Source organism: Pseudobutyrivibrio sp. AR14 (assembly GCF_900101325.1).
GTDB lineage: Bacteria > Bacillota > Clostridia > Lachnospirales > Lachnospiraceae > Pseudobutyrivibrio.
Genome location: NZ_FMUY01000002.1, coordinates 115,344 through 334,658 on the forward strand (window position 1 = coordinate 115,344; position 219,315 = coordinate 334,658).

Sequence of the window (219,315 nt, forward strand, 5' to 3'; positions counted from 1 at the left end):
TGGATCACGGTACTGGCACTGTGATAGGTGAAACAACAGTTATAGGTGATGATTGCTATTTACTTCAAAATGTAATATTAGGCGCACATGTAATAACTGGTCATGTTATGCATGACAGACATCCTAAATTGGGAAATAACGTAGAAATTGGAGCATTTACAAAGGTTCTAGGGAATATTCGAATTGGCAATAATGTAAAGATTTCTCCAAATTGTGTTATTACAAGGGATATTGATGATGATACTAGTATAATTGTTGCTTCATACTATCAAATTGAGAAGAGAAAAAGTGGTTTGAGATATACCGGATACAGAATACTAGATAAAGATATAGTTGTTTATATTGATGGTTTGCAGGCGGAAGGTGTAGATACGGTTAAATATGAAAGCGAGCAGGGCGAAAGCGAAGCAACACAAATAGAAAAAGATAGTATTATACTGCCTTATGCTATAGATAAAAGAAATATAAAACTGAAGATGTACAAAAACAAAGAATGGTTTAATGAACTTATTGTAAATGTATAAATAAGGAGATTTTAAAATGAGAAAGAATGAGACTAAGTATTTTATTTTGATTTTTGTGGCGATATGTTTTTTGGCTACAGGTGGAATTTTTGTTAAGCTAAGTGAACTTCCACCAATCAACACAGGATTTTACAGAGTGCTTTTTTCGATTCCTATGTTGATGCCATTTTTGAAGAAAGAGGATTTAAAGCTTACTAAAAAGCAGGTGATTACAATTGTGTTAGCGGGAGCTTTCTTGGCAGGAGATTTGGCTCTTTGGAATATTTCATTTTCTTATACAAGCGTTGCTAATGCTAATTTGCTTGCAAATTTAACTCCCTTCACGGTAATTCCATGTAGTTATTTTCTTTTTAAAGAGAAGATGACAAAGCGATTTTTACTAGGTGGATTTATAACACTTTTAGGCGTATTTGTGCTTATGTCAAACAAAGTGACTCTTTCAAGAGAAAGAATGATTGGTGATTTATTGTGCTTGGCTACATCAGTCTTTTATGCTATGTTTATGCTAACAGTATATAAACTTAGAGATTATGTAAAAAGCAATGTAATTATGTTTATCAGTGCTTTTGGAAGCCTTATAGTATTGGCTTTTGCTATTTTCTTTACAGAGGGATTTTATGTACCAACTTCTTTTAGAGCAGTTTGGCCACTTTTTGCACTTGCTCTTGTTTCACAGATTTTAGGTCAGGGATTATTAGCCCATTGTTTAGGTAAGGTTAATGCTAGTTTATCTTCTTTACTTACATTATCTCAGCCAGTTGTGGCAGCTGTTTACGCTTGGATTATCTTTGGTGAGGAATTATCTACTCAGGCCGTTATTGCAATTGGCATTACTCTTGTAGGTGTTTATCTTGCTAAGACACAGTCTAAAACTAGCGATGAGGAAAAAACGGTGGCTACAGTTGTTGAAGTTTGTAGTGAAGAATAAAAGGAGAATGGAAAATGATTTCAAGAGATGCAGCATTTGAATTATTAAAAAAATACAATAAAGAACCATTCCATATTCAACATGCACTTACAGTTGAAGAAGTTATGAAATGGTTTGCAAATAAGCTTAATTACAGTGATGACGCTGAACATTGGGGTATAGTTGGCCTTCTTCACGATATTGATTTTGAAGAGTATCCAGATGAGCATTGTATCAAAGCTCCAGAATTGTTAAAAGCGGGTGGGGTGGATGATGATATTATTCATTCAGTATGTTCACATGGATATGGAATTACAGTAGGTTGTGGAGCGACTATTGACGTAGAGCCTACTCATGAGATGGAAAAAGTCCTTTTTGCAGTTGATGAATTAACAGGTTTAATAGGGGCTGCAGCTTTGATGCGTCCCTCTAAAAGTACAAAGGACATGGAACTAAAATCTCTGAAAAAGAAGTATAAGAGTAAAGGGTTTGCGGCTGGGTGCTCTCGTGAAGTAATTGAGCGTGGCGCAGATCAGTTGGGCTGGGAATTGAATCAGCTTTTAGATATGACATTACAAGCTATGGCTGAATGTGAAGATACAATTAATGCTAAACTAGAAATAGCATAATAAAGAATAAGGAGCTGTCATTTTGATGTGACAGCTCCTTTGTTTATACTTCACCGAATTTTTCTGCTAAGACTTTATAGACTCCTTTTTCCTTCCAAGAAGGGCAGATGTGCTTGGCATGTTCCTTAACTACATCTGGTGCAGTTTCAACAGCGTAGCTTTCTGTTGCTACATCAAGCATACCGATGTCATTATTGTTATCACCAAAAACCATGGTCTCATCTGGACTAATATGGAAGAAATCTTGAATAGTCTTTAGGGCATTTCCCTTATCTACTGACTTATCCATAAAATCTACCCAGTCCTCACCAGCCATAACAGCCTTTAGGCGGTCGCTCCACTCAGGAATGAGCTTTTCCTCACCTAGCTTTCTAATAGAAGGGCGGTTGAAGATGGAGATTTTAACAAGGTCAACATTTTCTGCTAAAACATCATCTACAAATGCCACGTCATTTCTATATTGATCTCTAATTACATGAATGAAATCTTCGTTTTTAGTCTCAAGGTAGGTGACTCCAGCACCCTCGTATGCTTTTTCACAATCAGGAATCTGACGAAGTTCCTTTGTAAGCTCCTCCACATAAGGGCGGTCAATTTTCGAAATGTGCATATCAACACCGCGACATTTGATGTGGGCACCGTTGTTGGCAATGAAAATTAAATCGTTGGCCACTTCTTTAAACATCTTTGAGATGCTGCCATATTGGCGTCCGCTTGCTATACAGACAATTATATCCTGCGCACGGAGCTTCTTAATCATTTCTATCATTTCTGAGTACACTTCAGGAGAAGAGTCCTTTACAAGTGTACCGTCTACATCAGTTGCAACTAATTTAATCATAAATAATCTCAATTCTTTCTTAATTAATAAAATATACTTGCTAATTATACTCTGAGAAGAGAATTGTGTGAAGTGATTTATATAGAAAAAGAGAAGAGTAATATTATATATTTGATAGGCAAAAAGGTTGAAATGGTGCGGTAGTGGTGGTTTTTCGAAAAAAGTTACTTAAACGTTTACGAAAATTACGAAAAACTATTGACACCGGTATAATTACATGCTAAATTCTTTAATCGTAGTGTGTAACTTGTAACCAATCAAGGCACGAACTATACATAATAACTTTTTGTATTTATGTGGGTTCGTGTCTTTTTTTATGCCCAAAACCCATCTAGTGGCAAAAAAGACATAATGCCTATGTAAGTGCGACAAAATTTTTCATGTATAGGAGATTAAAAAATGAAAGACAAAATTTTTGGTGTTTTGCAGCGTGTAGGTAGATCCTTCATGCTCCCAATCGCTCTTCTTCCAGTAGCAGGTTTGCTTCTCGGAATCGGTGGTTCGTTCACAAACGCAACAATGCTTGAGACTTATCACCTCACTTCAGTTTTAGGCCCTGGCACAGTAGGTAATGCTATTCTTACTGTTATGTCAGACGCAGGTAACATTGTATTTGCTAACTTACCAATTATCTTCGCTATCGGTGTTGCAATTGGTATGGCAAAGAAAGAGAAAGAAGTAGCAGCTCTTGCTGGTGCAATCGCTTTCTTAATCATGCATGCTTCAATCGGCGCTATGATCACAATTCACGGTGGTCCAGAGGCATTACTTGAAGGTGCAACAACTTCAGTTTGCGGTATCACTTCATTACAGATGGGTGTATTCGGTGGTATGATCGTAGGTCTTGGTGTTGCAGCACTTCACAACCGTTTCTATAAGATTCAGCTTCCACAGGTATTATCATTCTTCGGTGGTACAAGATTCGTTCCTATCATCTCAGGTTTGACATATACAGTTGTTGGTATTGCTATGTTCTTCGTATGGCCATTCGTTCAGCAGGGTATCGCTGCAGTAGGTGGTATCGTTATGGAGTCAGGTTACGCAGGAACATGGATCTATGGTATCATGGAAAGACTTCTTATCCCATTTGGTCTTCACCACGTATTCTATCTTCCATTCTGGCAGACATCACTTGGTGGAACACTTGAGGTTAATGGTCAGCTCATCGAGGGTGCACAGAACATCTTCTTCGCACAGCTTGGTGCACAGGATACAATTAGCCACTTCGCAGTATCAGCTACACGTTTCATGTCTGGTAAGTTCCCATTCATGATCCTTGGTCTTCCAGGTGCTGCTCTTGCTATGTACAGAACAGCTCTTCCAGAGAAGAGAAAAGAAGTTGGTGGTCTTCTTCTTTCTGCAGCTCTTACATCAATGCTTACAGGTATCACAGAGCCAATCGAGTTCACATTCTTATTCGTAGCTCCAGCTCTTTATGGTATCCACTGTATCTTCGCAGGTGCATCTTACATGTTAATGCACATCCTTGGCGTTGGTGTTGGTATGACATTCTCAGGCGGTATCATCGACTTAATTCTTTTCGGTGTTCTTCCTGGAAACAAGCTTACAAGCTGGGTATGGATACCAGTAGTAGGTGTTGGTTACTTCGTAGTTTACTACTTCTTGTTCACATTCCTTATCAAGAAGTTTGATCTTAAGACACCAGGTCGTGACGCTGACGAGGAAGTTAAGCTTTACAGACGTGCTGATTACAATGCAAAGAAGGAGTCTATGGGTGACCAGACTTCTGAGAAGATCTGTAATGGTCTTGGTGGTAAGGCTAACATCTCTGATGTTGACTGCTGCGCAACAAGACTTCGTGTAACAGTACACAAGTCAGAGCTCGTTAACGATGCTATGCTTAAGTCTACAGGTGCTTCAGGTGTAGTTCACAAGGGTAACGGTGTTCAGGTAATTTACGGACCACACGTTACAGTTATCAAGTCTAATCTTGAAGATTATCTTGAGACAGCTCCAAATGTAGAATATAATGGAGCAGGTGAGACAGTTGCAGATGAGGCAGCTGCTCAGACTTCAGCTGAGCCAACAGGCGAGGTTGTAAAGACTGTTGTTCTTGGTAGCCCTATCTCAGGTGTTGCAGCTGATTTAGCTGAGACTCCAGATGAGGTTTTCGCTCAGAAGATGATGGGTGACGGTGCAGTTGTTACTCCTAACGATGGTAAGGTAGTAGCTCCAGCAGACGGAACAGTAGTTTTCGTATTTGATACAAAGCACGCTATCGGATTCAAGACAGATGATGATGTAGCTATGCTTCTTCACTTTGGTATTGACACAGTTAAGCTTAAGGGTGAAGGCTTCAACGTTCATGTAACAAATGGACAGAAGGTTAAGAAGGGAGACTTACTTATGGAGGCAGACTTAGATTACATTTCTAAGAACGCACCTTCAATTGCAACTCCTGTACTTTGCACTGAGCTTAAGGGCAACCAGAAGCTTCGTCGTCTCGCTGATGGCGAAATCAAGGCTGGTGAAGATTTACTTGCAGTAGATTTTTACGAGTAAACTTATTTTAGGAGTTTAAGATGTACAGAGTTGAGAAAGTGTTAAATCACAACGCTCTTATCGGTATTCCGGAGAATACTACCCAGGAATTTCTGATTATGGGCAAGGGAGTGGGTTTTGGAAAACACGTCAGTGAAACAATTGATGTAGCTGATGACTGTATGATTTATTCCCTATTAGAGTCCACAGAGCGCGGAGATAAAAAGGATTTAGCGACAAGTATTGATCCCGTATATCTTGAAATTGCAAATGAACTTTTAGATGGGGCCGAGGCAGAATTCCATACCATTGATAGGGATGTGATGCTGCCTCTGGCAGACCATATTGAATATGCTGTAAAAAGAAGTAGAAATCATGAGCAGCTTAGAAACCCCTTGACCGATGATATAAGAGTATTATTTCATACTGAGTTTAAGGTAGCAGAAAGAGCTAAGGATATCATTTTAGATCGTCTAGGTGTTCAGTTGACCGATGACGAGATTGGATATATAGCCCTACATATACATTCATCTATTATGGACCAGGCTGTTTCACAAGCTATGCAGATGGCAGAAGCTGTTAGACAGTGTGTGACATTGGTAGAGGCAGAGACCAGTAAGAAAATTGACATCAAATCATTGTCATATAATAGGCTGTTGAATCATATTCGATACATGATTGCCCGTACGTTAAAGGGAGAGATCATAAAGCTTGATATGAACGACTATATCAATGCAACTGCAGCAAACTCATTCAAGATGGCAACAAACATTTGCAAAGAATTAAGTAAGAGTCTAGGCAAAGATATCGACAGTGCCGAAATAGGATATCTCGCAATGCATATCGAAAGAATTGCACTTGATGAGATGGATTAATTGAAAAATTAAATCAATAAGGATAGCCCGCTTTTTATAAGTGGGCTATTATTTTTTGCATTTATATGGTAAAATATCTTGTTGGTGAATTCAAAATTATTCTTTGAGAAAAGAGGTATTACTAATGACAAAGATTGATATAATTTCAGGTTTTTTAGGCGCAGGTAAGACTACTTACATTAAGAAGATGCTTGAGGAAGCATACAAGGGTGAAAAGGTAGTTCTTATTGAGAATGAGTTCGGTGAAGTTGGTATCGACGGTGGTTTCCTTAAGGATGCAGGTATCACTATTTCAGAGATGAATTCTGGATGTATTTGCTGCTCACTTGTAGGAGATTTTGATAAGAACCTTCACGAGGTTCTCGAGAAGTTTAGCCCAGACAGAATTCTTATTGAGCCATCTGGAGTAGGTAAACTCTCAGATGTTATGACTTCAGTTATTAAGTTAGAAGAGACAGCAGATGTTAAGCTTTGCGGTCTTGTTACAGTAGTTAATGCTCTTAAGGCATCTAAGCAGATGAAGGCATTTGGCGAGTTCTTCAACAATCAGATTGAGTTCGCTACTACAGTTGTTCTTTCACGTTCACAGACAGCTACAGAGGATCAGCTTGAGTTCTGTGTTAAGCAGATTCAGAAGCTTAATCCAAAGGCTGCTATCATTACTACACCATGGGATGAGATTACAGGAGAGAAGCTTCTTTCAGTCATGGAAGGTCAGGATAATTTAGCTTCTGAGATGAAGCATCTTGCAGAAGAGGCTCATGAGCATGAGGAAGAGGAGCACGAGCACCATCATCATGATCACGACCACGATGAGCATGAACATCATCATCATGACCACGACCATGATGAGCACGAGCACCATCACCATGATCACGACCATGAGGAACATGAACATCATCACCACGACCACGACGAGCATGAGCATCACCATCATGAACATGGCGAGAACTGCACATGCGGTTGCCATGATCACGATCATCATCACCATCATGCAGATGAAGTATTTGATACATGGGGTATTGAGACTCCTCACAAGTTCGAAAAGTCTGTAATAGAGAAGGCTATGAAGGCATTTGCTAATACAAACGACTACGGTACAGTTCTTCGCTCTAAGGGTATGGTAGAGTCTGTAGAGGGCGGATGGATTTACTTTGATTTTGTTGATGGCGAATATGAGCTTCGTTCTGGTGAGCCAGATTACACAGGACGTCTTGTTGTAATTGGTGCAGATATTGATGAGCACAAGTTAGAGGAGCTTTTTGGATTATAATTCGAAATAGTTTCAAGCTAAGATATAGTTTATTTAGATAGTTAGAGGTTTTTATGGCTAGAGATATACCAGTTTATGTCTTCACTGGATTTATGGATAGTGGTAAGACTACCCTTATTCAGGAGACATTATTTGAAAATGATTTTGCTTCTGGCGGTGAGGATAAGATTCTTATTCTATCTTGTGAGGATGGCGAAGTAGAATACGATATTGAGAAGCTCAAAACAGTTAATGCTAAGGTAGCTACAATTGATTCTGAAGAGGATTTCAATCTTGAGAATCTTACTCGTATTTCTAACGAATATAATCCAGATGTTATCTTCCTTGAGTACAATGGTACTTGGGGTGTTGATAAGATTTATGATGAGCCACTTCCAGAGGGATGGGTTCCAGCTCAGTCACTTGCTACAGTGGATGCTACTACATTTGAGATGTACCTTAACAATATGCGCACAATGATTATGGAGCAGATTTTTAAGGCTGAGGTAGTTATTATTAATCGTTGTACTGATGACACTCCAAAGACTAAATTTAGAGGTCAGATTAAGTCAATGAATAGACCAGCTCAGATTGTTTATGAGAGAGCAGATGGTTCTATCGATGATTCACCAGAGGAACTTCCATTTGATATTAATGCTGATGTTATTGAGATAACAGATGCTGATTATGCACTTTGGTTTATGGATTGCATGGAGACACCAAAGAAATACGATGGCAAGACAATTCATTTCCGTGGTCTTGTTTACAATCCTAATGATGGCAAGTTGAGACGTGACGTATTTATTCCAGGTAGATTTGCTATGACATGTTGTGTAGAAGATATTCAGTTCCTAGGCATGAAATGCAAATGGGACAAGGCATCTACACTTGGTCATCGTAGCTGGATTGATATTACAGCACAGATTAAAGTAGAATTTGCTAAGGAATATAAGGGTAAGGGACCGGTTCTTTATCCAGTCAGTGTTGAACCTGCTGAGAAGCCAGAGGATGAGTTAGTTTATTTTAGTTAATGTTGAAAGTTACTATTCATTTTCGGATAGTAACTTTTTTACTACATTATTATATGATTCTTTTACTTTAGCACTTTACAACGCGACAGTGTAAAGCTATAATACAATACTAAAAGGAAGAAAAAGGGAAGGGAGTCTAGTTTTATGTATCCAATTCTTAAAAAGGAAAAGCTTTCAGATAAGATTTTCCTTATGGTGGTTAAGGCACCACGTGTTGCTGACGGATGTTTACCAGGTCAGTTTATCATTGTAAAGATTGATGAGGAGGGCGAGAGAATCCCTCTTACAATTTGCGATTATGATAGAGCTGAGGGCACTATTACTATAGTATTCCAGACAGTAGGCGCTTCTACTGAGAGAATGGCAGAGCTTAATGCAGGTGATGCCTTCGCTGATTTTGTTGGACCTCTTGGACAGCCATCTGAGCTTTGTATCGAGGCTGATTTAGAGGAGACTAAAAAGAAGAATATCGTATTTATCGCTGGTGGTGTTGGTACTGCACCAGTTTACCCACAGGTTAAGTGGCTTAAGGAGCATGGGGTTAAGACTACAGTTATCATTGGCGCTCGTTCAAAGGATATCCTTTTCTATGAGGATGAGATGCGTGCAGTAGCAGATGAGCTTTATCTCGCTACAGATGATGGTAGCTACGGTTTCCATGGTAACGGTTGCCAACAGCTTCAGGCACTTGTTGATGAGGGTAAGAAGTTCGACCACTGCGTAGCAATCGGTCCTATGATTATGATGAAATTTGTTTGCCTCCTTACAAAGGAACTTGGCATTCCAACAGTTGTTTCTATGAACCCTATCATGGTTGATGGAACAGGTATGTGCGGTGCTTGTCGTCTTGTTGTTGGCGATGAGGTTAAGTTTGCATGTGTAGATGGTCCAGAGTTTGATGGTCACCTTGTTGATTTTGATCAGGCTATGGCTAGAGCAAAGCAGTACAAGACTGAAGAGGGTAGAGCACTTCTTAAGCAGCAGGAAGGCGATACACATCACGGTGGCTGCGGAAATTGTGGAGGTGACAAATAATGGCAGATATGATGGTTAGAGTACCTATTTCAGAGCAGGACCCAAAGGTTCGTGCTACAAACTTTGAAGAGGTATGTCTTGGTTATACAGAGGAAGAGGCAGTTGCAGAGGCATCTCGTTGCCTTAACTGCAAGAAGCCTATGTGTGTAGGTGGTTGCCCTGTTTCTATTAATATTCCAGCTTTCATTCAGGAAGTTAAGGAGAGAAATTTCGAGAAGGCTTATGAGATTATTTCTGAGTCATCAGCACTTCCTGCAGTGTGCGGTCGTGTTTGCCCACAGGAGTCACAGTGTGAGGGCAAGTGTATCCGCGGTATCAAGGGAGAGGCTGTTGCAATTGGTAAGCTTGAGAGATTTGTAGCTGACTGGGCTAGAGAGAACGGCATCAAGCCTAAGAACACATCTACTCCAAATGGCCACAAGGTAGCTGTTATTGGTTCAGGCCCTTCAGGTCTTACAGCAGCTGGTGACCTTGCTAAGGCTGGTTATGATGTTACTGTATTTGAGGCACTTCACGAGATGGGTGGTGTACTTGTTTACGGTATCCCAGAGTTCAGACTTCCAAAAGAGAAGGTAGTTAAGGCTGAGGTTGAAAATGTTAAGGCTCTCGGCGTTAAGTTCGAAAAGAACGTAATCATCGGTCGTTCTATTACAATTGATGAGCTTATGGAAAAGGAAGGCTTTGAGGCTGTATTTATCGGTTCAGGAGCTGGTCTTCCAATGTTTATGCATATTCCTGGTGAGCAGGCTAACGGCGTATTCTCTGCAAATGAATACCTTACAAGAAACAATCTTATGAAGGCATTCAAAGAGGGTTATGATACACCTATCGCTCGCGGTAAGAAAGTAGTTGTAGTTGGTGGTGGTAACGTTGCTATGGATGCTGCTCGTACAGCACTTCGTCTTGGAGCTGAGGTACATGTAGTTTACCGTCGTAGTGAGGCAGAGCTTCCAGCACGTGCTGAGGAAGTTCACCACGCTAAGGAAGAGGGCGTTATCTTTGATCTTCTTCAGAATCCAGTTGAGATTCTTGTTAATGAAGAGGGAAGCGTTCGCGGATGCAAGATTATCAAGATGGAACTTGGTGAGCCAGATGCTTCAGGTCGTCGTCGCCCAGTAGAGATTCCAGGTAGCGAGTATGAAATCGAATGTGATACAGTAATCATGTCACTTGGTACATCTCCAAATCCACTTATCTCTAGCACAACTGTTGGTCTTGAGACTAACAAGAAGGGTTGCCTCATTGCTACAGAGCAGGGCGCTACTACAAAGGACGCTGTATACGCAGGTGGTGATGCTGTAACAGGTGCAGCAACAGTTATCCTTGCTATGGGCGCTGGTAAGACAGCCGCTGCAGCTATTGACGAGTACTTCAAGAACAAGAACTAATTTATCGTGATATTTTGATTTGCTATTAACTGCACCCAGTTGGGTGCAGTTTTTTATATATTGCATGAATTGTTTTATAGGTTTTTATTGTATTAATTTTGGTTTATCACAAATATAATTAATTATTGAATCGATGATTGTTTTTGTGATAAAAGATATTGCTTTATTTAAATTTTTATCGCAAAAAATATAGGGAGCCTTGGACTGAGAATTGATTGTGATAAATTATTTGATACACTTGGCTTTTTTATCAAAATATTGGTAGTTAATGCCATTATTATTTTGATTTGCGATAATCATTCATGTGAAGTTTTAATTCTTCTAGCCAAATATGAGTTTTTATGTTGATAGATATGGAAGAGTATATTGTTGACATGGAGTACTCTATATGATATTTTGAACAGGTCTTTTTTCTATTAATATTCTTTAAATAATCATTTGAAGAAATTCCCGTTAGTTAATACATTCAATTTTTTATCGTTTCACATTAGGAGGTTGAAACAATAAAACAATACTATGAAAAGCAGATTGATGCTATAAATAATGAAATCAATAAAATTGAAGAGAAGTTGTCTTCTTTGCCTGCAGGGGATATTAAAGTATATCCTAATAATGGTTCTTCTCGATGGTATTATTTCAATGGTTCAAAGAGAGAATACTTATCTAAGAAGGATATTATATTTGCAAAGAAGCTTGTAGAAAAGAAATTTCTTTGCTTAAGGAGAAATGCATTACTTGAGCAGAAAGAGAATCTAAAGAATCGCGAGGGAGAATACTATATAGAGGCAACTAAACTACAAGAATTCTTGGAGGATGTCAGATATAGAAAATTATTTTATCCATCAGAAAATAATTATGATGAGAATGAAATAATTCAGACTTGGAAAGTGCAGAAATACAATAGAAATCCTAAATATCCTGAGCAATTAGTATTTAAATGTCCATCAGGAAATACTGTTAGATCGAAGTCAGAAGTGTTTATTGATATTGTACTATCAGAGAGGGGCTTGCCATACAGATATGAAGGTGAATTAGAGCTGGGAAATATTAAGTTTTATCCTGATTTTACGATTCTAAATCCAAATACAAATGAAATTATATACTGGGAACATTTGGGTAGGATGGATGATCCGGTTTATGCTAGGGCTGCACTTGAAAAGATTCGTATATACTATAAAAATGGATTGATTCCTGGAAAAAATTTATATATCACATTTGAAACTAAAGATAGACCTTTTTCATATGAGGATGCTGTAACTGCGCTTAAAATGATGGGGCTATAAATATATAAAACTATTATTTTCAAGCTGTTATCGCACGCAAAATTTCATTTACCGTTTAGATCAACTTTTGTGATAAAAATGAAATCTAAATTATTGATTTTATCGCAAAAAGTCATACTACATGTATTCGCTAGACTTTTAGTGATAATTTCATAATTAAATCCTATGGAGTTTATCACAAAAGAGACCATAGTGGTATATATGAGATTATTTTACGATAGCCAGGGTAAAAAGCTAAGCCGGCCAGACCACAATAGCTATGCCAGGCCCCAATAGCCAAGATAATCAAGCTAAATATTTAAGAAATACTATCTAGATAGGATGGGCAGATAGGCTAGATAACTGTAAATGTAAAAGAAAAGACCACAGGTTGTCCTGCGGTCTTATAAATTTCATAGTAATCTAATAAATTTTAGTACTGTCCAAAAGCGTACTTGAAAAATGATACTGGCTCCTTGCCTTCCTTTTTCTGCTTGTGGCAATACTTCTCATAATCTGAATAAATTGTGTACATCTGGAATGATACTTCTTCGAACATTCTTATTTCCTCCTTAATCTCTTTTCTTTTTACCGAAGGATATGATAAAGCCTAAACTGTGATTTGTCAACAAAAACATTGCGAAGAAATTGTGAAAAATGTATAAACGTATTTGCGTTGAGTTAGTTTCCCTAATTTGTTAAAATTTAAGTATGGAAACTGAATTCCGCTAAACTAGTTTTGGGAGAAAGAGAGATGAACGAGAGAATTTTAGAAGGCGCTCTTAATGTATTTAAAGCAAAAGGGCCAAAGTTTACAATGGATGACTTGGCAACAGAAATGAAGATGAGCAAGAAGACTATCTATACTGTTTTTAGAGATAAGAACGAGTTGATGTGTGAGATGCTTGATTATGCATTTGATCTTATCAAAGAAGCAGAGGATAAAATATATTATGATGATAGTCTTTCTACTATAGAAAAAATCAGAGGGATACTGGCGGTTCTTCCAGAGTCTCACTATGGTTTTGATTATACTGCTATGCATCAATTGGCTGAAAAGTATCCTATGGCTTATGAGAAGCTTAATTATAGATTGGACAGCGGCTGGGATAAGACTTTTGAGTTAATTAAAAAAGGCATGGATAATGGCGAGATTCGTCAAATTGATGAGAATATCATAAAGCTCATGTATGAAGCTTGCATCGATAAGCTTTTGATGGGAGATTTTCTTCAGGAGAATGGTAAGGGATATCCGCAGGCTTTAGCCGAAGTTGTAGATGTTATGGTAGATGGTATTGCAAAATAAAGGGACGAATAATGGGACAGAGAATATACTTAGACCGAAAATGGAAATTCAATGAGGTTTTTACAGAAGATATGATAAGAATGCCTATGAAGGATAGCCAGACTGTTAGCCTTCCTCATACGGTAAAGGAGACACCACTTTCATATTTTGATGAGTCTACATACCAGATGGTGTCTTGCTATCAGAAGATTATTGTGGCCCCTCCTCAGTGGGAAAAGCAGGCAATTAAACTTACTTTTGAAGGAGTGGGACATCTGGCTGATGTATATATTAATGGTCAGCATGTATGCCACCATGAGTGTGGCTACACAGCATTTTCTTGTGATGTTTCTAAAGTTCTTAAATATGGGGATGAAAATCTTATCACTGTAAAGGTGGATTCTAATGAGACTCTTGATCAACCACCTTTTGGATATGTGATTGACTATATGACCTACGGGGGAATCTATCGCGACGTTTATTTTGAGGTAATGGAGAAGGTTCATTTCAAAGACGTATTTCTACAACCGGCTCTTCTTGAAAGAATATCAACTAATAAACGTTCTCCTAAGCAGATTAAAATGATGAAAGTGCAGGGTATTCTTAAATCAGAATGTCTTTTAACAAAGAATATTTTTAAGCTTTCAGAAAAAGAGCAGATATTTGTAAGGCAGTATTTGGACGATACACTTTTGCTTTCTCAGCCTATTGGAAATATCGAAGAGGTAGAGGAAGGCTATTTAATAAATATTACTTCGGCGCCTACGACTGTTAAATTGTGGGACGTAGAAAGCCCTCATTTATATCAGGTGAAGACTCAGATTGTATATGAGGATAGGGTGCTTGATGAACATGTGGGAACAGTTGGCTTTAGAAATTCAGAGTTTAAAAAGACTGGGTACTTTTTGAATGGTCGAAGGGTAAAGCTAAGGGGCTTGAATAGGCATCAGTCATTTCCATATGTTGGCTATGCCATGCCGGAATCAATGCAGCGTCTTGATGCTAGGATTTTAAAGGAAGAGCTTGCTGTAAATTCGGTACGCACTTCTCATTATCCACAGTCTCAGTATTTCATCGATGAATGTGACAGGCTTGGTATTTTAGTTTTTACCGAGATACCTGGATGGCAGCATATTGGTGGAGATAAATGGAAGGACATAGCAGTAGATACAGTAAAGGAAATGATTCTTCAATATAGAAATCATCCATCCATTATTTTGTGGGGAGTTCGTATAAACGAATCGATTGACGATGATGATTTTTATAAGAGAACTAACGAGATGGCGCATATTTGTGATCCAACAAGACCGACAGGAGGGGTTAGAGCCCATGCTAAGAGTTCTCTATTAGAAGATGTATATACCTACAATGATTTTGTTCATTCAGGAGATAATAAGGGATGTTCAAAAAAGGCAGATATAACTTCTGATGAAGATAAGCCATATCTTGTGAGTGAGTACAATGGTCACATGTATCCTACGAAATCATTTGACGACGAGGAACATAGGCAAGAACATGCAATTAGACATGCCAATGTTTTAGATGCCATAGCAGGTGAGATAGATATTGCTGGTTCATTTGGCTGGTGTATGTTTGACTATAATACCCACAAGGATTTTGGGGCAGGTGACAGGATTTGCTATCACGGTGTCATGGACATGTTTAGAAATCCAAAGCTGGCAGCCGCTGTTTACTCAGCCTTTTCTGAGACAGAAAATGTACTGGAGGTTACAAGTAGCTTTGATATAGGCGAGCATCCAGCTTGTAATAGAGGGCGTTCATACATTATTACAAATGCTGATTCTGTGAAGATGTACAAGAACGACCAGCTGATTAAGGAATATTTCCCAGAGGACAGTGAATACAAGAATTTGAAACATGGTCCAATTTTGATTAATGACTATGTTGGAGATGCGGTAGAAAAAGATGGAAGCTTTACCAAAAGGCAGGCTAAGCTTATTAAAAAAGCCCTTAATGAGGTGGCTGTAAAGGGGTATAAGATAACACCTTCACTTGCATGGCTAGCATTTAGACTTGTGGTCATTCATAGGATTAGCCCTTCTAAGGCGGTTCCAATTTATAACAAATTCATTGGCGATTGGGGTGGAGAATCTAGAGAATATCGTTTTGAAGCAATTAAAAATGATCAGGTAGTAAAGACCATTACAAAGGAGGCTGCTACATCTCCAAGGATTGAAGCTAAGGCCAGTCACACACTTTTGACAGAGCTTCACACCTATGATGTATCACATGTGAGAATAAAGTTAGTAGACCAAAATGATAATCAGCTCTATTACTTTAATCAACCAATTAGCTTTGAGGTTGAGGGGCCTCTAGAGATAATTGGACCTAAGGTGGTTTCTGCAGCCGGTGGTTGTACTGGAGTATATATCAAGTCAAAAGGTAAGGATGGAGACGGGCAGTTGATTATTTCTTCTGAGGGACTTGAGCCAGTTAAGATTAGCATGTCGGTGGAATGTCTTAATTAAAGATATTAAGGAGTATAAATATGGATAAGAGTAAGGTGATTTTTGGCAACGAAATCTCTGCCAAGGATTATAGGAAAGCATGCAAAACAAAAGAGAAGAGTATCAAAAAATTCGGAGACGATTCTGATGTAGATTACAACATAGTAATCGAAAAGAATGATAGAATTGGAGATTCTCTGGGTGTCTATGATGTACTTTTGAAGGATGGAAAATCCTTGGAGCAGTTTGACCGGGAAAAAGGCATCATCGTGGGAAATATTCGTATGGGATTTGGCCATTATAGAATTTCTATGGCCATGGCTTCTGCTGCTAAATCTATGGGATACATTCCCTATTGGATGGATCTAAATGGATATCCACAGACTACATGCACCAAGGTAATTAGCCAGCAAAATCAGCTTTATTCCCTTGGCTCACGACTTTCTAAAAACAAGCTATTTAACAAGCTTGTTTGGGAGCCTCTTAATTACGAGGGATTTAGAAAGCTAAGTTATAATGCTTCGGATCAGAAAAATGCTGAGTTGATGGCAAATGTTTATAAGAATGTGCCGAAAGATATTCCTGTGGTTGGCACACATGTGTGGCCGGCCCAGGCTGCTGTTCATGCAGGAATGAAATACGTTGTAAATGCTATTCCTGATAATTGGCCAATGGCCCTTCATTTTGCAGAAGGTGCCCTACATACCATTCAGTGCAAAAACGCCTATATGGGATATAGGATTTTAAATGGAATGAATGGAAAAAAGGTATGTAATCCTATGCCGAATGAGGATTTGGCATATGTTGGCCATTATATTGACCATGAATTGGTTAGTAATATTGAGGCAGATTGTGCGGCAAGAATGGCTCGTAAGGAAAAGGGCAAGCCTATGAGATTTCTTCTGACCATAGGTGGTGCTGGAGCTCAAAAAGAAATTTTTGCAGCGATTATCAATTATTTGCTTCCGGCAATAAATGAGAATAGAGCAGCTTTATATGTAAATGTTGGCGATTACAAAAATGTGTGGGATGAGCTGATTCAAGAGATTCCATCTATGGCACAGATTTCTACAGAACATTTTAATGAGTTTGATAAAACATCAGAATTTGCAATGAATGCCATTGATGGAGAAGTTACTGGAATTCATGGATTTTATCATGAAAATATATTTGAGGCCGTATACTGCACTAATCTTTTAATGAGGAGTGCAGATGTGCTTGTAACTAAGCCTTCAGAGCTTGCATTTTATCCTGTTCCAAAACTATTTATCAAGCGTGTTGGAAAGCATGAAATGTGGGGAGCAATCCATTCTGCAGAAATGGGAGATGGAACTCTTGAATGTAGAGACATACCACATACATTGCAGATGATTGATTTATTTATGCAAGATGGCAAGCTTTTAAATGATATGTGTGAAAGCATAAAAGTAAATAAATCCATTGGACTCTACGATGGAGCATATAAGGTCATTGAATTGGCTATGGAGATGAAAAATAAATAAGGGGATGGTTAGAAATGGGAGAGAGAAGAAATTTATCAGGTAAAGAAAAATTTGCTTATGGAATAGGTGCAGTTGGCAAGGATATGGTATATATGCTTTCTGCATCATATGTGCTTTATTTTTTTCAGGATATTATGGGAGTCAGCGCTATCGCAATGGGTATTATACTTCTCGTGGCGAGGGTGTTTGATGCGTTTAATGATCCTATTATGGGTGTTATTGTTGCAAAGACAAAAACAAGATGGGGAAAGTTTCGACCATGGCTTATGATTGGAACAATAACTAATGCGGTGCTTTTGATAATGATGTTTGCAGCACCACCTTCAGCTACACCTGGCGGTATGATTGCCTATGCAGCTGTAACATATATTATGTGGGGCGTGACCTACACAATGATGGATATTCCATATTGGTCTATGGTTCCTGCATTTACAGAAAGTGGCAAGGAGCGTGAGGGACTTTCTGCTCTTGCTCGTTCTTGTGCAGGTGTTGGCTCTGCTATTATCACAATAGTGACAGTTATGGCGGTGGCGGCTCTTGGTACACTGGCAGCATCTAAAAGTGATGACAATATAGTAAAAGTATATTCAGGTAAAACCCATTCCCTTAACTATTATGTTGCTTGCAGGGATGAGGATGGTAATCCTACAGATAACTACATGCAAATGGATGGAAGCAAGGTTACTTTAAACGTTACAGGAAGCAAGCGTTTCTTTGAAGGTGTGGATGAGCCGGAAACAGGACTTGATGGTGCTATTTATTTAAAAAATGATAATTCAGATTATTCATTTCAAACAGATGATGTAACTTTTGAAAAATCAGATGGAGATTCAGCTATTGAAGTGGCAATAGATTCAGCTGACTCTAATTATGTGACTGTCGTTCTTTATGTGCCAGTTGAAGAGTACTGGACTATGACAGAAAACTTAGATAGTGAAGTAGTTATAGATGTTAAATCCAACATGGAAGTAGAGCGTCTAGGTTTTAAATATTTCACTATTGTAATTGGAATTCTATTTATTTTATTTATCACAATAACATGTGTCTGCGTCAAGGAAAAATCAACTGTTGATATGCAGACAGCATCAATAGGTGAGATGTTTAGGGCATTGATTCAAAATGACCAGGCAATGACAATAGTTGCCACAATTGTTCTTGTAAACACAGCCCTTTTTATCACATCAAATCTTTTGATTTATTTCTTTAAATATGATTTGGCAGGTAGCAACTGGAGGGGTAACTACACCTTATTCAACACCTTCGCAGGAGGCATGCAGATTTTAGCTATGATGGTTTTGTTTCCTCTTTTGCGCAAGGCATTTACCACTCTGAAGATATTTTATATTTGTGTATTTGCGGAGATTATAGGATATATTGTGCTTTTAGTGATGGTCTTATCAGGAGTGACAAATGTATTTGCATTCTTTGTTCCGGGATTCTTTATTATGTCGGGATTTGGATTGTTAAATGTTGTAGTCACTGTTTTTCTTGCAAATACTGTTGACTATGGTGAGCTTAAAAACAATCGAAGAGATGAGTCAGTAATATTCTCCATGCAGACCTTTGTAGTTAAGTTGGCATCAGGAATAGCTGCACTTGTAGCTTCAATTTGCCTTGCAGTATTTAATATTCAGGCAGATAGCACATCGGCTCTTGATTCTCAGGGGCTAGTGCAGAAGATGTATACCTTAGGGGAGACTCAGTTAATTGATAACAGTTCTGTAATGGGGCTTAGAGCGGTTATGACTGTGGGACCTATTGCTGTACTTGTGATTGCATATTTTATATTTAGCAAAAAATATATACTGACTGATGAAAAGCTGCAGGAGATTGGAGAAGAGCTTAAATCACGTTAGAAATCTTTATCTTATAGGAGAAGAAAAATGATAAAGGCTGATGGAAAATACTTTTTCTTAAATACTAAAAATACCACTTATGCTTTTAAGGTGATGGAGACGGGACAGCTGGAGCATTTATATTATGGCAGCCTCATTGATGCTGAGGATGGAGAAAATTTATCAGAAAAGCGTGCCTTTGCTCCAGGAAATACTGTTTTATATGATAATGCTCACCCAGAAATGACTCTTGAGGATGTGAGGCTTGAGACATCAGCCGTTGGCAAGGGGGATTTCAGAGAGCCTATGATAGAGGCAATTTGCACTGATGGAAGCACATCTCTTGATTTTATATATGATAGTTATGAGACATTTTCTGGAAAGAAAGAGTTTAATACTATGCCTGGCTCGTATGGCTCAAAGAGGGACGTAGAGACTCTTAATGTAAAAATGGTAGATGCCAATAATGGATTTACTCTGATTCTTTCATACTACGTATATGCGGATTGCGATGTGATTAGCCGCTCTGCAAAATTTATTAATACATCTTCTGAAAAAGTTAAGTTGACTCGTATGCTATCCATGCTTATGGATTTTGATCATGCAGGAATGAAGATTACATCCTTCCATGGCAAATGGACAAGTGAGATGAATAAATCAGATACTATTCTTTCTGCTGGCAAGTTTGTCAATTCTTCATTTACAGGTACTAGCTCTAACCGAAGCAATCCATTTTTTATGGTATCAGATACAGATGCTACAGAAATATCTGGCAGTGTATATGGGTACAATTTGATTTATTCAGGCAACCATTATGGGGCGGTAGAGGTATCTCCGTGGGAGAAGACTAGGGTTGCTTACGGCATTAATCCAAGAAACTTTTCATGGATATTAGAACCTTCGGAGGAATTTGAGGCACCTGAAGCTGTGATGACTTATTCAGCAGCTGGTTACAGGCAAATGAGCCTGAATATGCATGAATTTGTTCGAGAGCATATTACAAGAGGAAATTGGAAAAAGAAGGAGCGTCCTATTCTTATTAATAGTTGGGAGGCTGCATACTTTGATTTTACAGAGTCATCATTGGTAAAACTTGCCAAGGCTGCTAAAAAAGTCGGTATTGAATTATTTGTAATGGACGACGGCTGGTTTGGTGAGAGGAATGATGATAAAAGAGGGCTTGGAGACTGGGATATTGTAAATAAAAAGAAGCTTCCAAGTGGCCTAGAAGGAATGGCTAAAAAGATTAATGACCTAGGGCTTATGTTTGGCCTTTGGGTTGAGCCTGAGATGATAAATGTGGATTCTGAGCTTTACAAGAAACATCCGGAGTGGGCAATAGATATACCAGGTAAAAATCATGCTGAAGGTCGAAATCAGAGGATTTTGGATTTATGTAATCCTGAAGTTGTGGATTATCTCATTGATGTTATGAGTAGCGTTTTTTCTACACCAGGTCTTTCCTATGTTAAGTGGGATATGAATAGAAATTTCTCTGATTACTATTCAAAATATTTGCCTGCAGAAAAGCAGCAAGAGGTTTCTCACAGATATGTTCTGGGACTATATAGACTGTTAAAAACATTAACAGAGCGTTTTCCAGAGCTATTGATAGAGGGCTGTGCCTCTGGTGGCAATAGATTTGATTTAGGAGTCCTTTGTTATTACCCTCAGATTTGGGCCAGCGATAATACTGATGCAGTTAGTCGACTTGATATTCAAAATGGTTATTCCTATGGATATCCACAGAGCACATATACAGCTCATGTATCCTCATGTCCTAATCATCAGACTCTTAGAATCACACCGATGGAATCAAGATTTGCTGTTGCAAGTTTTGGAGTGCTAGGATATGAGCTTAATTTAAATGATGCAAAATCGGAAGATGTAGCTTCTGTTGAGGCACAGATAGAGCTCTATAAACAATATAGAAAAACTCTTCAATTTGGTGATTTCTATAGGCTTAAAAGTGGTAACATTTGTGAGTGGAGCATTGTCTCTAGGGATAAATCACAGGCTGTTACTATGGTGATGCAAAGAGAGGTCCAGCCTAACAATCCGTATTTACGAATTGAGCAGGCAGGCCTTGATGAGAATGCAAAATATCATTTTTATGGTCGCAAGCTTGAATACAATCTAAAGGGATTTGGAGATTTGGTAAATACAGTGGCCCCTATCCATATCAAGCAGGATGGTATTCTCCACAATGTGGTAGCGAAATTTGTAAAGATGCCGGGAGAGACAGAGGATATTAAGGCCAGCGGAGCTACACTTAATAATGCAGGAGTTAAGCTGGCACAGAGCTTTATTGGCACAGGCTATGACGATAGGGTGAGATATTTCCCAGATTTTGGTGCCAGACTGTATTTCACCGAGAAAATAGATATTACAGAGTAATTTCCGATTAAATAAAAAGCTGCAGGGCTTCCTGCAGCATATCGGGGTGTGGCTCAGATGGTAGAGCGCTACATTCGGGATGTAGAGGCCGCGCGTTCGAATCGCGTCACTCCGATTTATTTATTCCATAAATTCTTTTATTTTATCAGAATCTAAGTCTTCGCCGATTACTATAAAGACTTCCTGGCCTACAGGCATGGTAGTCAGCTCAAATTGAGATTTGGTGGCGTTAAATTGGTACCATGTTTCATCTTCCCTAAAGAATCCCTTGGCGCGAAGTATTTTTCCAAAGGAATCATCACTCATTAGAGTGGTTATTTTGTCTTTTATTGTTTCCCTATTCATTTTAAGTTCTAGGAAGTAGACGGTTTTATAGCCGCTGTCATCAGTGCCTAGCTTTTTAATGTATGAATGGGTGGAGTACCCACAATTAGAAATCATCTGAAAGTCAGAGTCTGTAAGCTCATCCCAGTTTTTATCAAATATAATGCCATCTATGTCCTTAGAAAGCTTCGCTTTTTCGGCAGCCGCTTTTAGATGGGAGATAGTACCACTGATTGTTTCTGGTGTAGCAAGCTGAGTCTTGCTGAGGACAATGATTCCTGCATTGGCAATCTGGGATGCCAAAAAGAAATCGGAATCATCAGATAAATTGTCATCTAGATTACCATCTACGATAGTGATTACGTTGCCAATTTCATACCATCTATCAATAGGATCTTCTCTTAAAGCATCGAAAAATTCATCTACATCAAATATACCAGATGGCTCAATTATAACTCGGTTGTAGCCGCTCATTCCCATGGATATAAGCTTTGTTTTAAATCTGCGTCTGTGGCAATCCGCATCACATCCACCAGCAACCATTTCTAGCTCGCAGTTGTCGCCTCTCAATTCGTTGAGTAGGAGCATATCTACGTTTACAGCACCATAGTCATTTTCCAGTATGCCTACCTTTTGTCCCTGGTCCATAAAGTGCCTAGCGTATTTTTTTAAGAAAGTAGTTTTGCCACTTCCTAAGAAACCTGTTATCAAATCAACTTTAATCATTTTTTAATCCTTACCTTAGTTTATTAACCTTAAGTATCAATAATTGTACACAAATATTTGCTATTATGCTATTCATAAATCTTTTTTAATGCTATGATATTAGCGAAAAATTTTCATTAAAGGAGTATTTATATTTTATGGGAATCGTAGTTTTAGGTGCGGTATTTATAGATATAAAGGGCCATTCTACTTCTAGCTATATACCTGCTGGTAGAAATGTTGGTACAGTAGAAGAGGTTCATGGTGGTGTTAGTAGAAATGTAGTTGAGGATATTGCTAATGTAGAGCTTCGCCCAAAGTTTGTTAGTCTTGTTGACGAAAGCGGAATAGGCACAGGTGTCCTTGAAAAGCTTAACAATCACAAGGTAGATACTCGATTTGTTCGTAGAACTCCTGATGGCATGGGCAAGTGGCTTGCTGTTTTTGATAACCATGGTGATGTGGTTGCATCTATTTCCAAGAGGCCAGATCTTTCTGCTATCAATGATATCCTTGATGAGCAGGGTGATGAGATTTTTGGTGATGCTGATAGTATTGCCCTTGAGATAGATATGGAAAAGGACACTATCAAGCGTGTATTTAAATACGCTGAAAAATACAATCTCAAGGTTTATGCTGCAGTTTCTAATATGAGTATTGCAGTAGAGCGTAGAGATTTTCTTAAGAATGTTGAGTGTTTTGTATGCAATCAGCAGGAGGCTGGCATTCTTTTCATGGATGATTATTCACAGAAGACACCTGAAGAGATGCAGGAGATTTTAGCTAAGAAAATTCAGGGCGCTCAGATTCAAAAGATGATAGTAACTCTTGGCGGTAAGGGTGCCGTATATGCGGATATCAATGGCAAGACTGGATTTGTTCCAGCTAGAAAGGTAGATGTAAAGGATACAACAGGCGCAGGAGATTCTTTCTTTGCAGGTGTTACAATTGGTCTTACTTATGGAAAGACATTGGAAGAGGCATGTGAAATCGGCTCTACACTTGCTGCATCAGTTATTGTTACATCTGACAATGTATGCCCTAGATTTTTACCTAGTGAATTTGGCATAGAACTTCCTTAGATATTAATATCTACATTGAAAATTTCTTCTATTATGATAAAATTGTTCTTGGCTGAGTTTTTGGCCTACTACTATATAGATTGGGCAATGGACAATGTTTGAGGACAAAAACATTTCATATAGACAATTGTTTTTTGATATGGATGGTTCGATTCACCAAGAGACCTATGTTTTTCACAGGGAACTCACTGAAGAGGAGAAAGAACAGTACAATAACTTGGTGGCTGATGCCAATCAGATGACTATATTTGATTATATTAAGGAATGAGTGACTCCACGGCATTGATTATTCAATGCTCTGGAGTCTTGTTTTATTTATAGGAGAATAATTATGGATTTTAAGAAAATGACATGTACTGAGTTTACAGAAGCACTGGCATCAAAGACTTCCGTGCCTGGAGGCGGTGGTGCATCGGCTCTTGTAGGGGCTGTTGCTATAGCCCTTGGGGATATGGTTGGAGAGTTTACTGTAGGCAAGAAAAAGTATGCTGATGTTGAAGATGAAATCAAGGGTCTGATGGCACGGGCACAGGATCTTAGAGTGGAGCTTCTTAAGTGTATAGAGGAGGATGCTATCGCATTTGAACCTCTTTCAAAGGCTTATGCCATTCCATCTGATGACCCATCAAGGAATGAGATAATGGAAAAATGTCTTAAGGACGCAGCGGCAGTTCCATTTAAGATTCTTGAGCTTTCATGTCAGGCGGTTGACTTACAGAGGGAATTTGCTGACAAGGGTTCAGTGATTATGATTAGTGATGCTGCTACGGGTGTTGCAATGCTTGAAGGTGCTATTAAGGGAGCGGCTATCAATGTAAGAATTAACACCAAATCCATGAAGGATAGGGAATATGCAGAGGATTTAAATCAAAAGGTAGATTCCCTTGTGGCTGAGTACACTAAAAAGGCTGCTGACATTTATTCTGATGTATTTAATAGACTATAGTTTACTGGAGGTTTTATGGCTACATTACTAAAGGGAAAAGAAGTTGTTGAAGCTCTTAACGAGAAAATGATTGAAGACGTAACTGCTCTTAAAGCAAAGGGCGTTACCCCAACACTTGCTATTTTAAGAGTGGGCGAGAGAGCAGATGATATCTCTTATGAGAAGGGCGCAATTAAAAGATGTGAGCTTGTTGGCGTGGAAGCTAGAGTGTTTGCACTGCCTGCAGATGTATCTGAAGAGGACTTCTTTGTAAAGCTACAAGAATTAAATGAAGATATAACTATACATGGAATTCTCATGTTTAGACCACTTCCTAAGCATATTAATGAGGAGAAGGCTAGAAAGCTACTTTCTCCTGGTAAGGACATAGATGGATGTACTGATATTTCTCTTGCAGGTGTTTTCACTGGGAATAACGAAGGATTTGCCCCATGTACAGCAGAGGCAGCAGTTGAAATATTAAAGTATTACAATATTCCACTTTCTGGAAAGAAGATTACTGTTATCGGACGTTCCCTTGTAATCGGTCGTCCTGTAGCTATGATGCTTATGCATGAGAATGCTACTGTTACTATATGTCATACTAGAACAGTAGATGTGCCAGCTGAGGCTAAAGATGCGGATATTCTAGTGGTTGCATCTGGTCAGATGGAGAGCGTAGGCGCAGAGTACTTAAGACCAGGACAGGTGGTTATTGATGTAGGAATTGGTTGGAATGACAAAAAAGGCAAGCTCTGTGGAGATGTAAAATTTGACGAGGCTGAGCCTATTGTTGATGCTATTACACCAGTACCAGGCGGAGTAGGTGGAGTTACCACTAGTATTTTGGTGAAGCATGTGGTTGAAGCTGCTAAAAAATTATAAAAAATAACCGAAAATAAATGAAAGCGGTGGGCTTTTAAGTATAATTAGAGCATAGATAATAAAAGGGGTTATGAAATATGACAATCGATCAGTTGACTGCGGACCAAGAGGTTACTCTTGAAGTACTAATCGGTGGATCTTCTTTTGAGATTAAAACAGAAGTTGTTGGTACCAACGATAATACAGGAGTTTTGTTAAAACCGTACGTATATAATGGCATGGTAGTAGATTTTACTGCTGGCTCGCCTAAGAGTATGCGTTTTAATTTACATTGCATTGATCCATTATCTGGTGGAAGGGTTGTATGGAAAAATGTTTTGGTAAAGCTTGTAAATTACAGAGATGTTGATTATTACGTTGTGGATTCCAAAAATTTTGGTACTATTGCAGCCTCTAGCGAGCGAAGAGTAGATGAGAGGGTAAATGTTCATAGACCGGGCTCTGCCACTAAAGATGATTTGAAGCGCATGTCGGTTTCAGTTATTGATATTAGTGATGCAGGCATCTCATTTATAGGCAATCAAAATTTATTTACAATCGGAGATTTGGTAGAGGTAAACTTTGCTGATACAGCAAATGATTCTGACTTTAGCCTTAGGGTCACTGCGAAGATTAACAGGGCAGAGGTTATAAAGGAAGGCATTTTCTTTGCTGGTATGATTCAGGATAAGGACAACAAACTACTTGCTTATTTGTGCTTTAAAGGAATAGATGAGCGCACAAATAATTTTTTGAATAACGAGGAAAACTGATGGCAGATGATAAGTTAAGGCAGGAGCTTTATTACATAGCAAAGCTTACAACTAAATATGACTTTAAGGATATGTCTGTGGTGGAGGAGATTCTCCGTCAGGAAAATGAGAGAAAGCTTCTAACTTCTGTCTTTGGCACCAGATTTAAGACTAGGATATTTGATATAGCTTCCGATGTTAAGCATGAGGATACTTGTGTTATATGCGGTAAGCCGGCTGAGAATGGAGTGGCTTGCGCTGCCTGTCTGAAATCCATATTAGAAAGCAAATATGCTAAAAATAAAAACGAGATTGAACAAACTGGGCGATTTAATTTAAAAAAGCTTTTTGATAATAAATTATTCCGTAGAGTAAAAAGTTTCTTTAGCTCTTTGTCATCTAAGTCAAAAAATTCTCATGAGATTCCAGAAAAAGTGGATACTGTAGAATCATCAGAGACAACAAAATGGTATAAAAGTATTAGGGCAAAGCATGTATTTCAATACAGCTGCATAGTTTGTTTAACCCTGATTTTATTTATACAAATATATATTTTAGGTGTATGGCTTAGCCTTCCAACCTACAATAAAAAAGAGTCAGTTAGAAAAAGCCAGTATGAGGCAACTGCATTAGCTGATGAGAATCAGGCTCTTAAGGAGCTTCAAAAAGAATTTCCTGAGGAAGATGGATATACCATAACCTACAGTAGACAGGATAGAGAATATGTTGGCAGATTCCTTATAGACATAGGAGATTGCTGCGAGGAAGTAGAAGAGGATCTTTCTCCAGAAGAGAGATATGAATATTTCTTCCAAGAGGATGTATATGTATTCTATATAACAAATATATCCGATTACTCAGCGGTTGTAGGCAAGGCTGAGGTTAATGCAAATGGGTCAATTATTCTTACCGGTTCTTTCAATGATGGAAGAAAGACTGACTGTTTATATAGATTTAGATAATTTTTAACCATTGATTCACAACATAGTCATAATTCTTTGATACTATTTGGCCTAGCTTCAAGGGAAATGATGTGTTATAAGAGGTATTTATGAAGCTAAAGCCAGAAGAAATCAAGAGATTGGAAACAATCTTAGAGCCTTTCAGAAATGACGAGAGGACTCAGAAAATGAAACAGTTTATTCAGCATGGTAAGATTACTACATACGAGCATGCTGAGAGTGTAACAAAGCTTTCATATTGGATTAATAAGAGATTGCACCTTAATGCCGATGAGCATGTTCTGACAGTTGGTGCATTCCTGCATGATTATTATCTATATGATTGGCATGAGACAGATGAGGGCAATGGCCTTCACGGATTTTCTCATTCTCGCACAGCAAGAAGAAATGCAGTTGCTCATTTTGGAATCTGCAAAAGAACCCAGTCTGTAATAGAGACGCATATGTGGCCACTTACTTTTACTAAGGTGCCAAGGAGCCGTGAGGCCTGGATAGTATGTCTTGCTGATAAATGGGTTTCCACTAGAGAGACTTTGCTTTGTAGATAAGATTTATATTGGATTTAATATTTTAAAACAGGGGTAATGTTTGTGTTGCATTACCCCTTTATTAATGTTATAACTGTATTAGTAGAGATAGAACAGTTGCGGATGCGATTTTAAAATAGAAAGGAAGAATGTTATGAAGAAAAAAATAATTGTGCTTATTGTAGCAGCACTATTAGTTGGTGGAGGCTGTTTCGTAGCGTACAAAAAAGGACTGTTTAGGGGAGGCTCAAAGTCTGTAGACAATTCTGCAGAGGTCTATGTTATGACACTTGATGAAATAATGGGGGCTAACAGTAGCTATTCATCAGATGTTTTCATGGGCGTTGTGGAGGGCCAGGAGACTAGCAGTGTAACTAAGAGTACAGAAAGAGAATTGGATACTATTTTTGTATCAGAGGGAGACACAGTTGAAAAAGGTACACCTCTATTCTCATATAAGACAGATAATCTAGAGGCAGAAAATGTACAGTACGGATTTGATATTGAAGGCTATAATCTTTCAATCCAAGAGTACAATGATGATATCGCTAAAAAGCAAAAAGAGCTTGATAAGATAACAGGGGATACAGACGAGGATAAGGACAAAAAAGAGGCCCTTGCCAACGAGATTGCAGGCCTTAATACGGATATCCAAATTGCCCAGAACAATATAGATCAGACTAATGCCAAAATTGAGGAGAATAATAGAAAAATCAACAATTCTGTTGTAAAATCTTCCGTTTCTGGAGTAGTTACCAAAATTGCAGATGACACTAATCCATACACCACAGATGGTTCCTTTATAACTATCCTTGGTGCTAGTGAGATGCGCATAAAGGGCCAGATTAATGAGCAGAATGTGTGGGCTATTAATGTGGATGAGCCTGTTACACTTAGATCTCGTGTAGATGCATCCCAGACATGGACTGGTACTATTACTAAGATAGATACAGAGTCTAAGCAGGAAAATACTGATTCAATGTATTCATACGGTGGAAGCAGTGAGAATTCATCTACAAAATATCCATTCTATGTCACTCTTGACGATTCAGAAGGATTGATGATGGGACAGCATGTTTACATCGAATTAGGAAAGACTGATGCACCTGAAATGGATTTCTCTGATGGAACATACATCTATGATTACTACATTTCCTATGAAGAAGATGGTACACCTTTCCTTTGGGTAGAAGACGGCAATAGACTTGCAAAACAGACTATAGAGCTTGGCGATTACTATGAGGAGCAGATGGTATATGCAGTAAGTGGTATTGATAAAGATACTAAAATTGCATATCCAATGGATGATTACAAAGAAGGAATGAAAACCGTCAGTGGACAAGAGGTGCAGCCATGATAGTAAAGTTGGAGAATATTTTTAAGGTGTATGGTGAATCTGGAACAGAGACATCGGTGCCAGCTTTAAATGACGTAACTCTCACTGTTGATAAGGGAGAATACGTTGCAATTATGGGACCCTCTGGTTCAGGCAAGAGTACACTTATGAACGTTATCGGATGTTTGGATAAGCCTACATCTGGAAAATATATATTTGAGGATAAGGATGTGCTGAAGCTTAAGGATAGACAGATGTCTGACCTTAGACTTAATTCTATCGGATTTGTTTTCCAAAGCTTTTATCTTATGAATGAGGAAAACGCCATCGAGAATGTGGCACTTCCCCTTAGCTATGCTGGAGTTCCTAAAAAGGAAAGAGAAAAAAGAGCTATAGATGCCCTGACAAGAGTTGGGCTTGCTGATAGAGTGAAATTCAGACCGGATCAGCTTTCTGGTGGACAAAAACAGCGTGTTGCCATAGCAAGAGCTATTGTAAATAATCCAAAGGTACTGCTTGCGGATGAGCCAACAGGTGCCCTGGATCAAAAGAGTGGTGCAGCTATTATGGACCTTTTTCAGAAGTTAAATGACGAGGGTACTACAATTATCATGATTACTCATGATGCAAATATAGCTAGCCACGCTAAAAAGACATATAGAATAGTAGATGGTCGACTTTATGATGGACTAGAACAGGAGGTGGATGATGAAAAAGATAATTAAGCCACTGATTGTTATAGTTGTCATTGCTGGCCTTGTGGTTGGCGGTTTATATGGCTACTTTAGATATAATCGAGGTAAGAAAATAGCACAGGTTGTTTCCCTTACCACCTATGGAATGGATGGCTATTGGGGTGATTCCATTGAAAGCTATGGAACTGTTACTGCTGAGAAATCACAGACTACATATTTAGCATCTGGTACAGAGGTCCTCAGTGTTAATTTTGCTGAGGGAGACCATGTTGAGGAGGGAGATGTTCTCCTTACAGTAAAGAAGGAATCGCAGAATATCAGAGGTAAGGAGCTTGAGGTTGAAAAGGCTCAGCAGATATATACTGCTAACGTCAATCGTTTGGAAAGATTGGAGAATACAACGCCTATTCCTGAGCATATAGCATCTCAGGCGGATACTAGAGATATTACATATATTCCCGAAAAGATATATGTAGTAAAAGAGGGTGCTTCTTTTATGGATGATTATACAGAGGGAGATCGAGTATTCTCTATTGAATATGAGCCAAATGGTGATGAATTTGGTAGATTATATTATTCTAGTGTTAGTTTATATCCATATGATGAAGTTAAGGATATAGATAAAATCAATGCTATTAAAGAAGAGTTAGGAAAAATTGAAGATTTATCTACAGTTTTCGAAATATACGAGGAAGAGGTTACTACGGAAATTACAGTAGGTAACTGGTACTACGACACCTCAAACGGCAATATTATCGGTCACGAGGGTATAGGACCTCATGGCGAGATTCGCGAAGAGTACATTGAGCCAAAGGGCTATACACCAACTCAGCTGGAAGAGGCAATTGAGCAGACTAAAAAGGACTTAGCAAGAGCTGAGCTTGATCTTAGAATCAAGGCTAATCAGCTTGAGGAGATGAAAAATACCAATGAAAATGGCGAGATGATTGCCAAGGTATCTGGAACAGTTTCTAAGGTACAGAGTGCTGACAATTATAATAGCACCCAGCCATTTATGATTGTATCTGCAACAGATGAGTATTTTATCTCTGGAACTATTGGCGAGTTCTATCTTGGCAACGTCCATGTAGGTGATAAGGTATCTGTAATGTCTTGGGATAATGGAATGACAGCTGATGCAGTGATTACAGATATCAGTGACAGTCCTGACACATCAGAAGAGAACAACTACTACATGGGTGGCGGCAATACTAATGTGAGTAACTACGTATTTAAAGCCAGCTTTGATAGAAGTAGTGGTATTGAAATTGGCGCAGCCGTAGATATTACAATTACACCAGATAATGTGGAAGCCGGCGGTATGTATATACCAAATTTCTTTATTAGAAAAGATTCTGGTGGAAATTATGTTATGAGAATGAATGATAAAAACAGACTTGAAAAGGTATATGTAAAAATCGGCAAGTCACTTTGGGGCGAGATGCTTGAAGTAAAGTCTGGAATTACAATGGATGATTGTCTTGCATTTCCTTATGGCAATGGTGCTATAGAGGGAATCAAATGCAAGAAAGTTGAATCGCTTGATTATTAAGGGAGGACCTATGTTTGAGAATTTAAGATTAGCATTCCGAGGAATCTGGACTCACAAGCTTAGATCATTCCTTACAATGCTAGGTATTATTATTGGTATTGCTGCTATTATCGCTATTGTATCTACTATCGAGGGTACTAATCAGCAAATCAAGCAGAATCTTATTGGCTCAGGCTCTAATACAGTAGATATTCAGCTGTATGAGAATGATTGGCCAATTGATTTAAGCTATAGTGAGGCACCTTTCGGTGTTCCACAGATTTCAGATGAGATTCTAAAGGAGATTAAGGATCTTGATGAAGTAAAATCTGCAAGCAAGTATACTAGCAGACAGATATATGATGGTGTTTACTATCTTAATAATTCCATGAGTGGCGGTTATGTAAAGGGTGTAGAGACTGACTATTTTGAGACTGCAAATATGACCGTTAAATCAGGAAGATTGTTTACAGATGCAGAGGTAAAAGATTATAAAAAGGTTTGCATTGTTGATGATGGCATTATTTCAGGTGTTCTTCAAAATGAGGACCCTATTGGAAAGATTTTGGAAATTGGCGGCGACTCTTATGTAATTGTGGGAGTTGTGGCATCTCGTTCTACATTTGAGCCGGTAATCAATTCGATTACTGATTATCAGACATACGCTCAGGACGAATCAGGAACAGTTTACATTCCAATTACTGACTGGCCAATCAGTTACAAGTATGATGAGCCAGAAAATGTTTTGGTTAGAGCTAAATCCACTGATGATATGACAGCAGCAGGGAAGAAGACTGCAGATATTTTAAATGGTAATATTCATCCAGACAGTGATGCTATTAAGTATCAGTCAAAGGATTTATTAGAGCAGGCTCAGCAGCTTCAGCAGCTGGCATCATCTACCAATTCAATGCTTATTTGGATTGCTGCAATATCACTGTTGGTAGGTGGTATTGGCGTTATGAATATTATGCTTGTTTCAGTTACAGAGCGTACTGCAGAAATCGGTCTTAAGAAAGCAATCGGTGCCAGAAAAGGCAAGATTATGGCGCAGTTTTTAACTGAGGCCGCAGTGCTTACATCTATGGGCGGTGTGCTAGGCGTAGCTTCAGGTATTGGCCTTGCCCAGATTATATCAATGATGAGTGGAACTCCAGTTGCAATCTCTTGGCCTGCAGCCTTTATAGCAGTTGCTTTTTCCATGGTTATTGGTATAGTATTTGGTATATTACCAAGTCATCAGGCGGCTAATCTTAATCCTATTGATGCCTTGAGGACTAACTAGGAGGCTATATGAGCAAATTCGTTTCATGGAATGTGAATGGACTTAGAGCTGTTGTTGGAAAGGGTTTTTGGGATTTCTTTGACAGCATAGATGCAGATATTATTGGTCTGCAGGAGATTAAACTGTCAGAGGGGCAGTTTGATGAGACAAGAGAAGGCTACCATGTCTACTGGAATTATGCTGAGAAGAAAGGATATTCCGGCACTGCAATATTTACAAAAAAGGAGCCAATATCAGTAAGTTACGGTATTGGAATAGAAGAGCATGACCATGAGGGAAGAGTAATTACCCTTGAATTTGAGGATTTCTATTTTATTACTTGCTATACTCCAAACTCTCAAAATGAGCTAAAGCGTCTTGATTATCGCATGACTTGGGAGGATGATTTCAGAGCATATCTTAAGAAGCTTAACGAGAAAAAAGGTGTTATTTTATGTGGCGATTTAAATGTTGCCCACGAAGAAATTGATATTAAAAATCCTAAGACTAATCGTAGAAATGCAGGCTTTACTGATGAAGAGCGCCAGAAGATGACTCAGCTTTTGTCAGAGGGATTCATAGATAGCTTTAGATATTTCTATCCAGACCAGGCAGATATCTATTCTTGGTGGTCATATCGCTTTAAGGCTAGAGAGAAAAATGCTGGATGGCGTATTGATTATTTCATAGTATCAGAAGACCTTAAGGATAGAATGAAGGATGCCAAGATTCACACTGATGTATTTGGCTCAGATCATTGTCCAATTGAGTTAGATTTTGAATAATAATTATTATTTGACCGAAAAATATGATATTTTTCTAGATGTATGATATTATTTAAAAAGTAAAGATAGTTGGAGGTGGGAGAAATGGCAGATAATGGCAAAGAAGCAACATTTGTTGTACGTGTAAATAAATGTGAAAATGGAAGTTGGCAGGGACAGGTTACATGGGCAGACAGAGATGAAAAGCTTAACTTCCGCAGCGCTATAGAGCTTGTATCTATAATGGATGGAGCACTTAATAGCGAGGACAAATAAATAGCAATATGGGCTCTCCTCATTTGAGGAGAGCTTTTTTATTTTTAGATTGCATTTTTCTGTAAAAAAATATAAGGATATACACATTTTGTAGTTTTTTTATATGGTCTAGTGCATAATAGTTGCAAATTTATGGAATATGGGGGCATAATTTATGATTTTAACAGTTACTTTAAATGCAGCTATTGATAAGCGCTATGTGGTAGAAAACTTTGAGGAAGGCGAAGTAAATAGGGTATTAGAATGCGAATATGTACCTGGAGGAAAGGGCCTTAATGTTTCAAAACCACTTGCTATTGCAGGGGCTGATGTAGTTGCTACCGGTTTTGTAGGAGGATATGCAGGAGACTATATATGTTCTAGACTTTCTGATTATGGAGTAAAGGATGGCTTCTATAAAGTTAAGGCGGAGAGCCGTTCTTGCATAAATATATGGGATACAAAAAAGAAAAAGCAGACTGAGTTTTTGGAACCAGGATTTGTGATTGATGAGAATGATTGGAATGGATTTGAGGAAAAGTTTAAGACACTTGCCAAGGATTCAGATATCATTACCATATCAGGTAGTGTTCCAAAGGGCCTGGATTCTAATAGTTATAGAAGGCTTATAGCAATAGGGAAAAGCCTTGGTAAAAAGGTGATTTTGGATACTAGTGGAAAGCTTCTCATAGAAGCAGTTGAAGAGATTCCATTTATGATAAAGCCTAACATTGATGAGATTGCTATGCTCACAGGAAGAAAAATTTCAGTAGATGAGGAAGGCTTTTTTGAAGAGGTAATAGCTGCAGCAAAACAAATACGAGATAAGGGCGTTGAGATTGTAGTTGTTTCTCTTGGGGCAGATGGGTCTTTGATGGTATGTGATGATGGAGTCTATAGGGGAATAGTACCTAAGATAGATGCCGTAAATACGGTGGGCTGTGGGGATTCTATGATTGCAGGATTTGCGCTTTCATTTTCTCAGGGCCTTACTTTTACCGAAGCGTTAAAAAAAGCCAGCGCAATCTCCGCTGCATCGGCGATGACAGAGGAGACCGGCCGGTTTAACTTGTCTGATATGGAAAAACTTATTAATCAAATAACAATTGAAAAGATAGGATAAATTGTTATTCTTCAAGCTCTTCTGAGGATGTAGAATACTCAGGAGAGAGATATGTAAACATTACTACGTTGTAATCTGATGTTACTATAGCTGCCAACTCAATGTTGCCACTATCTAGACGCCAAATGTCTGCTAGGTTGGTAACAGTGTTGGTGGCTTCTTTTGTCTTACCGAGACTATTTTGAAGCTGCTTGTGTAAGTCGTTGTAGATATCTGTGATTTCCTCGCCATCCTCACTAAAGTATGCCCAAGTCATGTTGGTCATATGTCCGTCTTCGTCGAAGGCATATTGAACATTTCCCTGTAAGTCTAAATAATCAGATGAATAATTGTATGCGTTGCCGTAATAAGATTCTTTCTCGGAATCTGGCTCGCCTAATTCCTTAATCATATCATCATATGTAGTGTCAAAGTTAAAAGTAGTGAATGGAGGATCGGAACTTAAATCTTTTCCGCAGGCAACAAAGCCCATAACAGTAATAGTAAGAATTGAAATTGATGTGATAATTTTTTTAGCATTCATTTTAGTGCCCCCCATTAAGCATTTCGATAGTTACGCCATCATTTTCTATTTATTATAACAGTTAATAGCTAAAGGTGTATTGTAAATTTAAAAATAATAGAATTTTTTTGTAAATAGAATTTGATAAATGAATTGTGATTGACATAGATAAAATCTATTGTGAGCTGACTGATTTTTATATTTTACCTATATATTCAGTAGGTCTATACTTTTTGTAAATTAAAAAAGAAAGGGTAAAGAAATGAAAACAGCAGTAGTAGGGTTTCCAAGAATTGGAAAGGATAGAGAGTTAAAGTTTGCAACAGAAAAATATTTTAGAAGTGAGATTGGGGAATCTGACTTATATAATGTGGCAAACACATGGAAGCACTTTAATATAACTAGTCAGAAAGAGGCAGGGATAGATTTTATTTCCTCAAATGATTTCTCTTTTTATGATAATGTGCTTGATACAGCAGTTTTATTTAATGTTATTCCAAAGAGATATAAGGCATTAGGATTATCAAATCTTGATACATATTTTTCAATGGCAAGAGGATATCAGGGGGATAAAGGCAATGTAAAAGCTCTTGCTATGAAAAAATGGTTTAATACGAATTATCATTATATTGTTCCAGAAATTGAGGATGATACAAAAATTGAGTTGGTAGGAACAAAGCTTTTTGATGAATATGATGCTGCCAAGGCCTCAGGAATCGAGACAAAACCTGTGGTTGTTGGACCATTTACATTTTTAAAATTGGCTAGATATACAGGTGAGAAGAAAGCAGAGGATTTCGTTGATGATCTTATTGAAGAATATGTAAAGCTTATCAAGAAATTAGATGATAGATTAACTCACTGGTTACAGATTGATGAGCCATATTTGGTAATGGATTTGACATTTGAGGATAAGGCATTATTTAAACGTATATACGATAAGATAACTGCTGCAAGTGGCGGTGTGAGACTTCTTCTTCAGACATATTTTGGTGATGTAAGAGATATATATGATCAGCTGATTCAGTATGATTTCGATGGAATCGGATTAGATTTTGTGGAAGGGAAAAAGACACTTGATTTAGTGGAGACTTTTGGATTTCCAAAGAATAAATATTTATTTGCAGGTGTAGTTAACGGCAAAAATATTTGGAGAAATAACTATGAGAATTCTCTTGAAATAATTGAAAAGCTTAAAAGCAATACAAATGCTAAAATAGTTGTTTCTACTTCATGTTCTTTGCTTCATGTGCCATATACACTTGAAAGCGAAACAGATTTACCAGAAGAATATAAAAAGCATTTCTCTTTCGCACTTGAAAAGCTTTCAGAAATTAAGGAACTTTCGGTTTTGGCCGATGGTGATGGAAATAGTGACATCCTTGAGCGAAATAAATCATTATTTACAGGCAGAATTAATAGTGTTGATGAGGCGGTTAAAGAGAGAGTGGCAAATATTAAGGAGTCTGATTATAGAAGAGTTCCTGATTTTGACAAAAGGGCAGCTGCTCAGAGTGAATGCTTGAATCTACCACTTTTCCCAACAACTACAATTGGCTCTTTCCCTCAGACAGAAGATGTGAGACGTACAAGACAGCTATTTAGAAAGGGCAAAGTAGCAAAGGAAGAGTATGTAGAGTTTAATAAAAACAAGATTGCGGATTGCATTAAACTCCAAGAAGAAATAGGCCTTGATGTTTTGGTTCATGGTGAATATGAGCGAAACGATATGGTGGAATATTTTGGCGAGCACTTAGAGGGCTATCTTTTTACAAAAAAAGCATGGGTACAGTCCTATGGAACCAGATGCGTTAAGCCACCAGTAATATGGGGCGATGTATCAAGAAAAAGTCCTATTACAGTAGAATGGGCTAAGTTCGCATCAAGCTGTACTGATAAGCCAGTGAAGGGAATGCTTACAGGACCTGTAACTATATTTAACTGGTCATTCCCAAGAGAAGATATTTCTGTCAAGGAAAGCATGCTTCAGATTGCTCTTGCAATTCGTGATGAGGTACTTGATTTAGAGGCCAATGGAATAGGAATTATTCAGATTGATGAGGCAGCTTTAAGAGAAAAGTTACCTCTCAGAAAATCTGACTGGTATAAGGAATATTTGGATTTTGCTATTCCAGCATTTAGACTTGTGGCAAGCGGTGTAAAGGAGACAACTCAGATACACACACATATGTGTTATAGTGAGTTTACAGATATTATTCCTGCTATAGATGCTATGGATGCAGATGTAATTACTTTTGAAGCATCACGTTCTGATTTGCAGATTCTTGATTCTCTCAAGGAAAATCATTTTAGAACAGCTGTTGGCCCTAGTGTTTACGATATTCATAGTCCAAGAATTCCTTCAGTAGATGAGATAGTAGCTGGAGTCGATAAGATGCTTAAAAGAGTAGATGATAAAAAGTTATGGATAAATCCTGATTGCGGACTTAAGACAAGAGGAGAGACAGAGACTAAAGCAAGTCTTATAAATCTTGTAAAAGCAGCAAATGAGCTTAGAGATAAATACTGCAGCTAAATTATTAAAGGTCACCTCAAAATGAGGTGACCGTTTTTGCTATGCTAGTATCTAATTGTTTATGAGACTTCGTAATTGATTATATTTCCTGTTTCGATTTCGATATCGTAACTATATTGATATCTTCCCACTATGAAGAGAACTTCATATATGCCTCTGCCATCAATATAATCTTTTGTAACTTTTGAATATCTCAAATCGTCTTTTGTGTAGCTGGCATCAGCTAGGGCAATTTCAAGAGCATCATCCTCTGTTATATTTTCCACGCTGGATGATGGATTTGTATCATCAAGTGATTCTCTAGGGTTTTCTTCTGCGTGAATTGATTCTAATTCCACTTCAGAAGAAATAATATCACCTGTCACATCTATTTCATAGCTGTATTCAGTTGTTCCGTAGAAGAAGACAATCTCGTATTGTTTTACCCCTAAGACGTATTCACTTTTTGCTTTTGCAATTGTTACATCATTTTCTTCCAATCCGGCATCTTTTAGAGCTATTTCTCTGGCATCTGCCAAAGTGATTTTACTAGCGGCATAGACGGTATTGAAAGGAATGAAAGAAAAGATTGCAAGGAACAGTATAAGCGATAATGCTGCTGCCGATATTCTTTTTTTCATATCTCAACCCTCCTTTAAACTTATTGCAAGTAATTAAGTATGCCTCGCTCTATATTTAAAGTAGCACATAAGTGTTAAGGAAGTGTAAAAGAAATGTGAATTGAAACATCCCTATAACCCTCAAGCTGAAAAGGAGCGTTTCATAAACTGCTTTGGCGTAATGTTTTTGTATTTATTAAATGTCTTTATGAAGTAGCTTTCATCGTTAAAGCCGCATGAAATAGCAACTTCTCTGATTGAAATATCCTTTGTAGAAAGCATTTCACAAGCACATTCCACTCTATAGTAATTTAAATAGTCAATAGGAGTTCTGTCGGTCATAGATTTAAAATAGCGGCAAAAATATTTTGGATTCATGCCAGCTATATGGGCTAAATGGTCCAAAGTTATATTGTTGGAATAGTTTTCTGAAATGTAAGATAGGACCTCTTTAACGGAGTTTAACCTCTCAAGAGTAACATTATCTAGAGGATTCTTGGTGTAGATTTCGTTTCTGATAATTTCTCCGAATAAAATGTACAAATATCCCTGAACATTGAATTCATAGCCAGTCTGTTTTCTGGCAAGGGTGTTACATAGGTCTTGCACGATTGCAGAGATAATGTGATTGTTTTTGGAAAGATAAGTGTTGATTCTGATTCGATGATTGATGATGTCCTGGACAGTCTTGCTGCAGGCATTATTATTCTTAAGCAATATCTTCAAATCGAAAACAATACAGTCGTACCAACAGTCAGTCGGTGTGCCCCCATGTAGCATTCCATCAGAAATGAACACCACGTCGCCTTCGTGGTAGGTTTCAGTTTTGTCGTCTAGTGTGAGATTAAAGGAACCCTTTCTGATATAGACAATTTCGTAGTTAGTGTGCCAATGATAGGTCATAAGGTATCTTGGCGTGTGTGGATTCTCATGATAATGAGCAATTGGAAAGTTAAAAGTGCCGTGCTGGCGATGTTCTTGATAATCGATATACTTCATAATTATTCCCCCAAATACAAAAAGTGAATATCGTTATATTTTTATTCAGTATATCACTTTTTATGGAAAAATCCATTCCCTATAATCAATTTATAACGTAACGGTTCGCTTTAAGGCATGAGAATCGCAAGGAGGGTAATGGAGTATGAGTAAAAACAGATATATTGGGGAATATCCTGTAATAGGTATTAGGCCATGTATTGATGGACGTCGTGGACCTCTAAAAGTAAGGGAATCACTTGAAGAACAGACCATGAACATGGCTAAGTCGGCAAAAAAGCTTTTTGAGGAGAATATAAAGTATTCCAATGGCGAACCGGTTAAAGTCGTAATCGCAGATACAACAATAGGTCGAGTTGCAGAGTCAGCTGCCTGTGAGGCAAAGTTCAGAAAAGAAGGGGTAGCAATTACGCTTTCTGTTACACCTTGTTGGTGCTACGGCTCAGAGACAATGGATATGAATCCACTGACAATCAAGGGTGTTTGGGGACTTAACGCAACAGAAAGACCTGGAGCTGTTTATCTTGCATCAGTTCTTGCAACACATGCACAGAAGGGACTTCCAGCATTTGGAATATATGGCAAGGATGTTCAGGAGGCTGATGACACAGTAATTCCTGAGGATGTAAAGGAAAAGTTACTTAGATTTGGCAGAGCTGCTGTTGCCGCAGCATCAATGAGAGATAAGTCGTATCTACAGATTGGCTCAGTGACAATGGGAATTGGCGGTTCAATCATGGACCAGAATTTCTTGGAAGAATACCTTGGCATGAGAGTTGAGTCCATTGATGAGGTTGAGATTCTTAGAAGAATAGATGAGAAGATTTACAACGAAGATGATTATAAAAAGGCTCTCAACTGGATAAAGAAAGAATGTAAAAAAGGCTTTGATAAGAATCCAGATTTTGTAAAGAAGAGCGATGAGCAAAAAGAAAAGGACTGGGAATTCGTAGCAAAGATGGCAGTCATTATCGAGGACCTATATCAGGGCAATCCAAATCTTCCAGAGGGAAGAGAGGAAGAAGCTGTTGGTCACAATGCTATCTGCGGTGGATTCCAGGGGCAGAGACAGTGGACTGACCACTGGCCAAATTGTGATTTGCCAGAGGCAGTACTTAATACATCATTCGACTGGAACGGAGCTAGAGAGCCATTTATCTTGGCAACAGAAAATGATGCTTTAAATGGATTGGGAATGCTTTTTATGAAGCTTCTTACAAATAGAGCTCAGATGTTTGCAGATGTGAGAACTTGCTGGAATACAGAGTCGGTGAAACGAGTTACTGACTATACATTAGAGGGGCACGCTAAGGAGGCAGACGGAATCATTCACCTAATTAATTCAGGAGCATGCTGCCTTGATGCATCAGGTGTCTGCAATGATAAAGATGGAAATCCTTGCATTAAGCCATGGTATGAAATAACAGATGAAGATCAAAAGAAGATTATGAATGCTGTAGAGTGGTGCGAGGCTGACAATGGTTACTTTAGAGGTGGCGGTTGGTCATCAAGATTTGAAACAAAGGTAGAAATGCCAGCCACAATGATTCGACTTAATCTTGTTAAGAATCTAGGCCCTGTTCTTCAGATAGCAGAAGGCTGGACGGTGGCACTTCCAGAAAAGGTTTCAGATACTCTCTGGAAGAGAACAGATTACACATGGCCATGTACATGGTTTACACCTAGATGTGATGGGAAAAAGGGAAGCCCATTTGAAAATGCTTACAGCCTGATGAATAACTGGGGCGCAAATCACGGTGCTATTTCATACGGACATATAGGCGCAGATATTATCACAATGGCATCAATGCTCAGAATTCCAGTATGTCTTCACAATGTGGCAGATGAGGATATCTACAGACCAGCAGCATGGAATGCATTTGGCGCAGACAAGGAAGGTCAGGACTTTAGAGCTTGTGTAGCTTATGGTCCACTTTATAAAACAGTTCGTTAACTAAAGGGAGATTTTTTAAATGAGTTTGCCGGAAGCTAAGACGCTTCCGGCGGCTTTAGACCAAAAGGCGAAACGTTTCGCCTATGCGTAAGGGGAGGAAGAAAAATTGCCATCAACAATTAGGGATATAAAAGAGCGTACCGGATTATCACTTGCCACTATTTCTAAATATCTAAATGGTGGAAATGTTTTACCGGAAAACAAAGAAAAAATAGAGATTGCCATTAAGGAACTAAATTATCAGGTTAATGAAATGGCAAGAGGTCTGGTTACCAATAAGACCCGTTCCATTGGGGTGCTGGTTCACAATGTGGCTAGTATATTCTGTGGGTTGTTGCTTAGATACATAGGCGATGTGCTTAAGGAAAATGGATACAGCATGATCATATGTGATGCCAGAGATGATGAGGCTAATCAAGCGGAAAGTATAAAGTTTCTCCTATCAAAAAAAGTGGATGGAATCATAGTGATTCCCGTATCAGATAAGGGGGATTTCCTAAAGCCGGCAGTAGCAGCAAAGGTTCCTGTGGTTTTGATGGATAGATCTCTTCGTAATTGCGATTTTGACTGCGTGCGAATCAACAACAGAGAAGCGGCCTACAAGGCTACCAATGAGCTTCTAAAAAATGGTCATAAGAAAAATGCAGTTATTTATTCGGCCCACAATTACACAGGACTTCAAAGATATAAAGGTTTTGTGGAGGCTATTGAAGACGCAGGGCTTACAGTTGAAAAAGATTTTGATAAACCTGGTTTTCATTCTATAGAGCATGGATATGAGAGTATGAAGCAGCTTTTAGCTCTTAAGAACAAGCCTACTGGGGTCTTTACAACAAACTATGAAGTAACACTTGGTGCTGTTATGGCGGTAAACGAATCCAAGTATTCATGTCCTGAGGATATTTCAATAATGGGGTTTGACAATTTGATATTAACCCACATTGTTCAACCTAAGATGACAATGGTTATCCAGCCTATGAAAGAAATGGGCAAAAGAGCTGCAAACCTAGTGTTAAAGAGGATTGGTGACAAGGAACACGAACCTCCAATTGAATATATTTTAGGAACAAAAATTGAAAAGGGAAACTCGATAAAAAAGCTTAATTAATAAAGGAAGAATGTTATGGGAGCAAAATTACTGGGAATAGACATAGGTACATCTGCCTGTAAAATAGCTGTTTTCGATGAGGACGGAACTGTTATTTCGCAGGCGAACGAATCCTACGGTGTCTATTATCCACATCCGGGATATGTGGAACAGGACCCAAATGAATGGTGGAAGGCCATAGTAAAGGGAATTAAGGGCGTATTTGCAGATAAAAAAGTATCTCCGGAAGATATCAAGGGTATCGGTGTTGATGGTCAAAGCTGGTCAGCAATTCCTGTGGATAGAGCAGGAAATGTACTTTACAACACACCTATTTGGATGGATACCAGGGCTAGGGATATTTGCGAAAAGGTAACGGAAAACCTTGGAGAAGATAGGATTTTCAATGTGGCTGGCAACAAGTTTTTACCTAGTTACACTACACCAAAGATGCTTTGGTTCAAGGAAAATAAGCCTGAGATATTTGAAAAGACATTTAAATTTTTACAGAGTAACAGCTTTATAGTTTACAAGCTGACAGGAAAAATGAGCCAAGATTTATCTCAGGGTTATGGACTACATTTTTTTGATAGTAAAGAACTGTTTTATGACAGTGATTTAGCTGAGGAATTAGGACTGTCAGTGGATTTGGTGCCTCATCTTTACGAGTGTGATGAAGTGGTAGGACAGGTAACAAATGAAGCGGCGGAACTTACTGGACTAAAGGCCGGGACTCCAGTTGTGGCAGGAGGACTTGATGCAGCCTGTGGAGCTCTAGGAGCTGGTGTTTATAAGACGGGGCAGACTCAGGAACAGGGTGGCCAGGCAGGAGGAATGAGCATCTGCTTGAATAAGGCAATGGCTCATAAGGACCTAATACTGAGCCCTCATGTGGTGCCAGGAATGTGGCTTTTACAAGGCGGTACAGTAGGAGGTGGCGGAGCCTTAAGGTGGTTTAGACAGGAATTTGGCAAGGATGAAAGCTTTGATCAGCTTACAAAAGAAGCGGAACTTGTGCCTGTAGGCTCTGATGGAGTTACATTTTTACCTTATATGTCAGGTGAACGTTCCCCAATTTGGAACCCAGATGCAAAGGGAGTTTTCTATGGACTTTCCTTTGACAAGACTAGAGCAGATATGACAAGAGCGGTTCTTGAAGGGGTGGCATTTTCACTTGAACATAATCTTAGGGTTGCCAAGGAAACAGGCGCAAAAGTAGAGGTGCTTAATTCTATGGGAGGTTCAGCTAATTCAAAGCTTTGGACCCAGATAAAAGCAGATGTTACAGGCTGCAGAATTGTAGTGCCAGCTTCAGATACTGCAACAACACTTGGCGCGGTAATTTTAGCTGGAATAGGAACAGGTATCTATAGCTCTTATGAGCAGGCGGTGAAAAAAACTATCAACATTACAAGGGTTCATGAGCCGAATCCAGAAAATCACAAAGCCTACGAAAAGAGCATGGAATTATATTTAGAACTCTACGGAGATCTAAGGGAAACATTTAGCAGATATTAGGAGAAGATGAGATGAAAGCAGGAGTTGTACACGCAAGAAATGATATCAGATATGAGGATATCAAAAAGCCAGAGATAGAGCCTGGCAAGGTAATTGTAAAGGTTAAATACACAGGTATTTGTGGCTCAGATGTACCTCGAGTAAACGGCGATGCATGCCACTATTATCCAAATGTTTTGGGACATGAGTTTTCAGGCGTTGTGGATGAAGTGGGAGAAGGTGTAACCACATTAAAAAAAGGAGATAGAGTGGCAGGAGTTCCACTTGTTCCTTGTATGAAATGTGCAGACTGCCAAAAGGGAAATTATTCTCTTTGCAAGCACTACAGTTTTATTGGTTCCCGTGAATTTGGAAGCTTCGCAGAATATGTTCAGGTACCAGAAAAGAATGCAGTTAAATTTGCAGATGAGGTGTCTTTTGAACAGGGAGCACTTTTTGAGCCAGCCACAGTTGCACTTCATGGACTTAGAAGAGTGGATTACAAGGGCGGCAAAACAGTAGCCATTTTAGGCGGTGGAACAATCGGAATGATGACTGCTCAGTGGGCAAAAATATTTGGTGCCAAGTCAGTAACAGTATTTGACATTGTAGATGAAAGACTTGAGCTTGCAAAAAGACTTGGAGCTGATTATGGAGTCAATTCAGGGGCTGCTGATTTTATGGATCAGGTAAATGAAATTACTGGTGGCAGAGGCTTTGACTATGTATATGAGACAGCAGGCAACACAATCACAATGAAGATGGCCTTTAAGCTTGCAGCCAATAAAGCGGGGGTTTGTTTCATTGGAACTCCTACAAAGGAGCTGTCATTTACAGTGGATGAGTGGGAAGCCATAAATAGAAAGGAATTTATTTTGACTGGTTCATGGATGAGCTATTCTGCGCCATTTCCAGGAGATGAGTGGGATTTGACGGCTCATTATTTTAGCACTGGTGAACTTAAATATGATGATTCATTCATCTTTAAGAAAATGCCACTTTCACAGATTGCGGATGCTTTTGAAATGTTTAAAACACCGGGCCTTGTGAAGGGCAAGATACTAATTGATAGTGAAAAATAAAATGTAGAAAGGGAAGAATAAATGGACGCAACAAAAGTACCACAGATTACTTTAAACACAGGCGATAAAGTGCCATGTGTTGGACTTGGAACCTTTGGTTCAGACAGATTTGATGCTGATGAAGTATCAAAGGCTGTGGCAGGGGCTATCAGAGCTGGCTATAGAATGATTGACTGTGCTGCCTGCTATGGAAATGAAAAGGAAATAGGAAAAGTTATAGCTGATGCCTTAAAGGAAGGGGTATGTGAGAGAAAAGATATGTATATCATGACAAAAGTTTGGAATGATATGCACAGACATTGTGAGGAAAGTGCAAGACAAAGTATTGCAGATCTTAGATGCGAATATATTGATTTGTTCTTTATTCACTGGCCTTTCCCTAATTATCATGCTCCACATTGTGATGTTACTTCTAGAAATCCTGATTCAAAGCCATTTTCAGTGGAAGAATTTATGGATACCTACAGACAGTGCGAGGCTCTTGTAAAGAAAGGAATTATAAGACATATCGGAATTTCTAATATGACTGTTCCAAAGCTTGAGCAGGTTATTGATAAGTTTGAAATCAAGCCAGTTGCATGTGAGATTGAGCTTCATCCATGTATGCAGCAACAGGAGTTGTTTGATTATTTAGTTGCTCACGATATTCAGCCAGTTGGATACATGCCAATGGGCTCACCTATGAGACCTGAGCGAGATATGGAGCCAGATGATATTGCTGACTTACAGCTTCCTGAGATGAAGAAAATTGCTGAGGCTCATGGGGTTCATCCAGCAATTATAGCTCTCAAGTGGGCAATTCAAAGGGGACAGATACCTATTCCATTTTCAATTCACAACTATGTGGCTAATCTTGAGTGCACTGTAACAGAGCCTCTTACAGATGAGGAGATGGAGATAATAGCAGGTCTTGAGAAGAATAATAGACTTGTAAAAGGTCAGGTTTTCCTGTGGCCAGGAGCAAAAGATTGGCACGATTTATGGGATGAAGATGGAACAATCGCAGATTGTCCAGATGCAATTTAGTTAAAAGTGAATATAGTCATATTTTTTTACAAGATATTGCCTGTAAATGGATATGGCATGTGGGATAATACATACGTGAGGACGAAACGTTTCGCTTATGAACGGAAGTCTTCATAACCTGGGAGGAGGTTATAAAAAAATGGCACTTGTTACTTCTACAGAAATGATGAGTAAAGCAGATAAAAATGGATATGCCATTGGGGCATTTAACGTAGAGAACATGGAAATGGTGATGGCGGTAATAAAGGCGTGTGAGGAATTGAATTCTCCAGCGATTTTACAGACTACACCATCCACAGTTAAGTATGCAGGACTGGATTTGTATGTTGCAAATGTAGCAGCTGCAGCAAATAAAGCTTCAGTTCCAATTGCACTTCATTTGGATCACGGAAACAGTTTTGAACTTGCAATGCAGGCATTAAAGGCTGGATATACATCAATAATGATTGATGGTTCAAAGGAACCATTTGAGGACAATATTGCAGTTTCAAGAAAAGTGGCAGAGGCTTGCAAGCCAAATGGTATTCCAGTTGAGGCAGAGCTTGGCAAGGTTGGCGGAAAAGAAGATGACCTTGAGTGCAATGACCCTGGATACACAGACCCAGATGATGCAGTTAAGTTTGTTGAAGAGACTGGAATCACATCCCTTGCTGTTGCCATTGGAACAGCACATGGTATTTACAAGGGTGAGCCAAAGCTTGATTTAGACAGACTTACAGAGATTAGAAAAGTTGTTAATATTCCACTTGTTTTACACGGTGCATCGGGAGTGCCTGATGAAACAGTTAAGGAATGTATAAAAAGGGGTATAAGCAAGGTTAATTTCGCTACAGAACTTAGAATTGCTTATAGCGACGGAATAAAAGAATATCTTAAGGACAATCCGCAGGCTTTTGATCCAAAGAAGTATGATGCAGCCGGTATGGAGAAGGTTACTGAGCTGGTAAAGAAAAAGATTAGAGTGTGTGGCAGCGAAAATAAGGCTTAGATAATTCTGATTGGGGGGAATAAAAATTGGATAAGATTAAACAAAATCCTATTGTTAAGAAACTGGGATTTAACAGAATTGTACTGGTGTTTGTCATCCTTTTAATGTACACGCTGTTTTGTGTGGCTACAGGAGGAAACTTTGCAGGATTACCAAGAATTCTTAGTGCACTGAACTATGCGTATTTCTTAGGATTCCTGTCACTTGGGGTAACATTTGTAATTGCTACAGGAGGTATTGATTTCTCCATTGGACCTGTAATGTTTTGTGCGGCGCTTATCTCTGGATATAGCCTTACGAGCTTAGGAGTACCAATGGGACTGGCACTTCTCATTAGCGTATTTGTTGGTTTTTGCTTTGGTTTATTTAATGGATATTTGGTTGCATACTGGTCAGTTCCACCATTTATCGTATCAATGGCCAGCATGAATATAGCAAAGGGTGTTGCATCCGTATTTACGAAGACACAGTCGGTGTCATGGCCACAGCTTGCGGCAGGTGGATGGTTTAGACAGTTAGTTAAGATTGGCAACTTCCCAGTGGGACTTGTGATATTTATTTTGGTTGCAGTTGTATGTGCATTGCTTTTAAACAAGACAAAGCCAGGTCGTTACATCCTATGTCTTGGAAGCAATCGCGAAGCGGTTAGACTATCGGGCGTTAACACTAAAAAATGGGAAATGCTTGCCTATGTTATATGTGGTGTGTTAGTTGGTATCGCTGCAATTTTCTTTGTAGGTGCATACACAACTGTTCAGCCAGGTTACGGTGATCAATACAACAACGAAGCTATTGCAGGATGCGTTATGGGAGGTACATCAATGGCCGGAGGCCTTGCTTCCATAAGCGGTACGGTAATCGGCGTTTTCATAATCGCACTTTTGCAGGAAGGTATTCTTGCTCTTGGATTTACCAAGGATTACCAGCTGATTATTACAGGTATTATTGTTATCGTTGCCGTATATGCGGATGTTGTTGCTAGACGTAGAAAGAATTAGCCAGGAGGGGGATAAAATGGGAGAAGTAATACTTACAATGAATGACATTGACAAATCTTTCCCTGGTGTACACGCACTAGACCATGTGCATTTCGACGTAAAGAGGGGCGAAGTACATGCCCTCATGGGAGAGAATGGTGCTGGCAAGTCAACACTTATGAAGGTACTTACCGGTATCTATACAAAGGATTCTGGAACAATAGAATTCGAGGGCAAGGAAGTTGAATTCCATAATGCCAGAGAAGCTCAGGATGCTGGTGTAGTTATAGTTCACCAGGAGCTAAACATGGTAGGACATCTTACTGTTGCTCAAAACATTTTCATTGGAAGAGAGTTCAAAAAGGGATTAAAAATCGATGACAAGAAAATGAATGAGGAGGCTAGAAAGCTTTTTCAGAGATTAAATATCGATATTGACCCTACAGACACCATGTCAGATTTGACAGTAGGTAAGCAGCAGATGTGCGAGATAGCAAAGGCTATTTCACATGAGGCAAAGGTAATTGTCTTTGATGAGCCATCAGCTGCTCTTACAGAATCAGAGATAGCTGAGCTTTTCAAGATTATTAGAGATTTAAAAGAGCAGCAGCTTGGTATTGTTTATATCTCACACAGAATGGATGAGATTAAGGTGATAACTGACAGAGTCACAGTCATGAGAGATGGCGGCTATGTTGGTACGTTAATCACTAAGGATTGTACAAAAGATGACATTATCAACATGATGGTTGGTCGTGTTATCTATGAGGAGCCAAAGACAAAGAGTCTTGTTCCAGAGGATGCACCAGTAGTACTTAAGGTTGAGCATCTTAATGCTGGCAAGATGGTTCAGGATGTTAGCTTTGAGCTAAGAAAAGGAGAGATTTTAGGATTTTCTGGTCTTATGGGTGCTGGACGTACTGAGACAGCCAGAGCCATATTTGGAGCAGACCCAAAGGAAAGCGGAGATATTTATATCAACGGTAAAAAGGTGGAAATCAATTCTCCAGAAGATGCAGTTAAAAATGGTATTGGATATCTTTCAGAGGATAGAAAGAGATTCGGTATTGTAGTTCAAAAGACTATTGCTGAAAACTCTACTCTAGCAACTCTAGAAAAGTACATGAAAGGTATCTTCATCAACAAGAAGAAGGAGAATGAAATTACTAAGAAATATGTTGATTCTCTAGCAACTAAAACACCTAGCATCGACCAGCTGGTAGTTAATCTTTCAGGTGGTAATCAGCAGAAGGTAGTTATTGCAAAATGGCTTGTACGTGATTCAGAGATACTTATATTTGATGAACCCACAAGAGGTATCGACGTTGGTGCTAAAAATGAAATCTACAAGCTAATGAATCGATTAGCTGCGGAGGGCAAATCCATTATTATGATTTCCTCTGAAATGACAGAAATACTTAGAATGAGTGACCGTATCATAGTTATGTGTGAAGGCAAGGTAACAGGTGAACTTGGAATCGAAGAGGTTTCACAGGAAAAGATTATGAATATGGCTACCAGAGAGATTAGTTAGTAGGAGGGAGAATAATGGCAGGCGATTTAAAGAAAAAATCCATCTTTGCCAAGCTGGGTGGTCAGAAGTTTATTGTTCTTCTGGTGGTAATAGTTTTATTTACATTTTTTTCAATAGCAAGTCAGGATTTTAGGAAATATACTACTGTACTTAATATTTTTGATTTTTCATATTACATCGTGCTTATGGCGATAGGTGTAACATTCCCGCTTATTACAGGTGGCGTAGATCTTTCTATTGGTACAGGACTTATTTGCTATTCACTGGCAGGTGGTTATCTTGTAGTTCACCTTGGATGGCCAACGGGACTTGGATTACTAGTTAGTGTGTTGTTTGGTATCCTTATTGGATTTGCAAATGGTGTACTTATAGCGGTAATGGGGCTGCCACCATTTCTTGCAACCTTATGTACCTGCATGATAACTAGAGGCTTAGGTTCAATATGTTCAAAGGGCTTTGGTATTTCATGGCCTACAGCTGGTGCTCCAGGAAGCTGGTTTAGAAGTATTTTTAAGATGCAGATTGGGGGTACGAAAATTCCAATCGGTTTCATTTGGATTCTTATTATTGTAGCTATTATGGCATTTGTACTTAACCACACAAAGATAGGTCGATACACAATTGCTATTGGCAGTAACAAGGAAGCAGCAGTTCTTTCAGGAATCAATGTTAAGTTCTATCACATTATGGCTTATGTTATTTCTGGATTTTTTGCAGGTCTTGCATCTATTGCCTATGCAGCAGTATTCCCTACAGTTCAGCCGGGAACTGGTGCAGGATTTGAGCTTGAGGCAATCGGTGGAGCAATCATTGGTGGTGTATCAGCTACAGGTGGTGCAGGAAGCATAGAAGGTACATTGATAGGTGTATTTGTAATTTGCTTACTTAAAACAGGATTACCATTTGTTGGTTTGCAGGCTAACTGGCAGCAGATTATTACAGGTCTTGTATTAATTGCAGCCGTACTTGTGGACATTATTAAGAAACGCCGAGAGGCAAAATAACATTTTGTATATGTAACCTAAAGAGGAGAAGGGTTCATATAAATAAATCTCATAAAAGACACGGGAGGGTTAAAACATGAGAAAAAGAGTTCTAGCTACATTAATGACAGCTGCAATGGCAGCAACACTTTTCGCTGGCTGTGGTGACTCAACAGGAACTGATACTACAGCAGCAGGTGGCGACACAGCTACAGCTACAGAGGGCGGCTCTACAGAGGCAGCAGGCGGTGACTACAAATTTGAGATTATCGTAAAATCTTATCAGTCATCATATTGGCAGGCAGCTGTAAAGGGTATCGAGCAGGAAGCAGAGGCAAAGGGTGTTACAGTTAACTGTACAGGTCCTAACGCTGAATCTGATATTGCTGATCAGGTTAACATGCTTAACAATGCTATCAACAATGCTCCTAATGGTATCGGTCTTGCAGCTTGTGATCAGGATGCATGTCTTGATGCTCTTCAGGCAGCACTTGATGCAGGTATCCCTGTAGTATGTTTCGACTCAGGTATTCCTAATGCTCCAGCTGGTTCTGTAGTTTCTACAGTTGCTACAGACAACTACTCAGCAGGTGCTACAGCAGCAGAGAATCTCTATCCTGCACTTAAGGACAAGATTGGTGACGGACAGGTTAGAGTAGGTGAGGTAAACCAGGAAGCTACATCTGAATCAATCATCAACAGAGGTCTTGGTTTCATCGACAAGTTTGCTGAGCTTGCTAAGGCTGACGGCTACACAGTAGCAGTAGTTGGTAATGAGAAGTATGTTAATGATTCAAAGGCTGAGACAGTTTCTGAGTCAGAGGCAGATATCGTAATCGAAGTTGCAGTTCCTGCACAGACAACAGTTGAGCTCTGCGCTACAGAGGCATCAGCAATCATGAATAAGTCAGATACAATCGGTATGTTTGGTTCAAACCAGATTGCAGCAGAAGGCATCCTTACAGCTAATGAGAACCTTGGTGTATTAGGTGACAAGATTCTTGCAGCAGGATTTGATGCTGGTTCAGTAATCAAGTCTGCAGTAGCAAACGGAACAATGTATGGTGCTGTTACACAGTCTCCACTTGTAATGGGTATCACAACAGTAGATGTTCTTTGCGATGCAGCAGCTGGTAAGTCAGTTTCAGATGTTCCTACAGATGGTTATTGGTACAATGCTGACAACATGGAAGATCCTGAAATTGCACCAAACCTTTACGACTAATAATAAGGAGACTTGAATATGTTAAAGGGTATACCAACCATCTTATCCCCAGAACTTCTTAAAGTTTTGGATGAGATGGGACATACAGATGAGATTGTCATAGCAGATGGCAACTTCCCCGGTCATAGCTTTGGCAAGCCCGTCATTAGACTTGATGGACATGGAGTACCTGAAATACTAGATGCGATTTTACAGGTATTTCCACTTGATACTTACCCAAATAAAAAAGGCGAAATTGATCCACCATGCACACTAATGGCTCTAGAGCCTGGCGATGTAGGAAAGGTTGCAACCCCAATTTGGGATGAGTACAAGAATATTGTTAAAAAATATGATGACAGAGGCGCAGGCGCCTTTAAGGAGATTAACAAATGGGATTTCTACGATCAAACCCGTGATAAATCTACCTGTGTCATTATGTCGACGGAAACAGCTATTTATGCGAATATCATTCTGCGAAAGGGTGTCGTAATTAATAAGTAGCATCCCCTAAACTTACCTTTTGTTTATAAAAGAAGAGGCTCGTCATTTGTTTGGCGGGCCTCTTCAAATATGTTAATATTAAAGTGATTTAAATGGATTACTATTATGTATAAAATCTACTAATTTTATGAAAATAAAGGGGAAAACTATGAAGACTGCACTTATTACAGGAGCAACATCTGGAATCGGTCGTGAGTTTGCTATTCAGCTTGCAGAGAAAGGCTATCGACTTATTGTTGTAGGCCGCCGCGTGGAGCGCTTAGAGGAGATGAAATCGGAATTATTGGTTCCGGTTGAGATTATTCCATGTGACTTATCTAAGAAAAAAGAATGTTTTGAACTTCTTAAAAAGCTTGAAGATGAAAATATAGATGTCTTCATTAATAATGCTGGCTTTGGCCTTGCAGGCTCATTTATTGAGACTGACATCAAAAAGGAAGTTAACATGATTAAGGTTAACGATATTGCCATGCATATTTTATTCAAGGGCATCCTTCAGAACATGAGTGAGGTGGGAGAGGGAAACATATTAAATGTATGTTCATCAGCGGGACTTCTTCCAGCAGGACCTTATATGGCAACTTACTATGCTTCAAAAGCCTACATGGTTAGTCTTACAAGAGCTGTTGCAAGAGAACTGAAAGAAGCAAGGAGCAACATTAAAGTCAGCGCACTCTGCCCTGGACCTGTGGATACAGAGTTTAATGACACAGCGGATGTGGTATTTGCTCTAAAGGGTATCAGTGCAAAGCAATGTGTAAAAGAAGCAATACAAGGGATGAAAAAGGGCAAACTAATTATAGTTCCTTCTATTAAAATGAAGCTTGCTACCACATTTTCTCATTTACTTCCATATTCTGCCCGAGTGATGATTACTGGAAGACAGCAAAAGAAAAAGCTTGGTAATCAGCAATAAGGACACTACTTTATTTCAATACAAGGAGATGTTATGAGAATACTTATTACTAACGATGACGGAATAGAGGCATCTGGAATTATTCGTCTTGCTCATGCCGCAAGGGAATTTGGAGAGGTTTGGGTGGTTGCACCTGAGAGTCAGCGGAGCGCAGCAAGCCACAGCATTACTCTTCATAATGAGATAGATATTTATCCTTATCCGGATTTTCCGGTGGAGGGTGTTCATGCATATTCATGCAGTGGTACACCTGGGGATTGTGTGCGAGTAGGAAGCTTGAGTGTGATGCCAGCAAAGCCTGATATTGTTCTTTCTGGGATTAATTTTGGCTACAATGTTGCATCAGATATTCAGTATTCAGCTACAGCGGGAGCTGCCTTTGAAGCCAGCTTCCAAGAGTATCATGCCATTGCCTTATCTGAGGGCTGCAATGGTCATGAGGTGACTGATAAATACATAAAAGACATATTAAAAAAGCTTATAGATACGCCCCTTGACCCAGGGTTTATTCACAATGTGAATTTCCCAGACTGTCCATTGGGAGAATGTCAGGGTATTTTATATGATAGAAAAGTATCTAGAGGAATGTTCTATAAGGACCATTACAATGTAGTAGAAGAGCTTGATGATGGCGGTATTCGCTATGTGGTTGAGGGAGTGTATAGCCCTGAGGCAGAACAAGACACAGACTTTCACGCCATACTTAACAACTATGTCTCGGTCGGTGTTGTAAATAATGTTGGTTACTGATATAATTACGATAGTTTTTCTATATTTAGGAGGCATATATGGCAGAGAATAAGAATTTTGTTATAAATGTTAAGGGCTCTGAGGGCGTTAATATTTCTGAAGAAGTAGTTGGTATTATCGCAGGTCTTGGCGCTGCTGAGGTAGATGGCGTTGATTCACTTGCTGGTAATCTTACACTTGATACAATTTCCAAGGCTGGCATGGGTAGACTTTCAAAGGCTATCAAGGTCGTAGATGCTGACCCTGGTAAGATCATTGTTAGAATGGCTATTAATATGAAGTATGGCTACGAGATTCCAAAGGTATCTAAGCTTGTTCAGGAAAAGGTTAAGCAGGCCGTTGAGACAATGACAGGACTTGAAGTTACAGCAGTAGACATCCGCATTGCAACTGTTAGCGTTTCTTCTACTAACTAATGTAGGATTGTTTATTTTTTATTCATGATATTGTATAATTATGGGGTGCTATTCATTGGATAGCACCCTATTATTAGCTATAAATAGATATTTTTTAGGAGTAATTATAAATGAATAGACACGAGATTAGAAAAGAAGTATTCAAGGCCGTTTTCATGAATGAGTTTCATGATACTGAGGAGATGGATGGCATTATTGCTACCTTTTTAAAGGGCCGCGATATTGCCGAGACAGAGGATCTTGCTAAGAACAATAAGACTCCAGAGGACGAAGAATACATCAAGACTAAATCAGAGGACATCATCTCTAAGATTTCTGAGATTGATGAGCTTATCAACAAGTCAGTTGACGGATGGAAGACTACACGTATGGCTAAGGTAGACCTTACACTTATCAGACTTGCATTATATGAAATCAAGTTTGAGAACATCCCAGTAGGTGTTGCTATCAATGAGGCAGTTACACTTGCAGATGAGTTCGGTACAGATAATTCCGCTGGTTTTGTTAATGGAGCTTTAGCTAAACTTGTATAATGAATAAAAATGTATACAGTGTTTCAGAAGTAAATACATACATCGAGAGAATGTTCAAAGATGATTTTATGCTTGGAAATCTTTCCCTTAGTGGAGAGGTTTCCAATTGTAAATATAATCATACTGGACATATTTATTTTACCCTTAAGGACGATGGGGCAGCTATTTCATGTGTTATGTTTGCTGGCAAGAGAGCCAAGGGCCTTAAGTTTCAGATGAAGGATGGGGACCAGATAGTGGTCACCGGTTATGTGGGAGTATACAAGCCCTACGGAACCTATCAGGTCTATGCCAATGAAATAGAGCTTGCCGGAGTTGGCGATTTATTTGCAAAGTTTGAGGCGTTAAAAGCAGAGCTTGAAGAGACTGGCATGTTTGATGCCATGTATAAAAAGCCACTTCCTACTCACGCCATGAAGATAGGGGTTGTCACTGCGCCTACAGGAGCTGCTGTCCACGATATTATTCGCGTATCCAAGTCTAGGAATCCTTACGTGCAGATAGTGCTTTATCCAGCGCAGGTACAGGGTGAGGCTGCAGCGCCATCTATTGTTGCTGGTATTCAATGCCTTGATGAGATGGGTCTTGATGTGATTATCGTGGGACGAGGCGGTGGTTCCATCGAGGACTTGTGGGCCTTTAACGAGGAGATTGTTGCCAAGGCAATTTTTCATGCCACTACACCGATTATTTCTGCTGTTGGTCATGAGACAGATTTTACCATTGCAGATTTTGTAGCTGATAGAAGAGCGGCTACACCATCACAGGCAGCCGAATATGCCAACTTCGTATATACGGATTTTGCTAATGAGATTAATAGATGCTCGGATAGATTAAATAGAGCCTTAGACTATAGACTTGAGTCTTACTCAGAGAGACTTAATAATCTTAAGCTTAGACTTCAGTTGCTTCGTCCGGAGAACAAGATAAAGGCTAATCAGGAGAAGCTAGAACAGTTATCAATTCGTCTTAACAATTTGATGAATGCTAAGATAGACCGACTTGAAAACAAATTGGTTGCTGTTTCCGGCAGGTTAGATGGCCTGTCACCAGCTAAAAAGCTTGCTGCAGGTTTTGGATATGTGACTGATAAAGCAGGCAATAGAGTCGATTCCGTTAAGGCACTATCAGTTGGAGATAATATTTCAATCAGGGTTAAGGACGGTTCAATAGAAAGCCAGATTACTGGTCTTTTAGAGGTTTAGATCTACTATAGATAGGAGAAGAAATGGCAGATACTAATGAAAATACAATAGAGCAGAGCTTTGAGAAGCTAGAAGAGATCATCACTAAGATGGAATCATCTGATGTTTCTTTAGATGAGTCTTTTGCTCTCTACAAATCAGGCATGGAAGAGTTACAGCATGCCAACTCAAAAATCGAACAGACTAAGAAGGCTGTACTTGCAATTAGCAAGGAGGGTGGCCTAGAAGTATTTGAAGGGGATGAATAACATGGATATCAAAAACGAGCTTCTGGTTAGAGCTGAGTCTGCTGAGGATGTAGTTTGCAGATTCCTGCCTGATGTGGAGGGGCATCAGGGGATGATTTTCGATGCCATGGAGTACAGTGTTACAGCTGGTGGCAAAAGACTTCGTCCTATTCTTATGAATGAGACATATATCATGTTCGGTGGCAAGTCAGATGTGATTGAGCCATTTATGGCAGCTATCGAGATGATTCATACATATTCACTAGTGCATGATGATTTGCCTGCCATGGACAATGACATGCTTCGCCGTGGCAAGCCTACTACACATGCTACCTATGGAGAGGCCATGGGTATTCTTACTGGAGATGCACTTTTAAATTATGCTTTTGAGACAGCACTAAATGCCTATGATGCAGAGGATGCTGATGTCAGTGCCATCACATCTGCCATGAGGATTCTTGCCAGAAAGGCAGGGGTATTTGGAATGATTGGCGGTCAGGTTGTTGATGTTATGTCTGAGAAGCATCAGCTTGATATTGACGAGGAAAAGCTTCATTTTATTTATGAGCTTAAGACTGGCGCCTTGATAGAGGCTTCAATGATGATTGGCGCTGCACTTGCCGGAGCCAGCGAGGAGGAGATTACTACAGTTGAGTCTGTAGCATCTATGATTGGTATGGCTTTCCAGATTCAGGATGATATTCTTGATATAGAGGGTGACGAGGCTAAGCTTGGCAAGCCAATTGGCTCAGATGAGCGCAATGAAAAGAGTACTTATGTTACTTTCGCTGGTATAGAAAAATCAAAACAAGAGGTAAGACGTCTTACAGACGAGGCCATTGATAAATTAAATAGCCTTCCAAAGAAAAATGAATTTTTGGTAGAGCTGCTTAATTATCTCGTTTACAGAGACAACTAGGAAAAGTTATGGTTCTTGAAAAAATAAAGCAACCTAATGATATTAAAAATTTAACAGAGGATGAGCTTAAGCTTCTTCCTGATGAGATTAGGAATTTCCTTATAGAAAATCTATCAAAGACTGGCGGTCATTTGGCTTCCAATCTTGGCGTTATTGAGCTTACTATGGCTCTTCATTTGCTTCTTGATTTTCCTAAGGACAAACTTATATGGGATGTTGGACACCAGGCATATACACACAAGATTCTTACTGGTAGAGCAGATGAGTTTGAGCATCTGAGACAGTATGGAGGTATGAGTGGTTTCCCTAAGCGTCAGGAGAGCGATTGTGACAGTTTCGATACAGGCCACAGTTCTACATCACTTTCTGCAGCACTTGGGTATTGCATGGCTAGGGACCTTCAGGGTGAAGACTACAAGGTGGTTGCTGTTATTGGTGACGGCGCCCTTACAGGTGGTCTTGCTTATGAGGCTCTTAACAATGCTTCCCAGCTTAAGAAATCAAATTTCCTCATTGTACTTAACGACAATGAGATGTCTATATCTAAAAATGTTGGTGGTATGTCTACCAATCTAGAAAGACTTAGGACAAGCTCTAAGTATTTAGGACTTAAAAACAACGTCCTTTCATCTTTGGAGTCATGGCCTCACGGAGAGCGTATCATTAGAAAGATTCGCAGTGCTAAAAATGGTATCAAGTCTCTTATGGTGCCTAATATGGTATTTGAGGATCTGGGCATTATGTATTTGGGCCCTGTAGATGGCCACAATGTTAAGGCTATGCTTGATACTTTCAAGATGGCCAGCAATATAGAAGGACCGGTTTTAGTTCATGTTATTACTAAAAAGGGTAACGGCTATGAGCCTGCTGAGAGACATCCATCTCGTTTCCATGGTACAGATATTTTCGAGATAGAGACAGGACTTCCACAGAGGAGCAGCAATCCTGGATATACAGATGTTTTCTCAACAGTTATGAGAAAGATGGGAGATAGAAATCCTGAGGTAGTTGCCATTACTGCAGCTATGGCTGATGGTGCTGGCCTTAAGCGATTCAGGAATATGTTCCCTGATAGATTTTTTGATGTAGGTATAGCAGAGGAGCATGCAGTTACATTTGCTGCTGGACTTGCACTAGGTGGCAGAGTTCCAGTATTTGCAGTGTATTCTTCATTCTTGCAGCGTGCTTACGACCAGATTTTAGAGGATGTTTGTCTTCAGAATTTGCATGTTATATTTGCAATAGATAGAGCAGGACTTGTTGGTGCTGATGGTAGCACTCATCAGGGTATTTTTGATGTGAGCTTTTTATCTTCTATGCCAAATATGACAGTGATGGCTCCAAAGAATAAATGGGAGCTTTCTGATATGATGAAGTTTGCAGTGGCATACGACGGACCGATTGCTATTAGATATCCTAGAGGAGAGGCTTACTGTGGCCTTAAGGAGCATCGAGCTGAGATAGTACTTGGCAAGGCTGAACAGATTAAGGCTGGTAAGAAAGTTATGCTTCTTGCTCTTGGTTCAATGGTTAAAAGGGCAGAGGAAGTGGAGGCACTTCTTTTAGACCATGGCATTGATGCAGGTATCTGCAATGCTAGATTTGCAAAGCCACTTGATGAGCAGTACATCAGAGGACTTGCCAATGACTATGATTTGATAGTCACTATGGAGGAAAATGTTTTAACTGGTGGATTTGGCCAGCAGGTACAGACATTCCTTGTGGATAATGGATATAAGGGACAGGTACTTAAGATTGCTGTGCCAGATGAATTTGTTCAGCACGGCAGTGTGACCCTTTTATTTAAGGAGCTTAAGATGGACGCCCAGTCTATTGCTGAGCGAGTATTAGATGCTCTTGAAAATAGACCAAATTAGATTTTATAGGATGTTAAAATGAAAGAAAGACTTGATGTTGTATTAGTAGACCGTGGTTTTGCACCTTCTAGAGAGAAGGCTAAGACCATGATAATGGAGGGCAATGTTTTCGTTAAGGGTAATCGCGAGGACAAGGCCGGCACTAAAATAGACGTAGATGCTGATATTGAGATTCACGGACAGCAGCTTAAATATGTTAGCCGTGGTGGACTTAAGCTTGAGAAGGCTATGACTCATTTTGACATCACATTAGATGGCAAGGTGTGCATGGATATTGGAGCATCTACTGGCGGGTTTACTGATTGCATGCTTCAAAATGGTGCATCAAAGGTATTTTCTGTTGATGTAGGATATGGACAGTTTGCTTGGAAATTAAGACAGGACCCTAGAGTTGTCTGCATGGAGAAAACTAACATCCGTTATGTCACTTTAGATGACATAGGAGAGCAGCTTGATTTTGCATCTGTGGATGTTTCATTTATCAGTTTGACCAAGGTACTTGGACCTGCAAAGGCTCTTCTTAAAGAGGATGCTGAGATGGTTTGTCTTATCAAGCCACAGTTTGAGGCAGGCAGAGAAAAGGTCGGCAAAAAGGGCGTTGTCAGAGACCCAGCAGTCCATGAGGAAGTTATTAATACCATTATTGATTTCGTTACTGAAATCGGTTTTCATGTTCTTCACTTGGAGTATTCTCCAATTAAGGGACCGGAAGGGAATATAGAGTACTTGATTCACATTTCGACTTTGGAAAAACAGGGGGAAGCGATTGATGTGTCTGCAGTAGTGGCTGCGGCTCACGGTAGCTTAGACAAATAATGAAGAATTTTTTAATTGTTGCACGTTCATTTAGCGATTTACATGAAGAATATATTGGGATAATCACTGATTATATTAAGAGCAAGGGCGGTATGTGTATCCTTGATTTGGCTACTTGTCCAGATAGCTCTGAGGCTGAGGTGACAGTTGATGACAATATAGAGTGTATTATCACTGTAGGCGGTGATGGTACAGTTGTCAGAGTGGCACAAAATGTTACCAATCGCAAGATTCCTATCGTAGGTCTTAATTGTGGACATCTGGGTTATCTTTGCGATATGACAGTTGACAATGTTATTCACTGTCTTGATCAGTTGCTTAGCGACAATTACAAGATTGATGAGAGAATGATGTTAGAAGGGGAGTGTTCTAGCGACAGCAATAATAAGTTCAGAGCACTTAATGATATAGTGGTTGCATCGGAGGCAGCAGGACTCTATGTTCTCAACCTTACTGTCAAGGTCAATGGAATTCAGCTGTATTGCCACAATTGCGATGGACTTATTGTTTCAACACCAACAGGTTCTACAGCATATAATCTTTCCGCAAATGGACCTATAGTTAGTCCACATGCTGATTGTATTATTCTTACACCTATCAATCCACATACCCTTAATTCAAGAAGTATTATTCTTTCTTCTAATGATGAGGTGGAGGTATCTATTTCAGCCCGTCATGAGGAGGATAATGCTAAGGCTAATGTTATTTATGACGGTACACTTAGACAGGTCCTTCTTAATGAAGATACTCTTAAGATATACCGTTCAAAGACTACATCCCATATGGTGATGCTTGAAAATGTTAACTTCTTAGAGAGAATAAGAGCACGAATGCAGGAGATTTAAATGAAGATTGAGAGACAAACCAAGATTCTAGAATTGATTGTAAAAAACGAAATAGGAACACAGGAGGAACTTACAGCAAAGCTTGAGGAAGCTGGCTTTAATGCTACTCAGGCTACAGTCTCACGTGATATCCGCGAGATGAAGCTGACAAAGGTAGCTGATGCTTCTGGCAAGCTTCGCTATGTTGCATTTAAGACCACTCAGGATGATATGAACGAGAAATATATTCGTATTTTCCTAGATGGATTTGTTTCTATGGACAATGCTACAAATATACTTGTTGTAAAGACTGTTTCGGGTATGGCAATGGCTGTGGCGGCAGCACTTGACCATATGGATTTTCCTGAGATAGTTGGCTCAATTGCTGGTGATGATACTATTATGTGTGCCGTAAGAACACTTGATGATACAGTTAATCTTATGGGCAAACTTAAGAAAATTATTGACCGCAGCAAATAGATTTTGACTATAGATTAAAGCTATGGGGCTTTGATTTTAGATTTGAATATAGGCGTAGAAAAGGAGAATAATATGCTTGCTAGCTTGCATGTGAAAAATTTAGCGCTTATCGATGAAGAAGAGATTATATTTTCAAAGGGACTTAATATCCTTTCAGGTGAGACAGGTGCTGGTAAATCTATTATTTTAGGTGCACTTCATCTCAGCCTTGGTGACAAGGCTTCAAAGGATTTTCTTAGAGATGCAGAATCTGAGGCTTTTGTTGAGGCGGTTTATCTTATTAATGATGAGAAGACAAAAGAAGCTCTTAGAGCTCTAGATGTTGAGCCTTACGATGACGAGGTCATCATGAGCCGCAAGATTACAGAGTCAAGGAGCGTTGGCAAAATCAACGGAGAGCAGGTTCCTGCTTCTAAGCTCAAAGAGGTGGGGGATATCCTTCTTGATATTTACGGTCAAAAGGAGCACCAGTCACTTCTCAACACCCACAAGCATATGGAGCTTTTGGATGAATTTGCAAAAAATGATATAGGTGATTTAAAGAAGAAAATCGCAGAGAGCTATGGACAGTATAGAGCTCTTATAAAGGAGCTTGATGAGGCTAAGGCTAGCGATGTATCTAAGGAGAGAGAGATAGTTCTTTTAGATCATGAGATAAATGAAATTGAGTCTGCTCAGCTTAAAATAGGTGAGGATGAGGAGTTGGAGGACGAGTACAGACGCTTGTCTAATTTCAGCAAGACTATGGAATCATTTGGCCGAGCTCATGAAGCAATGGCTGGTGATGGAGGAGCATCAGATGCTCTTAGTAGCGCTATTTCAGAGATTCGTCATATTGAGGGAATTGATGAGAGAGCACCAGAATTCTTAGCTATGCTTAATGATGCAGATAGCATTATTTCAGATTTTAACCGTGAGCTGTCAAGCTACATGTCAGATGCAGCTTTTGATGCCAATAGATTTAATGAGGTAGAGATTCGTCTCAATGAAATCAATAGATTAAAGGACAAATATGGTCCTACTATTGAGATTATCTTAGAGGAGCTTAAGAAGCGTCAGGATCAGAAGGCTAAGTTCGAATCTTTTGATGAGTATTTAGCTGACCTTAAGAAAAAGGTGGATGATGCAACTGCCGAGCTTTCTGCACTTTCTGATAAGCTTTCAGATATCAGACATGCTTCAGCTAAGGTTCTCTCTAAGAAAATGCAGGAAGCTATGAGCGACTTGAATTTCTTGAATACTGGGTTTGATGTAGAGTTAAAGCGACTTGACCATTTTACAGACAACGGTGTAGATGACGGTCAGTTTGTAATCTGCACTAATCCAGGTGAGCCACTTCGTCCACTTAAGGATATTGCTTCAGGTGGTGAGATGAGCCGAATTATGCTTGCCATCAAGACAGTACTTGCTTCAGGCGGCGGCATTGATACACTTATTTTCGATGAGATTGATGCTGGTATTTCGGGAAGAACAGCACAGGCTGTTTCTGAGAAGTTGTCTACTGTGGCATCAGCACATCAGGTTATCTGTATTACTCATTTGCCACAGATTGCAGCCATGGCTGATACTCATTTCTTAATTGAGAAGAATGTGGAGAATGGTCATACAATCTCTGGAATCAAGAAGCTTCATTCTGATGAGGCTGTACCGGAGCTTGCCCGTATGCTTGGTGGTGCTCAGATAACAGAGGCAGTTATGGAAAATGCCCGCGAGATGAGAAAGCTGGCTCTTGAATATAAAAAGAATTCCTAAGCCATTTTCTTTTGCCAGGCAACAGCACCGCATCTGCCGCATCCGTATTTACGATAGTTTTTAGTAAACTGACTATCACGTTTTCTGTAGATGGTTGCACCGCAGTTGCCACAAGTAAATATATATTTGATAGCCATAGAGGAGTTGGACTTGTAGTCTTCAACTCCTTTTTCTATGCCTGTTGTTACACGCTTGATATTGTATCCATATACCTGATTCATAACCTCAGCATAGTATTTCCACTGGCCAGTATGCTTCATGCAATTCCTGCAGGTATGTAAAATCTCATGAATAATAGTTTCTTTGCAGGATTTCTCTGTAATCCTATCGTCAGTAAGAAGAGTCTCAGCTATTTGGATTTCAAAAGTCTTGTCAGGATTTTGCTTGCAAAGTCCCCATCTACTTTTTGCTCTTTTATTAATAGTCCATGAGGTGATATTGCCAGGCTTAATGCCTACATGGGTTACCTCCTTCATTGATTCAGTTATCAGTCGATTAAAATCTTTCATAGTATATACGGTTTACATTTTACCTTATTAGATTATTGCTTTTGTATCCAGGTTATTATATCTATTTTGGCACAAAAGAAAAATATTTAATTTAGTCATCAATGAATTCAATTTAGTCAAAATAGGTGGAAATGACTAAATTAAAAGGTTATTAATAGATTGACACCTTGTGTTAAGACACATATACTAAAATGCAACAGTGTTGCAAATTAGAAAGAGGGTGGACATTATTAACACAGGTGTTTATATTTTTGCTGGATTTTTAGAGAGCGGTAAGACTACAGCATTACAGGGTGTTTTGACGAGAAATGCTGATGTGATTAACAAGGAAAATAAATCAGTTATTATCTGTACTGAGGATGGAGAGGAAGAGTACGATAGCAATCAGCTTGAAGAGATTAATACCTCAGTAGTTATGATGGAGGATGAGGAGTCTTTTGATCTAGATTATCTAGAGAAGATTCAAGAAGATTATTCTCCAGCAACAGTTTATATAGAGTTTAATGGAATGTGGGACTTGAAGAAATTCATAGAAAAGCCCATGCCAGAGGGGTGGATTATTATGAATGTATTTACCCTTGTGGATGCTACCACATTTGAGATTTATTTGACAAATATGCGTCAGGTCATTATGAATCCAATCAGCGTTTCAGATGTCATTTTATTTAACAGATGTACAGAAAATACTAAAAAGGGAGAGATTAGAAGACCTATCAAGATTTTAAATCCAAATGGTCAGCTGTTTTTCTCAAGAATGGATGGTTCCATAGATGATGGAATGGAAGATTTTCTCATGCCACAGGAGGATGGCATTGTTCATGTGGAGGAGGATATTTTCTGCTCTTGGTTTGTAGATTGTATTGAAAATCCTGACAAATATTACGGCAAGCGTGTGGCATTTAAGGCTATGGTTACCTCGGGAAAGGGACTTTCTGATAATCAGTTTTATGTGGGGAGGCTTGCAGCTATTTGTTGTCAGGCTGACGCCCAGTTTATTGGATTCATAGCTGAGGCAAAAGAAAATAGGCCTAATGACAAGGATTGGATTGAGATGGAAGCTACAGTAGAAAGAGGTCAGCTTAGTGAGGGCAAGCAGATTATTCTTTTAAATGCAAATTCTATCAAGCAGGTAGATAAGCCTGAGGATATTTATATCTATGCATAGATTCTAGCCATATAGCAACAGTGGCATTATGTGATATACTTTAGGTACGTTATGCTAGTTGTTAAAGGGGATTGAGTTTATGTACATAAATACGAAGAAACATTATCTTTCAAAATCAATATATATTTCTGCAGGAATAGGACTTTTGGCTCAAATCGTAAATGCGGTTTCCAGAATATTTTTTGATGCAAAAGTTGCTGAGCCGGATATGCTAAATCAGGTTATTTTTATTGTTAGCATGGTTCTGCAGGTGGTAGTTATTCTTGTGATTATCTTTGTTTTTAGTTATTACATCCGTCAGATGCGGCATATAGTGCGTTTAATGAAGGACGATGATTCTGATGAGATGGCTATTTTACAGAGAAAATATATACCAGATGATATATCTACTTTAAAGGCAGAAGCTATTTATCAGCTGTTAGAAATTTGGGCGTCGATATTTGTGTTTGTACAGATAATGTCCCTGGTTTCCAACTATGAATACAGAAGTCTAATTCGAAGACTTTCTCAGCTTATACCTCTTGATACTTATGAGAATGCGGTAAAATTTTACGATATATATAACTCAACACATGGTTTTAAGTATATCGGTATGTTCGCCGCCCTTATCATTGGAATATTTGTAACTGCCGTCTTCTTAAAAGATAGATTTCTAAAGATTGTCACTGTCAGTGTGACAGGAGTCTTTATGCTGGCATTTACAATTTTTCAGATGATTACTTTTGAAACTAATTTTAAAATCATAAGTATCGTATGGACTTCCATTATTTATCATGGCCTAGAAACCATAGGACTTATATTATTTGCAATTTACTTATCTAAGAACTACAAGGGGCTTTAGATTATAGATTCTTCTCGCCCCATTTTTTAAGCTCTAATAAAATTGGTATGATGCTTTTTGCCTTGTCAGTGAGAGAGTATTCTACTCTGACAGGCATTTCATCATATTGCTTTCTGATGACCATTCCAGTTTCTTCAAGCTCTTTTAGAGAGTTGGCTAGCATAGTATTTGTAATGCCAAATACAGCACGTCTTAAGTCACCATATCTGACTACTTCATCCTTATCGATGACGCAAAGTATCATTATTTTCCATTTTCCACCAACGATGTTAAGGACCTTCTTAAGGCCACAGTCCTCACCGGCAATATTGTCACATAAAGGTTCTTTTTTACTCATATCTGACATCCTTTCTATTTGTTTCTGGTCAGTTTTTTCTGACTAGGTTAATAAATTCTGCGTACTTGATATATTTTTCGTACCACATATAATAAACTCATCAATTGATAAACGCAACAATAAAAATAGAAAGGTGTCTGATATTTAAGAATGGTTAGAAAAAAAGCTAATCCAGACAGGTGCATATGTGTAGCTTGTGGAGTCTGTGTAGGACAGTGTCCAAAGGGCGCAATATCAATATATAAAGGCTGCTATGCTTTTGTTGATACTGAAAAATGTGTTGGATGTGGTTTATGCGAAAAGGCATGTCCAGCAAATGCGATTTGTTTGGTAGAAAGTGATTCGGAGGTGGCATATGGCAAATAGTAAGAAGAAACACTGGTACAGTTACCTTTGGATTTGGTCAATAGTATATTTTGCATTAGGATTTTTCAATATCTTATTTGCATGGCTTGGAATGATTGATTTTATTTTGCCTTTGATTTTTGCAATAGTAGGTGGCAACAAATGGTTCTGCAACAATATGTGCGGACGTGGACAGCTGTTTTGGGTGTTAGGTAGAAATCTAGGATGTTCAAGAAAAAAGCCGGCTCCTAAGTGGGTGGCTTCAAAATGGTTTAGATATGGCTTCTTAGCATTTTTCCTAACTATGTTTGGAACCATGGTGTTTAACACATACCTAGTATTTACAGGGGCTGGTACTTTAAAGAAGGCAATTAAGCTTTTCTGGACTTTTAAAGTTCCATGGCAATGGGCATATTCAGGAAGCATTTTCCCTGACTGGGTGGCTCAGTTTGGATTTGGATTCTATAGTTTAATGCTTACATCCACACTTATTGGCTTGATTTTTATGGTTCTATATAAAGAACGTACCTGGTGTTCATTCTGCCCAATGGGCACTATGACTCAGGGGATATGTCAGATAAAAGCAAGAGAAAAATAGGAGGTAGGTTTTGGGAAAGACAGTTATTATCGGTGGTGTAGCTGCAGGTGCAAGCGCAGCAGCTCGCCTTAGAAGATTAAAAGAAAATGAAGAAATAATACTTTTTGAAAGAGGAGAGTATATTTCATACGCTAATTGTGGTTTACCTTACCATGTGGGAAATGTAATTGAAAATCGTAGTGATCTTTTGGTTACAAAAAAAGAAATGATGGAGAGCAGATACGCTATTGATGTAAGAATTAATAGCGAAGTAACATCTATTAATCGTGATTCAAAAAGTGTTCACGTGGTTACAAAGGATGGTCAGGAATATGATGAATCCTATGATAATTTAGTAATTGCCACAGGATCTTCACCAGTTCGACCTGCAATTTCTGGAATTGATTCACCTAAAGTGAAGACTCTTTGGACTGTGCCAGACACAGATGAGATTAAGAAATATATTAAGGAAAATAGTGTTAAATCAGCTACGGTTATTGGTGGAGGATTTATTGGACTTGAAATGGCAGAAAATCTCTATGGGCTTGGTATTGATGTGACAATAGTAGAGGCTTCAAATCAGGTAATGGCACCAGTTGACTACGAGATGGCTCTGCTTTTGAATGAGAACATTCGTGACAATGGAGTAAAATTAATTGTCAATGATGGGGTTGATAGCTTTGTGGACACTTCAGAGGGAATCAAAGTAAAGCTTTCAAGCGGAAAGACTGTTTTGTCAGAGCTTGTGATTCTTTCTATTGGTGTAAAACCAAACAGCAAGTTAGCTGCTGATGCTGGACTAGCTCTTAATGAAAAAGGCGGAATAATCGTTGACAGTCACATGAGAACAGAAGATGAGTCAATCTATGCAGCTGGAGACGTAGTTGAAGTAGAAGATTTTATTTTTAAAGATAAAACAATGGTTCCACTTGCAGGACCTGCAAATAAGCAGGGAAGAATTGTAGCTGATAATATTGCAGGACTAGACTCAACTTATACAGGAACACAAGGCTCATCAGTTGTAAAAGTCTTTGATTTAAATGTGGCAACAACAGGAGCAAATGAGAAGGCTCTTGTAAGAAGAGGGCTTGTAAGAGATAAGGATTATACATCAGTGATTCTAACTCAAAATTCTCATGCAGGATATTATCCAGGGGCAAAGCCTATGATAATAAAGCTTCTTTTCTCTATAGATGGAAAGAAAATCTATGGTGGACAAATCGTAGGAAAAGATGGAGTGGATAAGCGTATAGATACACTTGGTACAGCGATTAGATTTGGTGCTACAGTAAAGGATTTGACAAATTTAGAACTTGCTTACGCACCACCATTTTCTTCTGGAAAAGACCCTATAAATATGGCAGGTTTTGTAGCTGAAAATGTAGTAAATGGGCTTGTAAAACAGGCTGTATGGAATGAGGCAGATACTGATAAGGAATCAGTTGTTTTAGATGTTAGAGAACAGGCTGAGCTTGATGTTTTTGCTATTGACGGTGCTGTTAATATTCCTCTTGGTCAGTTAAGAAAACGTATAAACGAATTGGACAAGAATAAGAAGTATATCGTCCTTTGTGCAATAGGTGTGCGTGCTTATAATGCCTATAGAATTCTTGCACAAAATGGTTTTGAGAATATTAAGCTTTATCCAGCTGGAGTTAGATTCTATTCTTCGACCCATAGAAACTTTGAGGAAGTTAATGAAGAATTTGTTTGTAAATACTAGAATTGTTTGTATTAATTATTATCCTTAAATAATCATTTATAGAAGAAGGACTTCGATTATTGAAGTCCTTTTTTACTTTTTATAAATAATGTTGCATAGATTTATGATTATGTGTATTATACTATGTAGTACAGATAGTACAGTCGGCTGATTATATAGATTTTATTTATAAAGAGGGAATAATGGATAGAAGTTATAGGTATTACGATTACAACGATGATTACTACAGACGCCGCCGGATTGCAGCTAAAAGAAAGCGCAGACGTCGTAGAAGAATGATACTGTTAGTAATTGAGTTTTTAATATTAGTAGGATTTGGATATTTAGGATTACAGTTTTTTAAGCCGGAAGAAAAAATAGATAGACTTGAGGTGGCAAAGGAGTCTGAGATACCTGACTGGATTACTGTAGATATTATTGATGAGGGTAATCCGTCTAGGACAGGGCTACCACTAGATGGTGTTAATAATATAGTGGTTCACTATGTGGGCAATCCAGGTACTACCGCTGAGCAAAATAGAAATTTTTATAATCAAGAGGATTCTGATGTATGCTCACATTTTGTTGTGGGGATAGATGGAACTATTATTATGTGCGTTCCTCTTGATGAGCGTTCATCTGCAAGTAACGATAGAAATCACGACACTATTTCTATAGAGGTTTGTCATCCTAGAGTAGACGGTGAATTTACTGATGAATCCTATGATGCATTGATTAAGCTAGTGGACTGGCTTTTGGATGAGTTTCATATGACACCTGATGATGTAATCAGACATTATGACGTTACTGGAAAAGAGTGTCCTCTTTATTTTGTACAACATCCAGATGCTTGGGAGAAATTTAAGGAAGATTTGTAGTATAATTTTCATTGATAGTAAATTGTTTACAAGGATAGATATCAATGAACAAATCTCAGGCGAGAAAGATTCTCGGGTTAGATGGCTCAGAGAATGAGCGAGAAGTAAAAAAGAAATATCGCAAACTTATGCATGATCATCATCCAGATAGCAGCGGCTCATCAGATGGTGAGATTGCAGCGAAAATAAATACTGCCTACGAGCTTATAATGAAAAGCTTTGATGGTGGAATAGTAACGACTTCTAGCAAGAGCAAGAAGTCTAAAAAGAAAAATTGGAATGCAAAAGAAAACAAGAATGCCTACTGTGTTAGACCTATTTTTCATGAGGTTGAGGATTTTGATGGCAACAGTATTGGGACCATTGAAATAGCCCGTGGCAAATATGTCTGGACAAAGGACGAGGAGTTTTCTTTATTTTTAAAAAGTCTATATGAGACCAGCAAGGAACTGCTTGAAAATGCAAGACCTACATTATTTTTTCAGGTTCCAGATGTGATAAAGCAAAAGTATCTAGCAGACCTTACATATCTGCTAACAGGTCAGTTTATTGATAGTGCTTTGACATTGAAGGAATTGGGAGTGCTTGATATTGATGCTTACAAGATATCTGCAATGGTTGAGCTGGGAGCTGATGTTGTAGTTCCCAAGGTTGGCACTACGCTTTATCCTGCTGGTATTTCTAATCATCGCCTTTATCTTAGAAACAAGGTGTCAGAGATTGTGGGATATCTTAGTTTCAAGGATGATAGGCTCTATTATGTTATAATCCCTTTATTAGAACAAAAGCGAGCTCAAGTGAAAATGGTAGTTGCTGATAAGACCCTTAAGTCTAGAACGAGGAAGAGATACGTGGATTTAGATTTATGGATTAGGCTGATTGATGCGGAGACATCAGCAGTTGAGAGCACTAATTTAAAAATCGATGAGTTGTTGAAAAAATACGGCAAAGAAGGATTCTGATTTGAGGCTTGTGTTGAAGTAACTATTGGTAGAGGAGAATATGGATTTTAAAACTCTTGAAGAGAAAATTGACGAATTAAATCATATTAATCCAAATGCAAGCAATGCAAGTAGGGAAAGGTATATGCGCTTATATCATTTGATTTATGAGGCACTTCTTGAAATGGAAAGCAAAGGGGTAATTGCTATTTCTCCCAAAGATAAAAGCCTTAGTTATTTAGAAGAATTGCTTATAAATGATGGGCCAGAGTTTTCCTATACATTTGTATTTTGGAAAAGATTTAGATTTTGGAAGAAGTACAAAATCGGTGTATGTGTTAGAGGATTACCTATATGCAGGCCATTGACTGATGATTAATTATAATTCTTAGGAGAATAAAATGAAAATAATATTTATTGGAAATAGCCATACCTATATGAATGACATGCCACAGCTTCTTAGTGAGATGGTAGAGAATGTAACTAGCGAATCCTGTGAAGTTTTCATGCTGGCATATTCTGGAAGATCTTTGAAATGGCATATTGATGAGGAATATTTCTCTGAGAGATTTAACATATTACATGGTAATTATGACTATTGTGTTATTCAGGAACAGGCTCACCCAATGCCAGAGGAGAGTGATACATTTATCTATGCTTCAAAGATAATTGAGCTTTGTAAAATGGCTAAGACAGTTCCTATAATATTTGAAACATGGGCCGAGAAAGCAAAGCCTGAAAATCAGCTAGAAATGAATAATAGATACAGAAAGCTAGCTAAGGAGCAGGATGTATTACTTGCACCAGTAGGTGAGGTTTGGAGTGCAGCAAGAGAAGAATTAGAGGCCAAATATGATGCAGATTTATATTATGTGGACGGTGCTCATGCATCAGCAATAGGTGATTATCTTGTTGCTACTGTTCTTACAAAGGTAATAACAGGCAAATTACCATCTTCTGATTTTGTTAAGACATTTGATTTTAGTTTGCCAAACGATGACTGGAATTCTGTTAAAGAAAATGTGGATGAGGAAATAATGTCAGTGCCACTTGATGTGGCAGCTACAATCAGGAAATATGTTTCTGAATAAATAAAAAGGGAGAGTTTAAATGTCATACGAAAATCCTAGAAAATCCCCCCTCAGCAGGGAACTTTATAGCACACTTGTGGAGGATGGTTATTCAATTGAGTTTGCTACATTGATAACTGATAATCTAAATACTGATTTTACTGCCGGTAGGATGCTTGGATATTTGGCACATTATGACCATCTGCCAGAGGTGGAAATAGCAGATGAGATGTTAGCAATACTTTCAGATAGGAAGCAGTTTATGGATAAAAAGGCCGCTGAAAGTTACAATGCTGCATGGAACAACTATATGCAGGCAGGAATATTTGATGATATTGATGAATAGATTGATTGGACCAGCTGAGGCTGGTCTTTTTTGTTGGAGAAATATTAATGAGAAAAATGTGATATATAATTAGGATAAATGGTTAGATATATCTAACCGAATGTAGTAATATATAATTAGTTTTTTACAAATAGAATTATGTGAGGAGAAATACATGAAAAAATTATCATCTAAACAAAAGATATTAATGGGTTGTGTATCAATGATTCTTGCCATTATCGGTGATTATTTGCTTGGATTTGGTACATTTAATGTATCTACAGCACCAAATGCGTATAGGGGAATTCAGTGGAATGTAATTGCAGATTGGAGACTGGCAATTTCTTCTATTCTTGGATTTGTTTGTGCGCCAGTGTTTTATGTTGCAGTGGTTGAAGTACTTAAAGTAATGACTGAAAAGGATAATCTTGGGGAGTCATTTTTATTTAAGCTTTTTAAATATGCTAACTGGGCAGGAGTTTTTTATTTTGCTTTTATTCATATATGCATATGTATGTTGGTAGTAGTTTTTAATGCGGGAATGGGAGTAACAGGTGATGTAGTTAGTTCTGTTGATATGATGATTAGAGTCTTGAAGAGTATAGCAATTCCACTTTTAGCTGGATATATAATATGTGATTTGGGAGTCACTGTAGCTTGGATTGGAATGGTGCTAAAGGGGATGATTCCTGTAAAAAAGATACTTCTAATCTGTAATCCACTTATAATTGCTATCCTTGGAAATGTTGCCAATTATTTAGCAGATGGACTTGATTCCGGATTTGAATCACTTGGTTGGCTGCTTATGTATTTGGTATGTGCAGTATCATTAACCAAAGATACTAGAGAAAATTAACTGTACAGAGAGGAAAAAAATAAATGAAGACATCAAAGGAATACAAGGATTTAACAATAAAAGAATTTACCAAAGCAGCAGACATTTATGAGTCAGGTGATGCGGGGATTTATGAGATATGTAAGGAAGACTATCCTTATATTGCATCTGAACTTGAAAAAGAAGAATATGAAGATTTGCTGGATTGTGGTTGTGGCACCGGTCCAATGATATCTCTTTTATATGAGAAGGATTCCAGTAAAAAATATACAGGACTTGATATTACACCGAGAATGATTGAGGTGGCAAAGAATAAAAATCTAGAGGGTGTCAACTGGGTTGTGGGAGATTGTGAGAATCTTCCCTTTGAAGAAAATAGTTTTGATGCAATCATTTGCTCAAATAGTTTTCATCATTATCCTAATCCAGAAAAATTTTTTGAGAGCGCTAAAAGGGTATTAAGACCTGGTGGAAGGCTCATTTTACAAGATTACACTGCTCCAAAATTCATACTCTGGATTATGAACCATACGGAGATGCCTTTGGCTAATTTAATGGGCCATGGAGATGTAGGGGCCTATTCATTAGATCAGGTTCAGCAGTTTTGCGATTTGGTTGATTTGAAGGTTGAGAAGCTTAAAAGGGAAAAGAAAATGCGTTTACATCTTGTTGCCAGAAAGAAGGTATAAAATATGATGAAATATACAGGCACGTACATAACACTATTTCCAATACTTCTACGTAAGCATCTTGCAAGGCAGTTTGGAAAAGGGGTTACAAAAAAAGCTATTAAAGGTGCAAAGCCAATTTATAAGCAGATGCTACAGAAGTGTGATGATATTGGCTTTGATAATCCTATGGCCAGCAATATCTACATGTGCTTTGTTTTTTTGGCAATATGGGAAGCATCAGAGGGGGCTATAGACTTAGAGGGATATAGAGCAGTTATTAAAAATTTCATGACTAGTTTTCCTGTCAGCAAGTTTTTAGCAAATGGAGATATTAATGATCCTAATACTTTGGCCCTTGCCAAGGAAAAGTTTCACAAAATGCAAGAATGGGCAGATGCACATCCGGAATATAGGGACAAAACCTGGGATTTTAATTTTGATGAAACAAAGCATAAAGATGGTAGCTATTATCATTTTACAAGATGTCCCATAGAGGCTTTTGCAAGAAAGAATGGATATTTAGAAATACTGCCAGTGTGTTGTGAGATGGACTATTACCTTACAGAGGCTAAGCATGGTGTCCTTCATAGAGACTACACCCTAGCAACAGGGGGCAAAATATGTGATTACTGGATTGTTCCTGATAAAATAACGAATCCTAGATGAAAATTATTGATGTAGTATGTTATTATATGTATGCGTTTATCAATGATAAATTAACCTCATGCAGTTTTAGATTGCATGAGGTTTTTAAAAGGAGTTTTTTATGGAAAGAAAAGAATTAGCGGTTGAATTAAAGCATAATGGATGCAACTGTTGTCAGGCTGTACTATTAGCATTTAAGGATGAGCTTGGATATTCGGAAGAAGAATTAAAAAAGATGGGCGCATCATTTGGTGTAGGCATGGGTTGCATGGAGGCAACATGTGGGGCTCTTATTGGAGCCCAGATGATTCTTGGAATGAAGAAATATGAGGGCAAGCCAATACTTAGGGATGCTGCTACATTGGCTAAGGATTTCGCTGAGACATGCGGAGCTACAATTTGCAAGGATTTAAAAGGCGTTGAGACTGGCGTTGTGAAATGCGAATGCGACGACTGCGTAAGAAATGCGGTAGAGGTTTTATTAAGAAATTCTTAAATTAAATAATGATTGTCTAAAGCTCGCATTTTGCGAGCTTTATTTATATACTATAATTTAGTACAGATATAAGAACGTAAGGAGTAGCGTATATATTTAAGTGGGGTAAATGGATGGTTTTGTTTATAAACGCATGTGTGCGAGCTGAGTCTAGGACGCTACAGCTTGCAAAGGCACAACTTGCGCGGATTTCAGATGATTATATTGAGATTAAGTTGGTGGATGTGACATTTCCAAAGATTGATGAGTCATTTCTATCAAAAAGAGATAGTCTTATTGCGAATAAGAAATTTGATGATGACTTATTTGCTATGGCCCGACAGTTTGCAGATGCGGATACCATTGTTATAGCTGCGCCATATTGGGACTTGTCATTTCCAGCTATGGTGAAGCAGTACTTAGAGTTTATTAATGTAGTAGGGATTACGTTTGAGTACACAGATGATGGATTACCAAGGGGATTATGTAAGGCTAATAAGCTATATTATGTCATGACAGCGGGCGGAAATTTTGTTCCTGAAGATTTTGGATATGGATATGTTAAGACACTTTGCCAAAGTTTCTACGGTATTAAAGGTGTAGAGCTTATCAGCGCAACAGGACTTGATGTATATGGGGCTGATGTATCCCTTATTCTTAATGAAGCGGTTAATATAATTAAATAATTATATAGTGTATTGAGGAGGTAAGTTATGAACACTTTTGTAGATGCTCTTTTGAGCGAAAAGCCAGGAATAATCCCCGAGGAGTATGACTGGTTTAAGAAGCTGATTGGTGATTGGGACTGTGATTATTATGACGAGCTTGATGGGAAGAAACGTCATGTTAAGGGAGAGTGGATTTTTAGAAGAGTGCTAGAAGGAATAGGTATTCAGGATATTTTCATTTTTCCGTCTCGAGAGACTAGAGACAATAATCCCCAGCCTGATGGAGAATACGGAACATCTCTCAGAATTTTCAACAAAAATGATGATTGCTATGATGTTGTGTATACCTGTGAGGGGATAATGAAGAGGCTCACTTTTAGAAAAGAAGATGATAGGCTTGTGGGAAAAGTCCTTGATGAGGAAAGCACCTATTGGATTTTTTCTGACATCACAGATACTGGTTTTCACTGGGAATATGTGATAATAGATAAGGATGGAACTCGCAATTTAGTATGTGAGATTTTTGGTAAAAAATAGATTATAGATAACGGAAGGACAGATATTTCGAATATGCAGATTCTGAAAAAAGTCAGTAGCTTGTAAGTTTGCCTGTTATACAAAAATTTAAGCCACGGCATATGCCGTGGCTTTTCTCGAGTTTAGAACAATCTATTTAGTTTTCTGATTTTCCTGAAGCTTCATTGCACGAACCTTGAGTGGAAGTCCCCAAAGTGTGATAAATCCCTCTGCATCGTGGTGATCGTAAAGGTCGCCTGTAGTAAATGATGCAAGGCTCTCTGAGTAGAGAGAGTATGGTGAAGTAGTACCAGCCTTGATGATGTTGCCCTTGTAGAGCTTGAACTTAACTTCGCCAGTTACATATTCCTGAGTAGACTTTACAAATGCCTGAATAGCATCGCAAAGTGGTGTGAACCACTTGCCTTCGTAGCAAACCTGTGCAAGTTTTGCGCCCATTTCCTTTTTCATTTCCATTGTAGCGCGGTCAAGGCAAAGCTCCTCAAGCTGAGCATGAGCCTCCATAAGGATTGTACCGCCTGGTGTCTCGTAAACGCCACGAGATTTCATACCTACAACACGGTTCTCTACGATATCAATAATACCGATTCCGTTTCTTCCACCAATCTCGTTTAACTCTTTGATGATATCAGAAACTTTCATCTTTTTACCATTAACAGATGTAGGAACACCCTTTTCAAATGTCATTGTCACATACTCTGGCTTCTCTGGTGCCTTTTCTGGTGGAGTAGTGAGCATAAGAAGGTGCTCATAATTAGGCTCCTGTGATGGATCCTCAAGCTCAAGTCCCTCATGGCTGATGTGCCAAAGGTTACGGTCACGGCTGTATGACTGATCTGTTGAGAATGGAAGATCAATGCCGTGTGCCTTACAGTAATCAATCTCATCCTGACGAGACTGAAGCTTCCACTTGTCATTACGCCATGGAGCGATAACCTTGATGTCTGGAGCAAGAGCCTTGATACCAAGCTCGAAACGAATCTGATCATTACCCTTACCAGTAGCACCGTGGCAGATTGCAACAGCGCCTTCTTTTCTAGCAATCTCTACAAGCTTAGCTGCAATACCTGGACGAGCCATTGCAGTACCAAGTAAATATTTATTCTCATATACAGCACCTGCCTGAACGCAAGGTACGATGTAATTGTCGCAGAAGTCATCAACGATATCTTCTATATATAATTTAGCAGCACCAGAAGCTTTTGCTCTCTCTGAAAGACCGTCTAATTCTTCTCCCTGACCGCAATCGATACAACAACAAATTACTTCATATCCATAATTCTCCTTGAGCCATGGAATGATAGCAGTGGTATCAAGACCACCTGAATAAGCAAGTACAACTTTTTCCTGTGCCATAATATTTCTCCTTTATGTTTATATTTATTCGCTTGTTTTTGAATTATTAACACTGTACCACGTTAAAGTGGAAAATACAAGTGCAAATTTATGCATATTACAAGAATAAATATGAGGATTGTGAAAAATGTACTTGATTTATATGAATAATGAGTGTATATTTATGCAAAAATAATTCATAAAATTTTGCTGTAATACTTTACTTTGCGAAAGTGAAGTAATAGAATATAGCTGTTCGATTAAATGAAAAGGAGACTTGCTATGATTAAGGTTGGAATTATTGGAGCTACTGGTTATGCAGGAGCTGAAATTGTTAGATTGCTTTACAGCCATCCACAGGCACAGATTGTGTGGTACGGATCTAGATCTTATGTGGATGAGAGATTTGCTTCTATATATAAGAACATGTTCACATTGGTTGAGGACAAGTGTCTTGATGACAATATTTTAGAACTTTCAAAGCAGGTTGATGTTATATTTACAGCTACTCCTCAGGGCTATTTAGCTGGCGTGCTTACAGAGGAGATTCTTTCTAATTGTAAGGTGATTGATTTATCTGCTGACTATCGTATTAAGGATGTAGAGACTTATGAGAAATGGTACGGCATCACTCACAAGAGTCCGCAATTTATAGAAGAAGCTGTTTACGGACTCTGCGAGATTAACAGAGATAAGGAAGTAGGAGCAAGACTTATTGCTAATCCAGGTTGCTATACTACATGCTCTATACTTACAGCTTATCCACTTGTTAAGGCGGGACTTATTGATCCATCTACTCTTATTATTGATGCTAAGTCTGGTACTTCAGGTGCAGGCCGTGGAGCTAAGCTTCCTAACCTTTACTGCGAGGTTAATGAGAGTATCAAGGCATACGGTGTCACAACACATCGTCACACACCTGAGATTGAAGAGCAGCTTGGGTATGCATGTGGACAGAAGTTATTGCTCAACTTCACACCTCACCTTGTTCCTATGAATAGAGGAATATTAGTTACTGAATATGCAAGCCTTGTTAAAAAAGATGGCAAGCTTCCTTCAAAGGAAGAGGTTATGAAGGCATATCATGATGCATATGATGATGAGTTCTTTGTTCGTGTACTTGGTTACGGCGAGTGCCCAGAGACTAAATGGGTTGAGGGAAGCAATTTCGTTGATGTGAGCTGCATGATTGATGAGCGTACAGGTAGAGTTGTTATGATGGGTGCCCTTGATAATCTGGTTAAGGGTGCAGCTGGTCAGGCAGTTCAGAATATGAATATTATTTTTGGCTTAGATGAGAAAATGGGACTTGATTTTGCACCAATGTTCCCATAAGTAGGAGTTATTATGATTACAGAAAGCGTTAGTTTTAAGGTAAATTTAGGAGCTGATATGAATTATCAAATTAGGACAATGGAAGAAGAAGATTATGATGGCGTCTACAAGCTCTGGACTACAATCCATGGTTTTGCTATGCGTTCATTAGATGATTCTAAAGATGGTGTCACTAGAGTTCTTAGAAGAAATCCAGGGCTTTCTGTTGTAGCTGTTTCAGATGGCAAAATAGTTGGTTCCATTTTAGTAGGACATGATGGAAGACGTGCATGCTTTTATCATGTGTGTGTCCATGAGGATTATCGTAAGCAGGGCATTGGTAAGGCGATGGCAGCAGAGGCGATGGTTAGACTTAAGGACGAGGGAATCAATAAGATTCAGCTTGTTGCCTTTAGAGAAAATCAGCTTGGTAATAGCTTCTGGCAGGCTGAACAGTGGGAAAAAAGAGATGATTTAAATGTATATGATTTCGTTTTAAATGACGAGAATATCACAGCATTTAATAAGTAGGAGAAATATATGAAGGAAATCAAAGGCGGAATTACCGCAGCAAAAGGATTCAAAGCTGCCAGCACAGCAGCTGGTATTAAATATCAGGGACGTACTGATATGGCTATGGTTTATTCTGAAAAAACATGTGTCAGCGCAGGTACTTTTACAAGTAATGTGGTTAAGGCTGCATGTGTTCAGTGGGATATGGATATCGTAAATGCGAATAAACCTATTCAGGCAGTTGTTATCAATTCAGGAATTGCTAATGCATGTACTGGCAAGGAAGGATTTGATGCCTGTGAGGCCACTGCAAAGGGAGTTGAGAAGGCACTTTCTATTCCTTATGATTCTGTTGCAGTAGCATCAACTGGTGTAATTGGAATGCAGCTTCCAGTTGATAAGCTTGTAGCAGGAGTTGAGGCTATGGCGCCAAAGCTTGATGATAGCATAGAGGCTGGCACTGATGCATCAAAGGCTATTATGACAACAGACACTGTTAACAAGGAAATTGCAGTTGAGTTTGAAATTGGTGGTAAGACAGTGACGCTTGGGGGAATGAGCAAGGGCTCAGGTATGATTCATCCTAATATGTGTACAATGCTTGCTTTCCTTGGAACAGATATAGATATTGAAAAAAGCCTTTTACAGGAGGCTGTCAGCGAGGTTGTAGCAGACTCATTCAATATGATTACTGTAGACGGTGATACATCTACAAATGATACTTTGATTTGCATGGCAAATGGTTTGGCTGGCAATCCAAAGATTTCATCAAAGGGAGCTGATTTTGATACATTTAAAGAGGCATTAAAATTCGTATGTACGGATTTGGCAAAGAGAATGGCAGCTGATGGAGAGGGTGCTAGCAAGCTTTTTGAAGCAAAGGTTGTTAATGCCAAGTCTGTAGCAGACGCCAAGACATTATCTAGAGCTATCGTAGGTTCTAACCTTTCTAAGGCAGCAATATTTGGCTGCGACGCCAATTTCGGAAGATTCCTTTGTGCAATGGGATATTCTGGAGCTGATTTCGACCAGAATGATGTAGAACTTTTCTTTGAAAGTGTTAATGGCAGACTTCAGGTATTTGATAAGGGCACACCTATTGTGTTTGACGAGGATGAGGCACTTAAGATTATGAAGGCTGATGCAGTTACAGTATTTGTAGATATGCATGAGGGAGATGCAGAGGCTACAGCATGGGGTTGCGATTTGACCTACGATTACGTAAAGATTAATGCAGATTATCGTAGCTAAGTTAATTTATTAAGAGAGCAGTAACTAACAAGCTCATATATTAGTGAAGCTTACATTTAGTAAGCGGAACTAATCATATGGATTGTTAGTGTAACTGCGGACTAGGAGGATAAAATGGATAGTAGTATGCAGCCAATATTGGATAAGGCTCAGGTTTTAATCGAGGCTTTGCCATATATTCAGAGATTTAATCGTAAGATTATGATTGTTAAGTACGGCGGAAGCGCTATGGTTGACGAGGACTTAAAAAAGCAGGTTATTCAGGATGTTACTTTACTTAAGCTTGTTGGATTTAAGCCTATCATCGTTCACGGTGGTGGTAAGGAAATCAGCAAGTGGGTTGAGAAAAATGGTATCAAGCCAGAGTTTATCAATGGTCTTCGCAAGACTGACGAAGCTACAATGGAAATTGCGGAGATGGTTCTCAACAAGGTAAATAAATCACTTGTTCAAAATGTGCAGGCACTTGGAGTTAATGCTGTTGGTGTTTCTGGCAAGGATGGTGGACTTTTAAAGGTAGAAAAGAAGCTTTCTGATGGTCAGGACATCGGTTTCGTTGGAGAGATTACAGAGGTTAATCCAAAGATATTAGAGGATTTACTCGAGAAGGATTTCTTACCAATCGTTTGCCCAATTGGAATGGATGACAATTTTGAGACATACAATATCAATGCAGATGATGCAGCATGTGCTATTGCTAAGGCACTTCATGCTGAGAAACTTGCATTCCTTACAGATATTGAGGGTGTATACAAGGATAAGGATGACCCAGACACTCTTATTTCTGAAATTACAGTTGATGAAGCTAAGAGCCTTATTGGAGATGGCTATATAGGCGGTGGTATGCTTCCTAAGCTTACTAATTGTATTGATGCTATTGAGGAGGGCGTTAATAGAGTTCATATCTTAGATGGACGTATCGCTCATTGTTTATTACTTGAGTTCTTTACAAACAAAGGAATTGGTACAGCAATCATTGGCAACAAGGATACGAGGTATTATGATGAATAAGAAAGAATATATCGAGAAGGCTGATAAAAATTTACTACATGTATATAATCGATTTCCTGTAATTTTTGATTACGGTAAGGGTGTTTATCTCTACGATGAGTTGGATGAAAAGTATTTGGATTTCGCCTCAGGTATTGGCGTTATGGCATTTGGCTATGGTAATGAGGATTTTGAAAATGCTTTAACAACACAGCTTAAGAGAATCACTCACACTTCAAATCTCTACTATCATATTCCTATGATAGAGGCAGCAGAGAAGATAACAAAAGCTTCTGGCATGGATAAAGTATTCTTTACAAATTCAGGTGCCGAGGCAATAGAAGGCGCTCTTAAAACTGCTAAAAAATACGCATACACAAAAAAGGGCCCAGGTGATTATGAGATTATCGCTATGGAAAATAGTTTCCATGGCCGTACTGTAGGTTCACTTTCTGTTACAGGTACAGAGCATTATCGTGAGCCATTTTATCCTTTGATGTCTGGCGTTGAGTTTGCAACTTTCAACGATTTTGGTAGTGTGCTAGCTAAGCTTACTGACAAGACATGCGCTATCATTATGGAGACTGTTCAGGGAGAGGGCGGTCTCTATCCAGCAGATAAGGAATTTATTCAAAAGGTAAGACAGCTTTGCGATGAAAAGGATATTTTACTTATTTTAGATGAGGTTCAGTGTGGAATGGGCCGTACAGGTAGCATGTATGCATTCCAGCAGTATGATATTAAGCCAGACGTACTTACTACTGCAAAGGCTCTTGGTAACGGTGTTCCAGTTGGAGCATTTTGTGTTACTGACAAGGTGGCAGCTAGCTCATTAGTTCCAGGAGATCACGGAACAACATATGGTGGTAACCCACTTTGCACAGCTGCTGTTGCTCAGGTATTTGACATGTTTGAGGATTACAAGATGCTTGACCATGTTAATGCTATTACTCCATATTTCGAGCAGACTCTTGATAGACTAGTGGAGAAATATGATTTCATTACTGCAAGACGTGGAATGGGATTGATGCAGGGACTTGTTCTTACAATTCCAGTAAAAGAAGTTGTTACAAAAGCCCTCTTAGAAGAGCATTTAGTTGTTTTGTCAGCAGGTGCCGATGTACTTCGATTACTTCCTCCACTTGTTATAACTGAGCAGAATATTGATGAATTTAAGGAAAAAATCGAGAGAGTCTTTGAAAAATTTGTGTAAAAATGAGTACGCCATAAAGACGTAAAACTCTTGTAATATTTTTGATTTTTCGCTACAATGAACAGGACGATATTATATACTCCTATCTATGCATTTTAGGAGATTATGAAAAAATTTTTTAGTCTTGTTTGTTGTAGCATCTTTATTTTTACAGGGTGCGGCAAGGTATCTTATTTTCAATCCACAGATTCTAACGAAGTTATAAACGAGCAGACCGACGGGGGAGAGGTGGTGGTTGAAGAGAGTTCTTCGACTATCTATGTTCAGGTTGCAGGAGCGGTAACGACACCAGGAGTTTATGAGCTTCAGTCAGATTCTAGAGTATATTCGGCTATTGAGGCTGCCGGTGGTCTTTTAGATTCAGCAGATGACAGTGATATTAATCAGGCTGCCATTCTAGAAGATGGTCAAAAGATATACATTTACACTGTGGATGAAAGAGAAGCACTTGAAATTGAAGCACCTACACAGACGGCTAATGATGGACTTATCAATATAAATACTGCCACCGTAGGCGAGCTTACTAATTTGCCAGGTATAGGAGAGGCTAAGGCATCTCAGATAGTAGCGTACAGAGATGCTAATGGGGCGTTTTCTTCTATCGATGACATTAAAAAAGTCTCAGGAATCGGTGATGGTATTTTCAATCAAATTAATTCACTAATAAAAATATAGAAAAATAGAGGGTTATTATGGCTAAAAAAGTATTGGTTGTAGACGATGAAAAGCTTATCGTAAAGGGAATTAGATTTTCTTTAGAGCAGGACGGTATGGAAGTTGATTGTGCCTATGATGGTCAGGAGGCTCTTGATCTTGCCACTGCTAATCATTATGACATGATTTTACTGGATGTTATGCTTCCAAAGCTTGACGGATTTGAAGTTTGCCAGAATATTAGAGAATTTTCTAACGTTCCAATCGTTATGCTTACTGCAAAGGGCGACGATATGGACAAGATTCTTGGACTTGAATACGGTGCTGACGACTATATTACAAAGCCATTTAACATTCTCGAGGTAAAGGCTAGAATCAAGGCGATTATGCGTCGTGCTGCCGCTGGACAGCCAGCTGAAGAAGAGAAAAAGGTTGATGAAAACACAATCGAAGATGGTGATATCATCTTAGATAAGAGAAATAGAAATGTTACTATTTTAGGTACTGAGTACAACTTGACTGCAAAAGAATTTGAGATGATGGTTTTACTCGTTACTAATCCTAAGGTAGTATTCTCCCGAGAGGATCTTCTTAACAAGATTTGGGGCCCAGATTATCCTGGAGATGAGCGTACAGTTGATGTTCATATTCGTCGTCTTCGTGAGAAAATTGAGCCTAATCCTAAGGAGCCAAAATACGTTCGCACAAAATGGGGAGTTGGCTATTATTATCAATAAGATTTGTCTAGGGAACGAGTTTTTTAATGAAGAAGCATTTTAGTTTTTCTGCACATTTTCATAGCTTAAGATTTAAAATTGCAATAATAGTATTATTAGTAGGCATCATACCATTTATGGTGTGTGTGCCTATTTCTTTGAAAGCTTACAAGTCTGTAGCCATTCATACGGATGCCACCAATCTTATGGCGGAGGCTGTTCAATACAATAATCAGATAGTCACTAGCGGCTATGTTGCTGGCGAGGAGAACAGAGTCCTTGATACAAAACTCAAGGCAGTTGCTGACAGCAATAACGGTCGTATCTTAGTTATTAATTCCAACCTTAAAATTGTTAGAGATTCATTTTCCGTTGATATGGGTAAGACTGTCATTTGGAAAAATATTATTGACACTCTTCAGGGAAATCAGCTTTATTATTACGACGAGAACACTAAAACTATCATTGTTTCTGTGCCACTTACTAATTCTCAGGGAGAGATAGTAGGTGCTCTTGTAATGAACAAATCTACTGATTACGTTGAACAGAATATAGATATTTTTGTTTCCTACATGCTTATTGGAGGCGTAATTGTCACATTGTTTTCTATACTTGTGGCAGTATTTTGCGCTATTAGATTTTCTAGGCCAATTAAGAATATGTCTACTTCGTTGGATGGAATTATTCGAGAGTATACCAACGAACTTCCGGAGCAGAAATCATTTACAGAGCTTGAACAGGTCTCAGGAAAGTTTAATGAGGTAATAGGAAAGCTTCAATCTATCGATGAGTCTAGACAGGAATTTGTTTCAAATGTCTCCCACGAGTTAAAGACTCCACTTACATCTATGAAAGTTCTTGCTGATTCTCTTAATGGTTCAGATAATGTGCCTATTGAGATGTATCGTGAGTTCATGGTGGATATTGGAGAGGAGATTGATCGCGAGACAAAGATAATTAATGACCTGTTGAGTCTTGTTCGAATGGATAAAAGTGGAGCCAAGCTTAATGTTTCAGCGGTTAATATTAATGAGCTGATTGAGCATATTTTAAAGAGACTTAAGCCTATTGCTGATAAGGCAGATATTGAGGTTGTTTTTGAGTCATTTAGACCTGTTGTTGCAGAGGTTGATGAAGTAAAGTTCACTCTTGTAATTACAAATCTTGTGGAAAATGCAATCAAATACAATAACCAAGGTGGATGGGTTCATATTTCTCTTAATTCTGACCATCAATTCTTCTATATTAAGGTGGAGGATAATGGTCTAGGTATTCCTGAGGAATCAGCACCACATATTTTCGAGAGATTTTACCGTGCAGACAAGTCACATTCTAGAGAAATCGGTGGAACTGGACTGGGTCTTGCTATTACAAAGAGTGCTATAGCAATGCATAATGGAGAAGTCAAAGTACGTTCAAAGCTGGGAGAGGGTTCTACCTTTGATGTACGTATACCTCTAAATTATATTGAGAAGGAGAATCAATAATGAAGAGGATAGTTTCGACAATACTTATAATTTGCATATTGTTTACCTTTGACGCATGTGGTCACAAGGATAAGGTTAGTCAGTACAAAATTTACTACGTAAATACGGATAAAAATGGACTTACACCAGTAAATTATAAATATAAGTCTAATGAAGGTGCACAGCGTATTTCTGAGGCTCTTAATCAGCTTGCTGAAAAGACAGATTCTGTTGATTACATGGCGACTATTCCAGCAGGGGTGGATGTAGATAGATGGGAGCTTGACGATGGAAGTCTCAGCCTTTATCTGACAGGAGATTACGAGAGTTTAGACATCTACACAGAGATACTTGTACGAGCTGCTATTGTTAAGACACTTACACTTATTGAAGGTGTGGATTCCGTTTCGCTTTTTGTAAATGATAAGCCATACACAGATGCTTCCGGGGAGATTCTTGGAGCTATGACATCTGATACATTTATAGATGATTTTGGTCAGGAGACAGATTCCCTTTTGTCTACAGACCTTACACTTTATTTTGCAAGTGCGGACGGCGTATCTTTGGTACCTGAGACTCGACAGGTATATTACAGCCGTAATTTACCTCCAGAGAAACTTATAGTTGAACAACTTTTAAATGGCCCAGATTCTTCTGATTTACTAGCTACGTTGCCTGCAGGTACAAAGATTAATTCTATTTCTGTTTCCGAAAATGGAGTATGTATTGTTAATTTGGATGCTACTTTTGAGACGGCGCTTACAGATATTACAGAGAATGTTACTGTTTATTCTATAGTTAATTCCCTTACAGAAATAGATTCGATTAAGCAAGTTCAAATACTTGTTAATGCGGAGACGCCACATCTTTCTAACTTGGATGTTGATTTATCTGCACCTATTTCAAGAAATGAAGAAATAATCAATTCAGGAAATGGTAATGGTCTTTCTTCAGAAGAGGATGATACAGATTACACTTACGACTATATGGATTATAGTGAATATGTGGAAGACAATGGCACTTCTGAAGAGGAGAATGCCACTGAGAATCCAGAAGATACTAGTTCAGAAAAATAGTTATTAGTACAGATTTAAAAGGAGGAAATATGTTGCAAGGACGGAGTCTTTGTAAAATTTTCTTGCTTATAGTGATAATGATTGCCTTAAGCGCTTATGGACCCTATGATTTTTTAGGGCTATACGGCGCTTCTGGGGCAGTTGATATGTTCTTGACTGATGGAGATAGCGTTTGTTCCACCGGTCAAATATATCGCAAGGAAATAAAAAATAATCAAACGCAATATTTCATTAAAGATGCCCAGGTTATCACAGACCGAGGGACGTTATCGGATATATCTTATACATTCAATTTCGATTCTGATTCTTTTCCTATCAAAAGCAAAATTAAATTAAGTGGTACAGTTTCTAAGTTCATGGAATCGAGAAATCAAGGGGAATTTAACATCAAGGACTATTACAATTCAAATGGTGTTTATTTTCAAATCAATGAAGTGGAAGTAATAGATGTTAATGAGCCGGATCATTTCGATTATGATTGTTTCTACAGACTAAATAAGTCGGTTGTCAGTTTGTACAGTAGAGTACTTGCACCTAGTGAGGCTGGTATTCTATCAAGTATTGTGGCGGGCAATAAATCGGAACTTGATGAGAATACACGGAGTCTTTTTCAAGGAGTGGGACTTGCCCATATACTTGCAGTATCTGGCTTGCACGTATCAATTGTGTGCATGCTTTTGTATAAGCTCCTTAGAAGGTTCGGCGTCAGCTTTTTGCTTAGTTCTATTTTTGCAGGGGCAGTTGCTTTTTCTTACGGCATATTTACTGGAGGGAGTTTGTCTTCTGTTAGGGCAATAGGTATGTTTCTATTCTATCTACTGGCTCAAGTCCTTGGTGAATCCTATGATATGCTAACAGCGGCTGGGGCTATGGCAATAATACTATTAGTGACTAACCCTCTATATATTAAAAATGGTAGTTTTCTTCTTTCATTTGGTGCAATTCTTGGCATTTGGTACATAGCGATTCCCCTAAATAAAAGTTTTATGATGTTTAGAAAAGAGCAAAAAAATAGATGGAACCTAAGATGGCATTGTCATGGGAGAATGGGAGATATTTTTTTAAAATCGATTAACAAGTTGATTGATTACATTGCAGGCACCCTTATTTTTTCGTTTGGAATAAATGTGGGAATGCTTCCCCTTTTGGTAATGCTTTATCATGAGGTGCCAACATATTCGCTTATATTGAATATTCTAATTCTTCCTGTTATGCCATTATTACTTTTGCTTGGAATTGTCGGTGGAATTATGGGGATACTTGTTGGAATTGGTATTGCTGAGATTATATTGAAACCTTGTCATTTTCTTATTATGTACATGGAAGCAATATCGGAATTGTTTTTGGGATTACCACACTCGAAGCTGATTGTTGGTGCTCATGGATTTATGTTTATTGTTGTGTACTATCTTTTGGTGATACTTCTTGTTAGATATAAGAACAGAATTATTAGATATATTGGCTTAATTGGCATATATCTTATGTGGCTTATACCTTTTAATGGGGGATTTGAAATTGACTTTTTGGATGTAGGGCAAGGAGACGGAATATATGTGAACTCAGGTGACGGAATCCATTATTTTATTGATGGCGGCAGTACTTCAAAAAGTAAAGTGGGTGAGTATACCATATTACCTTTCTTGAAATACAAGGGTGTATCATCGATAGATTATTGGTTTTTATCCCACATGGATGAAGACCATGTGTCAGGAGTATTTGAGCTGCTAGAGCAGGATTATAAGATTGAAAACATAGTTTTATCGGCAGAGATTCCAAAGGATGACACTCTTGTGGAGCTGATTGGGCTTGCGGAGGAAAAGGGCACAGAAATTTTATATATGAATAGTGGAGATGTTCTTGGTTCAAAGCATCTTAGATTTACATGTGTATATCCTAATGATAGTGCTGCAGTCCATGTTTCTAGTGAAGGGGAAATAGATCTCAATGCTTTATCGTTATGCTTGCTGATGGAATATGACAGGGACGGAGATGGAGTATGTGATTACGCTGGATTTTTCGGAGGAGATATTTCCTCAGAACAGGAAACTATAATTGCTGATTTGGGATTGGTAAAAGATATTGATTTACTTAAGGCAAGCCATCATGGTAGTCGCTTCAGTTCGGATTCTACTTTCCTAGAATCTTTATCTCCCGAAACTGCAGTAATTAGCTGCTCTAAAAGAAACAGATACGGGCACCCTTCAATTGAGGCTATTGAGAGAATCGAAGATGCGGGTGCAGAAATATTTTATACCATGAATTCAGGACAAATATCTATTTCAGATGAAGGAATATGGTCATTTATCCCATGAGAGCTATCGGCCTACTGCCTGTAAGAGAAAATGCAATATAAGTAGTAGGGGGATGTAGAGGTAGTACTGCTTAGATTAGGAAATTTATTTTAGGCAGTAGGAAATTTTGTATAGGTTACTGCCTATGGAGAAAAATGGCATATAGGCAGTAGGGAAATGGGGGATGGCTACTGCCTATAAGGGAAAATAGATTTTAAGCAGTAGCCCTTTTTGGAAAAGTTACAGCCTAAATTGAAAAAGGAAATATAAGCAGTAATGAATTCGAAAATGGCTACTGCCTGTATAGAAAAATAGAATTTAGACAGTAGCGTGGTTGGAGAATGGTACTGCTTAAACAGAAAAAAGCATAATAAGCAGTAACTAATTTAAAAAGTGATACTGCCTGTATTAATAAATTCAATCTAGGCAGTAGTTTGTAAATAAAATATAGAAGGAGTTATGAAATGAGTATTATTGAAAAGACATTAAATGAAAAGTTAGAGGATATTAATAAGCATCTAGAGATGGTTGACGTTATGCTAGGAGAATGTAGAGAGATTCCTGATTACAAAGTAAGAGTTACATCTGGAAATGGTTGTAGCCAATATTATTATAGAAATGATGCGAATGAATATATCTATATTCCATCGGCAAAGAGGGATTTTGCTAAAAGGCTTATTCAGAAGGATTATTATAATAGAGTGAAAGAGGAACTTACACAACAGAAAAGATTATTAGAAAGATTTATTTCAGGCTACAAGGTTGATGCTCTAGAAAATGTTTACAGAAAATCTTGCAAAGGCAGGAAAAATCTCTTGAAACCTATTGAATTAACAGATGAAGAGTATATTGAAAAGTGGATGGAAAAACATCAGGGGATGCAAAATCCGTACAATGCAAATATGTCTATTAAGACAAAAAGAGGTGAATATGTCAGATCGAAATCTGAAAAGATATTGGCAGATTTATTTTATGAAAATGGTATTCCTTATCAGTATGAGCCGGCCTTTAGATTGATTAATGGTAAGCTTGTTTATCCTGATTTTGTTTTGCTTAATGTGAGAGAGCGAAAGACATATTATTGGGAGCATTATGGATTAGCATCAGATGAATCATATTCAAATAAAAACATAGATAAATTGTGCCTTTATGAAAATTCTGGTCTTAGAATTGGTGACAATTTGATTATTTCTCTTGAAGCAGAAGGGATTCCACTTGATATTTCTTTGATTCAGGAGAAGATTACGAATATTCTATTGTAGATAGCGTTATCTGCATGTTTAAGAATTGCAAATATGTCTAGGTTTTTAGGCCTTTATTAAATAGAAATGTGTATTATTACCGGATTTGAGCTATAATACATGCTAGTTGTAAAATAAGGAAATAATGGAGAATTAAAATGGCAGAAGAAAAGACAAATGTTATGCGCACTCTTGCACAGAAGAAAATAGATTATGTTGGACTTACTTATGAGCCTGATGCCTCTTTGACTGGTGAGCAGATAGCTGAGAAAATGGGTGAGGATCCAAAATGTGTTTTCAAGACTCTTGTGACACAAGGGAAATCAAAAACATATTACGTTTTCGTTGTTCCTGTGGAAAAGGAATTGGACTTAAAGAAGGCGGCAAAGGCAGTTGGAGAAAAGTCTATCGATATGTTGCCTCTGAAAGAGCTGCTTCCACTTACGGGATATGTTCATGGGGGATGTTCTCCAATAGGAATGAAAAAATTCTTTAGGACTACTTTTGACGAGAGTCTAAATCAGCTTGAAAAGGTTTACTTTTCTGGCGGAAAAGTAGGCTTTCAGGTTCAGATTGCGGTAAAAGATATAGAAAAAGTAATTAGATACCAGATAGCAGATGTATGCTGTTAACAACTTTTTTTGGAGGGAATAATGAGTAGAAAAAGAAGACAAAAAAGAACCTTTAGTATAATTCTCATTATTGTGGCACTTCTTTTGGTTATTGGTGTTGCTGCATATATTATACTTAGCAAAAAGGATAGTGACACAAGTTTAGTTTCATCAGATGCTAATAATACTCAACAGAGTGATTCAAGTACTCAGCAAAGTGACTTAGATACTAATGCTGGCGCGGGAGATAATCAGTCTACAGAAGAGCAGGATGAAAGTGCAGGAATTACATTTGAAGAGCTTTCAAAACATAACTATTCACTTTCTTCGGGAGCTGGTGCTTGGTCAGATGATTTTAATATAGAAAAAGATGGATTTTTCCATGGACATTATCACGATATGGATATGGGTGATACTGGAGATGATTATCCTAATGGAACAATGTACATATGTGATTATGAGGGACATCTTTCAAATATACAAAAGATAGATGAATATACTTGTAAGATGGAAGTTTCGGATCTTAAAGTAACAAGTTCTGAGACTGAATATATAGAAGGTGGTGTTAGGTATATTCCTTCGGAACCTTATGCATTTTGCGATACTGAGGAGATTGAAATATATCTACCAGGGAAACCTACATCAGAGATTTCTGAGGAGTTACAGGTTTGGCTTGGCTTTGTCTACTTAGATGAAGTTCCAGAAAAGATTGAGGACATAGCATTAGTAAATGCTAGCCAAGAGCTTGGAATGCCTTCCTTTGATAGGAAAGATGCTAAGGAAGAGGCTAAGGACTTTTACAATAATGCAAAAAGCAGCTATGACTATTTTAATGAAAGCCTTCAGTCTGCATTAACTACAGCAGAAATGGTTGATATATCTTCAGCTCAAGCTAATGCAGTTGATGATATACTTAACGAGATGTGGATTCTTGTTAAATATAATACAGACGAGGAAACATTTAATAAAGCCCTTGATGAGCAGAGACAGTGGCTTGCTGATAGAGACAAGCAGTTAGATGAGTTGCCTAACGAAGGTTCCCTTGCGCCGGTGGATCGCAATGGTCTTTATGCTGAGTTGACCCTTGAAAGATGCGAAGAGCTTTTAAAGTATTTTGATTAGTAACAGTAGAGTCTTGTTAAACTTCAAAAATTATGGTAGGATAACAGACGAAAAGCGATGACAGAAACAGTAGTATATGAGGAAACTAAGAGAGAGGGCGCCTAGGCTGGAAGCGTCTAGTGGATACATATATGAACACCATTCTCGAGCTGAACGTAGAAGCATATTTTGTGCGAAGCGTCTCCGGGTAGTTCCGTTAAAGACAAAATGAGTGAAACACTAAGGTGGAACCGTGCTATTAGAATTTATGCACCCTTAGGAAAGGCCTATGTAATGGCGCTTTCTAGGGTGCTTTTTTATTATTAGTAGCACCCTTAGTACAAGTAATAACTTTATTCATTCATTATAAAAAGGAGAAAATCATGGTTAATTTCAAAGAAGATGAGGCACTTAACACTCTCAATCATTCATGTGCGCATATGATGGCACAGGCTGTTAAGCATCTTTATCCAAATGCTAAATTCTGGGTTGGTCCAGTAGTAGAAGAGGGATTCTATTATGACATGGATCTTGGCGATGTTATGCTTACTGATGAGGATATCGCTAAAATCGAAAAAGAGATGAAGAAGGTAGCTAAATCAGGCTGCAAGATTTATCGTAGAGAGATTTCAAAGGCTGAGGCTCTTGAGATGTTCAAGGATGACCCATATAAAATTGACTTAATTAATAATATGGATGAGAATACTCAGACTATCTCATGCTATGACCAGGGCGATTTCACAGATCTTTGCCGTGGACCACACGTAGACAATGTTAAGCTTTGCCGTTACTTCAAGCTTATTAAGCACTCTGGTGCATACTGGAAAGGTGATGCTGAGAATCAGGTTCTTAACCGTGTATACGGTGTTTGTTTCCCAACACAGGAGCAGCTTGATGAGCATCTTGCACTTCTTGAGGAGGCTAAGGAGCGCGACCATCGTAAGATTGGTAAAGATATGCAGCTTTTCATGGCTGATGACTTAATTGGTCGTGGACTTCCAATGTACCTTCCTAATGGTTATACAATTTGGACAGAGCTTGAGAACTACATCCGTAATAAGGAGCGCAAGCTTGGATACTTACACGTAATGACACCTTGTGTTGGTACAGTTCAGCTTTATCAGACATCTGGTCACTGGGATCACTACAAGGAGAATATGTTCCCAGCTATGGAAGTAGAGGGAGAGAATTTCGTTCTTCGTCCTATGAACTGCCCACACCACATGAGAATATTTGCAAATAGACCACATTCTTATAAGGAGCTTCCTATTCGTATAGCTGAAATCGCTCACGATTTCCGTTTCGAGTCGTCAGGAACACTTAAGGGTATTGAAAGAGGTCGTCATTTCTGCCAGAACGATTCACATATCTTCTGTACACAGGATCAGATTAAGTCTGAAGTTAAGAGCGTATGTGACCTTATCTTCAGCACATATGAGGATTTCGGTATCACAGATTATAGATGTGTTCTTTCACTTAGAGATCCAGCTGATACTAAGAAGTATCATCAGGATGATGCTATGTGGAACACAGCTGAGCAGGCTCTTCGTGAGACTCTTACTGAGATTGGTATTGAGTTTACAGAGGAGATTGGTGAGGCTGCATTCTACGGACCAAAGCTTGATGTTAATGTTAAGCCAGCTATTGGTAACGAGATTACACTTTCTACATGTCAGCTTGATTTCTGCTTACCTGCAAAGTTTGATCTTACATACACAGATGCAGATAGCAACAAGCAGACACCTGTTGTTATCCATAGAGCTATTCTTGGTTCGCTTGATAGATTTATGGCATACATTCTTGAGGAGACAAAGGGAAATCTTCCTCTTTGGCTTGCACCAACACAGGTTAAGGTACTTCCTGTAAAGAATGATGATGACGAACTTAATGCATACTCACAGAAGCTTGTTGATGCTTTAAACGATGCAGATGTAAGGGTTGAGTTTGATACACGTTCAGAGAAGCTTGGTTACAAGATGCGTGAGGCTCAGATTCAAAAGGTTCCTTATCTTGCAGTTCTTGGTAAGAATGAGGAGGCTGATGGCACTGTTTCATACAGACTTCACGGTGAGCAAGGAACTACAACAGTTAAGTTTGATGAGTTCGTTGAGCTTATTGTTAATGAAATCAAGACTAAGGGTCGTAAATAATAGGAGCACATATGGCAGAAGCAGTTGTTGTACTTAAAAAGGGTGAAGGTAGAACAATTAAAGCTGGTGGGGCTTGGATTTTTGACAACGAGATTGATACCATAACCGGTTCTTTTGAAAATGGTGATATTGTTATAGTCCATGATTTTGATGGTTATATGATGGGACGTGGCTTTATTAACACCAATTCAAAGATTAGAGTTCGCATGCTTACCCGAGACAAGGAGCAACAAATCGATGATGAGTTTATTCGTATGCGAGTGAAAAACGCATGGGAATATCGAAAAAGCGTATTGCTTCCAGTTGATTTAAATTGTTGTCGTGTTATCTTTGGTGAGGCCGATTTTTTACCAGGTCTTGTCATAGATAAATATGATGATGTGCTTGTGATTGAGTCACTGGCGCTTGGTATTGACAAGTTTAAGATTCAAATTGTTGAATATTTAAAAGAGCTTCTTTTGGCTGATGGATTTACTGTTCGCGGTGTATATGAGCGAAGCGATGCAGCTGTCAGAAAGAAAGAGGGGCTAGCACCTTACAAGGGATTCATTGGTGAAGAGTTTGATACTAATGTTGAGATAGTAGAGAACGGTGTTCACTATATGGTGGATGTTGTAAATGGTCAAAAGACAGGATTTTTCCTGGATCAGAAGTACAATCGTCTAGCTATACAGCGACTATGTAAGGATAAGAGAGTTTTAGATTGTTTTACCCATATGGGTACATTTGCATTAAATGCAGGTATTGCTGGAGCAGCAGAGGTTACAGGTCTTGATATCTCTGATTTTGCTGTAAAGCAGGCTACTGACAATGCCAAACTTAATGGTCTGGATGAAAGAGTTAAATTTAGACAGGCCAATGTTTTGGATGAACTTCCAAAACTAAACGAAGCGGGAGAGAGATATGATGTGGTAATTCTTGACCCTCCTGCATTTACGAAGTCTAGAGAGGCTACAAAAAATGCCATGAAGGGGTATCGTGAGATTAACATGAAGGGAATGAAGCTGGTAAAAGATGGCGGATACCTTGCTACATGCTCATGTTCTCACTTTATGACACAGGAGCTTTTCGTTAAAGTTATAGGTCAAGCTGCAAAGGCAGCCCATAAGAGACTGCGTCAGGTTGAGTTTAGAACTCAGGCGCCAGATCATCCAATTCTTTGGGCAGCTGATGAAAGCTATTATTTAAAATTCCTTGTTTTCCAAGTGGTTGACGAGAAATAGAACTGTTAATTTTATAAGATTCATATTATTAACCGCCTGCATTTATAGAAATTCAGGCGGTTTTATTGTTATAATACACACATGAGTAAAAATATTTCTAAAGGATTATTATTATCAAATATTAAAAAGGATTACACTTTATCTATTGTTGCTAAACTTAAAGGTAAAAAGGTAGATTTACCACTTGAGTATGCAGAACTAACAGATGAAGAGTATGAAGAATTGACTGAGAAATATGGTCAGGAGATTTTGCCTCTTGAGCCTATAGTAAGTCAGTGGGAAAAGAAGCTTCTTGAGATTTCTTTTAAAGGTCATGAGTCTGTTCTTGAGCTTTTTGTGGTTACCAATGAAGAAGTTTTTCAGTGGGTTGCTGTGAAGGTTTTCAGAATAAATCTATCTACTGGTAGATATATTAATATGATCACATCTAGTCTGTTATATGGAAAGAAGTATAATCGCAGACGTGGTGTAAGAATCAATGTTGATAAGGTAATGAATCTAGAGCAGGAAGGGGAGACCTTCCATGTTATAGTTAAGGATTTATCTTACTGTGGCGTTGGATTCTTTGAATTAGGTGAAGGAATGGTAAAAAAAGGTGTGCCATTTATATTACATCTAACAGAGCCAGGTGAAGACGGCGAAGAAAAGCTTGTTTGTAAGTTAGTAGGAAAAATATTAAATCAGAGAAATGATTCAGGTGGCATATTTAGTGGATGTATTTTATCTACTAAGCATGCAGCTTTTCTCCAGAAATATATAGCCATGAAACAGTTGGAGCAGATTAGTGGAAGAAAGCAAGACTTCAGAATCACACATAATGTCATCGGTGAAAACTGGAAGAGGGATAGAGCAGAAAGACTCAAAGCTTCTAAATAAAAAATATTAAGAATTTGGTATTTTATATCAATTCAATATATTTAGGAGTAAGGCTTACTTAGTCGATTAATTGAACAATACGCTAATATTACTTTTATATTCTGGAATTGAATTTGCTTTGCGGATTTTCTTTATGGTCTTAGTATCATTTGGAAAATTTCTTTCCCAATATGCTATAAATTCCTTCATGCGATGAAGGACAGGCTTTTCTCCGGAAAGAAGGTCAGTATATTGGATGAGTAAATCATCATGAAATGATTTAAAGATCTTAAGGTCTAGAGGAGTTTCTTCTAGGCCTTTTTTGTATGCCAAAACAAGACCTGGATTAGCTAGAAGTCCGCGGCCTATCATGATTGCATCAATAGATGGGTATTTGGCAAATGTATTATTAATATCTGATACAGTAACTATGTCTCCATTGAAAACAAGTGGAGCATTAGAGTGAGTAATTGCGTAATCAAAAAACTCTGGCTTCAAATGCTCTCTGTAGAAATCCTTTTGAATACGAGGGTGTATAGTTAACTCTGATATAGGATATTTGTTATATATGTCTAGAATCTCGTAGAATTCATCGGGCTCTAGCTTGCCTAAACGGGTCTTAATGGAAATATTAGGAGCAGTACAACCTTTTTTACTACAAGCTGATTCTAGGCCCTCAAATACCTTATAAAGCATGTTATCAAGCATCTCAGTGTAGAAGAGCAGACCTGAGCCCTTTTTTTTAGCCACAACTGTACCTGATGGGCATCCAAGATTGAAATTGATTTCTCTATATCCTAGAGCTGCTATTTCTGAGGCAGCCCACAAAAAATGCTCAGCATCATTTGTTAAAAGCTGAGGGACAGTGGTTTCTATATTATTTTTTTCAGGATCAATCTGATTGAACTCTCTTGTAGTGAACTTGTAAGTGGAGTTAGGAGATAGGAAAGGAGTGAAGTATTTGTCCACGCCTCCGTAGTATTTTTCAAAGGTGTTTCTGAAAATGCTATCTGTAACGCCCTCAAGAGGAGCAAAGTATATTTTCTGTTTCATAAAATATCTCCGATAAGTGGTGGTATAAGCAAAGCTTACAATAAAAAACTCCAAGGTTGACGGGACCTTGGAGTAAGTATTTAAATATTATTAAGCAAGTGTGTTAACAAGCTTTGTAAGACGAGATACCTTACGGCTTACAGTGTTGTCATGATAAACACCCTTTGAACCAGCCATCTCGATAACCTTGATAGCAGCCTTAAGCTCAGACTCAGCAAGTGCCTTATCCTTAGCTTCTACAGCAGCCTCAACACGCTTAACGTATGTCTTAACCTCAGATCTGATAGCTTTGTTTCTCTCTGTCTTAACAGCTGTAACTAATACACGCTTCTTTGCAGACTTGATATTTGCCATGTGTTGCTACACCTCCAATTTTTATGAATTAAATAATTTACAATAAATTGCGCTGTAGCCGGACACGGACAGTTCAACGCATACTCGAATATAATAGATAATTAAGTGGGGTTTGTCAATAGATAAACCATATTTTATTGAAGAAATCCCTAAAATATAATAATGCAACCACTGGTTGACAAATTGAAAAGTAAGGTTTCTAGTGGACAGCAAAGACATTTTATATGATAATCTTCGCAAAGACAAATACTTTGCAAAAATCTTTATACATAGAAAGGGAAAATATGATTTTAGCAGAAAAGATTATCGACGAAAGAAAAAAGCAGGGCTGGTCTCAGGAAGAGCTTGCAGAAAAACTAGATGTATCAAGACAATCTGTTTCTAAATGGGAAGGCGGCCTTAGTACTCCAGAAGTTGAAAAGATTGTAAAGATGGCAGAGTTATTTGGTGTTTCTACAGATTACTTATTAAATAGTAATGTTGAAAAAGAAACCGTAAATAATGTGTACGAGCAAAAGCCATTATATGTTGTTTCATTAAAAGAAGCTACAGAGTTCTTAAGCGTTAGGGCTAATGTATTGAAAAAAATTGCACTTGCTTGTTCAATATGTGTAACAAGCCCAATAATTCCTCTTATTGTTGTAGGCGGTTCATATTTTAATGCTTTGGACCTACCATTAGTAGGTGCAGTTGCTATCGCAATTTTATTTTTAGCTATTCATGTATCATTGGCGGTTATGATTATTATTCGACAGGGATTGAAATTAGAAAATTATCATTACCTATTTAAGGAGAAGTTTGTAATTGAAGAAGGCGTAGAAAAAATGGTAAGAGAAAAGCTTTCTCAGCTAAGAAATAGTGGAATTGCTGCTTTGTGTGGAGGAATTATGCTTTGCATTCTCTCGGCTGTACCAGTGGTAATGGGAGCGCTTCTTCAAGTGAGTAACTTTGTTTTATTATGCCTTATTTCAGTGCTTTTATTTGTGCTCTCAATTTCTATTTATCTTTTTGCTGGAGTATGCGGCGGATGTGTTTCTTACAGAGCATTTCTTCATAATAAGAGTAAGTAGAGGAGAATAAATAATGATTTTAATGATTATGACAAAAATAATGCTTTTACCATTAAAAATCCTTGTTGGCGCAAGAGTTATAGTAACGATTATTAAAATATTTCTATCGATTTTATAAATTACTTGTCCAACAAGAATTGAGAGAGTACCTGATTGCTGACGTCTATTCCAATATCTGTGAGGAATAGGCGTCCTTCTTTTGCATCCATAAAGCCCTGATTCTTAAGAGCAGTGATGATTGGTCCATAAATTGCCTCAATATCGATTCCAAACATCTGGTAGAAATCTGACCTTGTAACACCTTCAATTTTACGAAGACCAAGGAACATAAACTCCTCCATGGCATCTTTCTTAGAAAGGACTTCTTCTGAGGCATAGTAAGGAGAGGTGTGTTCAGATGGGACATTTTTGCCGGCGGCTATGGCTTCTGATATTTCACAGTACTTATAAATGTCACGAATGTTGTCGGTTCTGACATTATTAAATAAAGAGGCAGAACCTAGGCCAAGGCCTAAGTATGGAACACGGTCCCAATAACCTACGTTATGGCGGCAGATCTTACCATTTCTGGCATAATTGGAAATCTCATAGCGCTTGTAGCCCTTATTCTCCAAATATTCCATTGTAAATTTATAAAGGCGATAAGATTCTTCGTCAGTAGGAAGCTCCTCAGTAGGCATGCCAGCCTGCTGTTTAACTGCGTCGAATTTGTACTTATCGTAGAAAGGGGTGCCCTTTTCAATGATAAGAGAGTATGCAGAAATATGCTCAGGACGAAGCAGAGTTACTGAACTAAGAGTCTTTTCTAGCTTTTCTATGGTCTGATGTGGAAGGCCTGTCATAATGTCCACATTTACATTGTCAAAGCCAGCCTTTCTAACCAAGTCAAAGGTGTGTAAAAAGCGATTGTAATCGTGAATACGGCCTAGTTCCTTAAGCTCATCATCGTTGGCAGACTGAAGGCCAATGCTAAGTCGATTAATGCCGATAGAACGATATACATTAAGCTTTTCAGATGAGAGTGTACCTGGGTTGCATTCAACGGAAATTTCAGCAAGAGGATCGATTTTAAAAGACTGCTTAACGGTAGTGATGATTGCATCCATCAAATCCTCGGAAAGCCATGATGGTGTACCGCCACCGATATAAATGGTAGAAACAATACAGCCAGGATGTTTAGCAGAAACATATTTTATTTCATTACAAAGAGCAGCGACATAACGTCGCTGCATTTTTTCATCAAAGACTCCAGAAAGGAAGTCGCAATATAAACATTTTTTCACACAAAAAGGTATATGAATATACAGTTCGATAGGAGTCATATTAGTCCTCATCTAATTTAAGAACGCTCATGAAGGCTGCCTGTGGAATCTCTACATTGCCAACCTGACGCATTCGTTTTTTACCTTCTTTTTGCTTTTCAAGAAGCTTTTTCTTTCGAGAAATATCACCACCGTAGCACTTGGCAAGAACGTCCTTACGCATAGCCTTAACTGTTTCACGGGCGATAACCTTTGAACCAACAGCTGCCTGAATAGGAATCTCAAACAAGTGACGTGGAATTTCATCCTTGAGCTTCTCACACATTTTACGACCACGCTCATAAGCTGTGCCAGAGAATACGATGAATGAAAGGGCATCCACTTCTTCTTTATTGATAAGAATATCAAGCTTAACAAGCTCTGACTTCATGTACCCCTTCATCTCATAATCAAATGATGCGTAACCGCGGGAACGGCTCTTAAGAGCATCAAAGAAATCGTAAATGATTTCGTTAAGTGGAAGAGTGTATTTAATAAGAGCTCGTGTCTCTTCAATATATTCCATGCTGATGTACTGACCACGACGCTCCTGGCATAAATCCATGATTGCGCCGATGAAATCAGAAGTAACCATGATTTCGGCCTCAACAATAGGCTCTTCCATGTAGTCGATTTCAGATGGATCTGGCAGATTGCTAGGATTTGTAAGCTCGATCATTGTGCCATCAGTTTTATGAACACGATAGACTACCGATGGAGCTGTAGTAACAAGGTCAAGATTGTACTCACGTTCAAGTCTCTCCTGAATAATCTCTAAATGTAAGAGTCCAAGGAATCCACATCTAAAACCAAAACCAAGAGCAACAGAGGTCTCTGGCTCAAACTGAAGAGCAGCATCATTGAGCTGAAGCTTCTCTAAAGCATCTCTTAAATCAGGGTATTTAGCACCATCTGCTGGATACAAACCACAGTAAACCATAGGATTAACTTTTTTGTAACCAGGAAGTGGCTCTGGAGCTGGCTTATTAACGTGAGTGATAGTATCACCTACACGTGTATCTCTAACATTTTTGATGGAAGCAGTCATGTAACCAACCATTCCTGCTGGAAGTTCGTCGCAAGGAATAAACTGGCCTGCACCAAAATAACCGACCTCTACTACATCAAACTCAGCGCCTGTTGCCATCATGCGGACCTTGTCGCCTACCTTGAGGGTGCCTTCCTTTACTCGACAGAAAACAATAACGCCCTTGTATGGGTCATATAAAGAGTCGAAGATAAGTGCTTGAAGAGGTGCATTTACATCGCCCTTTGGAGCAGGAAGCTGATTGACAATTGCCTCTAAAACATCGTGAATATTAAGACCAGTTTTAGCGGAAATCTGAGGAGCATCCTGTGCCTCAAGTCCGATAACATCCTCGATTTCTTCAATGACGCGCTGTGGGTCAGCGGAAGGTAAATCGATTTTGTTGATTACAGGAATAACATCAAGGTCGTGATCAAGAGCCAAATAAACATTGGCAAGAGTCTGTGCCTCGATTCCCTGTGCTGCATCAACAACAAGAATAGCCCCATCGCATGCTGCAAGGGAGCGAGAAACTTCATAATTAAAATCTACATGTCCTGGAGTGTCGATAAGATTGAAGATGTACTCCTGACCGTCATCAGCCTTGTATATAATACGAACAGCCTGGGACTTGATTGTGATACCACGCTCACGTTCAAGATCCATATTATCAAGAACCTGCGCCTGCATCTCACGATCTGTCAAAGTTCCTGTCATCTGTATAATACGATCAGCAAGAGTAGATTTACCGTGATCGATATGTGCTACAATACAAAAATTTCTTATTTTACTCTGATCCATAAATTACCTCTATAAAAAATACTGAATTTATCTTACCAAAGGATTAGAAAAATAACAATTTTAAAATGATATTCTCAAGTAAGATAGGCATAACAAGAATTGAAAAGCGGATAGCAAGAATTCAATAGCGAATATATTCCGGAATTGTTACATTCAACTCTGGACGTGCAATAAGTACGAAATAAATTGTTGGAGGTTATGGAATAATGAAAAAGAGATTATCGCACATTATGTGTGCAGGGCTGGCAATATGTATGATTTTTACATTAGCTGCGCCAATTACAGTACGTGCTGAGAAAAATTACGATGCTTACAGTACTACAGAAGCTGAGGATGCACATTATCTATATGATTGTCAGGTGAAAACAGAGGATGATACAACTTATCTTGCCATGAAGCCGAATGACACATTTTCTGATTACTATTGCCTTGATAGAGGGTATAAGAGCTTTGAACTCACCTATAGAGCAAAAACTCCTACATCTTTAACAGCTCGCATCTATCGTGAAGGAGGCCCTAGCTTCATGTATATCCTCCTTGAGCCTACTGATGGCGAATTTGTAACAAAGACATATGAAATTCAATATCCAAGAGATAGATATTACTATGACCTTATTTTTTCATGTGGTAGAGCTGATTTAGAAATTGATTCCTATAGATTTATTGCTACAGATGAAGAGAATGTGGACGAGAATGTAGAGGAAACAGAAGATACTCCAGTAAGTCAGGCTGCCTCAGAAGAAAAGGGCAACACTATCAAATGCGATGTGAATAAGTGGAGCAATGGCGGTTCTGCAAATGTTGTTATTACTAATGAATCTAATAATACATCAGAAGGCTGGAAAGTTAAGGTTAAAAAAGGTGACTTTAAAATAGACTGTTTCTGGAGTGCAAACATGGTAGAGGAAGATGACTATTATATCTTTACGCCATGTGATTGGAATAAATCTATTTGCCCAGGAGATTCAGTCCAGTTTGGATTTAATATCAATGGAAACTTTGGCGATTCAATAGATTACACATTAGAATAGTAATAAGCCAAAATAAAGCGCGTAGGATGTTTCCTACGCGTTTATTTTTTTGACTGAAATTCAACGTTTCCTATCTGGAAATTTATCATAGAATTCCTTTTTATCTTTATACATGCGCTCATCTGCATAATGCATAGCCTTTCTAAGACTGCCTCCTTTTGCATCATAATATGTACCGATAGCAAAATATAACCAATCTGGATTACAGGCTTTCTCTCGTAGTAAATTGATTTTTGCTTCAAATTCTTCCTGGGTACTATGAAGAGAGATGATAGTAAACTCGTCACCTCCAGCGCGATATATTTGATCGCCTACAAACACTTCCTTCAATAAAATAGCAGCCTCTTTTAGTAATTTATCACCTGAACCGTGACCCTGTTCATCATTAATATTCTTAAGGCCATTAAGGTCACAGAATGCCACGCTAAATGGCTGTGGGTTGAGCTTTAGTTTTAGAGAAAGTTCATCCACATTTATGTTCATGCAGTTTCTGTTTAAGACTCCAGTTAAAATATCTACGTTGCTAAGATATTCAAGCTTTTCCATAAATATATGATTAGCAATTTCTGCAGTAAGGAAGAAAGAAACCAGTTCTATAGCTTCTTTGATTTTTACTACATTATCACTGTTGAAATCAGTTAAATACAGGTAGCCAATAATTTCTCCCTGATGTATGAAAGGTACAAGAGCAAGGGTGTGAACATCGTTTTCACGCATATGTTTTACCCAATCAGGCGCCTTTTTTTCAAGGACAGCCATATCATGTTCATCCTTAACGATAATAATGTTAGTTTCAGATAGAGCAGCTTCCCAAGTGAGAAACATTTTAAAAGGAGTAGAAGAGAAAAGCTCTTTAATGGTGTTATCCATTTTTTCTCGCATAGATTCACTGATGATTTCCCGGGATTTCTGTTCCTTATCTATAGTTAAAATACATGCGGCAAAAGAATCGGTATATTCTCTTAAGTCATTAGTGACTTTATTCATACTTGAATAGAATTCGGTCTCATCTCTAAGCTCTAAGCAAGTTTTTAATACAAAGCTTGAAACGTCAGGTGATACTGCAGCATATTTTCCAGCGTCTAAATCTTTGTTTAGTGTATAAAGAAACAGACAGTAAGAAATATTATCTGGATGAGAACATTCTACAGGGAGCAAGATATCCTCGGTCCAATAACCGTACAGTTTTCTGGTATCTACATATGTGTGAATATGCTCGCCTTTCCATGCTGCTCGAAAGCAGATTTCTTCAAAATTAGGTTCTTTTGGAAGGTTGGTAGTATATGGTTGTCCTTCGATTAGAGTGTGGATTTCATCATAGGTTATAGTTTTATTATTACAATCATTTGCTGCTATAAACATGTCGTAATAGCCCCTTTTGAAGGCTTCATTGATTGCAAAAAAGCGCACATCACCACAAGAGCCATCTGTGTTTTTTTCCACTGAGAAGACGGCTCCCGGAAGAGTGAAGCTATTAACCATTGTTTTTAACTGAGTGTAAACACCTGATTCCATAAAACAATCCTTTTGCGCTGGTTAATGGTCATCGGCAAATCACTACAATAAATATTAATAAAAAAATGTGCCATTATTGTGAAATGGGGTAATGAAAAATCCTTTTATATTAAAGAAATAAAGGATTTATAAAAAAAGTCTAAAGTCGGTTGACAAACCTTTTATGTAGGTGTAAATTAACATCAGAAAATGATTAGCACTCCATTGAGATGAGTGCTAACAAGAAAAGTATTTAAATTATTGATTACTAATTTCTTCTTGAAGTGAGGTGAATGTATGGCTGATACAGAGCTTGATGAGAGAAAAGTTAAGATTTTAAATGCAATTATCAAAAACTATCTGGAGACGGGTGAGCCGGTTGGTTCCCGTACCATTTCAAAATATACTGATTTGAATCTCAGTTCCGCTACTATTAGAAATGAGATGTCGGATTTAGAGGATTTAGGTTATATAGTTCAGCCTCATACTTCCGCAGGTCGTATTCCTTCTGATAAGGGCTACAGATTCTATGTTAACAATCTGATTGCTTCAAAAGATAAGGAAGTTTCAGATATGAAGGAATGGATGATAGAGCGAGAGGAGAAAATGGAGACACTCCTTAAGAATGTGGCAAAGGTACTAGCTACAAACACTCAGTATGCTACATTGGTTTCTGCTCCATCAGTTATTTCAAATAGATTAAAGTTTATCCAGCTTTCAGCTGTTGATGAGAATCAATTGCTTTCAGTAGTTGTCATGGATGGCAACATAGTTAAGAACAAAATCATTAATGTGGACAAGCCACTTGATAATGAGACATTACTTAAGCTTAATATGCTTTTAAATACTAATCTAAATGGACTTTCAATTGACCAAATTAATTTGGCAGTTATTTCTAAGCTTAAGGAACAGGCTGGTATTCACGATGAGATTATCTCTCAGGTTCTTGATACAGTAGCTGAGACAATTACTCAGGATGAGGATTTGCAGGTATATACTTCTGGTGCTACCAATATTTTTAAGTACCCAGAGTTATCTGATTCTAAGAAGGCATCAGAACTTCTTGATACATTTGAAGAAAAACAGTCTTTGATTGAGCTCCTTACTGATAAGTCATCTGATGAGGAGACAGGCATCCAAGTATACATCGGTGATGAGAGCCCAATTTCCACTATGAAGGACTGTTCGATTGTTACAGCAACATATGAGCTTGGTGATGGTGTTAAGGGTACTATTGGTATCGTAGGTCCTAAGCGAATGGATTATGAGAATGTTGTTGATAATATAAAGAGCCTTAAGGGGCAGCTTGATAAGCTCCTGAAAAAAGAAGGCAAAGATACATGATAGATATAAGGAGAAATAATAGTGGCAGAGAATAAAGAAAAAATGGAAGAGTTCTCTACAGAAGAAGCAGTTAAAGAAGCTGTGGAAAATGCTGAAGAGATGACCGAAGAAGCCGCTCCTGAAGCAGAGGCACAAGAAGCCGAAGCTAAGGATGATAAGGATTCAAAAAAAAGCTTAAAGAAAAAAGAAAAGAAAAAAGATAAGAGAGACGAGCAGATTGAGCAGCTTAATGACAAGGTAATGCGTCAGATGGCTGAGTTTGAAAATTTCAGACGTAGAACTGAAATTGAGAAGTCTCAGATGTTTGCAACAGGTGCAAAGAGCATCGTAGAAAAGATTCTCCCTGTAGTAGACAATTTCGAAAGAGGTCTTGCTACAGTTGAGGAAGGGGCAGATCCATTTGCAGATGGAATGCTTATGATATACAAGCAATTACTTACAACACTTGAAGAGGTTGGTGTAAAGCCAATCGAGGCTGTAGGTCAGGAATTCAATCCAGACTTCCACAATGCAGTAATGCACGTTGAGGATGAGGAAGTTGGCGAGAACATCGTAGTGGAGGAATTCCAGAAGGGTTACATGTATAACGACACTGTAGTCCGTCATTCAATGGTTAAGGTTGCGAACTAAAATGATTTTATAAGTCGAGCAAATCGACAATCAAATTAAGAAAGACTTAATTAGTAAGATTTATTAAGTAGGAGGATATAAATCATGGGAAAGATTATTGGTATCGATTTAGGAACAACTAACAGCTGCGTTGCTGTTATGGAAGGTGGTAAGCCAACTGTTATCGCAAATACAGAGGGCGCTAGAACAACACCATCTATCGTTGCATTTACAAAGACAGGTGAGAGACTTGTTGGTGAGCCTGCAAAGCGTCAGGCAGTTACAAACGCTGAGAAGACAATTTCTTCTATCAAGAGAGATATGGGTACAGACAATGGCCGTATCATCGATGATAAGAAGTATAGCCCACAGCAGATTTCAGCTATGATTCTTCAGAAGCTTAAGAGCGATGCTGAGAGCTACTTAAATGAAAAGGTTACAGAGGCTGTTATTACAGTTCCTGCTTACTTTAACGATGCTCAGCGTCAGGCTACAAAGGACGCTGGTAAGATTGCAGGTCTTGATGTAAAGCGTATCATCAACGAGCCTACAGCAGCTGCACTTGCTTATGGTCTTGATAATGAGCAGGAGCAGAAGATTATGGTATATGACCTTGGTGGTGGTACATTTGATGTATCTATCATAGAGATTGGTGATGGAGTTATCGAAGTTCTTGCTACAGCTGGTAACAACAGACTTGGTGGTGATGATTTCGATCAGAAGATTACAGATTGGATGCTTGCTGAGTTTAAGGCAGCTGAAGGTGTAGATCTTTCAACAGATAAGATGGCTCTTCAGAGACTTAAGGAAGCAGCTGAGAAGGCTAAGAAGGAGCTTTCATCTGCTACAACTACAAACATCAACCTTCCATTCATCACAGCTACAGCAGAGGGTCCAAAGCACTTTGATATGAACCTTACACGTGCTAAGTTTGATGAGTTAACACACGATTTAGTAGAGGCTACAGCAGGTCCTGTTAATCAGGCACTTAAGGATGCAGGTCTTAACGCTTCAGAGCTTTCAAAGGTACTTCTTGTTGGTGGTTCTACAAGAATCCCAGCAGTTCAGGATAAGGTAAAGGCTCTTACAGGTCATGAGCCAAGCAAGACACTTAACCCAGATGAGTGCGTAGCTATCGGTGCTTCTATCCAGGGTGGTAAGCTCGCTGGCGATGCTGGTGCAGGCGATATCCTTCTTCTTGATGTAACACCACTTTCACTTTCAATTGAGACAATGGGTGGTATTGCAACTCGTCTTATTGAGAGAAATACAACAATTCCTACAAAGAAGAGCCAGGTATTCTCTACAGCAGCTGATAACCAGACAGCAGTTGATATTAACGTAGTACAAGGTGAGAGACAGTTCGCTAAGGACAACAAGTCACTTGGACAGTTCAGACTCGATGGTATCCCACCAGCAATGAGAGGTGTACCACAGATCGAGGTTACATTTGATATTGATGCTAACGGTATTGTAAACGTATCTGCTAAGGATTTAGGTACAGGTAAGGAGCAGCACATCACAATTACAGCTGGTTCTAACATGTCTGATGATGATATCGAGAAGGCTGTTAAGGAAGCAGCTGAGTTCGAGGCACAGGATAAGAAGCGTAAAGAGGCTGTAGATACAAGAAACGATCTTGAGAGCTTTGTATTCCAGACAAAGAAGGCTCTTGATGAAGTAGGCGACAAGATTGATGCAGCTGACAAGTCAGCAGTTGATGCTGATATCGAGGCAGCTCAGAAGCTTCTTGATCAGTATCAGACTCCAGAAGAGATGAGCGATTCACAGATTGGTGAACTTAAGGCAGCTCAGGAGAAGCTTACAGAGTCAGCACAGAAGGTATTTGCTAAGATGTATGAGCAGGCTCAGGCAGCTCAGGGAGCAGCAGGTGCAGGCCCAGATATGAGCCAGTTCACTGGTGCAGGCGCTGGCGCAGCAACAGATTCAAATCCAGCAGATGATGTTGTAGATGCAGATTTTAAGGAAGTATAGAATTGAATAATTCATCAGAATTATTCAATTCGTATTTGGCATGATTTTCGAAACTTGATTTTGAAAATCATGTCAAACGAAGTTGGATTAAAGAGCACATTTCCGAAGTGTGCTCTTTAACCGTATGTAGATTATTTAAAGGATACTATTATGGCAGAACAGAAAAGAGATTACTATGAAGTACTTGGAGTTTCCAAGACTGCTTCAGACAGTGAGCTAAAAAGTGCATATAGAAAGCTTGCAAAGAAATATCACCCAGATATGAATCCAGGGGATGCTGAAGCTGAGAAGAAATTCAAAGAGGCTTCAGAAGCATATGCAATTCTTTCGGATGCAGAGAAGAGAAGACAGTACGATCAGTTTGGTCACGCAGCATTTGAAAATGGCGGCGGTGGAGCTGGCGGATTTGATTTCTCAGGTATGGATTTCGGCGATATCTTTGGCGATATTTTTGGTAGCTTCTTTGGCGGCGGTGGAAGAGCAACTTCTAATGGACCTATGCGCGGCGCTAATCTTAGAGCTGCAGTTCATATTACATTTGAAGAGGCAGCATTTGGTTGCGAGAAGCAGATTGAGATTACATTAAAAGAAGAGTGTGCTGCATGTCACGGTAGTGGCGCTAAGCCTGGCACATCTAAGAGAACATGTTCAAAGTGTGGTGGTAAGGGTCGTGTAATGATGACTCAGCAGTCACTTTTTGGAATGGTTCAAAATGTTACTACTTGTCCTGATTGTCATGGTACAGGTGAGGTTATCGATACTCCATGTCCAGATTGTAATGGAACTGGTTATGTGGCACGAAAGAAGAAGATTTCTGTTTCTATTCCTGCTGGTATTGATAATGGTCAGAGTGTTCGCATTCGTGAAAAGGGTGAGCCAGGAAGAAACGGTGGCCCTAGAGGTGACTTGCTTGTAGAGGTTATTGTTGCAAATCATCCTATTTTCCAGCGTAGAGACTATGATATCTACTCATCAGCTCCTATTTCATTTGCTCAGGCAGCACTTGGTGGAGAGGTTATTATCGATACTCTCGATGGCAAAGTTTCATACGAGGTGAAGCCAGGAACACAGACTGATACTACAATCAGACTGAGAGGTAAGGGCGTTCCTTCTCTTAGAAACAAGAACATGCGTGGAGATCACTACGTTACACTTGTTGTTCAGGTTCCAACAGGACTTTCAAAAGAAGCTAAGGAAGCTCTTAGAAAGTTTGATGAGCTTACAGGTAACACAACAGTAGGTGGTCCTAAGACTGTTAAGGCTGAAAAGAAAAAGCGTGGCTTTGCAGATAAAATAAAAGATACAATCAATGATTTATAATTCTCTAAAAGTTTCCAAGAGTTTTCTCTTGGAAACTTTTTTATTTGAAAAGAAATAATTAGATAATCGCCTATTAAGTAAAAAATATGCCATTAATCAGATACAAATAATTCCATGCTAAAAATCCCATAATGATAAAATTGATAATATTATGGGAAAATAATGTATAGGAGAAGGCGTTATGAATAATGAGACATTAAATCGAGCAAAGGAGCTTGTTTCTCAGATGACTTTGGAAGAAAAGATGAGCCAGATGCTTCATCATTCTCCTGCAATTGAGAGACTTGGCATTCCTAAGTATTGTTGGTGGAATGAAGCTCTTCATGGGGTAGCAAGAACTGGCGATTCTACCATGTTTCCACAGGCGATAGGTCTTGGAGCTACTTTTGATGAAGAGCTTATTCATGATATAGCAGATGTTATTTCTACTGAAGGTCGTGCTAAATACAATGAATTTGTTAAACATGAAGATAGAGATATATATAAGGGCCTTACCTATTGGGCACCTAACATTAATATCTTTAGGGATCCTAGATGGGGACGAGGCCATGAGACATACGGAGAAGACCCTTATTTGACGGGGCAGCTTGGAATGGCTTTTGTAAAGGGGTTACAAGGAGATGACCCGGATAATCCAAAGGCTGCAGCATGCGCAAAGCACTATGCAGTTCACTCTGGACCTGAGGGTGATAGACATCATTTTGATGCCAAAGTATCTGATCAGGATTTGTATGACACATATTTATATGCTTTTAAGCGTCTTGTAAAGGATGCAAAAGTTGAAGCTGTTATGGGGGCTTATAACAGAATAAACGGTGAACCTGCATGTGGCAGCAAGCGTATGCTTAAGGATATTTTAAGAGGCCAGTGGGGATTTGAAGGTCATGTTGTATCTGATTGCTGGGCCATTAGAGACTTCCATGAAAATCATAAGGTAACAGGTTGTGAAGTGGAATCTGCAGCACTTGCTGTTAATAATGGTTGCGATCTTAATTGTGGATGCACATATGAAAAGCTGATTTATGCTTATAAGGCAGGTCTTGTCAAGGAAGAGACCATAGATGAGGCTGTTACTCGACTTATGGAAATCAGACTTCGTCTAGGTACTATTCCAGAGAGAAAGAGCAAGTATGATGATATTCCATATGAAGTGGTTGAATGCAAAGAGCATATCGAACTTGCCCTTGACGCTGCAAAGGATAGCTTTGTCCTTTTGAAGAATGATGGTTTACTTCCACTGAATAAAAAGGATTATAAATCTATTGCTGTTATTGGACCTAACTCTGATTCAAGAAGAGCTTTAATTGGAAATTATGAGGGCCTTTCTTCTGAATATATTACAGTTTTAGAGGGTATTCGTCAGGTTGTCGGTGATGATATTAGATTATTCCACGCTGAGGGCACTCATCTTTGGAAGGATAGAATTCACGTAATCAGTGAGCCAAAAGATGGATTTGCTGAGGCTAAAATCGTAGCAGAGCATTCAGATTTAGTTGTAATGTGCCTTGGACTTGACGCATCAATCGAAGGAGAAGAAGGAGACGAGGGTAATCAGTTCGGTAGCGGAGACAAGCCTGGATTAAAGCTTATAGGTTGTCAGCAAGAGCTGCTTGAGGAAATTGCCAAAATCGGCAAGCCTGTTGTACTTCTTGTGCTTTCAGGTTCTGCTCTTGATTTATCATGGGCTCAGAAATCTAATAACGTAAATGCGATAATGCAGTGTTGGTATCCAGGTGCAAGAGGTGGACGCGCCATTGCAGAGGTTTTATTTGGCAAGGCAAGTCCAGGAGGTAAAATGCCTCTTACATTTTATGCCTCTGATGATGACCTTCCTGATTTTTCTGATTATTCAATGGAAAATAGGACATACAGATATTTCAAGGGCACACCAATTTATCCATTTGGTTATGGACTAGGTTATTCTAAAATCGATTATCTATTTGCTTCTATTGATAAAGATAAGGGAGCAATTGGTGATACATTCAAGCTAAAGGTAGATGTTAAAAATACCGGTAAGTATACACAGCATGAGGCTGTTCAAGTATATGTAACGGACCTTGAGGCAAGCACAAGAGTGCCTATTAGAAGCCTTAGAAAGGTTAAATGTCTAGAGCTTGAGCCTGGTGAAACAAAAGAGGTTGAATTTACCCTTTTTGCAAGAGATTTTGCCATTATTGATGAAAAGGGAAAATGTATCATAGAGCCAGGCAGGTTTAAGATTTCTATTGGGGGACAACAGCCAGACGATAGAAGTAAAGAACTTATGGGCAGAGAGTGTGATATTTTCGAAATTGAATTAACAGGCTCTGTTACAGAAGTTGAATATTAATTGAGAGGTGCATCATGGTTATAGCTAACAATCCAATTCTAAAAGGTTTTTATCCAGACCCTTCTATCTGCAGAAAAGGGGATGATTTTTATCTAGTTTGTTCAAGTTTTGTGTATGCTCCGGGAGTACCGATTTTTCACACTAAGGATTTGGCGCATTTTGAGCAAATTGGAAATATATTAGACAGAGAAAGTCAACTTCCATTGTCGGGAGATATATCTAGAGGCATATTTGCCCCAACAATAAGAGAGCATAATGGAATCTTTTACATGATAACAACTAATGTAAGCTCTGGCGGCAACTTTATTGTTACTGCAAAAGATCCAGCTGGTCCTTGGTCTGAGCCTTATTATTTAGGTGAAGATGAGGCGCCAGGTATTGATCCATCTCTGTTCTTTGACGACGATGGCAAATGTTATTACGTTGGTACCAGACCAAATCCTGAGGGAGTTCGTTACAACGGTGATTGGGAGATATGGGTTCAAGAGCTGGATTTAGAGCAAATGAAACTTGTAGGTTCTTCGATGGCGATATGGAAGGGCGCTCTTAAGGATGTTATTTGGCCAGAGGGACCACACCTTTATAAGAAAGATGGATATTATTATCTTTTACATGCAGAAGCTGGCACAAGTTTTGAACATGCTATTTCTGTAGCTCGCTCAAAGGAGCTATTCAAATGGTTTGAGGGATGTCCTAGAAATCCTATATTTACCCATCGAAATTTAGGCAAGGATTATCCAGTATGCAATGTTGGACATGCTGATTTAGTTGATGATATCAATGGCAACTGGTATATGGTGATGCTGGCATCTAGACCATGCAAGGGAAAGTGCAGCTTAGGACGAGAGACATTCCTTGCAAAAGTAATTTGGGAAGACGGATGGCCAGTGGTTAATCCGGGGGTTGGTCGTTTGACTGATGAGGTGGAGATTGACCTTCCTGAATATAGATTCTCAAAAGAGATTACTACAAAGGATAAAATGACCTTTGAAGAGACAGTCCTAGATGATAGATTTGTTGGAATTGAAAGAAGAAATGAGGACTTTTATTCCCTTACTGACAATCCTGGCTTCTTAAGATTAAAGCTTCGTCCTGAGGCCATAGAAAATACTGGCAATCCATCTTACTTAGGAATTCGTCAAAAGACTCATTCATTTAGAGCAAGCTGCGGGCTTAAGTTTACACCAGCAAAAGATAATGAATGTGCAGGAATGGTGTTATTCCAGAATAATGAAAATCACTTGGAGCTTTTAGTTGTAAAGAAAAAAGATAAGCTACAGTTTAAAGTAGGACCAGTTATTAAAGGAACCAAAATCAGACTTGCTACTTTTGATATTTCATCAGGTGATTTAGAAATTATTCTTGAGGCAGCAAATCAGCTGGCTAATATCTATATTAAAAAGAACAACGAAAAGATTCTTGTGGCAGAATGTATTGATTTGAGCCCATACACTACCGAAGAATCAGGCGGATTCGTAGGATGTACCATTGGACTATATGCTTCTTCAAATGGAAAGGCCAGTGAGAACTATTGTGATTATTCCTACTTTACAGTAGAAGAAGTATAGTATTTTCAATGAGCGAATTTGCAAGTTTTATATACGGGATTAATTGAACGTAAAAACCATACAGGTGTAAAATAGTTTCCAGAGAAAGTTTTTTCTCTGGAATTTTTTATTATGGAGGGGATTATGCTTCAGGAAAGTATTAAGAAGTTGGTACAGTATGGTATTGATATGGGGCTTACACCAGAATGTGAGAGAATATATACTACAAATCTTTTGCTTGAATGTATGAAAGAAGATGAGTACACAGATCCAGACTGTGATTTAAGCAATATTGTGCTTGAAGATGTATTAAATGAACTTTTAGATGAGGCAGTTAATAGAGGTATTATAGAGGATTCAGTTACACATAGGGATTTGTTTGATACAAAGCTAATGAATCAGCTATGCCCACGTCCTAAACAGGTTATAGATGAGTTTAACCGTATATACGATAACCATGGTCCAATAGCTGCAACAGATTATTTTTACAGTTTAAGCAAAGCATCTGACTATATCCGTACTTACAGGGTAAAAAAGGACCTAAAATGGACTTGTGATACAGAGTATGGCACCCTTGATATAACAATTAATCTCTCTAAGCCAGAAAAAGACCCAAAGGCAATTGCTGCAGCTAAGAATGCTAAACAATCCGCATATCCGAAGTGCCAATTATGTATGGAAAATGAAGGCTATGCTGGCCGCATTAATCATCCTGCTAGAGAGAATCATCGCATAATTCCTATAACTATAAATAACAGCAACTGGGGATTTCAATATAGCCCATACGTTTATTACAATGAGCATTGCATAGTCTTTAACGGAGAGCATACTCCTATGAAAATAGAGCGTGCTACTTTTGTTAAGCTATTTGATTTTATCAAACTTTTTCCACACTATTTTTTAGGAAGCAATGCTGATTTACCAATTGTTGGAGGATCTATTTTAAGCCATGACCATTTCCAAGGCGGCCATTACACATTTGCCATGGAAAAAGCTCCAATTATTCAGGAATTTACTGTAAAAGGATATGAGGATGTTAAGGCTGGTATAGTTAAATGGCCACTTTCAGTAATTAGACTTCAGTGCAAGGATGAGACTAGACTTATTGATTTAGCTACTAATATATTAGACAAATGGAGAAATTACACCGATGAAGAGGCATATATTTTTGCTGAAACAGATGGTGAGCCTCACAATACGATTACACCTATTGCTAGAAAAAGAGGGGATTACTTTGAACTAGATCTTGCCCTTAGAAATAACATTACTACCAAAGAACATCCGTTAGGTCTATACCATCCACATGCCCATCTTCACCATATCAAAAAAGAAAACATAGGACTTATAGAGGTGATGGGGCTTGCGGTACTTCCAAGCCGCCTAAAGACTGAAATGGAACTGTTAGCTGACTACATTGTTAACAATAAAGACATCCGCTCCAATGAAGAAATATCAAAGCATGCAGAGTGGGTAGAAGAATTCACCCCAAATTACGACCATATAGATGGTCAAAACGTAAATACGATATTACAAGCAGAAATCGGAAAAGTATTTTGCCAGGTACTAGAGTGCGCCGGCGTCTTCAAGTCCACCCCAGAAGGCATGGATGCATTCAACCGCTTTATAAAGGTTATATGCTAGTGTAGTCTACTACCTGGTTGCGTCCATGCTTTTTAGCGTAGTAGAGAGCTTTGTCGGCACGGTCTAGGCAAGAGTGGTAGTTTTCGTCTGTCTTGTATTTACTGTAGCCGATTGATATTGTCAGAGGGCAAACAGAATTTTCTCCGGAAGATATATCTTGACGGATCTCTTCGGTGACTTTTGCAACTCTGCTGGCGTCACAGTCTACTAGGAGTAGAACGAATTCTTCGCCACCCCAACGGATAACGTAATCTTGATTTTGTACGTGTGTCTCTAGACGGCTGCCTACGTATTTGAGGATGATGTCACCAGCCTCATGGCCGTAGTTATCGTTGACCTTTTTGAAGTAATCGATGTCTAACATGGCGATATAAATGCTTTCGTCGGTGTAGAACTTATGAGTCTCTGGGTCTACGATTTCGTTGATTTTAAATCGGTTGTAGACTCCTGTTAATTCGTCAGTTATTGAGTTTAGTTCTAGAGATTTCTTAATGAGATAGTGGTCTGCATAGGTATTCTCCAAGATAATTTGAAGGAGAATTACTCCAATATATATTGGAATAGCAAGTGTGAGCATCATATCTAGGTGCTCATAGTGGTTGAATAAATTGGATACGAGAATATTAAAAAAGATAAATCCGTGAATAATCGTGTGATACATTACAGGCATTGCAAGCCCGATGGTTAGGAATGCAAAGTGCATAATGATAAAGCCCTCACGGACAAAATCACGGTTCTCAAGATGATATACAGACCAAATTGTGGCCCACATAGCTGCATGTGGAATTAGATAGTAGAGAAGTACTCCTGCTTTGTATGATTTTACTTTGCGATATAGCAATAAAAACAGAGCCAGTGGTAAAAGTACAGATAATCTCGGGATAAGTGTCTCCCATGAGAATCTACCGTATAGCTGGCAATCAGTGAAAAAGTAGGAAATCTCACTAAAGGCAATAATAACTGCGCAATAGGCACTTACTACTTTGTAATAATCAAATTTTGATTGATAAAAATCTAGTAATTCTTCTTTAGCAATTTTCTTTGTAATCATAGTACGTATATTATAACCTCTGAATTTCATCTCAACAATGTAAAACTTATTAATATTTTGCGGTTTTTTTGTGTTCTTCATAAATAATTCTCATTATCGTTTCACAACATTCGGAAACTCTTTTAGTTTTCTTCACTTTACATTCACATAGCCCCATTAATCTTTATCCATCAATTGAAAAGGAGGAAGCCATGGGGCAAATAACCAAAGTATTTAATAGATATGAGAAGAAGTTTCTTATAGATGAAAAGACTTATGCTTTGCTAAAAAAAGAGCTTGATGTCTATATGAATGAAGACGAATATGGGCTTCATACCATAAGAAATATTTATTACGATACCTTAAACGACCAACTTATTAGGACTTCAATAGAAGGACCTAAATATAAAGAAAAGTTTCGAGTGCGTTGCTATGGCAAGCCAACCTATGACAGTATGTGCTTTTTGGAGATTAAGAAAAAGTATAAAGGACTGGTTAATAAAAGAAGGGTGGCTATACCTATGGAAGAGGCGGAAAGATATTTGATAGAGGGCAAGTTGCCATCTAATCCTAATCAGATATTCAAAGAAATAGATTATTTCTTTAGTCATTATCCCCTAGAGCCTAAACGCTATATTGCCTATGATAGGTTGGCTATGTACGGAAAGGAAGATAGGGAGTTTAGAGTGACTTTTGATATTAACATCAGAAGCAGAGATTTTAATTTGACATTGTATAGTGATGAGGAAAATGAGTATTTGCTAGAACCGGGAATGAGACTTATGGAAGTGAAAATATCCGATTCAATGCCTCTTTGGTTTGCAAGACTTTTGTCTAAATACAAGATTTATCCCACATCATTTTCAAAATACGGAAATTTTTACAAAAAAAGCTTAAAAGAAGCATAAAGAGTTATGGAGGTTTATTTTAATGGAATCGATTTTATCAACTTTGATGTCAACTAGTACATCGACTATTTCAACAACAGAAGCTTTACTATATGGAATTGGGGCATCTATATTAGGTTTTGTTATTTCGCTCACATATATAAAAACAGGGACAGTTTCAAAAAATTTTGCAAGAACACTTATTATTTTACCTTTTCTAGTATGTATGGTAATGCTGGCAGTTAATGGTAATTTTGGAACAAGTCTGGCTGTAGTAGGAGCATTTTCTCTGGTTAGGTTTAGATCCCTGCAAGGAAGTTCGAGAGATATAGGTTTTATATTTTTTGCAATGACCATTGGAATAATATGTGCTGTGGGACAGATGCCTTTAGCGGTGATTGTAACAGCAATTATTTGTGGAATTCATTTTGTTTTAAATGGGCTTGGTTATGGTGCTAAAGAAGCAGGAGAAAAGGACCTGAGAGTGACTATTCCGGAAAATCTTGATTATAGCGATATTTTTGATGATATTTTTGAAAGATTTACCCTTTCCCATAAGCAGATTGCTGTTAGAACGACAAATATGGGTTCTATGTATGAGATAAATTATAGGGTAAGATTAATAAATGAAGAAAATGAAAAAGATTTCTTGGATGAAATCAGAATGCGTAATGGAAATCTTACGGTTGTTTGCGGCCGATGTGATATGAATGAAGCAGAGGAATTATAATTATGAGAAATAAATTTTTGATAAGTGCCATATGTCTTGTTGTTATAACAGCTGTTGTTGGCTGCGCATCTTTCAGTGAGGAAAAGACTGATATAGTTGCTTCGGAGAATTCCAATGATGATGAACTTACAGTTAAGACAGATTGGAACCAGATGGCATCAATTACTTTTTCAGAAGATGCTATAACAATTGAGGGAAGTGGTTGCAGTGATGAAGATGGAATTCTATATATTACAGAAGGTGGTGCCTACACACTGCAAGGTAAAGCTAGTAGTTCTTCAGTGGTTGTAAACACTGATGAAAACGTAAAACTTATATTAAATGGTCTGGATTTACAAAGTGTAGATGGGCCTGTAATATATGGTGCTCAGGTGAAAAATCTATATATAGAATTAGCAGATGGTTCAATTAATACCTTGACTGATTCTAATGAGTACGCTACTGATTCTTCTACAGGTGAGGAGATTGGTAAAGGAGTTGTTTCCTGTGAGGATGACATTATCATCATAGGTGAGGGAACACTTAATATTAATGGAAATCATAAGCATGGTATTTCATCTGATGACAAGTTATATGTAGAATCAGGTAACATTAATGTAGTTACTGAGGGGACAGATGGGCTTAATGCAAATGACTTGATTTGTATTGATGGTGGCACTATTGTCATAGAGGCAGTTAGTGATGTTATGGAAAGTGATGGTGTTTTACAGATAAATGGCGGTGAAATTACAGCAAAGAGCAATGATGAGGGCTTAGAGGCTAAGGACAGCATTTATATAAATGGAGGGATAATTGATATATCTGTTTCAGATGACGGATTGAATGCTGCTAATTATATTGAAATAAATGACGGAGATTTAAGTATTACTTGTGAAACTGGTGATGCTATTGACTGTAATGGTGGTGTAGATGGTTGTATTACAATAAACGGTGGCAATATATATGTTCAAGGTGGTAATGAGCCGGAAGGTGGTATTGATGCTGATAATTCTAGTGTAATTATAAATGGAGGAGAAGTGATTGCCATTGGAGCAGTTAATAGTCCTATTTCAGAAGAAAGTGGGCAGGTTTCCATAGTGTACGGCAGTTTTGATGCCGACCAGTCAATAACAATAACAGATGAGAATGGAAATCAGGTTTTCGAATATACGCCAGCTGTATCAGGTTCAACTATGATTATTTCATCAAATGTATTTGAGATAGGAAATACTTATAAGATTACTTCTGGTGAAAATGAAATATCTGTTACAGCTGAAACAACTGTTGTGGAAGCAGGAGGCTCGGCCCAAGGTATGGGAGGACACGGTGGAGGTCCAGCAGGACAATTACAAAAGCCAGATGGAACTTCAAATTTTGAAGATATGCCAGAAGATTTTAAGCCTGGGCAGATGAACCCTGAAACAAGACCACAGGGGCCAATGGAAGAGGGGCAAATGCAAGATAACAACAACCAATAATTAGGTCTTGATACTTGAAAAAAATAAATTTTGGTATAGAATTATTTAGGACTGCACATAGCAGTCCTAATTCTTGTATACAATATAATTTATGAGAGGAAATATAAATGAGTAAAGTAAGAACACGTTTTGCACCATCACCAACAGGTCGTATGCATGTAGGTAATCTTCGTACAGCTCTTTATGCTTTTTTAGTTGCAAAGCATGAGGGAGGAGATTTCCTTCTTAGAATAGAGGATACAGATCAGGAGAGACAGGTAGAGGGTGCTGTGGAGATTATCTATAGAACACTTGCTGCTACTGGCCTTATTCATGACGAGGGTCCAGACAAGGACAAGGGTGTTGGCCCTTATGTTCAGTCAGAGCGTCAGGCTCAGGGCATTTATCTTGAGTATGCTAAAAAGCTTATCGAGAAAGGTGAGGCTTATTATTGCTTCTGTGATGATGAGCGTCTTGCAGAGTGTAAGCAGGTTATAGGCGACAAGGAGATTCATATTTACGACAAGCATTGTCTCAACCTTTCAAAGGAAGAGGTGGAGGCTAACCTTGCAGCTGGTAAGCCTTATGTTATCAGACAGAACAATCCACGTACTGGCACTACTACATTTGTAGATGAGCTTTATGGAGAGATTACAGTTGATAATTCAGAGCTTGATGATATGATTCTCATCAAGTCTGATGGATATCCTACATACAATTTTGCCAACGTAGTAGATGATCACCTTATGGGAATTACTCATGTTGTTCGTGGTAATGAGTATATTTCTTCTTCACCAAAATACAATCGACTTTACGAGGCGTTTGGCTGGGAAGTACCTAAGTATATTCACTGCCCACTTATTACAAATGAGGAGCACCAGAAGCTTTCTAAGCGTTCAGGACATTCTTCATACGAGGATTTGATTGAGCAGGGATTTTTAACAGAGGCTGTTGTTAACTTTGTTGCTCTTCTTGGCTGGTCTCCAGAAAATGACAATGAGATTTTCTCTTTAGATGAGCTTATTAAAGAGTTTGATTATCACCGTATTTCAAAGTCACCTGCAGTTTTTGACATCACAAAGCTTAAGTGGATGAATGGCGAGTACATGAAGGCTATGGACTTTGACAAGTTCTACCAGATGGCAGAGCCATACCTTAAGGAGTACATTAAGGGCGACTATGATCTTAAAAAGATTGCAAAGATGGTCCAGACTCGTATTGAGATTTTCCCTGATATCAAGGACCATGTTGATTTCTTTGATGCAGTACCAGAGTATGACAGCTCAATGTATACTCACAAAAAGATGAAGACAAACGAGGAGTCATCACTTGCAGTATTAAAGGAACTTTTACCAGTTCTCGAGGCGCAGGATGATTACTCTAATGATGCTTTATATGCACTTCTTTCAGGATTTGCTACAGAGCATGAATATAAAAATGGATACGTACTCTGGCCAGTTCGTACAGCAGTATCTGGTAAGCAGATGACACCAGGCGGAGCTACAGAGCTTATGGAGATTCTTGGCAAAGAAGAGTCTATCAAGCGTATCAAGGCGGCAATTGAAAAATTATCATAATTAAATATAGGGTTGGGGAACCCAGAATACATATAGGCGAGTTAGGAGGATTATGAACTTTAACGACTCGCAGATTATGGCGATTAGTCATAAGGAGGGACCCTGCTTAGTTGTGGCAGGACCCGGCAGTGGTAAGACTGCAGTTATTACCCATCGCATTAATGAACTGATTAATTCTGGAATCCCTGGCAGAGAAATCTTAGTTATTACGTTTACTAAGGCTGCGGCCATTGAAATGAAGGAACGTTTCAACAGGTTATCTGGAAATAATCAGGTGACCTTTGGGACGTTCCATTCTTTATTTTGGGGTATTTTACAAAGAGAATTGGGCTACAAAAGCAAGGATATAGTCATGGGCTCTGCAAGGCAACAGATATTGATTGAGGCTATCAGATTAGCTGGCCTTGACCATACTGATTTATCAATTGTTAATTCCATTTCAAATGAGGTATCCACCTATAGAAATAAAGGAGAAAACAAAGCTACATTTATACCTGAGACTACAGATAGGGAGGATTTCTTTAAAATATACTCTTATTTCAAAACCCTCAAACAACAGTATAAGGTAGTAGATTTTGATGACATGCTGAGTATTGCCTATGAGTTGTTTATTAAAAGACAGGACGTTTTAGAGAGATGGCAAAATAGATTTTCGTATTTTCTTGTTGATGAAATGCAGGATATGAACAATCTGCAATTTGAGCTAATTAAAATGCTTTCTGGCAGAACTAATAATATATTTTGCGTAGGAGATGACGACCAGTCTATCTATGGATTTCGTGGAGCTAATCCAAAGATTATGAATGACTTTGAAAATAATTATGAGGATTGTAAGCGGATTCTTTTAAATTACAATTATAGGAATCCATCTAATGTGGTAAGGGCGGCTCTTGCTTTGATAGATAAAAATAGTATTCGCTTTAAAAAGGATATTATACCCACTAATGCAGATGGAATATTGGTAATAGAAGAGACATTAGATGAGGTCAGAGAAGCTGACTACATTTACGAGATGATTAAATCAAAAATAGCACAGGGCACACCCCTTGATGAGATTGCAGTCCTCTATAGAAACCATAGCGATGCAAAATATCTTATTAATCGGCTTATGACAGAAGGTGTCCCAGTTTATCTTAAAGAGGCTACTACTAATTTCTATTCCCATTTCATCATTGAAGATATTGAAGCTTATTTCCAGATAGCTATTGGTAATTCTACAAGGGCAAGACTTCTTAGAATTATAAATAGACCTAATCGTTTTTTACATAGAGCGTCTTTAGAAAAGGGAAGCAAAATAGAGGACATATTATATTTTTATAAGGACAATTACAGTGCTTATCAAAGAGCACTGGCTCTTAATTCAGACATTCTATTGATTTCTAGAATGTCACCTTATGCTGCAATTAATTATATTAGAAATGTAATGGGGTATGACGGTTTTTTAAAGGAAGAGGCTATCAGGTGTGGTACATCATTTGATGAGTATACAGATGTATTAGTTTTTCTATTGGAAATAGTGAAGGATTGTAAAAATATAAAACAGGCTATAGATAAACTAAACGTTCTTAGATATAAGGTTGATTATGAGAACAAGAATAAGCAGGTGGACAAAACAGGAAAGGTAGGTCTTTATACGCTACATTCTAGCAAGGGACTAGAGTTTGATACAGTTTTTATTTTAGGTGCCAATGAAGGGATTATTCCTAATAATAGAGCTGATACAGATGAGGCTATAGAAGGGGAGAGAAGGCTATTTTATGTGGGAGTAACACGTACAAAAAGAGAGCTTTTTATAACATATACAAATAAAAAGAATCGGGAAAAATCCCGATTCTTAAGTGAAATGACTATAGATTATTCTTCATCATCGTCTTCTTCTAAGATCTCTTCAAATCTCTTGGATACAGCCTCGTATTCCTCATCTGAAAGGATGTTTTCTAGGGAAGGAGCGCCTGTCTCGTCCTCGAAATATCTGTAGATGTAAACTTCGCCTTCTTCGTTAGGCTCGCCCTTTTCATCAAGAGGAATTAGTACGATGTAGTCTTGCTCATCTACCTCAAAAATAGTGATAATTTCACATGTAACCTCAGAACCATCATCTAAATTAAGAGTAACGACTACGTCGTCATCTTCGTTATCTACAGGAAAAACTTGATTTTCGTCCATATTGTACTCCTTTAACTAATATATTATTTGTTTAACACATGCCCTTATGATATAATTCATTAGGCTTTATGTCTAGTATTTTAGAGATTTTATATATATAAATACACTTATTTTTGGAAGTGGGGACTGAAATGAAGGTAAGCAAGGGAGATTTTGGTGAATACGGGCCAAGAGTTAGCGGTAAAGACTCAGTTATCTTTACTTTTTCTGTTGAGCCATCAGTCAAAACTGTAGGGATTATTCTCTTCGATAAAAGGAGTAAAAAACAGATTTTTGAGGCAGATTTATCCAGAGAATACTCTGTGGGTAGAGTTTATTCTGCTGAGATTTCTGGCATTAATCCTGATGAGATTTGTTACCTTCTTAAGGAAGATAAGAGGACATATGTTGATAGTTATGCTACATCCGTTGTAGGACGTGATATTTGGGGTGATGTAGATAACAGGAAAAAGTCTAAATTCGCCGTTTATTCTGGAATTTCCCATATAGAAAAGCCTTGGAAGGATGCTGAAGTTGATATTGCACCTTCTGATATGGTTTTATACAAGCTTCATATGAGAGGATTTACTGCTGGTTTCGGTATGTCGGATACTAAAATTGGCAATTACAAGGGCCTACTATCTAAGCTTAACTACCTGACAAAGCTTGGTATTACAAGTGTTGAGATAATGCCTGTTTATGATTTTGAAGAGTTATTTATTGAAAACAAGGTTATTATTTCAAAAAGAGGCGAGATGGTGCCTACACCGGAGTACACTGGCAAGACTAATTACTGGGGCTTTGGTATGGCTAATTATTTTGCTCCTAAGGCTTCTTATTTTGGTGGAGAAAGTAATGCACTGGCAGGTCTTCGCAGCATGATTTCTACCATGCATTCTAAGGGACTTGAGGTGATTATGGAGATGTCATTTGCCCTGGAAGTGTCAGATGACTATATCATTGATTGTCTTAATTACTACGTCAAATATTTCCATGTGGATGGATTTCATATTGTTGGATGCACAGCGCCTATCCAGCGTATTGCATCAGAGCCTTATCTTGCAGAGATTAAGATATTTTATGAGTATATTCCAGAAGAGATTCTTTGCAAGGAACATGGCAAAAAGCACTTATTTATTTACAACGATTCATTTATGAATGTTACACGTCAGATTCAGAATCATATGAATGGCAGCATGGTTCAGTTTGCTAATCATATGAGACGCCAGAATCAGGCCTATGGATTCGTTAATTATATGGCCAATGTTAACGGTTTTTCCCTTTGGGACTCTTACTCTTATGGTGAAAAGCATAACTTAGATAATGGAGAGGAAAATCGTGACGGTACTAATACCAACTACTCATTTAACTATGGAGTAGAGGGTAAGACTAATAACAAGACTATTAATGCTAACAGATATCGTGAGATGAGAAATGCTTTTACAACGCTTTTCCTTTCTCAGAGTGTTCCACTTTTTGTTGCTGCAGATGAGACAGCAGCTACACACTTAGGCAACAATAATCCATACTGTCAAGATAACAAAATGGGTTATACAGTATTTTCTAAAAATAAAAACAAAAATACTCTTTCAAACTTTGTATCACAGCTTATTGAGTTTAGAAAGAATCATAAGTGTATTAGAGGTGAGACACCATTTCTAATGAATGATTATAAGCACCTGGGTCTTCCGGATATGTCATTTCATGGTTCTGAGCCTTGGATGATGACTATCGGTGAGGAACAAAAGGCTCTTGGTGTTTTATATAATGGCGCATACGCTAAGGAAAAAGAGGAAGTATTTGTTTGTTATAATTTCCACTATGATTCAGTGGATATGGCACTTCCTTTGTTGTCGCCAGGCAAGCGATGGCGTTTGTGTTTTAATACAGCTGAATATGATGACAAGAGCGATTTTAAGCCAAAGCCTATTAATAATCAGCAATCACTTTCTGTTCCTGGCAATTCAATAAGTGTGCTTGTGGGACTTAAGGTAGAAAAGAAATAGAAATAGGAGTTTGTTGTTTTGAAGGCTTTACAACATTTTTTGACGATAACGCGTCACAGACATCAGGTGATGAAATTATGTTTTGGTGTCGGTTTATATAGACAGGGGCTTTTGCATGATTTGTCCAAATATTCTTGGACAGAATTTTCTGTTGGAGCTAAATATTTTCAGGGGGATAGGAGTCCTAATGATGCCGAAAGGCAGGATAGGGGCGTATCCTATGCTTGGTTACATCATAAGGGCAGAAATAAGCATCATTTAGAATATTGGATTGATTATGATCCAACACGACAGAAATTATTAGCTGGAGCTAAGATGCCAGTTAAATATGTAGTTGAAATGTATTGTGATAGAGTTGCAGCTTGCAAGATATATCACAAGGATGCTTATTCTGATAGTTCAGCACTAGAATATTTTGATAAGGGACGGAGCAAGGAGCTTATGCATCCTGAGTCAGCAGCCCTTCTTAGAGATATGCTTTCTTATTTGGCTGAGCATGGCGAAAAGGCTACAAGTTTATATATTCGCAAAGAGATTTTACATAATAAAAGATAGGTTTTAGGAGATTAATAGTAATGGAAAAGGAAAGAAAAGTATTATATTCAGGTATGCAGGCCACTGGCAAGCTTACACTTGGTAACTATATAGGAGCATTAAAAAACTGGGTTAACCTTCATGAGGATTATGATTGCTTCTTTGGAGTAATGGATTTGCATTCACTTACAGTCCGTCAGAATCCTACAGAGTTCAAGCAAAATGCTAGACGTATCTACACTCAGTATGTGGCTGCAGGACTTGATCCTAAGAAAAACTGCATTTATTTCCAGTCACATGTTTCTGCTCATGCAGAGCTTGGATGGATTTTAGATTGCTTTACCTACATGGGTGAGCTAAATCGTATGACTCAGTTCAAGGATAAATCTGCTAAACATGCAGATAATATTAACGCAGGTCTTTTTACATATCCAGCTCTTATGGCTGCTGATATTTTGCTTTATCAGGCTGATTTGGTGCCAATTGGTGCAGACCAGAAGCAGCATCTTGAGATTTGCCGCGATGTAGCAGAGCGTTTTAATAATATTTATGGTGATGTATTTACAATTCCTGAGGGATTCTTCCCTAAGGCTGGAGCTCGTATTATGTCACTTGCAGAGCCTACTAAAAAGATGTCTAAATCAGATGAAAATGTTAATGCTACAATTTATCTTATTGATGATAGAGATACAATTATTCGTAAGTTTAAGAAGGCTGTTACTGATTCAGAGGCAGAGGTTCGCTATGATGTAGAAAATAAGCCAGGGGTTTCAAATCTCATGGAGATTTATGGCGTTGTAACAGATAAGACTATGGATGAGGTTGCAAGAGAGTTTGAAGGCAAGGGCTACGGCGATTTCAAGCTTGCAGTTGGTGAAGCTGTTGCAGATATGCTAGATCCTTTCCACGCAAGATGTGCGGAGCTTGAAAAGGACAAGACATTCATCAATGAGTGCATAAAAGAGAATTCTGAAAAAGCTGCTTATTTTGCTAACAAGACCCTCCGTAAGGTTCATAAGAAGCTTGGTCTTGTTGAAAGAATTAGATAATTAGTATTTACATAAAAGACAAGAGTATGATAATATGCTCTTGTCTTTTTTCTATATACATTCAATTTTTATCCCAAGGAGATTAATTGTATAGCATAGTTAATACCGCTACCGTTTTCGGTATCGATTCAAAGCTTATATCTGTGGAAGCAGATATATCTGAAGGTATGCCTATTTTTGAGATGGTAGGGTACCTTTCTTCAGAGGTAAAGGAGGCAAAGGAGCGAGTTAGAGCGGCCCTTAAAAATGAGGGTTATACTTTGCCAGTCAAAAGAATCACCATTAATTTATCACCAGCCAGCATCAAAAAGACAGGAGCAGGATTTGATTTGCCTATTGCTGTAGCCATTCTTTCGGCCATAGGGATCATTAATTGCCAAAAGATGGATAAGATATGCATGCTGGGAGAAATATCCCTAGATGGCAAAATACAGCCTGTAAACGGCGTGCTCTCAATGGTTACAGCAGCAAAGAAAAATGATTTTGAAATTGTCATTGTTCCAAAGGCTAATTTACTGGAGGCTAGACTTATTTCAGGGATAACCACCATTGGAGTTTCAAAGCTATCAGAAGTAATTGAAATATTAAACGAGGGATTATTTCAGATGGAAGAAATTCCATCGGTTAATGGAGACTTTCCTATTGAGACGGAATATGATTTTGAAATGATTAATGGGCAACAAGCATTAAGGCGAGCTTGTGAGGTGGCTATTTCTGGAATGCACAATATTCTGATGGTAGGTCCACCGGGAGCAGGGAAATCCATGATGGCAAAATGCATTCCATCTATTTTGCCGGCTATGGATATAGAAGAGCAGATGGAGATATCTAAGATTTATTCTGTATCTGGAAAGTTTGATGAGAGAAAAGGCTTGATAAAAAATAGGCCTTTTAGAAGTCCTCATCATACAATTTCTGCGCAAGGACTTGTAGGTGGAGGGCAATATCCTAAGCCAGGTGAGATTTCTCTCGCAAATAAGGGGATATTATTCCTTGATGAGCTTACGGAGTTTGCAAAGAGCACAATCGAGATTTTGCGTCAGCCTATGGAGGATAAGGAGGTTACCATATCAAGAACTGCTGGAAGCTTTACCTATCCAGCTGATTTTGTTCTTGTTGCAGCCATGAACCCATGCTCTTGCGGCTATTATCCAGATTTAAATAAGTGCCACTGTTCGAGGCTTTCTATTCAGCGTTATATGTCTAAAATATCTCAGCCACTTTTAGATAGAATAGATATCTGCGCCGAAGCGCCTACTCTCAATTTTTCTCAAATAACAAGTAGAGGAAAAAATGAAAGTTCAAAAGATATCAGAGAGCGAGTTATGAGATGTCAGCAGATTCAGCAGGAAAGATATAAGGACTATAGCTTTAAATTTAATAGTCAAATACCAAACAGCCTAATTAATAAATTTTGTAACCTTGGCCATGAAGAAGCAGAATTTATGGAAGAGATGTACGAGAAATACGCTCTTACTGCTAGAACCTATCACAAGGTTCTTAGAGTTGCCAGGACTATTGCAGACATGGATGGGGATGATGATATTAGAATAGCTCATCTGCGAGAATCGCTAGTGTATAGAGGTCTTGATAAGAAGTTTTGGGAGGTGACTATTTGAGTAATGAATTAGCCTTCCAATACTGGTTTTTACAAAATGAAGATATCTGCTATGGCAAGAAACAAAAGTTGATTGAGTATTTCTATAATTCCTTTAATATATACACCGCCTCTAAAAATGAGTTAGTTGCATCCATGTTGTTTACTGAAACTGAAGCAGAATTATTTATAAAAAATAGAAGTTTGTACCAGGTGGATAAAGCATATGAAAGATTTTGCCAATCCCCATTTTCTTTTATAACAACAGAAGACCCTGGCTATCCCAAAAAGCTTGCCAATATATATGACAATCCCTACGGGCTTTTTTATAATGGCAATTTGCCTCCTTTCAATCATTGTATTGCAATTGTTGGGGCAAGACGATGTAGTGCCTACGGTAAAAAGTTGGCCTTTGAACTGGGGAATCGGCTGGCAAAAGAGGGATTTACAATTATAAGTGGTATGGCAAGAGGAATTGATACTCATTCTCATAGAGGGGCTATAGAGGCATCTGGAAAGACAGTGGCAGTGCTTGGGTGTGGATGTGATGTGATTTATCCGCCAGAAAATCATTTAATATATGAAGAAATAGTGCAAAACGGTACAGTAATGTCAGAATATCAAATGGGCTCATCGCCTATAGCACAGAACTTTCCAAGAAGAAATAGGATAGTATCTGCTTTATCAGACATTGTAATTGTTATTGAGGCTAGAGAAAAATCTGGCTCACTTATAACTGCAGATTTAGCTTTAGATCAGGGCAAGGATATCTATGTTGTCCCTGGAAGAATTGGGGATAGCCTTAGTGAGGGCTGTAATAGGCTGATTTCTCAAGGAGCAGGTATCATATACAATGTAGACGCTTTTATAAACGAGATTTTAGAAAGGTACGGTAAGGTAAATCAGAAGAGGACAGTTGTCAATCAAAGGCTTAATATTTCAAGGGAAGAAAAGAAGATATTGTCTCTTTTTGACTATTATCCAAAGAGTCTTTCTACAATTATGGAACAGACAAATATTGATTATTTGAATTTACTGTCAGTTGTTTATTCTCTAGAAAAACAAGGCCTTATTGAAGAAGTATTTAAGAATAATTATGTGAAATTCAGTTAAAATTTCGATGAATTGTTACCTCATCAAATAAAATTCACCTTGAAAATAGAAAATTTATGTTGTATATTGAATACCGATTCTAAAATTCAGTGTCTATTCAAGCGCTGATAAATGATTATTAATTTAAGGAGCATAATATAAATGGCAAAAAATCTTGTTATAGTAGAGTCTCCAGCAAAGGTGCATACAATCAAGAAGTTTTTGGGAAGCAATTATGAAGTTATGGCTTCGCAGGGACATGTCAGGGATATGCCAAAGAGCCAGCTCGGCTTCGATCCAGAAAATGATTTTGAACCTAAATATATAACTATCAGAGGAAAGGGAGAATTGCTTGCGGCACTTCGTAAGGAAGTGAAGAAGGCAGATAAGATTTATCTTGCAACTGATCCCGACCGTGAGGGAGAAGCTATTTCATGGCATCTTACTCACGCTCTCAATCTTCAAGATAAAAAGGTATATCGTATTACCTTTAATGAAATTACAAAGACTGCTGTTAAAAATTCTCTTAAGAATCCTAGAGAAATCGATATGGATTTAGTTGATGCACAGCAGGCAAGACGTATGCTTGATAGAATGGTTGGATATAAGATTTCACCACTTCTTTGGGCAAAGGTCAAAAGAGGACTTTCCGCTGGACGTGTTCAGTCGGTAGCCCTAAGAATTATCTGTGATAGAGAAAAGGAAATCGAGCAGTTTATTCCGCAGGAATACTACACACTCGATGTTCTTCTTGATACAGAAGGTTCTAAAAAGCCAATTGTTGCCAAGTATTATGGTGACAAGACTGGCAAAAAAGATATATCAGACAAAGCTTCACTTGATAAGATAATGGAGGAGCTTAAGGGGGCTGAATTCTCAATTGCTTCTATTAAGAGAGGTACAAGAGAGAAGAAGGCACCACTTCCTTTCACTACATCTACAATGCAACAGGAAGCGTCAAAGGCTTTGAATTTTTCAATTCAAAAGACTATGAGTGTTGCTCAACAGCTTTATGAAGGTGTTTCAGTTAAAGGCCATGGCACAATCGGTCTTATCACTTACCTTCGTACAGATTCTACTCGTGTTTCTGATGAAGCCAGAGCAGCGGCTGAGAGCTTTATTACTTCAAATTATGGTGATAATTACCTTTCGGCGCCTATAGCTAGTTCCAAGAAGAACTCTGGTAAGGTTCAGGATGCCCACGAGGCAATTAGACCTGCTAATATCGAGCTTGTTCCTTCTGAGATTAAGGACAGCCTTACAAGAGACCAGTACAGACTATATCAGCTTGTTTGGAAGCGTTTTGTAGCTAGCCAGATGGCTAATGCTGTTTACGATACAGTTTCTCTTAATGTACAGGCTAAGGATCAGGTGTTTACAGCAGCTGAATCTGCTATAAAGTTCGATGGCTTTATGATGATATATGTATCAGCAGACGACGAAGAGGATGCTAAGACTCATCCACTCTCAAAGCTTACTGAGGATAGCAAGCTTTCGTTCAATAGTTTTGATGAGAAACAGCACTTTACTCAGCCACTTCCTCATTTTACTGAGGCATCACTGGTAAAGACTTTGGAGGAGCTTGGAATCGGTAGACCAAGTACATATTCACCTACAATTACAACACTTATCAAACGTCACTATATTACAAAAGAGGCCAAGAACCTCTTTGTTACAGAACTTGGTGAAGTAGTCAATTCTATTATGGAGGATTCATTCCCTATAATTGTTGATGATAAATTTACAGCAAATCTTGAGTTGCTTTTGGATGGAGTTGAAGAGGGCACAGTAGAATGGAAATCTGTTGTCAGAAATTTCTATCCTGACCTTGAGAAAGCTGTCAAAGTTGCCGAGGATGAGTTGGCTAAGATTGAGATTCATGATGAGGTTACTGATGTTATCTGTGAAGAATGCGGACGTAACATGGTAATTAAGTTTGGACCTCATGGTAAGTTCTTGGCATGTCCTGGTTTCCCAGAGTGCCGAAACACTAAGCCATTCCTTGAGAAGGTGGGTGTACCTTGTCCTAAATGTGGAGGCGATGTTGTTATTCGTAAGTCTCAAAAAGGACGTAAGTTCTACGGTTGTGCTAATCATCCAGAATGTGATTTCATCAGCTGGTCTAAACCAACTGTTGAGAAGTGTCCAAAGTGCGGCACATATATGGTTGAAAAGGGGAATAAATTAGTTTGCGCAAATGATGAATGTCGATTTGTTCAAAGTGTAAATAAAGAATAAGATAATTCAAAAATGTTGGAAATGTACACAACAAAAAGAATAGTCTGAATTTTATTGCAATTCATACAAGTCGGTGCTATAATTTGTACAAATTCACTCTAAGAGTGGTACAGGGGAACGCTGTGTATGAGGAGTTTGATACATTCGTATTAGATTTAGGAGGAAATTATTTTCATGAGCGTACAGTTATTAGATAAGACAAGAAAGATCGGAAAGCTTCTTCATAACAACAATTCTTCAAAGGTTGTATTCAATGATATTTGTTCAGTTTTAACTGAGATTTTGGACTCTTCAGTTCTTGTTATTTCTAAGAAGGGAAAGGTTTTAGGTCTTTCTCATCTTCCAAATACTACAGAAATTGGTGAGCTTATCGTTGATGAAGTAGGTGGTTTTATCGATCCACTTCTCAATGAGAGATTACTTTCAATTCTTTCTACAAAGGAAAATGTTAACCTTAAGACATTAGGTTTCGAGAAGGGCGATATTGACATGTATTCAGCAATTATTGCTCCTATTGATATCGCTGGCGAGCGTCTTGGTACACTTTTCGTTTATAGATTTGATAAGCAGTATGATATTGATGACATCATTCTTACAGAGTATGGCACAACAGTAGTTGGCCTTGAGATGATGCGTTCAGTTAATGAGGAGTCTGCTGAGGAGAACAGAAAGCTTCAGGTAGTAAAGAGTGCTATTTCAACACTTTCTTACTCAGAGCTTGAAGCTATTATCCATATCTTCGATGAGCTTGATGGCAATGAGGGCGTACTTGTTGCATCAAAGATTGCTGATAGAGTAGGTATTACAAGATCAGTTATCGTTAATGCACTTCGCAAGTTTGAGTCTGCAGGTGTTATTGAGTCTCGTTCATCAGGTATGAAGGGTACTTACATTAAGGTATTAAATGATGTTGTATTCGATGAGCTTGAGGAGATTAAGAAGAATAAATAATCTTTATAGAACTTAATATTAAGGATTGTGTGTTATAAAAGGACTTACGTTTGTAGGTCCTTTTTTGTATACAGTATAATTCATTACTTTTTCACATGTTTTTCGTATTATAAAAGAGATTATAAATTGTTACATAATATAACTGCTTATGACACAATTTCTTGTGTAAGCTTATTTTAAATTATACTATATGATGTAAAAACTTCTTGTGTTTTCTGACAGATAATTTATAATAAAATTAGTCTAGGAGGATTGTTGTATGATTAGTTCAGATGCCTTTGGATATATTAATTTGTTGGACGGTGCAGCTGATGCCAGCTGGCAGCGTGAAACACTTATTATGAATAATATTGCTAATAACGATACACCTGGCTACAAGCGTCAGGATATAGAGTTTGAGAGCGTATTAAGACGTGAGCTTATTGGCACTCATGAGCGTACATTGGATAGGGCTGTAGATGTCCTTGATAATGATGGCAATCATGTGGACGGCATTGAATATACTGATTACGAGAATTTTTCCTATCGCTTAGACGGCAATAATGTTGATATGGATACCGAAAATGTTGAATTGGCTTCAGAGCAGATTCGTTACAATGCCATTAATACCAGCATTCAAAACGAATTTTCTAGATTTAAGTCAGTTTTGAGATAGTTATTATATTTTATAGGAGGTATTTATATGGGATTATTTCAACCTTTTGATATAGCTGCGTCTGGTATGACAGCACAGCGCTTTAGAATGGATATTATAGCGGAGAATATCGCTAATGTTAGTACCACTAGAACAGAAAACGGTGGTCCTTATAGACGTAAAATAGTTACTTTCGAGGAAAAGCAGCTCAAGTCTGGTGTACCTTCATTTAGACATATTTTGAAGGACAGCACAGCTGCCTATAATGGCAACGGTGTTAAGGCGACAAAAGTTTCAGAGGATATGGAGAACGATTTTATCATGGAATATGATCCTTCTCATCCGGACGCCGATGAAAATGGCTATGTCTCATATCCTAATGTTAATACAGTTACTGAGATGACTAATCTTATCGATGCCAGCCGTTCATATGAGGCTAACACTACAGCTTTTCAGGCTATTAAGTCAATGGCAACTACTGGCATATCTATTGGGCAGGTTTAATTTATTATTCAAGGAGTATAAATGGACGTTAATTCTATACAGGGCTTATATGGTGCTACACCTGTTACATCAGCAGAGACAAAAATTGATGCAGATAAGGGCTTTCAGAGTATGCTAGATTCTGTAATGGCATTACTTGATGATACTAATTCTGCAATTAAGACGGCTAATAGGGAACAGGTGGCGTTTGCTCTTGGCGAGACAGATAACACCCACGATTTAATGATTGCAGAGCAGAAGGCTAATATTGCTCTTCAGTATACTGTGGCAGTGCGCGACAAGGTACTTGAGGCATATCAACAGATTATGCAGATGCAGGTGTAATTTTATTCTTGTTTTAAATATTTTTCAGGGGGAATAACATGCCGGAACAAATTCAAGCTCTTCTCAATAGAATATTAGAGTGGTGGAGAAAGTTCACAAGAAGGCAGCAGGTTTTGATTATATCTATATCTGCTGTTGTTATTGTGTCTTTTATTATTTTGGCTGTGATTATCACTAGACCTACAATGGTCAAGCTTATAGATTGCGAAGATGGAGTACAGGCCAATTCAGTTAAGGAACTTCTTACAGAAAATGATATTCCTTATGAGACAAGTCAGGATGGATTCACATTCTTCATTAATGAAAAAGACGAGGCTGATGCCAATATTCTTTTAGGTTCCAATTCCATTCCTAGTTCAGGATACTCTATTAATGATGCAGTAGATGGCAGCTTTTCTACTACAGAAGCTGATAAACAAAAGAAATACAAGCTCTATCTAGAGAGCAAGTTTGAGGATACTATCACTAGCCTCAGTATGGTTACTGATGCGGATGTCACTCTTAATATTCCAGATGAGGATGGAACTCTTATTTCTCATGCAGAACCTGGCTACGCTACAGTTGTTGTAGGACTTTCTAACCCTATGACTTCAAATACAGCGGCTGGTATTGCCAAGTATATGTCTGTCAACCTAGGCAATGATGATACTGAGAATATCATGATTATGGATAGAGATGGTAATGTGCTGTTTGCTGGTGGCGATGCTAACTCGGCAGCTGGCAATGCATCTGCTAATCAGGATGTGAGAGACAGAGCTAGAAAAGAGATTGCTGAGCGAGTTGAGAATGTCCTTGATGGAACTAATCTATACGACAACATAACAGTTGGCGTTAACCTATCTATGAACTTTGACGAGAACAGCTGGGTTAACTACGACTATTCCGTAGATGAGGGCAGAACAGAAGGCTATCTTGATAGTGAATCATGGTCCAACTCTGAGTCGACAGGAGGCTCTGGCGGTGTGCCTGGCACAGATACCAATGACGACGATACTACATACGTCATGGAGAATGGCAATGTGACCTCCACTACAACAGAAGAGGGCGAGAAGGACTATCTTCCAGATGAGCTTATTACCACTCATAAGGACGAGATAGGAAAGCAGGTTCTTGAGGATTCTTCTATTTCTGTTACATGTAAGACATTTGCTATTTACAATCAGGACAAGATGGAAGCAGATGGTACTTTGGATGAGCTTGGACAGACATTTGATGAGTTTGTAAAGGCTAATTCAGACCCAGTTCAGCTTGAAGTTTCAGACGATATTGTTGAAGTTGTAGCTAGAGCTACTGGCTTCCCTACTACTAGTGTTAAGGTTGTTTCTTACGAGATTCCAATGTTCCAGTATTCAGAGGGTTCTGGACTTGGACTTACAGATATTTTACAGATTGTTTTGGCGTTGCTTATCTTTGCAATGCTTGGATTTGTCGTGTTCCGCAGTCTTCGTACAGAGGAAGAAGAGCCTGTGGAGCAGGAGCTTACAATTGATGATCTTATTGCTTCTACTCAGGAAGAGGAGGAGGAGCTTGAGGATATTGGCTACACGGAGAAATCCGAAGCCCGCATTCTAATCGAAAAGTTTGTTGACGAAAAGCCTGAGGCTGTAGCTCAACTTTTACGAAATTGGTTAAACGAGGATTGGGGATAATGTATGGCAGCAGAAGAACTTAATGGCGTTCAAAAAGCCGCAATACTTCTAATAGCCTTAGGGCCAGAGAAGTCTTCGCAGATTTTCAAGCATCTCAAGGAAGAGGAAATAGAGGAACTTACCCTTGAGATTGCTAATACCAGAAGTATTTCTCCAGCTCTTAAGGAAGAAGTTATCGAAGAATTTTATCAGGTATGTTTAGCTCAGCAGTACATTGCAGAAGGTGGTATCGGTTACGCAAAGGAACTTTTGGAAAAGGCACTTGGCGACGACCGAGCTCAGGATGTTATTACAAAGCTTACTGCTTCACTTCAGGTTCGTCCATTCGAATTTATTCGAAAGACAGAGCCTTCTCAGGTGTTGAACTTCATTCAGGAAGAGCATCCACAGACTATTGCTATGATTTTGTCTTATCTTTCAGCTGGTCAGGCATCCCTTATTATTGGTGCATTGCCTCCTGAAAAGCAGGCTGATGTAGCAAAGCGTATTGCTCTCATGGATAGAACTAGCCCAGAGGTCATCAAGGAAGTTGAGCGAGTTCTTGAGAGGAAACTTTCTTCACTTATCAATCAGGATTACACTATCGCCGGTGGTGTTGATGCGGTAGTTAATATTCTTAATACAGTTGATCGTGGTACAGAGAAGCGTATCATGGAATCTTTGGAAATCGAAGAGCCAGAGCTTGCAGAAGAAATCAGAAAGAAGATGTTCGTATTCGAGGATATCCTTCTTTTGGACGACCGTGCTATTCAGCGTGTGCTTAGAGATGTTGACAACTCAGATCTTGGAGTTGCCCTTAAGGGAGCAAATGATGAGGTTCAGGCGGCTATCTTTAAGAATCTTTCTACTCGTCTTGCAGCTATGATTAAGGAAGACATGGAATTCATGGGACCTGTTCGTATGAAGGACGTAGAAGAGGCTCAGCAGAAGATAGTTGGTATTATCAGAAAGCTTGAGGATTCTGCGGAAATTGTTATTTCTAGAGGAGGCGGAGATGAGCTCATTGTCTAGTAACAATGTCATCTATGGTTTCTTAGTTGCTCCTAATGAAGTGGACGAAGAAGGAAACAACGATGAACTTGTAATTGATTCTAATGATTTAGCAAGAGAACTTATCTTAAAGCAGGAAAAGGCCTACAAGGCTAAGCTTTTAGAGGAAGAGCGTGAGCGACGTCTTGCAGCTATGAGAGAGGCTGGCGAGGAAGTTCCAGAAGGAATGGATCCAGATGAATTCCTTGGCCTAGCTGATTCTATTATGCAGAAGGAGGAGCCTGAAAGCTCCATTGAAACAGAGCAGATTTTGGCAGATGCCAATGCTGAGGCAGAGAGAATTATCGCAGATGCCCATGCTCAGGCTGATGAGATTATTAATGCTGCACAGCTAAATGCTGATGCTATGAAGAATCTTGCCCGCCAGGACGGTGAGAAGGAAGGCTACAACGAGGGTACTCAAAGAGCTGCTCTTGAGCTTCAAGATGCGAAACGCAACATGGATGCTGAAATCCAGCAGATTTCAAATGATTTCATGGAACGTCAGCTTACAATGGAACATGACATAGTTGAAATGTGTATTCCAGTTTTTGAACATGTCTTTTCAGCAGAGTTATCTGGCAGAAAGGATGTTATATATCATTTGCTAGATCATTGTATTATGAAAATTGAGCGCACTGGTCAGATGCAGATAAAAGTTAGCGATGCGAATGCAGAGTTTATTAAAGGGAAAAAAGAGGAAATTCAGGGAAAAATAGGCGCCGAAGTAGGACTTGATATTATTGCGGATCCTCTTTTAAATGACAGTCAGTGTATCATAGAAACAGACGGAGGAATATTCGACTGCAGTATTGATACTGAACTTGATAATCTGATTAGAGAGATAAAGGCGCTAGCATATAGAGGATAGCGTTAGGAGGAGAATGGACCAGGGTTTATTAATGCAGCTTACTGAGAAGGACTATTTTAAATCTCTCGGCAAGGTTGTAAAAGTTGTTGGACTTACAATTGAATCAGTTGGACCTGAAGCCAAGCTACGTGATTTGTGCGAGATTATTGTTGAAGGCTCAGATCAGCGTATTAAAGCAGAGGTTGTTGGATTTAAAGACAAACGTCTGCTTTTGATGCCTTATGAGAACGTTGAAGGTATCGGCGTTGGTTGTATGGTAGAAAACACAGGACATCCTCTGGGTATCCCTGTAGGGGACCAGTTACTTGGACATTTGGTTGATGGACTTGGTATGCCATCTGATATTGATGACCTTACTGAGTTTGAAGAATTGCCAGAATATCCTGCGGAGGCTGATCCTCCAGATCCTATGGCTCGAGTTATAATCAAAGAGCCTCTTTCTCTTGGCGTTAAGGCTGTTGATGGCCTTATTACAGTTGGAAAGGGACAGAGAATTGGAATTTTTGCCGGCTCAGGTGTAGGTAAATCTACTCTTATGGGTATGTTTGCTCGTAACACCAAGGCTCAGATAAATGTTATAGCTCTTATTGGAGAGCGTGGACGAGAAGTTAGAGAATTCGTTGAAAACGATTTGGGTCCAGAAGGTATGGCCCGTTCTGTTGTTGTATGCGCTACTTCTGATAAGCCAGCTCTTATCAGAAAAAAGGCTGCTCTTACAGCGACAGCTATTGCCGAGTATTTTAGAGATCAGGGCAAGGATGTTCTTTTGATGATGGACTCACTTACTCGTTTTTCAATGGCTCAACGAGAGATAGGACTTGCTTCTGGTGAGCCTCCTGTTACAAGAGGATATCCACCATCAGTTTATTCTGAAATGCCTCGTCTTTTGGAGAGAGCAGGTAATGCTGCTGTAGGCTCTATTACAGGGCTTTATACAGTACTTGTAGACGGTGACGACTTCAACGAGCCAATCACTGATACAGCTCGTTCTATTTTAGATGGACATATTGTTTTAAACAGAAAATTAGCCCAGAAGAATCATTATCCTGCTATAGATGTATTGCAGTCTATTTCCAGAGTTATGTCAGCTGTTGCCACTCCGGAACATAAATCTATTGCGGGAAAGCTTAAGAATGTTCTTGCAACATATCAAGAGGCTGAGGATTTGATTAATATTGGTGCATATAAGAATGGCTCTAATAAGGCCATTGATTATGCGATTCAAAAGATTGACGCTGTTAATGATTTTCTTTTACAGAGTACAGCAGATAAATTCGAGTATGACGAGATTTTGGAGATGATGGCTGCAATCTTTCAAGAGTGAGGGATGATTTATGGCGAAATTTGTCTACAGAATGCAAAATATACTTGATTTAAAGCAAAAGCTAGAAGAGCAAGAAAAGGCCAATTTTGGCCTTGCTGTAGCCAGATACAATGAGGAGCAGCAAAAGCTTAGAGATATTATGGTTCGTCAGGCGGGATATGAAAAGCACTTAAAGGATATTTCCATTGGCGATATTGATATCAAAGAAATCAGATCTTGTAAATCGGCTATTGCAGCTATGAAGGTTGCTCTTAGAAGTCAGCTTATCGAGGTATCTAAGGCTCAAAAAGCTATGGAGAATGCTAGAAGAAAGCTGAACGCAGTTATGATGGAGCGAAAAATGCATGAAAAGTTGAGAGAGCATGCATTTGAAGAATTTTTAGATGAAATCGATAGGGAAGAAAGTAAGATAACTGATGAGCTTGTTAGTTACACTTACTTTAACAATTCAAGTGAGGATGATTAGTTATGGCAGACGTAACAGAGATGCAGGAAAACGAAGCGAATGAAGTAGATCCAAAAGCTGCTAAAAAGGCGGCTAAGGAAGCGAAAAAGGCTGCTAAAAAAGCTAAAAAAGAAGCCAAGAAAAATGGCGAAGAATATGAAGATGACGACGAGTCTCTTGGTATTGGTGGTCGTCTTATAATGGGAGTTGTTGTGCTCCTTATTATTTTGATTTGGCTTGTAATCTTTGGCTTTTTGGTAAAGATGGACGTGGGCGGATTTGGTTCAACCGTCCTATTTCCTGTGCTTAAAGATGTGCCTTATGTTAATCGTATTTTACCTGGTATTGAGGAGTATATTCCTCAGGAAGAGGATGCTTACGCTCAGTACACAACTGTTGAGGAAGCAGTTGATAGAATCAAGGAACTTGAAGTTGAAATTGAAGAGCTCAAGGCCTCAGGAAATGCCAACAGTGATTATATTGCAGAATTGGAAGCTGCAGCTGCTGAATTAGCAGAGTACAAGGCTAATGAAGCATCTTTTGAAGAAACTAAAGAAAAATTTTACGAAGAGGTTGTTTTTTCGGACAATGCACCCGATATAAATGAATATAAGACTTACTATGAGTCTATTGAGCCTGAAAATGCCGAAGCGATATACAAACAGGTGGTTTCTCAGTTGCAAAAAGACGCGGAAATCCAAGACTATATCAAGGCCTACTCAAGTATGAAGCCAAAGAACGCAGCTGCCATATTTGATACTATGACAGATGATTTTGACTTGGTATGTGAGATTTTACAGGGAATGGACGCTAGTACGAGAGCAGATATCCTAGCTGCAATGAACGCGGAAAACGCAGCAATCATCACTAAGATGATGGAACCATAGCTCCATGGTCTTATATTGAAGCTTGAAAATAGAATAGGTGAAAGGAGGAAAGCATGACAAGTAGCAATGTTTCTAACTTGCTGATTCAAGTAAGTCAGATTGACATGTCAGCTGTTAATGACAAGATGACTGTGTCAAAGGATAAAGGCTTATTCGAAGATACTCTTAAGAACGTTGCTGGTTCTGGAAATCCAGTTGATATCAAACGGGCTGAACCTACAAAAAACACACTAGATAATAAGCCTTTTGAATCTGGAGCCATTGCTAAATCGGTTGCTGATAGACCAGAAAATGGTCAGACAGCTGACTCTTCACGAGTAGTAGAGAAAGTTGAAGCAGTTGCCGAAGAAATCAAGGATGTCATCAAAGATGAATTAGACATCACAGATGAAGAACTTGAAAAGGCTATGGAAACGCTAGGGCTTACAATCTTGGATTTATTCAATCCACAAAGTTTAGCTCAGCTAGTGACAGAGATTACTGGTGAGACAGATTCAGTTGCACTTTTGATGAACGATAGCTTTAAAAATATCCTAGACAATGTGTCGACACTTACGAATCAGCTACTTGACGATTTGAAGATATCCTTTGAAGAAGTGAAGGAGATTGTACTTCCTGAACTTAAGTCAGAGAATCTTGAAATCAACGAAGAACTTGTTAAAGGCGATTTACCTACAGAAAATCCTAGTAAGCTGGAAGAGGTTTTAGATGATAATCAAAACTTAAATCCAGTGGAGCCACAGGTTGTTCTTACAGAACAAATCAAACCTATGGAGGGTGAAAACGTTAAGCCTCAGCAGAATATCCAGATGGACATTAATGATCCTGTTGAGATGAAACCTCAGGTAGACGACAACAATAATTCTTCAAAACAAGAATTTGATTTTTCAAAAAATGCTAAGACTGCAAACGATACTCCAAAGGTAACTCATGAAGCTACTGTAGTACATGAGAACTTGGCAGTTGGACAACAAGAAGCTGCTATTGAATATTCAGTTGAACAGGAAGTAGTTACACTACCTACTGGCGAAACGGTAAGAGCAGAGAGTATTGTTAATCAACTTGTAGAGCAGGCGAAAGTTTTAACAGATGCAGAATCAACTACAATGGAGATGACACTTAATCCTGAAGGACTTGGTAAAATTTTCATGGAAGTCACGCAAAAGGGTGATGTGATTACAGCTAAAATTTTCACTGAAAATGATGCAGTTAAGCAAGCTCTTGAAAATCAAATGGCAACTCTTAGAACAGAGCTCAATCAAAATTCAACAAAAGTTACTTCAATCGAAGTTTCAGTTGGAGCCCATGAGTTTGAAAGAAATCTTGAGCAGAATGCAAAAGATGAAAGCAGACGAGAGGAACAGATGAGCAAACAGTCTTCAAAGAGAAATAGCCGAATTAACCTCAATTCATTAGATGAACTTTCAGGTATCATGTCTGAAGAGGATATGTTGATTGCTCAGATGATGAAGGATAATGGAAATACATTAGATTTCCAAGCATAAAATTATAAGGAGGAGATTAATGGCAGAACCACTTATTGGAAGTGTAGTTAACGGTGCTTATAAAAAGACCGCAGCTTCTCAAGATGCTACAAAAGCTAATACAAACATTTCCACTTCTAAAACCGCTGAAACAAAAGACGGCGGATACACAGAAGAGATGTTTATGAAGCTTCTGGTGGCAGAAATGCAATACCAGGATCCGCTTGAGCCAACAGACAATAGTCAGTACGTAGCTCAGCTTGCATCATTTACTCAAATCGAAGCCATCCAAGCAGTTCAGGCTGATATGAAAAATATCCAGGGTAACAGCATGGTAGGTAAGATGGTAGCTCTTATAGATGATGACAATGTTGAAATTCACGGCAGAGTTGATTATGTAAGAACTGACGATGATGGCCAATTATTAGCTTCGGTTAACAACAAGGAATATCCTGTTGAGAAGATTAAGTCCATTATGGACGAGACTTATTACAACGCAGTGCTTGTTGCTGATACAATTCTCGCTGATATATCAAAGCTTCCTACCAAGGATCTTCTTACACTTGGTAATGAAGAAGATGTAGTGAAGGTCGCAACAATGATTAATTCTCTGGATGCATATACAAAAGGCTTCCTTGGAAAAGATGTTACAGAATATGTACAGTCATTGGTTGATAAGATTGCAGAATTGAAGAAAACTAAACAGGAAGCTGAAGAGGAAGTAAATAAGCGTACTACACCAAAGACAGAGGAAGTGAATACTTCCACAGAAACTGCAGAAAATTCAGGTGCTGCAGCAACATCACAGACTACAGTGAATTCAGAGACTACAGAAGAACCTGAATCTACTGAAACATCTCCAGTTGTAGGAGTAGACGAGGGGTAGGAGGAAAATATGAGTAATATAAAAATTAATCCAAACTTTACCTCCATTGAACAAGTTGCAGGTACTTACCTGAACCCAACCTCAGCGTCAAAGCCACAGGGCACTTTAAATGGTGCATCTTTTGAAGAAATCTTTAAGCAAAAGATGGAAGCTGGCTCTGAGCTTAAGTTTTCTAAGCACGCATCACAGCGTTTAGATGACAGAAATATTAAGCTTTCAGAAGAGCAGTCTCTTAGACTTGAAGAAGGTGTACAAAAGGCTTCGGCAAAAGGAATTACTGATTCGCTTGTACTTGTTGATACTTTAGCATTTATTGTTAATGTACCAAATCAGACCGTAGTAACAGCTATGGATCAAACAGAATCAGATGAGAACATTTTTACAAATATTGACGGTGCTGTAATAGTTTAGCTGGACCTTATGGAAGCTAATTGCCGTTGACTGACAGATACGGCAGTACAGTACTGAAGATGCTATATCCACGGAGGTCATTCATTATGATGAGATCACTTTTCTCTGGTGTAGCTGGTCTTAAGACTCACCAGACAAAGATGGATGTTATTGGTAATAACATCTCGAACGTTAATACAGTTGCGTTCAAATCATCTTCAACAACTTTTTCTGATATTATGTATCAGACAACTTCACAGGCATCTGGCGCCACAGCTAATCGTGGTGGTACAAATGCAAAGCAGATAGGTCTTGGTGTTACTAATGGAGCAACAAAAATCTCCATTACATCAGCAGGTGCTGCACAGTCTACTGGCGATGCACTTGATATCAGACTTACTGATTCAAACTCAACAAATTTCTTTATCGTTAATAACGGTTCAGAAAACCTGTTTACAAGAGCTGGTTCTTTCTACATTGATGGAAATGGTAACCTTGCAATGACTACAACAGGTTATCTTGTTATGGGTTGGCAGGTTGATCCACAGGATCCTGCAAATGTAATCAAAGATACAGTAACTCCTCTTAGAGTTATGAGACCTGAGAATCTTACATCTGCACCTGAGGCTACTACAAATGCTAACTTTAGTGGCGTTATTGATAAAAACGATAGCCAGTTTAGCTCAAGCAACGGCTATATTCGTTCTTTCACCTTCTATGATAATTTAGGATACTCATACACAGCTAAATTTGCTATTAAGCGAATTCCTGATGAGATTCCTGGTGAATACAACGGTATGTTTACTGTTGAACTTTCAGCTATATATGATTCAGAGAATAATGACATTCTCGCTAATTACCTCAGAGATGGCGGTAATTTACAAGATATTTTCGGTGAAAATGTTCAGACAACAAGTGCTTATGAAGCAGTAGCAAATACTTATTCATTTACTCTTGGTGGTTTGAATGAAATCACTATGACTGATTCATCAACAGGTAATACATATAACTACAATAATGCAACACAGACTTTTGTTAATACAGCAGACCCAGCAGATACACTTACTTTATCAGCAGTTTGCGGTATTCCAAACGACAAGACTGTTACTGGCGTTTCAATTACAATTCCTGCAGGCCAGACTTCAACAAATATTTTAAATATTACAACTCAGACAATTGGTTATGAGCTTAGCTTTGATACAAGCGAAGGTTTCTTGAATTATGCAGGTGTTGCAGGTAATAAAAATCTTATGTTAAATACAGCATTACTTGGACCAAATAAGGCAGATGCTGCATTATCTAACATTGATATTGACTTCTCAAAGATGCTTAATTACGACAACGGTGGAACATCAACTTGCGTTGCAAACCGTGGCGTTCAGGATGGCTCTTCAATGAGAGGTGAAGGTAAAAAGCTTGGTACAATGACAGGTCTTTCTGTTCAGAACAGTGGTAAGATCTATGGCTCTTACAGCAATGGTAATACAGTTCTTTTGGGACAGATTGCAGTAGCTCAGTTCGCTAATGCATCAGGTCTTGAAGAAATGGGAGATAACTGCTATCAGACAACACTTAACTCTGGTGAGTTTGATGGTATTGGTATCGAAGTTTCAGCTGACGGTTCTTCAATGAACACAGGACAGCTTGAAATGTCCAATGTAGACCTTTCAGGAGAGTTTACAGATATGATTACCACACAGCGTGGTTTCCAGGCTAACTCTCGTATAATCACTGTTTCAGATACAATGCTTGAAGAGTTGATTAATCTTAAGAGATAATTACTGATTTATATTTAAAACAAACCCGTAGTTGATAATCCTTAAACCCCTGAAACTATCAGGTTCTTGGTACATTTTTATAGACTTTACAATTGGACTTAATAATACTAAGACCTGATGGTTGTCAGGGGTTAAAGTGAGGATTATGCACAAAACGGGTTTTTTTAGTTGTGGTGAAATTTCAAATTATTCCTAAAAATTTTGTGAAGAAACAAGATGTAGTGGTAAGGACATAAAAATTACACAATAAAATGCGACTATTTTGTTGTGAAAAGTAGACAATTATATGCAAATCTAGTAAAATAATCACAAAAGTTATATTGTCTTTTTACTATGTGCATTTATGTAAATTTCTAAAATATAGGTGGTGATAACTTTGGATCTAGGGTCTTTAATTGGCTTAGTACTCGGTGTTGTAATGGTCATCTTTGGTATTGTATCATCCGGTGGCGTTGCAGCGATTGCAAACTTCATAGACGTTCCATCAGTCATCATTACAATCGGAGGTTCCTTGTCCTCATGTATTGCTTGTAATAAGATGTCAGACTTCACTGCAGGTCTTAAGGGACTGGGTCTTGCAATTAAAGAGCCAGCAGTAGGAAATGCTGCAGATACTATTGGCAATATCATCAATCTCGCTAACATTTCCCGTAAAGAAGGTATACTTGCTCTAGAAGAGGCTGCAAATGGCATAGAAGATGAGTTCCTGAAAAAGGGAGTCAATCTTGTAGTCGATGGTACTGATCCAGAGCTTGTTAGAGCGATTCTTGAAACAGATATGAGCTGTCTTGAGGATAGACATAAGGTAGTTATTGGCTTTTGGCAAAAATGGGGTGAAATGGGCCCTGCCTGGGGTATGATTGGTACTCTTGTTGGACTTGTTAACATGTTAAAGAACCTTTCCGATGCATCTACAATCGGACCTAACATGGCGGTTGCTTTGCTGACCACTCTCTATGGTTCTTTGATTGCTAACTGGCTTACAGGTCCAGTTGGTACAAAGCTTGGAGTTAATAACAATCTCGAAATTATGATGAAGAGCATTACCGTAGAGGGCTTACTTTCAATTCAAGCAGGTGAGAACCCACGTGTTATAGAAGAGAAACTCAAATCATTCCTTCCACCTTCTGCTAGAAACACTATTGGTGAAGGCGGCGGAGAAGGAGGAGGTGAGGGCTAATGGCAAAGAAGCAAAAGCAAGAAGAAGGTCCTGCTGGTTCTCCTGCCTGGATGGCCACTTTCTCCGATTTGATGAACTTGCTACTTTGCTTCTTCGTATTGCTTTTCTCTATGAGTAGTACTGATACTGAGAAGTTCCAAGAAGTAATTGCAAGTATCCAATCAAGTTTTAGTATTTTCTCATCTGGCGGCACCTCTATTGGTGAGGGACAGATGATTTCATCAGGTATCAGCCAGCTTGAAATGTTTGATGACTATTTCAACAGTGTTCATGATGGCGATGATGAACAATATGAAAAAGAGGGTGCTTCTGATACACAGAGCGATGGACAATTGTCTACCGATGGTGCTACAGAGACCCAAAACAATAATATAGGCGAGATTTCCGTAGATGAAGCTATGGAAGCTCTTGAAGAGGCCGGAGCAGCAGAAAGCGAAGGCATGGCAGAACAAATCGAACAGAAGCTGGTTGAATATGGACTTCAAGACCAGGTAGAAGTAGATTTTAATGCTAATTACGTAATGATTAGAATCAATGGAGCTTTACTTTTTAACTCAGGTAAGGCTGAGCTTACAGATGAGGCTGTTGTTATTGTTGACAACATAGCAAAGATTCTCGAAGAATATGATTCTAATATCATAGAAATTGAGGGACATACGGATAACGTACCAATGTCCTCTGGTACATACGAAAACAACGACGTACTTTCTATGTATCGAGCACTTAACGTTGCAGAGAGAATTAGACAAGATACTAATCTCAATCCAGCATACATTAAATCAGCTGGTAGAGGAGAGTATGTTCCAATTGCAGATAACAGCACAAAAGAAGGACGCGCTAGAAACCGAAGGGTAGAAATTAAGGTTTATAACTCGTATTCCTCTGATGTAGCAGAAGAATAGAAAGGATTACCTTGGATTATGAAAAAGAATTTGATTACAGTAGTTATATTGGCACTGGTTGTAGTAAATCTTGTTCTTACTGCGGTTCTTACAATTTCTATCGTGCCTGAGACAAAAAAAGCTAACGAGCTTATCACAAAGGTTTGCTCAGCTATTGATTTGGATTTGCAGGCAGGAGATACAGCTGGTTCACTTGCTGTAAATGTAGAAGATTTATTTGACTACGCTGTTAATAGCGGAGAGACAATGACTATCAACTTGAAGAACAGCGGAGATGGTAAGGACCATTATGGTATCCTTGGTATTTCACTTTCTCTTGATACAACAAACGAAGATTATTCAAAGTTTGGTGATGGCGCTGGTGATTTATCAGCTTATGATAATGTTATCAGCGATACAATTAAGTCGGTGGTTGCAAGCCATACAGTTGATGAGATGAGAAATAACGAAGAGGGTGTTAAGGAAGAAATCCTGGAGGCCCTTCAGACTTTATTTAAGTCTTCAGTTATTGTAAGAGTTAATTTCTCTACAGCAACATATAATTAAGCAACAAATTTCGGGGCGAATGGTGGTGAGATAGTTTGGGTGATGTCCTTTCTCAAAATGAAATAGATAATTTGCTTAACGCTTTGACAAGTGGTGAGTTGGATGCAGACGAGATCAAGAACACCAAAGAAAAGCCTGTAAAAAATTACGACTTTGCAAGACCGTCAAAGTTCTCCAAGGAACATTTGCGTACATTGGAGATAATTTTTGAGCATTACGGAAGACTTTTGGCAACAAACCTGCCTATCTTCCTTAGAAAGAATATACAGGTTGAGGTAATGAACTCTGAGGCTGTTACCTATATGGAATTTTCAAATTCCCTTTCTAATCCTGTATTACTAGGTATTGTAGATTTTTCTCCATTGGAGACTAACATAATAGTTGAGATGGCTTCTAATCTTGGGTTTGCCATGGTAGATAGAATGCTTGGCGGCGAGGGAGAGCCTCTTGATAAAATTAGAGATTTCTCAGAGATTGAACTTTTAATCATTGAAAGAGTCATGACATCCTGTGTTGAACTCCTTAGAGAGCCTTGGGCTAACGTACTTGATGTTCATCCACGACTTGAGAGAATCGAGACAAATTCACAGTTTGCGCAGATTATATCTCCATCAGAGATGATTGCGATTGTAACTGTCAACATAAAAATTGGTGATGTAGAAGGATTAATGAATGTTTGTCTACCTTTTATTACTTTAGAGCCAGTTATGGACAAATTAAACACAAAGTTCTGGTATAGTAGTCAAAAGGAAAAGACGGGTGTTAGTTATTCAGATGCTGTGGAGACGCTTATTAATAGGGCTAAGATACCTATTAAGGCGGTTCTTGGAAATAGCGTTATAACAGTAGCGGATTTTTCTCAGCTTCAGGTTGGAGACATAGTTAGACTTGATACAAAGGTCGACGAAGAGCTTGATGTATTTGTGGGCGATATTAAGAAATTCTCAGCCCTTCCAGGTGCTTCAGGCAAAGATTACGCAGTTAGAGTGACACAAATCATTAGGGAGGAGCAATAGAATGGGTGATGGTGTATTATCACAAGACGAGATAAATGCACTACTTAGTGGCGGAGTTCCCGATGCACCAGCCGGCGAACCATCTTCTGGAGGTGGCGGAGAGCTATCTGATCAAGAGATGGATACTATCGGCGAGGTAGCCAACATCAGCATGGGAAGTGCTGCGACGACATTATTTTCTCTTGTAAATAAAAAAGTTGAGATATCGACACCGGTTGTATCAGAGACTGATTGGGCAGGACTTGCAGCTGGTTATGATAAATCTTGTGTAGTAGTCCGTATCGGATATACTAAGGGACTTGACGGAAGTAACATCCTTGTTTTGAAGGAAGACGACGTCAAGGTAATTACCGACCTTATGATGGGCGGTGATGGTACAAATATAGACGGAGAGATTTCAGAGCTGCATTTGTCAGCCATCTCAGAGGCCATGAACCAGATGATGGGTGCCTCAGCTACATCTCTTTCATCTATGCTTAATAAGATGGTTGATATTTCTCCACCAAACGCCACTCTTACAGATTTGGCGACTATTGATCCAGGCGAGATTGATGAATTCTTGAATCAGAATTTCGTTAGAATAGCGTTCAAGATGGAGATTGGAGACCTGGTTAACAGTGAGATGATGCAGTTGTATCCTATATCTCTTGCAAAAGAAATGTGTGCAGCTGTTCTCAATAATATGGAGACCGATTCAAACTCTACTGTAGACGATGGAGTGGCACCAACGCCAGCCCCAGCACCTGCGGCAGCAGCACCGGCTCCAGAACCGGCACCGGCACCAGCGGCGGCAGGAGCAGCCCCACCACCGATGCCTCAGATGGATCCAAATATGATGCAGGGACAGCCAATGATGGCTCCTCCATATATGTATGCACCACAACCTACAGTAAATGTGCAACCAGCACAATTTACACCGTTTGGACCAGGTTTTTCTGCACAATTTGCACAGGAGAACATAGACTTAATTCTTGACGTACCACTTGAAGTTACAGTAGAATTAGGTCGTACTAACAAAACAATCCAAGACATTTTGGATTTCGCTCCAGGTACAATCATCGAGCTAAATAAAATAGCCGGTGAACCAATAGATGTACTTGTTAATGGCAAGTACGTGGCAAAAGGCGAAGTAGTAGTTATTGAAGAGTCTTTTGGTGTACGAATTACAGAAATCATCAAAGAATAAAATATATTTAAGGAGATGAAGACATGGCAAAAAACATTTTAATTTGTGACGACGCTGCTTTTATGAGAATGATGATTAAGGACATCCTCACAAAGAATGGCTACAATGTTGTAGGAGAAGCAGAAAACGGCAAAATTGCTGTTGATAAGTATACAGAGCTTTCTCCTGATCTTGTTCTTCTCGACATCACAATGCCTGAGATGGATGGTATCGGCGCATTGAAGGCTATCAAAGAAAAGGATCCTAACGCTTGCGTTATCATGTGTTCAGCAATGGGACAGCAGGCAATGGTTATCGAGGCTATTCAGTCAGGAGCAAAAGACTTTATCGTTAAGCCTTTCCAGGCTGAGAGAGTTCTTGAGGCAGTTAAGAAGGTTATTGGATAATCATGCTGATTCTTTTGTCGGCGGCAGATAGCTTTTTTCAGCTGATTTTTGTGCTGATTATATTTATCGGCGTTCTGGCGCTTACCTACTATGTTACTAAGTGGATAGCAGGATACCAGAAGACTCAGGGGCTTAATAAGAACCTGGAAATCGTCGAGGCTATCAGAATCACAAATAATAAATATGTCCAGATAGTTAGAGCGGGAGAGGATAAATATTTCGTTATAGCTATTGGTAAGGAAGAGGTTACTTTGCTTGGTGAATTAACAGCTTCTGAGCTTAAGTTTTTGTCTGAGGAGGAGAAGGGTTCTGTCAATCCTCCTGTGGACTTTAAGACAATTCTGGACAAACTCAAGAAGAAAAGTTAATTTTGCAGGCTGGATATGTTATGAATAAATTTAAGAAGGTATATGTCATTTGTAGTTTGGTGTTTGCAGCTACATGTATTTTTTGTACACTTTTCATGAGTACAATTACTGCAAAGGCAACTGAATATGATAGTAATACCGAATTTGATACAGAATATGGGGCTAACAATGGGCATTATGGCGCAACAGAAAATGCGCCTAATGCTTCAGATGAGACTGTTGGAGATGGTGGATTCACATTGCAGTTCGATGGCAATGATGGTAATTTCTCATCTACTCTTAGGATGCTATTAATCCTTACAATTATCGCATTATCCCCATCTATTCTCATAATGCTTACATCCTTTACCAGATGCGTAATAGTGCTTCACTTTGTGCGCGCTGCTATAGGTACTAATACAGCGCCTCCGAATCAGGTTTTGATTGGCTTGGCGTTGTTTTTAACTTTATTTATTATGTCACCGGTTTTGACACAGATTAAAACTGATGCAATTGATCCTTTTGATGCAGGAGAGATTACCCAGGAAGAGGCTATTGATGCTGCTGTTATGCCTATCCGTGAGTTTATGTACGGACAGACTCAGACCAAGGATCTTAATCTATTTTGTGACATAGCTGGAGTTACCTACGAGGATTATGATGATGTTGCTTTCACAGTTTTGGTTCCTAGTTTCATACTTTCAGAACTTAGAACAGCATTTATCATTGGATTTTTAATTTATATTCCATTTATTGTTATTGATATGGTTGTTGCATCAGTACTTATGTCAATGGGTATGATGATGCTTCCGCCTACTACCATATCCCTACCATTCAAGATTCTCTTGTTTATCTTGGTTGACGGATGGGATTTGGTTATAGGAGGTCTTGTTAAGACTTTCTATTGATGGAGAAGATTTAGGATTTAGGAGAGTAAGTTATGACAGAGGGACAGGTACTCGACATTATTAGAGATTCTATTTATACACTTCTTATGGTTTCGTTACCATTACTTTTAGTATCTCTTGTTATTGGTTTGGCAATTAGTATTTTTCAAACAGTTACATCTATTCAGGAACAGACCCTTACTTTCATTCCTAAAATAGTTGGCGTTTTCACAGCCCTTATGATTTTTGGTCCGTGGATGCTTTCTGTGCTTACAGATTACATCAATAATCTATGGGCAAATTTCAGTATTTATTTAGGCTAGGATAGATGTTTAGTGTTGATTTTACTTTACAAAATTTTGAATATTTTCTTCTGATACTTACACGCATATCCATGTTTGTAGTGGTGGCGCCATTTTTTAATACTAGAAATACGCCTGTTAGAGTTAAGATAGGCTTTTCAGCTATCGTATCTTTGATGTTGTATTTTGTGGTAGATTTTAGCGCCCTTAATTATTCTACAGTTGTTGGGTATGCTTTTTTAGTTGTTAGAGAGGCTGTAACTGGACTTATTATTGGCTTTTCTACTTACTGTTGTATATTTATCATTCAGCTTGCAGGCCACATGATTGATATGAATATAGGCCTTTCTATGGCTCAGGAGTTTGATCCTACTATGGGTTCGGAAGTTTCAGTTACTGGTTTGCTTTACAATCAGTTTATTATGGTTCTCCTTGTTCTTTCGGGAATGCATAGATATATTTTTAGGACACTTTGCGACGCATTTGAGCTGATTCCTATAGGTGGGACTATTTTTAGATGGGATTCTCTTTTGAGTTCCACAATTATTTTTATTGCAGATATTTTTGTCATTGCTTTTAGAATAATTCTTCCTGTGTTTGCTGTAATTATGATTTTGAATGCAATACTTGGAATAATGGTTAAGGTTGCGCCACAGATTCACATGTTCTCTGTAGGTGCTCAGCTTAAAATCATCGTTGGTTTTATAGTATTATTCTTAACGGTATTTTTACTTCCTGATATAGCAAGTTTTATTTTCAGAGAGATGAAAAAAATGATGTCACTATTTATACAAGGATTGTACTGATTTGATGCAAAGGGAAAATAATCTATTAATTGCATATAACCTTCAGTTCTTCGCAAAAGATGGAGAGGGCGGTGAGAAGACAGAACAGCCTACCTCTAAAAAACTTCAGGATGCAAGAAAAGAAGGTAAGGTGGCAAAAAGTAAGGAAATTGTTAATGGTTTCTCACTTTTGGGCTTTTTTATTAGCTTGCGAATCTTTCTAGAATTTGCAGGTGTTAGATTTGAGGAAATTTTTGCATGGATTTATGCTATAATACCAGATATAGTAGAAATGAATGGAAGTGGCATGACTATACAAACAATATCTGGGATTTTCCAGACCTTGCTTTTGAAGATGTTTTTAATTCTACTTCCGTTTTTAGCTATTGGTTTTGCAACACATTTTGTGGGGAATTTGATTCAGGTAGGATGGAAGCCCACCCTAAAGCCATTGCAACCTAAGCTTAGCAAGTTTAATCCTATCAGTGGATTTCAGAGAATCTTTTCTAAACAATCGCTTGTTAATTTGATTCTAGCTCTTGCGAAAGTAACACTTGTGTTTTATATAGCTTATCTCAATATTAGAGACCAGGCTAACAATCTATTTATACTTTATGATATCAATCTAAGAGCAGCTCTTAGTTTGATATTTAAAATTATTGTTGATACAGGCATTAAGATTAGCCTTGTATATATCGTTCTTGGATTTGCAGATTATGCTTATCAGCGCTGGAAATTTAGAGATGATATGAAGATGACTAAGCAGGAAGTTAAGGATGAGTACAAAAATTCCGAAGGAGATCCTGCTATCAAGGGTAAGCAGAGGCAGAGGATGATGGAAGCCTCTCAGAGGCGAATGATGCAAAGCGTCCCACAGGCGGATGTTGTCATCACCAACCCTACCCACATTGCTGTTGCTATTTTATATGACAACACAAAAGATGAGGCACCCCGTGTGGTAGCCAAGGGCGAGGATTACCTTGCTAAAAAAATTAAAGACACCGCCAAAGATAGCGGTGTACCAATAGTTGAAAACAAACCGCTGGCCAGAGCACTGTATGCCACTGTTGATGTGGATCAGGTTATTCCGCCTGAGTTGTATCAAGCTGTTGCAGAGATTCTGGCGGTTGTATATACCAATAGAGCTAGCTAGAAATATTTTCGGAAAGGGGGATTAGTATGGATTTAACAGCATCAGTTAAAAAAACAGATGTTGGGATTGCGCTTTATTTACTTGCAGCTGTTACATTCTTTGTAATACCTATCCCTAATTTCCTTTTGGATATAATGATTGCTTTCAATATATCCATTGCACTAATCGTTTTAATGAATGTTCTTTTCGTACAAGAAGTGTTGGATATGTCTTTCTTCCCAACATTACTTCTTTTTACGACTATTTTTAGAATTTCACTTAACGTTTCATCTACAAGACTTATTCTTTCAACAGGAGACCCTGGTAATGTTGTTAAGACATTCGGTAGTTTCGTTGGTGGTAACGATCTTGTTATTGGAGCTATCATTTTCTTAATTCTGATTATTATTCAGTTTATGGTTATCAACAAAGGTTCTGAGCGTGTAGCTGAGGTCTCAGCTCGATTCACTTTGGACGCTATGCCTGGTAAACAGATGGCCATTGACGCTGATTTGAATACAGGTGCTATTGATGATGCCGAGGCCAAAAGACGAAGAGATAAGATTCAAGAAGAATCAGCATTCTTCGGAGCTATGGACGGTGCTACTAAGTACGTAAAGGGAGATGCTACAGCAGGTCTTATCATTACTGTTATCAACCTTGCTGGTGGTACTGTAATGGGAATGCTCAATCAGGGACTTCCTGCAGCTGACGCTCTTCAACAGTTTGGCATCCTTACAATCGGTGATGGACTCGTATCTCAGATTCCATCTCTTTTGATTTCACTTTCAACAGGTATTTTGGTTACAAAGGGTTCTAAGGCTGCTGATTTTTCAGGCACACTTATCAAGCAGCTTTTTGGTATTCCTAAGGTTCTTTATATAGTTGGTGGAACTATGGCCTTTCTTGGTATAGCTACACCTCTTAACCCTGTGCTTTTCATCGCTTTTGGCGGTGCTTTTATTGTGTCAGGCCTTTCTATTTCTAAGACCATTGGCGAGGAGGAAATAGAGCAGGAGGTTGCAGCTGAGGAGACTGAGGCTGAGGAAATCCGCAAGCCGGAAAATGTTGTTTCTCTTTTACAGGTTGATCCGATTGAGCTTGAGTTTGGTTACGGAATTATTCCGCTTGCAGATGTTAACCAGGGCGGTGATTTGCTTGACCGAGTTGTAATGATTCGAAGGCAGATAGCCCTTGAGCTAGGTACGGTTGTTCCGATTATCAGACTTCGAGATAATATTCAGCTTAATCCTAATCAATATATCATTAAAATAAAGGGTATTCAGGTGACAGAGGGCGAGATTTTATTTGACCACTATATGGCCATGAATCCTGGATATGTTGAGGAAGAGATTACAGGTATTCCAACATTCGAGCCGTCATTCCATTTGCCGGCTATATGGATTACAGAGAGTCAGAGAGAGCGAGCAGAGTCTCTGGGATATACAGTTGTTGATCCTCCATCTATTATCGCTACTCATTTGACTGAGATTATCAGAAGTCATATTGCAGAGCTTCTTACAAGACAGGATGTACAGAATCTTATCGATAATCTCAAGGAGACAAATCCTGTTATTGTGGAGGAACTTATTCCAAAGCTTCTTGGCCTTGGCGATGTTCAAAAGGTTCTTCAGAATCTCTTATCAGAAGGTGTTTCTATTCGAGATTTGCTTACAATATTTGAGGTATTGGCTGACCACGCAACAACTACACACGATACAGATGTATTGACAGAGTACGTACGACAGGGATTGAAGCGTGCTATATCAGGTAGATATTTTGCTCCTAATGAGACCACGCAGGTTATTACTGTAGATCCTAAGGTAGAGCAGGATATTATGGCTTCTATTAAGCAGACTGAGCAAGGTGCATATTTGACTCTTGATCCAGAGCGAATAAAGGCAATAATCGATTCTCTTGGCCAGGAGATTAACAAGCTTGAGGAAATGGGACGTACACCTATTGTTGTTACATCTCCAATCGTCAGAATGTACTTTAAGAGCATGACTCAGGATTACTATAAGGATTTGATTGTAGTTTCATACAATGAAATAGATTCAAATGTTGAATTATCATCAGTAGGAATGGTTACAGGGTGAGAATAAATGACAATTAACAAATACACTGGAAAAACTGAAGAAGAGGCAATGTCAAAGGTTCGAAAGGAACTTGGCAATGCTGCAGTTATTATGAATGTTAAGGTGATTAAGCCTAAGGGACTAGGTGGTCTATTTAAAAGTAACACCTACGAGGTCACTGCAGCTGTGGAAGATGACGATGTTAGGAACAATCCTTTTGTTCCTGAGGAGGTCGCTTCAGCTATTAGCAATTCACAGGATAAAGCTTCTGGAGAAAATGAATCTTCTGGATTTGATGCAGTAGCTGATGATGCCATTATGCTTAAGAATGCTTTTTCGGCAGTTAATGAAGTTCTTGAAAAGCAGGAGGATAATTCTATGCCAAAGCAGGAGTTTGAGCCACTTTCTGATAGTGCTCCACGCACTAGACTTATTGAGCCTACATACTCTAAGCCGGTTGGTATGAGACCTGTTGTTGCTCCAATCGAGGAGCCTCGTGTTAAGGTGACTCAAGCTGTTGAAACACCTGCTTCCAGAGCTAACATTCAGCCGGAACCTGCTTCTCCGCAGACATCACAGCCATCTATAGATAATGACAACCACGTCTTTGTTAAGATGCTTTACAATGTTCTCCTTGAAAATGAGGTTCAGGAGAAATATATCAATCAGGTATTAGAGGACATGGACAAGGTCTTACAGACTAGCCACAGCCTAGATAATTTACTCTCAAATGTTTACCAGAAAATGGTTTTAAAACTAGGCACTCCTTCTAAGATTATGATGGGCTCTCGTCGTCCTAAGGTTGTATTTTTTATTGGACCTACAGGCGTAGGCAAGACTACAACCATTGCTAAAATTGCCAGCAAATTCAAGGTAGAAGAAGGCAAAAAGGTAGGCCTTATTACTGCTGATACATACAGAATGGCTGCTGCTAATCAGCTTCAGACTTATGCAAATATTTTAGGGGTTCCTCTTAATGTTATTTATTCTGCAGATGAGCTCTTAGATACAGTGAAAAAGCAGACTAGAGAAAATGAAGACTTAGATGTGATTCTTGTTGATACCATTGGTTTTTCACATAGAAATGAGGAGCAAAAGTCAGATACAAATAAATTAATCAGCGCCCTTTCTGATTATTATGATAGTGAAGTTTATCTTGTGCTTTCGGCAACTACAAAATATAAGGATCTTATTGATATAGCTGATGCTTATATGGAGTTTACTGATTTTAACCTTATATTTACAAAGCTTGATGAGACTAATTGCCTAGGTAATATATTCAATCTTAAGCTTTACACCAAGGCAAACCTTTCTTACCTCACTGTTGGACAGAATGTTCCTGATGATATAGAGATTGTTAATGCCCAGAAGCTGGTTAAACAGTTATTGGGAGGGAAGTAAATGGATCAGGCAGAAAATCTTCGCAATGTAATAAAGGCTCACAACATCAAGAGCGTTGAGAATACAAAAGTCATTACCATTACCTCAGGCAAAGGCGGTGTAGGTAAATCCAACATGGCTGTTAATTTAGCTGTGCAATTTACTAAAATGGGCAAAAAGGTCATCATTTTAGATGCGGATTTTGGTCTTGCCAATGTAGAGGTCATGTTTGGAACCTTACCTAATTACAATCTTTCTGATGTTATTTTCAAAGGAAAGAGTATTAGGGACATTATCACTGAGGGACCTATGGGAATTGGCTTTATTTCAGGCGGTTCCGGCGTTGTTGGCCTCAATAATTTAAAAAGTGAACAAATTACGTTTTTAGTGCATAATTTAACACTTTTGAACGATTTATGTGATATTCTAATAATTGATACAGGTGCGGGTGTTTCTGACCAGGTTATGGAATTTGTCCTTGCTTCTCCTGAAGTTGTGCTTATTTCCACACCTGAGCCTAGTTCCCTTACCGATTCTTATTCCCTCATGAAGGCAATGTATAAGAGCGACAGATACATTGAGGGAGGTACAAATGTCCACTTGGTTGCCAATAAGGTCACCAGTGAATCTGAAGGCAAGGCAGTTTATTCTAAAATGCTTTCTGTAGTTCAAAAGTTTTTAGGCGGAAAACTAGATTATTTAGGTTATGTTCCATATGACAATTTCCTTGAAAAATCAGTTAGAAACCAAAAGGTTGTGTCAATTGAATACCCTCAGTCAAAAGCAGCTAAGAGCTTTGAAAACCTAGCTTATAGACTTCTTCAGAAGGATTCAATGACACATTATAAATGGGGTGTTTTACACATTTTCAATACATTATTAAAAGACAGGGCTTAGTTATGGAAATATTAGAATTAAGGCCTGGCACACCGATGGAGTTTTCGGTTGCCAGCATCAATGCCAACGGCGAGGCAAACTTGGATGGGGAGAAGAATAATTATATTTCAAGTGTCTTCGGCGTTACCAAAAATGAAGAGATTTTATTTCATATTCCTACTCGAGGAGGGCACACTGTTACAGTGCCTATGAATATTAATTTTGATGTAGTATTTAATACTCGAGCAGGTATGTTTCAACTTTCGGGAGAGATTACTAAACGAGGAAAGCTGGAGAATTTCCCTATTTATGTTTTTGAGCCTAGTTCCAAGCTTCAAAAAGTTCAAAGAAGGGACTATTACAGATTTAACTGTTTACTTCCGATAAAAGTATTACCAATACCTGAGGATGTAGCCTTACTTCCTTCAATGACTCTTGTTGAGGATGACTTGGAGAAATATGGCAATACCTACGGTGACCCAGTAGAGGGAAATATTGTTGACATTAGTGGAGGTGGAGCTAGATTTAAATCTAGACACGAGGTTCAGACGGAGAGATATATGTACTGTTCCTTTGTTCTATCAACTCCGAACCTTAATAAAATAATAAATGTCATCAGTAGAAAGGTAAAAGTAGAGTACGATAGTGAGAATAATGTTTATATTCACAGAATAGAGTTTTTATTTAAAGAGCCAGACGACAGGGAGATAATAATTAAGTACATTTTTGACGAAGAGCGGCGGTTACGTAAAAAAGAGCAGGGGTAAAGAATGTATAAGATTTTGGTTGTTGATGACTCTGCACTCATGAGAAGGGTTATCTGTGATATTATAAACGCAGATAGTGATTTTCGTGTAGTCGACGTTAGTGCAGACGGCGAAGATGCTTACAACAAAATAAAGAATAATCCGTACGATTTAATCGTGCTGGATATGGTACTTCCTAAGCTCACTGGTTTGGAACTGCTGGAGAAGCTTTACAACGAGAAGTTCACCTTCAATGCTGTGATTGTCAGCTCTATCTTAAAAGAGGATGCAGACAAGACGGTAAAGGCAATGGAGTATGGAGCTCTTGATTTTGTAGTAAAGCCTATTAGATCCGGTAGTGACACTAGAGATGTTTTTGGTAGGCAGCTTCTGACATCGCTCCATAATGTGTCAAAGTCTAATGCTTTTAGACCAGTTACATCTTCTGGAAGCTCTTCAAATGATTCAAAGTCTTTTAGCGAAAGTAGACAAGCAACTCAGGATCGTTTGGAAAGTGTTAGGAATCATCTGGAAAATATCAAATCTGGTTCCGGTAGTGCGCGCACCGCATCAGATATAGAGAAAATGGGCGTTACAAATCAGTCGCCTCAGATGTCTCCTTCTAAGTCAAATCAAGACCAGCCAGTAGTAGCGGATTCAACACCGGCTACACCAAGCAAGAAAGCACCAACAGGCAGTGGCGTTAGAACCAAAAAAATTATTGCTCTTGCTTGCTCAACTGGAGGACCACAGGCATTACATACTTTCGTGCCTATGCTTCCAGCTAGTTTATCAGTACCAATGGTTCTTGTTCAGCATATGCCAGAAGGATTTACAGCCTCTCTTGCAGCTAGATTGGACCAAATTTCAGCTGTTCATGTTAAAGAGGCTGAGGACGGAGAATTCTTTAAGCCAGGCTGGGTTTATATTACCCCAGGCGGTAAGCACATGGAAATCTGCGAAGACGGAAGTAAAGCAGCCTACTGTCATTTAGATGACAGTCCACCTGTGAATAGCCTTAAGCCTTGTGCAGATGTTATGTACAAGTCTCTTAAAGACTCTAGCTTTGATGAAATTATTTGTGTAGTTCTTACAGGAATGGGCGCAGATGGTTCAGAAGGAATTAAATACCTGAATCAATACAAAAAGACTTACGTTATTTCGCAAGAAGCTTCCACATGTGTTGTATATGGAATGCCTAAAGCGGTGGAACAGGGCGGTTTATCTAACGAAGTTGCTCCGCTAAAATCTGTAGCAAATTCAATTGTGAAAAGACTTGGAGGGTAAATCATGGATGTAAGTCAATATTTGGATATTTTTATCGATGAGACAAGTGGTCATATTCAGAGCCTTTCTGACAATATTATGGAGTTGGAGAAAGAGCCTGAAAACAAAGATGTTGTTAACGAGATTTTCCGTGCAGCTCACTCGCTTAAGGGTATGGCTGGTACAATGGGATTCAAGAGAATGCAGCATCTTACACACGATATGGAAAACGTTTTCCAGGAAGTTCGTAATGATAATGTAAAGGTAAATTCTGCTCTTATTGATATTCTTTTTAAATGTCTTGATGCTATCGAGGGTTACCTTGAAACAGTTAAGGCGACTTCTAACGAAGGTGAAGAAGAAAACGAAGCTCTTATTAAGCTTTTAAATGACTATTTGGCAGGGGCAGAAGGCGGCGAAGCACCAGCAGCAGAGGCAGCTGCAGCACCTGCAGAGGCTGAAGCACCAGCAGCAGAGGCAGCTGGCAGCACTGATGGTCCTTTATTTAAGAAGATGAATCTTGAGCCAGAGATGATTGAAAAGCTCAAAGCAGAGAAGCAACTCTATGGATTCACAATCCACATTAATAAAGAGTGCTTGCTTAAGGCAGCAAGAGCTTTCCTTGTTTTTAAGGCAGTAGAAGAGTTTGGCCAGATTATGGCATTTGACCCAAGTTCTGCAGATATTGAAGATGAAAATTTCGAGTTCGATTTTTCATTTATTCTTTCTACAGAGGCTGAGCTTGATCCAATTATTGAGTCTGTAAAGGCCGTATCTGAAATAGAGTCAGTTGAGGCTGAAAAAGTAACACCTGATATGTATGAGAAAAAGGCTGAGGAGCCAGCACCAGCTGCACCAGCAGTAGAGGCCGCAGCACCAGCAGCTGCAACACCAGCTACACCTGCAGCACCAGCTGCGCCAGCCGCACCAGCAGCTCCTGCTGCTAAGCCAGCAGGCAAGACAAATGCACCAGCTAACAAGCCTGTTACTTCACGTACAATCCGTGTAGATATCGAAAAGCTTGATGCTTTGATGAATCAGGTTTCCGAGCTTATTATTGCAAAGAACTCACTTGCATCTCAAAGCAATGGCAATGGTGAGATTGACAGTCAGACATTACATGAAAATATAGAGTACTTAGAGAGAATCACAACTAACCTTCACGAATCAGTTATGAAGGTTCGAATGGTTCCTATTGAGTCAGTAGTTGCTAAGTTCCCACGAATGATCAGAGACTTAAGCCGTAAGCTTGATAAGCCTATGGATTTGGTAATGACTGGTGAGGATACTGAGCTTGACCGTACTGTAGTAGATCAGTTAGGTGATCCACTTCAGCATTTGCTTAGAAACTCAGCTGACCATGGTATTGAGTCTACTGAGGACAGAAGAGCAGCTGGCAAGCCAGAAACAGGTACAATTTTCCTTAACGCTTTCCAGGAAGGTAATAACGTCATTATCGAAGTTGGTGATGATGGTGGCGGTATCAACACAGAAAAGGTTAAAGAAAAAGCCATTGAAAGAGGTCTTGTTACTCCTGAAGAGGCAGAGAATCTTTCTCAGAAAGAAATCATTGATTTCTTGTTTATGCCTTCATTCTCAATGGCAAAGCAGATTACAGATATTTCTGGTCGAGGCGTAGGTCTTGATGTTGTTAAGAGTAATATCGAAGCTCTTGGTGGTGATGTTACTGTTAAGTCTACAATGGGCGAAGGCTCTAAGTTTACAGTTAGATTACCACTTACACTTGCTATTATTCAGGCTCTTATGGTTGAGATTAGAGATGAAAAATATGCAATTGCACTTGCTTCAATTATGAACATTGAAAATATTCCAAGATCAGATATCAAGTATGTTGAATCTAAGGAAGTTATCCACCTTAGAGGTCAGGTTATTCCTCTTATTCATCTTGATTCAATCCTTGACTTTGAGCCTAAGGAAGATGAAGATGAGACAATGACAGTTGTTATTTGTAAGAAGGGCGATACCCAGGGAGGTATCATAGTAGATAACCTTATCGGACAGCTTGAAATCGTTATTAAGTCTCTTGGTAAACTTGATAACAACAAGCTTATCAGCGGTGCTACTATCCTTGGTGATGGTGAAATCGCAATGATTCTTGATGTTAATGCGGTTATATAGTAGGAGGTGAGACCATGTCAGATTTAGCTGTTTATGATGTAGTTGAAAAAGAAAAAAAGCAATACATTGTAGTTAAAATAGGTGGCGAACATTATGGTATCGACATTTCCTATATTGATAACATAGTTCGAATGAGTAAAATTACCAGAGTACCTAAGGCTCCTTCGTATTACAGAGGAGTTATCAATCTTCGTGGTGAGGTTGTACCTGTAATGAGCCTTAGACGTCGAATGGATTTGGAAGATGATGAATTTACTGATGCATCGCGTATCATCATTCTAAAGCTTGAAACTGGCGGACTTATGGGCGTTATTGTTGATGAAGTTAAGGAAGTTCTTTCCCTTTCTGAAGACGATATCGAGACTCCAACATCTACTCTTAAGAGTAAGAATTCTTTCATCAATGGTGTTGGAACAAACGGCGATGAGTTGATTTCTATTTTCGAAATTAACTCAATTATAGGCGAGACAGATGCATCATAAAGGGAGGTAACGATGCTCACACTGAATGAGGTTAATGAGAAATATTTTGATGTCCTCAAAGAGATAGGTAATATTGGCGCTGGCAATGCAACAACTGCCATCGCCAATATGCTTGGCCTTAGGATTGATATGAGTGTTCCTGAGGTTGCATTCCTACCAGTTGAGGAATTAGGATCTGCTATTGGCGCCGAGGATGAGATCATTGTTGGTATTATGCTCGGCGTTGAGGGCGATATTGATGGTTCGATGATGTTTTTGATGGACATGCAATCAGCTCATCATATAGTTAATAAGCTTATGATGAGACCAGATGATTACTGTGAACCATTTGATGAGATGGATTTATCTGCAATCAAGGAAATTGGTAACATTATTGCGGGTTCATATTTGTCTGCACTATCTGGTTTGACTAATCTTACGATTGTTCCTTCAGTGCCATTTGTTGCTGTAGATATGGCTGCGGCTATTCTTTCTGTGCCAGCGGTTCAGTTTGGTATATTTGGCGACAATGCGCTTATGATTAACACTGAATTCTCTGATGACTTAGGAATAAGGGGACATTTCATTCTGATGCCAGAAGAAGATTCTTATGCAAAGATACTAACAGCACTTGGTATACCAATTTAAGGAGAGTGATATTATGGGGCAGATGATTAAAGTCGGCATGGCTGATCTTAAAATTTGCAAGGCTCCTGATGCACTGACTACAATTGGGTTAGGGTCATGTATAGGAATTGCAATTTACGATTCATCCACTAAGATAAGCGGCTTAGCTCATATAATGTTGCCAGACAGCACTGCTATTAGAAATAATTCTAATATTGCAAAATTTGCTGATACTGGAATACAAAAGCTTTATGATGACATGATTAAAGCAGGCGCTAACAAAGCGAAGATGATTGCAAAGATTGCAGGCGGTGCCAAAATGTTTGAAATGCCTGGTGCAGCGTCATCAGGAATCAACGTTGGGGAACGTAATGCAGAGGCCAGCAGGGCTAAGTTAAAGCAACTTGGAATCAGATTAGTAGCCGAGGATTGCGGATTAAATTACGGTCGTACTGTTGAGCTATATAGCGAAACAGGAGAATACTACATAAAAGCAGTTGGCAAAGATGTTAAAATTATTTAGTATATTGTATATGGAGGCCACACGATGATAAATACTAAACCTGTTCCGATTATTATTACTTTGGCTGCGGCATTTATATCGTGCGTTATCTCTATTGCACAAAAAGTCGAGTTTTCAGAGTTTGTCAAAAGATTAGCTATTGTAGTTGCTATTTTTCTTGTGATGGGTACCATCATTAAGATGATATTAGATTATGCGTTTAAGACATTAGAACCTATTACACCAATAGACGAGGATGTTATAAGCGTTAGCACACCATTAGATGAGGCTGAGGGCCAAGAGGGTCAAGAGGAATCATCAGAAGAATCGCAGGGGTCAGACGAAGCCTAGAATGACTGGCCATTCTGTGTAACCTAAGGGGGCATAAATGAAGGCAGGTGACAGAGAAAAGCTTTGGGATAAATATAAGGTTAATGCCACTCCAGAGCTTAGAGAGCAATTGATTCTTGAATATGCGCCACTTGTAAAGATTGTTGCGGGACGACTTTGCATGTACCTAGGCAATACTGTAGAATACGAAGATCTCTGCAGTTATGGTATTTTTGGACTTATTGATGCTATTGATAAGTTTGATTTGGCTAAGGACGTTAAGTTTGAAACTTATGCCAGCTTGAGAATCAGAGGTTCTATTTTAGACCAAATTAGAAAAATGGATTGGATTCCTCGTACCATTAGACAACGTCAGCGTATGATAGATGATGCTATCAAGACTGTTGAGGCTAGAACTGGTCATAGTGCGTCGGACGAGGAGATAGCCGTTGAATTAAATATTTCTTCTGACGAGTTTTTAAAATGGCAGTCTCAGCTTAATGTGACCAATGTGGTTTCACTAAATGAGTTTGTTGAAGCGGGCAATGAACCAGTTATGGAGGCTGAACACAATTCTCATTTTATTCAGCCAGAGGACAATATAGCTAAGCAAGAGCTTTCTGAGAAGTTAAAAGAAGCTCTTGAGAAGCTTACAGAAAAAGAAAAACAAGTCATCCTTTTATATTATTATGAGGATATGACTTTAAAAGAAATAAGTGCAGCTCTTGAGGTATCCGAATCGAGAGTTTCACAGCTTCACACAAAAGCGTTGACGAAGATGCGTAACGTTTTAGGTGATTACATGGGTATTCTAATTAAATAGGTTATATTGTGACAGTAATTGTGTGCTATTCTTTCGGGAGGGAATGTTATGTCAATTAGTCCACTTAATTTTAATGGAATGATTCAAAACACCAATGAAGTCAGTCATACACACTCGGCGGAGGACCAAAAGCCATTGCTTCAGCAGGAAAATCTTACCCATGAGGTAGATAAGCAGCAGGAGCAACAGGCGAAGCAGGTTAATAATCTATATAAGTCCGAACAGAGTGAGTCAAAATATGACAGAGAAGGTAGTGGTAAGGGCTATCAGGGGAACAAGAATCGCAAGCCTACTAATCCAAAGGATAAAAAGGAAGAGACTGAGATGACGGCAGATGGAAAGATTTTCCAGAAGCCTAGCTCATCATTTGATATGCGAGTTTAAGAGGGAGACTGTAATGACAATACTTGAAATTGTACTCCTAATCATTGGGCTTGGCCTGATAATTGGGAGTTTTTTTGTGTCTGAAAGATTATCGTCTAAGGACAAAGAAAATCTACAGAAGTTAACAAGAGATCAGATTGAGTCTATTATCAAGGATAAAATGGCTGACGCCAATGTTGAATTGGAAGATAAGCTTTCTGCAACAATAGATGAGGCCATGGATGAATTAGATAGAAGGACTGATAAGGAGACTAATACCAAAATCCTTGCGATTTCTGAGTATTCCGATAATGTTTTAGAGTCTGTAGACAAGTCTCATAAAGAGGTCACTTTTATGTATTCAATGCTTAATGATAAGCAAAAGGATGCTACTGAAATGACTAAGAAGCTATCTGAGCTAGAAGATACTCTGGTGGCTTTAGATTCTGCAGTCTCAAAAAAGCTGGACTTGCTTAGGGATAAGGAGCTTGAAATTGAAGACGAAAGACGTGTCTTAGAGGAACAAAAGGCAGCATTTGCATCTGAAAAGGAAGAAAATCTCTCGAAACAGATTCCATTTAATGAAGCACTTGCTGAAAAATTTTCTGAAGAGACTTCAAATAATGATACAAAATCAAATGGTAATATGGAGATTCTCACTCTTCATGATGAAGGGTTATCTGAGGTTGAAATTGCTAAAAAGCTTGGAAGAGGCTTAGGTGAGGTTAAATTCGTCCTTGGACTTTATCAGGAGGGAAGATAATGAGACTTAAATATTATATAAGAGGATTGGGAGCCGGGATTCTTCTTGCTACAATTCTTTTAAGTGTTAGCTTCTTCTTTGGTGGAGGCTACAAAAATAAAGAGCTTTCAGATGAGGAAATTATTGCTCGAGCTGAAAAGCTTGGAATGGTTATGGAAGAAAAAGACTCTAAGGAAGACACTGAGAAGACTGACAGTGAAACTTCTGAGGAAGACGCTGATGCTGTAGATGAGTCATCTGCCACTGAAGAAAAGCCAGAAGAAGAGATGACCATTGATGAATTTGTTGAAGAGGCTGAGGAAACTAACGCAGCCCAGCAAAATGAAGATGATACTGTGTCCTATCAGGCTTTTACTGTAAAAAGTGGTGAGTCATCAGAGACTATTGCTAATAATTTATATAAGCAAGGGCTTGTTGACAGTTCAGCATCATTTAATAAATATTTAGGTGAATTAGGAGTAGATAATCGCATCCAGTCGGGCACTTTTTATGTGCAGGTTGGCAGCTCTTATGATGACATAGTGGCGTTACTTGTTAATAAAGAGGCTAGAACAACAACTCCACCTGAAAAATAGTTGCATTTATTTGATTTTTATGATAAATTTTAAGGGCTGTTTAAAATTATACACGCATAAGGACTGATTATGGTTCCCAACCTACTGTAGGCAGGGTGTTAGTCAGGTTGAATTATGCGGAAGAAACAAACCAGGAGGTATTAAAATGAGTGTTATTTCAATGAAGCAGTTACTTGAGGCAGGTGTTCATTTTGGACATCAGACACGTAGATGGAACCCTAAGATGGCTCCTTACATCTACACAGAGCGTAATGGTATCCACATTATCGATCTTCAGAAGTCTGTAGGTATGGTAGACGATGCTTATGACGTTATCTTCGATATCGCACAGCAGGGCGGTACAATCCTTTTCGTTGGTACAAAGAAGCAGGCTCAGGACGCTATCGCATCTGAGGCAGAGCGTTGCGGTATGTACTATGTAAACGAGAGATGGCTCGGTGGTATGCTTACAAACTTTAAGACAGTTCAGACAAGAATTGCACGTCTTAAGGAAATCGAGAAGATGGAAGCAGATGGTACATTTGATCTTCTTCCAAAGAAGGAAGTTACTCAGCTCAAGAAGGAGCAGGAGAAGCTTACAAAGGTTCTCGGTGGTATCAAGGATATGAATCGTATTCCAGATGCTATCTTCATCATCGATCCTAAGAAGGAGCACATCTGTGTTCAGGAAGCACACGCACTTGGTATTCCACTTGTAGGTGTTTGCGATACTAACTGTGATCCAGATGAGCTTGATTACGTTATCCCAGGTAATGACGATGCTATCCGTGCAGTTAAGCTTATCGTTGCAAAGATGGCAGACGCTGTTATCGAGGCAAAGCAGGGTGAAATGAACGAAGTTGCTGAGGAGTCAGCAGCAGCTGATACAGAAGAGGAGGCATAATTATGGCAGCTATTACAGCAGCAATGGTAAAGGACCTTCGCGAGCAGTCTGGCGCAGGTATGATGGATTGTAAGAAGGCACTCGCTGAGTGCGATGGTGATATGGATGCAGCTTTCGAGCTCCTTCGTAAGAACGGTGCAGCTAAGGCTGAGAAGAAGGCATCTCGTATCGCAGCAGAGGGTATCTGCAAAGTTGTAGTTGAAGGCAATACAGCAGTTGTTCTTGAGGTTAACTCAGAGACTGATTTCGTTGCTAAGAACGAGAAGTTCCAGACATATGTTGAGAAAGTTGCTAAGCAGATTCTCAACTCTAACGTTACTACTATTGATGAGCTCCTTGCTGAGAAGTGGGCTGAGGATTCATCAAAGACAGTTAACGATGTACACGTAGAGATGGTTGCTACAATCGGTGAGAAGCTTTCTCTTAGAAGATTCGAGAAGGTTACTTCTGATGGTTTCGTAGTATCATACACACACGGTGGTGGACGTATCGGCGTTATCGTTGATATGGCTGGCGCTGAGTCAGATGCAGCTAAGGAAGCAGCTACAAATCTTGCTATGCAGATTGCAGCTCTTAATCCAAAGTATGTTAGCCGTAGCGAAGTTTCAGCTGAGTACATTGCTCATGAGAAGGAGATTCTTCTTGCTCAGATTATGAACGATCCTAAGGAGTCACAGAAGCCTGAGAAGGTTATCAATGGCATGATCGAAGGTCGTGTATCTAAGGAGCTTAAGGAAATCTGCCTTCTTGATCAGGTATATGTTAAGGCTGAGGACGGCAAGCAGTCAGTTGCTAAGTACTTAGAGCAGGTTTCTAAGGAGACTGGTTCTGAGCTTTCAGTTAAGAGATTTGTTCGTTTTGAGACTGGTGAAGGTCTTGAGAAGAAGAACGAAGACTTCGCAGCTGAAGTTGCAGCTCAGATGAATGCATAGAATCATATTTTCAAGGCTATGCCGAAGAAAATGTGATTTCGAGGAGCTCTTGCCGAATGCAATTTAAAATGAGCTCCGAGACCTTTAAAGAAAAAAGATAGAGGGACTACATTTTGTGTAGTCCTTCTTTTTTTATGCTTTATCTTGTGAAAGTAATGTGATAAAATTAAAGAGAATTTTCAGTAGGGGAGGAAATAGTTTGGAAGGTTCAAACATGGGGCTCGAGAGACAGCGCGCCAAACGCAAGCGTGTCGCTCGAATGAAGAAGATGATTGTCACTACAATCATCGCATTTATGTTAATCACTTTATGCGTTTTGACTTTTTTATGTATCGAGGTAATCTCGTTACAAAAGCAAGTTGATGTATTATCTGCAAAGGTTAATGGGGTGACCGATGTATATACAGAAGCTGCTATGTCTGATGAGGAGATAGAGGATAGTATATATGTGGTAGATAATTCAGAGAACTTTGCTGAGACAGGGGATATTCCACTTGTCTATCTTACGTTTGATGATGGACCTAGTGAGAATACGGAGCAGATCCTTGATATCCTTGATGATTACAATGTCAAGGCTACTTTCTTTGTTAATGGCAAGGAGGATGAAGCTTCAGCAAATACATATCGACGTATAGTTGATGAGGGGCATACTATAGGCATGCACGGTTATATCCATGATTATAGTACCCTATATCAGTCTACGGAGAGTTTCTCTTCTGACTATGATAGGATTCATCAGCTTATATTAGACACTACAGGTGTAGATACACATTTTTATCGTTTTCCTGGTGGTTCTAGCAACACATTCCACACTACATCTATGTGCGATTTAATTGGAGTATTAAATGATAAGGGGGCCGTATATTACGATTGGAATGTACAGGCCGGAGATGCCACTATATCAGCTTTCACAGAGGATGACCTTATTGATAATGTGATGAATAATGTGGTACAATACAAGACGTCTGTGGTATTGCTTCACGAGAAGGATGTTACAGTGGAGAGCTTACCTAGACTTATAGAATCATTACAGCAAGCGGGAGTGATGATTTTACCAATTACTGATGATACATACGTTATACATCACGTTAACGTAAAATAAATGTTATGGAGGAATTGTAATGGGATTTTTTAAGGATTTCAAGGAGGATTTTAACGACGCGGTTAACGAGCTTGTTCCAGGCGAGGGCGCTGCATCTGAGGAAGTCATGGTTAATACCCTTGATGGTGATATTGACGTAGAGTCAGAGCTTAACAAGTTAGATGGTCTTCTTGAGCAGGTATCTAAGAAAGTTGATCAGCCAGCTGATGCACCAGCGGCTCCAGTTGAGGAGGTAAAGGAGGAGAAGAAGTCATTCTTTTCAGATTCTAAAAAAGAAAAAGTGGAGGCACCAAAGACTATGGATGTTATTGGAAATGTAGGGGAAACAAGAAGCAATGCTTCTGATGAGAACGCTATTATCACTGGTGGTATGAAGGTTACAGGTAATGTTGAATCTATCGGTTCTATCGAGGTTCAGGGCGAGATTAATGGCGACGTTACATGTAATGGCAAGCTTACTGTTACAGGTAAGGTAAATGGTAATTCTTCATCTGCTGAGTTCTTTGCAGATGCTGCAAAGATTGAGGGTGAGGTAGTTACAACAGGAACAGCTAAGGTTGGCGTTGGTTCTGTAATCATTGGTAACATTACAGCTACTTCAGCAGTTATCGCTGGCGCTGTTAAGGGCGATATCGATGTTAACGGTCCAGTTGTTGTTGATACTTCAGCTGTTGTTATGGGTAATATTAAGTCTCGTTCAGTACAGATTAACAACGGTGCTGTTATCGAAGGCTTCTGCTCACAGAGCTACTCAGATGTAGATGTAAATAGTGTATTTGCAGTCTAGTCTGAAATATATATTTTTCGAGGTATTTCATGAAGAGAGTATTACTTAAGCTTAGCGGAGAGGCACTTTCGGGGGATAAGGGCTTTGGATTTGATGAGGAGACATGTTTAATGGTTGCTCGTCAGGTTAAGAAGCTTGTTGATGACGGAGTTCAGGTTGGCGTTGTTATTGGCGGCGGCAATTTCTGGAGAGGTCGTTCATCAGAGAATATCGACAGAACAAAGGCAGATCAGATTGGTATGCTTGCAACTGTTATGAATTGCATTTATGTTTCTGAGATATTTAGAACAGTCGGTATGATGACTTCTGTTCTTACTCCATTTGAGTGCGGCAACTGCTCAAAGCTTTATTCTAAGGATAGAGCCAACAAGTACTTTGCAAGAGGCATGGTTGTTTTCTTTGCAGGTGGTACAGGACATCCTTATTTCTCAACAGATACTGCTACAGTACTTCGTGCAGTAGAAATCGAGGCTGATGTTATTTTACTTGCTAAGTCTATTGATGGTGTATACGATAGTGACCCAGCTAAGAATCCAAGCGCTAAGCGCTATGATGAGATTAGCATCCAGGAGGTTCTCGATAAAAAGCTTCAGGTAGTAGATCTTACAGCATCTATTATTGCATTGGAGCAGAAGATGCCTATGTATGTTTTCTCATTAAATGAAGAGGATTCAATTGTTAAGGCTATCACAGGAAAATTCAATGGTACAATTGTTACCGTATAAGGAGGACTAATGGATAATATACTTTCAGTTTTCGAAGAGAAAATGACTAAGAGTTATAACAATCTCGAAAGTGAGTTTACAACAATCAGAGCAGGAAGAGCTAATCCACATATCTTAGATAAGATAACTGTTGATTATTATGGAGCACCTACTCCACTTCAGCAGGTAGCTAATATTTCTGTTCCAGAGCCACGTTTGATTCAGATTCAGCCATGGGAGGCTTCTTTGGTTAAGGAAATCGAGAAGGCTATCAATATGTCTGATATCGGAATAAATCCTACAAACGATGGCAAGCTTATTCGTCTTGTTTTCCCAGAGCTCACAGAGGAGCGTCGTAAGGAAATTGCTAAGGAAGTTAAGAAGCACGGCGAAGATGCTAAGGTTGCAATCAGAAATATTCGTAGAGACGCTATTGATACATTAAAGAAGCATTCTAAGGATGAGGGCGTTTCTGAGGATGAGATTAAGGACCTTGAAGATAAGTGCCAAAAGATGACTGATAAGTTCATCGCAGAGGTCGATAAAGCTGTAGAAGCAAAGACAAAAGAAATCATGACTGTTTAACAGATAATAAATGACACTAATTTAAGGGGCACGAAAGTGCCCTTTTTTATACTTGTGAATTTGGAGGCAATATGAACGTACCAGAGCATATAGCTATTATACTTGACGGAAATGGCAGATGGGCTAAGGCAAAGGGAATGCCACGTACCTATGGTCATACTGTAGGTGCTAAAAACGTGGAGACAATTTGTAGAGCCGCTCATGATATGGGTGTTAAATACGTCACTATGTACGCTTTTTCCACTGAAAATTGGTCACGACCAGCTGATGAGGTGAAGGCCCTTATGAAGCTGTTAGGAGAATATATTAAGACTTGTATGAAGACTGCAAAGAAGGATAACCTTAGAGTTAGATTTATAGGTGACCTTTCTAAGCTTGATGATAAACTTAGGGCGAATATCAAGGAGCTTACAGAGTATTCGTCACAGTTTACAGGTCTTACACTTACTATCGCTATCAATTACGGTAGTAGAGATGAGATGACTAGAGCTATTAGAAATTTGGCTTCTGATGTTAAGGCAGGAGAGATTCAGCCTGAGGATATTGATGAGGAGCTGTTCTCTAGTTATTTGGATACTAAAGATATTCCAGATCCTGATTTCATGATTCGTACTTCAGGAGAACAGAGATTATCTAATTATTTGTTGTGGCAACTTGCTTATGCGGAGTTTTATTTTACACCAGTGGCGTGGCCTGATTTTACTCCTGATGAGCTTAAAAAAGCAATTGAGGAATACGATAAAAGAAATCGACGTTTTGGAGGTATTTAAAATCAATGTTTGTTACAAGACTTATTAGCGGTATTGTGCTTGTTGCACTTGCTTTACTGTTTATTATTACAGGTGGAGATTTACTCTTAGGAGTAATGCTTGTTCTTTCTCTTATTGGAATGTTTGAGCTATACAGAATTTTCGATGTAGAGAAGAAGCTTCCTGGTATATTAGGATATTTAGCAGCTGTAGCATATTATCTTGACCTTAGATTTAACTTTACTGGTGATAATATGGTAATCATGTTAGCTTTCTTGATTCTGCTTCTTGCGGTATTTGTTTTTAGCTATCCTAAATTTCACAGCCATCAGATTATGGCAGTGTTCTTTGGATTATTTTATGTAGGCGTTATGCTTTCATTTTTGTATCAGACAAGAATGCTTCCAAAGGGCCAGTTTATTGTATGGCTGATTTTCCTTTGTTCATGGGGCTGTGATACATGTGCATATTGTGTTGGTGTTTTATTTGGAAAGCATAAGATGTCACCTATTTTATCGCCTAAGAAATCGGTTGAGGGTGCTGTTGGTGGCGTGGTTGGAGCCTGCTTGCTTACAGCTATATACTGCGCTGTTGTTTCAAATGTATTCAAGGTAGATGATTTTGCAATTCTTCCGCTTGTTTGCATTTCTGCTGTAGGAGCCCTTATTTCAATGGTGGGAGATTTGGCTGCATCTGCAATTAAGCGTAATTTCGAAATCAAGGATTACGGCAAGCTTATTCCTGGCCATGGTGGTGTCCTTGATAGATTTGATAGTATTATTATTACTGCACCAATTATTTACTTCTTGGCTAATTATTTTTACGTATAATTATTTTGAGCCTCGGTCTTATCTGGGCCTAGGCCTTATTTAGAATTTAATTTTTAGGAGTTTTAAAATGGCACAAAAGATTGCTATTTTAGGGTCAACTGGTTCCATAGGAACACAGACTCTTGATATTGTTTCACAGAATCCTGATGACTTGCAGGTTGTTGCTATGTCATGTGGTTCTAATATTGATTTATTTGAAAAGCAGATTAGAAAGTATAGACCAAGCCTTGTTTCTGTTGGAAATGAGAAATTGGCTAATGATTTAAAGACTAGACTTTCTGATATAGATATTGATATTCGCTATGGAATGGATGGTCTTATTGCAGTTGCCACTGCGGAAGATGCAGACACTGTAGTTACAGCTGTAGTAGGTATGATTGGTGTTCAGCCTACAATCGCTGCTATCAATGCAAAAAAGACAATTGCACTTGCTAATAAAGAGACTCTTGTTACAGCAGGGCACATTATTATGCCTCTTGCCAAGGAAAAGGGTGTGTCTATCTTACCTGTAGATAGTGAGCACAGCGCGATTTTCCAGTCACTTAACGGTGAGAGACATAATCAGATTTCTAAGATATTACTTACTGCATCAGGAGGGCCATTTAGAGGCAAGACTCTTGATGATTTGGAGAATGTTACACTTGAGGATGCATTAAAGCATCCTAATTGGTCTATGGGGGCTAAAATTACTATCGATTCTGCAACCATGATTAATAAAGGTCTTGAGGTTATGGAGGCCAAGTGGCTCTTTGGAGTGAATCTTAATCAGGTAGAGGTAGTTGTTCATCCTCAGAGTATTTTACATTCTGCTGTTGAGTTTATGGACGGTGCAGTTATTGGCCAGATGGGTACTCCAGATATGAGATTGCCTATCTTATATGCATTGTTTTATCCAAATCGTAAGACTTTGTATTCGGAGCCTCTTGATTTATTCAAAGTAGGTACCCTTACATTCGAGAAGCCGGATATGGAGACATTCTACGGACTTTCTCTCGCTTATGATGCAATGGATGCAGGTGGCAATGTTCCTACAGTTTTCAATGCAGCTAATGAAAAGGCAGTTGCTAAATTTTTAAATAATAAAATAAAGTTTTTGGAAATTCCTGAGATTGTTTCTGAGGCTATGATAAATGTGGACTTTATTCCAAATCCTACTATCGAGCAAGTATTAGAGACAGAGCAGATGACATATGACTTTATTGAGGGTAGGTGGTAGTTATGAAAATAGTTATTGCTATTTTGATTTTTAGCTTTATTATTATCTTTCACGAGCTAGGACATTTTCTTTTTGCTAAGAAATTTGATGTAAAGGTTAACGAGTTTACACTTGGTCTTGGACCAACACTTTTATCATGGGGTAAGGGTGAGACTAAATACTGTTTAAAGGCACTTCCATTTGGCGGTTCTTGTGTAATGGAAGGAGAGGATCAGGAGAGTGATAGTGATAGAGCTTTCAGTAAAAAGCCTCTTTGGCAGAGATTTTTAATTGTATTTGGTGGACCATTATTTAATTTTATATTGGCTTATATTCTTGCAGTTATTTTAATTGCTATAGCAGGAGTTAATAAGCCTATTGTTACTTCTGTTTCAGAGGGGCTTCCTGCTGAGGCTGCTGGTATTGAGGCAGGAGATGAGATTGTTTCTCTTAATGGATATAATATTCATTTTTATGAGGAAATCTCTATCTACAATTTCCTTCATTCATCTGGTGATGATATTACAGTTGGCTATAAGCGTGATGGCAAGACTTATTCAACTACACTTACACCTTTTTACAATGAGGAAGAGGGTAGATATTTACTCGGTGTAAATAGATTATCGGGACGTGATAAGCTTACTAATCCTATATCCATACTGGCTTACGGTGGATATGAAATAAAGTATCAGATATACATGACTGTTCAGAGTCTTAGAATGCTTGTCACTAATGAGATATCTGTAAAAGAAGTATCAGGTCCTATTGGAGTTGGTAAAGCTATTTCTGATGTCTATGATTCATCAGCTGCTGATGGTATTAAATATATTGTTTTAAATTTGATGTCGATATCAATTTTGCTATCAGCAAACCTTGGAGTAATGAACCTTATTCCATTCCCTGCATTAGATGGTGGTAGATTGTTCATTTACATTATAGAGGCTATTCGTCGTAAGAAAATGAAGCCAGAGATTGAAAATGGAATCAATCTTGTGGGCTTTGCACTTTTAATGCTTTTGATGATTGTTGTTATGTACAACGATATTGCCAAAATCTTTTAGAGGTAAATCATGAATACAAAAGAAGTTAAAATTGGAAATAGAGTAATTGGAGGAGGCAATCCTATCCTCATCCAGTCAATGTGTAATACAAAGACTCAGGATGTAGAGGCAACTGTTGCTCAGATTTTAGAGCTTGAGAAGGCAGGATGCGATATTATACGTGTTGCTGTCCCTGATATGGATGCTGCAAAGGCGCTTTCTGAAATTAAAAAGCAGATTCATATTCCACTTGTAGCAGATATACATTTTGATTACAGACTTGCAATTGCAGCTATCGAAAATGGAGCTGACAAGATTCGTATTAATCCAGGTAATATCGGAAGCATCGATAGAATCAAGGCTGTTGTAGAGGCTGCTAAGGCTAAGAATATCCCTATTAGAGTCGGTGTTAATTCTGGCTCTCTAGAAAAGAACTTAGTAGAAAAATATGGTGGGGTTACTGCAGAGGGGCTTGTAGAGTCTGCACTTGATAAAGTTAAAATTATCGAGGATTTAGGATATGACAACTTAGTTATCAGTATTAAATCATCAGATGTTATGATGTGCGTGAAGGCCCATGAGCTTATTGCTGATAAGACAGAACATCCTCTTCATGTTGGTATTACTGAGGCTGGCACCGTTACAGCAGGCAATATCAAAAGTGCCTGTGGTCTTGCCATGATTTTGTCTCAGGGAATAGGAGATACTATTCGAGTATCACTTACAGGTGCTCCTATTGAGGAGATTAAATCTGCCAAGCTTATTTTACGTACTCTTGGACTTCGTAAAGGCGGTATTGAGGTTGTTTCATGCCCAACATGTGGACGTACTCAGATTGACCTTATTGGTCTTGCTAACAAGGTTGAAAACATGGTTGAAGAATTTTCCGACCTTAATATCAAGGTTGCTGTTATGGGGTGTGTTGTTAACGGCCCAGGTGAGGCGAAAGAGGCAGACCTTGGAGTCGCTGGTGGTATTGGTGAGGGACTTCTCATTAAGCATGGTGAGATAGTTAAGAAACTTCCAGAAGACCAGCTACTAAATGCTCTCAGAGAAGAGCTTCTTGCATGGCCACGGATGTAAAGTGGTATCTGAGAAGAATACTATTTTTGATGTAAAAATTATTATTAATCTAAAAATTTTAAGTGAGGCAGTAGTCTACAAGCTCTTAGGTTTCCAATCCGAAACGTGTAGTTGAGGATGGAAACTCTAAGGCTTGTAGGCGTAACTGCCGGACTTCAACTTGGAGAATGATTTATGGACCAAATGGGATTCTTTGAAGTTTTCCCTAATATGAATACGGAGAGTGACTTAAGTACAGCTCTTAGTGATGCCACAATCACTAAGGTAAGTACAGGGCGCTCTAAAGACGATATTCGTATATACGTTACTTTCAATACATTGATTCCAAAGCGCCGAATCTGGCATTTGGAAAAGTCTATTAAAAAACAGTTTTTCCCTAACAACGGAGTTACAATTCGTATATTCGAAGATTTTGACTTGTCTAGTCAGTATACTCCATCCAATCTTTTAAGTTCATACAACGATAGCATTTTAGAGGAGCTTGAGGAGAAGAGTGCTCTTCTTTTTAACATATATAAAAAGGCCGATTTGGATTTCCCAGAGAATGGTCATTTGACAGTTACCATAGAGGATACATTAATAGGCAAGGAAAAGGAGCAGGAGCTTCACGATATGCTTTCTGCTATTTTAAATAGTCGTTGCCATCTAAATATGCCTATTGATTTTGAATACAAGGCACCTAAAAAGAGCAAATATCTTCAAAATGCTCAGATGGAGATAGAAAACAAAATTGCTGCTATCAATGCTCGTACTGCAGGTGCAGGACAACAATCTGCTCCAGAAGAAAAAGAAGAGGCTAAACCTAAACCTGAGGGCAAGAAATCTAAGGATGAGCCTAAATCAGAAGAGCCTGAGAAGAAATTTGTTAGACCACTTACTAAATCCGATGACCCAGATATTATTATGGGTAATGAGATTGTTGAAAATGCAACTCCTATGGAGGAGATTACTGGAGAGTTACTTGGACCAATTGTTATTCGTGGTCAGCTTACAGCTCTTGAATTTAGAGAGACTAAAAAGGGAGGCTACTTTGGTTCTGGTTCCATGACTGATTTTACAGATTCAATTTCTGTAAAGTTCTGGTTTGCTGACTTGGATCAGGGTAAGGAGTTTGAATCGCTATTTAAGGTAGGCGGATTCTACAAGGTTTCAGGTAAGCTGGATGATGACCAGTTTTCTAAGGAGCTTACTGTTGGTCGTATTAATGCAGTTCAAAAGATAAAGGATTTCAGAGTCGTTAGAACTGATACGGCTGTTGAAAAGAGAGTTGAGCTTCATTGCCATACAAAGATGTCAGAGTTTGATGGTGTATCTGAGATTACATCTATTATTTCACGAGCTAAGGATTGGGGACATAAGGCACTTGCTATTACTGACCATGGTGTTGTTCAGGCATTCTGTGATGCGGATCATATGAAGGGCCTTGGTGATTTCAAGGTTATTTATGGTTGTGAGATTTATCTTGTGGATGATACCAAGCTCATTGTTACCAATGACAAGGGACAGAGCCTTCAGGATGAGTATGTTGTATTCGATATTGAGACAACTGGATTTAACCCTCGAAGCTGCAAGATTATCGAGATTGGCGCCGTAAAGATTGTTAATGGCGAGATAGTTGATAGATTTTCTGAGTTTGTTAATCCTCAGGTTCCAATTCCATATCGTATTACAGAGCTTACATCAATAAAGGATGAGATGGTCGAAAATGCTCCTACTATTGAGGAGATTCTTCCAAAGTTTATGGAATTCTGTAAGGGTACTGTACTTGTTGCTCACAATGCCGGATTTGATACAGGATTCATTAAATATAACTGCAAAAAGCTTGGATTAGATTATGATTACACCCATGTAGATACAGTTGAGGTGGCGAGATATTTGCATCCTCATATGGCCAGATTTAATCTAGATGCTGTCTGCAAGGCTGAGAATCTTGTTAATGAGCATCATCATAGAGCTGTCGACGATGCAGAGGTTACTGCGAAAATTTGGAAGAAGTTCATAGAGAAGCTTGAAAACGAAAAAATTTATACTCTTACAGAGCTTAACGACCACAGCAAGCCAGGTCCAGAGCAGATTAAAAAGATGCGTGCTCATCATTGTATTGTTCTTGCTAAAAATGATTTAGGACGTATTAATCTTTATAGATTGGTTTCAGAGTCTCATCTTAATTATTTCTCTAGATATCCTAGAGTGCCTAAGTCTCTCCTTACAGAGTGCAGAGAGGGACTTATTATAGGTTCTGCCTGTGAGGCAGGTGAGCTGTATGGTGCTATCATAGATGGTCGAGATGATTCTGAGATTGCTCGTATTGCAAATTACTATGATTATCTTGAAATTCAACCTGTAGGTAACAACGAATTTATGATTCGCTCAGACAAATATGAGGACATTAATTCTGTTAAGGACTTACAGGAGATTAATAAGCAGATTGTAGCCCTAGGTGAAGAGTTTAATAAGCCTGTAGTAGCTACTTGTGATGTGCATTTCCTTGATCCAGAGGACGAAGTATATCGTCGTATCATTATGGCTAATAAGGGCTTTGATGATGCTGATCAGCAGGCTCCACTTTATCTACATTCTACCGATGAGATGCTTGAGGAGTTTGCTTACCTTGGACTGGCAAAGTCTCATGAGGTAGTTATTGAAAATACAAATAAGATTGCGGATATGTGCGAGTACATTCATCCAGTACGACCTGATAAGTGTCCTCCGGTAATCGAACACTCAGAAGAGGATTTGCGCCGTATTTGTGAGACTAGAGCTCATGAGGTATATGGCCCAGAGCTTCCTGAGATAGTTTCTGCCAGACTTGAAAGAGAGCTTAACTCTATCATTGGTAATGGATATTCCGTTATGTATATTATCGCTCAGAAGCTTGTTTGGAAGTCCAACGAGGATGGATATCTAGTAGGTTCCCGTGGTTCCGTTGGATCATCATTTGCAGCCACAATGGCCGGTATTACAGAGGTTAATCCACTTCCTCCACACTATAGATGTCCTAATTGTTTCTATGTGGATTTTGACGGACCAGAAGTTAAGGAGATAGTCAATCAGGGTCTATCAGGAGTGGATATGCCTGATAAGATTTGTCCTAACTGTGGCAAGCCACTTGCCAAGGATGGATTTGATATTCCATTTGAGACATTCCTTGGTTTCAAGGGAGATAAGGAGCCTGATATCGATTTGAACTTCTCAAATGAATATCAGTCAAAGGCTCATAAATATACTGAGGTTATTTTCGGTGAGGGCCAGACATTTAAGGCCGGTACAGTATCTACTCTTGCAGATAAAAACGCCGTTGGATATGTTTTGAAATACTTTGAGAAGCGCGATATGCGAAAGCGTCGTGCTGAAAATGAGCGTATTGCAAAGGGCATTGAAGGTGTTAAATCTACTACTGGTCAGCATCCTGGTGGTGTAGTTGTTCTTCCGAACGGCGAGGATATTTACTCATTTACACCGGTGCAGCACCCTGCAAATAAGGATACAGATATTGTTACCACACACTTTGATTACCATAAAATCGATGCCAACCTTCTGAAACTTGATATCTTAGGTCACTTGGATCCTACAATGATTAAGCGACTTGAAGATTTGACAGGAATAGATGCCACTACAATTCCTTTTGATGATAAGGGGGTTATGTCATTGTTCCAGAGCACTGAGGCTCTTGGTATTACTCCTGATGACATTATGGGCACACCACTTGGAACACTTGGTATACCAGAGTTTGGTACTGATTTTGCCATGCAGATGCTTGTTGAGGCCAAGCCAAAGTATTTTACTGACTTGGTTCGAATAGCAGGTCTTGCCCATGGTACTGATGTATGGCTTGGAAATGCTCAGGATCTTATTCTAAGTGGTGTAGCCACTATCACAGAGGCTATCTGTACTCGAGATGATATTATGGTTTATTTGATTCACAAGGGACTTGATCCAGCTGAATCATTTACAATTATGGAGCGAGTGCGAAAGGGTATTGTAGCAAAGGGCAAATGTGATGAATGGCCTACTTATAAGCAGCACATGCAAGAGCATGGTGTACCTGATTGGTATATTGGTTCCTGCGAGAAGATTAAATACATGTTCCCTAAGGCTCACGCTGCAGCATATGTTATGATGGCTTGGCGAGTAGCATATTGTAAGATTAATTATCCTTTGGCATACTATGCAGCTTTCTTCTCGATTAGAGCAGGTGGTTTCGATTATGAGAAATGTTGTATGGGTAAGGCCAGATGTGAGGCAGAGATTAAAAACTTAAAATCTCAGTCGGATTTATCTGCAACAGACAAGGATGTGCTTATAGCACTTCGTCTTGTTCAGGAAATGTATGCCCGCGGATTTGAATTTTTACCTATGGACCTATACCAATCTGACTCAAGATACTTTAAAATAGTAGATGGAAAGATACTTCCTCCGTTCAACTCACTTCCAGGTATGGGTGACAAGGCTGCAGAGCAGTTACAGATTGCTGCATCTCAAGGCAAGTTCCTGTCGTTGGACGATATCAAGGACAGAGGAAAGGTTTCACAGACAATACTTGATACAATGGTTGAGCTAGGCATTATCACTGATTTGCCTCAGTCTAACCAGCTTTCAATTTTTGACTTTACTTAATCTTTTCAAGGGGAGGGCTGTACAATGAAGGTACTACGAAGGGTTATTGTAATTTTAGTTGTTTTAGGTATTGCAGGTGGTTTAGCATATTACAAATACATTAACACCGTTACTCGGTTTAATGAGCCAGGGACCAATGGTAACACCGTTGGTAATCTCTATGGCAATGGTCTGTTCTGCGAATATGATGGAGTGGTATATTTTGCTAATCCTAACGACGGAAGTAGACTTTATAAGATGAATCCAGACGAGAGTGATATTGATATTGTAAATGGCGATTCAGTTTATTTTTTAAATTCTGATGAGCACTATGTTTATTACAGTAGAAATAAAAGTAACTCTAGTTATGGTGGCTTTGACGTCAATGCAAACAGCTTGTGCCGCATGGCAAAGCGTAATGGCAAGATAATTCTTCTTGATGTTGATGACTGCAATGCATGTTCATTAGCTGGCAACAGAATTGTTTACTATCATTATGATGCTGAGGAAGCTACTACACTTTACATAGTTGGTATTGATGGTAAGGACAAGCAGCAGCTTTCTGATTCGTCAATTGATCCTAGATGTATGGTGGGAGAAAAGCTTTATTACGCAGGTGTTAAAAATGATCATAATCTCCATGCAATGAATCTTGATACCAAGGATTCTTCATTTGTTTCTGATAAGAATCTTTGGATGCCTATGATAATTGGCGATACACTTTATTACATGAATCTGGATGACAAGGAAAGAGTATATAGTGCACCGTTATCTGGTGGTGATGGTACTATGGTTACTCAGTATGGTACATCAGGTTATAATATTTCAGGCAATTACCTATACTATCAATCTATCAAGGGCAATCCAGACGGATTGTATCGTGTAGATTTGACATCAGGTGCTGAAGTATTATTGGCAGAGGGACAGTTTAATAATATTAATATTACCAGCGAATATGTTTATTTCGCAGACTTTTTTTCAGGAACTACATTCCATGTTAAAAATGGAGGAACACAGGTAGGAATATTTGATCCACCGATAATTGAACTTAAAGAATAGGAGCAACATGAGAGACTTAGCGGACATTAGAGAGGAAATCGATTCAGTAGACAAGGGCATTTTGGAATTATTTTTAAAGCGTATGGAACTTGCTTGTCAGGTGGCTGAATACAAGATTTCTACAGGCAAAAAGGTTTACGACAAAAAGCGTGAGGAGGAAAAGCTGGATAAATTATCATCATTTGTATCAGATGATTTTTATGTTCAGGCAGTTCGCGAGTTATATACTCAGATAATGTCTATCAGCCGTAAAAAGCAGTTTGCCATTTTACGTGACAATGGATTTAGCTTTGATTCTGGATTTAAGAGAGTTGATGATTTTGATTTTTCTGATTCTATAGTATGCTTCCAAGGTGTTGAGGGAGCCTATTCTCAGATTGCGATGGATGAGTTCTTCAAAGGTAAGATGAAATCCAGCTTTCATGTAGATGCCTGGCGAGATGCAATGGAGGCCATCGTTAATGGTGAGGCTGACTATGCAGTTCTTCCAATTGAGAACAGTCTTGCAGGCTCTATAGAAGAGAATTTTGATTTACTTTCTGAATACAATGTTGCAATTGTAGGTGAGCAGATTTTAAAAGTTGAGCATGCTCTTCTTGGTCTTAAGGGTGCCAAAATAGAAGATATCAAAACTGTATATTCTCACGCAAAAGCTATTGCCCAGTGTGATGAGTACATTCGCACTCAGCATATGGATTGGGATGTTAAAAACCTCCATAACACTGCTGCTAGTGCTAGGAAGATTCGAGATGATCAGGATATTACACAGGCAGCTATCGGCAGCATTTTAAATTGCAAACTTTATGACCTTGAGGTTTTAGAGGAGAGCATTCAAGACAATAAAGAAAACGAAACTAGATTTATTATTGTTTCAAAGGATAAAAAGTACAAGGCTACAGCATCTCATATTAGTCTTTGCTTTGAGATTCCTCATGAGCCAGGTAGCCTTTATAGAGTATTATCAAATCTCATGTTCAATGGAATCAATATGAATAGAATTGAGTCTAGACCAATTAAGGGGGTTAATTGGCAATATAGATTCTTTATAGATATCGATGGCAATCTCAATGATGAGGCCGTTTTAAATGTCCTTACAGGACTTCAAGAGGAGTGTGTTAGCCTTAGGGTTTTGGGAAATTATTAATAATTATTGTGGGGGTTTAAATGAAATTATTTGCTAGCATTTATATTGGGACTTACGAGACCACTCTAAAGGTTTTTGAGGTGGTTAAGCAAAAGGGTGCAAAGACAATAGACGTTCAAAAGATTCAGTCAGATATTATCAAGGATATCCTTAGCAAGGGGATGATTCTGCCTGAGACAGTTGACAAACTATGTCGTATTTTAAATGATATGAAGCGCACTATAGAGGGATATAAGGTAGACGCTTTCTCTGTAGTTGCAGGTCCTAATATTCGCCAGGCGTCTAATGATTTAGTGGTTCTGGAGCAGATTAAAATGCGCACAGGATTTAGCCCTATAGTTCTGTCCAACTCTGAGCAGAGATTTTTAGGATATCAGGCTGTGGCATCCACAGAAAATTTTGATGAATTAATCAGCGACTCCGCCGTACTTGTAGATGTAGGTGGAGTTTCTTTGCAAATTACTCTTTTCTCAAAGGGGAAGATTATCACTACCCAGCATCTTTCTTTGGGTACAGTTTCTATCAACGAAAATTTAAGAAAGCTTGGTTCAACTTCAGGCAATTCATTGGAGCAGACTTATGAGATGATGTATAAAGAGCTGGATGTTTTTAAGACTATGTTTCTTAGAGATATTGAGCCTAAGTACATGATTCTTTTTGGCGTTCAGGTAAATAGTATTACAGAGCGTATATCTAGTTTTTCATCTAAGAGTATAAAAACAGAAGAGTATCTTGATTGTTTAAATAAAATTAATAGACAGTACATTAAGAGATTTGATGATAGCAATGATATCTATCTTGATAATGAAAATGTAATTGAGCCTGTAGTAATGCTTTATAAGGCATTGGCTGAGACTCTCAATCCGGCGATGGTATTTGCCCCAGGTGTATCTGTAGCTGAGGGCATGATGTACAACCATAGCTATCAAAAGAAATGGCTAGTTTCAAAGCATGATTTTGACAATGATATCATCACTGCAGCATGGTCAATTGCCAAGCGATATGGCAGTTATCAGCCTCATCTCAAGGCACTTTATCGACTTTCTGGTGAGATATTTGATGCCATGAAAAAATACCATGGACTTACAAAGCGCCATAGGGTATTGATGGAATGTATCGCAATCTTACATGATTGCGGCAAGTACATTAGCCTTGCGGAGGCATCTAGTTGTTCATACACCATAATTATGGCATCAGAGATATTGGGACTGACTCATAAGGAACGAGAGCTTATTGCAAGTACTGTAGAGTTCAATCGCAAGCCAGTGGAGCCTTATGACAATATGTCAGATAGATTTACTCAGGATGAGTATTTAACTATTTTAAAGCTTCTTGCAATCCTAAAGGTTGCAAATGCCCTTGATAGATCACATAAGCAGAAAATAAAAAATGTTTCTATGAGGGTAAAGGATAATGAGCTTGTAATTAACATCGAGGCCAATAGTTCTCTTGCTCTTGAAAAGGGGCTTTTTACTAAAAATGCTAGTTATTTCCAGGAAATATTTGGTATCAAACCAGTGCTTAGAGAAAAGCAGTAAATAGGTGGGGATTATGAAGACAAAGGTTAATATATCAGACTTTAAAAATTTTGATAATAGAGAATTAAGCTGGTTAAAATTTGAGCAGCGTGTTTTAAACGAGGCCACCAACAAGGAGCTTCCAATTTTGGAACGCCTAAAATTTGTCTCTATTACATCTTCTAATTTAGATGAGTTTTTTATGGTAAGGGTTGCCTCTTTGAAGGATATGGAGCATGCAGGCTACACTAAGCCAGATATAGCAGGCATGACACCTACGGAGCAGCTTGTTTTAATTAATGAGAAAACAAGAGAGCTAGTTGATTTTCAGTATAGTACCTTCAGTCGCAGTCTTATGCCTATATTAAAGGAAAAAGGCATTCTTATATATGATAAGTATGAGGATTTAAATGCTGAACAGCTTAAGTATGTTGATTCATTTTTTATGAGTCAGGTGTATCCGGTACTTACGCCTATGGCATTTGATGCATCAAGACCATTTCCTCTTATTAGGAATAAGTCATTAAATATTGCTGCCTTAATTGAAAAGAAAAAGGATGCACTTGTGGCTGGCTCTAACAATGATGATGTTGAGTTCGCAACAGTTCAGGTGCCTTCTGTACTTCCAAGATTTATATCCCTTCCTTCTGACGAGGGCAAGCATGATTGCTTTATTCTTTTAGAGCAGATTATTGAACGCAACATGGATAAGCTGTTTTTAAACTACAATGTTGTGGCAGCATCTCCTTATCGTATTATGCGTAATGCTGACTTTTCTATTGATGAGGAGGGGGCAGAGGATTTACTTCGCGAGATTGAAAAGCAGATTAAATCTCGCCAATGGGGCGAGGTTATTCGCCTTGAGGTGGAGTCCTCAATTAACAAAAAGCTTCTTGCTATTTTGAAAAAGAACCTAGGGGTAAATGAAATTGATATCTACAAAATAAAGGGACCTATTGACTTGACATTCCTTATGAAGCTATACGGAATAGAAGGTCATAGTGAACTTAGGTCCCCTAGTTTTAAGCCTCAGGACAATCCTAGACTTAAGCCAGGAGAGAAGATATTTGATGAAATAAAAAAAGGAGATATTCTTTTACATCATCCTTATGAGACCTTTGATCCAGTTGTGGATTTTATAGCTCAAGCAGCTTTTGATCCACAGGTATTGGCAATAAAGCAGACACTTTATCGTGTCAGTGGTAATTCACCTATTATTGCAAGCCTTGCCCACGCTGCTGAAAATGGAAAGCAGGTTACTGTATTAGTTGAACTTAAGGCCAGATTTGATGAGGAAAATAATATTATCTGGGCTAAGAAGCTTGAAAAGGCTGGATGCCATGTTATCTACGGATTGGTTGGTCTAAAGACACATTGTAAGATAGCTCTTGTTGTTCGTAGAGAAGAGGATGGTATTAAGCGATATGTACACCTTGGCACTGGTAACTACAACGATTCAACTGCCAAGCTTTATACAGACTGTGGAATGCTCACTTGCCAGGATTCCTATGGAGAGGATGCAACTGCTGTATTCAATATGCTTTCTGGCTATTCTGAGCCTGCTGCTTGGAACAAGCTTGTAGTGGCACCACTTTGGCTTAGAGATACATTTGTAGCGTTGATTAACAGAGAGATTGCGCATGCTAAGGATGGCAAAGAGGCTGCTATTATTGCCAAAATGAATTCCCTATGCGACAAAGAGATAATAGAAAAGCTTTATGAGGCAAGTAATGCAGGAGTTCAAATCCAACTTATAGTTAGAGGCATTTGCTGTCTTAAGACTGGTATTCCTGGTGTAAGTGAAAATATTAAGGTTACATCTATTGTGGGAACATACCTAGAGCATGCCCGTATCTTTTATTTCTATAACAATGGTGCAGAAAATATTTATATGGGTTCTGCAGATTGGATGCCTCGAAATCTTGATAGAAGAGTTGAGATTATTTTCCCTGTTGAGGATCAGGTTTTAAAGGCAAAGGTAAAACATATTTTAGATGTACAACTGGCTGATACACTTAAGGCTTACGAGATGACAGATGAGGCAAATTATGTTAAAGTAAAACCTCAAAGAGGTAAGAAGCCTGTGGGTGCACAGGATACATTCTGTAAAGAGGCTAAAAAGAGTAATGAGCAAGAGATAAACTTCTACCAAAGTAGGACGTTTATCCCTCGACTTGCCAATGAGGTTTTTGATGAATAATACAAAATTACTTGCTGTGGACATGGATGGAACACTTTTTGATGATGACAAAAACATCTCAAAAGAAAATCTTAATGCTATTACAAAGATGCTAGATCAAGGCAATGTATTTGCATTTAATACTGGTAGACCTAATAATGCACTGAAGAGAATTCTATCTATATACGATGAGTTCAAGCGCGATAATGTATATATGCTTGGATATCAGGGGGTAGTAGGCACTGAGATGAATAGCGATAAGGTGCTGTTTGAAGATTGTATCGATAATGATACAGCACTAGAGCTTGTTGTTGAGATTCTAAAGGCTGACCTTACATGCCTGGTATTTGACAATGGATGCATATATACTTTCAATGAGAATTACTTTATAGAGAGCTATAAGCAGGTTTCTAGAGAATCATTGTTTTACATTACAGATATCAATACCCTAAAGGGGAAAAATATCACTAAAATCATGGCTATTGAATATGATAAGCCAGAGCGTCTAGAGCAGTTTAGAGTTGCTCATGCCAGTCAATTTGATGACAGATACGATAATTTCTTTTCTCATTATGCTTTTCTTGAATATGTTAAGAAGGGCACTGGCAAGGGCAATGGTGTTAGAGAGCTGGCAAAGCAGCTTAACATTTCTCTTTCTAATGTCATCGCCTGTGGTGATGAGGAAAATGATATTAGCATGGTTGAGATAGCAGGCGTAGGTGTTGCTATGGCCAATGCTAGAAAAGAACTTAAGGATGCTGCTGATTATGTCACAGTAAATGACAACAATCACAGCGGAATAGCAGAGGTTATCAATAAATTTATATTGAACTAATTTTGTAAAAAATGTTGACGGTGACGGATTTATATGTTAAATTATCACTGTTGTGAAAACAAAGTAGAGTATCCACTCTCACCTTAGCACGTATGAGTACAGTGACTTGGGTCTTATATTTCACACAAACCTTGTTTGTGATGATTTATGGTGGATATTCTGTATCCACTATTTTTTTTATATTTTTTGGAGGTAGTACCATTAGCGATTTAATGATTAATGAGCAGATTCGCGACAAAGAAGTTCGTGTTATTGGCTCAGATGGGGAACAGCTTGGCATCATGTCAGCGCGCGAGGCGCAGAAACTTGCAGACGACGAGGGATTAGATCTCGTCAAGATTTCACCAAAGGCTAATCCACCTGTGTGCAAAATTGTTGATTACGGTAAGTTCCGTTATGAGCAGGCTCGCAAGGAAAAGGAAGCTAAGAAAAAGCAGCACGTTGTTGAAGTTAAAGAGATTCGTATGTCTCCAAACATCGATGCTAATGATATGAACACAAAGGTTAACGCAGCTAAGAAGTTCATCTCTAAGGGCGACAAAGTTAAGGTAACACTTCGTTTCCGTGGCCGTGAGATGGCTCATATGCAGTCCTCTAAGCACATTCTTGATGATTTTGCTGAGGCACTTGCTGAGGTTGCAGTAGTGGAAAAGGCACCTAAGATTGAAGGACGTAGTATGTCATTGGTGCTTACAGAAAAGAAATCTTAAATTCAGGAGGAAATTATCATGCCAAAGATGAAGACAAGAAGAGCAGCTGCAAAGCGCTTTAAGGTAACAGGAACAGGAAAGCTTAAGAGAAATAAGGCATACAAGAGCCATATCTTAACCAAGAAGACTACAAAGAGAAAGAGAAATCTTCGTCAGTCTGCAATCGTTGATTCAACAAATGTAAAGAACATGAAGAAAGTACTTCCATATCTTTAAGATTGGTTGTTAATTATTAGTTTGGTTAGGAGGAATTTAAAATGGCAAGAGTTAAAGGCGGATTAAACGCTAAGAAAAGACACAATAGAACATTAAAGTTAGCAAAGGGTTACAGAGGCGCTAGAAGCAAGCAGTATCGTGTTGCAAAGCAGTCAGTTATGCGTGCCCTTACATCATCATACGCTGGTAGAAAGCAGAAGAAGAGACAGTTCAGACAGCTCTGGATCGCTCGTATCAATGCTGCAGCTCGTATAAATGGACTTTCATACTCTAAGTTCATGTATGGTCTTAAGCTCGCTGGTGTTGAGATGAACAGAAAGATGCTCGCTGAGCTCGCTGTTAACGATGCTGAAGGTTTTGCAAAGCTTGTTGATGTTGCAAAGTCTAAGGTAGCAGCTTAATTAATTTAAGAATTTGAAGGAGTCTTGGTTATCCAAGACTCTTTTTTTTGTTTTCTTTAACCTTGAGTAAACACATGCTCTGCTAATGAAGTGAAATATTATTGCAATACTATTGAAAATAAACTGAAAATTAATGTTAATATTTTGAAATTTAAATGTGAAGAAAGTGTGAACACGAAGATTTGTCAGAAAGTAAATGATATAATCCTTTGCGTTGCTTAATACACGGCTACTAAAATTGGGGCATTTACTTATGAGACTTGAATTAATGGTTTTTACTAAGAATATTGAAAATTTAGTAGGGAGAGTGTCTTCATTTGACACCTCTTGTACATATGATAGTGCGGTCTGAAGCTTTTTGTTTAAGAAGCTATTAACCGCGCTATCTTTTTATATAAGCTTATATGTCCTGCAAATAAAAATACGCTTTATGCTCCATTTTAGTAAATCGTTAAAGGTATTAGCTAAGTAATATTTATAGCTGGAGATATCCAGTTGCAGTAGGAAAAAATATATGAATTAAAAAAGTAAAGGTTGAGAGAGAGGTAACGTATATGGGAGAATACATTATTTCTGTTATTACACCATTTCATAATGTGGATTATGAAATGTTTAACAGCTGCATTGATAGCATGCTGAAGCAGACATTAGGCTTTGAAAATATTGAATGGATAATTGCATTACACAATTGTGATCAGGACCACATTGATTATGCAAAGAAGAAATTAAGCAACTTTAAAAATGTAATTTTAAAGGAGGTTAATAACGAAAGCAGAACACCATCTAGTCCCAGAAATGTTGGACTTGATCTTGCGACTTCCGAGTACGTGGCATTTCTAGATGGAGATGATAAGTTTAGAGAAGATGCTTTGGAGAAGATTATTTATTATTTCAAAAAAAGCAATTCTCAGATACTTGTATTCCGAAGAGAGTTTGAACTTGAACATCCAGATATGCTGGCACTATCTGAGACTGTTACTTGGGATACAACTAGAGAAATGATTATCGTGGATATGAATGATTCTGTTGATAATCGTAATTATAATAGTTTTCCATTTTTTGTAACTAATAGAGCGTTTAAACGAGACTTTTTGAATGAAAATCATATTAGGTTTGATGAAGATATTGATAATGCAGAAGATTGCTATTTTAATCTGCAGACAATTCATCTGGCAGATAAGATGTGCTTCTTACCTCAATTGATTGGATATACCTATTTTATTAATTCGAAATCAATTTTAAGTAGTGATAAATCTGATGAAGATATCCTACACATGCTTCGCAATTCCACAAGAATAATTGATGATGCATTAGATTACGGACTATATGTTAACAATATAATCTTGGCACTTGGTTTTGTTATGAGTCGATATTTGTCGGTACCTTCTGTAAAAAAGGAGACAAGAACAATTGTTAAGGAAACCTTTGAACCATACCTTAAAATGACAACACCTATTCCAGCTGGAAGATTTATGGAGCCATTTAGAACAATGATGAATATTCTTCCATTTGAAATTTTGCTTAATACAAAGCGATTTGAAAACCAAAGCACAATTCAGAATGATTATGACGTGCTAGCTGGAATTTTAAAGGAAAATGAGAATACTCATTTTGGTAGTCGTTATCATTTTGAAGATATTTTGTCTATCAGAGGCTTTCAATCGCAAGTTCCTATTGAAAGTCTCGAGTCATACCAGCCGATGGTAGATGCGGAAAAGAGTATTGGAGACATTAATATTTACGCAAGTAAAAAGCCAAGTTGGTATACGAAGTTAATAAATGGAATGTATATGCCTGTTTCTGAAAAACAAGCAATAAGCTATGCGGATGCATTTCAAAATGTACTAAAAGGAAACAATATTCTGGTATTTTCTGAGACTGACACACCTATTGTCCGCTTCAATAATGGAGTGCTTGGCAGTACCATTTCGGGCATTACCCTAGATGGTTATTATCGAAAATATAGATATACCCTATCAGAGCTTACAAGAAAATTTGTTATTCCTCGAGAAATATATTACCAGATGGATGATAAGGCAGATACTAGTCCAGAATTTGACTTGGCTAGAAGATACCTTTTCACCTTAATGAGCGTTGCTAACAAACATGTAGATCAGATCATTGTGTTTGGTGCTACGGATTTTAGAAAATTCGAAGATAGCATATATGAATTCATGCCAGATTTAATAGAGGATATTGAAGCTGGAAAATTACATAAGGATTATGGCTTTAATGATGCGGTAAAACAATATTTGGCATTACACCTAAAGCGTAATCAAAAGAGGGCAAATGAATTAAGAGAAATATATAGCCAAAAGGAAAGAATTAGCCTTAGGGATATCTGGAAAAAATTATCGGATATTACACTTATAGATGTACAGCCTACATCGAATTCAATTGATGAATATTCAGGAATTAAGATTGATAAATCCATGGTTATTTGCGAAGAAGGCATGATTGGTTCCAGGGCTGAAGAGAATGGCGAATATGTTTTGAATCGCGATAATAAATTTTATGAATTTATCAATTATCAGGGGGATGAGTCACATATCATTTTGCCTGATGACTTAGAACCAGGCCAGGTTGTACGTCCAGTAGTTACAAGCGATGCTGGATTATATAGAGTACCTCTTCGTTTTAAAATTAAAATAAGCGGTGTAGAAGAGGGAAATATTATTTTTAAAGATTGTGTATAAAAAGAAAAGAGGAGAAAAAGATGGCTGTTAGAAAAAGATTTGATGCACTACAAACTTTACGATTTTTATTGTTTTTAGTTGTTTTTGGGGAACACAGTGGATTTTATAGACTTATAGGAGTACCAATTTTCTTTGAGATTTCTATAATGAGTGTTTTCTTGATGATGTCTGGATTTTTAATGTTTTATACATATTCAGAAAGAGAATTATCAACAAATCCTGTTGAGAACGTTAAGTTTTCTATTGGAAGGATTAAAAAATTATATCCTCTCCATGTAGAAACAGCTTTAATTCAACTTGCATTTGTAATATTTTTCTTCTTTGATTATTTCAGAACAAGTCCAGAGGGATTTGGCTATTTTGCATTTAGAGTTGGTGTGAATTTAGCATTATTACAGGCATGGGTTCCAAACTTAGAGCAATATACCTTCTTCTTGAATGGTCCTTCATGGTTCCTTTCAGTTATGATCTTTGCATACTTTTTGTTCCCATATATTGTAAAGCTTCTCAAAAAGCTTAAGACAATTAGAAATGGTGTAATTGCTGCAGTTTTATTATTTACAATTTCTTTTATTGCAACAATTATTGTTGGTTCAAAAACTGGATATTTGGATAGCGAGTTCTTTATCTGGTTTACAATGAATTCTCCAATAATGAGAACAACTGATTTTATTTTAGGATGTATTATTGGATTTATTTATGTTGAAAGAAGAAAAACTAGGGATATTGATGCTAAGCCTTATTCTAAGGGATTATGGACTTTCTATGAAATAATGGCATTCCTATTATTACAGGTGTTTAGCGTGTTTATTGTAGCTGGTGTATATCTGATTGGCGGTGATATTGGTATTGCACTTGCATATTGTACAGTAGGATTACCTTGTTTAATCGGTTTACCAATGCTTCTTGTTTGCATTTATGGAAGAGGCTATATGTCTAAGCTATTCTCATGGAAGCTACTTGTATATCTTGGTGATATTACTATGTATACATATTTGATTCATTACATTTATACACAGCTTTGGGCATATCTTCAGGATTATGTATTTGGAATTGATAAATCAGATCCAAGAAATCTTTATATAGTTCCTGTTGAATTTGTTCTTACTATTGGTTCAGCTATTTTGTATGACAAATTTAGAAAGAAGAGAGCTGCAGCTGCAAAGGCTCGTGCTACTCGCCCAATGGAAGGACAAGTTGAAGGGGCTTAATAATGAAAATACTAGGGAGATTTTTACTTAGGCAAAAAAGAGGATTATTGCTGTTAGTAATTTGCTCGATTGTAGTTGTTGGGCTTTCATTGCTCAATACAAGTTATATAGCCCGTGTGACGGATGATACTTATAGCGTCACAACAGGCGGCATCAGTAAGGATATCTATTTAAAAGGCCTTACTGATGCAACAATTATCATGGTGCTTATTATGGTGGCCATGACAGTTGCAAATATAGCAAGTGGCTATTTTGCTGGAAAAATTGCTGTTTCAGTTGCAGAGGGAATTCGTAATGCAATCTACGAGAAGGCTTTGACATTTTCTTTAAAGGAAATGAATGACATTTCTATTCCATCAATGATAACAAGAAGCACAGGGGATGTTATTTCTATCCAAGGTGCTTTGTATTTAACTCTTACAACGGCCCTTTCAGTACCCTTTCTTATTGTCGGCGGAGTGCTTGGAGTTCTTTCTTTAGGAAAGACTTTGGTGGCTCTATTGATATTAGGTGTTGTTCTTGTGATTGTAATTTTTATTCTTCTGGTTATGAGAGTTAGCCCACTGTATGTCTCATTTATGAGTCTTGTTGATGGCCTCAGTAGGGTTACACGAGAGGGGCTTTCGGGCATACAGATTCTTAGGGCGCTTAATCGAGAAAACTGGAGCAGTAGAAGAATCCAGGATACTAGTGAGAAAATAAAAAATATATCATCCCGCGTAGATGTTGCTCAATCAATAATGCAGCCAAGTATGTATATGGTTATCAATATCGTAGATATTATAGCAATTTGGGTTTGTGCGGTATTTGCTGATAAGGCTATATGGAGTGTAGGCGATATTGTTGCATTTATTAATTACCTTTTTATGACTTTATCTGGAATTATTATGGGTGCTATGGTTGGAATTCAACTTCCGGCAGCATTTATATGTATGGGAAGAATTAAAGAAGTTCTTGAAAAGGAACTTTCGATTAAAGACGGAAAGGGAGAAAATGTATCTAATTTATCTAATTACGATGTTTGCTTTGATTCTGTAAGCTTTCGTTATTCGGATGACTCTGGATTTGTTGTGAGGGATATATCCTTTACTGCTAAACAGGGGGAGCTTACGGTTATCACAGGTAATACAGGTTGCGGCAAGACTACTTTGATGCAACTTATACCTAGGCTTTATGATGCTACAAAAGGATCTATTACTATTGGCGGTGTAGATGTTAGAGATATGAAGCTTAAGGACCTTAGGTCATTTATTGGTTATGTTCCCCAGCGAGTCTTTCTTCATACTGGAGATGTTCGATATAACATCTCTTATAGAGACAAGGACTACGATGATGAAACTATTCTAGAATCAGCTGAGTTATCTCAGTCCTTATCATTTATTCATGAAAAAGAAAAAAAATTTGAAGAATGGATTTCACAAGGGGGCAGTAACTTCTCTGGCGGACAAAAGCAGCGCTTGACTATTGCTAGAGCTTTGTCTGGCTCTCCAAAAGTGTTGATTTTAGATGATAGTGCCTCGGCTCTTGATTTAGAGACGGGAGTTAAGTTAAGAGATGCGCTTTTGAGCATAGTAGGTGATATTTCCATAATATTTATAACTCAGCGTTTATCTATTATTAAGAATGCTGACAAAGTTATTTTAATGAAGGATGGGGAGATTTGTGAACAAGGTACATATGAAGAATTATCAGTGCATAGTGATACCTTTAGAGAAATTCTTCAATCTCAAATGGGGGCTTAATTATGGCAAATGATACAACTAAACCTATTTTAAGACTCATAAGATTGCTAGGTAAGGATAAGTTAAAGGTATATCTTTCCTTTGTGTTTGCTTTGTTTTACTCAATCACTCAAGTTGCAGGACCGGTGTTGCTTGGTCAATCAATTACTGTGTTTGCAAAAGGAATGACAAAGGTTCTAAAAAATAACCAGCCATTTCCATTTGATCAGCTGATGTTTTACATCGCATTATGTGGTGGGGCATATATATTCAATTGGATATTTTTGCTATTACAGAATTACGTCCTTATTGATGTTACACAAAAGATGGTGCTTCGCCTTAGACTAGAGATTTCTGAAAAAATGGCTAAGCTACCTCTTAGCTTTTATGAAAATCATCTGTATGGAGATATATTATCTACACTGACAAATGATGTAAATGTTCTTTCACTGAATTTTAGAACCTTTTTAATTCAGATAGCTGACGCACCTATTTATCTATTAATGATGATAGTTGTAATGTTTTATCGAAGTCCAATCCTTGCAGTTGTAGTTATTTTAAGTGTTCCTGTTAGTGCGTTGTCATCAAAGCTTGTTTTATCTAAATCACAGAAATATTTTGATGCTCAGCAAAAAACTCTTGGAGAGTTAAATGGAATAGTTGAAGAAAACTACACAGGATTTGATGTGGTAAAACTTTTTGGCCATGAAGAAGATGACGAGGCAATATTTAGAGAAACTAATAGAAAGTTATCGAAGGCCAGTGAGAAGGCTTTGTTTCGTTCGTATCTTTTGGCGCCAATCGTTATGTTGGTGGGCCATATAGCTCATATTGCCGTTTTGATTTTGGGAGCCTTTTTAACATTCCTTGGAAAGATTCCTATTGGTGATGTTCAGACATTTCTTAATTTTGTAAACAGTATATCTGAGCCAATGCAGCAAATAGCTCGATTAGGAAGTGTTTATCAAAGTTTTATAGCTGCAGCTTCAAGAGTATTTGCTTTTGTGGACGAAGAGGAAGAGAAGGATACCTCAGTTGAAGGTGTAAAAGCTGCAAATATGAATGTATCCTTTGACAATATTTCCTTTGGTTATTCAAAAGATAAGATAGTCATAAATAATTTTTCTTTTGATGTTAAAGAGGGAGAACATATTGCTATTGTAGGTCCTACAGGCGCTGGTAAAACTACGCTGATTAAATTGCTAATGAGATTTTATGATGTGCTGAAAGGCCAGATATTACTTGGGAATGTTCCGATAACTGATTTTAATAGGGATACTCTTCATGAGCTTATTGGAATCGTTCCGCAGGAGATTTGGTTTTTCCAGGGGACCATTGCAGATAATCTTAGACTCGGTAGAGAGGATGCCACTGATGAGGAAATTGAGGTCGCTCTAGAGGGAGTTGGGGCTGATTATTTTGTTGATTTACTTCCTGGTGGAATTAATTTTGTATTGGCGGAAAATGGAGCCAATATATCTGCAGGTCAAAGACAGTTACTTGCCATTGCAAGAGCATTTATAGCTAATCGTTCTATTCTTATATTGGATGAGGCTACATCATGTGTGGATACACAGACAGAAAGAAGGCTTCAGGATGCAATGATTAAGCTTATGGAGGGAAAAACAACTTTTATTATTGCTCATCGCCTAAGCACTATTGTTGATGCTGATAAAATCCTTTATTTGCAAGATGGTGATGTAAAAGAGCATGGTACACATGAGCAATTGATGAAACTTAGAGGACTTTATAGGAAGATGTTTGACTCTCAATATACATAAGACTACCGCAGCTTATTAGTCTTATATTTTTTTTAAAAGAGGAGGATGATGTATATGAAATTAGGTGCATCAGATAAGTTTTTTTATTACGTATTATCTGGTAGATCCACAATAGATATTATTTGCGATATGTATTTCAAACAGGAATTTGATCTATCGGTAATGAAAAAATGTGCTGATGAAGCGCTTGAATATATTCCGGAATTTAATAGAAAAATAAATGTTAATAATGGAAAGCTTGAAGCAAGTGAGGGTTCAGGCAATGTGGCTTTTTTGCCATATGATTCCAAGAGGATTGTACATTTTGGGTCGGATGAGACTAATGGACTTTTGTTTTACTTTTCCTATAAGGATAAGTTCTTAAAATATAGTGGCTTTCATGGTGTTTCTGATGGGGCCGGTACGGTTTCGTATATTAAGACGGTTCTTTATCTGTATATGCAAAAAATTGGAATGGATATTAGTGCTGAAGATTTAGCTTACTATACAAAAAATATCAGGACAATTAAGCCAAATCCAATGATGTTAGATAATGATGTTTTCTATATGCCTTATGAAAAATATGGAGATTCATCCGTAAATCCGATTTTTAAAGCTAGCAATTTAAACGCTTTTTCAATTCCAGAAAAGCCATATGATAATAGCTGTAAGTACACTCATATTTGCAAGGCTAAGATTTCTCTTGAGAAGTTCAATGAATCGAGAAAAAAATCAGGCGTATCTTTATTACCTTATGTATCAGATATTGTATCTATGGCAATTCATAAGCATTTTGATAAGGGAAACTCGCCTATTATTTTAATGTCAGGTGTTGACCAAAGACCAATGTTAAAAGCAGATACATTTGTTAATTGTTCAGATAGTATTTTCCTTTCTATGACAAATGACATGTTTAAGGAAGATGAAAAGACTCGTTGTTTTCAAATAAAACAGAATATGAAAGAACAGCTTGAAGCAGATTTGCATATAAAGCTTGCAGGTGACAGGGCGGAGCTTGTAGAAAGTTTTGAGGCAGACCCAAATGGAGTGGTAGCTATTGCAGATAAGCTAGCCAACATACCATCTGCTGACAACTTTAATCCAATGACTATGGTAATTACTAATATGGCTGATATAACTATGGGTAATGCGGTTGATGATTTGTTTGAAGATTTCTTGATTTACGATGCCGCCAGAGCTAATTATGCAATTTTCTGTTCTTTCGGTGATTATATGCATCTGATTGTAGGTAATCAAAATGATAGTTCAAAAATTATTGAAAGCATTGTTAGTGAACTGGGTGACAGAGGTCTAGACGCAGAAATATATAGTGATGAGCATTACTATTCAGATGTTTTTGATTTTGATTTAATTGATTAGGATAGGAGAATAAATATATGGATATTTTTTTCAGCATTTTAATTCCAGTTTTTAATCAAGTGGGATTAATGGATCATTGTATTGAAACTATTAAGAATCAGACATATAAAGAATTCGAGGTTATCTTGGTTGATGATGGTTCTACGGATGATTCTTACAATATGTGTGTTGGCTTTTGTCAGGGAGACGATAGATTTAAAGTTCTTAGACATGAGAAAAATGGCTCCTTAGTTGCAGCTAGATATACAGGAATGAAGTATTGTAGAGGTCAATATGTTTTATTTGTAGATAGTGATGATTATTTAGAGGAAAATGCTCTTGAATTGCTACATGACAATCTTCAAAAGAATCCAGTTGATATTCTTAGATTCGGATATATAAAAGAATTTATGGATACTGTGGAAGGTGGATTTGGCTTGGTTCCTGAGAATGAAGAGGTACTTCCACTTCATACAGACAATCCACTTTATGCCATGATGACTGATGAACTGGTTCCTAATGTGTGGAAGAACTGCTATAGCAAAAAAGTTATTAAAAAGGCAGTAGAGGAAATCCAGCCATTCTATTGCAATATGGGAGAAGATGTATTCTGGAGCTCTGTATTTTTCACTTGTGCAGAGAGTGATGGAATATTAGAAGATTGTTTGTATCACTACATAATTGGTACTGGTATGTCTACACAGGCAAAAAATCAATCTGTAGAAAAGCTCAAAATGCATGTAGATAATATTAAATGTTGTATTGAGCATATGAAAGCTTATATCTCAAAATATAATCCAAAATATCTTGATTTAATTGATGAGAAGGCTGTTTCTATGTATTGCTTTGTCCTGATTATGTTTATGAAGGATGAGAATGACTATAGAAAGATTGTTGATTATCTAAAAGTATTTGATGAGTCAGGTCTTGAAATGGTATACGATTACGGCTGCAACAAGGCGTTACTTTTCAAGTTTAGATTTGAACATAAAATTACAGATGAGATGCTTGATAAACTTGGAGTTAAATACGATAAGTTTTCATTGAAATAAGGGGGAGATAATGTATTTTAGTGTACTTGTTCCTGTTTATAATCAAATGGGAAAAATGGATAAATGCATAGATTCATTAAAGAATCAGACACTAGAGGATTTTGAGGTTATTTTTGTAGATGACGGATCGATAGATGGCTCATCAGAATTCTTAGATAAACTATGTGATAACAATGAAAGATTCTTTGTATATCATCATGATACTAATAAATCTTTGACGGCTGCTCGTTTTACAGGAATGGAGCATGCAACTGGAAGTCATATTTTCTTTTTAGACAGTGATGATTTTATTGAGCGGACTGCTTTGGAAGATTTAAAAAACGCATTCGATTCAACTGGTTCTGATGTAATACGATTCGGAGTTATGATGGAGCCAATGGGGGTAACTGTGATGCCGCCTGAGACTGATGATTTCTTAAGTAGTTTTATGAAAGGAGAGATTCCTCCTGCTATTTGGAAAAATGCTTATGATGCATCTGTTATAAAGGGCACATTAGAAAAATGCAGTTCATTTTATTGCAATATGGGAGAAGATAGCTTCTTTTCAACTGTCTTTTTCGGCAATGCTGATGTTGTTACTTCGTTAAATAAGGTCCTTTATCATTATGATGCCTTATCTGGCATGTCGCAGACTAGCCAGGTAAGTACAATGTCAAAGCTTAATAGGGATTATGAGAGTGCTCATTCCGCAGGACAGAATATTCTTCGATTTATAAAAAAATATAAACCTGAATACTTAGAGTTAGCTCAAAAGTCTATTCGTCATATGTATAGATATATTCTTTGCCAAAATATTTTGTACGCCAAAGATTGCTTGGATGTTTCTTCTTATCTTAATTTTTTCAGGGAAAAGGGAGAAAAGCTTGTGTATGAATTTGGATGCAAGGAATTGATTCCTTATAAGGTTAAGTTCGACTTAAAGAGAAATGATGAACGATTTTCTGATATTGAGTTAGAAGAGTTATTCACGCTTTTGCCAGAAAAATGATTTTTTTTGACTTTATTATTACATTGATATTTGCTAATCTATTCATAGCTTAAATTTAGGAGGTTCTTTATTATGGCAATTTTAGTTACAGGTGGAGCTGGTTTCATCGGAAGTCATACATGTGTTGAGCTTCAGCAGGCGGGTTACGACGTTGTTGTTTACGATAATCTTTGCAATTCTTCCGAAGAATCACTTAAGAGAGTAGAGGCTCTTACTGGTAAGGCTGTTAAGTTTTACAAGGGTGATATCTTAGATAGAGATAGATTGAATGAGGTTTTTGAAAAGGAAGATATAGATTCATGTATTCATTTTGCAGGTCTTAAGGCTGTAGGTGAGTCTGTTCAAAAGCCTTGGGAATACTATGAGAACAATATAGCAGGTACACTTACACTTGTTGATGTAATGAGACAGCATAATTGCAAGAATATCATTTTCTCATCATCAGCTACTGTATATGGAGATCCAGCTGAGATACCTATTACAGAGAATTGTCCAAAGGGGCAGTGTACTAATCCTTATGGATGGACTAAGTCAATGCTTGAGCAGATTCTTACAGATATCCAGAAGGCAGATAATGAATGGAATGTAGTTCTTCTCCGTTATTTCAATCCTATCGGTGCTCATCCATCAGGAACAATGGGAGAGAATCCAAACGGTATTCCAAACAACTTGATGCCTTATATTACTCAGGTTGCAGTTGGTAAGCTTCCAGAGCTTGGTGTATTTGGAAACGATTACGATACTCCAGATGGTACAGGTGTACGTGATTATATTCATGTAGTAGATCTTGCTAAGGGGCATGTTAAGGCTCTTAAGAAGATTGAAGAGAAGGCTGGCCTTAAGATTTACAATCTCGGTACAGGTGTGGGCTACTCAGTTCTTGATATTGTTAAGAACTTTGAGGAGGCAAATGATATCAAGATTCCATACACAATTAAGCCACGTCGTGCAGGAGATATAGCTACATGTTACTCAGATGCTACAAAGGCTAAGGAAGAGCTTGGCTGGACAGCAGAGTACGGCATTAAGGAAATGTGTGCTGATTCTTGGAGATGGCAGAAGAATAATCCAAATGGTTATAGCAAATAATAAACAAATATCTGAATGTTTGAGTTATTCTGAAAATAAAATTTTTAAGAAAAGGGGTTGACGAAAGCCAATCCACATAGTAATATATGTCTTGTCGCTGAGGTGATTAGCGACAGACAATATGGTTCCTTGGTCAAGCGGTTAAGACGTCGCCCTCTCACGGCGAAAACAGCGGTTCGATTCCGCTAGGAACTGCGAAAGCGTCATCGTCAGATGACGCTATTATTTTGCCTAAAAACTTGAATTTTTTAGGTTTTCTGTTATAATAGCTATTGTTGATGAAGAGAACGACTGAGGAGAGAGCTAATTGCTCTCTCTTTATTTATGCTCTTTCAATTTTAAACTGAATCAGATGGATTATTCATTTGATTCCTACAACTGAATAAGGAGGACGATAATGTCAAAACACACCGATTACGAAAAACGTACGGAAGAATTGATTACTCCTATTCTTGATGAGTTAGGCTTTGAGCTATATGACGTAGAATACGTCAAGGAAGGTGCAGACTATTACCTTAGAGCCTACATTGACAAGGATGGAGGTATCACAATTGACGATTGTGTGGAAGTCAGCAGAAGAATGAATGATCTTCTCGATGCAGAGCCTCAGATTGGCGGCGACGAGGGATACATCTTCGAAGTTAGCTCACCAGGACTTGGTAGAGTACTTAAAAAAGATAAGCATTTTGAAAAAGCTATAGGTCAGGATGTAGACATCAAGACTTATAAGCCAGTTAATGGAGCAAAAGAATTTACTGGTATGCTCAAGGCATTTGATAAGGATACACTTACCATCGAATTTGAGGATGGAACAGAGGTATTTTCTAGATCAGATGTTGCACAGGTTAAATTATCAATAGATTTTTAAATTATTCTTGTAAATAAGGAGGAATTATGGCAAATACAAATGATTTTTGGGATGCTCTTACAGATCTTGCAAAAGAGAAAAATATTAGCATGGATGTGTTAATTGAGACAATTGAGAATTCACTTCTCATCGCTTGCAAGAACAACTATGGAAAGGGTAAGGACCCTAATGGTAAAGGAAAGGAAGTTAACGCTTCTGTAGAGATTGATAGAAACTCAGGTGAGTACCATGTATATCTTATCAAGACAGTAGTTGAGGATGTACAGGATTCTGTTGAGGAGATTTCTCTTACAGATGCTCACAACATCGATGGCAAGCTTCAGGTAGGTGATGTTGTTAAAATCGAAGTTAAGTCTAAGGAGTTTGGTAGAATCGCAGCTACAGCTGCTAAGAACACTATCACTCAGAAGATTCGTGAGGAAGAGAGAAACGTACTTTACAAAGAGTACTATGAGCTTCAGCACAAGGTTGTTACTGGTGTTGTTACTCGTTTCTCAGGCAACAATATCCACGTTAATCTTGGCAAGCTTGAGGGCTTCCTTTCAGAGTCTGAGCAGGTTAAGGGTGAGTTCTACAAGATTCAGGACAGAATCAAGGTATATATCGTAGAAGTTAAGATGTCTAGCAAGGGACCTCGTATTGTTGTTTCTCGTACACATCCTGAGCTTGTTAAGAAGCTTTTCGAGGAAGAGGTTTCAGAAGTTAGAGATGGTATCGTAGAGATTAAGTCAATCTCACGTGAGGCTGGTAGCCGTACAAAGATTGCTGTATGGTCAAATGACGAGGATGTAGATCCAGTTGGCGCTTGCGTAGGTCAGAATGGTGCACGTGTTAACGCTATCGTTAATGAGCTTCGCGGCGAGAAGATCGATATTGTTGAGTGGGATGAGAACCCAGCTTACCTTATCGAGAATGCACTTTCTCCAGCAAAGGTTGTTGCAGTTGTTGCTGATGCAGATGAGAAGAGCGCTCGTGTAGTAGTTCCTGATTATCAGCTTTCACTTGCAATCGGTAAGGAGGGCCAGAATGCTCGTCTTGCTGCACGTCTTACAGGCTTCAAGATTGATATCAAGAGCGAGACTCAGGCTAGAGAGGCTGGCGATTTCCTCGATTACGAAGAGGATTATGATGACGATGAGTACTATGATGAAGAAGAGTACTACGATGAGGATGGCGAGTATGATGAGGCTGAGGCTGATTCAGAAGAGTCTTCAGAGGAAGAGTAATGATAAATAAGACAATACCTCTTAGAAAATGCGTTGCATGCGGGCAGATGGTTCCCAAGGATGAACTATACAGAGTTGTAAGAACAGAAGAAGGCATTCAGCTTGATTTGACTTATAAGGCTCAGGGCCGTGGGGCTTATGTTTGTCGCAAGATAGAATGTATTCAGCTTGCTGATAAGAAAAAGTCTTTTAACAGGTCTCTTAGATGTCCTGTTTCTCAAGAGGTAATTGATAGCTTATATGCGGAGTTTAAAAATGATAGATAAAGCACTTAATATGATTAGCTTAGCTATGAAGGCTGGCGCTTTAGCTAGCGGAGAGTTTGCATGCGAAGAGGCAATTAAGGGAGGCACTGGTTTCCTTTGTATTGTAGCTACTGATGCATCTGCTAACACTAAGAAATCATTTTCGAATTCCTGTGAGTTCTACGGAGTTGATTATGTAGAATATGGCACTAAGGAATCTTTAGGTCATGCAATTGGCAAAGAATATCGGGCATCTATCGTAGTGTGCGATGAAAATTTATCCTTAAGTATTCTAAATAAGATACGCAGTTAAGTAGTTGAGGAGGATATTAGATGGCAAAAATTAAAGTACATGAATTAGCCAAAGAGCTTGGTAAAGAGAGCAAGGACGTTATCGCTTTCTTAAGTTCAAATGGTATAGAAGCAAAGGCGCAGAGCGGCGTCGAAGAAGATATGGCGGCAAAGGTTAGAGCTAATTTCGGTGGCGCTTCTGAGAAGCCAGCAGCTAAGGAGGCAGCTCCTGAGAAAAAAGAGGCACCTGCTGACAAGGATGCTGCTAAAAAGGCACGCCCAGTTGATAAGGATGGCAATCCAATCAAGAAAAAGAAAAATGTCTTCGTTGTAACTCGTGATAGAGATGACAGAAGAAGACGTGGTTCTGATTCTTCACGTTCTGAGAATAGAGATGGCGGCAGAGATAAGAGAAATAATAGCTCTCAGCCACAGCAGCCACGTGGACCAATCAGACCTCGTTCATTTGCTGACGGTGTTCGTCCATCCCAGAGAGCATCTGCTCAGTCTAATGATACAGAGTTTGCTTCAAAGAAGAAGCCTGTTGATGCAGAGGCTCCACGCCAGGCTAAGAGACCTGAGCGTCCAGAGCGTTCAGAGCGTCCAGAGAGAAGCGAGCGCCCAGAACGTTCAGAACGTCCAAATAGAGGAGAAAACAGAGGCGACAATAGAGGTCAGCGTCCTGAGAGACCTTCTAGAGACGATAGAAATGGTGCTTCTAGACCAGACAAGAGAAACGATAGAAATAATAATCGTCCATCTCAGGCACCAGCTGCAGATATGTCACCAGCTTCAAGTGGCAAGGGCGGCCGTCGTGATGACAAGAAAAAGAAAAATAATAACGATAGAGAGAACAACTTAGGCGGCAAGAAGCAAGAGCGTTTCATCAATCTTGAGAAGAATGGTGGTAAGAAGAAAAAGAATAATGCTCCTAAGGCACCAGAGCGTGATATGAATGAAGTTCTCACTATCACAATTCCTGATAGAATTACTATTAAGGACCTTGCAGACAAGATGAAGGTTCAGTCTTCTGCAGTTGTTAAGACTCTTTTCTTAAAGGGTAAGATGGTTACTGTTAACCAGGAAGTTGATTTTGATGAGGCTTCTGAGATTGCTCTTGAGTTCAACTGTATTTGTGAAGAAGAGGAAAAAGTTGATGTTATCGCAGAGCTTCTTAAGGAAGAGGATGAGGATACATCAAGTTTCCCATCACGTCCACCTGTTGTCTGCGTAATGGGTCACGTTGATCACGGTAAGACATCACTCCTTGATGCTATTCGTGATACAAAGGTTACAGACCGTGAGGCTGGTGGTATTACACAGCACATCGGTGCTTATACAGTATCTATTAATGGTCAGGATATTACATTCCTTGATACTCCTGGTCATGAGGCATTTACAGCTATGCGTATGCGTGGTGCTAACTCTACAGATATAGCTATTCTTGTAGTAGCTGCTGATGATGGTGTTATGCCACAGACAGTAGAGGCTATTAACCATGCTAAGGCTGCTGGTATTGAAATCATTGTTGCAATCAACAAGATTGATAAGCCAAACGCTAATATTGATAGAGTTAAGCAGGAGCTTTCAGAGTATCAGCTTATCCCTGAGGATTGGGGCGGAAGCACAGTATTCTGTCCAGTATCAGCTCACACTAAAGAGGGTATCGATAACCTTCTTGAGATGATTCTTCTTACAGCTGAGGTACTTGAGCTTAAGGCCAACCCTAACCGTAAGGCTCGTGGTCTTGTTATCGAGGCACAGCTTGATAAGGGACGTGGTGCTGTTGCTACAGTACTTGTTCAGAAGGGTACACTTCACGTTGGCGATCCTGTTGCCTGCGGTAGCTGCTACGGTAAGGTTAGAGCTATGCTTGATGATACAGGTGCACGTGTTAAGAGTGCAGGTCCTTCAGTTCCAGTTGAAATCCTTGGTCTTTCAGAGGTTCCAAACGCTGGTGAAGTATTAATGTCATTTGATTCCGAAAAGGAAGCACATGCATTTGCAGATACATTTGTTGCAGAGCACAAGAACAAGCTTGTTGAGCAGACTAAGTCTAAGATGTCTCTTGATGCACTCTTCAGTGAGATTGAGTCAGGAAATCTTAAAGAGCTTGATATCATCGTTAAGGCTGACGTTCAGGGTTCTGTTGAGGCTGTTAAGCAGTCACTTGAGAAGCTTTCTAACGAAGAGGTTGTTGTTAAGACTATCCACGGTGGTGTTGGTACAATCAACGAGTCTGATGTAGTTCTTGCTTCAGCTTCAAATGCTATCATCATCGGTTTCAACGTTCGTGTTGATCCTCAGGCTAAGATGACAGCAGATAGAGAGGGTGTTGACCTTCGTCTTTACAAGGTAATCTACGATGCAATCAATGATGTTGAGTCTGCTATGAAGGGTATGCTTGATCCAATCTTCGAGGAGAAGGTTATTGGTCATGCAGAAGTTCGTCAGATATTCAAGGCTTCAGGTGTTGGTAACATCGCAGGTTCTTATGTTACTGATGGTTACTTCCAGAGAGATTGTATGGTTCGTGTTACTCGTGAAGGCGAGCTTATTCACGAAGGCAAGCTTGGTTCTCTTAAGAGATTCAAGGATGATGTCAAGGAAGTTAAGTCTAACTTCGAGTGTGGTCTCGTAATTGAAGATTTCAATGATGTTCAGGAGATGGATGTTATCGAGGCTTACATTATGGTTGAGGTACCTAGATAATGAGAAAGAATTCAGTTAAGAATATTCGCATAAACGAAGAAGTTATGCGTGAGCTTTCTAATATTATTCGTCTAGAGGTAAAGGATCCACGTATATCACCGGTTACATCGGTGGTATCTGTGGAGGTTGCCCCAGACCTTAAGACTTGCAAAGCTTATATTTCTGTTCTCGGTGATGATGAGGCTGTTAAGAAGACTCTTGAGGGACTTAAGAGTTCTGCAGGCTTCATCAGAAGAGAGCTTGCTAGACGAATTAATCTTAGAAATACACCTGAGATTACATTCGTAAGCGACCAGTCAATTGCTTATGCTGCTAAGATGAGCAAGCTTATTGATGAGGTCAATGCACCACTTCATAAGGATGAAGACTAATTTATAGCTTTTATCTATTTAATATATGGTGAAATAAGGAGAAGACAATGATAGACAACTTTAATGAACTTATCTCTAATTCAAAGACAGTGGCAATTTCTGGTCATATACGCCCAGACGGTGATTGTGTAGGCTCTTGTATGGCTGTTTACAATTACATTGTTACATATTTTCCAGAGGTAGAGGTTCATGTCTATCTTGATCCTATCCCTAACATATTCAAATTTCTTAAGAACACAGATAAAATCGAGGACATTCACGCACTTGCTGAGGATACAGTCTTTGATTTATATATTGCACTAGATTGTAGTGAGGGGTCTAGACTGGGTGATGCATGTGCGTTTTTTGAAAAGGCGGCTCACACAGTATGTATTGACCATCATTTGACTAATGGTGGATTCGCGGAATATAGCTATATTATTCCGGATGATAGCTCTACTTGCGAACTTATCTACAATCAATTTGGAAAAGATAAAATTACTAAGGATATTGCAGAGTGCCTTTATCTTGGTATTATCCATGACACAGGTGTTTTTCAGTATTCATGTACAACAGAAGCTACAATGGCAGCTGCAGGATTTTTGATGAGTAAGGGAATCGATTATCCTAAGATTTGTACTGACACATATTATGCTAAGACAATGATTCAAAATAAAATGCTTGGCACAGCACTTCTAAACTGTAAGACCTATGATGATGGCAAGATTATTGCTGCAGTTATTACAGCAGAGGATATGGCCCAATATGGAGCCCAGAGCAAGCATTTAGAGGGAATTGTACAGCAGCTTAGAGACACTACTGGTGTAGAGGTTGCAGTATTCCTTTATGAATTAGAAGATGGCGATTTCAAGGGCAGCACTAGAGCTACTGGTGATGTAGACCTTACAGCTATCACTGGCGTATATGGCGGCGGTGGTCACAAAAAGGCGGCTGGTTTTTCTGTAAATACCAAAGAACCATGGTCTATTATTGCTGAGATAGTAGACATGATTGAAGAACAGTTTAAACAGTTAGGAATCAATTAATGAATAGCGGCATTATTAATGTCTACAAGGAAGCTGGCTTCACTTCATTTGATGTGGTAGCTAAGCTACGTGGAATTTTAAAGATAAAGAAAATTGGGCACACTGGTACTTTAGATCCTGATGCTACCGGTGTGCTTCCTGTATGTGTCGGTAAGGCAACTAAGCTTTGTGATATGCTTACTGACAAGGACAAGGTATACGAGTGTGTCATGTTGCTTGGTACCGAGACTGACACATATGATATGAGTGGTCGTATTTTATCTCGCAAATCTGTTACGGCATCAGATTCCGAAGTTACTGATGCTATTAACAGTTTTGTAGGCGATATTATGCAGGTCCCTCCAATGTATTCCGCCCTCAAAGTTAATGGCAAAAAGCTTTATGAGCTTGCAAGAGAGGGGAAAGAGGTGGAGAGGAAGCCTCGACCAGTTACAATATTTAGCATTGATATTTTAGAAATGAATTTGCCTGAGGTTTCTATCAGGATTCATTGCAGCAAGGGAACGTATATCAGGTCTCTTTGCCATGATATTGGCGAGAAATTAGGATGTGGTTGCGCTATGAAATCATTAGTTAGAACTCGCGTTAGCCAGTTTGATATTTCAGATGCAAAAACACTTGATGAAATAGAACGAATCGTCAAAAATGGCAATATAGATGGTATAATGATGCCAGTTGCACAGGCTTTTGAAGGTATGGGCACGGTATTTGTTATCCCTACTGAAGAGGCGATACTGCATGCAGTTAATGGTGCACCTATACCTGAGGCAAATGTTTTTGCTGAATCAATAAGTTCATTTGAAGATGGGGATAATTACAGAATATTCCTTCCGGATAATAGATTTATTGGTGTGTATAAATATCAAGAATCTCACTTTATTTTGGAGAAAATGTTTTTAGAATAATTATGGAATATATACATTCTTTATTTAATACTACAATTAAAGAACCTACAGCAATCACAGTAGGTAAGTTTGATGGTATCCATAAGGGACACCATCTTTTGACCTCTGATATTATTGCTAAAGAGTCTCTTGGACTTAAGTCATGCATGATTACTTTCACTAATTCTCCTAGAATAGCTTTGACTGATGATAAGTCACCAACTCTTATCACTAATAAAGAGCGTGTTTTTATGCTTGATAATAATGGAATTGATTATTTGATTGAGTGCCCATTTGACAAGCAGCTTATGGAGACTGATGCTAGGAGCTTTATTGAATATCTTGTTAATAATCTTAATATGAAATACATGGTTGCAGGCTCTGATTTTACCTTTGGATATAAGGGAGCCGGCAATGTTACATTGCTTAAGGAATTAGCAGATGAACTTGGATTTGAGCTTAAGATAATAGATAAAATCAAGCTTAATGACAGGGACATAAGCAGTACTTATATTAGAGAAGAACTCACTAAAGGACATATTGATATAGTTAACGAGATGCTTGGCTATGAATATTTTGTCTGGGGAGAAGTGGTTCATGGTGCTCATCTTGGTCATACTATAGGTATTCCAACTATCAATATTATGCCAGAGGCATCAAAACTTGTTCCAAAATTTGGAGTTTATGTTACTACTATAGATTTTGATGGTAGGATTTATCATGGTGTGACCAATGTTGGCACAAAGCCATCTGTATCAGATGCTAATATAGTGGGAATAGAGACACATATTTTGGATTACAACGGGGATTTATACGGTAAATTTGTCAAGGTAACATTTGTTTCATTCCTTAGACCTGAGATGAAGTTTAATTCTATAGATGAATTAAAGGCTCAGATGAGTAAGGATAAGACTATTGCCAAGGATTTCTTTAATAAAAGATAAGATTTTTGGTGACAATTGTTACGCAAATGTTACAGCTATTGTTACAAAACATTGACAAGTATCGAATGAGTTGATATAATTACTTAGTTGCGTTTATTAGTATTTTTTAATTGGAGGTTTTATGAAGAAACGCATTATTTCAGCTTTTTCTATTGTTTGCGCTTTGGCACTTATCATCGATCATAGCATCGATTCTAAAAATAAAATAATTGATAATTCTACAGATGGTGATTACTCAGCTACAGCTGGTGTTATTTCAGCAGCAGCCTTTGACGAAGATGCACTTACTTCTATTTCAGTGACAGATTCTCAGGCTATTGCCACTGCTAAGTCACTTGGTGATATCTACGGATACGATAATATTGGTATCTGTAATGTTTCTGAGGGTAACCTTAACATTCGTGAGAGTGCATCTACAGATGGTAAGCTTGTTGGTAAGTTTCCTGCTAATGCAGCCTGTGAGATTCTTAAGACTGAGGGCGAGTGGAGCTACATCAAGTCTGGCGAGGTAGAGGGTTATGTACTTTCTGAGTACCTTATTACAGGTGATGATGCATGGGACAAGGCATTAGAGCTTGCAGAGTATGTAGCGACATCTACTACTGGTGGTCTTAGAGTTAGAGTAGAGCCTAATACAGATTGCGAGATTATTTATCAGCTTGCTGATGGTGAGGAAGTTCCTATCCTTAACAACACTCAGGAAGATGAATGGATTGAGGTTGACGTAGATGGTGATACTGGTTATGTATCTTCAGAATATGTAGATGTTGATTTATCACTTACTACAGCTATGACACTTACAGAGGCTCGCTATGGTGCCGGTGTATCAGATGTGCGTATGGCAGCTTGTGATTTTGCTCTTCAGTATGTTGGTAATAGATACGTGTGGGGCGGTACATCACTTACTAATGGTATTGATTGTTCTGGATTTACAATGCAGGTTATGGCTCAGTATGGTGTTAGACTTTCACATTCATCTAGAGCACAGGCCAATGAAGGAACTACAATCTCTACATCAGAGCTTAAGCCTGGCGATTTGATTTTCTACGGTAGAGGTGGTTCTATCAATCACGTAGCTATCTACATTGGTGGTGGTCAGATTGTTCACGCGTCTAACAAGCGTGACGGTATCAAGATTTCAAACTACATGTACCGTACACCAATTAAGTGTGTCAGAGTTCTTTATGATTAAAGCTATCGGGTGGCCCCCTGGTAAAGGGCGGTGAGTTTTCCCGTATTAAATGAAATGTTAAAGGCTAGAAAACTTATGTTATCTAGCCTTTTATTATGGGTTATGTTATAATTTTCTTCGTGGCATGCCACACAATTTTGATTATTTATTGGAGAGGAATTTAAAATGAGTTTATTAGAACAATGGCAGAAGATTGCCTACAACCAGAATCAGTCACAGGCTGATTTACAGAGATTTTGGCAGAATTACTTTTTGCTTGAAAAAGGAGTTTACGAGCAGCTTTTAGATGACCCTGACACAGAGGTTAAGGGCACTGTTAAGGAGCTTGCTGATAAATATAAATTAGAGATTATGCCAATGGTTGGTTTCCTTGATGGTATTAATGACTCCCTTGTTACACCAAATCCTATCGAGACTATGGAAGAGGATACAGTAGTTTCTCTTAAGTTCGATAAGGAAAAGCTTTACAAGAATATGATTGATGCTAAGGCTGATTGGTTATATGGTCTTCCACAGTGGGAGAAGATTTTCGATGAGGAGCAGTTAAAGGCCCTTACAAAGGAAGCTAAGAACATGCACACAATCGTCCGTACTGAGAAAAAGGTAGGACGTAATGATCCATGTCCATGTGGTTCTGGTAAGAAGTATAAGCACTGCTGTATGAACAAGAAATAATCTATATTAGCAAATTAACGCACCCTGATGGGTGCGTTTTTTAATGGCTGAATAAACATTGACATTACCGAGTATAAGTATTAAAATACTACTAACACTATATGAACTTTTATATAGAAATATTGCATAAAGGAGGATAGTTGTGGATTTATAAGAAAATTTGATTTATTGGGAGTTTAAAATAATTATTCGCGGGCATGTTTGTAGATTGCATTTAGAAAGAGGATAATTATATGTTTTTTAATGAGTTAAAAGGAAAATTAAAGATTAATAAAATAATATTTCTGGTTATTATTTTTTTTATTTTGGTGGCGATTATTTACTTTATAAAAAATATTGATAATCACAGATTTATTAATTCTGTATTTACAGGGGAAGATCCAATATGGACTATAGTTGATGGCAAGCCTTTAGAATATGATTTAGCTATTACCGGTTATGAAGGTGATTTTAAAATTTGTTTTCCAGGTGATTGCAGTGAAAATATTTATATTTCATATAAAGAATCTGAAGAATCACAATATCTTTTTAATGGTAGTGAGGAATATTCCCCTTATGAGATGTGGGATTATTTGCCAGATTATGTAAGCGAAATTAAATCTTCAGATATTAATTTTGATAATATACCTGATCTTATAATAACAGGATTTCAAGATGGGGCAGGGAAAATATGGTGCTTTGAAGGTCAATTCGATTATGGTAAGGACTATCCTACTTTTCTACTAAGTGAAATTGCGTCAGATGCCGTTATGAAATATTTAAAGTCAGATTATAAGGCGGATGATGTTGTTAACTATTTTACTAAAGATTATTTGAATGGAAAATTTAAATCATATCAAGAAGCGTATTCTTCGATAGTAGATTACTATGTTATTTGTTATAAAGATGGTGTGAAATATGATTTACATTTTCTGGACGGTGATGATGTTCCAGAATTAATTATCGATTATGTAGGTAATGCTTTAGATATATATACTTTTAAAGAAGGAACTGCATATAAGGTGGCAGATTTTATAACTTATGGTCCTCATGATACATCAGGTTTTAAATATGTTCCATATGACAATACTATTTATATATGCCAATTAGCTTGTAAAGACTATAGAGAGTTAATAAATTTAGGTCGTATTGAAAATGATAAAGTTAAATGGTGTTATACACGCTATTCAAATTTTTGGAATGACTTGGATCGTGATGATGTTCCTGATGAAGAAGAATTATCAGATGAAGTCATGGAGAGTTTTGAGCCAGAGATTTTTTATTCTAATTATACAGATGATGAATTGACGGATGAACAACTTAAGGAGGAGGTAGATAATCTTATTGAATTAGATTATTTACCACTTCATGGAACTCATACTTCTGAAGAAATAAAAGCTAATTTCAGTAATTAATAAATTGCGATAAAGCTTATACATAGAAAGGGAATGAGATTATGAAAAAAAGAAATATAAGAATACTATTTTTTTGCACGATCATGGGAATATACTTGTGTTCCTGCGGGAAAAATACCGAAGATGTGAAGGGGGAAGTGAAAGAAGATTCAGTGGAAATTTCAACTGAGACTGAGGATGCAGAAGTAGAGATTATACCTGAGGGAGAGAAATCTACAGATTATATTGATGATGTAGTTACAGCGGATTTAAATCCAAATGACTATACACATATAGTCTCTATGGCAAATGATATTACCGGTGAGTATACATTGGTAAGTTATGTAGTGGATTTGGATAATGATGGGACTGATGAGGCATTTGTTCTAGAAGTATATTGGAATGAGACTAACAATTCACCTCTTACCGAAGATTCCACATTTGAGGCTACACGTCTATGGTTTGTTGATGAAAAAGGAGATGTAACAAATCTGACTGATTTTGCAAAAGATGGAACAGTTAGTGTTCATGAAACACTTCAGTTAGTAACAATAGGTGATAATAGTTATTTGTTTCTTTCTGGCACTGGACAGATGGCAGCATATGATCAAGCAATTATATACACAGTAAAAAATAATGCAATTCATAATGCATCCGACTTACCTTGCTATGGTTCTAAAATCTTCGTTGATGGTGAAGTTATCTGGTATCACGAAATGTATGGTATGCAGATTGATAGAGAAGATGATTTACCGTTAATAGAATCTAGTCTTACAACGGGGCACTGTTATATTCCATATCGTCTGTATTTAGATGATTCTGACAAGACATTTAAATTATATGGAGCCAAGGAAATATCCCTAGAAGAGGCGGAAGAGTTAACTGATCTTGATTTTTCAGATATCCTTTCTGAAGCAACAGAATATGAATTTATTTTACGTGATAACAATCAGTTGGACGTAAATATAGCTACAGCTTGTGAGCCTTCATTTAATGATGATGGTGAATCATATGATTTTATATGTTATTCATACTTTTTACAGAATAATGGTATATGGGAATCAGACGACTATATAGATGGATATTTCTTGATTGACCCAATCAATTATACAAATGTATGGGAATTCATGAATTAAGAGTAAAGATTAATTGACATGTATAAGATAGATGAATCCAAGGATAGAGAAAAATATATATTGTTAATTCCGGCAATGCTTGATTATCATTTTCCATTGATGAAGTATGCTTTTTATTCAAAGAATTATCATCCTGTAATTATTGATTTGGAAGAGAATGTTGAGAATATCGGACTTAAGTACGTGAACAATGATATGTGTTATCCAGCAATTATAAATGTGGGGCAGATTATTGCTGCCCTGCAGTCTGGAAAATACGATTTAAATCGTACTAGGGTTTTGATGGCTACAGCTGGAGATGCATGTAGAGGCTCCAATTATATTGGAACATTAAAAAGAGGCCTTAGAAAGGCAGGATTTGAGGATGTTCCAGTCTTAAATATTAATGTCCAGGGTATAGCCAAAGAAGAGACCATGAAGGTAGATATAGGTATGGCCATAAGAGCGTTGGTGTCAGTGTATTATGGCGATATTCTTATGATTCTTTACAATAATGTCCTCCCTAATGAAAGGCATGCTGGTGAGGCAAGGGCTAAATATGACTATTGGATGGACATATTAGCAACTGATTTAAAAGAGGGGCGACATTTATCAGTTAGATGGATGAAAAAGCGCTTCAAGCAGATATCAGATGATTTTGCTACTATTGAACAGAATCCAGATAAAAAGCAGATTGTGGGAATTGCTGGTGAGATATATATGAAGTATTGCCATCTAGGTAATTGGGATTTGGAAAAATATCTTCAGGATAATAATTGCCAGGCTCATACCAATGGGGTGACTTGGTATATGCTCTATTACATGGATACACATTTATTAAATAAGAAATCTGTTATTACACCTTTCTGTAGGATAGCACAGCATTTTTTGGCTGGTATTCAAAAGAAAATGGTTAATGAAATGAGAAGAAATGGATTCTTTACCCTAGATGATTTTATGACTCTAAAAGAAAAGGTTAGACCTTACATTAGCATGAATTATTCAATGGGTGATGGTTGGCTTGTAGGCATGGAATGCGCAGGATACCTGCTTTCTGACTGCAGAAAAGTTATGTCTGTTCAAAGCTTCTGCTGCATGGTAATGCAGACCTGTGGAAAGGGGATGTATTCCGTTATTGAGCGTAGATTATCAGGCAAAGGTCATATCGCAAATGCGGATATAGATACAAGTGGATCTAGGATGAATTATTACAACAGAGTTCATTTGTTAATTCATCAAAACTGATTATTAGATTTATAAATACATTAAAATTGTGGGACCTATGAAAAATTTTAAAAGTATAAAAAGATTAAAAATGAAAAAATATATGAGGTGTAATTTATGAATAATATAAATAAGTATTTTTTAGTATTAGTTTGTTGTTCTCTTGTTTTTTCAGCCTGTAAACAAGAAGATAAAGGTCAAGACAATACTAAATTAGAACAGTCTAAAATAGAGGATAATAATGATTCAAATTCTAAAAAGGAAATAAGTAATGTCTCCTGGTCTTTTGATTCTAAGGATGAAGATAAGAATTATTATGGGGAATATACAGTTATAACATTTGATTTTTCAGACGGTACATCACAAGAATTTGAACTTGATGTACCATGTTCGGTGAATTCCATGGAGATGCTTGATATTGATAATGATGGTATAGATGATTACGTATTTCAATGCTATTTTCCTAATACGGCTACTGAATTTAATCTAATTTACGCTTATAGCTTCAATGATGGCGAACTAAATCAGATATTCCCATTTACTCAATTGTGTGAGGAGGCGGGAGATAGTTTACTAGATTGTGAACAGATGGAAATAGAGGTTCCTTCCGACTACGAAAAAGATAATATCGTAAATGCGATACAAGCATCTGCAATTGATAAGGATTATATTATAGATACTCCTACAGCATATAAATCATATACAGCAACAGCTTACTGCTTAGATGGACAGTGGTACATAAAGGATGTCTGTTATAAAACTTATGATAAGTCCTTTGAGGAAGTTGCTGCGGAATTAGATATTCCTGATGGTGCAGAAATAGAATATGAAGATTGGGTTGACGCTGAACACGCTGTATACAGAGTTGCGCTGCAAAGAACAGAGGAAGATTCAGATGAATATTTGCATTTAATGGATTATTTTTTATTTCAAGAAGAGGATGGCTCCGTAATTACCATAAAAGTTGATTATCCATCAAAGGATGATGACTTGGATTCGGATAGGTATGTTGGAGATGTCTGTGACTTTGATGCAGAGTTTGTAGATGTCACTTTTGATGGCCGTAAAGACTTAGTAATTTCATTAGGCAATTTTGGTGCTCAAGGTGCTGCAGGGCATTGTGTTTATGTCTATGAAGATGGAGATTACGTTTACAAGAAATCGTTTGAGGATATTCCAAACTACGCTATTGATGAAGTAAATCAATGCATAACGGGTTCTTCACGTGGAAATGCAGTAACATACTACGACTACGTTTACGAATACATCGATGGTGATTTCGTAAATACGGATACTCAGGAAACAGTTTATGAAGAATAAATTTGCATTGTTTGTGTTCTTATAGAAGACTTTATGGCGAATTTAATTGAGGTTAAGATTAAATGGTTAAGTTAAAAAATAGTAAATTAATTGCTTTGTTTTTTGCCACTGCATTTGTTTTGAATGCATGTGGAAGTAAAGAGACAAAACAAGAAGATATTGGTGTTGAAGCTGATACGTCAGTTGTTGAAAAAGCCGAAGCAGAGGAAAAGAATGATAATAAAATAGATTCTAACGCTGATGAAAATCAGGAAGTATCGAATTCTATTGAAGAAGATGACTTTAATGATTTTGTGGAGGTTTCGTTTGAACATAAGGATTATCCGTCTACAGACGATGGTAAACCTGATTACAGTGGCATTTATTGCCTTGACTGTTATTCTACCACATATGGATGTTGTGATTTAATAAAGCAAGAAGATGGGACTTACTATTGTTGTCTTTATGAATATAGGTGCTTTAATTATGAAACTAAAGCAGAATATAAATCTGATAGTGTCCTAGAAATTGTTGATGATGAAATATCAGGCACTATTAAGGTTAATGATTTTGACGTTGATGTTTCTTTTATTGAAAGTAACGGTGATGAGGTAGATATATCTTATACAAATTGCAAATATGAATATTCTGATATATCTCAATATACCGGGACTTATACTTATAAAAAGAATGATGGTTCTGAAGTAACTATAATAGTCGGTTATGATGAAAATCGTTCGCCGGTAATTACTGTTGAAGATGGGAGTGAGACGGTTGAATATACCCACAATCCATCTGATTGTGAGATTTTTATTTTGGAAGATAAAGACTATGGCGATATTTTATATGCAAGCATAGAAGCAGAGGTTTGGGGACAGGATTCTGAAGTATTTTCATTTACACAGGGATATAGAGGCGATAAGTATTTAGTTATCCGATTTGATGGAAATACACCATATGTATATTTTAAAACTTATAATCCAGTGGTAATGCATTAAGTGTGAGTATAAATGCTAATCTGAATCTGAGCCACTTAAAGATTGACGATCATACCCATTTTTTATACCCCTTGTTTTTGAACAAACTTCTAAAAATCCCCCTTTTACTGGTTGTTAAGTAATAGGGGGATTTTTAGTGAGATTATTTTTTAACATATTGTTACATTTTGTTTCTTCTGGCTATTGTAAGATTATTTGCAGAATTGGATCTATTTATTGCTTGTTTTTGTTTATCGCTCTGACGATTATTAGAATCTTTAGCTGAATAAGTATTAGAACGTTGTAACTTGTTTAAATTATTAAGGTCAATTCCAGATGACATATTTTTTATTAAGGTTTCAGTGTTTGGTCTGCCATTACCAAAGGTATCAACTGAGATAGAGCCTCTGTTCTGACCTTTATTCAAATTACTTTCCTGACTAGTGCTTTTAGCAATAGAGTTCTTATCACTGTAATATGAATTTGCGCCGTCTCTTCCAGTTTGCGAAGGTGATGGCGGTGTATTATTTGCTTCGTTTGATTGTCCTTGGTTTTGTTTGGATGATTGATTTCGATTAAATGTCCCAAATTGAGCGGCGTTATCACTAAGTGTTACACCATCCTCTGAAATAGCTTGATTTTCATTTCCTCTAGGTACATTAGGTAGACTTTCATTTCTTCTGGGGATCTTGGGGCCGGTAGTTCTTTGTTTTTCATTAAATCTCTTTATTTCTTCTCCATATTGCTTATCAATATCTTTTAATAGTTTGTTTTCACTTTTTGATAGCATATTCATATTCGTATTTTTATTACCTAAATCACTAGAATTATTTCTAATCACATCTGATTGATTATTTTTTTTAAATACTTTATCGAAGATATTTGCCATATTTAATTCTCCTTTTTTATTAATTTTTATAGTGAATTAACAACAAAAACGTTTTTCTGTTACATATATAATTTAATAAATGTAGGCTCGTTTTTTCCTTAATCAAAAAATTCTTTGTATAAAATTAAGATTAATCAAAAATAATTATATATGAGATTATTGACTTAACAGCGAAAGAATAAAAAAGAGAATAGAGCAATATTAAAAAATAACTCTATTCTCATATAAGTATACTAGATTCTAATTAGGCTTAATATTACATTGAATTACCTGGTCTTCGAGTATTATTTTGTTGTTGAGTATTTCCTTGCTGAGTATTATCTCGCTGGATGGAAGGGGTTCTGTTGTTTTGTCTGGTATTAGCATCTATTGGAGTATAATGATTTTGAGTATTAGGTGTTGTCTGATTCTGAACAGGGGTTCCCGTTATTTCAGCCATATTTGTTATAGTACTTGTTCTACCATGTCCTTGACCGACTGGTCTATTTCGTGGATTTCTTCGATTATTTGGTGCATTTACATTATTGTTCATATCAGGGATTGGTCTTAGCCTTACACTTGAGCCTTCAGACACTGTTATCGGACGATTATAGGTGTTTATTCTATTGACGCCGGATATATTATTAGGAATAAATTTTGCATCTTGGGCTCCATTTCTTTTGTTTACATAGACTGTTCTATTTCTTTCTAATTCGGCTCCTGGACCACTATATAATGGCTGTTGTGGCTCGTTTACTTCAGCGTGTAAATTCTGATGTTTTGTTTCTTCTGCTGAATTCTGTGTAATATTTTCTGGTGTTTGATTGTTATTAGGTGTAGAATCATTTTTTCTATTAAATAAATTTGAAAATGCCTGTCCCATAATACTTACTTCCTTTCTTTCATTGTAGTTTTATGTAAATTTTTCTTATTTATTGGCCTCTAGCTCTACGAGGGGCTTCGATTTGGTGGCTTTCATTAGAGCTTTGTTTAGGCCTGTTAGATTCCTGTGAAGCTGATGAACTATTTGAAATATCATTATAAGTACGAATGCTTGAATCACGTGTATTCGTAGACAAACTCATTGATTCATTAGGATTAACTGGATCAGGGTTTGTTACATATAATCCTCTTCTAGTTTGTGTTCTTGAACTATTTCTAGGAGGTACGGGGAGGTGATTTTGCCTGATAGAACTAGTAATAGGAGGTATTGTTAAATTTTCAGGTTGAGGAGTATTAGGTATAGGTGGAACTGGAGGAACATTTTGCCTAACTGTATTATTGGCCTCTGGAGCTGGCTGGTGACCACGTCTTAAAGAAGTACTTCTTGGTGGTTTTTCATACTCACCCATTATAGGTTCAAAAGGTTTATTTTTTTTAAATGCGTTTTTAAATTTATTCAACAATGAATTTGCCATTATTTATTCCTTTCATATGATTATCTAGTTTTTACTAAAGCTCTGTTGTTTGGAATTGAATTAGGAGCAGTATTTTGTCTATTTATTTCCTTATTAGTTGGTCTTGGATTATTTGACATGTCATTATAATAATTCGAGTTCATACGATTGGTACCTGTTGTGGCATTGAAACTATTTGTAGAAGAAAAGCTAGTAACATTGACATTGCTAAATCCGGGTCCCTGGGTCATGTTTACTTGATTAAACTTTATATCTGACCAAAAAGTACTGGAAGATGGAGATTGAGCCGGTTGTGGTCCACTAAATGGTTGAGAGTTCCTTGGCAAGCTTGATGAGCGTGGTGGAGGTGTAGGAGCGGCTCCATTTTGTCTAGCTTGTTCTGGGGCAAAATTCATGGTCTGATTTCTAGCTTCAAAATAAGTTTGCTTTGATTGCATAAAAACATTTTGGCCATTGTTCGCTAAGCTTGGAACGTTATATTGACTTTTGGACATTGAAAATTGTTTAAAGGTTACTCCATTTTCATTTCTACTTACCTGTGTAAAAGTAAAACTCATATGTTGGGATTGCTGAGGCATACCTGCATTAGGTTGGTTGTTCCAAGACTGCCGAGGCATACCCATATTAGGTTGGTTATTCCAAGA

207 protein-coding genes, 2 tRNA genes and 2 pseudogenes (1 of these 211 cut by a window edge) are annotated in these 219,315 nt (G+C 38.3%); 191 read left to right on the forward strand and 20 right to left on the reverse strand.

Annotation, left to right across the window (positions count from 1 at the left end; genetic code table 11):
- The 3 genes in view from BLP50_RS02290 to BLP50_RS02300 are tightly spaced (at most 16 nt apart) and all read left to right on the forward strand, a layout consistent with a single transcriptional unit that may run on beyond the window.
- Positions 1–524 carry the 3' portion of a serine O-acetyltransferase gene (locus BLP50_RS02290; protein ID WP_207645733.1) on the forward strand. The gene continues 331 nt to the left of window position 1, outside the view, so the window shows 524 of its 855 coding nt (coding positions 332–855); its start codon lies off the left edge, out of view; its stop codon occupies positions 522–524.
- Between the two features lie 16 nt (positions 525–540).
- Positions 541–1,452, forward strand: coding sequence for a DMT family transporter (locus tag BLP50_RS02295; RefSeq protein WP_090150351.1), 912 nt, complete (start codon positions 541–543; stop codon positions 1,450–1,452).
- Positions 1,453–1,466: 14 nt separating this feature from the next.
- Entirely contained in the window at positions 1,467–2,060 is a 594-nt protein-coding gene (locus BLP50_RS02300) for a hydrolase (protein ID WP_090150354.1), read from the forward strand.
- A gap of 43 nt (positions 2,061–2,103) precedes the next feature.
- Here BLP50_RS02300 and BLP50_RS02305 read toward each other — a convergent pair whose 3' ends face one another.
- Positions 2,104–2,901: a Cof-type HAD-IIB family hydrolase gene (locus BLP50_RS02305; protein WP_090150358.1), complete on the reverse strand. Its 798-nt coding sequence runs from the start codon at positions 2,899–2,901 to the stop codon at positions 2,104–2,106.
- A 399-nt stretch (positions 2,902–3,300) separates the two neighbouring features.
- Between BLP50_RS02305 and BLP50_RS02310 the strand changes: the two genes are divergently transcribed.
- The 7 genes from BLP50_RS02310 (at position 3,301) to BLP50_RS02340 (ending at position 12,267) form a co-directional block, all read left to right on the forward strand.
- Positions 3,301–5,424 carry a PTS sugar transporter subunit IIABC gene (locus tag BLP50_RS02310; RefSeq protein WP_090150361.1) on the forward strand — a complete coding sequence of 708 codons (2,124 nt, stop codon included), beginning with the start codon at positions 3,301–3,303 and terminating at the stop codon, positions 5,422–5,424.
- A gap of 20 nt (positions 5,425–5,444) precedes the next feature.
- Complete coding sequence (locus BLP50_RS02315; RefSeq protein ID WP_090150364.1) at positions 5,445–6,278, forward strand: PRD domain-containing protein; 834 nt, start codon at positions 5,445–5,447, stop codon at positions 6,276–6,278.
- Positions 6,279–6,402: 124 nt separating this feature from the next.
- Entirely contained in the window at positions 6,403–7,551 is a 1,149-nt protein-coding gene (locus BLP50_RS02320; RefSeq protein ID WP_090150367.1) for a CobW family GTP-binding protein, read from the forward strand.
- Between the two features lie 53 nt (positions 7,552–7,604).
- Positions 7,605–8,561, forward strand: coding sequence for a TIGR03943 family putative permease subunit (locus tag BLP50_RS02325; RefSeq protein WP_090150370.1), 957 nt, complete (start codon positions 7,605–7,607; stop codon positions 8,559–8,561).
- 144 nt (positions 8,562–8,705) lie between these two features.
- A complete protein-coding gene (locus BLP50_RS02330) occupies positions 8,706–9,596 on the forward strand; it encodes a sulfide/dihydroorotate dehydrogenase-like FAD/NAD-binding protein (protein WP_090150374.1) in 891 nt (296 codons plus the stop codon).
- Entirely contained in the window at positions 9,596–10,984 is a 1,389-nt protein-coding gene (gene gltA, locus BLP50_RS02335) for an NADPH-dependent glutamate synthase (RefSeq protein WP_090150377.1), read from the forward strand. Before BLP50_RS02330 ends, gltA begins: the two co-directional genes overlap by 1 nt.
- 578 nt (positions 10,985–11,562) lie before the next feature.
- On the forward strand, positions 11,563–12,267 hold the full coding sequence (locus BLP50_RS02340; protein WP_090150380.1) for a hypothetical protein: 705 nt from the start codon (positions 11,563–11,565) through the stop codon (positions 12,265–12,267).
- Between the two features lie 412 nt (positions 12,268–12,679).
- Here the strand turns inward: BLP50_RS02340 and BLP50_RS14540 are convergent, their stop codons facing one another.
- The gene (locus BLP50_RS14540; RefSeq protein ID WP_278335185.1) at positions 12,680–12,805 is read right to left on the reverse strand and encodes a hypothetical protein; all 126 of its coding nucleotides are present in this window, start codon (positions 12,803–12,805) and stop codon (positions 12,680–12,682) included.
- Positions 12,806–13,000: 195 nt separating this feature from the next.
- Here BLP50_RS14540 and BLP50_RS02345 point away from each other — a divergent pair, with 195 nt between their 5' ends.
- From BLP50_RS02345 to BLP50_RS02370, 7 genes and pseudogenes are all read left to right on the forward strand, one after another.
- On the forward strand, positions 13,001–13,552 hold the full coding sequence (locus tag BLP50_RS02345) for a TetR/AcrR family transcriptional regulator (protein ID WP_090150384.1): 552 nt from the start codon (positions 13,001–13,003) through the stop codon (positions 13,550–13,552).
- Positions 13,553–13,563: 11 nt separating this feature from the next.
- On the forward strand, positions 13,564–16,020 hold the full coding sequence (locus BLP50_RS02350) for a glycoside hydrolase family 2 protein (protein ID WP_090150387.1): 2,457 nt from the start codon (positions 13,564–13,566) through the stop codon (positions 16,018–16,020).
- A 20-nt stretch (positions 16,021–16,040) separates the two neighbouring features.
- Positions 16,041–17,501: a DUF6937 domain-containing protein gene (locus BLP50_RS02355; protein WP_090150391.1), complete on the forward strand. Its 1,461-nt coding sequence runs from the start codon at positions 16,041–16,043 to the stop codon at positions 17,499–17,501.
- A 14-nt stretch (positions 17,502–17,515) separates the two neighbouring features.
- Positions 17,516–18,043, forward strand: a pseudogene (locus BLP50_RS14615) (MFS transporter); the annotation flags it as partial.
- Entirely contained in the window at positions 18,023–19,357 is a 1,335-nt protein-coding gene (locus BLP50_RS14620; protein ID WP_090150955.1) for an MFS transporter, read from the forward strand. The pseudogene BLP50_RS14615 and the gene BLP50_RS14620, both read left to right, overlap by 21 nt.
- A gap of 27 nt (positions 19,358–19,384) precedes the next feature.
- Positions 19,385–21,733: an alpha-galactosidase gene (locus tag BLP50_RS02365; protein ID WP_090150393.1), complete on the forward strand. Its 2,349-nt coding sequence runs from the start codon at positions 19,385–19,387 to the stop codon at positions 21,731–21,733.
- Positions 21,734–21,775: 42 nt separating this feature from the next.
- Positions 21,776–21,848: transfer RNA gene (locus tag BLP50_RS02370), tRNA-Pro, on the forward strand.
- Between the two features lie 5 nt (positions 21,849–21,853).
- Here the strand turns inward: BLP50_RS02370 and BLP50_RS02375 are convergent.
- Positions 21,854–22,783, reverse strand: coding sequence for a GTP-binding protein (locus BLP50_RS02375; protein ID WP_090150396.1), 930 nt, complete (start codon positions 22,781–22,783; stop codon positions 21,854–21,856).
- Between the two features lie 137 nt (positions 22,784–22,920).
- On the opposite strand from BLP50_RS02375, the gene BLP50_RS02380 reads away from it, so the two are divergent.
- The 14 genes from BLP50_RS02380 to pfkB all read left to right on the forward strand — a co-directional run bounded on the left by BLP50_RS02380 (position 22,921) and on the right by pfkB (position 34,842).
- Complete coding sequence (locus BLP50_RS02380) at positions 22,921–23,844, forward strand: carbohydrate kinase family protein (RefSeq protein ID WP_090150399.1); 924 nt, start codon at positions 22,921–22,923, stop codon at positions 23,842–23,844.
- A gap of 94 nt (positions 23,845–23,938) precedes the next feature.
- The gene (locus tag BLP50_RS14265; protein ID WP_163927124.1) at positions 23,939–24,112 is read left to right on the forward strand and encodes a hypothetical protein; all 174 of its coding nucleotides are present in this window, start codon (positions 23,939–23,941) and stop codon (positions 24,110–24,112) included.
- Between the two features lie 63 nt (positions 24,113–24,175).
- On the forward strand, positions 24,176–24,790 hold the full coding sequence (locus tag BLP50_RS02385; protein WP_090150401.1) for a cyclodeaminase/cyclohydrolase family protein: 615 nt from the start codon (positions 24,176–24,178) through the stop codon (positions 24,788–24,790).
- Between the two features lie 15 nt (positions 24,791–24,805).
- Entirely contained in the window at positions 24,806–25,654 is an 849-nt protein-coding gene (locus tag BLP50_RS02390; RefSeq protein WP_090150404.1) for a bifunctional 5,10-methylenetetrahydrofolate dehydrogenase/5,10-methenyltetrahydrofolate cyclohydrolase, read from the forward strand.
- A gap of 77 nt (positions 25,655–25,731) precedes the next feature.
- Positions 25,732–26,406: a PilZ domain-containing protein gene (locus BLP50_RS02395; RefSeq protein WP_090150407.1), complete on the forward strand. Its 675-nt coding sequence runs from the start codon at positions 25,732–25,734 to the stop codon at positions 26,404–26,406.
- Positions 26,406–27,347, forward strand: a complete 942-nt coding sequence (locus tag BLP50_RS02400; protein ID WP_090150410.1) for a hypothetical protein — start codon at positions 26,406–26,408, stop codon at positions 27,345–27,347. Before BLP50_RS02395 ends, BLP50_RS02400 begins: the two co-directional genes overlap by 1 nt.
- A gap of 89 nt (positions 27,348–27,436) precedes the next feature.
- Positions 27,437–27,895, forward strand: a complete 459-nt coding sequence (locus BLP50_RS02405; RefSeq protein WP_090150413.1) for an HD domain-containing protein — start codon at positions 27,437–27,439, stop codon at positions 27,893–27,895.
- A gap of 133 nt (positions 27,896–28,028) precedes the next feature.
- Positions 28,029–29,231, forward strand: coding sequence for an efflux RND transporter periplasmic adaptor subunit (locus tag BLP50_RS02410; protein WP_090150416.1), 1,203 nt, complete (start codon positions 28,029–28,031; stop codon positions 29,229–29,231).
- Positions 29,228–29,935: an ABC transporter ATP-binding protein gene (locus BLP50_RS02415; RefSeq protein WP_090150419.1), complete on the forward strand. Its 708-nt coding sequence runs from the start codon at positions 29,228–29,230 to the stop codon at positions 29,933–29,935. Before BLP50_RS02410 ends, BLP50_RS02415 begins: the two co-directional genes overlap by 4 nt.
- Positions 29,919–31,457: an efflux RND transporter periplasmic adaptor subunit gene (locus tag BLP50_RS02420; RefSeq protein ID WP_090150423.1), complete on the forward strand. Its 1,539-nt coding sequence runs from the start codon at positions 29,919–29,921 to the stop codon at positions 31,455–31,457. Before BLP50_RS02415 ends, BLP50_RS02420 begins: the two co-directional genes overlap by 17 nt.
- A gap of 10 nt (positions 31,458–31,467) precedes the next feature.
- Positions 31,468–32,721, forward strand: a complete 1,254-nt coding sequence (locus tag BLP50_RS02425; RefSeq protein ID WP_090150426.1) for an ABC transporter permease — start codon at positions 31,468–31,470, stop codon at positions 32,719–32,721.
- 8 nt (positions 32,722–32,729) lie between these two features.
- Complete coding sequence (locus BLP50_RS02430; RefSeq protein ID WP_090150430.1) at positions 32,730–33,485, forward strand: exodeoxyribonuclease III; 756 nt, start codon at positions 32,730–32,732, stop codon at positions 33,483–33,485.
- An 84-nt stretch (positions 33,486–33,569) separates the two neighbouring features.
- Positions 33,570–33,740, forward strand: coding sequence for a hypothetical protein (locus BLP50_RS14270; protein ID WP_176753657.1), 171 nt, complete (start codon positions 33,570–33,572; stop codon positions 33,738–33,740).
- 154 nt (positions 33,741–33,894) lie between these two features.
- On the forward strand, positions 33,895–34,842 hold the full coding sequence (pfkB, locus tag BLP50_RS02435) for a 1-phosphofructokinase (RefSeq protein WP_090150433.1): 948 nt from the start codon (positions 33,895–33,897) through the stop codon (positions 34,840–34,842).
- A gap of 4 nt (positions 34,843–34,846) precedes the next feature.
- On the opposite strand, the gene BLP50_RS02440 is transcribed toward pfkB, so the two are convergent.
- Positions 34,847–35,365, reverse strand: a complete 519-nt coding sequence (locus BLP50_RS02440; RefSeq protein ID WP_090150436.1) for a hypothetical protein — start codon at positions 35,363–35,365, stop codon at positions 34,847–34,849.
- A 241-nt stretch (positions 35,366–35,606) separates the two neighbouring features.
- On the opposite strand from BLP50_RS02440, the gene metE reads away from it, so the two are divergent.
- The gene (gene metE, locus BLP50_RS02445) at positions 35,607–37,880 is read left to right on the forward strand and encodes a 5-methyltetrahydropteroyltriglutamate--homocysteine S-methyltransferase (protein WP_090150439.1); all 2,274 of its coding nucleotides are present in this window, start codon (positions 35,607–35,609) and stop codon (positions 37,878–37,880) included.
- 59 nt (positions 37,881–37,939) lie between these two features.
- On the opposite strand, the gene BLP50_RS02450 is transcribed toward metE, so the two are convergent.
- Together BLP50_RS02450 and BLP50_RS02455 are read right to left on the reverse strand one after the other, a co-directional pair.
- Positions 37,940–38,500, reverse strand: coding sequence for a PepSY domain-containing protein (locus tag BLP50_RS02450; protein WP_090150442.1), 561 nt, complete (start codon positions 38,498–38,500; stop codon positions 37,940–37,942).
- 120 nt (positions 38,501–38,620) lie between these two features.
- A complete protein-coding gene (locus BLP50_RS02455) occupies positions 38,621–39,478 on the reverse strand; it encodes an AraC family transcriptional regulator (RefSeq protein ID WP_090150446.1) in 858 nt (285 codons plus the stop codon).
- Between the two features lie 145 nt (positions 39,479–39,623).
- On the opposite strand from BLP50_RS02455, the gene BLP50_RS02460 reads away from it, so the two are divergent.
- The 23 genes from BLP50_RS02460 (at position 39,624) to recN (ending at position 63,029) form a co-directional block, all read left to right on the forward strand.
- Entirely contained in the window at positions 39,624–41,432 is a 1,809-nt protein-coding gene (locus BLP50_RS02460) for an L-fucose isomerase (protein ID WP_090150449.1), read from the forward strand.
- Between the two features lie 106 nt (positions 41,433–41,538).
- Complete coding sequence (locus BLP50_RS02465; protein ID WP_090150452.1) at positions 41,539–42,540, forward strand: LacI family DNA-binding transcriptional regulator; 1,002 nt, start codon at positions 41,539–41,541, stop codon at positions 42,538–42,540.
- A 15-nt stretch (positions 42,541–42,555) separates the two neighbouring features.
- Positions 42,556–44,037 carry a xylulokinase gene (xylB, locus tag BLP50_RS02470; RefSeq protein ID WP_090150455.1) on the forward strand — a complete coding sequence of 494 codons (1,482 nt, stop codon included), beginning with the start codon at positions 42,556–42,558 and terminating at the stop codon, positions 44,035–44,037.
- Between the two features lie 11 nt (positions 44,038–44,048).
- The gene (locus BLP50_RS02475; protein WP_090150458.1) at positions 44,049–45,098 is read left to right on the forward strand and encodes a galactitol-1-phosphate 5-dehydrogenase; all 1,050 of its coding nucleotides are present in this window, start codon (positions 44,049–44,051) and stop codon (positions 45,096–45,098) included.
- A gap of 21 nt (positions 45,099–45,119) precedes the next feature.
- A complete protein-coding gene (locus BLP50_RS02480; protein WP_090150461.1) occupies positions 45,120–46,124 on the forward strand; it encodes an aldo/keto reductase in 1,005 nt (334 codons plus the stop codon).
- A gap of 139 nt (positions 46,125–46,263) precedes the next feature.
- Positions 46,264–47,112 carry a class II fructose-1,6-bisphosphate aldolase gene (gene fba, locus BLP50_RS02485; RefSeq protein ID WP_090150464.1) on the forward strand — a complete coding sequence of 283 codons (849 nt, stop codon included), beginning with the start codon at positions 46,264–46,266 and terminating at the stop codon, positions 47,110–47,112.
- A gap of 26 nt (positions 47,113–47,138) precedes the next feature.
- The gene (locus BLP50_RS02490) at positions 47,139–48,110 is read left to right on the forward strand and encodes an ABC transporter permease (protein WP_090150468.1); all 972 of its coding nucleotides are present in this window, start codon (positions 47,139–47,141) and stop codon (positions 48,108–48,110) included.
- A 16-nt stretch (positions 48,111–48,126) separates the two neighbouring features.
- The gene (locus BLP50_RS02495) at positions 48,127–49,623 is read left to right on the forward strand and encodes a sugar ABC transporter ATP-binding protein (protein ID WP_090150472.1); all 1,497 of its coding nucleotides are present in this window, start codon (positions 48,127–48,129) and stop codon (positions 49,621–49,623) included.
- Positions 49,624–49,637: 14 nt separating this feature from the next.
- A complete protein-coding gene (locus tag BLP50_RS02500) occupies positions 49,638–50,627 on the forward strand; it encodes an ABC transporter permease (RefSeq protein WP_090150475.1) in 990 nt (329 codons plus the stop codon).
- A gap of 76 nt (positions 50,628–50,703) precedes the next feature.
- Positions 50,704–51,831, forward strand: coding sequence for a substrate-binding domain-containing protein (locus BLP50_RS02505; protein ID WP_090150478.1), 1,128 nt, complete (start codon positions 50,704–50,706; stop codon positions 51,829–51,831).
- An 18-nt stretch (positions 51,832–51,849) separates the two neighbouring features.
- Positions 51,850–52,314, forward strand: coding sequence for an RbsD/FucU family protein (locus BLP50_RS02510; RefSeq protein ID WP_090150480.1), 465 nt, complete (start codon positions 51,850–51,852; stop codon positions 52,312–52,314).
- 148 nt (positions 52,315–52,462) lie between these two features.
- Positions 52,463–53,230 carry an SDR family NAD(P)-dependent oxidoreductase gene (locus BLP50_RS02515; protein ID WP_090150484.1) on the forward strand — a complete coding sequence of 256 codons (768 nt, stop codon included), beginning with the start codon at positions 52,463–52,465 and terminating at the stop codon, positions 53,228–53,230.
- Positions 53,231–53,263: 33 nt separating this feature from the next.
- On the forward strand, positions 53,264–53,980 hold the full coding sequence (gene surE, locus BLP50_RS02520; RefSeq protein ID WP_090150487.1) for a 5'/3'-nucleotidase SurE: 717 nt from the start codon (positions 53,264–53,266) through the stop codon (positions 53,978–53,980).
- A gap of 38 nt (positions 53,981–54,018) precedes the next feature.
- A complete protein-coding gene (locus BLP50_RS02525; RefSeq protein ID WP_090150490.1) occupies positions 54,019–54,396 on the forward strand; it encodes an Asp23/Gls24 family envelope stress response protein in 378 nt (125 codons plus the stop codon).
- A gap of 110 nt (positions 54,397–54,506) precedes the next feature.
- A complete protein-coding gene (nusB, locus tag BLP50_RS02530) occupies positions 54,507–54,929 on the forward strand; it encodes a transcription antitermination factor NusB (RefSeq protein ID WP_090150493.1) in 423 nt (140 codons plus the stop codon).
- Positions 54,929–56,134: an exodeoxyribonuclease VII large subunit gene (gene xseA / locus BLP50_RS02535; protein ID WP_090150496.1), complete on the forward strand. Its 1,206-nt coding sequence runs from the start codon at positions 54,929–54,931 to the stop codon at positions 56,132–56,134. Before nusB ends, xseA begins: the two co-directional genes overlap by 1 nt.
- A 23-nt stretch (positions 56,135–56,157) precedes the next feature.
- On the forward strand, positions 56,158–56,382 hold the full coding sequence (gene xseB, locus BLP50_RS02540; protein WP_090150499.1) for an exodeoxyribonuclease VII small subunit: 225 nt from the start codon (positions 56,158–56,160) through the stop codon (positions 56,380–56,382).
- 1 nt (position 56,383) lies between these two features.
- Positions 56,384–57,280 (forward strand): polyprenyl synthetase family protein, encoded by an 897-nt coding sequence (locus BLP50_RS02545; RefSeq protein WP_090150958.1) that lies wholly within the window; start codon positions 56,384–56,386, stop codon positions 57,278–57,280.
- A gap of 8 nt (positions 57,281–57,288) precedes the next feature.
- Positions 57,289–59,157: a 1-deoxy-D-xylulose-5-phosphate synthase gene (dxs, locus tag BLP50_RS02550; protein WP_090150502.1), complete on the forward strand. Its 1,869-nt coding sequence runs from the start codon at positions 57,289–57,291 to the stop codon at positions 59,155–59,157.
- 18 nt (positions 59,158–59,175) lie between these two features.
- Positions 59,176–59,973, forward strand: coding sequence for a TlyA family RNA methyltransferase (locus BLP50_RS02555; RefSeq protein ID WP_090150505.1), 798 nt, complete (start codon positions 59,176–59,178; stop codon positions 59,971–59,973).
- A complete protein-coding gene (locus BLP50_RS02560) occupies positions 59,973–60,818 on the forward strand; it encodes an NAD(+)/NADH kinase (RefSeq protein WP_090150508.1) in 846 nt (281 codons plus the stop codon). Before BLP50_RS02555 ends, BLP50_RS02560 begins: the two co-directional genes overlap by 1 nt.
- Positions 60,819–61,277 carry an arginine repressor gene (argR, locus tag BLP50_RS02565; RefSeq protein WP_090150511.1) on the forward strand — a complete coding sequence of 153 codons (459 nt, stop codon included), beginning with the start codon at positions 60,819–60,821 and terminating at the stop codon, positions 61,275–61,277.
- Positions 61,278–61,349: 72 nt separating this feature from the next.
- On the forward strand, positions 61,350–63,029 hold the full coding sequence (gene recN, locus BLP50_RS02570; RefSeq protein WP_090150514.1) for a DNA repair protein RecN: 1,680 nt from the start codon (positions 61,350–61,352) through the stop codon (positions 63,027–63,029).
- Here the strand turns inward: recN and BLP50_RS02575 are convergent.
- The gene (locus BLP50_RS02575; RefSeq protein ID WP_090150517.1) at positions 63,026–63,538 is read right to left on the reverse strand and encodes a SprT-like domain-containing protein; all 513 of its coding nucleotides are present in this window, start codon (positions 63,536–63,538) and stop codon (positions 63,026–63,028) included. The two genes, recN and BLP50_RS02575, sit on opposite strands and share 4 nt — an antisense overlap.
- Positions 63,539–63,758: 220 nt before the next feature.
- Between BLP50_RS02575 and BLP50_RS02580 the strand changes: the two genes are divergently transcribed.
- A complete protein-coding gene (locus BLP50_RS02580; protein WP_090150520.1) occupies positions 63,759–64,703 on the forward strand; it encodes a TIGR03943 family putative permease subunit in 945 nt (314 codons plus the stop codon).
- A gap of 79 nt (positions 64,704–64,782) precedes the next feature.
- Positions 64,783–65,544, forward strand: coding sequence for a hypothetical protein (locus BLP50_RS02585; protein WP_090150524.1), 762 nt, complete (start codon positions 64,783–64,785; stop codon positions 65,542–65,544).
- 1 nt (position 65,545) lies between these two features.
- Here the strand turns inward: BLP50_RS02585 and BLP50_RS02590 are convergent, their stop codons facing one another.
- A complete protein-coding gene (locus BLP50_RS02590; RefSeq protein WP_090150527.1) occupies positions 65,546–65,881 on the reverse strand; it encodes a winged helix-turn-helix transcriptional regulator in 336 nt (111 codons plus the stop codon).
- 150 nt (positions 65,882–66,031) lie between these two features.
- Here BLP50_RS02590 and BLP50_RS02595 point away from each other — a divergent pair, with 150 nt between their 5' ends.
- From BLP50_RS02595 to BLP50_RS02660, 14 genes are all read left to right on the forward strand, one after another.
- Entirely contained in the window at positions 66,032–66,247 is a 216-nt protein-coding gene (locus BLP50_RS02595; RefSeq protein ID WP_090150529.1) for a 4Fe-4S binding protein, read from the forward strand.
- Positions 66,237–66,824, forward strand: a complete 588-nt coding sequence (locus BLP50_RS02600) for a 4Fe-4S binding protein (RefSeq protein WP_090150533.1) — start codon at positions 66,237–66,239, stop codon at positions 66,822–66,824. The genes BLP50_RS02595 and BLP50_RS02600 overlap by 11 nt, the downstream gene beginning before the upstream one ends.
- Positions 66,825–66,834: 10 nt before the next feature.
- On the forward strand, positions 66,835–68,526 hold the full coding sequence (locus BLP50_RS02605) for an FAD-dependent oxidoreductase (RefSeq protein ID WP_090150536.1): 1,692 nt from the start codon (positions 66,835–66,837) through the stop codon (positions 68,524–68,526).
- 182 nt (positions 68,527–68,708) lie between these two features.
- Positions 68,709–69,383 (forward strand): peptidoglycan recognition protein family protein, encoded by a 675-nt coding sequence (locus BLP50_RS02610; protein ID WP_242869202.1) that lies wholly within the window; start codon positions 68,709–68,711, stop codon positions 69,381–69,383.
- 44 nt (positions 69,384–69,427) lie between these two features.
- On the forward strand, positions 69,428–70,345 hold the full coding sequence (locus BLP50_RS02615) for a J domain-containing protein (protein ID WP_090150539.1): 918 nt from the start codon (positions 69,428–69,430) through the stop codon (positions 70,343–70,345).
- Between the two features lie 40 nt (positions 70,346–70,385).
- Positions 70,386–70,703, forward strand: coding sequence for a hypothetical protein (locus BLP50_RS02620; RefSeq protein ID WP_090150542.1), 318 nt, complete (start codon positions 70,386–70,388; stop codon positions 70,701–70,703).
- A gap of 22 nt (positions 70,704–70,725) precedes the next feature.
- Entirely contained in the window at positions 70,726–71,415 is a 690-nt protein-coding gene (locus BLP50_RS02625; RefSeq protein ID WP_090150545.1) for a hypothetical protein, read from the forward strand.
- A gap of 19 nt (positions 71,416–71,434) precedes the next feature.
- Positions 71,435–71,740, forward strand: coding sequence for a hypothetical protein (locus BLP50_RS02630; RefSeq protein ID WP_176753658.1), 306 nt, complete (start codon positions 71,435–71,437; stop codon positions 71,738–71,740).
- Positions 71,741–71,894: 154 nt separating this feature from the next.
- Positions 71,895–72,575 carry a DUF6796 family protein gene (locus BLP50_RS02635; protein WP_090150548.1) on the forward strand — a complete coding sequence of 227 codons (681 nt, stop codon included), beginning with the start codon at positions 71,895–71,897 and terminating at the stop codon, positions 72,573–72,575.
- Between the two features lie 23 nt (positions 72,576–72,598).
- Positions 72,599–73,243 (forward strand): class I SAM-dependent methyltransferase, encoded by a 645-nt coding sequence (locus BLP50_RS02640; RefSeq protein ID WP_090150551.1) that lies wholly within the window; start codon positions 72,599–72,601, stop codon positions 73,241–73,243.
- Between the two features lie 3 nt (positions 73,244–73,246).
- Entirely contained in the window at positions 73,247–73,891 is a 645-nt protein-coding gene (locus BLP50_RS02645; protein ID WP_242869203.1) for an L-2-amino-thiazoline-4-carboxylic acid hydrolase, read from the forward strand.
- 100 nt (positions 73,892–73,991) lie between these two features.
- Complete coding sequence (locus tag BLP50_RS02650; protein ID WP_090150554.1) at positions 73,992–74,366, forward strand: C-GCAxxG-C-C family protein; 375 nt, start codon at positions 73,992–73,994, stop codon at positions 74,364–74,366.
- A 113-nt stretch (positions 74,367–74,479) separates the two neighbouring features.
- Positions 74,480–75,031: an NAD(P)H-dependent oxidoreductase gene (locus BLP50_RS02655; protein WP_090150557.1), complete on the forward strand. Its 552-nt coding sequence runs from the start codon at positions 74,480–74,482 to the stop codon at positions 75,029–75,031.
- Positions 75,032–75,058: 27 nt separating this feature from the next.
- Complete coding sequence (locus BLP50_RS02660) at positions 75,059–75,550, forward strand: hypothetical protein (RefSeq protein WP_090150560.1); 492 nt, start codon at positions 75,059–75,061, stop codon at positions 75,548–75,550.
- 132 nt (positions 75,551–75,682) lie between these two features.
- On the opposite strand, the gene BLP50_RS02665 is transcribed toward BLP50_RS02660, so the two are convergent.
- On the reverse strand, positions 75,683–76,906 hold the full coding sequence (locus tag BLP50_RS02665) for an argininosuccinate synthase (protein WP_090150562.1): 1,224 nt from the start codon (positions 76,904–76,906) through the stop codon (positions 75,683–75,685).
- Positions 76,907–77,167: 261 nt separating this feature from the next.
- Here BLP50_RS02665 and argC point away from each other — a divergent pair, with 261 nt between their 5' ends.
- The 16 genes from argC (at position 77,168) to BLP50_RS02745 (ending at position 95,571) form a co-directional block, all read left to right on the forward strand.
- Positions 77,168–78,220, forward strand: a complete 1,053-nt coding sequence (gene argC, locus BLP50_RS02670; protein WP_090150567.1) for an N-acetyl-gamma-glutamyl-phosphate reductase — start codon at positions 77,168–77,170, stop codon at positions 78,218–78,220.
- A 12-nt stretch (positions 78,221–78,232) separates the two neighbouring features.
- On the forward strand, positions 78,233–78,730 hold the full coding sequence (locus tag BLP50_RS02675) for a GNAT family N-acetyltransferase (RefSeq protein ID WP_242869204.1): 498 nt from the start codon (positions 78,233–78,235) through the stop codon (positions 78,728–78,730).
- A 9-nt stretch (positions 78,731–78,739) separates the two neighbouring features.
- Positions 78,740–79,963, forward strand: a complete 1,224-nt coding sequence (argJ, locus tag BLP50_RS02680) for a bifunctional glutamate N-acetyltransferase/amino-acid acetyltransferase ArgJ (RefSeq protein ID WP_090150570.1) — start codon at positions 78,740–78,742, stop codon at positions 79,961–79,963.
- Positions 79,964–80,077: 114 nt separating this feature from the next.
- Positions 80,078–80,974, forward strand: coding sequence for an acetylglutamate kinase (gene argB, locus BLP50_RS02685; RefSeq protein WP_090150573.1), 897 nt, complete (start codon positions 80,078–80,080; stop codon positions 80,972–80,974).
- Positions 80,967–82,166, forward strand: a complete 1,200-nt coding sequence (locus BLP50_RS02690) for an aspartate aminotransferase family protein (protein ID WP_090150575.1) — start codon at positions 80,967–80,969, stop codon at positions 82,164–82,166. The genes argB and BLP50_RS02690 overlap by 8 nt, the downstream gene beginning before the upstream one ends.
- Positions 82,167–82,271: 105 nt before the next feature.
- A complete protein-coding gene (locus BLP50_RS02695) occupies positions 82,272–82,841 on the forward strand; it encodes a ComEA family DNA-binding protein (RefSeq protein WP_090150578.1) in 570 nt (189 codons plus the stop codon).
- A 17-nt stretch (positions 82,842–82,858) separates the two neighbouring features.
- On the forward strand, positions 82,859–83,557 hold the full coding sequence (locus BLP50_RS02700; protein ID WP_090150581.1) for a response regulator transcription factor: 699 nt from the start codon (positions 82,859–82,861) through the stop codon (positions 83,555–83,557).
- A gap of 26 nt (positions 83,558–83,583) precedes the next feature.
- Positions 83,584–85,023 (forward strand): sensor histidine kinase, encoded by a 1,440-nt coding sequence (locus tag BLP50_RS02705; RefSeq protein WP_090150584.1) that lies wholly within the window; start codon positions 83,584–83,586, stop codon positions 85,021–85,023.
- Positions 85,023–86,078, forward strand: a complete 1,056-nt coding sequence (locus tag BLP50_RS02710; protein ID WP_090150587.1) for a GerMN domain-containing protein — start codon at positions 85,023–85,025, stop codon at positions 86,076–86,078. The genes BLP50_RS02705 and BLP50_RS02710 overlap by 1 nt, the downstream gene beginning before the upstream one ends.
- A gap of 29 nt (positions 86,079–86,107) precedes the next feature.
- Complete coding sequence (locus tag BLP50_RS02715; protein ID WP_090150590.1) at positions 86,108–88,390, forward strand: DNA internalization-related competence protein ComEC/Rec2; 2,283 nt, start codon at positions 86,108–86,110, stop codon at positions 88,388–88,390.
- Between the two features lie 443 nt (positions 88,391–88,833).
- Entirely contained in the window at positions 88,834–89,631 is a 798-nt protein-coding gene (locus BLP50_RS02720; RefSeq protein WP_090150593.1) for a hypothetical protein, read from the forward strand.
- Positions 89,632–89,768: 137 nt separating this feature from the next.
- Positions 89,769–90,242: a Cys-tRNA(Pro) deacylase gene (gene ybaK, locus BLP50_RS02725; RefSeq protein ID WP_090150596.1), complete on the forward strand. Its 474-nt coding sequence runs from the start codon at positions 89,769–89,771 to the stop codon at positions 90,240–90,242.
- Positions 90,243–90,263: 21 nt separating this feature from the next.
- Entirely contained in the window at positions 90,264–91,343 is a 1,080-nt protein-coding gene (locus tag BLP50_RS02730; protein WP_090150599.1) for a lysozyme inhibitor LprI family protein, read from the forward strand.
- 362 nt (positions 91,344–91,705) lie between these two features.
- A complete protein-coding gene (gene thrS / locus BLP50_RS02735) occupies positions 91,706–93,472 on the forward strand; it encodes a threonine--tRNA ligase (protein ID WP_090150602.1) in 1,767 nt (588 codons plus the stop codon).
- 11 nt (positions 93,473–93,483) lie between these two features.
- On the forward strand, positions 93,484–94,695 hold the full coding sequence (locus tag BLP50_RS02740; RefSeq protein WP_090150605.1) for a class I SAM-dependent rRNA methyltransferase: 1,212 nt from the start codon (positions 93,484–93,486) through the stop codon (positions 94,693–94,695).
- 81 nt (positions 94,696–94,776) lie between these two features.
- On the forward strand, positions 94,777–95,571 hold the full coding sequence (locus BLP50_RS02745) for a PilZ domain-containing protein (RefSeq protein ID WP_090150609.1): 795 nt from the start codon (positions 94,777–94,779) through the stop codon (positions 95,569–95,571).
- 66 nt (positions 95,572–95,637) lie between these two features.
- Here the strand turns inward: BLP50_RS02745 and BLP50_RS02750 are convergent, their stop codons facing one another.
- Positions 95,638–96,603 (reverse strand): tRNA dihydrouridine synthase, encoded by a 966-nt coding sequence (locus BLP50_RS02750; protein WP_090150612.1) that lies wholly within the window; start codon positions 96,601–96,603, stop codon positions 95,638–95,640.
- A 90-nt stretch (positions 96,604–96,693) separates the two neighbouring features.
- Complete coding sequence (rpsT, locus tag BLP50_RS02755) at positions 96,694–96,957, reverse strand: 30S ribosomal protein S20 (protein WP_090150615.1); 264 nt, start codon at positions 96,955–96,957, stop codon at positions 96,694–96,696.
- Between the two features lie 284 nt (positions 96,958–97,241).
- Between rpsT and BLP50_RS02760 the strand changes: the two genes are divergently transcribed.
- Positions 97,242–98,027, forward strand: coding sequence for a helix-turn-helix domain-containing protein (locus tag BLP50_RS02760; protein WP_176753659.1), 786 nt, complete (start codon positions 97,242–97,244; stop codon positions 98,025–98,027).
- Between the two features lie 119 nt (positions 98,028–98,146).
- Here BLP50_RS02760 and hemW read toward each other — a convergent pair whose 3' ends face one another.
- Positions 98,147–99,349 (reverse strand): radical SAM family heme chaperone HemW, encoded by a 1,203-nt coding sequence (gene hemW / locus BLP50_RS02765; RefSeq protein WP_090150634.1) that lies wholly within the window; start codon positions 99,347–99,349, stop codon positions 98,147–98,149.
- A 1-nt stretch (position 99,350) separates the two neighbouring features.
- The gene (lepA, locus tag BLP50_RS02770) at positions 99,351–101,156 is read right to left on the reverse strand and encodes a translation elongation factor 4 (RefSeq protein WP_090150635.1); all 1,806 of its coding nucleotides are present in this window, start codon (positions 101,154–101,156) and stop codon (positions 99,351–99,353) included.
- Between the two features lie 206 nt (positions 101,157–101,362).
- Here lepA and BLP50_RS02775 point away from each other — a divergent pair, with 206 nt between their 5' ends.
- A complete protein-coding gene (locus BLP50_RS02775) occupies positions 101,363–102,187 on the forward strand; it encodes a cellulose binding domain-containing protein (RefSeq protein ID WP_090150636.1) in 825 nt (274 codons plus the stop codon).
- Positions 102,188–102,247: 60 nt separating this feature from the next.
- Here BLP50_RS02775 and BLP50_RS02780 read toward each other — a convergent pair whose 3' ends face one another.
- Entirely contained in the window at positions 102,248–103,702 is a 1,455-nt protein-coding gene (locus BLP50_RS02780; protein ID WP_090150640.1) for a sensor domain-containing diguanylate cyclase, read from the reverse strand.
- A gap of 276 nt (positions 103,703–103,978) precedes the next feature.
- Here BLP50_RS02780 and hrcA point away from each other — a divergent pair, with 276 nt between their 5' ends.
- The 7 genes from hrcA to galT all read left to right on the forward strand — a co-directional run bounded on the left by hrcA (position 103,979) and on the right by galT (position 114,466).
- Complete coding sequence (gene hrcA, locus BLP50_RS02785) at positions 103,979–105,025, forward strand: heat-inducible transcriptional repressor HrcA (protein WP_090150643.1); 1,047 nt, start codon at positions 103,979–103,981, stop codon at positions 105,023–105,025.
- A 42-nt stretch (positions 105,026–105,067) separates the two neighbouring features.
- Entirely contained in the window at positions 105,068–105,655 is a 588-nt protein-coding gene (gene grpE / locus BLP50_RS02790; protein ID WP_090150974.1) for a nucleotide exchange factor GrpE, read from the forward strand.
- An 84-nt stretch (positions 105,656–105,739) separates the two neighbouring features.
- Positions 105,740–107,629 carry a molecular chaperone DnaK gene (gene dnaK, locus BLP50_RS02795; protein ID WP_090150645.1) on the forward strand — a complete coding sequence of 630 codons (1,890 nt, stop codon included), beginning with the start codon at positions 105,740–105,742 and terminating at the stop codon, positions 107,627–107,629.
- 150 nt (positions 107,630–107,779) lie between these two features.
- On the forward strand, positions 107,780–108,949 hold the full coding sequence (dnaJ, locus tag BLP50_RS02800; RefSeq protein ID WP_090150648.1) for a molecular chaperone DnaJ: 1,170 nt from the start codon (positions 107,780–107,782) through the stop codon (positions 108,947–108,949).
- A gap of 181 nt (positions 108,950–109,130) precedes the next feature.
- Positions 109,131–111,278 (forward strand): glycoside hydrolase family 3 C-terminal domain-containing protein, encoded by a 2,148-nt coding sequence (locus tag BLP50_RS02805; RefSeq protein WP_090150650.1) that lies wholly within the window; start codon positions 109,131–109,133, stop codon positions 111,276–111,278.
- Positions 111,279–111,292: 14 nt separating this feature from the next.
- A complete protein-coding gene (locus tag BLP50_RS02810) occupies positions 111,293–112,846 on the forward strand; it encodes a glycoside hydrolase family 43 protein (protein ID WP_090150654.1) in 1,554 nt (517 codons plus the stop codon).
- A 123-nt stretch (positions 112,847–112,969) separates the two neighbouring features.
- Complete coding sequence (galT, locus tag BLP50_RS02815) at positions 112,970–114,466, forward strand: UDP-glucose--hexose-1-phosphate uridylyltransferase (protein ID WP_090150658.1); 1,497 nt, start codon at positions 112,970–112,972, stop codon at positions 114,464–114,466.
- Here the strand turns inward: galT and BLP50_RS02820 are convergent.
- Positions 114,456–115,598, reverse strand: coding sequence for a GGDEF domain-containing protein (locus BLP50_RS02820; protein WP_090150660.1), 1,143 nt, complete (start codon positions 115,596–115,598; stop codon positions 114,456–114,458). The genes galT and BLP50_RS02820 overlap by 11 nt on opposite strands.
- A gap of 110 nt (positions 115,599–115,708) precedes the next feature.
- On the opposite strand from BLP50_RS02820, the gene BLP50_RS02825 reads away from it, so the two are divergent.
- From BLP50_RS02825 to BLP50_RS02845, 5 genes and pseudogenes are all read left to right on the forward strand, one after another.
- On the forward strand, positions 115,709–116,404 hold the full coding sequence (locus BLP50_RS02825; RefSeq protein ID WP_090150663.1) for a polyphosphate polymerase domain-containing protein: 696 nt from the start codon (positions 115,709–115,711) through the stop codon (positions 116,402–116,404).
- A 22-nt stretch (positions 116,405–116,426) separates the two neighbouring features.
- The gene (locus BLP50_RS02830; protein WP_242869205.1) at positions 116,427–117,113 is read left to right on the forward strand and encodes a DUF4956 domain-containing protein; all 687 of its coding nucleotides are present in this window, start codon (positions 116,427–116,429) and stop codon (positions 117,111–117,113) included.
- 2 nt (positions 117,114–117,115) lie between these two features.
- Positions 117,116–118,570, forward strand: coding sequence for a carbohydrate-binding domain-containing protein (locus BLP50_RS02835; RefSeq protein ID WP_090150666.1), 1,455 nt, complete (start codon positions 117,116–117,118; stop codon positions 118,568–118,570).
- Between the two features lie 107 nt (positions 118,571–118,677).
- On the forward strand, positions 118,678–120,126 hold the full coding sequence (gltX, locus tag BLP50_RS02840; protein ID WP_090150669.1) for a glutamate--tRNA ligase: 1,449 nt from the start codon (positions 118,678–118,680) through the stop codon (positions 120,124–120,126).
- 52 nt (positions 120,127–120,178) lie between these two features.
- A pseudogene (locus BLP50_RS02845) lies at positions 120,179–121,921 on the forward strand (ATP-dependent helicase); the annotation flags it as partial.
- A gap of 59 nt (positions 121,922–121,980) precedes the next feature.
- Here the strand turns inward: BLP50_RS02845 and BLP50_RS14485 are convergent.
- Positions 121,981–122,292, reverse strand: a complete 312-nt coding sequence (locus BLP50_RS14485) for a DUF1292 domain-containing protein (protein WP_090150674.1) — start codon at positions 122,290–122,292, stop codon at positions 121,981–121,983.
- 131 nt (positions 122,293–122,423) lie between these two features.
- On the opposite strand from BLP50_RS14485, the gene BLP50_RS02855 reads away from it, so the two are divergent.
- The 90 genes from BLP50_RS02855 (at position 122,424) to BLP50_RS03300 (ending at position 216,406) form a co-directional block, all read left to right on the forward strand.
- Positions 122,424–124,277: an alpha-amylase family glycosyl hydrolase gene (locus BLP50_RS02855; RefSeq protein WP_090150677.1), complete on the forward strand. Its 1,854-nt coding sequence runs from the start codon at positions 122,424–122,426 to the stop codon at positions 124,275–124,277.
- An 18-nt stretch (positions 124,278–124,295) separates the two neighbouring features.
- Entirely contained in the window at positions 124,296–124,832 is a 537-nt protein-coding gene (locus BLP50_RS02860; protein ID WP_090150681.1) for a DUF5662 family protein, read from the forward strand.
- A 20-nt stretch (positions 124,833–124,852) separates the two neighbouring features.
- A complete protein-coding gene (trpS, locus tag BLP50_RS02865; protein WP_090150684.1) occupies positions 124,853–125,860 on the forward strand; it encodes a tryptophan--tRNA ligase in 1,008 nt (335 codons plus the stop codon).
- Positions 125,861–125,946: 86 nt separating this feature from the next.
- Positions 125,947–127,479: a YifB family Mg chelatase-like AAA ATPase gene (locus BLP50_RS02870; protein WP_090150686.1), complete on the forward strand. Its 1,533-nt coding sequence runs from the start codon at positions 125,947–125,949 to the stop codon at positions 127,477–127,479.
- Positions 127,476–128,570, forward strand: a complete 1,095-nt coding sequence (dprA, locus tag BLP50_RS02875; RefSeq protein WP_090150690.1) for a DNA-processing protein DprA — start codon at positions 127,476–127,478, stop codon at positions 128,568–128,570. Before BLP50_RS02870 ends, dprA begins: the two co-directional genes overlap by 4 nt.
- Before the next feature lie 141 nt (positions 128,571–128,711).
- Positions 128,712–130,787, forward strand: a complete 2,076-nt coding sequence (gene topA / locus BLP50_RS02880) for a type I DNA topoisomerase (protein ID WP_090150693.1) — start codon at positions 128,712–128,714, stop codon at positions 130,785–130,787.
- 174 nt (positions 130,788–130,961) lie between these two features.
- The gene (gene codY, locus BLP50_RS02885) at positions 130,962–131,738 is read left to right on the forward strand and encodes a GTP-sensing pleiotropic transcriptional regulator CodY (protein WP_090150696.1); all 777 of its coding nucleotides are present in this window, start codon (positions 130,962–130,964) and stop codon (positions 131,736–131,738) included.
- A gap of 259 nt (positions 131,739–131,997) precedes the next feature.
- Positions 131,998–132,393 (forward strand): flagellar basal body rod protein FlgB, encoded by a 396-nt coding sequence (gene flgB / locus BLP50_RS02890; protein WP_090150699.1) that lies wholly within the window; start codon positions 131,998–132,000, stop codon positions 132,391–132,393.
- 27 nt (positions 132,394–132,420) lie between these two features.
- Positions 132,421–132,876, forward strand: coding sequence for a flagellar basal body rod protein FlgC (flgC, locus tag BLP50_RS02895; protein ID WP_090150702.1), 456 nt, complete (start codon positions 132,421–132,423; stop codon positions 132,874–132,876).
- A 21-nt stretch (positions 132,877–132,897) separates the two neighbouring features.
- Complete coding sequence (gene fliE, locus BLP50_RS02900) at positions 132,898–133,200, forward strand: flagellar hook-basal body complex protein FliE (RefSeq protein WP_090150705.1); 303 nt, start codon at positions 132,898–132,900, stop codon at positions 133,198–133,200.
- Between the two features lie 38 nt (positions 133,201–133,238).
- Complete coding sequence (locus tag BLP50_RS02905) at positions 133,239–134,849, forward strand: flagellar M-ring protein FliF C-terminal domain-containing protein (protein ID WP_090150708.1); 1,611 nt, start codon at positions 133,239–133,241, stop codon at positions 134,847–134,849.
- Between the two features lie 3 nt (positions 134,850–134,852).
- Positions 134,853–135,860: a flagellar motor switch protein FliG gene (gene fliG / locus BLP50_RS02910; protein WP_090150711.1), complete on the forward strand. Its 1,008-nt coding sequence runs from the start codon at positions 134,853–134,855 to the stop codon at positions 135,858–135,860.
- On the forward strand, positions 135,844–136,749 hold the full coding sequence (locus BLP50_RS02915; protein ID WP_090150714.1) for a FliH/SctL family protein: 906 nt from the start codon (positions 135,844–135,846) through the stop codon (positions 136,747–136,749). Before fliG ends, BLP50_RS02915 begins: the two co-directional genes overlap by 17 nt.
- Positions 136,750–136,762: 13 nt before the next feature.
- A complete protein-coding gene (gene fliI / locus BLP50_RS02920; RefSeq protein ID WP_090150717.1) occupies positions 136,763–138,073 on the forward strand; it encodes a flagellar protein export ATPase FliI in 1,311 nt (436 codons plus the stop codon).
- Between the two features lie 10 nt (positions 138,074–138,083).
- Positions 138,084–138,539 (forward strand): flagellar export protein FliJ, encoded by a 456-nt coding sequence (fliJ, locus tag BLP50_RS02925; RefSeq protein WP_090150719.1) that lies wholly within the window; start codon positions 138,084–138,086, stop codon positions 138,537–138,539.
- A 2-nt stretch (positions 138,540–138,541) separates the two neighbouring features.
- Positions 138,542–139,405 (forward strand): MotE family protein, encoded by an 864-nt coding sequence (locus BLP50_RS02930; RefSeq protein ID WP_242869206.1) that lies wholly within the window; start codon positions 138,542–138,544, stop codon positions 139,403–139,405.
- Between the two features lie 53 nt (positions 139,406–139,458).
- Positions 139,459–140,910 (forward strand): flagellar hook-length control protein FliK, encoded by a 1,452-nt coding sequence (locus BLP50_RS02935; protein WP_090150722.1) that lies wholly within the window; start codon positions 139,459–139,461, stop codon positions 140,908–140,910.
- Positions 140,911–140,929: 19 nt separating this feature from the next.
- Complete coding sequence (locus BLP50_RS02940) at positions 140,930–141,775, forward strand: flagellar hook assembly protein FlgD (RefSeq protein ID WP_090150726.1); 846 nt, start codon at positions 140,930–140,932, stop codon at positions 141,773–141,775.
- Between the two features lie 9 nt (positions 141,776–141,784).
- A complete protein-coding gene (locus BLP50_RS02945; RefSeq protein WP_090150729.1) occupies positions 141,785–142,186 on the forward strand; it encodes a TIGR02530 family flagellar biosynthesis protein in 402 nt (133 codons plus the stop codon).
- An 86-nt stretch (positions 142,187–142,272) separates the two neighbouring features.
- Positions 142,273–143,943, forward strand: a complete 1,671-nt coding sequence (locus tag BLP50_RS02950) for a flagellar hook protein FlgE (protein ID WP_090150732.1) — start codon at positions 142,273–142,275, stop codon at positions 143,941–143,943.
- 376 nt (positions 143,944–144,319) lie between these two features.
- Positions 144,320–145,123, forward strand: a complete 804-nt coding sequence (locus BLP50_RS02955; protein ID WP_090150736.1) for a motility protein A — start codon at positions 144,320–144,322, stop codon at positions 145,121–145,123.
- Positions 145,123–146,025 (forward strand): OmpA/MotB family protein, encoded by a 903-nt coding sequence (locus BLP50_RS02960; protein WP_090150739.1) that lies wholly within the window; start codon positions 145,123–145,125, stop codon positions 146,023–146,025. Before BLP50_RS02955 ends, BLP50_RS02960 begins: the two co-directional genes overlap by 1 nt.
- A gap of 18 nt (positions 146,026–146,043) precedes the next feature.
- Positions 146,044–146,571: a flagellar basal body-associated FliL family protein gene (locus BLP50_RS02965; RefSeq protein WP_090150741.1), complete on the forward strand. Its 528-nt coding sequence runs from the start codon at positions 146,044–146,046 to the stop codon at positions 146,569–146,571.
- Between the two features lie 35 nt (positions 146,572–146,606).
- Positions 146,607–147,587, forward strand: a complete 981-nt coding sequence (gene fliM, locus BLP50_RS02970; protein ID WP_090150744.1) for a flagellar motor switch protein FliM — start codon at positions 146,607–146,609, stop codon at positions 147,585–147,587.
- 1 nt (position 147,588) lies between these two features.
- Positions 147,589–148,773, forward strand: coding sequence for a flagellar motor switch phosphatase FliY (fliY, locus tag BLP50_RS02975; RefSeq protein ID WP_090150747.1), 1,185 nt, complete (start codon positions 147,589–147,591; stop codon positions 148,771–148,773).
- A 23-nt stretch (positions 148,774–148,796) separates the two neighbouring features.
- On the forward strand, positions 148,797–149,159 hold the full coding sequence (locus BLP50_RS02980; protein WP_090150750.1) for a response regulator: 363 nt from the start codon (positions 148,797–148,799) through the stop codon (positions 149,157–149,159).
- Between the two features lie 2 nt (positions 149,160–149,161).
- Positions 149,162–149,527 (forward strand): flagellar biosynthetic protein FliO, encoded by a 366-nt coding sequence (locus BLP50_RS02985; protein WP_090150753.1) that lies wholly within the window; start codon positions 149,162–149,164, stop codon positions 149,525–149,527.
- Positions 149,528–149,547: 20 nt separating this feature from the next.
- Entirely contained in the window at positions 149,548–150,414 is an 867-nt protein-coding gene (gene fliP / locus BLP50_RS02990) for a flagellar type III secretion system pore protein FliP (RefSeq protein WP_090150985.1), read from the forward strand.
- A gap of 32 nt (positions 150,415–150,446) precedes the next feature.
- The gene (gene fliQ / locus BLP50_RS02995) at positions 150,447–150,716 is read left to right on the forward strand and encodes a flagellar biosynthesis protein FliQ (protein ID WP_090150756.1); all 270 of its coding nucleotides are present in this window, start codon (positions 150,447–150,449) and stop codon (positions 150,714–150,716) included.
- Between the two features lie 5 nt (positions 150,717–150,721).
- Complete coding sequence (locus tag BLP50_RS03000; RefSeq protein ID WP_090150759.1) at positions 150,722–151,501, forward strand: flagellar biosynthetic protein FliR; 780 nt, start codon at positions 150,722–150,724, stop codon at positions 151,499–151,501.
- A 4-nt stretch (positions 151,502–151,505) separates the two neighbouring features.
- A complete protein-coding gene (flhB, locus tag BLP50_RS03005; RefSeq protein ID WP_090150988.1) occupies positions 151,506–152,633 on the forward strand; it encodes a flagellar biosynthesis protein FlhB in 1,128 nt (375 codons plus the stop codon).
- Between the two features lie 26 nt (positions 152,634–152,659).
- On the forward strand, positions 152,660–154,711 hold the full coding sequence (flhA, locus tag BLP50_RS03010; RefSeq protein ID WP_090150762.1) for a flagellar biosynthesis protein FlhA: 2,052 nt from the start codon (positions 152,660–152,662) through the stop codon (positions 154,709–154,711).
- 6 nt (positions 154,712–154,717) lie between these two features.
- Positions 154,718–156,091, forward strand: coding sequence for a flagellar biosynthesis GTPase FlhF (flhF, locus tag BLP50_RS03015; protein ID WP_090150765.1), 1,374 nt, complete (start codon positions 154,718–154,720; stop codon positions 156,089–156,091).
- On the forward strand, positions 156,092–156,967 hold the full coding sequence (locus tag BLP50_RS03020; RefSeq protein WP_090150768.1) for a MinD/ParA family protein: 876 nt from the start codon (positions 156,092–156,094) through the stop codon (positions 156,965–156,967).
- A 2-nt stretch (positions 156,968–156,969) separates the two neighbouring features.
- Positions 156,970–157,713 (forward strand): flagellar brake protein, encoded by a 744-nt coding sequence (locus tag BLP50_RS03025; RefSeq protein ID WP_163927134.1) that lies wholly within the window; start codon positions 156,970–156,972, stop codon positions 157,711–157,713.
- Between the two features lie 3 nt (positions 157,714–157,716).
- A complete protein-coding gene (cheB, locus tag BLP50_RS03030; protein ID WP_090150775.1) occupies positions 157,717–158,979 on the forward strand; it encodes a chemotaxis-specific protein-glutamate methyltransferase CheB in 1,263 nt (420 codons plus the stop codon).
- Positions 158,980–158,982: 3 nt separating this feature from the next.
- On the forward strand, positions 158,983–161,097 hold the full coding sequence (locus tag BLP50_RS03035; RefSeq protein WP_090150778.1) for a chemotaxis protein CheA: 2,115 nt from the start codon (positions 158,983–158,985) through the stop codon (positions 161,095–161,097).
- A 14-nt stretch (positions 161,098–161,111) separates the two neighbouring features.
- A complete protein-coding gene (locus BLP50_RS03040; RefSeq protein WP_090150781.1) occupies positions 161,112–161,579 on the forward strand; it encodes a chemotaxis protein CheW in 468 nt (155 codons plus the stop codon).
- A 12-nt stretch (positions 161,580–161,591) separates the two neighbouring features.
- A complete protein-coding gene (locus BLP50_RS03045) occupies positions 161,592–162,206 on the forward strand; it encodes a chemotaxis protein CheC (RefSeq protein WP_090150784.1) in 615 nt (204 codons plus the stop codon).
- Between the two features lie 13 nt (positions 162,207–162,219).
- Positions 162,220–162,708 carry a chemotaxis protein CheD gene (locus BLP50_RS03050; protein ID WP_090150789.1) on the forward strand — a complete coding sequence of 163 codons (489 nt, stop codon included), beginning with the start codon at positions 162,220–162,222 and terminating at the stop codon, positions 162,706–162,708.
- A 24-nt stretch (positions 162,709–162,732) separates the two neighbouring features.
- Complete coding sequence (locus BLP50_RS03055; RefSeq protein ID WP_090150792.1) at positions 162,733–163,038, forward strand: hypothetical protein; 306 nt, start codon at positions 162,733–162,735, stop codon at positions 163,036–163,038.
- 37 nt (positions 163,039–163,075) lie between these two features.
- Entirely contained in the window at positions 163,076–163,840 is a 765-nt protein-coding gene (locus BLP50_RS03060; protein ID WP_090150795.1) for a FliA/WhiG family RNA polymerase sigma factor, read from the forward strand.
- 48 nt (positions 163,841–163,888) lie between these two features.
- Entirely contained in the window at positions 163,889–164,224 is a 336-nt protein-coding gene (locus BLP50_RS03065) for a hypothetical protein (protein ID WP_090150799.1), read from the forward strand.
- Between the two features lie 76 nt (positions 164,225–164,300).
- Complete coding sequence (locus BLP50_RS03070) at positions 164,301–164,966, forward strand: DUF6115 domain-containing protein (RefSeq protein ID WP_143001110.1); 666 nt, start codon at positions 164,301–164,303, stop codon at positions 164,964–164,966.
- On the forward strand, positions 164,966–165,541 hold the full coding sequence (locus BLP50_RS03075) for an endolytic transglycosylase MltG (RefSeq protein WP_090150805.1): 576 nt from the start codon (positions 164,966–164,968) through the stop codon (positions 165,539–165,541). The genes BLP50_RS03070 and BLP50_RS03075 overlap by 1 nt, the downstream gene beginning before the upstream one ends.
- A gap of 145 nt (positions 165,542–165,686) precedes the next feature.
- Positions 165,687–166,424 carry a 30S ribosomal protein S2 gene (gene rpsB, locus BLP50_RS03080; protein WP_090150808.1) on the forward strand — a complete coding sequence of 246 codons (738 nt, stop codon included), beginning with the start codon at positions 165,687–165,689 and terminating at the stop codon, positions 166,422–166,424.
- A 2-nt stretch (positions 166,425–166,426) separates the two neighbouring features.
- Complete coding sequence (gene tsf, locus BLP50_RS03085; RefSeq protein WP_090150814.1) at positions 166,427–167,356, forward strand: translation elongation factor Ts; 930 nt, start codon at positions 166,427–166,429, stop codon at positions 167,354–167,356.
- Positions 167,357–167,555: 199 nt separating this feature from the next.
- Positions 167,556–168,458, forward strand: a complete 903-nt coding sequence (locus BLP50_RS03090) for a polysaccharide deacetylase family protein (RefSeq protein ID WP_242869207.1) — start codon at positions 167,556–167,558, stop codon at positions 168,456–168,458.
- 19 nt (positions 168,459–168,477) lie between these two features.
- Complete coding sequence (locus BLP50_RS03095) at positions 168,478–169,245, forward strand: polymer-forming cytoskeletal protein (protein WP_090150816.1); 768 nt, start codon at positions 168,478–168,480, stop codon at positions 169,243–169,245.
- A gap of 29 nt (positions 169,246–169,274) precedes the next feature.
- Positions 169,275–169,970: a UMP kinase gene (gene pyrH, locus BLP50_RS03100; RefSeq protein WP_090150821.1), complete on the forward strand. Its 696-nt coding sequence runs from the start codon at positions 169,275–169,277 to the stop codon at positions 169,968–169,970.
- 9 nt (positions 169,971–169,979) lie between these two features.
- Positions 169,980–170,534 carry a ribosome recycling factor gene (gene frr / locus BLP50_RS03105; RefSeq protein WP_090150825.1) on the forward strand — a complete coding sequence of 185 codons (555 nt, stop codon included), beginning with the start codon at positions 169,980–169,982 and terminating at the stop codon, positions 170,532–170,534.
- Positions 170,535–170,605: 71 nt separating this feature from the next.
- Positions 170,606–171,304, forward strand: coding sequence for an isoprenyl transferase (locus BLP50_RS03110; RefSeq protein WP_090150829.1), 699 nt, complete (start codon positions 170,606–170,608; stop codon positions 171,302–171,304).
- Positions 171,305–171,309: 5 nt separating this feature from the next.
- Positions 171,310–172,113, forward strand: coding sequence for a phosphatidate cytidylyltransferase (locus tag BLP50_RS03115; RefSeq protein WP_090150832.1), 804 nt, complete (start codon positions 171,310–171,312; stop codon positions 172,111–172,113).
- A 67-nt stretch (positions 172,114–172,180) separates the two neighbouring features.
- A complete protein-coding gene (locus BLP50_RS03120) occupies positions 172,181–173,329 on the forward strand; it encodes a 1-deoxy-D-xylulose-5-phosphate reductoisomerase (protein WP_090150835.1) in 1,149 nt (382 codons plus the stop codon).
- 2 nt (positions 173,330–173,331) lie between these two features.
- Positions 173,332–174,369, forward strand: a complete 1,038-nt coding sequence (locus BLP50_RS03125) for a M50 family metallopeptidase (protein WP_090150838.1) — start codon at positions 173,332–173,334, stop codon at positions 174,367–174,369.
- Between the two features lie 9 nt (positions 174,370–174,378).
- The gene (gene ispG / locus BLP50_RS03130; RefSeq protein ID WP_090150841.1) at positions 174,379–175,431 is read left to right on the forward strand and encodes a flavodoxin-dependent (E)-4-hydroxy-3-methylbut-2-enyl-diphosphate synthase; all 1,053 of its coding nucleotides are present in this window, start codon (positions 174,379–174,381) and stop codon (positions 175,429–175,431) included.
- Between the two features lie 174 nt (positions 175,432–175,605).
- Entirely contained in the window at positions 175,606–180,048 is a 4,443-nt protein-coding gene (locus BLP50_RS03135) for a PolC-type DNA polymerase III (RefSeq protein WP_090150844.1), read from the forward strand.
- Positions 180,049–180,072: 24 nt separating this feature from the next.
- Entirely contained in the window at positions 180,073–181,086 is a 1,014-nt protein-coding gene (locus BLP50_RS03140; RefSeq protein WP_090150847.1) for a DUF5050 domain-containing protein, read from the forward strand.
- Positions 181,087–181,093: 7 nt separating this feature from the next.
- Complete coding sequence (gene pheA, locus BLP50_RS03145; protein WP_090150850.1) at positions 181,094–182,230, forward strand: prephenate dehydratase; 1,137 nt, start codon at positions 181,094–181,096, stop codon at positions 182,228–182,230.
- 20 nt (positions 182,231–182,250) lie between these two features.
- Positions 182,251–183,768, forward strand: a complete 1,518-nt coding sequence (locus BLP50_RS03150) for a Ppx/GppA phosphatase family protein (protein WP_090150854.1) — start codon at positions 182,251–182,253, stop codon at positions 183,766–183,768.
- 13 nt (positions 183,769–183,781) lie between these two features.
- Positions 183,782–185,947, forward strand: a complete 2,166-nt coding sequence (locus BLP50_RS03155) for an RNA degradosome polyphosphate kinase (protein ID WP_090150857.1) — start codon at positions 183,782–183,784, stop codon at positions 185,945–185,947.
- Positions 185,940–186,761 (forward strand): Cof-type HAD-IIB family hydrolase, encoded by an 822-nt coding sequence (locus BLP50_RS03160; protein WP_176753661.1) that lies wholly within the window; start codon positions 185,940–185,942, stop codon positions 186,759–186,761. The genes BLP50_RS03155 and BLP50_RS03160 overlap by 8 nt, the downstream gene beginning before the upstream one ends.
- A 212-nt stretch (positions 186,762–186,973) precedes the next feature.
- Positions 186,974–187,471 (forward strand): translation initiation factor IF-3, encoded by a 498-nt coding sequence (gene infC, locus BLP50_RS03165; RefSeq protein WP_028236329.1) that lies wholly within the window; start codon positions 186,974–186,976, stop codon positions 187,469–187,471.
- 18 nt (positions 187,472–187,489) lie between these two features.
- Positions 187,490–187,687, forward strand: coding sequence for a 50S ribosomal protein L35 (rpmI, locus tag BLP50_RS03170; protein ID WP_028236330.1), 198 nt, complete (start codon positions 187,490–187,492; stop codon positions 187,685–187,687).
- 41 nt (positions 187,688–187,728) lie between these two features.
- Positions 187,729–188,088 (forward strand): 50S ribosomal protein L20, encoded by a 360-nt coding sequence (gene rplT / locus BLP50_RS03175; protein ID WP_090150863.1) that lies wholly within the window; start codon positions 187,729–187,731, stop codon positions 188,086–188,088.
- Between the two features lie 554 nt (positions 188,089–188,642).
- Complete coding sequence (locus BLP50_RS03180) at positions 188,643–190,784, forward strand: GH3 family acyl-acid amido synthetase (RefSeq protein WP_090150866.1); 2,142 nt, start codon at positions 188,643–188,645, stop codon at positions 190,782–190,784.
- A gap of 20 nt (positions 190,785–190,804) precedes the next feature.
- A complete protein-coding gene (locus BLP50_RS03185) occupies positions 190,805–191,995 on the forward strand; it encodes an acyltransferase family protein (RefSeq protein ID WP_090150870.1) in 1,191 nt (396 codons plus the stop codon).
- Between the two features lie 2 nt (positions 191,996–191,997).
- Entirely contained in the window at positions 191,998–193,737 is a 1,740-nt protein-coding gene (locus BLP50_RS03190) for an ABC transporter ATP-binding protein (RefSeq protein WP_090150873.1), read from the forward strand.
- 2 nt (positions 193,738–193,739) lie between these two features.
- A complete protein-coding gene (locus BLP50_RS03195; RefSeq protein ID WP_090150876.1) occupies positions 193,740–195,497 on the forward strand; it encodes an ABC transporter ATP-binding protein in 1,758 nt (585 codons plus the stop codon).
- A gap of 54 nt (positions 195,498–195,551) precedes the next feature.
- Positions 195,552–196,856 carry a hypothetical protein gene (locus BLP50_RS03200; RefSeq protein ID WP_090150879.1) on the forward strand — a complete coding sequence of 435 codons (1,305 nt, stop codon included), beginning with the start codon at positions 195,552–195,554 and terminating at the stop codon, positions 196,854–196,856.
- A gap of 17 nt (positions 196,857–196,873) precedes the next feature.
- A complete protein-coding gene (locus tag BLP50_RS03205) occupies positions 196,874–197,887 on the forward strand; it encodes a glycosyltransferase family 2 protein (protein ID WP_090150882.1) in 1,014 nt (337 codons plus the stop codon).
- A gap of 10 nt (positions 197,888–197,897) precedes the next feature.
- A complete protein-coding gene (locus BLP50_RS03210) occupies positions 197,898–198,875 on the forward strand; it encodes a glycosyltransferase family 2 protein (RefSeq protein ID WP_090150885.1) in 978 nt (325 codons plus the stop codon).
- 72 nt (positions 198,876–198,947) lie between these two features.
- Positions 198,948–199,964 (forward strand): UDP-glucose 4-epimerase GalE, encoded by a 1,017-nt coding sequence (galE, locus tag BLP50_RS03215; protein WP_090150888.1) that lies wholly within the window; start codon positions 198,948–198,950, stop codon positions 199,962–199,964.
- Positions 199,965–200,087: 123 nt separating this feature from the next.
- Positions 200,088–200,159: transfer RNA gene (locus BLP50_RS03220), tRNA-Glu, on the forward strand.
- 202 nt (positions 200,160–200,361) lie between these two features.
- On the forward strand, positions 200,362–200,832 hold the full coding sequence (rimP, locus tag BLP50_RS03225) for a ribosome maturation factor RimP (RefSeq protein WP_090150891.1): 471 nt from the start codon (positions 200,362–200,364) through the stop codon (positions 200,830–200,832).
- Between the two features lie 26 nt (positions 200,833–200,858).
- Positions 200,859–202,058, forward strand: coding sequence for a transcription termination factor NusA (gene nusA / locus BLP50_RS03230; protein ID WP_090150893.1), 1,200 nt, complete (start codon positions 200,859–200,861; stop codon positions 202,056–202,058).
- Positions 202,058–202,324, forward strand: coding sequence for an RNase P modulator RnpM (gene rnpM / locus BLP50_RS03235; protein ID WP_090150894.1), 267 nt, complete (start codon positions 202,058–202,060; stop codon positions 202,322–202,324). Before nusA ends, rnpM begins: the two co-directional genes overlap by 1 nt.
- Positions 202,314–202,616 (forward strand): L7Ae/L30e/S12e/Gadd45 family ribosomal protein, encoded by a 303-nt coding sequence (locus BLP50_RS03240; RefSeq protein WP_242869208.1) that lies wholly within the window; start codon positions 202,314–202,316, stop codon positions 202,614–202,616. The genes rnpM and BLP50_RS03240 overlap by 11 nt, the downstream gene beginning before the upstream one ends.
- A gap of 20 nt (positions 202,617–202,636) precedes the next feature.
- Complete coding sequence (gene infB, locus BLP50_RS03245) at positions 202,637–205,306, forward strand: translation initiation factor IF-2 (protein WP_090150896.1); 2,670 nt, start codon at positions 202,637–202,639, stop codon at positions 205,304–205,306.
- Positions 205,306–205,677, forward strand: a complete 372-nt coding sequence (gene rbfA / locus BLP50_RS03250; protein ID WP_090150899.1) for a 30S ribosome-binding factor RbfA — start codon at positions 205,306–205,308, stop codon at positions 205,675–205,677. The genes infB and rbfA overlap by 1 nt, the downstream gene beginning before the upstream one ends.
- Before the next feature lie 47 nt (positions 205,678–205,724).
- Positions 205,725–206,702: a DHH family phosphoesterase gene (locus BLP50_RS03255; RefSeq protein ID WP_090150902.1), complete on the forward strand. Its 978-nt coding sequence runs from the start codon at positions 205,725–205,727 to the stop codon at positions 206,700–206,702.
- A complete protein-coding gene (truB, locus tag BLP50_RS03260) occupies positions 206,702–207,607 on the forward strand; it encodes a tRNA pseudouridine(55) synthase TruB (RefSeq protein WP_090150905.1) in 906 nt (301 codons plus the stop codon). The genes BLP50_RS03255 and truB overlap by 1 nt, the downstream gene beginning before the upstream one ends.
- Before the next feature lie 2 nt (positions 207,608–207,609).
- The gene (locus tag BLP50_RS03265) at positions 207,610–208,530 is read left to right on the forward strand and encodes a bifunctional riboflavin kinase/FAD synthetase (RefSeq protein ID WP_090150908.1); all 921 of its coding nucleotides are present in this window, start codon (positions 207,610–207,612) and stop codon (positions 208,528–208,530) included.
- A 121-nt stretch (positions 208,531–208,651) separates the two neighbouring features.
- Positions 208,652–209,722 (forward strand): C40 family peptidase, encoded by a 1,071-nt coding sequence (locus tag BLP50_RS03270; protein ID WP_090150911.1) that lies wholly within the window; start codon positions 208,652–208,654, stop codon positions 209,720–209,722.
- Positions 209,723–209,887: 165 nt separating this feature from the next.
- Positions 209,888–210,397 (forward strand): SEC-C metal-binding domain-containing protein, encoded by a 510-nt coding sequence (locus BLP50_RS03275; protein WP_090150914.1) that lies wholly within the window; start codon positions 209,888–209,890, stop codon positions 210,395–210,397.
- Positions 210,398–210,630: 233 nt separating this feature from the next.
- Positions 210,631–211,791 (forward strand): hypothetical protein, encoded by a 1,161-nt coding sequence (locus BLP50_RS03280; protein WP_090150917.1) that lies wholly within the window; start codon positions 210,631–210,633, stop codon positions 211,789–211,791.
- 137 nt (positions 211,792–211,928) lie between these two features.
- Complete coding sequence (locus tag BLP50_RS03285; RefSeq protein WP_090150921.1) at positions 211,929–212,906, forward strand: hypothetical protein; 978 nt, start codon at positions 211,929–211,931, stop codon at positions 212,904–212,906.
- A gap of 18 nt (positions 212,907–212,924) precedes the next feature.
- Positions 212,925–214,130, forward strand: coding sequence for a 2-hydroxyacyl-CoA dehydratase (locus BLP50_RS03290; protein ID WP_090150924.1), 1,206 nt, complete (start codon positions 212,925–212,927; stop codon positions 214,128–214,130).
- Positions 214,131–214,226: 96 nt separating this feature from the next.
- The gene (locus BLP50_RS03295; protein WP_090150927.1) at positions 214,227–215,429 is read left to right on the forward strand and encodes an XAC2610-related protein; all 1,203 of its coding nucleotides are present in this window, start codon (positions 214,227–214,229) and stop codon (positions 215,427–215,429) included.
- Between the two features lie 62 nt (positions 215,430–215,491).
- Positions 215,492–216,406 carry a hypothetical protein gene (locus BLP50_RS03300; RefSeq protein ID WP_090150931.1) on the forward strand — a complete coding sequence of 305 codons (915 nt, stop codon included), beginning with the start codon at positions 215,492–215,494 and terminating at the stop codon, positions 216,404–216,406.
- A 160-nt stretch (positions 216,407–216,566) separates the two neighbouring features.
- On the opposite strand, the gene BLP50_RS03305 is transcribed toward BLP50_RS03300, so the two are convergent.
- The 4 genes from BLP50_RS03305 to BLP50_RS14275 all read right to left on the reverse strand — a co-directional run.
- Positions 216,567–217,274 (reverse strand): hypothetical protein, encoded by a 708-nt coding sequence (locus BLP50_RS03305; RefSeq protein ID WP_090150933.1) that lies wholly within the window; start codon positions 217,272–217,274, stop codon positions 216,567–216,569.
- Positions 217,275–217,530: 256 nt separating this feature from the next.
- On the reverse strand, positions 217,531–218,136 hold the full coding sequence (locus BLP50_RS03310) for a hypothetical protein (protein WP_090150935.1): 606 nt from the start codon (positions 218,134–218,136) through the stop codon (positions 217,531–217,533).
- A gap of 49 nt (positions 218,137–218,185) precedes the next feature.
- The gene (locus tag BLP50_RS03315; protein ID WP_090150937.1) at positions 218,186–218,671 is read right to left on the reverse strand and encodes a hypothetical protein; all 486 of its coding nucleotides are present in this window, start codon (positions 218,669–218,671) and stop codon (positions 218,186–218,188) included.
- Between the two features lie 20 nt (positions 218,672–218,691).
- The coding region (locus BLP50_RS14275; protein WP_207645734.1) for a hypothetical protein at positions 218,692–219,315 on the reverse strand (624 nt) is incomplete at its 5' end.

What these genes read in the sequence shown, in the direction of transcription:
- BLP50_RS02295 (WP_090150351.1), top strand. Translation starts at nt 541, where the DNA reads ATGAGAAAGAATGAGACTAAGTATTTTATTTTGATTTTTGTGGCGATA.
- BLP50_RS02300 (WP_090150354.1), top strand. Translation starts at nt 1,467, where the DNA reads ATGATTTCAAGAGATGCAGCATTTGAATTATTAAAAAAATACAATAAA.
- BLP50_RS02305 (WP_090150358.1), bottom strand. Translation starts at nt 2,901, where the DNA reads ATGATTAAATTAGTTGCAACTGATGTAGACGGTACACTTGTAAAGGAC.
- BLP50_RS02310 (WP_090150361.1), top strand. Translation starts at nt 3,301, where the DNA reads ATGAAAGACAAAATTTTTGGTGTTTTGCAGCGTGTAGGTAGATCCTTC.
- BLP50_RS02315 (WP_090150364.1), top strand. Translation starts at nt 5,445, where the DNA reads ATGTACAGAGTTGAGAAAGTGTTAAATCACAACGCTCTTATCGGTATT.
- BLP50_RS02320 (WP_090150367.1), top strand. Translation starts at nt 6,403, where the DNA reads ATGACAAAGATTGATATAATTTCAGGTTTTTTAGGCGCAGGTAAGACT.
- BLP50_RS02325 (WP_090150370.1), top strand. Translation starts at nt 7,605, where the DNA reads ATGGCTAGAGATATACCAGTTTATGTCTTCACTGGATTTATGGATAGT.
- BLP50_RS02330 (WP_090150374.1), top strand. Translation starts at nt 8,706, where the DNA reads ATGTATCCAATTCTTAAAAAGGAAAAGCTTTCAGATAAGATTTTCCTT.
- gltA (WP_090150377.1), top strand. Translation starts at nt 9,596, where the DNA reads ATGGCAGATATGATGGTTAGAGTACCTATTTCAGAGCAGGACCCAAAG.
- BLP50_RS14540 (WP_278335185.1), bottom strand. Translation starts at nt 12,805, where the DNA reads ATGTTCGAAGAAGTATCATTCCAGATGTACACAATTTATTCAGATTAT.
- BLP50_RS02345 (WP_090150384.1), top strand. Translation starts at nt 13,001, where the DNA reads ATGAACGAGAGAATTTTAGAAGGCGCTCTTAATGTATTTAAAGCAAAA.
- BLP50_RS02350 (WP_090150387.1), top strand. Translation starts at nt 13,564, where the DNA reads ATGGGACAGAGAATATACTTAGACCGAAAATGGAAATTCAATGAGGTT.
- BLP50_RS02355 (WP_090150391.1), top strand. Translation starts at nt 16,041, where the DNA reads ATGGATAAGAGTAAGGTGATTTTTGGCAACGAAATCTCTGCCAAGGAT.
- BLP50_RS14620 (WP_090150955.1), top strand. Translation starts at nt 18,023, where the DNA reads ATGGCGGTGGCGGCTCTTGGTACACTGGCAGCATCTAAAAGTGATGAC.
- BLP50_RS02365 (WP_090150393.1), top strand. Translation starts at nt 19,385, where the DNA reads ATGATAAAGGCTGATGGAAAATACTTTTTCTTAAATACTAAAAATACC.
- BLP50_RS02375 (WP_090150396.1), bottom strand. Translation starts at nt 22,783, where the DNA reads ATGATTAAAGTTGATTTGATAACAGGTTTCTTAGGAAGTGGCAAAACT.
- BLP50_RS02380 (WP_090150399.1), top strand. Translation starts at nt 22,921, where the DNA reads ATGGGAATCGTAGTTTTAGGTGCGGTATTTATAGATATAAAGGGCCAT.
- BLP50_RS14265 (WP_163927124.1), top strand. Translation starts at nt 23,939, where the DNA reads ATGTTTGAGGACAAAAACATTTCATATAGACAATTGTTTTTTGATATG.
- BLP50_RS02385 (WP_090150401.1), top strand. Translation starts at nt 24,176, where the DNA reads ATGGATTTTAAGAAAATGACATGTACTGAGTTTACAGAAGCACTGGCA.
- BLP50_RS02390 (WP_090150404.1), top strand. Translation starts at nt 24,806, where the DNA reads ATGGCTACATTACTAAAGGGAAAAGAAGTTGTTGAAGCTCTTAACGAG.
- BLP50_RS02395 (WP_090150407.1), top strand. Translation starts at nt 25,732, where the DNA reads ATGACAATCGATCAGTTGACTGCGGACCAAGAGGTTACTCTTGAAGTA.
- BLP50_RS02400 (WP_090150410.1), top strand. Translation starts at nt 26,406, where the DNA reads ATGGCAGATGATAAGTTAAGGCAGGAGCTTTATTACATAGCAAAGCTT.
- BLP50_RS02405 (WP_090150413.1), top strand. Translation starts at nt 27,437, where the DNA reads ATGAAGCTAAAGCCAGAAGAAATCAAGAGATTGGAAACAATCTTAGAG.
- BLP50_RS02410 (WP_090150416.1), top strand. Translation starts at nt 28,029, where the DNA reads ATGAAGAAAAAAATAATTGTGCTTATTGTAGCAGCACTATTAGTTGGT.
- BLP50_RS02415 (WP_090150419.1), top strand. Translation starts at nt 29,228, where the DNA reads ATGATAGTAAAGTTGGAGAATATTTTTAAGGTGTATGGTGAATCTGGA.
- BLP50_RS02420 (WP_090150423.1), top strand. Translation starts at nt 29,919, where the DNA reads ATGAAAAAGATAATTAAGCCACTGATTGTTATAGTTGTCATTGCTGGC.
- BLP50_RS02425 (WP_090150426.1), top strand. Translation starts at nt 31,468, where the DNA reads ATGTTTGAGAATTTAAGATTAGCATTCCGAGGAATCTGGACTCACAAG.
- BLP50_RS02430 (WP_090150430.1), top strand. Translation starts at nt 32,730, where the DNA reads ATGAGCAAATTCGTTTCATGGAATGTGAATGGACTTAGAGCTGTTGTT.
- BLP50_RS14270 (WP_176753657.1), top strand. Translation starts at nt 33,570, where the DNA reads ATGGCAGATAATGGCAAAGAAGCAACATTTGTTGTACGTGTAAATAAA.
- pfkB (WP_090150433.1), top strand. Translation starts at nt 33,895, where the DNA reads ATGATTTTAACAGTTACTTTAAATGCAGCTATTGATAAGCGCTATGTG.
- BLP50_RS02440 (WP_090150436.1), bottom strand. Translation starts at nt 35,365, where the DNA reads ATGAATGCTAAAAAAATTATCACATCAATTTCAATTCTTACTATTACT.
- metE (WP_090150439.1), top strand. Translation starts at nt 35,607, where the DNA reads ATGAAAACAGCAGTAGTAGGGTTTCCAAGAATTGGAAAGGATAGAGAG.
- BLP50_RS02450 (WP_090150442.1), bottom strand. Translation starts at nt 38,500, where the DNA reads ATGAAAAAAAGAATATCGGCAGCAGCATTATCGCTTATACTGTTCCTT.
- BLP50_RS02455 (WP_090150446.1), bottom strand. Translation starts at nt 39,478, where the DNA reads ATGAAGTATATCGATTATCAAGAACATCGCCAGCACGGCACTTTTAAC.
- BLP50_RS02460 (WP_090150449.1), top strand. Translation starts at nt 39,624, where the DNA reads ATGAGTAAAAACAGATATATTGGGGAATATCCTGTAATAGGTATTAGG.
- xylB (WP_090150455.1), top strand. Translation starts at nt 42,556, where the DNA reads ATGGGAGCAAAATTACTGGGAATAGACATAGGTACATCTGCCTGTAAA.
- BLP50_RS02475 (WP_090150458.1), top strand. Translation starts at nt 44,049, where the DNA reads ATGAAAGCAGGAGTTGTACACGCAAGAAATGATATCAGATATGAGGAT.
- BLP50_RS02480 (WP_090150461.1), top strand. Translation starts at nt 45,120, where the DNA reads ATGGACGCAACAAAAGTACCACAGATTACTTTAAACACAGGCGATAAA.
- fba (WP_090150464.1), top strand. Translation starts at nt 46,264, where the DNA reads ATGGCACTTGTTACTTCTACAGAAATGATGAGTAAAGCAGATAAAAAT.
- BLP50_RS02495 (WP_090150472.1), top strand. Translation starts at nt 48,127, where the DNA reads ATGGGAGAAGTAATACTTACAATGAATGACATTGACAAATCTTTCCCT.
- BLP50_RS02500 (WP_090150475.1), top strand. Translation starts at nt 49,638, where the DNA reads ATGGCAGGCGATTTAAAGAAAAAATCCATCTTTGCCAAGCTGGGTGGT.
- BLP50_RS02505 (WP_090150478.1), top strand. Translation starts at nt 50,704, where the DNA reads ATGAGAAAAAGAGTTCTAGCTACATTAATGACAGCTGCAATGGCAGCA.
- BLP50_RS02510 (WP_090150480.1), top strand. Translation starts at nt 51,850, where the DNA reads ATGTTAAAGGGTATACCAACCATCTTATCCCCAGAACTTCTTAAAGTT.
- BLP50_RS02515 (WP_090150484.1), top strand. Translation starts at nt 52,463, where the DNA reads ATGAAGACTGCACTTATTACAGGAGCAACATCTGGAATCGGTCGTGAG.
- surE (WP_090150487.1), top strand. Translation starts at nt 53,264, where the DNA reads ATGAGAATACTTATTACTAACGATGACGGAATAGAGGCATCTGGAATT.
- BLP50_RS02525 (WP_090150490.1), top strand. Translation starts at nt 54,019, where the DNA reads ATGGCAGAGAATAAGAATTTTGTTATAAATGTTAAGGGCTCTGAGGGC.
- nusB (WP_090150493.1), top strand. Translation starts at nt 54,507, where the DNA reads ATGAATAGACACGAGATTAGAAAAGAAGTATTCAAGGCCGTTTTCATG.
- xseA (WP_090150496.1), top strand. Translation starts at nt 54,929, where the DNA reads ATGAATAAAAATGTATACAGTGTTTCAGAAGTAAATACATACATCGAG.
- xseB (WP_090150499.1), top strand. Translation starts at nt 56,158, where the DNA reads ATGGCAGATACTAATGAAAATACAATAGAGCAGAGCTTTGAGAAGCTA.
- BLP50_RS02545 (WP_090150958.1), top strand. Translation starts at nt 56,384, where the DNA reads ATGGATATCAAAAACGAGCTTCTGGTTAGAGCTGAGTCTGCTGAGGAT.
- dxs (WP_090150502.1), top strand. Translation starts at nt 57,289, where the DNA reads ATGGTTCTTGAAAAAATAAAGCAACCTAATGATATTAAAAATTTAACA.
- BLP50_RS02555 (WP_090150505.1), top strand. Translation starts at nt 59,176, where the DNA reads ATGAAAGAAAGACTTGATGTTGTATTAGTAGACCGTGGTTTTGCACCT.
- BLP50_RS02560 (WP_090150508.1), top strand. Translation starts at nt 59,973, where the DNA reads ATGAAGAATTTTTTAATTGTTGCACGTTCATTTAGCGATTTACATGAA.
- argR (WP_090150511.1), top strand. Translation starts at nt 60,819, where the DNA reads ATGAAGATTGAGAGACAAACCAAGATTCTAGAATTGATTGTAAAAAAC.
- recN (WP_090150514.1), top strand. Translation starts at nt 61,350, where the DNA reads ATGCTTGCTAGCTTGCATGTGAAAAATTTAGCGCTTATCGATGAAGAA.
- BLP50_RS02575 (WP_090150517.1), bottom strand. Translation starts at nt 63,538, where the DNA reads ATGAAAGATTTTAATCGACTGATAACTGAATCAATGAAGGAGGTAACC.
- BLP50_RS02585 (WP_090150524.1), top strand. Translation starts at nt 64,783, where the DNA reads ATGTACATAAATACGAAGAAACATTATCTTTCAAAATCAATATATATT.
- BLP50_RS02590 (WP_090150527.1), bottom strand. Translation starts at nt 65,881, where the DNA reads ATGAGTAAAAAAGAACCTTTATGTGACAATATTGCCGGTGAGGACTGT.
- BLP50_RS02595 (WP_090150529.1), top strand. Translation starts at nt 66,032, where the DNA reads ATGGTTAGAAAAAAAGCTAATCCAGACAGGTGCATATGTGTAGCTTGT.
- BLP50_RS02600 (WP_090150533.1), top strand. Translation starts at nt 66,237, where the DNA reads ATGGCAAATAGTAAGAAGAAACACTGGTACAGTTACCTTTGGATTTGG.
- BLP50_RS02610 (WP_242869202.1), top strand. Translation starts at nt 68,709, where the DNA reads ATGGATAGAAGTTATAGGTATTACGATTACAACGATGATTACTACAGA.
- BLP50_RS02615 (WP_090150539.1), top strand. Translation starts at nt 69,428, where the DNA reads ATGAACAAATCTCAGGCGAGAAAGATTCTCGGGTTAGATGGCTCAGAG.
- BLP50_RS02620 (WP_090150542.1), top strand. Translation starts at nt 70,386, where the DNA reads ATGGATTTTAAAACTCTTGAAGAGAAAATTGACGAATTAAATCATATT.
- BLP50_RS02625 (WP_090150545.1), top strand. Translation starts at nt 70,726, where the DNA reads ATGAAAATAATATTTATTGGAAATAGCCATACCTATATGAATGACATG.
- BLP50_RS02630 (WP_176753658.1), top strand. Translation starts at nt 71,435, where the DNA reads ATGTCATACGAAAATCCTAGAAAATCCCCCCTCAGCAGGGAACTTTAT.
- BLP50_RS02635 (WP_090150548.1), top strand. Translation starts at nt 71,895, where the DNA reads ATGAAAAAATTATCATCTAAACAAAAGATATTAATGGGTTGTGTATCA.
- BLP50_RS02640 (WP_090150551.1), top strand. Translation starts at nt 72,599, where the DNA reads ATGAAGACATCAAAGGAATACAAGGATTTAACAATAAAAGAATTTACC.
- BLP50_RS02645 (WP_242869203.1), top strand. Translation starts at nt 73,247, where the DNA reads ATGATGAAATATACAGGCACGTACATAACACTATTTCCAATACTTCTA.
- BLP50_RS02650 (WP_090150554.1), top strand. Translation starts at nt 73,992, where the DNA reads ATGGAAAGAAAAGAATTAGCGGTTGAATTAAAGCATAATGGATGCAAC.
- BLP50_RS02655 (WP_090150557.1), top strand. Translation starts at nt 74,480, where the DNA reads ATGGTTTTGTTTATAAACGCATGTGTGCGAGCTGAGTCTAGGACGCTA.
- BLP50_RS02660 (WP_090150560.1), top strand. Translation starts at nt 75,059, where the DNA reads ATGAACACTTTTGTAGATGCTCTTTTGAGCGAAAAGCCAGGAATAATC.
- BLP50_RS02665 (WP_090150562.1), bottom strand. Translation starts at nt 76,906, where the DNA reads ATGGCACAGGAAAAAGTTGTACTTGCTTATTCAGGTGGTCTTGATACC.
- argC (WP_090150567.1), top strand. Translation starts at nt 77,168, where the DNA reads ATGATTAAGGTTGGAATTATTGGAGCTACTGGTTATGCAGGAGCTGAA.
- BLP50_RS02675 (WP_242869204.1), top strand. Translation starts at nt 78,233, where the DNA reads ATGATTACAGAAAGCGTTAGTTTTAAGGTAAATTTAGGAGCTGATATG.
- argJ (WP_090150570.1), top strand. Translation starts at nt 78,740, where the DNA reads ATGAAGGAAATCAAAGGCGGAATTACCGCAGCAAAAGGATTCAAAGCT.
- argB (WP_090150573.1), top strand. Translation starts at nt 80,078, where the DNA reads ATGGATAGTAGTATGCAGCCAATATTGGATAAGGCTCAGGTTTTAATC.
- BLP50_RS02690 (WP_090150575.1), top strand. Translation starts at nt 80,967, where the DNA reads ATGAATAAGAAAGAATATATCGAGAAGGCTGATAAAAATTTACTACAT.
- BLP50_RS02695 (WP_090150578.1), top strand. Translation starts at nt 82,272, where the DNA reads ATGAAAAAATTTTTTAGTCTTGTTTGTTGTAGCATCTTTATTTTTACA.
- BLP50_RS02700 (WP_090150581.1), top strand. Translation starts at nt 82,859, where the DNA reads ATGGCTAAAAAAGTATTGGTTGTAGACGATGAAAAGCTTATCGTAAAG.
- BLP50_RS02705 (WP_090150584.1), top strand. Translation starts at nt 83,584, where the DNA reads ATGAAGAAGCATTTTAGTTTTTCTGCACATTTTCATAGCTTAAGATTT.
- BLP50_RS02710 (WP_090150587.1), top strand. Translation starts at nt 85,023, where the DNA reads ATGAAGAGGATAGTTTCGACAATACTTATAATTTGCATATTGTTTACC.
- BLP50_RS02715 (WP_090150590.1), top strand. Translation starts at nt 86,108, where the DNA reads ATGTTGCAAGGACGGAGTCTTTGTAAAATTTTCTTGCTTATAGTGATA.
- BLP50_RS02720 (WP_090150593.1), top strand. Translation starts at nt 88,834, where the DNA reads ATGAGTATTATTGAAAAGACATTAAATGAAAAGTTAGAGGATATTAAT.
- ybaK (WP_090150596.1), top strand. Translation starts at nt 89,769, where the DNA reads ATGGCAGAAGAAAAGACAAATGTTATGCGCACTCTTGCACAGAAGAAA.
- BLP50_RS02730 (WP_090150599.1), top strand. Translation starts at nt 90,264, where the DNA reads ATGAGTAGAAAAAGAAGACAAAAAAGAACCTTTAGTATAATTCTCATT.
- thrS (WP_090150602.1), top strand. Translation starts at nt 91,706, where the DNA reads ATGGTTAATTTCAAAGAAGATGAGGCACTTAACACTCTCAATCATTCA.
- BLP50_RS02740 (WP_090150605.1), top strand. Translation starts at nt 93,484, where the DNA reads ATGGCAGAAGCAGTTGTTGTACTTAAAAAGGGTGAAGGTAGAACAATT.
- BLP50_RS02745 (WP_090150609.1), top strand. Translation starts at nt 94,777, where the DNA reads ATGAGTAAAAATATTTCTAAAGGATTATTATTATCAAATATTAAAAAG.
- BLP50_RS02750 (WP_090150612.1), bottom strand. Translation starts at nt 96,603, where the DNA reads ATGAAACAGAAAATATACTTTGCTCCTCTTGAGGGCGTTACAGATAGC.
- rpsT (WP_090150615.1), bottom strand. Translation starts at nt 96,957, where the DNA reads ATGGCAAATATCAAGTCTGCAAAGAAGCGTGTATTAGTTACAGCTGTT.
- BLP50_RS02760 (WP_176753659.1), top strand. Translation starts at nt 97,242, where the DNA reads ATGATTTTAGCAGAAAAGATTATCGACGAAAGAAAAAAGCAGGGCTGG.
- hemW (WP_090150634.1), bottom strand. Translation starts at nt 99,349, where the DNA reads ATGACTCCTATCGAACTGTATATTCATATACCTTTTTGTGTGAAAAAA.
- lepA (WP_090150635.1), bottom strand. Translation starts at nt 101,156, where the DNA reads ATGGATCAGAGTAAAATAAGAAATTTTTGTATTGTAGCACATATCGAT.
- BLP50_RS02775 (WP_090150636.1), top strand. Translation starts at nt 101,363, where the DNA reads ATGAAAAAGAGATTATCGCACATTATGTGTGCAGGGCTGGCAATATGT.
- BLP50_RS02780 (WP_090150640.1), bottom strand. Translation starts at nt 103,702, where the DNA reads ATGGAATCAGGTGTTTACACTCAGTTAAAAACAATGGTTAATAGCTTC.
- hrcA (WP_090150643.1), top strand. Translation starts at nt 103,979, where the DNA reads ATGGCTGATACAGAGCTTGATGAGAGAAAAGTTAAGATTTTAAATGCA.
- grpE (WP_090150974.1), top strand. Translation starts at nt 105,068, where the DNA reads ATGGAAGAGTTCTCTACAGAAGAAGCAGTTAAAGAAGCTGTGGAAAAT.
- dnaK (WP_090150645.1), top strand. Translation starts at nt 105,740, where the DNA reads ATGGGAAAGATTATTGGTATCGATTTAGGAACAACTAACAGCTGCGTT.
- dnaJ (WP_090150648.1), top strand. Translation starts at nt 107,780, where the DNA reads ATGGCAGAACAGAAAAGAGATTACTATGAAGTACTTGGAGTTTCCAAG.
- BLP50_RS02805 (WP_090150650.1), top strand. Translation starts at nt 109,131, where the DNA reads ATGAATAATGAGACATTAAATCGAGCAAAGGAGCTTGTTTCTCAGATG.
- BLP50_RS02810 (WP_090150654.1), top strand. Translation starts at nt 111,293, where the DNA reads ATGGTTATAGCTAACAATCCAATTCTAAAAGGTTTTTATCCAGACCCT.
- galT (WP_090150658.1), top strand. Translation starts at nt 112,970, where the DNA reads ATGCTTCAGGAAAGTATTAAGAAGTTGGTACAGTATGGTATTGATATG.
- BLP50_RS02820 (WP_090150660.1), bottom strand. Translation starts at nt 115,598, where the DNA reads ATGAAGAACACAAAAAAACCGCAAAATATTAATAAGTTTTACATTGTT.
- BLP50_RS02825 (WP_090150663.1), top strand. Translation starts at nt 115,709, where the DNA reads ATGGGGCAAATAACCAAAGTATTTAATAGATATGAGAAGAAGTTTCTT.
- BLP50_RS02830 (WP_242869205.1), top strand. Translation starts at nt 116,427, where the DNA reads ATGGAATCGATTTTATCAACTTTGATGTCAACTAGTACATCGACTATT.
- BLP50_RS02835 (WP_090150666.1), top strand. Translation starts at nt 117,116, where the DNA reads ATGAGAAATAAATTTTTGATAAGTGCCATATGTCTTGTTGTTATAACA.
- gltX (WP_090150669.1), top strand. Translation starts at nt 118,678, where the DNA reads ATGAGTAAAGTAAGAACACGTTTTGCACCATCACCAACAGGTCGTATG.
- BLP50_RS14485 (WP_090150674.1), bottom strand. Translation starts at nt 122,292, where the DNA reads ATGGACGAAAATCAAGTTTTTCCTGTAGATAACGAAGATGACGACGTA.
- BLP50_RS02855 (WP_090150677.1), top strand. Translation starts at nt 122,424, where the DNA reads ATGAAGGTAAGCAAGGGAGATTTTGGTGAATACGGGCCAAGAGTTAGC.
- trpS (WP_090150684.1), top strand. Translation starts at nt 124,853, where the DNA reads ATGGAAAAGGAAAGAAAAGTATTATATTCAGGTATGCAGGCCACTGGC.
- topA (WP_090150693.1), top strand. Translation starts at nt 128,712, where the DNA reads ATGGCAAAAAATCTTGTTATAGTAGAGTCTCCAGCAAAGGTGCATACA.
- codY (WP_090150696.1), top strand. Translation starts at nt 130,962, where the DNA reads ATGAGCGTACAGTTATTAGATAAGACAAGAAAGATCGGAAAGCTTCTT.
- flgB (WP_090150699.1), top strand. Translation starts at nt 131,998, where the DNA reads ATGATTAGTTCAGATGCCTTTGGATATATTAATTTGTTGGACGGTGCA.
- flgC (WP_090150702.1), top strand. Translation starts at nt 132,421, where the DNA reads ATGGGATTATTTCAACCTTTTGATATAGCTGCGTCTGGTATGACAGCA.
- fliE (WP_090150705.1), top strand. Translation starts at nt 132,898, where the DNA reads ATGGACGTTAATTCTATACAGGGCTTATATGGTGCTACACCTGTTACA.
- BLP50_RS02905 (WP_090150708.1), top strand. Translation starts at nt 133,239, where the DNA reads ATGCCGGAACAAATTCAAGCTCTTCTCAATAGAATATTAGAGTGGTGG.
- fliG (WP_090150711.1), top strand. Translation starts at nt 134,853, where the DNA reads ATGGCAGCAGAAGAACTTAATGGCGTTCAAAAAGCCGCAATACTTCTA.
- BLP50_RS02915 (WP_090150714.1), top strand. Translation starts at nt 135,844, where the DNA reads ATGAGCTCATTGTCTAGTAACAATGTCATCTATGGTTTCTTAGTTGCT.
- fliI (WP_090150717.1), top strand. Translation starts at nt 136,763, where the DNA reads ATGGACCAGGGTTTATTAATGCAGCTTACTGAGAAGGACTATTTTAAA.
- fliJ (WP_090150719.1), top strand. Translation starts at nt 138,084, where the DNA reads ATGGCGAAATTTGTCTACAGAATGCAAAATATACTTGATTTAAAGCAA.
- BLP50_RS02930 (WP_242869206.1), top strand. Translation starts at nt 138,542, where the DNA reads ATGGCAGACGTAACAGAGATGCAGGAAAACGAAGCGAATGAAGTAGAT.
- BLP50_RS02935 (WP_090150722.1), top strand. Translation starts at nt 139,459, where the DNA reads ATGACAAGTAGCAATGTTTCTAACTTGCTGATTCAAGTAAGTCAGATT.
- BLP50_RS02940 (WP_090150726.1), top strand. Translation starts at nt 140,930, where the DNA reads ATGGCAGAACCACTTATTGGAAGTGTAGTTAACGGTGCTTATAAAAAG.
- BLP50_RS02945 (WP_090150729.1), top strand. Translation starts at nt 141,785, where the DNA reads ATGAGTAATATAAAAATTAATCCAAACTTTACCTCCATTGAACAAGTT.
- BLP50_RS02950 (WP_090150732.1), top strand. Translation starts at nt 142,273, where the DNA reads ATGATGAGATCACTTTTCTCTGGTGTAGCTGGTCTTAAGACTCACCAG.
- BLP50_RS02960 (WP_090150739.1), top strand. Translation starts at nt 145,123, where the DNA reads ATGGCAAAGAAGCAAAAGCAAGAAGAAGGTCCTGCTGGTTCTCCTGCC.
- BLP50_RS02965 (WP_090150741.1), top strand. Translation starts at nt 146,044, where the DNA reads ATGAAAAAGAATTTGATTACAGTAGTTATATTGGCACTGGTTGTAGTA.
- fliY (WP_090150747.1), top strand. Translation starts at nt 147,589, where the DNA reads ATGGGTGATGGTGTATTATCACAAGACGAGATAAATGCACTACTTAGT.
- BLP50_RS02980 (WP_090150750.1), top strand. Translation starts at nt 148,797, where the DNA reads ATGGCAAAAAACATTTTAATTTGTGACGACGCTGCTTTTATGAGAATG.
- BLP50_RS02985 (WP_090150753.1), top strand. Translation starts at nt 149,162, where the DNA reads ATGCTGATTCTTTTGTCGGCGGCAGATAGCTTTTTTCAGCTGATTTTT.
- fliP (WP_090150985.1), top strand. Translation starts at nt 149,548, where the DNA reads ATGAATAAATTTAAGAAGGTATATGTCATTTGTAGTTTGGTGTTTGCA.
- fliQ (WP_090150756.1), top strand. Translation starts at nt 150,447, where the DNA reads ATGACAGAGGGACAGGTACTCGACATTATTAGAGATTCTATTTATACA.
- BLP50_RS03000 (WP_090150759.1), top strand. Translation starts at nt 150,722, where the DNA reads ATGTTTAGTGTTGATTTTACTTTACAAAATTTTGAATATTTTCTTCTG.
- flhB (WP_090150988.1), top strand. Translation starts at nt 151,506, where the DNA reads ATGCAAAGGGAAAATAATCTATTAATTGCATATAACCTTCAGTTCTTC.
- flhA (WP_090150762.1), top strand. Translation starts at nt 152,660, where the DNA reads ATGGATTTAACAGCATCAGTTAAAAAAACAGATGTTGGGATTGCGCTT.
- flhF (WP_090150765.1), top strand. Translation starts at nt 154,718, where the DNA reads ATGACAATTAACAAATACACTGGAAAAACTGAAGAAGAGGCAATGTCA.
- BLP50_RS03020 (WP_090150768.1), top strand. Translation starts at nt 156,092, where the DNA reads ATGGATCAGGCAGAAAATCTTCGCAATGTAATAAAGGCTCACAACATC.
- BLP50_RS03025 (WP_163927134.1), top strand. Translation starts at nt 156,970, where the DNA reads ATGGAAATATTAGAATTAAGGCCTGGCACACCGATGGAGTTTTCGGTT.
- cheB (WP_090150775.1), top strand. Translation starts at nt 157,717, where the DNA reads ATGTATAAGATTTTGGTTGTTGATGACTCTGCACTCATGAGAAGGGTT.
- BLP50_RS03035 (WP_090150778.1), top strand. Translation starts at nt 158,983, where the DNA reads ATGGATGTAAGTCAATATTTGGATATTTTTATCGATGAGACAAGTGGT.
- BLP50_RS03040 (WP_090150781.1), top strand. Translation starts at nt 161,112, where the DNA reads ATGTCAGATTTAGCTGTTTATGATGTAGTTGAAAAAGAAAAAAAGCAA.
- BLP50_RS03045 (WP_090150784.1), top strand. Translation starts at nt 161,592, where the DNA reads ATGCTCACACTGAATGAGGTTAATGAGAAATATTTTGATGTCCTCAAA.
- BLP50_RS03050 (WP_090150789.1), top strand. Translation starts at nt 162,220, where the DNA reads ATGGGGCAGATGATTAAAGTCGGCATGGCTGATCTTAAAATTTGCAAG.
- BLP50_RS03055 (WP_090150792.1), top strand. Translation starts at nt 162,733, where the DNA reads ATGATAAATACTAAACCTGTTCCGATTATTATTACTTTGGCTGCGGCA.
- BLP50_RS03060 (WP_090150795.1), top strand. Translation starts at nt 163,076, where the DNA reads ATGAAGGCAGGTGACAGAGAAAAGCTTTGGGATAAATATAAGGTTAAT.
- BLP50_RS03065 (WP_090150799.1), top strand. Translation starts at nt 163,889, where the DNA reads ATGTCAATTAGTCCACTTAATTTTAATGGAATGATTCAAAACACCAAT.
- BLP50_RS03075 (WP_090150805.1), top strand. Translation starts at nt 164,966, where the DNA reads ATGAGACTTAAATATTATATAAGAGGATTGGGAGCCGGGATTCTTCTT.
- rpsB (WP_090150808.1), top strand. Translation starts at nt 165,687, where the DNA reads ATGAGTGTTATTTCAATGAAGCAGTTACTTGAGGCAGGTGTTCATTTT.
- tsf (WP_090150814.1), top strand. Translation starts at nt 166,427, where the DNA reads ATGGCAGCTATTACAGCAGCAATGGTAAAGGACCTTCGCGAGCAGTCT.
- BLP50_RS03095 (WP_090150816.1), top strand. Translation starts at nt 168,478, where the DNA reads ATGGGATTTTTTAAGGATTTCAAGGAGGATTTTAACGACGCGGTTAAC.
- pyrH (WP_090150821.1), top strand. Translation starts at nt 169,275, where the DNA reads ATGAAGAGAGTATTACTTAAGCTTAGCGGAGAGGCACTTTCGGGGGAT.
- frr (WP_090150825.1), top strand. Translation starts at nt 169,980, where the DNA reads ATGGATAATATACTTTCAGTTTTCGAAGAGAAAATGACTAAGAGTTAT.
- BLP50_RS03110 (WP_090150829.1), top strand. Translation starts at nt 170,606, where the DNA reads ATGAACGTACCAGAGCATATAGCTATTATACTTGACGGAAATGGCAGA.
- BLP50_RS03115 (WP_090150832.1), top strand. Translation starts at nt 171,310, where the DNA reads ATGTTTGTTACAAGACTTATTAGCGGTATTGTGCTTGTTGCACTTGCT.
- BLP50_RS03120 (WP_090150835.1), top strand. Translation starts at nt 172,181, where the DNA reads ATGGCACAAAAGATTGCTATTTTAGGGTCAACTGGTTCCATAGGAACA.
- BLP50_RS03125 (WP_090150838.1), top strand. Translation starts at nt 173,332, where the DNA reads ATGAAAATAGTTATTGCTATTTTGATTTTTAGCTTTATTATTATCTTT.
- ispG (WP_090150841.1), top strand. Translation starts at nt 174,379, where the DNA reads ATGAATACAAAAGAAGTTAAAATTGGAAATAGAGTAATTGGAGGAGGC.
- BLP50_RS03135 (WP_090150844.1), top strand. Translation starts at nt 175,606, where the DNA reads ATGGACCAAATGGGATTCTTTGAAGTTTTCCCTAATATGAATACGGAG.
- BLP50_RS03140 (WP_090150847.1), top strand. Translation starts at nt 180,073, where the DNA reads ATGAAGGTACTACGAAGGGTTATTGTAATTTTAGTTGTTTTAGGTATT.
- pheA (WP_090150850.1), top strand. Translation starts at nt 181,094, where the DNA reads ATGAGAGACTTAGCGGACATTAGAGAGGAAATCGATTCAGTAGACAAG.
- BLP50_RS03150 (WP_090150854.1), top strand. Translation starts at nt 182,251, where the DNA reads ATGAAATTATTTGCTAGCATTTATATTGGGACTTACGAGACCACTCTA.
- BLP50_RS03155 (WP_090150857.1), top strand. Translation starts at nt 183,782, where the DNA reads ATGAAGACAAAGGTTAATATATCAGACTTTAAAAATTTTGATAATAGA.
- BLP50_RS03160 (WP_176753661.1), top strand. Translation starts at nt 185,940, where the DNA reads ATGAATAATACAAAATTACTTGCTGTGGACATGGATGGAACACTTTTT.
- infC (WP_028236329.1), top strand. Translation starts at nt 186,974, where the DNA reads ATGATTAATGAGCAGATTCGCGACAAAGAAGTTCGTGTTATTGGCTCA.
- rpmI (WP_028236330.1), top strand. Translation starts at nt 187,490, where the DNA reads ATGCCAAAGATGAAGACAAGAAGAGCAGCTGCAAAGCGCTTTAAGGTA.
- rplT (WP_090150863.1), top strand. Translation starts at nt 187,729, where the DNA reads ATGGCAAGAGTTAAAGGCGGATTAAACGCTAAGAAAAGACACAATAGA.
- BLP50_RS03180 (WP_090150866.1), top strand. Translation starts at nt 188,643, where the DNA reads ATGGGAGAATACATTATTTCTGTTATTACACCATTTCATAATGTGGAT.
- BLP50_RS03185 (WP_090150870.1), top strand. Translation starts at nt 190,805, where the DNA reads ATGGCTGTTAGAAAAAGATTTGATGCACTACAAACTTTACGATTTTTA.
- BLP50_RS03190 (WP_090150873.1), top strand. Translation starts at nt 191,998, where the DNA reads ATGAAAATACTAGGGAGATTTTTACTTAGGCAAAAAAGAGGATTATTG.
- BLP50_RS03195 (WP_090150876.1), top strand. Translation starts at nt 193,740, where the DNA reads ATGGCAAATGATACAACTAAACCTATTTTAAGACTCATAAGATTGCTA.
- BLP50_RS03200 (WP_090150879.1), top strand. Translation starts at nt 195,552, where the DNA reads ATGAAATTAGGTGCATCAGATAAGTTTTTTTATTACGTATTATCTGGT.
- BLP50_RS03205 (WP_090150882.1), top strand. Translation starts at nt 196,874, where the DNA reads ATGGATATTTTTTTCAGCATTTTAATTCCAGTTTTTAATCAAGTGGGA.
- BLP50_RS03210 (WP_090150885.1), top strand. Translation starts at nt 197,898, where the DNA reads ATGTATTTTAGTGTACTTGTTCCTGTTTATAATCAAATGGGAAAAATG.
- galE (WP_090150888.1), top strand. Translation starts at nt 198,948, where the DNA reads ATGGCAATTTTAGTTACAGGTGGAGCTGGTTTCATCGGAAGTCATACA.
- rimP (WP_090150891.1), top strand. Translation starts at nt 200,362, where the DNA reads ATGTCAAAACACACCGATTACGAAAAACGTACGGAAGAATTGATTACT.
- nusA (WP_090150893.1), top strand. Translation starts at nt 200,859, where the DNA reads ATGGCAAATACAAATGATTTTTGGGATGCTCTTACAGATCTTGCAAAA.
- rnpM (WP_090150894.1), top strand. Translation starts at nt 202,058, where the DNA reads ATGATAAATAAGACAATACCTCTTAGAAAATGCGTTGCATGCGGGCAG.
- BLP50_RS03240 (WP_242869208.1), top strand. Translation starts at nt 202,314, where the DNA reads ATGATAGATAAAGCACTTAATATGATTAGCTTAGCTATGAAGGCTGGC.
- infB (WP_090150896.1), top strand. Translation starts at nt 202,637, where the DNA reads ATGGCAAAAATTAAAGTACATGAATTAGCCAAAGAGCTTGGTAAAGAG.
- rbfA (WP_090150899.1), top strand. Translation starts at nt 205,306, where the DNA reads ATGAGAAAGAATTCAGTTAAGAATATTCGCATAAACGAAGAAGTTATG.
- BLP50_RS03255 (WP_090150902.1), top strand. Translation starts at nt 205,725, where the DNA reads ATGATAGACAACTTTAATGAACTTATCTCTAATTCAAAGACAGTGGCA.
- truB (WP_090150905.1), top strand. Translation starts at nt 206,702, where the DNA reads ATGAATAGCGGCATTATTAATGTCTACAAGGAAGCTGGCTTCACTTCA.
- BLP50_RS03265 (WP_090150908.1), top strand. Translation starts at nt 207,610, where the DNA reads ATGGAATATATACATTCTTTATTTAATACTACAATTAAAGAACCTACA.
- BLP50_RS03270 (WP_090150911.1), top strand. Translation starts at nt 208,652, where the DNA reads ATGAAGAAACGCATTATTTCAGCTTTTTCTATTGTTTGCGCTTTGGCA.
- BLP50_RS03275 (WP_090150914.1), top strand. Translation starts at nt 209,888, where the DNA reads ATGAGTTTATTAGAACAATGGCAGAAGATTGCCTACAACCAGAATCAG.
- BLP50_RS03280 (WP_090150917.1), top strand. Translation starts at nt 210,631, where the DNA reads ATGTTTTTTAATGAGTTAAAAGGAAAATTAAAGATTAATAAAATAATA.
- BLP50_RS03290 (WP_090150924.1), top strand. Translation starts at nt 212,925, where the DNA reads ATGTATAAGATAGATGAATCCAAGGATAGAGAAAAATATATATTGTTA.
- BLP50_RS03295 (WP_090150927.1), top strand. Translation starts at nt 214,227, where the DNA reads ATGAATAATATAAATAAGTATTTTTTAGTATTAGTTTGTTGTTCTCTT.
- BLP50_RS03300 (WP_090150931.1), top strand. Translation starts at nt 215,492, where the DNA reads ATGGTTAAGTTAAAAAATAGTAAATTAATTGCTTTGTTTTTTGCCACT.
- BLP50_RS03305 (WP_090150933.1), bottom strand. Translation starts at nt 217,274, where the DNA reads ATGGCAAATATCTTCGATAAAGTATTTAAAAAAAATAATCAATCAGAT.
- BLP50_RS03310 (WP_090150935.1), bottom strand. Translation starts at nt 218,136, where the DNA reads ATGGGACAGGCATTTTCAAATTTATTTAATAGAAAAAATGATTCTACA.
- BLP50_RS03315 (WP_090150937.1), bottom strand. Translation starts at nt 218,671, where the DNA reads ATGGCAAATTCATTGTTGAATAAATTTAAAAACGCATTTAAAAAAAAT.